Annotated in this window: 214 protein-coding genes, 3 tRNA genes and 1 pseudogene (2 of these 218 only partly in view); 112 read left to right on the top strand and 106 right to left on the bottom strand. The window is 65.9% G+C overall.

The annotated features are described in order from the left end of the window. From KUV38_RS02755 to KUV38_RS02735, 5 genes are all read left to right on the top strand, one after another. On the top strand, window positions 1–229 hold the 3' portion of the coding sequence (locus tag KUV38_RS02755; RefSeq protein WP_222468584.1) for a 5-carboxymethyl-2-hydroxymuconate Delta-isomerase. It extends 167 nt beyond the left edge of the window; the window shows 229 of its 396 coding nt (coding positions 168–396); its start codon lies beyond the left edge, outside the window; it ends in the stop codon at window positions 227–229. Further along, on the top strand, window positions 226–1728 hold the full coding sequence (gene hpaE / locus KUV38_RS02750; RefSeq protein ID WP_222468583.1) for a 5-carboxymethyl-2-hydroxymuconate semialdehyde dehydrogenase: 1503 nt from the start codon (window positions 226–228) through the stop codon (window positions 1726–1728). The genes KUV38_RS02755 and hpaE overlap by 4 nt, the downstream gene beginning before the upstream one ends. A gap of 39 nt (window positions 1729–1767) precedes the next feature. Then, window positions 1768–2748, top strand: a complete 981-nt coding sequence (gene hpaD / locus KUV38_RS02745) for a 3,4-dihydroxyphenylacetate 2,3-dioxygenase (RefSeq protein ID WP_222468582.1) — start codon at window positions 1768–1770, stop codon at window positions 2746–2748. A gap of 95 nt (window positions 2749–2843) precedes the next feature. Beyond that, entirely contained in the window at window positions 2844–4298 is a 1455-nt protein-coding gene (locus tag KUV38_RS02740) for an NAD-dependent succinate-semialdehyde dehydrogenase (protein ID WP_315898589.1), read from the top strand. A gap of 52 nt (window positions 4299–4350) precedes the next feature. Next, complete coding sequence (locus KUV38_RS02735; protein WP_222468581.1) at window positions 4351–5208, top strand: fumarylacetoacetate hydrolase family protein; 858 nt, start codon at window positions 4351–4353, stop codon at window positions 5206–5208. 24 nt (window positions 5209–5232) lie between these two features. On the opposite strand, the gene KUV38_RS02730 is transcribed toward KUV38_RS02735, so the two are convergent. Together KUV38_RS02730 and paaZ are read right to left on the bottom strand one after the other, a co-directional pair. Further along, window positions 5233–5985, bottom strand: a complete 753-nt coding sequence (locus KUV38_RS02730; protein WP_222468580.1) for a PaaX family transcriptional regulator C-terminal domain-containing protein — start codon at window positions 5983–5985, stop codon at window positions 5233–5235. A gap of 24 nt (window positions 5986–6009) precedes the next feature. Then, the gene (paaZ, locus tag KUV38_RS02725) at window positions 6010–8031 is read right to left on the bottom strand and encodes a phenylacetic acid degradation bifunctional protein PaaZ (RefSeq protein ID WP_222468579.1); all 2022 of its coding nucleotides are present in this window, start codon (window positions 8029–8031) and stop codon (window positions 6010–6012) included. 79 nt (window positions 8032–8110) lie between these two features. Here paaZ and paaG point away from each other — a divergent pair, with 79 nt between their 5' ends. From paaG to KUV38_RS02705, 4 genes are read left to right on the top strand one after another with little or no spacing between them, the layout of a single operon-like run. Continuing rightward, window positions 8111–8893, top strand: coding sequence for a 2-(1,2-epoxy-1,2-dihydrophenyl)acetyl-CoA isomerase PaaG (paaG, locus tag KUV38_RS02720; protein WP_222468578.1), 783 nt, complete (start codon window positions 8111–8113; stop codon window positions 8891–8893). Next, entirely contained in the window at window positions 8890–9327 is a 438-nt protein-coding gene (gene paaI, locus KUV38_RS02715) for a hydroxyphenylacetyl-CoA thioesterase PaaI (protein ID WP_222468577.1), read from the top strand. Before paaG ends, paaI begins: the two co-directional genes overlap by 4 nt. Continuing rightward, the gene (gene paaK, locus KUV38_RS02710) at window positions 9324–10625 is read left to right on the top strand and encodes a phenylacetate--CoA ligase PaaK (protein ID WP_222468576.1); all 1302 of its coding nucleotides are present in this window, start codon (window positions 9324–9326) and stop codon (window positions 10623–10625) included. The genes paaI and paaK overlap by 4 nt, the downstream gene beginning before the upstream one ends. A 3-nt stretch (window positions 10626–10628) precedes the next feature. Beyond that, a complete protein-coding gene (locus KUV38_RS02705) occupies window positions 10629–11237 on the top strand; it encodes a TetR/AcrR family transcriptional regulator (RefSeq protein WP_222468575.1) in 609 nt (202 codons plus the stop codon). Between the two features lie 101 nt (window positions 11238–11338). Here KUV38_RS02705 and KUV38_RS02700 read toward each other — a convergent pair whose 3' ends face one another. Both KUV38_RS02700 and KUV38_RS02695 read right to left on the bottom strand, forming a co-directional pair. Further along, window positions 11339–12799, bottom strand: coding sequence for a CRTAC1 family protein (locus KUV38_RS02700; RefSeq protein WP_261385274.1), 1461 nt, complete (start codon window positions 12797–12799; stop codon window positions 11339–11341). 41 nt (window positions 12800–12840) lie between these two features. After that, complete coding sequence (locus KUV38_RS02695; RefSeq protein ID WP_222468573.1) at window positions 12841–14112, bottom strand: ROK family protein; 1272 nt, start codon at window positions 14110–14112, stop codon at window positions 12841–12843. Between the two features lie 236 nt (window positions 14113–14348). On the opposite strand from KUV38_RS02695, the gene KUV38_RS02690 reads away from it, so the two are divergent. The 8 genes from KUV38_RS02690 (at window position 14349) to KUV38_RS02655 (ending at window position 22594) form a co-directional block, all read left to right on the top strand. Further along, window positions 14349–15368 carry a substrate-binding domain-containing protein gene (locus KUV38_RS02690; RefSeq protein WP_222468572.1) on the top strand — a complete coding sequence of 340 codons (1020 nt, stop codon included), beginning with the start codon at window positions 14349–14351 and terminating at the stop codon, window positions 15366–15368. 92 nt (window positions 15369–15460) lie between these two features. Then, complete coding sequence (locus KUV38_RS02685; protein WP_222468571.1) at window positions 15461–16801, top strand: sugar ABC transporter permease; 1341 nt, start codon at window positions 15461–15463, stop codon at window positions 16799–16801. Continuing rightward, complete coding sequence (locus KUV38_RS02680; protein ID WP_222468570.1) at window positions 16798–17568, top strand: ATP-binding cassette domain-containing protein; 771 nt, start codon at window positions 16798–16800, stop codon at window positions 17566–17568. The genes KUV38_RS02685 and KUV38_RS02680 overlap by 4 nt, the downstream gene beginning before the upstream one ends. A gap of 1 nt (window position 17569) precedes the next feature. Next, window positions 17570–19009 carry a xylulokinase gene (gene xylB / locus KUV38_RS02675; RefSeq protein ID WP_222468569.1) on the top strand — a complete coding sequence of 480 codons (1440 nt, stop codon included), beginning with the start codon at window positions 17570–17572 and terminating at the stop codon, window positions 19007–19009. Beyond that, a complete protein-coding gene (gene xylA, locus KUV38_RS02670; RefSeq protein ID WP_222470935.1) occupies window positions 19006–20310 on the top strand; it encodes a xylose isomerase in 1305 nt (434 codons plus the stop codon). Before xylB ends, xylA begins: the two co-directional genes overlap by 4 nt. Before the next feature lie 140 nt (window positions 20311–20450). Continuing rightward, entirely contained in the window at window positions 20451–20633 is a 183-nt protein-coding gene (locus KUV38_RS02665) for a hypothetical protein (protein ID WP_222468568.1), read from the top strand. Between the two features lie 77 nt (window positions 20634–20710). Continuing rightward, window positions 20711–21940 carry an NAD(P)/FAD-dependent oxidoreductase gene (locus tag KUV38_RS02660; RefSeq protein ID WP_261385134.1) on the top strand — a complete coding sequence of 410 codons (1230 nt, stop codon included), beginning with the start codon at window positions 20711–20713 and terminating at the stop codon, window positions 21938–21940. Window positions 21941–22045: 105 nt separating this feature from the next. Next, complete coding sequence (locus tag KUV38_RS02655; RefSeq protein ID WP_222468567.1) at window positions 22046–22594, top strand: fasciclin domain-containing protein; 549 nt, start codon at window positions 22046–22048, stop codon at window positions 22592–22594. Window positions 22595–22691: 97 nt separating this feature from the next. Here KUV38_RS02655 and KUV38_RS02650 read toward each other — a convergent pair whose 3' ends face one another. The 4 genes from KUV38_RS02650 to KUV38_RS02635 form a co-directional block, all read right to left on the bottom strand. Beyond that, the gene (locus KUV38_RS02650) at window positions 22692–25787 is read right to left on the bottom strand and encodes an efflux RND transporter permease subunit (RefSeq protein ID WP_222468566.1); all 3096 of its coding nucleotides are present in this window, start codon (window positions 25785–25787) and stop codon (window positions 22692–22694) included. Window positions 25788–25791: 4 nt separating this feature from the next. Further along, window positions 25792–26871 (bottom strand): efflux RND transporter periplasmic adaptor subunit, encoded by a 1080-nt coding sequence (locus KUV38_RS02645; protein ID WP_222468565.1) that lies wholly within the window; start codon window positions 26869–26871, stop codon window positions 25792–25794. A 237-nt stretch (window positions 26872–27108) separates the two neighbouring features. Beyond that, window positions 27109–27195, bottom strand: a tRNA-Leu gene (locus KUV38_RS02640). A gap of 103 nt (window positions 27196–27298) precedes the next feature. Further along, window positions 27299–29008, bottom strand: coding sequence for a peptidoglycan-binding domain-containing protein (locus KUV38_RS02635; RefSeq protein ID WP_261385133.1), 1710 nt, complete (start codon window positions 29006–29008; stop codon window positions 27299–27301). Between the two features lie 187 nt (window positions 29009–29195). Between KUV38_RS02635 and lipB the strand changes: the two genes are divergently transcribed. The 3 genes from lipB (at window position 29196) to KUV38_RS02620 (ending at window position 33322) form a co-directional block, all read left to right on the top strand. Beyond that, window positions 29196–29843 (top strand): lipoyl(octanoyl) transferase LipB, encoded by a 648-nt coding sequence (gene lipB / locus KUV38_RS02630; RefSeq protein ID WP_222468563.1) that lies wholly within the window; start codon window positions 29196–29198, stop codon window positions 29841–29843. 3 nt (window positions 29844–29846) lie between these two features. Next, complete coding sequence (locus KUV38_RS02625) at window positions 29847–31250, top strand: hypothetical protein (RefSeq protein WP_222468562.1); 1404 nt, start codon at window positions 29847–29849, stop codon at window positions 31248–31250. 167 nt (window positions 31251–31417) lie between these two features. Then, window positions 31418–33322, top strand: coding sequence for a PhoX family protein (locus KUV38_RS02620; RefSeq protein ID WP_222468561.1), 1905 nt, complete (start codon window positions 31418–31420; stop codon window positions 33320–33322). Between the two features lie 73 nt (window positions 33323–33395). On the opposite strand, the gene KUV38_RS02615 is transcribed toward KUV38_RS02620, so the two are convergent. Continuing rightward, window positions 33396–34763 carry a helix-turn-helix domain-containing protein gene (locus KUV38_RS02615; protein WP_222468560.1) on the bottom strand — a complete coding sequence of 456 codons (1368 nt, stop codon included), beginning with the start codon at window positions 34761–34763 and terminating at the stop codon, window positions 33396–33398. Between the two features lie 225 nt (window positions 34764–34988). Between KUV38_RS02615 and KUV38_RS02610 the strand changes: the two genes are divergently transcribed. The 8 genes from KUV38_RS02610 (at window position 34989) to KUV38_RS02575 (ending at window position 44848) form a co-directional block, all read left to right on the top strand. Further along, window positions 34989–36377 (top strand): substrate-binding protein, encoded by a 1389-nt coding sequence (locus tag KUV38_RS02610; protein ID WP_222468559.1) that lies wholly within the window; start codon window positions 34989–34991, stop codon window positions 36375–36377. A 192-nt stretch (window positions 36378–36569) separates the two neighbouring features. After that, window positions 36570–37580, top strand: coding sequence for a branched-chain amino acid ABC transporter permease (locus tag KUV38_RS02605; protein ID WP_222468558.1), 1011 nt, complete (start codon window positions 36570–36572; stop codon window positions 37578–37580). 4 nt (window positions 37581–37584) lie between these two features. Further along, window positions 37585–38796 (top strand): branched-chain amino acid ABC transporter permease, encoded by a 1212-nt coding sequence (locus KUV38_RS02600; RefSeq protein WP_222468557.1) that lies wholly within the window; start codon window positions 37585–37587, stop codon window positions 38794–38796. A gap of 12 nt (window positions 38797–38808) precedes the next feature. Further along, entirely contained in the window at window positions 38809–39564 is a 756-nt protein-coding gene (locus KUV38_RS02595; protein WP_222468556.1) for an ABC transporter ATP-binding protein, read from the top strand. 19 nt (window positions 39565–39583) lie between these two features. Next, window positions 39584–40339: an ABC transporter ATP-binding protein gene (locus tag KUV38_RS02590; RefSeq protein WP_222468555.1), complete on the top strand. Its 756-nt coding sequence runs from the start codon at window positions 39584–39586 to the stop codon at window positions 40337–40339. Between the two features lie 112 nt (window positions 40340–40451). After that, window positions 40452–42401 (top strand): acetate--CoA ligase, encoded by a 1950-nt coding sequence (gene acs / locus KUV38_RS02585; RefSeq protein WP_222468554.1) that lies wholly within the window; start codon window positions 40452–40454, stop codon window positions 42399–42401. Between the two features lie 143 nt (window positions 42402–42544). Next, on the top strand, window positions 42545–43552 hold the full coding sequence (locus KUV38_RS02580; RefSeq protein ID WP_222468553.1) for an AraC family transcriptional regulator: 1008 nt from the start codon (window positions 42545–42547) through the stop codon (window positions 43550–43552). A 96-nt stretch (window positions 43553–43648) separates the two neighbouring features. After that, window positions 43649–44848 (top strand): serine hydrolase domain-containing protein, encoded by a 1200-nt coding sequence (locus tag KUV38_RS02575; protein ID WP_222468552.1) that lies wholly within the window; start codon window positions 43649–43651, stop codon window positions 44846–44848. 27 nt (window positions 44849–44875) lie between these two features. On the opposite strand, the gene KUV38_RS02570 is transcribed toward KUV38_RS02575, so the two are convergent. The 3 genes from KUV38_RS02570 to KUV38_RS02560 form a co-directional block, all read right to left on the bottom strand. Then, complete coding sequence (locus tag KUV38_RS02570; protein WP_222468551.1) at window positions 44876–45325, bottom strand: YtoQ family protein; 450 nt, start codon at window positions 45323–45325, stop codon at window positions 44876–44878. A gap of 9 nt (window positions 45326–45334) precedes the next feature. Beyond that, window positions 45335–46825 (bottom strand): inorganic phosphate transporter, encoded by a 1491-nt coding sequence (locus tag KUV38_RS02565; RefSeq protein ID WP_222468550.1) that lies wholly within the window; start codon window positions 46823–46825, stop codon window positions 45335–45337. A 66-nt stretch (window positions 46826–46891) separates the two neighbouring features. Next, entirely contained in the window at window positions 46892–47305 is a 414-nt protein-coding gene (locus KUV38_RS02560) for an NUDIX hydrolase (RefSeq protein WP_261384613.1), read from the bottom strand. Window positions 47306–47505: 200 nt separating this feature from the next. Between KUV38_RS02560 and KUV38_RS02555 the strand changes: the two genes are divergently transcribed. From KUV38_RS02555 to KUV38_RS02540, 4 genes are all read left to right on the top strand, one after another. Further along, a complete protein-coding gene (locus tag KUV38_RS02555) occupies window positions 47506–48348 on the top strand; it encodes a carbohydrate ABC transporter permease (RefSeq protein WP_222468548.1) in 843 nt (280 codons plus the stop codon). Continuing rightward, complete coding sequence (locus KUV38_RS02550) at window positions 48345–49133, top strand: carbohydrate ABC transporter permease (RefSeq protein WP_222468547.1); 789 nt, start codon at window positions 48345–48347, stop codon at window positions 49131–49133. Before KUV38_RS02555 ends, KUV38_RS02550 begins: the two co-directional genes overlap by 4 nt. Before the next feature lie 124 nt (window positions 49134–49257). Further along, a complete protein-coding gene (locus tag KUV38_RS02545; protein ID WP_222468546.1) occupies window positions 49258–49788 on the top strand; it encodes a hypothetical protein in 531 nt (176 codons plus the stop codon). Window positions 49789–49941: 153 nt separating this feature from the next. Further along, window positions 49942–50373: a hypothetical protein gene (locus KUV38_RS02540; RefSeq protein ID WP_222468545.1), complete on the top strand. Its 432-nt coding sequence runs from the start codon at window positions 49942–49944 to the stop codon at window positions 50371–50373. 88 nt (window positions 50374–50461) lie between these two features. On the opposite strand, the gene KUV38_RS02535 is transcribed toward KUV38_RS02540, so the two are convergent. The 8 genes from KUV38_RS02535 to KUV38_RS02500 all read right to left on the bottom strand — a co-directional run bounded on the left by KUV38_RS02535 (window position 50462) and on the right by KUV38_RS02500 (window position 57869). After that, entirely contained in the window at window positions 50462–51442 is a 981-nt protein-coding gene (locus KUV38_RS02535) for an ABC transporter substrate-binding protein (RefSeq protein WP_222468544.1), read from the bottom strand. A 66-nt stretch (window positions 51443–51508) separates the two neighbouring features. After that, entirely contained in the window at window positions 51509–52357 is an 849-nt protein-coding gene (locus tag KUV38_RS02530) for an ABC transporter permease (RefSeq protein ID WP_222468543.1), read from the bottom strand. After that, window positions 52354–53232: an ABC transporter permease gene (locus KUV38_RS02525; RefSeq protein ID WP_222468542.1), complete on the bottom strand. Its 879-nt coding sequence runs from the start codon at window positions 53230–53232 to the stop codon at window positions 52354–52356. Before KUV38_RS02525 ends, KUV38_RS02530 begins: the two co-directional genes overlap by 4 nt. Before the next feature lie 84 nt (window positions 53233–53316). Further along, window positions 53317–54099 (bottom strand): ABC transporter ATP-binding protein, encoded by a 783-nt coding sequence (locus KUV38_RS02520; protein ID WP_222468541.1) that lies wholly within the window; start codon window positions 54097–54099, stop codon window positions 53317–53319. Between the two features lie 37 nt (window positions 54100–54136). Continuing rightward, window positions 54137–55591, bottom strand: a complete 1455-nt coding sequence (gene hydA, locus KUV38_RS02515) for a dihydropyrimidinase (RefSeq protein WP_222468540.1) — start codon at window positions 55589–55591, stop codon at window positions 54137–54139. Window positions 55592–55607: 16 nt separating this feature from the next. Then, window positions 55608–56354: an endo alpha-1,4 polygalactosaminidase gene (locus tag KUV38_RS02510; protein WP_222468539.1), complete on the bottom strand. Its 747-nt coding sequence runs from the start codon at window positions 56352–56354 to the stop codon at window positions 55608–55610. 10 nt (window positions 56355–56364) lie between these two features. Beyond that, a complete protein-coding gene (locus KUV38_RS02505; protein ID WP_222468538.1) occupies window positions 56365–56607 on the bottom strand; it encodes a hypothetical protein in 243 nt (80 codons plus the stop codon). Window positions 56608–56618: 11 nt separating this feature from the next. Further along, entirely contained in the window at window positions 56619–57869 is a 1251-nt protein-coding gene (locus tag KUV38_RS02500; RefSeq protein WP_222468537.1) for a Zn-dependent hydrolase, read from the bottom strand. A gap of 235 nt (window positions 57870–58104) precedes the next feature. Between KUV38_RS02500 and KUV38_RS02495 the strand changes: the two genes are divergently transcribed. After that, window positions 58105–58734 (top strand): TetR family transcriptional regulator C-terminal domain-containing protein, encoded by a 630-nt coding sequence (locus KUV38_RS02495; protein WP_222468536.1) that lies wholly within the window; start codon window positions 58105–58107, stop codon window positions 58732–58734. Here KUV38_RS02495 and KUV38_RS02490 read toward each other — a convergent pair whose 3' ends face one another. Continuing rightward, entirely contained in the window at window positions 58735–59289 is a 555-nt protein-coding gene (locus KUV38_RS02490) for a hypothetical protein (protein ID WP_222468535.1), read from the bottom strand. Between the two features lie 339 nt (window positions 59290–59628). Here KUV38_RS02490 and accB point away from each other — a divergent pair, with 339 nt between their 5' ends. Genes accB through aat form a run of 3 tightly spaced genes read left to right on the top strand, consistent with a single transcriptional unit; the run spans window position 59629 to window position 62129 of the window. Next, window positions 59629–60120: an acetyl-CoA carboxylase biotin carboxyl carrier protein gene (accB, locus tag KUV38_RS02485; protein ID WP_222468534.1), complete on the top strand. Its 492-nt coding sequence runs from the start codon at window positions 59629–59631 to the stop codon at window positions 60118–60120. 10 nt (window positions 60121–60130) lie between these two features. Further along, entirely contained in the window at window positions 60131–61480 is a 1350-nt protein-coding gene (accC, locus tag KUV38_RS02480; protein ID WP_222468533.1) for an acetyl-CoA carboxylase biotin carboxylase subunit, read from the top strand. Between the two features lie 10 nt (window positions 61481–61490). After that, on the top strand, window positions 61491–62129 hold the full coding sequence (aat, locus tag KUV38_RS02475; RefSeq protein WP_222470933.1) for a leucyl/phenylalanyl-tRNA--protein transferase: 639 nt from the start codon (window positions 61491–61493) through the stop codon (window positions 62127–62129). Here the strand turns inward: aat and KUV38_RS02470 are convergent. The 6 genes from KUV38_RS02470 to rlmB all read right to left on the bottom strand — a co-directional run bounded on the left by KUV38_RS02470 (window position 62093) and on the right by rlmB (window position 65362). Continuing rightward, a complete protein-coding gene (locus KUV38_RS02470; RefSeq protein WP_222468532.1) occupies window positions 62093–62455 on the bottom strand; it encodes a DUF2155 domain-containing protein in 363 nt (120 codons plus the stop codon). The two genes, aat and KUV38_RS02470, sit on opposite strands and share 37 nt — an antisense overlap. After that, window positions 62452–62901 carry an outer membrane lipid asymmetry maintenance protein MlaD gene (gene mlaD, locus KUV38_RS02465; RefSeq protein ID WP_222468531.1) on the bottom strand — a complete coding sequence of 150 codons (450 nt, stop codon included), beginning with the start codon at window positions 62899–62901 and terminating at the stop codon, window positions 62452–62454. Before mlaD ends, KUV38_RS02470 begins: the two co-directional genes overlap by 4 nt. 16 nt (window positions 62902–62917) lie before the next feature. After that, on the bottom strand, window positions 62918–63301 hold the full coding sequence (locus tag KUV38_RS02460; RefSeq protein WP_222468530.1) for an NADH:ubiquinone oxidoreductase subunit NDUFA12: 384 nt from the start codon (window positions 63299–63301) through the stop codon (window positions 62918–62920). 52 nt (window positions 63302–63353) lie between these two features. Next, the gene (locus KUV38_RS02455) at window positions 63354–63821 is read right to left on the bottom strand and encodes a CoA-binding protein (protein WP_222468529.1); all 468 of its coding nucleotides are present in this window, start codon (window positions 63819–63821) and stop codon (window positions 63354–63356) included. Between the two features lie 229 nt (window positions 63822–64050). After that, window positions 64051–64494, bottom strand: coding sequence for a YHS domain-containing (seleno)protein (locus tag KUV38_RS02450; protein WP_222468528.1), 444 nt, complete (start codon window positions 64492–64494; stop codon window positions 64051–64053). 76 nt (window positions 64495–64570) lie between these two features. After that, the gene (rlmB, locus tag KUV38_RS02445) at window positions 64571–65362 is read right to left on the bottom strand and encodes a 23S rRNA (guanosine(2251)-2'-O)-methyltransferase RlmB (RefSeq protein WP_315898587.1); all 792 of its coding nucleotides are present in this window, start codon (window positions 65360–65362) and stop codon (window positions 64571–64573) included. Window positions 65363–65470: 108 nt separating this feature from the next. Here rlmB and KUV38_RS02440 point away from each other — a divergent pair. After that, window positions 65471–65554 (top strand) — tRNA-Tyr (locus KUV38_RS02440). Window positions 65555–65582: 28 nt separating this feature from the next. Here the strand turns inward: KUV38_RS02440 and KUV38_RS02435 are convergent. From KUV38_RS02435 to KUV38_RS02405, 7 genes are all read right to left on the bottom strand, one after another. Further along, complete coding sequence (locus KUV38_RS02435; protein WP_222468527.1) at window positions 65583–66944, bottom strand: polysaccharide biosynthesis/export family protein; 1362 nt, start codon at window positions 66942–66944, stop codon at window positions 65583–65585. 30 nt (window positions 66945–66974) lie between these two features. After that, window positions 66975–67619, bottom strand: coding sequence for a YjbF family lipoprotein (locus KUV38_RS02430; protein ID WP_222468526.1), 645 nt, complete (start codon window positions 67617–67619; stop codon window positions 66975–66977). 23 nt (window positions 67620–67642) lie between these two features. Next, window positions 67643–69769 (bottom strand): YjbH domain-containing protein, encoded by a 2127-nt coding sequence (locus tag KUV38_RS02425; protein WP_222468525.1) that lies wholly within the window; start codon window positions 69767–69769, stop codon window positions 67643–67645. Further along, complete coding sequence (locus tag KUV38_RS02420) at window positions 69750–71171, bottom strand: mannose-1-phosphate guanylyltransferase/mannose-6-phosphate isomerase (protein ID WP_222468524.1); 1422 nt, start codon at window positions 71169–71171, stop codon at window positions 69750–69752. Before KUV38_RS02420 ends, KUV38_RS02425 begins: the two co-directional genes overlap by 20 nt. A 37-nt stretch (window positions 71172–71208) precedes the next feature. Then, complete coding sequence (locus KUV38_RS02415; RefSeq protein ID WP_315898586.1) at window positions 71209–71886, bottom strand: sugar transferase; 678 nt, start codon at window positions 71884–71886, stop codon at window positions 71209–71211. Between the two features lie 276 nt (window positions 71887–72162). Continuing rightward, complete coding sequence (locus KUV38_RS02410) at window positions 72163–72681, bottom strand: hypothetical protein (RefSeq protein WP_222468522.1); 519 nt, start codon at window positions 72679–72681, stop codon at window positions 72163–72165. A gap of 165 nt (window positions 72682–72846) precedes the next feature. Then, a complete protein-coding gene (locus tag KUV38_RS02405) occupies window positions 72847–73143 on the bottom strand; it encodes a hypothetical protein (RefSeq protein ID WP_222468521.1) in 297 nt (98 codons plus the stop codon). Between the two features lie 238 nt (window positions 73144–73381). Here KUV38_RS02405 and KUV38_RS02400 point away from each other — a divergent pair, with 238 nt between their 5' ends. Next, entirely contained in the window at window positions 73382–75532 is a 2151-nt protein-coding gene (locus KUV38_RS02400) for a polysaccharide biosynthesis tyrosine autokinase (protein ID WP_222468520.1), read from the top strand. Window positions 75533–75601: 69 nt separating this feature from the next. Here the strand turns inward: KUV38_RS02400 and KUV38_RS02395 are convergent, their stop codons facing one another. The 5 genes from KUV38_RS02395 to KUV38_RS02375 all read right to left on the bottom strand — a co-directional run bounded on the left by KUV38_RS02395 (window position 75602) and on the right by KUV38_RS02375 (window position 80070). Next, window positions 75602–76549 (bottom strand): Gfo/Idh/MocA family oxidoreductase, encoded by a 948-nt coding sequence (locus KUV38_RS02395; RefSeq protein ID WP_222468519.1) that lies wholly within the window; start codon window positions 76547–76549, stop codon window positions 75602–75604. Window positions 76550–76568: 19 nt separating this feature from the next. After that, a complete protein-coding gene (locus KUV38_RS02390; RefSeq protein WP_222468518.1) occupies window positions 76569–77420 on the bottom strand; it encodes a class III extradiol dioxygenase subunit beta in 852 nt (283 codons plus the stop codon). Further along, window positions 77420–77815, bottom strand: coding sequence for a protocatechuate 4,5-dioxygenase subunit alpha (ligA, locus tag KUV38_RS02385; protein WP_222468517.1), 396 nt, complete (start codon window positions 77813–77815; stop codon window positions 77420–77422). Before ligA ends, KUV38_RS02390 begins: the two co-directional genes overlap by 1 nt. A gap of 10 nt (window positions 77816–77825) precedes the next feature. Further along, window positions 77826–78740 (bottom strand): NAD(P)-dependent oxidoreductase, encoded by a 915-nt coding sequence (locus KUV38_RS02380; protein ID WP_222468516.1) that lies wholly within the window; start codon window positions 78738–78740, stop codon window positions 77826–77828. 82 nt (window positions 78741–78822) lie between these two features. Then, window positions 78823–80070 (bottom strand): LysR family transcriptional regulator, encoded by a 1248-nt coding sequence (locus tag KUV38_RS02375; RefSeq protein ID WP_222468515.1) that lies wholly within the window; start codon window positions 80068–80070, stop codon window positions 78823–78825. A gap of 157 nt (window positions 80071–80227) precedes the next feature. Between KUV38_RS02375 and KUV38_RS02370 the strand changes: the two genes are divergently transcribed. The 6 genes from KUV38_RS02370 to KUV38_RS02345 all read left to right on the top strand — a co-directional run bounded on the left by KUV38_RS02370 (window position 80228) and on the right by KUV38_RS02345 (window position 85132). Beyond that, entirely contained in the window at window positions 80228–80965 is a 738-nt protein-coding gene (locus KUV38_RS02370; protein ID WP_222468514.1) for a PIG-L deacetylase family protein, read from the top strand. After that, window positions 80962–81654: a 4-carboxy-4-hydroxy-2-oxoadipate aldolase/oxaloacetate decarboxylase gene (gene ligK, locus KUV38_RS02365; RefSeq protein WP_222468513.1), complete on the top strand. Its 693-nt coding sequence runs from the start codon at window positions 80962–80964 to the stop codon at window positions 81652–81654. The genes KUV38_RS02370 and ligK overlap by 4 nt, the downstream gene beginning before the upstream one ends. 148 nt (window positions 81655–81802) lie before the next feature. Beyond that, window positions 81803–82843, top strand: a complete 1041-nt coding sequence (locus tag KUV38_RS02360; protein WP_222468512.1) for a 4-oxalomesaconate tautomerase — start codon at window positions 81803–81805, stop codon at window positions 82841–82843. Then, window positions 82840–83730 carry an amidohydrolase family protein gene (locus tag KUV38_RS02355; protein WP_315898585.1) on the top strand — a complete coding sequence of 297 codons (891 nt, stop codon included), beginning with the start codon at window positions 82840–82842 and terminating at the stop codon, window positions 83728–83730. Before KUV38_RS02360 ends, KUV38_RS02355 begins: the two co-directional genes overlap by 4 nt. Before the next feature lie 186 nt (window positions 83731–83916). After that, window positions 83917–84273, top strand: coding sequence for a protocatechuate 4,5-dioxygenase subunit alpha (locus KUV38_RS02350; RefSeq protein WP_222468511.1), 357 nt, complete (start codon window positions 83917–83919; stop codon window positions 84271–84273). Window positions 84274–84283: 10 nt separating this feature from the next. Next, a complete protein-coding gene (locus KUV38_RS02345; protein WP_222468510.1) occupies window positions 84284–85132 on the top strand; it encodes a class III extradiol dioxygenase family protein in 849 nt (282 codons plus the stop codon). A 153-nt stretch (window positions 85133–85285) separates the two neighbouring features. On the opposite strand, the gene KUV38_RS02340 is transcribed toward KUV38_RS02345, so the two are convergent. The 4 genes from KUV38_RS02340 to KUV38_RS02325 all read right to left on the bottom strand — a co-directional run bounded on the left by KUV38_RS02340 (window position 85286) and on the right by KUV38_RS02325 (window position 89126). Beyond that, complete coding sequence (locus tag KUV38_RS02340) at window positions 85286–86659, bottom strand: coniferyl aldehyde dehydrogenase (RefSeq protein WP_222468509.1); 1374 nt, start codon at window positions 86657–86659, stop codon at window positions 85286–85288. Then, the gene (locus KUV38_RS02335; protein WP_222468508.1) at window positions 86656–88188 is read right to left on the bottom strand and encodes a cryptochrome/photolyase family protein; all 1533 of its coding nucleotides are present in this window, start codon (window positions 88186–88188) and stop codon (window positions 86656–86658) included. The genes KUV38_RS02340 and KUV38_RS02335 overlap by 4 nt, the downstream gene beginning before the upstream one ends. Beyond that, window positions 88185–88628, bottom strand: coding sequence for a VOC family protein (locus KUV38_RS02330; RefSeq protein ID WP_222468507.1), 444 nt, complete (start codon window positions 88626–88628; stop codon window positions 88185–88187). Before KUV38_RS02330 ends, KUV38_RS02335 begins: the two co-directional genes overlap by 4 nt. A 78-nt stretch (window positions 88629–88706) precedes the next feature. After that, window positions 88707–89126, bottom strand: a complete 420-nt coding sequence (locus KUV38_RS02325; protein ID WP_222468506.1) for a hypothetical protein — start codon at window positions 89124–89126, stop codon at window positions 88707–88709. A gap of 69 nt (window positions 89127–89195) precedes the next feature. Here KUV38_RS02325 and KUV38_RS02320 point away from each other — a divergent pair, with 69 nt between their 5' ends. After that, the gene (locus tag KUV38_RS02320; protein ID WP_222468505.1) at window positions 89196–90203 is read left to right on the top strand and encodes a hypothetical protein; all 1008 of its coding nucleotides are present in this window, start codon (window positions 89196–89198) and stop codon (window positions 90201–90203) included. Window positions 90204–90235: 32 nt separating this feature from the next. Here KUV38_RS02320 and KUV38_RS02315 read toward each other — a convergent pair whose 3' ends face one another. Beyond that, window positions 90236–90553: a hypothetical protein gene (locus KUV38_RS02315; protein WP_222468504.1), complete on the bottom strand. Its 318-nt coding sequence runs from the start codon at window positions 90551–90553 to the stop codon at window positions 90236–90238. A gap of 61 nt (window positions 90554–90614) precedes the next feature. Between KUV38_RS02315 and KUV38_RS02310 the strand changes: the two genes are divergently transcribed. Next, window positions 90615–91145, top strand: a complete 531-nt coding sequence (locus tag KUV38_RS02310; RefSeq protein WP_222468503.1) for a DUF2239 family protein — start codon at window positions 90615–90617, stop codon at window positions 91143–91145. Here the strand turns inward: KUV38_RS02310 and KUV38_RS02305 are convergent. Further along, a complete protein-coding gene (locus KUV38_RS02305) occupies window positions 91136–91465 on the bottom strand; it encodes a hypothetical protein (RefSeq protein ID WP_222468502.1) in 330 nt (109 codons plus the stop codon). The two genes, KUV38_RS02310 and KUV38_RS02305, sit on opposite strands and share 10 nt — an antisense overlap. A gap of 241 nt (window positions 91466–91706) precedes the next feature. On the opposite strand from KUV38_RS02305, the gene KUV38_RS02300 reads away from it, so the two are divergent. The 3 genes from KUV38_RS02300 (at window position 91707) to kdsA (ending at window position 97254) form a co-directional block, all read left to right on the top strand. Beyond that, entirely contained in the window at window positions 91707–92987 is a 1281-nt protein-coding gene (locus tag KUV38_RS02300; protein WP_222468501.1) for an O-acetylhomoserine aminocarboxypropyltransferase/cysteine synthase family protein, read from the top strand. Between the two features lie 249 nt (window positions 92988–93236). Beyond that, window positions 93237–96356 (top strand): hypothetical protein, encoded by a 3120-nt coding sequence (locus tag KUV38_RS02295; RefSeq protein ID WP_222468500.1) that lies wholly within the window; start codon window positions 93237–93239, stop codon window positions 96354–96356. 79 nt (window positions 96357–96435) lie between these two features. After that, window positions 96436–97254 (top strand): 3-deoxy-8-phosphooctulonate synthase, encoded by an 819-nt coding sequence (gene kdsA, locus KUV38_RS02290; protein WP_222468499.1) that lies wholly within the window; start codon window positions 96436–96438, stop codon window positions 97252–97254. 61 nt (window positions 97255–97315) lie between these two features. Here the strand turns inward: kdsA and hppD are convergent, their stop codons facing one another. Further along, window positions 97316–98419: a 4-hydroxyphenylpyruvate dioxygenase gene (gene hppD, locus KUV38_RS02285; RefSeq protein WP_222468498.1), complete on the bottom strand. Its 1104-nt coding sequence runs from the start codon at window positions 98417–98419 to the stop codon at window positions 97316–97318. Window positions 98420–98551: 132 nt separating this feature from the next. Here hppD and KUV38_RS02280 point away from each other — a divergent pair, with 132 nt between their 5' ends. Together KUV38_RS02280 and KUV38_RS02275 are read left to right on the top strand one after the other, a co-directional pair. Further along, window positions 98552–99007: an Lrp/AsnC family transcriptional regulator gene (locus KUV38_RS02280; RefSeq protein ID WP_222470930.1), complete on the top strand. Its 456-nt coding sequence runs from the start codon at window positions 98552–98554 to the stop codon at window positions 99005–99007. Between the two features lie 154 nt (window positions 99008–99161). Further along, entirely contained in the window at window positions 99162–101045 is a 1884-nt protein-coding gene (locus KUV38_RS02275; RefSeq protein WP_222468497.1) for a cation:proton antiporter, read from the top strand. Window positions 101046–101111: 66 nt separating this feature from the next. On the opposite strand, the gene KUV38_RS02270 is transcribed toward KUV38_RS02275, so the two are convergent. The 5 genes from KUV38_RS02270 to KUV38_RS02250 form a co-directional block, all read right to left on the bottom strand. Further along, complete coding sequence (locus KUV38_RS02270) at window positions 101112–101621, bottom strand: CarD family transcriptional regulator (protein WP_222468496.1); 510 nt, start codon at window positions 101619–101621, stop codon at window positions 101112–101114. 248 nt (window positions 101622–101869) lie between these two features. Next, window positions 101870–102205, bottom strand: a complete 336-nt coding sequence (gene fdxA / locus KUV38_RS02265; RefSeq protein WP_222468495.1) for a ferredoxin FdxA — start codon at window positions 102203–102205, stop codon at window positions 101870–101872. A 46-nt stretch (window positions 102206–102251) separates the two neighbouring features. Continuing rightward, entirely contained in the window at window positions 102252–102653 is a 402-nt protein-coding gene (locus KUV38_RS02260; protein ID WP_222468494.1) for an RNA-binding S4 domain-containing protein, read from the bottom strand. Next, complete coding sequence (locus KUV38_RS02255; RefSeq protein ID WP_222468493.1) at window positions 102650–105562, bottom strand: helicase-related protein; 2913 nt, start codon at window positions 105560–105562, stop codon at window positions 102650–102652. Before KUV38_RS02255 ends, KUV38_RS02260 begins: the two co-directional genes overlap by 4 nt. 30 nt (window positions 105563–105592) lie before the next feature. Next, the gene (locus KUV38_RS02250; protein ID WP_261385129.1) at window positions 105593–106225 is read right to left on the bottom strand and encodes a tetratricopeptide repeat protein; all 633 of its coding nucleotides are present in this window, start codon (window positions 106223–106225) and stop codon (window positions 105593–105595) included. 82 nt (window positions 106226–106307) lie between these two features. On the opposite strand from KUV38_RS02250, the gene KUV38_RS02245 reads away from it, so the two are divergent. Next, window positions 106308–106595, top strand: coding sequence for an SCP2 sterol-binding domain-containing protein (locus KUV38_RS02245; RefSeq protein WP_222468492.1), 288 nt, complete (start codon window positions 106308–106310; stop codon window positions 106593–106595). 3 nt (window positions 106596–106598) lie between these two features. Further along, on the top strand, window positions 106599–107555 hold the full coding sequence (locus tag KUV38_RS02240; protein WP_261385127.1) for an alpha/beta fold hydrolase: 957 nt from the start codon (window positions 106599–106601) through the stop codon (window positions 107553–107555). Between the two features lie 160 nt (window positions 107556–107715). Here KUV38_RS02240 and KUV38_RS02235 read toward each other — a convergent pair whose 3' ends face one another. The 8 genes from KUV38_RS02235 to KUV38_RS02200 all read right to left on the bottom strand — a co-directional run bounded on the left by KUV38_RS02235 (window position 107716) and on the right by KUV38_RS02200 (window position 116124). Further along, window positions 107716–109176, bottom strand: coding sequence for a Do family serine endopeptidase (locus tag KUV38_RS02235; RefSeq protein ID WP_315898584.1), 1461 nt, complete (start codon window positions 109174–109176; stop codon window positions 107716–107718). A 317-nt stretch (window positions 109177–109493) separates the two neighbouring features. Beyond that, a complete protein-coding gene (locus KUV38_RS02230; RefSeq protein ID WP_222468491.1) occupies window positions 109494–109688 on the bottom strand; it encodes a DUF2065 domain-containing protein in 195 nt (64 codons plus the stop codon). Window positions 109689–109691: 3 nt separating this feature from the next. Then, a complete protein-coding gene (gene hflC, locus KUV38_RS02225) occupies window positions 109692–110870 on the bottom strand; it encodes a protease modulator HflC (RefSeq protein ID WP_222468490.1) in 1179 nt (392 codons plus the stop codon). After that, a complete protein-coding gene (gene hflK, locus KUV38_RS02220) occupies window positions 110870–112087 on the bottom strand; it encodes an FtsH protease activity modulator HflK (RefSeq protein ID WP_222468489.1) in 1218 nt (405 codons plus the stop codon). The genes hflC and hflK overlap by 1 nt, the downstream gene beginning before the upstream one ends. Before the next feature lie 115 nt (window positions 112088–112202). Continuing rightward, window positions 112203–113573: a glutathione-disulfide reductase gene (gorA, locus tag KUV38_RS02215; RefSeq protein ID WP_222468488.1), complete on the bottom strand. Its 1371-nt coding sequence runs from the start codon at window positions 113571–113573 to the stop codon at window positions 112203–112205. A 34-nt stretch (window positions 113574–113607) separates the two neighbouring features. Next, the gene (gene rpiA / locus KUV38_RS02210; RefSeq protein WP_222468487.1) at window positions 113608–114387 is read right to left on the bottom strand and encodes a ribose-5-phosphate isomerase RpiA; all 780 of its coding nucleotides are present in this window, start codon (window positions 114385–114387) and stop codon (window positions 113608–113610) included. Between the two features lie 73 nt (window positions 114388–114460). Next, on the bottom strand, window positions 114461–115381 hold the full coding sequence (locus KUV38_RS02205) for a cation diffusion facilitator family transporter (RefSeq protein ID WP_222468486.1): 921 nt from the start codon (window positions 115379–115381) through the stop codon (window positions 114461–114463). A 197-nt stretch (window positions 115382–115578) separates the two neighbouring features. Continuing rightward, window positions 115579–116124, bottom strand: coding sequence for a GNAT family N-acetyltransferase (locus tag KUV38_RS02200; protein ID WP_222468485.1), 546 nt, complete (start codon window positions 116122–116124; stop codon window positions 115579–115581). An 82-nt stretch (window positions 116125–116206) separates the two neighbouring features. On the opposite strand from KUV38_RS02200, the gene KUV38_RS02195 reads away from it, so the two are divergent. From KUV38_RS02195 to KUV38_RS02165, 7 genes are all read left to right on the top strand, one after another. Continuing rightward, window positions 116207–117580, top strand: coding sequence for an L-serine ammonia-lyase (locus tag KUV38_RS02195; protein ID WP_222468484.1), 1374 nt, complete (start codon window positions 116207–116209; stop codon window positions 117578–117580). A gap of 383 nt (window positions 117581–117963) precedes the next feature. Beyond that, window positions 117964–118392, top strand: coding sequence for a thermonuclease family protein (locus KUV38_RS02190; RefSeq protein WP_261385126.1), 429 nt, complete (start codon window positions 117964–117966; stop codon window positions 118390–118392). Window positions 118393–118710: 318 nt separating this feature from the next. Next, window positions 118711–119928 (top strand): M24 family metallopeptidase, encoded by a 1218-nt coding sequence (locus tag KUV38_RS02185; protein WP_222470925.1) that lies wholly within the window; start codon window positions 118711–118713, stop codon window positions 119926–119928. A 280-nt stretch (window positions 119929–120208) separates the two neighbouring features. Beyond that, window positions 120209–121717, top strand: a complete 1509-nt coding sequence (locus tag KUV38_RS02180; RefSeq protein WP_222468483.1) for a hypothetical protein — start codon at window positions 120209–120211, stop codon at window positions 121715–121717. A 238-nt stretch (window positions 121718–121955) separates the two neighbouring features. Then, window positions 121956–122906, top strand: coding sequence for a murein L,D-transpeptidase catalytic domain family protein (locus KUV38_RS02175; RefSeq protein WP_222468482.1), 951 nt, complete (start codon window positions 121956–121958; stop codon window positions 122904–122906). A gap of 106 nt (window positions 122907–123012) precedes the next feature. Next, the gene (locus KUV38_RS02170; RefSeq protein WP_222468481.1) at window positions 123013–123441 is read left to right on the top strand and encodes a YqaA family protein; all 429 of its coding nucleotides are present in this window, start codon (window positions 123013–123015) and stop codon (window positions 123439–123441) included. Window positions 123442–123495: 54 nt separating this feature from the next. Further along, window positions 123496–124428 carry a DMT family transporter gene (locus KUV38_RS02165; protein ID WP_222468480.1) on the top strand — a complete coding sequence of 311 codons (933 nt, stop codon included), beginning with the start codon at window positions 123496–123498 and terminating at the stop codon, window positions 124426–124428. Here the strand turns inward: KUV38_RS02165 and KUV38_RS02160 are convergent. Then, window positions 124358–125038, bottom strand: coding sequence for a thiamine diphosphokinase (locus KUV38_RS02160; RefSeq protein ID WP_222468479.1), 681 nt, complete (start codon window positions 125036–125038; stop codon window positions 124358–124360). The genes KUV38_RS02165 and KUV38_RS02160 overlap by 71 nt on opposite strands. Window positions 125039–125176: 138 nt before the next feature. Here KUV38_RS02160 and KUV38_RS02155 point away from each other — a divergent pair, with 138 nt between their 5' ends. Beyond that, window positions 125177–128668: a hypothetical protein gene (locus KUV38_RS02155; protein WP_222468478.1), complete on the top strand. Its 3492-nt coding sequence runs from the start codon at window positions 125177–125179 to the stop codon at window positions 128666–128668. Between the two features lie 213 nt (window positions 128669–128881). On the opposite strand, the gene KUV38_RS02150 is transcribed toward KUV38_RS02155, so the two are convergent. The 3 genes from KUV38_RS02150 to KUV38_RS02140 form a co-directional block, all read right to left on the bottom strand. Then, window positions 128882–129097, bottom strand: coding sequence for a DUF2842 domain-containing protein (locus tag KUV38_RS02150; protein ID WP_222468477.1), 216 nt, complete (start codon window positions 129095–129097; stop codon window positions 128882–128884). Between the two features lie 13 nt (window positions 129098–129110). Then, window positions 129111–130403 carry an adenylosuccinate synthase gene (locus tag KUV38_RS02145; RefSeq protein WP_222468476.1) on the bottom strand — a complete coding sequence of 431 codons (1293 nt, stop codon included), beginning with the start codon at window positions 130401–130403 and terminating at the stop codon, window positions 129111–129113. A gap of 61 nt (window positions 130404–130464) precedes the next feature. Further along, window positions 130465–131028, bottom strand: coding sequence for a GNAT family N-acetyltransferase (locus tag KUV38_RS02140; protein ID WP_261385124.1), 564 nt, complete (start codon window positions 131026–131028; stop codon window positions 130465–130467). A gap of 71 nt (window positions 131029–131099) precedes the next feature. Between KUV38_RS02140 and secG the strand changes: the two genes are divergently transcribed. The 15 genes from secG to KUV38_RS02065 all read left to right on the top strand — a co-directional run bounded on the left by secG (window position 131100) and on the right by KUV38_RS02065 (window position 145848). Continuing rightward, the gene (secG, locus tag KUV38_RS02135; RefSeq protein ID WP_222468475.1) at window positions 131100–131474 is read left to right on the top strand and encodes a preprotein translocase subunit SecG; all 375 of its coding nucleotides are present in this window, start codon (window positions 131100–131102) and stop codon (window positions 131472–131474) included. Window positions 131475–131717: 243 nt separating this feature from the next. Next, window positions 131718–133361, top strand: coding sequence for a CTP synthase (locus tag KUV38_RS02130; RefSeq protein WP_222468474.1), 1644 nt, complete (start codon window positions 131718–131720; stop codon window positions 133359–133361). Between the two features lie 52 nt (window positions 133362–133413). Further along, entirely contained in the window at window positions 133414–133857 is a 444-nt protein-coding gene (locus KUV38_RS02125; protein ID WP_222468473.1) for a TerB family tellurite resistance protein, read from the top strand. A 151-nt stretch (window positions 133858–134008) separates the two neighbouring features. Further along, the gene (locus tag KUV38_RS02120; RefSeq protein ID WP_222468472.1) at window positions 134009–134449 is read left to right on the top strand and encodes a TerB family tellurite resistance protein; all 441 of its coding nucleotides are present in this window, start codon (window positions 134009–134011) and stop codon (window positions 134447–134449) included. Window position 134450: 1 nt separating this feature from the next. Continuing rightward, window positions 134451–135197: a PhnD/SsuA/transferrin family substrate-binding protein gene (locus KUV38_RS02115; RefSeq protein WP_222468471.1), complete on the top strand. Its 747-nt coding sequence runs from the start codon at window positions 134451–134453 to the stop codon at window positions 135195–135197. Between the two features lie 125 nt (window positions 135198–135322). Continuing rightward, on the top strand, window positions 135323–136084 hold the full coding sequence (locus KUV38_RS02110) for an ABC transporter ATP-binding protein (RefSeq protein ID WP_222468470.1): 762 nt from the start codon (window positions 135323–135325) through the stop codon (window positions 136082–136084). After that, window positions 136084–136818 carry a transporter substrate-binding domain-containing protein gene (locus KUV38_RS02105; RefSeq protein ID WP_222468469.1) on the top strand — a complete coding sequence of 245 codons (735 nt, stop codon included), beginning with the start codon at window positions 136084–136086 and terminating at the stop codon, window positions 136816–136818. The genes KUV38_RS02110 and KUV38_RS02105 overlap by 1 nt, the downstream gene beginning before the upstream one ends. Window positions 136819–136855: 37 nt before the next feature. After that, entirely contained in the window at window positions 136856–137590 is a 735-nt protein-coding gene (locus tag KUV38_RS02100; protein WP_222470923.1) for a transporter substrate-binding domain-containing protein, read from the top strand. 47 nt (window positions 137591–137637) lie between these two features. Continuing rightward, complete coding sequence (locus KUV38_RS02095) at window positions 137638–138522, top strand: ABC transporter permease (RefSeq protein ID WP_222468468.1); 885 nt, start codon at window positions 137638–137640, stop codon at window positions 138520–138522. Window positions 138523–138610: 88 nt separating this feature from the next. Continuing rightward, window positions 138611–139420, top strand: coding sequence for an ABC transporter permease (locus tag KUV38_RS02090; RefSeq protein WP_222468467.1), 810 nt, complete (start codon window positions 138611–138613; stop codon window positions 139418–139420). After that, the gene (locus tag KUV38_RS02085) at window positions 139417–140721 is read left to right on the top strand and encodes a glutamine synthetase family protein (RefSeq protein ID WP_222468466.1); all 1305 of its coding nucleotides are present in this window, start codon (window positions 139417–139419) and stop codon (window positions 140719–140721) included. The genes KUV38_RS02090 and KUV38_RS02085 overlap by 4 nt, the downstream gene beginning before the upstream one ends. Before the next feature lie 235 nt (window positions 140722–140956). Next, window positions 140957–141652, top strand: coding sequence for a type 1 glutamine amidotransferase (locus KUV38_RS02080; protein WP_222468465.1), 696 nt, complete (start codon window positions 140957–140959; stop codon window positions 141650–141652). Continuing rightward, the gene (locus KUV38_RS02075; protein WP_222468464.1) at window positions 141649–143004 is read left to right on the top strand and encodes a glutamine synthetase family protein; all 1356 of its coding nucleotides are present in this window, start codon (window positions 141649–141651) and stop codon (window positions 143002–143004) included. Before KUV38_RS02080 ends, KUV38_RS02075 begins: the two co-directional genes overlap by 4 nt. After that, entirely contained in the window at window positions 143001–144308 is a 1308-nt protein-coding gene (locus KUV38_RS02070; protein WP_222468463.1) for an NAD(P)/FAD-dependent oxidoreductase, read from the top strand. Before KUV38_RS02075 ends, KUV38_RS02070 begins: the two co-directional genes overlap by 4 nt. 355 nt (window positions 144309–144663) lie before the next feature. Then, the gene (locus KUV38_RS02065) at window positions 144664–145848 is read left to right on the top strand and encodes a DegT/DnrJ/EryC1/StrS family aminotransferase (RefSeq protein ID WP_222468462.1); all 1185 of its coding nucleotides are present in this window, start codon (window positions 144664–144666) and stop codon (window positions 145846–145848) included. A gap of 99 nt (window positions 145849–145947) precedes the next feature. Here KUV38_RS02065 and KUV38_RS02060 read toward each other — a convergent pair whose 3' ends face one another. Next, complete coding sequence (locus KUV38_RS02060; RefSeq protein ID WP_222468461.1) at window positions 145948–146913, bottom strand: LysR family transcriptional regulator; 966 nt, start codon at window positions 146911–146913, stop codon at window positions 145948–145950. A gap of 126 nt (window positions 146914–147039) precedes the next feature. Between KUV38_RS02060 and KUV38_RS02055 the strand changes: the two genes are divergently transcribed. Further along, entirely contained in the window at window positions 147040–148404 is a 1365-nt protein-coding gene (locus KUV38_RS02055) for an aminotransferase (RefSeq protein ID WP_222468460.1), read from the top strand. 178 nt (window positions 148405–148582) lie between these two features. On the opposite strand, the gene KUV38_RS02050 is transcribed toward KUV38_RS02055, so the two are convergent. The 4 genes from KUV38_RS02050 to phaC all read right to left on the bottom strand — a co-directional run bounded on the left by KUV38_RS02050 (window position 148583) and on the right by phaC (window position 153003). Next, on the bottom strand, window positions 148583–149770 hold the full coding sequence (locus tag KUV38_RS02050) for a hypothetical protein (RefSeq protein ID WP_222468459.1): 1188 nt from the start codon (window positions 149768–149770) through the stop codon (window positions 148583–148585). Between the two features lie 12 nt (window positions 149771–149782). After that, entirely contained in the window at window positions 149783–150376 is a 594-nt protein-coding gene (gene phaR / locus KUV38_RS02045; RefSeq protein ID WP_222468458.1) for a polyhydroxyalkanoate synthesis repressor PhaR, read from the bottom strand. Window positions 150377–150596: 220 nt separating this feature from the next. Further along, the gene (locus KUV38_RS02040; RefSeq protein ID WP_222468457.1) at window positions 150597–151049 is read right to left on the bottom strand and encodes a Phasin; all 453 of its coding nucleotides are present in this window, start codon (window positions 151047–151049) and stop codon (window positions 150597–150599) included. A 166-nt stretch (window positions 151050–151215) separates the two neighbouring features. Further along, entirely contained in the window at window positions 151216–153003 is a 1788-nt protein-coding gene (phaC, locus tag KUV38_RS02035; protein WP_261385123.1) for a class I poly(R)-hydroxyalkanoic acid synthase, read from the bottom strand. A gap of 114 nt (window positions 153004–153117) precedes the next feature. On the opposite strand from phaC, the gene phaZ reads away from it, so the two are divergent. Beyond that, complete coding sequence (phaZ, locus tag KUV38_RS02030; RefSeq protein ID WP_222468455.1) at window positions 153118–154395, top strand: polyhydroxyalkanoate depolymerase; 1278 nt, start codon at window positions 153118–153120, stop codon at window positions 154393–154395. A gap of 35 nt (window positions 154396–154430) precedes the next feature. Here the strand turns inward: phaZ and KUV38_RS02025 are convergent, their stop codons facing one another. From KUV38_RS02025 to KUV38_RS02010, 4 genes are all read right to left on the bottom strand, one after another. Continuing rightward, window positions 154431–155141, bottom strand: coding sequence for an alpha/beta fold hydrolase (locus KUV38_RS02025; protein ID WP_222468454.1), 711 nt, complete (start codon window positions 155139–155141; stop codon window positions 154431–154433). Between the two features lie 131 nt (window positions 155142–155272). After that, a complete protein-coding gene (locus tag KUV38_RS02020) occupies window positions 155273–155701 on the bottom strand; it encodes a VOC family protein (protein ID WP_222468453.1) in 429 nt (142 codons plus the stop codon). Between the two features lie 51 nt (window positions 155702–155752). Next, the gene (locus KUV38_RS02015) at window positions 155753–156319 is read right to left on the bottom strand and encodes a hypothetical protein (RefSeq protein WP_222468452.1); all 567 of its coding nucleotides are present in this window, start codon (window positions 156317–156319) and stop codon (window positions 155753–155755) included. A gap of 150 nt (window positions 156320–156469) precedes the next feature. Further along, window positions 156470–157213 (bottom strand): alpha/beta hydrolase, encoded by a 744-nt coding sequence (locus tag KUV38_RS02010; protein ID WP_222468451.1) that lies wholly within the window; start codon window positions 157211–157213, stop codon window positions 156470–156472. 99 nt (window positions 157214–157312) lie between these two features. On the opposite strand from KUV38_RS02010, the gene KUV38_RS02005 reads away from it, so the two are divergent. Together KUV38_RS02005 and KUV38_RS02000 are read left to right on the top strand one after the other, a co-directional pair. After that, window positions 157313–158416 (top strand): pyridoxal phosphate-dependent aminotransferase, encoded by a 1104-nt coding sequence (locus tag KUV38_RS02005; protein ID WP_222468450.1) that lies wholly within the window; start codon window positions 157313–157315, stop codon window positions 158414–158416. Window positions 158417–158486: 70 nt separating this feature from the next. Next, window positions 158487–158657, top strand: a complete 171-nt coding sequence (locus tag KUV38_RS02000; RefSeq protein WP_222468449.1) for a hypothetical protein — start codon at window positions 158487–158489, stop codon at window positions 158655–158657. A 21-nt stretch (window positions 158658–158678) separates the two neighbouring features. On the opposite strand, the gene KUV38_RS01995 is transcribed toward KUV38_RS02000, so the two are convergent. Next, entirely contained in the window at window positions 158679–159869 is a 1191-nt protein-coding gene (locus tag KUV38_RS01995; RefSeq protein WP_222468448.1) for a pyridoxal-phosphate-dependent aminotransferase family protein, read from the bottom strand. 126 nt (window positions 159870–159995) lie between these two features. On the opposite strand from KUV38_RS01995, the gene KUV38_RS01990 reads away from it, so the two are divergent. From KUV38_RS01990 to KUV38_RS01980, 3 genes are read left to right on the top strand one after another with little or no spacing between them, the layout of a single operon-like run. Beyond that, entirely contained in the window at window positions 159996–160691 is a 696-nt protein-coding gene (locus KUV38_RS01990; RefSeq protein WP_222468447.1) for a tyrosine-protein phosphatase, read from the top strand. Further along, window positions 160688–162421, top strand: a complete 1734-nt coding sequence (locus KUV38_RS01985) for an ABC transporter ATP-binding protein (protein WP_315898583.1) — start codon at window positions 160688–160690, stop codon at window positions 162419–162421. The genes KUV38_RS01990 and KUV38_RS01985 overlap by 4 nt, the downstream gene beginning before the upstream one ends. 18 nt (window positions 162422–162439) lie before the next feature. Continuing rightward, entirely contained in the window at window positions 162440–163180 is a 741-nt protein-coding gene (locus KUV38_RS01980) for a YgfZ/GcvT domain-containing protein (RefSeq protein WP_261385122.1), read from the top strand. A gap of 76 nt (window positions 163181–163256) precedes the next feature. On the opposite strand, the gene efp is transcribed toward KUV38_RS01980, so the two are convergent. After that, on the bottom strand, window positions 163257–163820 hold the full coding sequence (efp, locus tag KUV38_RS01975; protein ID WP_222468445.1) for an elongation factor P: 564 nt from the start codon (window positions 163818–163820) through the stop codon (window positions 163257–163259). Between the two features lie 218 nt (window positions 163821–164038). Here efp and KUV38_RS01970 point away from each other — a divergent pair, with 218 nt between their 5' ends. Further along, entirely contained in the window at window positions 164039–164359 is a 321-nt protein-coding gene (locus tag KUV38_RS01970; protein ID WP_140015094.1) for a DUF6280 family protein, read from the top strand. A gap of 95 nt (window positions 164360–164454) precedes the next feature. Here the strand turns inward: KUV38_RS01970 and KUV38_RS01965 are convergent, their stop codons facing one another. The 3 genes from KUV38_RS01965 to KUV38_RS01955 all read right to left on the bottom strand — a co-directional run bounded on the left by KUV38_RS01965 (window position 164455) and on the right by KUV38_RS01955 (window position 167938). Continuing rightward, window positions 164455–165624: a hypothetical protein gene (locus KUV38_RS01965; protein ID WP_222468444.1), complete on the bottom strand. Its 1170-nt coding sequence runs from the start codon at window positions 165622–165624 to the stop codon at window positions 164455–164457. Between the two features lie 222 nt (window positions 165625–165846). Beyond that, window positions 165847–167217, bottom strand: a complete 1371-nt coding sequence (locus KUV38_RS01960) for a TolC family outer membrane protein (protein WP_222468443.1) — start codon at window positions 167215–167217, stop codon at window positions 165847–165849. A 67-nt stretch (window positions 167218–167284) separates the two neighbouring features. Continuing rightward, the gene (locus tag KUV38_RS01955) at window positions 167285–167938 is read right to left on the bottom strand and encodes a protein-L-isoaspartate O-methyltransferase family protein (RefSeq protein ID WP_222468442.1); all 654 of its coding nucleotides are present in this window, start codon (window positions 167936–167938) and stop codon (window positions 167285–167287) included. 375 nt (window positions 167939–168313) lie between these two features. Between KUV38_RS01955 and KUV38_RS01950 the strand changes: the two genes are divergently transcribed. Next, window positions 168314–168387: transfer RNA gene (locus KUV38_RS01950), tRNA-Cys, on the top strand. A 61-nt stretch (window positions 168388–168448) separates the two neighbouring features. Here KUV38_RS01950 and KUV38_RS01945 read toward each other — a convergent pair. Both KUV38_RS01945 and KUV38_RS01940 read right to left on the bottom strand, forming a co-directional pair. Next, window positions 168449–169459 (bottom strand): tyrosine-type recombinase/integrase, encoded by a 1011-nt coding sequence (locus tag KUV38_RS01945; RefSeq protein ID WP_222468441.1) that lies wholly within the window; start codon window positions 169457–169459, stop codon window positions 168449–168451. Next, entirely contained in the window at window positions 169446–169661 is a 216-nt protein-coding gene (locus KUV38_RS01940) for a hypothetical protein (protein WP_222468440.1), read from the bottom strand. Before KUV38_RS01940 ends, KUV38_RS01945 begins: the two co-directional genes overlap by 14 nt. An 840-nt stretch (window positions 169662–170501) precedes the next feature. Between KUV38_RS01940 and KUV38_RS21150 the strand changes: the two are divergent. Both KUV38_RS21150 and KUV38_RS01935 read left to right on the top strand, forming a co-directional pair. Continuing rightward, window positions 170502–170831 (top strand): annotated as a pseudogene (locus KUV38_RS21150) (DUF4062 domain-containing protein); the annotation flags it as partial. A gap of 48 nt (window positions 170832–170879) precedes the next feature. Continuing rightward, window positions 170880–172997: a hypothetical protein gene (locus KUV38_RS01935; RefSeq protein ID WP_261385121.1), complete on the top strand. Its 2118-nt coding sequence runs from the start codon at window positions 170880–170882 to the stop codon at window positions 172995–172997. A 128-nt stretch (window positions 172998–173125) separates the two neighbouring features. Here KUV38_RS01935 and KUV38_RS01930 read toward each other — a convergent pair whose 3' ends face one another. The 7 genes from KUV38_RS01930 to KUV38_RS01900 form a co-directional block, all read right to left on the bottom strand. Then, window positions 173126–173485 carry a hypothetical protein gene (locus KUV38_RS01930; RefSeq protein WP_222468438.1) on the bottom strand — a complete coding sequence of 120 codons (360 nt, stop codon included), beginning with the start codon at window positions 173483–173485 and terminating at the stop codon, window positions 173126–173128. Window positions 173486–173640: 155 nt separating this feature from the next. Further along, window positions 173641–174174 carry a hypothetical protein gene (locus KUV38_RS01925; protein WP_222468437.1) on the bottom strand — a complete coding sequence of 178 codons (534 nt, stop codon included), beginning with the start codon at window positions 174172–174174 and terminating at the stop codon, window positions 173641–173643. Between the two features lie 248 nt (window positions 174175–174422). After that, complete coding sequence (locus KUV38_RS01920; RefSeq protein ID WP_222468436.1) at window positions 174423–175262, bottom strand: shikimate dehydrogenase family protein; 840 nt, start codon at window positions 175260–175262, stop codon at window positions 174423–174425. Between the two features lie 3 nt (window positions 175263–175265). Next, window positions 175266–176774 (bottom strand): tripartite tricarboxylate transporter permease, encoded by a 1509-nt coding sequence (locus KUV38_RS01915; RefSeq protein WP_222468435.1) that lies wholly within the window; start codon window positions 176772–176774, stop codon window positions 175266–175268. Continuing rightward, window positions 176771–177337, bottom strand: a complete 567-nt coding sequence (locus KUV38_RS01910; RefSeq protein WP_222468434.1) for a tripartite tricarboxylate transporter TctB family protein — start codon at window positions 177335–177337, stop codon at window positions 176771–176773. Before KUV38_RS01910 ends, KUV38_RS01915 begins: the two co-directional genes overlap by 4 nt. A 122-nt stretch (window positions 177338–177459) precedes the next feature. Beyond that, complete coding sequence (locus KUV38_RS01905; protein WP_222468433.1) at window positions 177460–178461, bottom strand: Bug family tripartite tricarboxylate transporter substrate binding protein; 1002 nt, start codon at window positions 178459–178461, stop codon at window positions 177460–177462. A gap of 120 nt (window positions 178462–178581) precedes the next feature. Further along, the gene (locus tag KUV38_RS01900) at window positions 178582–179508 is read right to left on the bottom strand and encodes a LysR family transcriptional regulator (RefSeq protein WP_222468432.1); all 927 of its coding nucleotides are present in this window, start codon (window positions 179506–179508) and stop codon (window positions 178582–178584) included. Window positions 179509–179624: 116 nt separating this feature from the next. Here KUV38_RS01900 and KUV38_RS01895 point away from each other — a divergent pair, with 116 nt between their 5' ends. The 4 genes from KUV38_RS01895 (at window position 179625) to KUV38_RS01880 (ending at window position 183956) form a co-directional block, all read left to right on the top strand. Next, entirely contained in the window at window positions 179625–181313 is a 1689-nt protein-coding gene (locus KUV38_RS01895; RefSeq protein WP_261385120.1) for an FAD-dependent oxidoreductase, read from the top strand. Then, window positions 181310–182182, top strand: coding sequence for a sugar phosphate isomerase/epimerase family protein (locus tag KUV38_RS01890; protein WP_222468430.1), 873 nt, complete (start codon window positions 181310–181312; stop codon window positions 182180–182182). The genes KUV38_RS01895 and KUV38_RS01890 overlap by 4 nt, the downstream gene beginning before the upstream one ends. After that, window positions 182179–182862: a phosphoglycolate phosphatase gene (gene gph, locus KUV38_RS01885; protein ID WP_261385119.1), complete on the top strand. Its 684-nt coding sequence runs from the start codon at window positions 182179–182181 to the stop codon at window positions 182860–182862. Before KUV38_RS01890 ends, gph begins: the two co-directional genes overlap by 4 nt. 62 nt (window positions 182863–182924) lie before the next feature. Continuing rightward, window positions 182925–183956, top strand: a complete 1032-nt coding sequence (locus KUV38_RS01880) for a histone deacetylase family protein (protein WP_222468429.1) — start codon at window positions 182925–182927, stop codon at window positions 183954–183956. A 71-nt stretch (window positions 183957–184027) separates the two neighbouring features. On the opposite strand, the gene KUV38_RS01875 is transcribed toward KUV38_RS01880, so the two are convergent. From KUV38_RS01875 to KUV38_RS01810, 14 genes are all read right to left on the bottom strand, one after another. Then, window positions 184028–185053 (bottom strand): extracellular solute-binding protein, encoded by a 1026-nt coding sequence (locus KUV38_RS01875; protein WP_222468428.1) that lies wholly within the window; start codon window positions 185051–185053, stop codon window positions 184028–184030. A gap of 52 nt (window positions 185054–185105) precedes the next feature. Beyond that, on the bottom strand, window positions 185106–185906 hold the full coding sequence (locus KUV38_RS01870; protein WP_222468427.1) for an ABC transporter permease: 801 nt from the start codon (window positions 185904–185906) through the stop codon (window positions 185106–185108). Next, complete coding sequence (locus KUV38_RS01865) at window positions 185899–186795, bottom strand: ABC transporter permease (protein WP_222468426.1); 897 nt, start codon at window positions 186793–186795, stop codon at window positions 185899–185901. Before KUV38_RS01865 ends, KUV38_RS01870 begins: the two co-directional genes overlap by 8 nt. Beyond that, a complete protein-coding gene (locus KUV38_RS01860; protein ID WP_410001014.1) occupies window positions 186792–187841 on the bottom strand; it encodes an ABC transporter ATP-binding protein in 1050 nt (349 codons plus the stop codon). Before KUV38_RS01860 ends, KUV38_RS01865 begins: the two co-directional genes overlap by 4 nt. 46 nt (window positions 187842–187887) lie before the next feature. Next, window positions 187888–189336, bottom strand: coding sequence for an amidase (locus KUV38_RS01855; RefSeq protein ID WP_222468424.1), 1449 nt, complete (start codon window positions 189334–189336; stop codon window positions 187888–187890). A gap of 57 nt (window positions 189337–189393) precedes the next feature. Further along, window positions 189394–190197 (bottom strand): DUF6635 family protein, encoded by an 804-nt coding sequence (locus KUV38_RS01850; RefSeq protein WP_222468423.1) that lies wholly within the window; start codon window positions 190195–190197, stop codon window positions 189394–189396. A gap of 46 nt (window positions 190198–190243) precedes the next feature. Continuing rightward, window positions 190244–191389, bottom strand: a complete 1146-nt coding sequence (locus KUV38_RS01845) for an iron-containing alcohol dehydrogenase (RefSeq protein WP_222468422.1) — start codon at window positions 191387–191389, stop codon at window positions 190244–190246. Continuing rightward, on the bottom strand, window positions 191386–192768 hold the full coding sequence (locus KUV38_RS01840) for an aldehyde dehydrogenase family protein (RefSeq protein WP_222468421.1): 1383 nt from the start codon (window positions 192766–192768) through the stop codon (window positions 191386–191388). Before KUV38_RS01840 ends, KUV38_RS01845 begins: the two co-directional genes overlap by 4 nt. Continuing rightward, window positions 192761–193129 (bottom strand): VOC family protein, encoded by a 369-nt coding sequence (locus KUV38_RS01835; RefSeq protein ID WP_222468420.1) that lies wholly within the window; start codon window positions 193127–193129, stop codon window positions 192761–192763. The genes KUV38_RS01840 and KUV38_RS01835 overlap by 8 nt, the downstream gene beginning before the upstream one ends. A 3-nt stretch (window positions 193130–193132) precedes the next feature. Further along, window positions 193133–194497 (bottom strand): glutamine synthetase family protein, encoded by a 1365-nt coding sequence (locus tag KUV38_RS01830; protein WP_222468419.1) that lies wholly within the window; start codon window positions 194495–194497, stop codon window positions 193133–193135. A gap of 69 nt (window positions 194498–194566) precedes the next feature. Beyond that, window positions 194567–195604, bottom strand: a complete 1038-nt coding sequence (locus KUV38_RS01825; RefSeq protein WP_222468418.1) for a TRAP transporter substrate-binding protein — start codon at window positions 195602–195604, stop codon at window positions 194567–194569. 46 nt (window positions 195605–195650) lie between these two features. Next, window positions 195651–196979: a TRAP transporter large permease subunit gene (locus KUV38_RS01820; protein ID WP_222468417.1), complete on the bottom strand. Its 1329-nt coding sequence runs from the start codon at window positions 196977–196979 to the stop codon at window positions 195651–195653. After that, a complete protein-coding gene (locus KUV38_RS01815; RefSeq protein WP_222468416.1) occupies window positions 196979–197611 on the bottom strand; it encodes a TRAP transporter small permease subunit in 633 nt (210 codons plus the stop codon). The genes KUV38_RS01820 and KUV38_RS01815 overlap by 1 nt, the downstream gene beginning before the upstream one ends. After that, complete coding sequence (locus KUV38_RS01810) at window positions 197608–198366, bottom strand: N-formylglutamate amidohydrolase (RefSeq protein WP_315898582.1); 759 nt, start codon at window positions 198364–198366, stop codon at window positions 197608–197610. The genes KUV38_RS01815 and KUV38_RS01810 overlap by 4 nt, the downstream gene beginning before the upstream one ends. 94 nt (window positions 198367–198460) lie before the next feature. On the opposite strand from KUV38_RS01810, the gene KUV38_RS01805 reads away from it, so the two are divergent. Then, the gene (locus tag KUV38_RS01805; RefSeq protein ID WP_410001013.1) at window positions 198461–199336 is read left to right on the top strand and encodes a MurR/RpiR family transcriptional regulator; all 876 of its coding nucleotides are present in this window, start codon (window positions 198461–198463) and stop codon (window positions 199334–199336) included. 166 nt (window positions 199337–199502) lie between these two features. Further along, window positions 199503–201539: an NADH:flavin oxidoreductase gene (locus tag KUV38_RS01800; protein ID WP_222468413.1), complete on the top strand. Its 2037-nt coding sequence runs from the start codon at window positions 199503–199505 to the stop codon at window positions 201537–201539. Between the two features lie 55 nt (window positions 201540–201594). Here the strand turns inward: KUV38_RS01800 and KUV38_RS01795 are convergent, their stop codons facing one another. Further along, window positions 201595–204864 carry an L-glutamate gamma-semialdehyde dehydrogenase gene (locus tag KUV38_RS01795; protein WP_222468412.1) on the bottom strand — a complete coding sequence of 1090 codons (3270 nt, stop codon included), beginning with the start codon at window positions 204862–204864 and terminating at the stop codon, window positions 201595–201597. A gap of 75 nt (window positions 204865–204939) precedes the next feature. Between KUV38_RS01795 and KUV38_RS01790 the strand changes: the two genes are divergently transcribed. From KUV38_RS01790 to msrB, 6 genes are all read left to right on the top strand, one after another. Continuing rightward, window positions 204940–205410, top strand: a complete 471-nt coding sequence (locus KUV38_RS01790; protein ID WP_222468411.1) for an Lrp/AsnC family transcriptional regulator — start codon at window positions 204940–204942, stop codon at window positions 205408–205410. Window positions 205411–205528: 118 nt separating this feature from the next. After that, complete coding sequence (locus tag KUV38_RS01785) at window positions 205529–206080, top strand: thioredoxin family protein (protein ID WP_222468410.1); 552 nt, start codon at window positions 205529–205531, stop codon at window positions 206078–206080. A 288-nt stretch (window positions 206081–206368) separates the two neighbouring features. Then, window positions 206369–206911, top strand: a complete 543-nt coding sequence (locus KUV38_RS01780) for a sigma-70 family RNA polymerase sigma factor (RefSeq protein WP_222468409.1) — start codon at window positions 206369–206371, stop codon at window positions 206909–206911. Then, window positions 206908–207594 (top strand): anti-sigma factor domain-containing protein, encoded by a 687-nt coding sequence (locus KUV38_RS01775; protein WP_222468408.1) that lies wholly within the window; start codon window positions 206908–206910, stop codon window positions 207592–207594. The genes KUV38_RS01780 and KUV38_RS01775 overlap by 4 nt, the downstream gene beginning before the upstream one ends. A gap of 144 nt (window positions 207595–207738) precedes the next feature. Further along, on the top strand, window positions 207739–208290 hold the full coding sequence (locus KUV38_RS01770) for a fasciclin domain-containing protein (protein WP_222468407.1): 552 nt from the start codon (window positions 207739–207741) through the stop codon (window positions 208288–208290). A gap of 116 nt (window positions 208291–208406) precedes the next feature. Beyond that, window positions 208407–208886, top strand: a complete 480-nt coding sequence (gene msrB, locus KUV38_RS01765; RefSeq protein WP_222468406.1) for a peptide-methionine (R)-S-oxide reductase MsrB — start codon at window positions 208407–208409, stop codon at window positions 208884–208886. Window positions 208887–209032: 146 nt separating this feature from the next. Here the strand turns inward: msrB and KUV38_RS01760 are convergent, their stop codons facing one another. The 4 genes from KUV38_RS01760 to KUV38_RS01745 are packed head-to-tail and all read right to left on the bottom strand — an operon-like array spanning window position 209033 to window position 211586. Beyond that, window positions 209033–209725, bottom strand: a complete 693-nt coding sequence (locus tag KUV38_RS01760; protein ID WP_315898581.1) for a nitroreductase — start codon at window positions 209723–209725, stop codon at window positions 209033–209035. A gap of 4 nt (window positions 209726–209729) precedes the next feature. Then, window positions 209730–210290 carry a biotin transporter BioY gene (locus tag KUV38_RS01755; RefSeq protein ID WP_222468405.1) on the bottom strand — a complete coding sequence of 187 codons (561 nt, stop codon included), beginning with the start codon at window positions 210288–210290 and terminating at the stop codon, window positions 209730–209732. Next, entirely contained in the window at window positions 210287–210904 is a 618-nt protein-coding gene (locus tag KUV38_RS01750; protein ID WP_222468404.1) for an energy-coupling factor transporter transmembrane component T family protein, read from the bottom strand. Before KUV38_RS01750 ends, KUV38_RS01755 begins: the two co-directional genes overlap by 4 nt. After that, entirely contained in the window at window positions 210879–211586 is a 708-nt protein-coding gene (locus tag KUV38_RS01745) for an energy-coupling factor ABC transporter ATP-binding protein (RefSeq protein ID WP_222468403.1), read from the bottom strand. The genes KUV38_RS01750 and KUV38_RS01745 overlap by 26 nt, the downstream gene beginning before the upstream one ends. Window positions 211587–211910: 324 nt before the next feature. Between KUV38_RS01745 and hemP the strand changes: the two genes are divergently transcribed. The 10 genes from hemP to KUV38_RS01695 all read left to right on the top strand — a co-directional run bounded on the left by hemP (window position 211911) and on the right by KUV38_RS01695 (window position 220514). Further along, entirely contained in the window at window positions 211911–212066 is a 156-nt protein-coding gene (gene hemP, locus KUV38_RS01740) for a hemin uptake protein HemP (RefSeq protein WP_222468402.1), read from the top strand. Window positions 212067–212125: 59 nt separating this feature from the next. Continuing rightward, entirely contained in the window at window positions 212126–212536 is a 411-nt protein-coding gene (locus tag KUV38_RS01735) for a hypothetical protein (protein ID WP_222468401.1), read from the top strand. Window positions 212537–212577: 41 nt separating this feature from the next. Further along, window positions 212578–213834 carry an imelysin family protein gene (locus tag KUV38_RS01730; protein ID WP_222468400.1) on the top strand — a complete coding sequence of 419 codons (1257 nt, stop codon included), beginning with the start codon at window positions 212578–212580 and terminating at the stop codon, window positions 213832–213834. Window positions 213835–213948: 114 nt separating this feature from the next. Further along, window positions 213949–214194, top strand: coding sequence for a bacterioferritin-associated ferredoxin (locus tag KUV38_RS01725; RefSeq protein WP_222468399.1), 246 nt, complete (start codon window positions 213949–213951; stop codon window positions 214192–214194). Then, entirely contained in the window at window positions 214191–214676 is a 486-nt protein-coding gene (bfr, locus tag KUV38_RS01720) for a bacterioferritin (protein WP_222468398.1), read from the top strand. The genes KUV38_RS01725 and bfr overlap by 4 nt, the downstream gene beginning before the upstream one ends. 105 nt (window positions 214677–214781) lie before the next feature. Further along, the gene (locus KUV38_RS01715; RefSeq protein ID WP_222470919.1) at window positions 214782–216293 is read left to right on the top strand and encodes a di-heme oxidoredictase family protein; all 1512 of its coding nucleotides are present in this window, start codon (window positions 214782–214784) and stop codon (window positions 216291–216293) included. Window positions 216294–216360: 67 nt separating this feature from the next. Further along, entirely contained in the window at window positions 216361–217344 is a 984-nt protein-coding gene (locus tag KUV38_RS01710) for an imelysin family protein (RefSeq protein WP_222468397.1), read from the top strand. Window positions 217345–217347: 3 nt separating this feature from the next. Beyond that, window positions 217348–218433 carry a DUF1513 domain-containing protein gene (locus KUV38_RS01705; RefSeq protein WP_222468396.1) on the top strand — a complete coding sequence of 362 codons (1086 nt, stop codon included), beginning with the start codon at window positions 217348–217350 and terminating at the stop codon, window positions 218431–218433. A 140-nt stretch (window positions 218434–218573) separates the two neighbouring features. Then, entirely contained in the window at window positions 218574–219188 is a 615-nt protein-coding gene (locus KUV38_RS01700; RefSeq protein ID WP_261385118.1) for an ImuA family protein, read from the top strand. Window positions 219189–219293: 105 nt separating this feature from the next. After that, a complete protein-coding gene (locus KUV38_RS01695; RefSeq protein ID WP_222468395.1) occupies window positions 219294–220514 on the top strand; it encodes an MFS transporter in 1221 nt (406 codons plus the stop codon). 22 nt (window positions 220515–220536) lie between these two features. On the opposite strand, the gene KUV38_RS01690 is transcribed toward KUV38_RS01695, so the two are convergent. Then, a complete protein-coding gene (locus KUV38_RS01690; RefSeq protein WP_222468394.1) occupies window positions 220537–221889 on the bottom strand; it encodes an MATE family efflux transporter in 1353 nt (450 codons plus the stop codon). A gap of 138 nt (window positions 221890–222027) precedes the next feature. Here KUV38_RS01690 and metG point away from each other — a divergent pair, with 138 nt between their 5' ends. The 3 genes from metG to KUV38_RS01675 form a co-directional block, all read left to right on the top strand. Further along, on the top strand, window positions 222028–223740 hold the full coding sequence (gene metG / locus KUV38_RS01685) for a methionine--tRNA ligase (protein ID WP_222468393.1): 1713 nt from the start codon (window positions 222028–222030) through the stop codon (window positions 223738–223740). 194 nt (window positions 223741–223934) lie between these two features. Further along, on the top strand, window positions 223935–225032 hold the full coding sequence (locus tag KUV38_RS01680; protein ID WP_222468392.1) for a PAS domain S-box protein: 1098 nt from the start codon (window positions 223935–223937) through the stop codon (window positions 225030–225032). A gap of 99 nt (window positions 225033–225131) precedes the next feature. Continuing rightward, a protein-coding gene (locus tag KUV38_RS01675; RefSeq protein WP_222468391.1) for an ABC transporter ATP-binding protein crosses the window boundary here: on the top strand, window positions 225132–225584 show its 5' portion. The gene runs 207 nt beyond the window's last position; the window shows 453 of its 660 coding nt (coding positions 1–453); it begins with the start codon at window positions 225132–225134; its stop codon lies beyond the right edge, outside the window.

The raw sequence follows: 225584 nt of genomic DNA, 5'->3' as shown, positions 1-225584 counted from the left end.
CGCGGCCAACATCTTCGTCGACATCTCGATCCGCCTGCGCGGCGGCCGCCCGCAGGACGCCAAGGAGGCCGCCACAGCGCATGTGTTCGAGGCCGCCCGCAAATTTCTCGCACCGGTGATCGAAAGCCAGCCCGTCATGCTCTCCCTGGAGATGCGGGATATCGACCCGGCCCTCTCGCCCAAGCTCAACACCGTGCGCGACCATCTCGCCGCCAAGGAGGCCAAATGACCGACCTCGCCAGCAACACCGCCAAGCTCGCCCACCACCTCGCCGCCCTGCGCGAGACCGGCATCGCCCACCGCATCGGCGGGCGAGATGTGACCGGGGCCACCTTCACCAACCACTCACCGGTGGATGACAGCGTGATCTGCGAGGTCGCCCGTGGCACCGCGTCTGACATCGACGCCGCCGCGCAGGCCGCCAAAGACGCCTTTCCGGCATGGCGCGACATGTCCGGCACCGCCCGCAAAAAGCTGCTGCACGCCGTGGCCGATGCCATCGAGGCCAATGCCGAGAAGATCGCGCTTTGCGAGGCCTGGGACACCGGCCAGCCGATCCGCTTCATGGCCAAGGCGGCGCTGCGCGGGGCCGAGAACTTCCGCTTCTTTGCAGACCGTGCCCCTGCCGCGCGCGACGGCCAGCACCTGCCCTCGCCGACGCTGATGAATGTCACCACCCGCGTGCCGATCGGCCCGGTGGGCGTGATCACCCCGTGGAACACGCCCTTCATGCTCTCGACATGGAAGATCGCCCCTGCCCTCGCCGCAGGCTGCACCGTGGTTCACAAACCGGCCGAATTTTCGCCCGTCACCGCGCGCCTGCTAATCGAGATCGCCGAAGAGGCAGGCCTGCCGCCGGGCGTCTGGAACATGGTCAACGGCTTTGGCGAAGAGGCCGGCAAAGCGCTCACCGAGCACCCCGCCATCAAGGCCATCGCCTTTGTGGGTGAGTCGAAAACCGGCTCGATGATCCAAGCCCAGGGCGCGCCCACGCTGAAGCGCGTCCACTTCGAACTGGGCGGCAAGAACCCGGTGGTGGTGTTCGACGACGCCGACCTGCCCCGCGCGCTCGATGCCGCGATCTTCATGCTCTACTCACTGAACGGCGAGCGCTGCACCTCGTCGTCGCGCCTGCTGGTGCAGGACACGATTGCCGAAAAGTTCGAGGCCGACCTTGCCGCCCGCGTTTCCAACATCCGCGTCGGCAACCCGCTCGATCCGCAAACCGAGATCGGCCCGCTGATCCACGAAACCCACTGGAAGAAGGTCACCAGCTACTTCGACAAGGCCAAATCCGAGGGAGCGACCATCAGCGCCGGAGGCACCTGTCCCGAAGGCCCCGGCCACTTCGTGAACCCGACCTTCTTCACCGGGGCCAGCAACCAGATGGCCATCGCGCAGGAAGAGATTTTCGGCCCCGTGCTCACCGCCATCCGCTTCAAGGACGAGGCCGAGGCGCTCCAGATCGCCAATGACATCCCCTATGGCCTCACCGCCTATGTCTGGACGCAGGACATCACCCGCGCCATGCGCTTCACCGGCGGGCTGGAGGCCGGGATGATCTGGGTGAATTCCGAGAACGTCCGCCACCTGCCCACGCCATTCGGCGGGGTGAAGGCCAGCGGCATCGGCCGCGACGGCGGCGACTGGTCCTTCGAGTTCTACATGGAACAAAAGCACATCGGCTTCGCCATCGGCACCCACAAGATCCCGCGCCTCGGCGCCTGACGACACCCCGGAAACGCGCCCTCTGGGAGGAGACCCGCAATGCCCATTCCCGCACCCAATCTTTCGCCCGCCTTCAACATCCTGCGGCTCAGCCATGTCGAGCTGGTCGTGACAGACCTCGCCAAGAGCCGCGCCTTCTACGTGGACACGCTCGGCCTTCAGGTCACCGACGAGGACGCCGAAACCATCTACCTCAGGGCGATGGAAGAGCGCGGCCACCATTGCATCGTGCTGAAAAAGGGCACCGATCCGCGTGCCCGCGACCTGTCGTTCAAGGTCTTCGATGACGAGCACCTCGACCGCGCCGAGCATTTCTTCCGCGAGAAGGGCCATGCGACCGAGTGGGTCGCGCGCCCCTACCAGTCGCGCACCTTCCGCACTCGCGACCCGCACGGGATTCCACTGGAGTTCTACGCCCGGATGGACCGGCTCCCCCCGATCCACCAGCAGTACAAGCTCTACCACGGGGTCAAACCGCTGCGGATCGACCACTTCAACTGCTTCTCGCCGGATGTGGATGCCTCTGTGGCCTTCTACAGCGAGCTGGGCTTCCGGGTGACCGAATACACCGAGGATGAAGAGACCGGCCGCCTATGGGCCGCGTGGTGTCACCGCAAGGGCGGCGTGCATGACATGGCCTTCACCAACGGCACCGGCCCGCGCCTGCACCACACCGCCTTCTGGGTGCCGACCCCGCTCAACATCATCGACCTGCTCGACCTGATGGCCACCACCGGCTGGGTGAAGAACATCGAGCGCGGCCCGGGCCGCCACGGCATCTCCAACGCCTTCTTCCTCTATATCCGCGACCCCGATGGCCACCGGATCGAGATTTACTGCTCCGATTACCAGACGGTGGACCCCGACCTTGAGCCGATCAAATGGGATCTCAAAGACCCCCAGCGCCAGACACTCTGGGGCGCACCGGCGCCGAAAAGCTGGTTCGAGGAAGGCTCGCTCTTCGAGGGCGCAGAGCCGGTTCCGGCCACTCTCGCCGCACAACCCATCGTCGCTCCGTAAGACCGCGGGGATTGTCGCCGTCGCGGGGCGTGGGGATTGCCGCCCTGCACCAAGGCACTACAGTCCGCCCCAACGGACAACACGGAGGACCGACCATGCCGATGCCAACGCTGAACGACCCCGAGCTGCTGAAAGAGGCCTGCCTCGTTGCGGGCAAATGGGTGCCTGCGGGCGCGGATGCCATCGAGGTGACCAACCCCTCCACCGGCGAGGTGATCGGCCGCGTGCCCAAGCTCGGCGCGAAGGAAACCGACAAGGCCATCGAGGCCGCCCGCATCGCGCAAAAGCCCTGGGCCGCCCGTACTGCGGAAGACCGCGCCAACGTGCTGATGAAGTGGCACGACCTGATGATGGCCGCGCAGGACGACCTCGGCGCCATCATGACCGCCGAACAGGGCAAACCGTTGGCCGAGGCCAAGGGCGAGGTTGCCTATGGCGCCAGCTTCATCAAGTGGTTCGCCGAAGAATGCCGCCGAGCCAATGGCGAGGTGATCCCCGGCCACCAGCCCGACAAGCGCATCGTGGTGCTGAAACAGCCGGTGGGCGTGGTGGCGGCGATCACTCCGTGGAACTTCCCCAACGCGATGATCACCCGCAAGGCCGGCCCGGCGCTTGGCGCGGGCTGCGCGATGGTGCTCAAGCCCGCATCGCAGACCCCCTTCTCCGCCATCGCCCTCGGCGTTCTGGCCGAGCGCGCGGGCCTCCCACTGGAGCTTTTCTCCATCCTCACAGGCTCGGCTTCGGCCATCGGCGGCGCCATGACCGCCTCGCAAACCGTCCGCGCCCTCACCTTCACCGGCTCGACAGAAGTGGGCGCCAAGCTCTACGAGCAATGCGCGCCGACCATCAAGAAACTCGGGCTGGAACTCGGCGGCAATGCGCCCTTCCTCGTGTTCGACGATGCCGATGTGGATGCCGCCGTTGAAGGCGCGGTGATCGCCAAGTTCCGCAACAACGGCCAGACCTGCGTCTGCGCCAACCGGATCTACGTGCAATCCGGCGTCTATGACGAATTCGCCGAGAAGCTGGCCAAGAAAGTCAGCAAGATGAAAACCGGCGACGGCTTCGACGAGGGCGTCAACTTCGGCCCCCTGATCGACGAGGCGGGGCTGGAGAAGGTCCGCGACCACGTGGAAGACGCCAAGTCGAAAGGCGCCAAGGTCATCCTTGGCGGCGAGGCGCATGAAAAGGGCGGCACCTTCTGGCAGCCCACCGTGCTGACCGGCGTCGACACCTCGATGAAGGTCACCACCGAAGAGACCTTCGGCCCCGTCGCCCCCCTCTTCAAGTTCGAGACCGAGGAGGAGGCTGTTGAGGCCGCCAATGCCACCGAGTTCGGCCTTGCGAGCTACTTCTACGCCCGCGACCTCTCCCGCGTCTGGCGCGTCTCCGAGGCGCTGGATTACGGCATGGTCGGCATCAACACCGGCCTCATCTCCACCGCCGTCGCCCCCTTCGGCGGGGTCAAGCACTCCGGCCTTGGCCGCGAGGGCTCGTCCCACGGCATGGAGGAGTTCATGGAGCTGAAATACCTCTGCATGGACGTCTGAAACCGATCTGTCGGGTGGGTGAAATCACCGCCCACCCCACAAAGGAGCCCGCATGACCCGCCTCGCCACCGTGACCTGCCACGCCACCGGAGACACCCTCTGGGGCACCATCAGCGACGAGGGCTTCACCGCCCTCTCCCCGCATCACGTCGCCTACCCGACCCTTCGGGAGGTGATCGAGGCGGGCGCGCTGGAGAAGATGGCGGCGGAGGCGGGGCCGGTGACCCACGGGCCGGGCGAGTTTTCGTACCAGATTCCAATCCCTTCGCCCGAGAAGATCATCTGCGTTGGCGTCAACTTTCCCGACCGGAACGCCGAGTATAAAGACGGCAAGGAGGCCCCGCCCAAGCCCTCGCTCTTCATCCGCTTCCCGCGCAGCTTCACCGGCCACGGGCAACCGCTGATCCGTCCGCCGGAAACACCCCAGTTGGATTACGAAGGCGAGATCGCCGTGGTGATCGGCAAGGGGGGCCGCCGGATCGCGCAGGAAGATGCACTGAACCACATCGCCGCCCTGACGCTTTGCAACGAAGGTACCCTGCGCGACTGGGTGCGCCACGCCAAGTTCAATGTCACACAGGGCAAGAACTGGGACAGTTCCGGTGCAATGGGCCCCTGGCTGGTGCCCTTCACCGATGACGCCCAGATCACCGAAGCCGATATTGAGACCCGCGTGAACGGCGAGCTGCGCCAGCAGGACAACACGGCGCGGATGATCTTCCCGGTCGCCTACCAGATCGCCTACATCAGCACCTTCACCACGCTGGTGCCGGGCGACATCATCGTCAGCGGCACCCCGACCGGCGCGGGTGCGCGGTTCGATCCGCCGAAGTTCCTGAAGCCCGGAGATGTGGTCGAGGTCACCAGCCCCGGCCTCGGCACTCTGCGCAACGAGGTGCACGACGCTTAGGTCGGGCAATCTGCCCACCCTTCCCTAAACGTCGCCAACCTCCGGCCTCGGCAAGGCCGCCAGCAGGCTCACCACAAGGCTCCGGCAGCGCTCGCCGGCCCATCCGTCGGGCATGAAGCGTGGCGGCACCTGCGGCGCCTTCAGCACCACCCGCCGCCACGAATGCACCACCAGCGCCCGCAGCGCGGCCACTTCCAGCGGCGCCAGACCCTCGGGCACGCGCACGGCGGCCAGCGCCTGCTCCAGCCGCGCGGCCTCGGTAAAAAGCTCTTCAGAACAGAGCCTTGCCTGCACCCAGCCCGGCAAGGCATCGACCCGCCCGGCGGCGCAATCCGACCTTGGCGCGGGCGACAGAACGGCACTGGTGGTGAGCTGAACCTCGCCCGGCCCGGCCTCTGCCGGCCCCTCCGAGAGCGCCAGAAACCACTGCTCGGGCCCCTCGGCGCGGGCGGCATAGATCCTCGGCGCAGCGGCCTCCGACCCGGCCCTCCCGGCCTCGGTCAGCCGATGCACCGCGCCCCGCCCGGCCTTGCGGCTCTCGATCCAGCCTTCCTTGCGCAGCCGGTGCAAGGCCACGCGCATCGCCTCGGGCTTCACCGCCATTGCCGCCATGATCCGACCCAGCGCCGCGCCCTCGATCTCGGCGCCCTCGGCGCGGGCCAGATCACCGAAGACGGTGACGATGAGCGACCACACCCGGTGCTCGCCGGGCCTCAGCGGCGCGGCGGCCGCGAGGAATTCGGGCGATAGGTCAGTGGCTTCGGGGGCGGCGCTCATGCGGGCAGCATAGCGCCGCGCCGCTCACCCCGCCACCATCGTCAGCAGCTCGTATTCGGCCACCGTTGCGCCCTCCTGCTGCAGGATCTCCACCGCCCAACGCACCTCGCCATGCTCCGCGGTGCGCCGCTTCTTGGCCGCCACGGTGAGCCGGACGCGTATGCTGTCTCCCGGCACCACAGGTTGCATAAATGCAAGCCGCTCGAGCCCGGTATTGGCCAGCACCGGCCCCTCCTCTGGGTCCACGAACAGCCCGGCAGCAAAGCTCAGGAGCAAGTATCCATGGGCTACGCGCCCGGGGAAGAAGGGGTTCCGCGCGGCGGCCTCCTCATCCATATGGGCGTAGAAGGTATCGCCGGTGAACTCGGCGAAATGTTCGATATCTTCTAGGGTGATTTCGCGGGCCTCGGTTTCCAGAACCTGACCGACCTCCAGTTCATCGAACCGCCGGCGGAACGGATGGCCCTCGCTCGGCACCTCAGGCGCCCCCTTCACCTGCACGCCGCTCACCGCGCGCAGCATTTCGGGCGACCCCTGCACCGCGGTGCGCTGCATGTAATGTTTCACCGCCCGGATGCCGCCCAACTCCTCGCCGCCGCCTGCGCGGCCCGGCCCGCCGTGGACCATATGCGGCATCGGCGCGCCGTGGCCGGTGCTCTCCTTCATCGACACCCGGTCATTCAGGTAAACCCGCCCGTGCCAGGCCGCGAGGCCCATCACCGCCTGCTGCGCCACCGCCGGATCATGGGTGATGACCGAGGCGACCAGCGAGCCCTCGCCGCGCGCCGCGATCTCGCAGGCGTGGGCCATGTCGCGGTAGCCCATCACCGTGCTGACCGGCCCGAAAGCTTCGGTGTCATGCACGCGGCTGACCGCATCCGGGTCGGCGCGGAAGAGATGCGGCGCCACGAAGGCTCCGCCCGTGGCCCGCTCGCCGGCCGGCGTGAAGCCCCCCATGCCGCCGTAAACCAGCTCTGCCTCCGTGCCGATAATCGCCGCCTTTTCAAGCACATCCGCCGCCTGCCCCGCGCTCACCAGCGCACCCATCCGCACGCCCTCCTCGCGCGGATCGCCGACCATGGTTTTGGCCAGCCGCGCCGAGATTGCCTCGATCACCGCGTCCACCCGCGCCTCGGGCACGAGGATGCGGCGGATCGCGGTGCATTTCTGCCCCGCCTTTGCGGTCATCTCGCGGTGGACCTCTTTCACGAAGAGGTCGAACTCGGGGCTGTCCGGCCCCGCGTCCGGCCCGAGGATCGAGGCGTTGAGGCTGTCCTGCTCTGCCGTGAATCGCACCGAATTGCGCAGGATCGCGGGGGTGCCGCGCAGTTTCAGCGCGGTGTCGGCGGAGCCGGTGAAGGTCACCACATCTTGCGGGCCGAGCCGGTCAAGCGTATCGCCGAGGCCCCCCGTCACCAGTTGCACCGCGCCCTCGGGCAGCACACCGCTCTCCAGCATTATCCGCACGCAGGCCTCGGTCACATGGGCGGTTGCCGTGGCCGGTTTGACCACAGCCGGCATGCCCGCCAGCAGGCAGGGTGCGAGCTTTTCGAGCATGCCCCAGACCGGGAAATTGAAGGCATTGATATGCACCGCAACTCCCTGAAGCGGCACGCAAATATGCCGCCCGCCAAATGTGCCCGCTTTGCCGAAAAACTCTACCTCCCCGTCCAGCAGCGGCCCTTCCTCGGGCAGCTCCTTTACCCCTTTCGAGGCGTAAACGAAAAGCGTGCCGATGCCACCATCCACGTCGATCATGTGGTCCACGGCGGTGCCGCCGGTTGTGTAGCTCAGCTCGTAGAGCGCCTCCTTCTGGCCCGACAGATGCAGCGCCAGCGCCTTCAGCATCTTCGCTCGCGCCTTGAAGCCCATCGCCCGCAGCACCGGCCCGCCCACGTTGCGACCGTGGTCGAGCATCGCGCCCGCATCCAGCGCCGCATTGCCTGCCCGCGCGATACGCTCTCCGGTGATCGCGTCAAAGATGTCCCGCGCGCCCGCGCCGGGGGCCATCCACGCGCCGCCCACATAGCTGCCAACTTCGATCATGCTGAAATCCTCCCTGTTGCGAGAATTAATTGACCAACCGGACGGTTTATGCAAACGATTCCGCCGGGAGGACTGCAAAATGAGCGAAACGATACGGGTGGAGTCTCACGGCGACTGGGTGGAGATCACCCTCAACCGGCCGGAAAAACTCAACAGTTTCAATGAAGAGATGCATCTGGCATTGCGGGCCGCTCTGGACGGCGCGGCGGAGGCCCGCGCGGTGCTGCTCACCGGCGCAGGCCGCGGCTTTTGCGCCGGGCAAGACCTTGGAGACCGCGACCCTGCGAAGATGGAGGGCACGCCCGACCTTTCCCAGACCCTCACCAAGTTCTACAACCCGCTAGTCCGCCAGATCCGCGCCCTGCCCTGCCCGGTGATCTGCGCCGTCAACGGCGTGGCGGCGGGCGCCGGGGCCAACGTGGCGCTGGCCTGCGATATCGTGCTGGCCGCCCACAGCGCCAAGTTCATCCAGAGTTTCGGCAAGATAGGCCTCGTGCCCGACTCCGGCGGCACATGGTCCCTCCCCCATCTCGTCGGCATGGCCCGCGCCAAGGCGCTTGCCCTCACAGCCGAGCCGCTGCCCGCCGAAACAGCCGCCGACTGGGGCCTGATCTGGAAGGCGTTGCCCGATGACGCCCTCATGCCCGAGGCCCGCGCCCTTGCCGAAAAGCTCTCCAAGGGCCCGACCCACGGCCTCGGCCAGATCAAGGCCGCCCTCCACGCCGCGCCGGGCAACACGATGGACGAGCAGCTCGACCTTGAAGCCGCCACCCAGAAGCTCTGCGGCGCGCACCCGGACTATGCCGAGGGCGTCGCCGCCTTCCTGCAAAAACGCGCGCCCAGTTTCGGGGCAAAGTCATGACCCCCGAGGCGCGCGCCGCGCAATCCGCCGCCGTGATGTGGGCGCAGGATGCGGCCTCCAAGTGGCTCGGTATGGAGCTTGGCGCGATCACCGAGGGCGCGGCCACGCTCACCCTCAAGGTGGAGCCGCACCACTGCAACGGCCACGGCACCTGCCACGGCGGCATCATATTTGCGCTGGCCGATTCTGCCTTCGCCTTCGCCTGCAACAGCCGCAACCAGTCCACCGTTGCCCAGCAGAACCAGATCACCTACCTCGCCCCGGGCCGCTTGGGCGAGACTCTCACGGCCACCGCCAATGAGACCTCCCTGCAAGGCCGCACCGGCCTCACCGATGTGACCGTCACCGGCGAGGAGGGCCGCGTGATCGCCCAGTTCCGCGGCCTCTCCCGCGCCATCCCCGGCACGCTCTTCGACGAAGGAGCCGACACATGATCGACCTGACCCCGCCCCGCGATACGCTCGACCCCATCGAGGTTGCCTCCCGCGACGAGATCGAGGCGCTGCAATTGGAACGCCTGAAATGGTCGCTCGCCCATGCCTATGAGAACGTGCCGTTCTACCGGGCGAAGTTCGATGCGGCGGGCGTTCACCCCGATGACCTGAAGAGCCTGAAAGATCTCGCGAAATTCCCCTTCACGGTCAAATCCGACCTGCGCGACAATTACCCCTTCGGCCTCTTCGCCGTGCCGCGCGAGCGCATCTCGCGCCTCCACGCCTCCTCCGGCACCACCGGCAAGCCCACTGTCGTGGGCTACACCGCCCGCGATATCAACACTTGGGCGACGGTCGTCGCCCGCTCGATCCGCGCCAGTGGCGGTAAGCCGGGCGATATCATTCATGTTGCCTATGGCTATGGCCTCTTCACCGGTGGGCTGGGTGCGCATTACGGCGCCGAGAAGCTGGGCTGCACCGTGGTCCCCGTCTCGGGCGGCATGACCGAGCGGCAGGTGACGCTGATCGAGGATTTCCGGCCCTCGGTCATCATGGTCACCCCCTCCTACATGCTCTCGATCCTCGACCAGTACCGCGCCGCCGGGCTGGACCCGGCGCAAAGCCCGCTGAAGGTGGGCATCTTCGGCGCCGAACCCTGGACCAACGCGATGCGGCAGGAAATTGAACAGGCGTTCAACATGCATGCCGTTGATATCTATGGGCTATCGGAGGTCATCGGCCCCGGCGTGGCGAACGAATGTGTAGAAACCAAGGACGGGCTGCACATCTGGGAGGATCACTTCTACCCCGAGATCATCAACCCCGAGACGGGCGCGCCGGTGGAAGATGGCGAGCTGGGCGAGCTGGTCTTCACCACGCTCACCAAGGAGGGCATGCCGATCATCCGCTACCGCACCCGCGACCTGACCCGCCTGCTGCCCGGCACCGCCCGCTCGATGCGGCGGATGGAGAAGGTAACGGGCCGCAGCGATGACATGATCATCCTGCGCGGCGTCAACGTCTTCCCGACCCAGATTGAGGAGCAGCTGCTCAAGTGCAAGGGCCTTGCCCCGCACTTTCAGATCGAGCTGACCCGCGAGGGCCGGATGGATGCGCTCACCGTCCATTGCGAGCACTTGGGCGAGGCGGGGTCCGCCGGGGCGTCGGCCAAGGAACTGGCGCATCACATCAAATCGGTCGTCGGCATCACCGCGCGGATCGAGGTGCATGACCCCGAGGGCGTCGCCCGGTCGCAGGGCAAAGCGCAGCGGGTGGTCGACAACCGCCCGAAAGGCTGAGCCATGGCTCGCCCCATCGCCGCAGACCACGAGGAAAAGCGTGAGCACATTCTGCTCACCGCCGCCCGTGTCTTTGCGACAAGCGGCTATGACCGCGCCTCGATGGCCGAGGTCGCGCGGGCCTGCGGCATCTCCAAGGCGCTGATCTACCACTATTACGAGAGCAAGGAGGCGCTGCTTTTTGGCATCCTCGACGTGCACCTGAAACGCCTGCGCGACCGTATCCGCGCGGTGGAGGCAGAGGAGGCGGAGGCCCGGCCCCGGCTGGTCGCTATGCTCCGGGTGATCCTGCGCGATTACGAGGGCGCCGACCACAAGCACCAACTGCAGATGAATGCGCTGGCGACCCTTCCGGAGGAGAGCCAGGCCGTGCTGAAGGACTACCAACGCGACATGGTGCGCCGGGTCTCCGCGGCGCTGGCAGCACTGGCCCCGCCCGAGCTGGCGGCCAGCAAGGCGCGGATGCGCGATGTCACCATGTCGGTCTTCGGGATGCTGAACTGGTTCCACATGTGGCAGCCCCGGGCAACGCCGAAAGAGCGCGATGATTATGCCGCGATGGTGGCCGGGCTGGCGCTGGACGGGCTCGCCGGGGTGCAGGTGGCGCCGTAGCGCGGTGGGGGTTTTGCACCCCCACACTGTGGCTTTCAGTGGGGGGCCAGCCCCCCACACCCCCGGAGATATTTGCGGCAAAAAAATGAACAGGGCGCAGCCTACTGGGCCTGCCAGTCTTTGCCGGGATAGATGACACGATAGTGGTGGCCCGCATAGAGTTTCACCCAAGGGCCGATGGTGCCGTCCGGCCAGATCACCCGCGCTTCACCGTCCTCCGCCGCCCCCAGCCCGAAGTGGAGCGGCATCAGTTGCGCGCCCGCGTGGCCGCCGCCGAGGGTGCGCTCCTGCGCCTCGGTCCCGTCGCCCGCCCGCAGCTCGACCCATGCGCCCACGGCGTTGCGGTTGGCCCCGGCCTGCACCGGGTCGATCGCCAGCCAGTTGCCGGTGCCTTCGGTCACGTTGCGCCACAGCTCCATCGGCGCGCGGCGGTTGATGACCACGATGTCGAGCCGCCCGTCGCCGTCGAGATCGGCCAGCGCCCCGCCCCGCGAGCGGTGCGGCGAGGCGACGCCGGCCTCTGCCGCGACCTCGCGAAACCGGCCATCCGCGCCCTGCATCAGCAGGTTGTTGGGGTCATCCATCGCCATGCCCGGCATCTGATCAACGTTGCCCTTAGTCATGAACAGATCGGTGAACCCGTCATTGTCGACATCGCCGAATTCGGCGTGCCAGCCGGTGCTCGGGCGGCCATCCTGCCCCGTGTGCGGGCGCGCGGCGGTGGTGCCGGTCTCGTAGGGCGCGCGCACGTAGCCCGTGCCATCCCACTCCATCAACACCTGATCGCCCATCGAGGTGAGCATCACCTCGGGGCGGCCATCGCCGGTGAGGTCGCGGCTGGCGATACCCATGCCCCAGATCGATACCGGCTCGAACCCCTCCGCCTCGGCCAGCAGGCGCGGCGCTGGGTCGAAGCGCCACATCTGCTCGGTGCCGCCCGACACGTAGTAATGCCGGTCGTTGGAGATGCGCAGATCCTGCGCGCCGCGGCGAGCCCAGTCGGAAAACAGGATGGAGAGCGCGCAGAAGCCCGGCTCCAGCACGGTGACTTCGCCATAGCCCTCGCCCTCGGGGCGGTAGAGGTGGTTCACGTCGCAGGCCTCGAAGGGGCCCTCCGGATCATCCCGATCGACGTAATTGCCGAAGGCCAGCGTGGGCCAGCTTTCGCCCGCCTCCCATGTGGCCGAAAACGCGGTGCTCCAGCGGTCGCCGCCGTCAAATCCCCAATCGGCCGAGGCGAAGCCACAATCGCCCGTGCCGCGCAGGATGCGGTTTTCGCCCACGCGGGTGAGCACGATGTCGGTCAGCCCGTCGCTGTCGATATCAATCGGAAAGGCGCCGGTGACGCCGGTGATCTCGGGGAGAGTGCCGAGCGTGAAACCCATGCCGCCGCCGTTCAGGAAAAGCCGCGCCGGGGAACCGCCCCCCGCTGCCACAATCTCGGGCAGCCCGTCGCCAGAGCAGTCGAACACCGCCACGCCGCCGCCAACGAAATGCTCCCAACCGCCCTCGTAGAAATGGTCCACCGGGAGCTCCACCGGCGTGAACCGCGGCTCGGCCATGGCCGGGCCGGCGGCCAGCGCCGCCACGAGAGCATGCCGGATCACGCCGTGGCCCGCCCCGCCAGCTTGCCTGCGGCGACCTCGAGCGCCAGCGCCGCCGCGCCCCGCGCCCAGACCAGATCGCCCCATGCGTTCACCGCCACATCGGGCGCCTTTCGGCCCCGGCCCACGATCAGCCCCTGCATCTCGCGCATCACCTCTTCGGCGTAGAGATATTGATACTGCATCCGCTCGCCCGAGAGGATGATCAGCGAGGGATCGAAGAGGTTGATCACATTGGCCAGACCGGCAGCCATGTAGCGGCCCGCACGGCGGAAGATGCTGCGCGCGCCCTCGTTGCCCGCCTTGGCCCGGTCATGCAGGCTTTCCAGCACCATCTGGGGCGAAAGCTGCAACCGGCTGTCGAGCTCCAGGGCGGTATGGGCCTCGCGCACGAGGGCATAGTCGGAGGTATAGGCTTCGAGGCAGCCGCGCTGGCCGCAACGGCAGAGCGCGCCGTCGAGCTGCACCTTGGTGTGGCCCAGTTCCAGCGCCAGCGAATGGGCGCCGCGGTAAAGCCCTTGCCCCAGCACCAATCCCATGCCGACGCCCTGCTCGATGGAGACCACGGCAAAGTCGCGCGCCATCCGACCGCGACCGAACCAGAGTTCGGCGAGGGTGAGCAGATTGGTGTCATTGTCGATGAAGGCCGGGATGCCCAGCGCCTCGGTCAGCTTTTCGGCCAGCGGCACGCCCTCGCCTTCCAGCACCGAAGACCAGAGCACACGGCCCTCCGGGTGGTCGATCAGGCCGGGCAGCCCCGCGCCCAGCGCGATCACCTCGCGCTCGGAGACGTCGGCCCGCCGGGTGACCTCGCGCACAAGCTCGCCGGTCTCGGCCAGCACCGCCTTCAGCGAGCGGGCCTGCGAGGGCCGGGAGAGCGTGGCCGAGGCCAGCGTGGTGCCGGCCATGTCGGTCAGCACGGCGGTGTGCTTGAACTCGGCGATCTTCACGCCCACCACGTAGCCCGCCCCGCCGCGCACCCGCAGCGCCACCGGCGGGCGGCCCCTTGCGCCGGGCCGCGCGGTGCCCTCGACCTCTTCGACCAGCTCCGCGCCGATCAACTCCGAGACCACCGCCGTCACCGTGGCCGGGCTGACATCGAGCGCACGGGCCAGCTCGACCCGCGGGATCTGCCCGGCGCTGCGGATCCGCTCGTAGGCCAGCTGCCTGAGCGGAGCAGCACTTTCGGGCGGCGCGCCAAAGTAAACCGGCCCGCATCCTGCGAGCTCGGCCCCCTCCTCCACGCCTTGATGTGTCAGATCGAGCTGCATTGCTTTACATTATCAAGTTAATCTTCTCTCCCTGCCTGTGATCTAGCCACATTCATGGCGCACCGCGCAAGGAGTTAATCACAAATCAAGTAGTTACCGTGTGAAGCACCGTTTTCGCCGAAATAATTATTTTGACAACAAAACTAAAGATCGCCACTCTTGCCCTGCCCGGACGAAAGAGTCGGGTGCCTTGCCATGCCTCCGGGCTGGCCGGGCTGGACCCTTGGGAGGACATCATGAAGAAGACCCTCATCGCCGCCGCCATGGCGTCGGCCGCCATTGCCGCACCCGCTTTCGCCCAGACCGTGGGCGTCTCCTGGTCGAACTTCCAGGAAGAACGCTGGAAGACCGACGAAGCCGCCATCAAGGCCGCGCTCGAAGCCGCCGGTGCCACCTACATCTCCGCCGACGCGCAGGCCTCTGCCGCCAAGCAGCTGACGGATGTGGAATCGCTCATCACCCAGGGCGCCGATGCGCTCATCATCCTCGCGATGGACAAGGACGCCATCGGCCCGGCGATCGACGCCGCAGACGCCGAGGGCATTCCGGTCATCGGCTACGACCGCCTGATCGAAGATGACCGCACCTTCTACATCACCTTCGACAACAAGGGCGTTGGCTCGATCATCGCGCAAGAGGTGACCGCCGCTCAGCCCGAGGGCAACATCGCTATCATCAAGGGCGACAAGGGAGACCCCAACGCGCTCTTCCTGCTCGAAGGCATGATGGAAGTGATCGGAGCCGACGTGGAGAGCGGCAAGCTCACCATCGCCTGCGAAACCTTCACCGACGGCTGGAAGCCCGACAACGCCCAGAAGAACATGGAGCAGTGCCTCACCTCCACCGGCAACGACATTCAGGCCGTGCTGGCCGAGAATGACGGCATGGCCGGTGGCGTGATCGCCGCTCTGGCCGCTCAGGGCCTCGACGGTATCCCGGTCGGCGGTCAGGATGGCGACCTCGCCGCCATCAACCGCGTCGCCCGCGGCACCCAGACCGTCTCGGTCTGGAAGGACAGCCGCCAGCTCGGCAAGGCCGCCGGCGAGATCGCCGTGGCTCTGGCCGGTGGCACCGCGATGGCCGATGTCGACGGGTCCGAAAAGTGGTCCGGCGGTGAGAAGGGCGTCGAGATGAACGCCATCTTCCTCGCCCCCACCCCGATCACCAAGGCCAACATCGGTGAGGCCATCGACGCGGGCCACATCTCCAAGGAGCAGGCCTGCGAAGGTGCGATGGACGGCGTGAACGGCTGCTAAGGCCCGCCACGTAACAACAACCGCCCCGGCACCCCTCGCGGCGCCGGGGCACCCCTGCCCCACGCGGGCACCGCCTTTTTGGGGAGGAAGGCATGAGCAGCGACACCACCGACATTCCGGCCGAGATCGACCCGGCCAACCAGCCGCACCACACCACCCGTGGCCTCCGTGGCTTTCTCGATGCCACCGAGCTTGATACCCGCCTGCTGGGCATGGTCGGCGCACTGGCGCTGATCTGGGTGGGCTTCCACCTCTACGGCGCGCTGGTCAACGGCTTCGGCGCCTTCCTCACCCCCCGCAACCTCTGGAACCTGTCGGTCCAGACCTCCTCCATCGGCATCATGGCCTGCGGCATGGTGCTGGTCATCATCACCCGCCACATCGACCTTTCGGTCGGCTCGATCCTCGGCTTCTGCGCCATCTCGATGGGCGTGATCCAAGTGGATGTGCTGCCCGCATGGCTCGGCCTCGGCCACCCGATGATCTGGGTCATCGCCGCGCTCTGCGGCATCGCCCTCGGCGCGGTGATCGGCAGCTTCCACGGTTTCCTCATCGCCTACGGCAAGATCCCGGCCTTCATCGTCACCCTCGGCGGCCTGCTGGTGTGGCGCGGCGCGGCCTTCCTTGTGGCGCGCGGTGAAACCATTTCGCCGGTCGACAGCACCTTCGCCCTGCTGGGCGGCGGGCCCTATGGCTCCATAGGGGCCACCGGCAGCTGGATCGTCGGCCTCGTCGCCTGCGCCGCGATCGTCGGCCTGCTGCTCTGGGGCCGCCGCCAGCGCCGCAAGTTCCACTTTCCGCTGCGCCCGATCTGGGCCGAATGGTTCCTCGGCCTGCTCGGCTGCGGCCTCGTCATCGGCGCGGTGCTGCTGGTCAACGCCTACCCCTGGCCGCGCGGGATCGTCCGCCGCTACGCCGAGGCCGAGGGCATCACCGTGCCCGATGGCGGCCTCTTCATCAGCCACGGCTTTGCCATTCCGGTGCTGATCCTGCTGGCCGTCGCCATAGCCATGACCATCCTGATGACGATGACCCGCTTTGGCCGCTACGTCTACGCCATCGGCGGCAACCCCGAGGCGGCAGAACTCGCGGGCATCAACTCCCGCCTGATGACGGTGAAGATCTTCTCGATCATGGGCGGCCTTGCTGGCCTCTCCGCCGTCGTCGCCTCCGCCCGTCTCAACTCCGCTACCAACTCGCTGGGCACGCTCGACGAACTCTACGTCATCGCCTCCGCGGTGATCGGCGGCACATCGCTCGCGGGCGGCGTTGGCACCATCTACGGTGCCATCCTCGGCGCGCTCGTCATGCAGTCGCTCCAGACCGGCATGGTGCTCATCGGCTTCGACGCCGCGATCCAGCAGGTCGTCGTCGGCTCGGTGCTCGTGCTCGCCGTCTTCCTCGACATCCTCTACCGGGGGAAATCCAAATGACCGACCAGACACCCCTCGTTGAGATGAAGGATATCTGCATCTCCTTCGGCGGCATCCATGCCGTGGATCACGTGAGTATCAACCTGTACCCCGGCGAAGTGGTCGGCCTGCTCGGCCACAACGGCGCGGGCAAGTCGACGCTCATCAAGATCCTCTCCGGCGCCTACCAGATGGATAGCGGCGAAATCCGGATCAACGGCGAGAAGGCCACGATCGAAAGCCCCCGCGATGCCCGGCGCTACAACATCGAGACGATCTACCAGACCCTCGCACTGGCCGACAATCTCGACGCCGCCGCCAACCTTTTTCTCGGCCGCGAGCTGACCACGCCGCTGGGCTTTGTCGATGACGCCCAGCAGGAGGCCGAGACCCGCAAGATCATGGCGCGGCTCAACCCCAACTTCAAAAAGCACAAGGAGCCGGTCTCCGCGCTTTCCGGCGGTCAGCGCCAATCGGTCGCCATCGCCCGCGCGGTCTATTTCAAGGCCCGCATCCTGATCATGGACGAGCCGACGGCGGCGCTTGGCGTGCATGAAACCCAGATGGTCGCCGACCTGATCCAAGAGCTGAAGAAGCAGGGCCTCGGCATCTTCCTCATCAGCCACGACACCCGCGAGATGATGGACCTCTGCGACCGCGTCTCGGTGATGAAGAACGGCAAGGTCGTCGGCACCGAGCGGGTCGAGGACGTGACCGAAGATGACATCCTTTCGATGATCATCCTCGGCAAGAACCCCCTCCGCGAGGGTGTAGAGGAGCCTGCGTAACATGTTCCTCGGGCTCGATCTCGGCACATCCGGCCTCAAGGCCGTGCTCATTGATGATGCGCAAAACGTGGTGGGCGAGGCGCACGCCCCGCTCACGGTGCAGCGCCCCCACCCCGGCTGGTCAGAGCAATCTCCGGCAGACTGGCTCTCGGCCACCGAGAAGGCGCTGGATACGCTGGCTTCCCGCCATTCGCTGGCGAAGGTGCAAGGCATCGGCCTCTCCGGGCAGATGCATGGCGCGGTCTGCGTCGATGCCGCCGACGAGGTGCTGCGCCCCGCGATCCTTTGGAACGACACGCGCTCCGCCCATGAGTCCGCAGCGCTCGATGCCGACACGAGCTTCCGCGCGATCTCCGGCAACATTGTCTTCCCCGGCTTCACCGCGCCCAAGATCCACTGGATGGCCGCCCACGAGCCTGTCCTGCGTGAGCGCATCGCCCGCGTCTTCCTGCCCAAAGACTACCTGCGCTACTGGCTCACCGGCGAGGCGGTTTCGGAAATGTCCGACGCCTCCGGCACAAGCTGGCTCGATACCGGCGCCCGCGACTGGTCCGACGCCTTGCTGGAGGCCTCCGGCCTCACCCGCGCCCAGATGCCCGGCCTCGTCGAAGGCTCCGCCCCCTCCGGCACCCTCCGCGCCGAGTTGGCCACCCGCTGGGGCATGGGCTCCGGCGTTGTGGTGGCGGGCGGCGGTGGCGACAATGCCTGTTCGGCGGTCGGCGTTGGCGTGGTCGGCAAGGGCCAAGCCTTCGTCAGCCTCGGCACCTCCGGCGTGCTGCTGGCCGCGACCGAAAGCTACGCGCCCGCGCCTGAAACCTCTGTGCATACCTTCTGCCACTCCCTGCCCGGCATCTGGCACCAGATGGGCGTGATCCTCGCCGCCACCGACGCGCTCGAATGGTACGCCCGCCTCACAGGCTCGCCCGCCGCGCAGCTCACCTCCGAGCTTGGCCCTCTCAAGGCCCCCGGCCGCGCGCTCTTCCTGCCCTACCTCGGCGGCGAGCGGACCCCGCATAATGACGCGCAGATCCGCGGCTCGCTCACCGGCATCGAGCATGTGACCGATCTGGATGCCGGCACCCGCGCCGTGCTCGAAGGCGTCACCCACGCCATCCGCGATTGCCACGATGCCCTCGCCGCCACCGGCACGCATTACGACAGCATCCTCGCCGTCGGCGGCGGCTCCCGCTCCGACTACTGGCTCTCGGCCATCGCCACATCGCTCGGCGTGCCGGTCGAGATCCCGGTCGCAGGCGACTTCGGCGGGGCCTACGGCGCCGCCCGCCTCGCCCTCATGGCCGCCACCGGCGCCGGGCCGGAGGTGGCCAAGCGCCCCGAGATCGCCCGCGTGATCCAGCCCGAAACGGCGCTGCAAGACGCCTTCGCCGAGGCGCACACCCGCTACCAGAAAACCTACAAAGCCCTGAAAGGCCTGAGCTGATGTCCTACTTCGCCGGTATCGAAGCCGCAAAATACGAAGGCCCCGAAAGCCTCAACCCGCTCGCCTTCCGCCACTACGACCCGACCGAAATGCTGGGCGACAAGACCCTCGAAGAGCACCTGCGCTTCGCCGTCGCATGGTGGCACAGCTTCGCCTGGGAGGGCGGCGACCCCTTCGGCGGGCGCACCTTCGACCGCCCGTGGTTCGGCTCCGAGATGGACAAGGCCAAGGCCAAGGCCGACGCGGCCTTTGATCTCTTCGCCATCCTCGGCCAGCCCTACTTCTGCTTCCACGATGTCGATATCCGGCCCGAGGGCGCGGGCTTTGCCGAGAACACGGCGAACCTCGAAGAGATGGTCGATTACATCGGCACCAAGATGGAGAGCGCGAAGACAAAGCTGCTCTGGGGCACCGCCAACCTCTTCTCGCACCGCCGCTTCATGTCGGGCGCGGCCACCAACCCCGACCCGGACGTGTTTGCCTTCTCCGCCGCCACGCTGAAAACCTGCATCGATGCCACCGCCATGCTCGGCGGCGAGAACTACGTGCTCTGGGGCGGCCGCGAAGGCTACGAGACCCTGCTAAACACCGACCTCAAGCGCGAGCGCGAACAGGCCGGGCGGATGCTCTGCATGGTGGTGGATTACGCCAGGAAACAGGGCTTCAAAGGCACTATCCTGATCGAGCCCAAGCCGCAGGAGCCGACCAAGCACCAGTATGATTATGACGTGGCCACGGTTTACGGCTTCCTCAAGGACTTCGGCCTCGAAGGCGAAGTGAAGGTCAACATCGAGCAAGGCCACGCCATCCTCGCCGGGCACAGCTTCGAGCATGAGCTGGCGCTCGCCGCGAGCCTCGGCATCCTCGGCTCCATCGACATGAACCGGAATGACTATCAGTCCGGCTGGGACACCGACCAGTTCCCGGTGTCGCTCCGCGAGACCACGCTGGCCTACTATGAGATCCTCAAGGCAGGCGGCTTCACCACCGGCGGCACCAACTTCGACGCCAAGCTCCGCCGCCAGTCGCTGGACCCCGAAGACCTCGTGGCCGCCCACATCGGCGGCATGGACATCTGCGCCCTTGGTCTGAAGAAGGCCCACGCGATGATCGAGGAAGGCTCGCTGCAGGCCGCCCTCGACTCCCGCTATGCCGATTGGAACGACCCGTCCAACAAGGCGATGCTCTCCAGCGACCTCGCCGCCATTGCAGAGCGTGTGGCGAAAGAGGGCATCAACCCCAAGCCGCGCTCCGGCAAGCAGGAGAAGCTGGAAAACCTCGTCAGCCGCTTCGTCGCCTGACCGGCCCGGCCTCTCAACGGCCTTACGGTCTCTTCGCCCCGGTCCTCACCGGGGCGAACACGCCTCAATGGGCGGATGAGCCGCGCCCTTGCAATAGGTCCGATCCGGCCCTACCTTGAGACTCCAAGGAGGACCCTGCGATGACCGACAAGACCCCCGATCAAGCTCCCGACACCAGCCTCAAGCACATGACCGAAGCCGCCAAGCGCCAGGACACCGAAGGCGCGCACCCGGCCACCAAGGCCGCCCTGCGTCGCCCCACCGCGCACGGCGAGGCCCGCCCGGCGCAATATGCCCGGATCGAGCGGGGCCACACGGCCTGACGCATAGCGCCGGAGGCGCAAAGCCTCTTGCCACTGCGCGCATTTCGCTCAATGTCTCCGGGCAACCCCCTGCCCGGATGACCACGATGACCCAACGCCCTGCCCGCTCCAGCTACGATGTCGTCATCATCGGCGGCGCGGTGATCGGGGCCTCGGTCGCATGGCACCTCGCCACCTCGCCGGACTTCACCGGCACCGTTCTGGTGATCGAGCGGGACCCGAGCTTCAAGACCTCCTCCACCGCGCTCTCCTCGTCCTCGATCCGGGTGCAGTTCTCTCACGCAACCAACGTGGCTATGTCGCTCCACGCCGGGCAGGTGATCGCCGACTGGCCGGAGATGATGGGCAGCGGCGCAGACAAGCCCAGCCTCGGCTACCACCCGGGCGGCTACCTGTTTCTGGCCGAAACCCCCGCGCAGGAGGCCGAGCTGCGGGCCAACCACGCGGTGCAGCGGGCGGCGGGGGCCGATGTGTCGCTCTGGTCGCCGGAGGAGCTTGGCGCCGCCTTCCCGCATCTGCACACCACCGACATCCGCCTCGCATCCTATGGCCACTCCGGCGAGGGCTGGTTCGACTCGGCGATGATGATGCAGGGCTACCGCGCCCGCGCGCGTGATCATGGGGCCGAGTTGCTGACCGGCGAGGTCACCGCCCTCACCCGCAGCGGCCACCGCATCACCCATGTTACCCTCGCCAGCGGCGAGACCATCGCGGCCGGCCATGTCGTCAACGCCTCCGGCCCTCGCGCCGCACTCACCGCCCGCATGGCCGGGCTGCACATACCGGTCGAGCCGCGCAAGCGCACCAGCTTCGTCTTCGACTGCGCCCAAAGCCCCGAGGGCAGCGCCACGGTCAACGCGGGCCGCCTGCCGCTGATGATCGACCCCTCCGGCATCTACGTGCGCCCCGAGGGCCGCTACTTTCTGACCGGCTGCGCCCCGCCCGTCGACACGGCGGCGGATTTCGATGACTTCGAGCCGCGCCATCAGGATTTCGAAGACATCATCTGGCCCGCCCTGGCCGCTCGCTCCACCGCCTTCGAGGCGCTAAAGGTCGTCAACTATTGGGCCGGGCATTATGCGATGAACACGCTCGACCATAACTTGGTGGTCGGCCCCTCGGAGGAGGTGGAAAACTTCCACTTCGCCAACGGCTTCTCCGGCCACGGGCTGCAACAGGCCCCCGCTGTCGGGCGCGGGCTGGCCGAGCTGATCACCCACGGGCGCTACACCTCGCTCGACCTCGCGCCGATGGGCTACGCCCGCATCGCAGCCGCCGCACGGCAGCTCGAAACCGCGGTGATCTGAGCGGCCCCGCCGGTTTTTTGTGCCCGGCGGTGAAACTTTGCGCGTCCGCCCCCCGTGTCTCTCCTCAAGGGCATCCCGCCCAGACACCAACAGGAAGGACATCACATGCTTCGCACACTGACCCTCGCCGCCACCGCCGCCGCCCTCACCACCGGCGCCGCCATGGCCGCCAACCCCACTGTCGGCGGCGCGCCCATGCTGGTCGAGCGCAACATCGTCGAGAACGCCGTGAACTCGCCGATCCACACTACGCTTGTTGCCGCTGTCAAGCAGGCCGGCCTTGTCGATACGCTGGCCTCCGAGGGCCCCTTCACCGTCTTCGCCCCGACCGATGCCGCCTTTGCGATGGTCACGCCGGAGTCGCTGAACGCGCTGATGCAGCCCGGTGCCAAGAAGCAGCTGACCGAGATCCTCACCTGCCACGTGGTCGGTGCCAAGGCGATGTCCACCGCCATCGCCGGGATGATCGCCGATGACGGCGGAATGCACCCAGTGCCCACGCTGGGTGGCTGCACGCTGCAAGCCAAGATGACCGGCGGCAAGATCACCCTGACCGACGAGAACGGCCGCATGGCCACCGTCACCGTGGCCGATGTGGAGCAGTCCAACGGCGTGATCCACGTGATCGACCGCGTGATGCTGCCCAAGCAGTAAGCCGCGCGCCAGAAACACAGAAGCCCGCCGCTCTTCGCGGCGGGCTTCTTTGTGGGCACGGAACGGGGCGGCTGACCCGCCCCGCCAAGCGCAGGCCTCAGGCCGCTGCGGCCTTGGCCTCCTTGGCGGCCTTCCGCTCTGCCTTGCGCTGCTTCGCATCTTCCCGCCGCGCACGGGGGAAGAAGCTGTAGTAGAACACCGGCGCCGCCACGAGGGTCAGGATCGAGGCAAAGCCGAGGCCGCCCATGATCGTCACCGCCATCGAGGCAAAGAAGGCATCCGAGAGCAGCGGGATCATCCCGAGTATGGTCGTCGCCGCCGCCAGCACAACGGGCCGCAGACGGGAGGTCGAGGCATCCAGCACCGCCTTGCGGAAGGGCACGCCCTCGGCTCGCACGAGGTCGATCTCCTCGACCAGCACGATCCCGTTCTTGATCAGCATGCCAGAGAGCGAGAGCAGGCCGAGCAGCGCGGTAAAGGAGAACGGCAGGCCGGTGCCGAGCAGCCCGATCGCCACGCCGTTCACGCTCATCGGCACCAGCAGCCAGATGATCACCGGCTGGCGGATCTTGCCGAACAGCAGCACCGAGATCAGCACCATGATGATCAGCGAGAGCGGCAATTGCTTGCCAAGGCTCGCCTGCGCCTCGGTGGAGTTCTCATATTCACCGCCCCATTCGAGCACGTAGCCCTCCGGCAGCGGGATCTCCTCGATCACGCCGCGGATTTCGTTGAACACGCCCGAGGCATTCACCCCGGCAGGCACGCCCGCGAGCACGGTGATCGTCGGCACACGGTCGCGGCGCACGACGAAGGTGTTCTGCGCCTCCCAGTGGAAGCCATCGGTGATCTGCGCGACCGGAATATAGGCCCCCGCCGCCTCGGAATAGACAGGCAGGTCCACCAGATGCGCCGCGCCCTCGCCCTGCGCACTGTCGGAGCGCATGATGATCGGGATCAGCCGGTCGCCCTCCCGGTAGTAGCCCACCTGGCTGCCATCGGTGCCGACCTGAAGCGACTGCGCCAGATCCTCGCGCGAGACACCGGCCGCCTTGGCCCGCTCGTCGGCAAAGTCCGGCACGATCACCAGCTCACGCTCGCGCCAGTCGGTGCGCAGGTCCATCAGCTGGTCCGATGCGCCCCTGAGCGCGGCCTCGGCCTGCTCGGCGAGATCGCGCAGCACCACCGGGTCCGGCCCGGAGAAGCGCGCGGCAATCGGCGCGCCGCCGCCGGGGCCGAAGGCCAGCCGCTCGGTGCGGAACTCGCCCGCCGTCAACGTGCCGCGCCCGAAGGCCTCCAGATCGGCGCGCAGCGGCGGGATCTGCTCAAGGCTCTCGGTGCGGATGATCAGGTGACCATAGGTCGGCAGCGCCTCTTCCGGTGCGTAGGTCAGCATGAAGCGCGTCGCCCCGCCGCCGATGAAGGTGGCCACCGAGGTCACGTCATCCCGCTCCAGCAGCCACTCTTCGAGCACGCCCATGTCTTCGGAGACCTGATGGATGCTCGAGCCCTGCGGCAACTTGTAATGCACGTAGAAGATCGGCGTGTTGCTGTCGGGGAAGAACTGCTGCTTCACCTGCCCGAAGCCGATGAAACAGAGCACCGTGATCCCGATCAGCGCCAGAATGACGAGGTGGCGCAGGGTGAGCGCGGCGCTCAGCACCGACCGATAGGCGCGGAACAGCGGGCCGCCGTATTGGTCGGTGCCTTCGCCCGAACCCACCTTGAAGAAGTAATGCGCCAAGAGCGGCGTGGCGGTGATTGCCAGCACCCACGACAGCAGCAGCGAGATGCCGATGACAGCAAAGAGCGAAAACAGGAACTCGCCGGTGGCGTCGGGTGACAGGCCGATCCCGGCAAAGGCCATGATCCCGATCACAGTCGCCCCCAGAAGCGGCGTTTGCGTCTTGCTCGCCACGTCTTCAGCGGCATCGCGGGCCGATTTGCCCTGCGCCATGTCGCCCTGCATCCCCTCGGCCACCACGATGGCGTTATCGACCAGCATCCCCATCGCGATGATGAGGGCGCCGAGCGAAATCCGCTCCATCTCGATCCCGAAGATCGCCATGAGGAAGATGGTGCCCACGACCGTCAGCAGCAGCGTGGCGCCCACTACAACCGCCGCCCGCCAGCCCATGAAGAGCGCCAGCACGATCACCACGATCGCGACCGACATGGCGAGGTTCACCAGAAAGGCGTTGGAGGCTTCATCGACCACCACATGCTGCTGGTAGACCGGGTGCAACTCCACCCCCGCGGGCACATCGCGCATGATCTCCGCAAGGCGCACATCCACCCGCTTGCCGACCTCCACGATGTTCAGGTCCGCCTTGCCGGCGACGCCCAGCGTAAAGGCCTCCTCGCCCTGAAAGCGGATGATCTCCGTCGGGTCGGTCACCCGCGCGCGCTCCACCGTGGCAAGGTCCAGCAGGTCGATCACATCGCCGCCCACGCCAATGGTGAGGTTAGCGATTTCATCGACCGTGTCTGAGCCCTCGGGCGCCTGAATGCGAATGTCCTGCCCGTTCTGGGTGACCGATCCCGCAGGCGTGCGGCTGTCGGTGTTCGAGAGGGCACCGGCAATCGCCTCGGCGCTGATGCCGAGGTTGGTGATGATCGAAGTGCGTGCATCGACATAGACCGCCTCGGCCGGCAACCCGGCCACCGCGACATCGGCCACGCCCTCCACCGCCAAGAGCTCACGGCGCAGGAACTCGGAAATTTCATGCACCTCGGCATCGGTGAAGCCGGGGGCAGTGACCGCATAGAACACGCCGAACACATCGCCGAAGGTGTCATTCACGATCGGCGTGGCCGCCTCGGGCGGCAGGTTGCGCTGCGCGTCCTCCACGCGGTTGCGCAGCTTGGTCCAGATCGCGGGCAGCTCTGTGCCGTCATAGGTGCTCTCGATGTTCACCGAGATCCGGCTCACGCCCGGCTTGTTGGACGAGGTGATGAAGTCGATCTCGCCCATCTTCTGGATCTCGGATTCCAGCGGCTCCGACACCTCCCGCGCCACCTGCTCGGCGCTGGCACCGGGATATTGCGTGATGATGATCGCGTTCTTGATGGTGAAGGCGGGGTCTTCGAGGCGGCCGATCGTGGCAAATCCCCAGATGCCGCCCAGCAGGCAGATCAGCATGAGGATCCAGGTGATCAGCGCCCGGTCAATGGAGGCGCGCGCAACAGACATGGGCCTACTCCCCGATACGGGTGAAGGGGCGCACCGGCTGGCCGTCGCTGAGCTGCGAGGCCCCGGTCACCACGATCTGGGTGCCCTCCTCCGGCCCCTCCGTCATGTAGAGCCGCCCGTCCTCGTGCAGCTCGATCTCCACCGGGGTCTGGCGCACCGTGCCCTCGGCAAAAACCATCACCGCCGCCGCGCCCGCCGGGTCGAACACCAGTGCCGTCTCGGGCAGGATGATACCATCGGGCACCTTGCCCTCCGCCGAGGCATAAACCGTCACCGAAGCGCCGGGAAAGACGAAGGCGCCGGGGCTCTCGGTGAAGGCCATCGTGATGTTAAAGGTCTGGCCCACATTCGAGGTTTCGGCCTCGAACTCGCGCAGCTCCATCGGGTAGCGGGTGGCATCGCCGGGCAGCGCGGCCTCAAAGGCCACGTTGTCGCCCGCGCCCGCCTGCCGGAACAGCACCTCGGGCACCTGAATGTCGACTCGCAGCTCCGACACGTCATGCAACCGCACCACGGGCGTGCCGGCAGAAACGGTCTGGTAATTTGGCACCAGCCGCCGCGCGACCAGCGCATCGAAAGGCGCCCGCAGCGAGGCGTCGCCCAGATCGGCCTGCGCATTGTCCAGCGCGATCTGCGCCAGTTGCAGCTGGGTCTGGGCATCGCGCACCGACACGTCAGACACCGCCTGCCCGCGCAGGCTGGCGAGCCGGTCCGCATCGCGCTGCGCTTTGTCGAAATTCGCCTTCGCCTGCGCCACCGCCCGCTCGTAGACCGCCAGATCGAGCTGCGCGATCAGCGCCCCCACCTCCATGCTGGTGCCTTCGTCAGCATTGAGCACCTCAAGCTGCCCGCCGACTTGAAACGCCAGATCCACTGTCTGCCGCGCCGTGACCTGACCAAAGAACTGCCGCTGCAGCGTAACCGGCTCCGAGGAGAGGGTCATCAGCTTCACCGGCTTGGGCACCACGGCAGGCACTTCGGCCTCCTGGGCATGAACGGGAAGGGCGAGGAGCAGCGCCACGAGGGGCAGAGCGCGGGAGAGATAGGACACGAAGAAGGGCTTCCGATACGGAGTTGACGTCAATCTGCGCCGAGATAAGCTCTCCCCACGAAAAAGCAAACCGTTTAGTTCACTTTTTCCAAAAACAGGTCAGCAGAGCCACTGTGCCCCCACGCACAACCGCACCCTCGCCCGCTATCCGGGCAGAGTGCGGTGCATTACGGCACAGCAAAAACCAGCCCTGACGCCCGCGAAACGGGCCTGAACTGGCCGGGATATTCGACTGTCTCGGAGAAGATCACTCCCACCTCGGGGAGCAAATGGTGCGGTCGAGAAGACTCGAACTTCCACGGGTGTTACCCCACAGCGACCTCAACGCTGCGCGTCTACCAATTCCGCCACGACCGCACATCTTGGCTTGGTGCGGCGGTGTGTACAAAAAGCGCGGGGGGATGAAAAGCGAAATTCATCCCCCCGCACAGGTTTTTTTCGGGCCCGGTCTTCGGGCGTCTCAGTCTGCGATATTGAAGATCGGAACCACCGTCACCGACTCCTCGGGCTGGGCCGCGCCCTGCCCGCCTTTCAGCATCACCGCCTTGCGCAGCAACTCGGTGCGTCCGGGCTGACCGGGGTTGAACACCGCCGCCGTTCCGCCCTCGAGCGCATCGATGGCGCGGGTGTACCACACACCGGCCAGATCATCGCGGTCGGGCGTGCCGTAGCCCTGACTCAGATGGTGGCCGACCAGCTCGGCGTAGGGCTGTTTGCCGAGCGCAACCAGCACCAGCGCGGAGCCAAGAGCGGTGTCGAGATCATCCATCTTGTAGCCGACGCCGAGGCAAACCACCGATGTCTTTTCCATCTGCGCGGGCGGTAGGCCGCTCTGCAGCACGAAGGCCCCAACATCGGAGAGCACCGCATCTGCCGATTTGACCGAGGCCGCCGCAACATGCGGTTTCAGCAGGGCACCAAAGCCCTCGCACTGCTCGCCAACGCTGGATTGCGCGGCAGCCGGGAGCTTGGCCACCAGTTCCTCGCCCTGCGCGATCGCATAGGTCCGGGCGAGGCAAAGCTGCTGGCCCAGCGCCTGATCGGCGTCAACCAGCGTCGCGGCGGTGATGTAGCCGCCATTGGTGGAGGTTTGCAGACCAACCTCGTTGCAGTGCGATTCCAGCGAGGCAGCTATCGGCGCGGCGGCAAAGAAGTCCGGCATGGCTGCACCGCCCGTCGCGGCGGCAGCTTCAACCGGCGCGCCGCCCTGCACCACCGGCTGGGCCGGGGCAACCGGTGTGGCCGCCTGAAGCGAGACCTGCGCCGAGGCGGTCTGGGTCTGCGGGAGCGCCGGGGCGGTCGTTGCCGGAGCCGCCGCCATCTGGGTGCCGGCCTCACCAGACTTCGAGCACACGCCATGCTGACAGCTGAACATCGCTGGCGTCACGTTGTAGGCCTGAAAGTCATTGCGCTCGTAGCCCTGAGGCGTCGAGGCAAACACCCGCACCGCGCAGGCCTGTGCGCTGCACCAGAAGGCAGAGCCCGAAACCGAGGTATCCAGAATATAGTCCGTCCGGCCATCGCCGTTCATGTCGGCCAGCTGGATGAAGCCCGAGCGCTGCACCAGCTGGTCGGCGGTCGGGTCGGAGCTGCGGGCGATCTCATGCACCGATTGCGCCACCACCGGCGGCAGACCCCATTGCGAGACCGCGGCGCTCTGAACGCCCGGCATCCCGGCCCCGGCCTCGTCGCGCCACGTGAGCAGCACGCCGCGCATGCCCAGCGGGTTGGAGGCCGCCAATTGCGCCACGGCGGGGCCGCCCGCCTGCGCGCGGTGGTAGGCCGACATCAGGAAGTTGCGCTCATAGACCGTGAGCTGCCCGGTCGGCGGGTAGCCCAGATGCGCCTGAAACGCCGTGACCGCCGCGCGCGAGCGCCGCCCCATCACACCGTCGGCGCCCCCGGCATCGAAGCCGAAATAGTTGAGCGCCGTCTGCGTTTCGCGGTTTTCCTGACGGGCCGCCGAATTCGCGCTGCTCTTGTAGCGCTTGGTCCCGCCGGTCGTCCGGCGCACCACGCGCTTGTTTTTCGAGCCATTGGCGATGGCGGCACCAATGATGGCCCCACCGATGAGGGCCGCTGCGTCATTTGCGGAGGCTTGCGCTGGCGGCATGGCGACCGACGCAGCAGTTAATGCGGCCACAATGTGCCGGTTCTTCAAAAATTTCATATCCATCCCCGTGAAATCAGGACAGCCAATGCCACTCTTTTAGGGCCCCTCGACCCCACGATGACTTCCGGCAAAACAGGGCCAAAATTCCGGCCCGGCGACTCGTTCAACTCGACCTCAATTGTCTCGCCTCCACCTTCCCCCCACGTCACTTGACCTGTCAAGGATTCCCGCCTAGCTCCGCGCCATGGTGGAATGGATCACGTCAAAGGGCCTCACCGGCTACGACGCGGCGGTGGCCGAGATGGAAACGCGCGTCGCCGCGATCCGTGCAGGCGAGGCTTCCGAGGCCGTCTGGCTGGTGGAGCACCCACCGCTTTACACCGCCGGCACCTCTGCCGATGCGGGCGACCTGCTCGCCCCCAATCGCTTTCCGGTCCACGCCACCGGGCGCGGCGGGCAATACACCTATCACGGGCCGGGCCAGCGCGTGGCCTATGTCATGCTCGACCTCACCGAGCGCGGCCGCGACGTGCGCGCCTTCGTCCACCAGCTTGAGGCGTGGATCATCGCCACCCTCGCCGAGTTCGGCGTCACCGGCGAGCGGCGCGAGGGCCGCGTGGGCATCTGGATCCCGCGCCCCGAAAAGCCCCCCCTCCCCGACGGCTCCCCGCGCGAAGACAAGATCGCCGCCATCGGCATCCGCCTGCGCCGCTGGGTCAGCTTCCACGGCATCTCGATCAACCTCGAGCCCGATCTCGAACATTTCTCCGGCATCACGCCCTGCGGCATCCAAGGCCACGGCGTCACCAGCCTGGTCGATCTCGGCCTGCCGGTCACGATGGACGACCTCGACCTCGCGCTGCACCGCGCGTTCATCGCCACCTTCGGCTGAGCCGTGAGCTACGACCTTTCCCTCTACCTGCGCCGCGCCGCCGCTCCCTTTGCCAGCTTCTCCGGGCCTGGCTGGCAGGTGGTGGGACACGGGCCGCTTAGCTTGGAAGATGAGGATATTCCGCCCGAGCATCTCGCCGTCATTGGCGCGCGGCGCCAGCTCTGGCAGATCCATATCGAGGGCGCGGCGCCGCCGGAGGCGCTGGACCGACTGCAGGCCCTGCTCGATGCCGCCCTTACCGATCACAAGGCGGTGCTGGTGGATGAGCAGACCGGCAGCTACCAGACCTCCCGCGAGAGCGGCCCCCTGCTGCCTGCGCAACCCGAGTCCGAGGCCGCCCCGCCTCTCGGCCCCTCTCTCCGCCTGTACTTTTCCGCCCCCGTCCCGCCGCCCATCGCGACCACCCTGCCCTATGCTCTCCAAGGCAAAGGCTGGGCCTTCCGCTTCGAGGGGCCGCGCCTGCTGACCTCCGATCAGATCCCTGAGGCCCACCGGGCGGCGGCGGGCGGGCGGCAACATATGTGGCAGGTCACAGTGGAAGGCGCGCTCGATGCGCACCGACAAGACCGGCTGGAGGTGCTGCTCGCCTCGGTGCTCCATACCCATGACGCGGTGCTGATTGACGAAGCAGCCGAGCGCTTTGTCACGGCCCTCGACAGCGGCCCCCTGGCCAGCGCCGCACGGCTGGTGCAGCAGCAGCCGGGCGAGCTGAGCTTCTTCTTCGAAGACGCAAACGCCTTCCACCCTTCCCGTGCCGCCGCCTTCCTCTCGGCCTTGGCCGAGCACCTGCCCCAAGCCCTGCCCCGCCGCTTCGGCCCCTGGGAGCCGCTTCAGGGTAAGGTTGAAGGGCGCGATCTTTCGGAGCTTGCCCGCGCCTGGGAGGATACCCCCGACCTGCTGCTGAAAGCCGCCACCCCCTTCGGCCATATCTTCTGCTCGCTGCTGACCACAAAGGCGCTGGAAGGCTACCACCCCAATCACTTCATCCGCCGCGATTGCGTCGTCGGTCGGATTGCCTTCGAACTCCGGCCCAAGGCCTTCACCGACCCAGCCCTGATCGAGGCGATCATCGCTTTCATGCCCCACGCCGCCGAGATCACCGGCGCCTTCTATGCTGAGTTGCGTCAGGGCGAATGCCCACAGCGCAGCTGGTTCTGGCGCGGCCTGCCTCCCGGCCCCGCACGCGCCCTGCTGCTGGGCCCACCCTACACCGCGCTCTGGCCAGAGGCTGCCGCGCTGGGCACAGAGCTTTCCGGCGGCCGCCTGCTGCTGCGTACCCGCCCCGGCCAGCCTGAGCTGCCCGAGCCGCCCGCCGCGCTGCTGATGCCGCCGCCTGCCCCCTTCGGCAGCCCTGCCCGCAACGAAACCGCCGCCACCTTCCCCTTCCCGCCGCCTGCCACGGCCTGAAATAGCAATACAGCGCACCGGTCATCGGCGGGAAACTGCCGCCGCCTTCCCCTGCGTCATGCACGGCGTCACCCAACCGTTACACTCTGGTCACAAAACCGATTCCAGCACTGCCTAGGCAAAGCCGGAACGCTTGCATCCAAGCCATTTAGCCAGGGAGCCCCCACATGACAGACCAAAAGCACAACCTCTCCTTCGACGACTGGGATGAGGTCAACTTCCCCCGCCCCGAAGAAAACGACTTTGACCGTGTGGTGGAGCGCGCCGTCTCCCGCCGCGGCTTCCTCGGCTCGGTCCTCGCCTTCGGCTCCGGCGCTGCTGTGATGGGCACCGGCCTGCTGAAAGGCACCACCGCGCTGGCAGAGGGCCACGGCATGGCCAAGTCGCGCTTCCCCTTCACACCCATCGACATTGCCACCGACCACGAGGTGCACGTGCCAGAGGGCTACACCGCCAAGGTGCTCGTGCGCTGGGGCGATCCGCTCTTCTCCGATGCCGAGGGCTATGATGTGAACGCCGGTGGCGGTGCCGTCGCGGGCTCCGACCGCGTGTTCGGCGAAAACACCGACGGCATGGAGCTGTTCTCCTTCGACGGCCACGAGATCATCGCGGTGAACTCCGAGTACACCAACAACGATGAGAACCTGCCCGCCGAGCAGGAAGGCACCCCGGCCAATGCCGATGACGTGCTGAAGCTGCAAAACCTCCAAGGCGTGACGGTGATGGAAGTGGCCCCGGGCGACGATGGCTATGCCGTCGTGGTCGACAGCCCGTTCAACCGCCGCATCACCCACAACACCCCGATGACCATCGCCGGCCCCGCCGCGGGCCATGATCTGATGAAAACCGAGGCCGACCCGACCGGCACCACCTCGCTCGGCACCATGAACAACTGCGGTTCGGGCCGCACGCCGTGGGGCACCTACCTGACCTGCGAAGAAAACTTCAACGGCTACTTCGGCTCCATCGATGCCGACGCGGCACGCCCCGATGGCTACGACCGTTACGGCATCGGCGCCGATGGCTGGGGTTACGACTACCACAAGCACGATGCGCGCTTTGACTACTCCCAAAACCCCAACGAGCCGCACCGCGTGGGCTGGATCGTCGAGATCGACCCGACCGATCCCGAGAGCACGCCGATCAAACACACCGGCCTTGGCCGCATCAAGCACGAGAACGCGGCCTGCGCCGTGGCCCCCGATGGCCGCATCGTGGTCTACATGGGCGACGACGAGCGTGGCGAGTACATGTACAAGTTCGTCTCGAACGGCACCTGGGCACCCGGCGCCTCCACCGAGGGTCTGCTGGACGATGGCACGCTCTACGCCGCCAAGTTCAACGACGATGGCACCGGCGAGTGGCTGGCGCTGACGCCCGAGAGCACCGGCATGGCCTCCCTGGCCGAAGTGCTGATCTTCGCCCGCATGGGCGCCTCCGCCGTGGGTGCCACCACGATGGACCGCCCCGAGTGGATCGCCGTGAACCCCCACGCGGTCGAGGCCTACTGCTGCCTGACCAACAACAAGAACCGCGGCGCCGATGGCAAGAACGCCGGTGGCGACGCAACCCCGGCCAACGGCCCCAACCCGCGTGAGACCAACAACTTCGGTCAGATCGTGCGCTGGCGTCCTTCCGAGGATGACCACGCCGCCGACAGCTTCGAGTGGGATCTCTACGTCATGGCCGGCAACCCCGAGGTCTACCCGAACAACGCGTACGGCGGGTCCGACAACGTCACGCCGGGCAACATGTTCAACTCGCCCGACGGCATGGCGTTTGACAGCAACGGCCTGCTCTGGATCCAGACCGATGGCGATTACAGCAACGAAGGCGAGTTCGAGGGCCACGGCAACAACCAGATGCTGGTGGGCGACCCGGTGACCGGCGAGATCGCCCGCTTCCTCACCGGCCCCAACGGCTCCGAGGTCACCGGCGTCTGCTGGTCGGCGGACCGCCGCACCATGTTCGTCGGCATCCAGCATCCCGGCGGCTCCTGGCCCACGGGCGAGGGCCTGCCCCGCTCCGCGGTGATCCAGGTCACCCGGGACGACGGCGCGCTGATCGGCTGATCAGGCCTATCTTGCAAAACCATCGGGCCGCCCCTCACCGGGCGGCCCGTTTCCATTCCGATGCGCCGCGCGCCTACCCCTGCCGCCCGATGATCGACGGCTCCCGCCGGGCCGGGCAGGCCTCGCGCGGGCAGATCCGGCAACTGGTGCCCAGCTCGAGTACCTCGCGAGCCTCCCGCGCGCCGCCAAAGCCCTCGTCCAGCAGCAGCATATGCGCCTCGAAGACCTGCGGAGCGCCAAAGCCCAGCGCGCCCACCGGGCGGCAGATCGCGAATGCGGTAAACCGGCGCGGGCTGCGCCCGGCCATCTCCACCACCGCGCGCACCGGCATCGCCGGGCGGGTCAGCGCGGCATAGAGTGGCCAGAGTGCGCAGGCCGCCCCGAAGCGCGGCATCGGAAAGCCCTGCACCGGCTTGCGAAAGGTCAGCGTGCCCGAGCCATCGCAGCTGACCAGCCCGATCTCGCCGGGCAACCCCTCGCGCGGCAGGCTGGCGAGGCGGCGCAGCACCGCCTCCACCGGCAGGCCGTACCGCCCGGCAAGGGTGCCCGGATCATAGCCCGCCTCATGGGCCGCCTCGGCAAAGGCGGCGAGCGGCATCGCCTCGGCATCGGCGCGGTAGCGCTCCAGCCGGGCGGTGGCCATCTCCCGCGCCGCCGCGCCGCGCAGTTGCCCCGCGCTGCGCGCCTCGGCCACCATCTTCTCCGGTCCGCCCTCGCCGCCCGCGGCGCCGCCCGCTTCCAGCGCCTCCACGTGAAAGCCGCTGCGCCCGAACCAGGCCTCCACCTCCTCCTGCGGCGTGCCCGCACCTGCATCGGCGCTGCCGCCGTCGTCGAGGTAGCGCACCAGACCTTCGGCGCTCTCGGCCAGCCTTGCGCTGTCATCGTTGATGTTGCGGTGAAAGCGGTTCAGCCAATCGCGGTCGAGGTCGGGCGTGTCCGCAAGGATCGCCGCCGTCGAGCGGATCGCGGTGACCGAAGAGAGCATCTCGTGCAGGCTGGCGCTGAGGTGCGGGTCATGGCTGAGCCGGTCCGAAAGCGCCTCCACGCTGCGCTCCGCCTCGCGCACGCGGGCATGGGTTTCGGCCAGCAGCGCCGCCCAGCCGGGGAAGCGCCCTGCGAACTCCTCCACCCGGTCCAGCTCCTCCGCCGAGAGCGCGTTTGCCTTCTCCGGCCCGGCCCGCCCGGCAGGGGCCTCAACCGCCGCCTCGCGCAGCGCATCCACCAGCGCGGTTTCGGCGCCTTCCGATAGCGCCACCGGTTCGGTTTCGAGTGCGCGGGCCAATGCCACAAGGAGTTTGCCGCCGATTCTGCGGCGGTTGTGCTCGATCAGGTTGAGGTAGGAGGGCGAGATCCCGACCCGCTCGGCCAGCTCGCTCTGCTTCAGCCCGTAGTCGGCCCGCCGGGCGCGGATCCGGCTGCCGGTAAGCACGTTCTTTGCCAAGGCAATTCTCCCGTCTTTTCAACGCCGTGCTGCAACTGCGTGAGAAGATTTTTACAACTTCGCCACAACGCCTGACAAAATATTTACAGAAAAATCGTTTCCATGAAAGCGCTTGTTGCCAGATTTGCCCCGACCACCTGATAATGAAGCAGGCCCTCAATGGGCCGTGGCGCGTGATACGGGGGAGGAGCCCCGAGCGCCCATAGACATAACGGGAGGACATCCATGTCGACATCCAAGTTCACACGCCGTGGCGTGCTGAAAACCGGCGCCGTTGCCGGTGCGGGCCTCGCCCTGCCCACCATCTTCACCAGCCGTGCCAACGCCTACGTCAACGAGCCCACCGGCGATACCGTGACGCTGGGCTTCAACGTGCCCCAGTCCGGCCCCTACGCCGACGAGGGTGCCGACGAGCTGCGCGCCTTCGAACTCGCCGTCGAGCACCTGAACGGTGAAGGCGACGGTGGCATGATGAACACCTTCTCGATGAAGAACCTGAAGGGCAACGGCATCCTCGGCAAGAAGGTGGCCTTCGTCACCGGCGACACCCAGACCAAGTCTGACGCTGCCCGCGCCTCCGCCAAGTCCATGATCGAGAAGGACGGCGCGGTGATGATCTCCGGCGGCTCCTCCTCGGGCGTGGCCGTGGCCGTTCAGGGCCTCTGCCAGGAAGCCGGCGTCATCTTCATGGCCGGCCTCACCCACTCCAACGACACCACCGGCAAGGACAAGAAGGCCAACGGCTTCCGCCACTTCTTCGATGCCTACATGTCGGGCGCCGCGCTGGCACCGGTGCTGGCCAACGAGTATGGCAAGGAGCGCCGCGCCTATCACCTGACCGCCGACTACACCTGGGGCTGGACCCAGCAGGAGTCGATCCAGGCCTCCACCGAGGCCCTGGGCTGGGAGACCGTCGAGAACGTACTGACGCCGCTGGCGGCAACCGACTTCTCCTCCTACATCGCCCCCGTGCTGAACTCCGGCGCCGATGTGCTGGTGCTCAACCACTACGGCGGCAACATGGTCAACTCGCTGACCAACGCCGTCCAGTTCGGCCTGCGCGACAAGCAGGTGAACGGCAAGAACTTCGAGATCGTCGTGCCGCTCTACTCCGAGCTGATGGCCAAGGGCGCCGGTGAGAACATCAAGGGCATCCTCGGTTCGTGCAACTGGCAGTGGTCGCTGCAGGACGAGGGCACGAAGGCCTTCGTGAAGTCCTTCGGCACCAAGTACGGCTTCCCGCCGAGCCAGGCTGCGCACACCTGCTACGTGCAGACCCTGCTCTATGCAGACGCCGTCGAGCGCGCCGGCACCTTCGAGCCCTGCGCCGTGGTGGCTGCCCTCGAGGGCGACGGCTCCTCGCTGGACGGCATCGACAGCGCCTCCAACTCGGGCCTCGTGTTCGACGGCCTCGGCAACGGCAAAACGCTGTACCGCGCCGCCGACCACCAGTGCTTCAAGGACGTGCTGGTCACCAAGGGCAAAGAGAACCCGACGTCCGAGTTCGACTTGCTCGAAGTGGTCGAAGTCACGCCCGTGGATCAGGTCTGGTACGAGCCGGATCACCCGATGTTCGCCGGCGGCGACCTCGGCACCTGCAACAACGGCGTCTGATTGCTTCAAACGCCACGGGGGGCGGCCACGCGCCGCCCTCCACTCCCGCCACGAGCGGGCACCGGGGCTGGGCCCGGCAAGACTTAGAAACATACCCATACGGGGATCTATCGAGGCCGAACGCGCGAGGGCAGATGCCGCCGCGCGCATGGTCACACTCATAACGCTAGCCGCTTGAAAAGGTGGGGACAGATGGACGCCATCCTACTTCAAATCCTGAACGGGCTCGACAAGGGCAGCGCCTACGCGCTCATTGCCCTCGGTCTGACGCTCATCTTTGGCACGCTCGGTGTGGTGAATTTCGCCCACGGCGCGCTGTTCATGATCGGTGCCTTCTGCGCCGTGACCATCCAGCGCCTGCTGAACCTCTCCCATGAGGTAATCGACGAAACGCAGACGGACTTTTTGGGCAACCCGCTCAAGGTGAAGGTGCCCTACCTTCAGGACTGGTTCGGAGAGAGCATGGGCTCAGCCTTGCAAGACTGGTCTGTGCCGCTGGCCATCCTCTTTGCCATCCCGGTGATGCTGGTGGTCGGCTACGTGATGGAGCGCGGGCTGATCAAGCACTTCTACAAGCGCCCCCACGCCGACCAGATCCTCGTGACCTTCGGCCTCGCCATCGTGCTTCAGGAGATCGTCAAGTTCTACTATGGCGCCAACCCGATCCAGACCCCTGCGCCCGAGGCGCTCTCCGGCGTGGCCCAGGTGCTGCCCGGCGTGGTCTACCCGGTCTGGCGGATCGTCTACTTCTGTTTCGCCGCCGCGATCATCGCGGGTGTGTTCGCCTTCCTCCAGTTCACCACCTTCGGCATGGTTGTCCGCGCAGGCATGGCCGACCGCGAAACGGTGGGGCTGCTGGGCATCGACATCGACAAGCGCTTCACCTTCATGTTCGGCCTCGCTGCGGCGGTGGCCGGCCTTGCGGGGGTGATGTACGGCCCGATCAACGCGCCGAACTACCACATGGGGATGGACTTCCTCGTGCTGAGCTTCGTCGTGGTCGTCGTCGGCGGCATGGGCTCTCTGCCCGGCGCCGTGCTCGCAGGCTTCCTGCTGGGGATCCTCGAAAGCTTCGCCTCCACCACCTGGGCCACCACCACCCTGCCCGGGATCAACCAGATCATCATCTACCTCGTCGCCATCATCATCCTTCTGACCCGTCCGCGCGGTCTGATGGGTCGCAAAGGCGTGATGGAGGACTAAGAACATGCTCGGACTGAACAAGAAAGATACCAACCTTCTGCTGGTGGTGCTGGCGCTTACGATGCTGGCCCCCTTCATCCTCAACCCGTTCCCCACCGGGAGCGCCATGGCCCAGTTCAACGCGGGCTACCCCGACCTGATGCAGCGTTTCGTGATCTTCGGGATCTTCGCCATCGGCTTCAACATCCTCTTCGGCCTCACCGGCTACCTCTCCTTCGGCCACGCGGCCTTTCTGGGGGTGGGCAGCTACTCGGCGGTCTGGATGTTCAAGCTGCTGTCGATGAACATCCTTCCGGCGATCATCCTCTCGGTGATCATCGCGGGCCTCTTCGCGCTCTTCATCGGCTACATCTCGCTGCGCCGCTCGGGGATCTACTTCTCGATCCTCACGCTGGCCTTCGCGCAGATGTCCTTCGCGCTGGCCTACTCGGTGCTGACCCCCATCACCAACGGCGAGACCGGCCTGCAGATCACCCTGAGCGATCCGCGCATCCTCGGCAGCTCCGCCATGCCCGATGGCTCGATCCCGGTGACCAACCTCTTCGGTCTCGAGATGCGCGCCGCATGGGATATGGCCGTGGGTCCGTGGACCTTCACCTTCTCCGCCGGATACTACTTCTGCGCGGTGATCCTGATCCTCGCCTTCTACCTCGCCATCCGGATTTTCCGTTCGCCCTTCGGCATGATGCTGCGCGCGATCAAATCCAACCAGACCCGGATGAACTACACCGGCCTCAACCCCAAGCCCTACACGCTGGCGGCCTTCGTGATCTCCGGCATGTACGCCGGCCTCGCAGGCGGGCTGATGGCAGCGATGGACCCGCTGGCAGGCGCCGAGCGCATGCAGTGGACAGCCTCCGGCGAGGTGGTTCTGATGACCATCCTCGGCGGCGCGGGCACGCTGATCGGCCCGGTGCTGGGCGCAGGCATGATCAAGTACTTCGAGAACATCCTCTCGAAGATCAACGAAACCGTGCTGCACGGCTGGTTCGCCTTCCTGCCTGACGGGCTCGAAGACTTCATGGTCTCCATCGTCTACCCCTTCGTGGGCAAGGGCTGGCACCTGACCCTCGGCATCCTCTTCATGCTGGTGGTGATCTTCCTGCCCGGCGGTCTCGTCGAGGGGGGCCAGCGCATCGGCCGCCTGTTCCGGCGCCGCGGCGCCAAGGCCTCGGGCGCAGAGGCCGAAGCCGCCAAACAGCAACCCGGCGAATAAGGAGACGGACAGATGGGAATTCTTGAAGTCAAAGGCGTCAACAAGCGCTTCGGCGGGTTGCAGGCCCTGGGCGATGTGAACCTCTCCGTGGAAGAGAACACCGTCCACGCCATCATCGGCCCCAACGGGGCGGGCAAGAGCACCCTGCTCAACTGCCTCGTCGGCAAGCTGATCCCCGATAGCGGTTCGGTCAGCTTCGCGGGCCAGTCCGTGCTCGGGCGCACCCCGCACGAGATCAACCAGATGGGGATCAGCCGGGTGTTCCAGACCCCCGAGATCTTTGGCGACCTCACCGTGTTCGAGAACGTCATGATCCCCTGCTTCGCCAAGCGCGACGGCACGTTCAAGCTCAACGGAATCGGCTCGGTCGGCTCGCAGCGCGACATCCGCGATCAGGCGATGGCGATGCTCGAAGACGTGAACATGGCCGACAAGGCCGATGTCCACTCCGCCTCGCTGTCGCGCGGCGACAAGCGGCGGCTCGAGATGGCGATGTGCCTCGCGCAGGAACCCAAGATGCTCCTGCTCGACGAGCCCACCGCCGGCATGGCCCGCGCCGACACCAACAACACGATCGACCTGCTGAAGGAGATCAAGGACAAGCGCGACATCACCATCGCCATCATCGAGCATGACATGCACGTGGTGTTCTCGCTCGCCGAGCGGATCACCGTGCTGGCTCAGGGCACGCCGCTGGTGGAAGACACGCCCGAGAACATCAAGGGCCACCCCAAGGTGCAGGAAGCCTACCTCGGAGGCCACGGCTGAGGCCGCAGGAGAAAGCGACATGAACGTCAAACCCGACTTTTCCAAGAACGCCAACCAGGCGGCAACCGCCCCGGCCTATTTCTCGGTCTGGGATCTCGAGGCCTATTACGGCGAGAGCTACATCGTCCAGGGCATCAGCTTCAACGTCCACGAGGGCGAGATCCTCGCGCTGCTGGGCCGCAACGGGGCAGGCAAAACCTCGACCCTGCGGGCCATCGCCCGGCTCGACGACCCGCAGGTGACCCGCGGCGAGATCTGGCTCGACCACGAGCCGCTGCACCTGAAAAAGGCCCATGAGGCGAGCCAACTCGGCATGGGCCTCGTGCCCGAAGACCGCCGCATCATCCCCGGCCTGACCGTCGAGGAAAACATCAAGCTGGCCCAGATCGCCCCGCCCATCGGCTGGTCGCTCGACCGCCTCTACGAGCTGTTCCCCCGTCTCGGCGAGCGCCGCCTGCAAGAGGGCGTGACCCTTTCGGGCGGCGAGCAGCAGATGCTGGCGATTGCACGGGCGCTTGCGCGTGACATCAAGGTGCTTTTGCTCGACGAGCCCTACGAGGGCCTCGCCCCGGTGATCGTGGACGAGATCGAGAAGACCCTGCGCATCATCAAGGAGCAGGGCATCACCACCATCATCGTGGAGCAGAACGCCGTGCGCGCGCTCGAGCTGGCCGACCGGGCCGTGATCCTCGACACCGGCCAGATCGTCTTCGACGGCACCGCCGCCGAGGTGCTCGAGAATGAAAGCCTGCGCGCCGAATATCTCGCCATCTGATTGTGCGACCTTTCGGGGGCTGGCCCTTCTCCGGCCCGCCCCCTACCACATGGCATAGAGGAAGACCGGCCAGCAGAGCGCAGTCAGGCGCCGCGGCCGAGAGGAGGACCTGATGACCGAAACCAAATCCTATCCGCCCAGCGCCGATTTTGCCGCCAACGCCAAGGTCGACGCTGCCAAGTACGAAGAGATGTATGCCGCCTCGGTGAACGACCCCGAGGGCTTCTGGAAGGAGCAGGCCGGTCGGCTCGACTGGATGACCTTCCCCACCACGATCAAGAACACCACCTTCAAATCCGATGACGTGTCGATCAAGTGGTACGAGGACGGCGTGCTCAACGTCTCCGCCAACTGCATCGACCGCCACCTCGAAAAGCGCGCCGACCAGACCGCGATCATCTTCGAGCCTGACGATCCCGAAACGCCCGCGCAGCACATCACCTACGCCGAGCTGCACGAAAAGACCTGCCGCATGGCCAACGTGCTGCTGAGCCAGGGCGTTATGCGCGGCGACCGCGTGGTGATCTACCTGCCGATGATCCCCGAGGCGGCCTACGCCATGCTGGCCTGCGCCCGGATCGGCGCGATCCACTCCATCGTCTTCGCCGGCTTCTCGCCCGACGCGCTGGCCAACCGGATCAACGACTGCGGCGCCAAGCTGGTGATCACGGCTGACACCGCCCCCCGCGGCGGCCGCGTGACGGCGCTCAAGAGCAACACCGACGCCGCCCTGCTGCACTGCTCCGACAAGGTCCGCTGCCTCGTGGTCAAGCACACCGGCGACCAGACCACCTGGATCGACGGCCGCGACGTGGACGTGAAGGCGCTGATGGAAACCGCCGCGCCCGATTGCCCGGCCCGCCCGATGAATTCCGAAGACCCGCTCTTCATCCTCTACACCTCGGGCTCCACCGGCAAACCCAAGGGCGTTGTCCACACCACCGGCGGCTACCTCACCTACGCCTCCCTGACCCATGAGGTCAGCTTCGATTACCACGAGGGCGATATTTACTGGTGCACCGCCGATGTGGGCTGGGTCACCGGCCACACCTACATCGTCTACGGCCCGCTGGCGAACGGCGCGACCACGCTGATGTTCGAGGGCGTGCCCACTTACCCCAACGCCTCCCGCTTCTGGCAGGTGGTCGAAAAGCACAAGGTCGCCCAGTTCTACACCGCCCCCACCGCCATCCGCGCGCTGATGGGCCAGGGCGACGACTACGTCACCGGCTGCGACCTGAGCAGCCTCAAGCTGCTGGGCACCGTCGGCGAACCGATCAACCCCGAAGCCTGGAACTGGTACAATGACGTGGTCGGCAAGGGCAAATGCCCGATCGTCGACACATGGTGGCAGACCGAGACCGGCGGCCACATGATGACCCCCCTGCCCGGCGCCCATGCCACCAAGCCCGGCGCCGCGATGAAGCCCTTCTTCGGCGTGCAGCCCGTGGTGCTGGAGCCGACCACCGGCGAAGAGATCCACGACTACCCCACCGAGGGCGTGCTCGCGATCAAAGACAGCTGGCCCGGCCAGATGCGCACCGTCTGGGGCGACCACGACCGCTTCGAGAAGACCTACTTCTCCGACTACAAGGGCTACTACTTCTCCGGCGATGGTTGCCGCCGCGACGCCGATGGCGACTACTGGATCACCGGCCGGGTGGATGACGTGATCAACGTCTCCGGCCACCGGATGGGCACCGCCGAGGTCGAGAGCGCACTTGTGGCCCACGCCAAGGTCGCCGAAGCAGCCGTGGTGGGCTACCCGCATGAGATCAAGGGGCAAGGCATCTACTGCTACGTCACCCTGATGAACGGGCAGGAGCCTTCGGAGGAGCTGAAGAAGGAGCTGCGCACCTGGGTCCGCACCGAGATCGGCCCCATCGCCTCCCCCGACCTCATCCAATGGGCGCCGGGCCTGCCGAAAACCCGGTCGGGCAAGATCATGCGCCGCATCCTGCGCAAGATCGCCGAAAACGACTACGGCGCCCTCGGCGACACCTCCACGCTGGCCGACCCCTCCGTGGTCGACGAGCTGATCGAGAACCGCGCCAACAAATAATGTGGGCAATCTGCCCACCATTCGACCATCCACAAGGCCGGGCCGAAACGCCCGGCCTTCCCCCCTTCCAAAGTCCAGCGTCACATCCCACGCAAAGATGCTACCCTGCTCGCCATGCACCGTGACGAGGAGGAGCGGCGCCCATGCTTGAACATGCCCTGATCCGGGATTCCCTCGGCGCGCCGATCCGCCACGGCGCCCGCTCCCGCTCGACCGACTGGGACGAGGTCGAGGCCTTCTGCCGCACCGTCTACATGCCCTACCGCGTTCGCCCGCTGGAGCGGCTCTCCCGCCCCGACGCCACCATGATCTCCGCGCGCGCTGGCCGCATCACCATGACCCGCTTCGCCTATGGCACCGGCATCCACCTCGACCGGTTTGATCCCGAGGCCGGCAACATCCTCGTCCTCAACACCCTGCGCGGAGCGCTCGACCATTCCACCACCGGCGGCTCCGTCGCCACCGGCACGGGCGAGAGCTTCGTGGTGGATTGCTCCCGCACCGACTACTGGCTCGAGGGCGATGCCGACCACATGCAGCTCAACCTCACGATCCCCCACGATGTGATGGCCGAAACCGCCGAGCGCTGGTTCGGCTTTGTGCCGGGGGATGACCTCTGGACCAGCCGCGTCAAGATCGGCGGCCCGGGCAGCGCATGGCTGTCTCTGCTCGATTACGCCGCCCGCGCGCTCACCCGCCCCGGCCCGGTCGCCACCACCACCGCCCTGTCGCGCCACATCGAAGAGATGCTCTGCGTCGAACTGCTCCGCCAATGGGCCGCAGAGGCCGGCGTGCGGCTCGAGGACGGCGCGCGCGCTGCCGCGCCCGGCTACGTGCGCCGCGCCGAAGAGATCATGGAGGCCGAGGCCCGCGAGGCCCCCTCCATCGGCGAGGTCGCGGCCCGCGTGGGCGTATCGGCCCGCACCCTCTCTGGCGGCTTCCGGCGCTTCCGCGGCCTGTCGCCCCGCGATTTCCTCGCCGCCCGCCGTCTCGACGGGCTGAAGCACGCGCTCGAGACCGCCCCACCAAGCCACACCGTCAGCCGCATCGCTGCCGATTGGGGTTTCGCCAACTTCGGGGCGCTCGCAGCCCGCTACCGCGACCGCTTCGGCGAGCTGCCTTCGCACACCCGCGCCCGGACGCGTCACTGAGTTTCCTTCCGAAACCGGATAGTCCCTGCCGATCCCGAACAGCCGCGCCGCCCTGCCCGCGCTACCCTCCCCACCACGCGATCAAGGGAGGATCTCATGAAAGACACCATCACATCCGACATCACCACCCGTTGCGACGCCGTGCTGAACGATCTCGCCACCGGCGACAGCCGCGTGCCCGGCGTGGTCGCAATGGTCACCGACCGGGACGGCGACATTTACGCCGGCAGCTCTGGCGAGCGCCGCATCGGCGGCGACCCCATGACCGAAGACACCGTCTTCGCCATCTTCTCCACCACCAAGGCCATCGCCGGCACCGCCGCGCTGCAATGTGTCGAAGAGGGCCTGCTTGACCTAGACGCGCCCGCCAAGGACTACGCTCCCGCCATCGGCGCCCTTCAGGTGATCGACGGCTTCGAGGCCGATGGCACACCAAAGCTCCGCGCGCCCAAGTCCGATGTGACCACCCGGCAACTGCTGCTCCACACCGCAGGCTTCGGCTACGATTTCTTCAACGAAACCTACTGCCGCCTCGCCACCGAGCAAGGCCAACCCTCGGTCGTCACCGGCTCCCGCGCCTGCATCGAAACGCCTCTGCTCTTCGATCCCGGCGAGAGCTGGGAATATGGCTCCAACATCGACTGGGTCGGCCAAGTGGTCGAGGGCATCCGCGGCAAGCGGCTGGGCGAGGTCATGGCCGAGCGCATCTTCGCCCCGCTCGGCATGAAAGACATCGCCTTCACCCGCACACCGCAGATGAAGGACCGCACCGCAACCATCCATGCCCGCGGCGAGGATGGCAGCCTGGCCCCGATGGACGACTTCGCCCTGCCCGATGATCCCGAGGTCCACATGGGCGGCCACGGGCTCTACGGCACCGTGCCCGAATACATGAAGTTCATCCGCATGTGGCTGAACGACGGCGCCGGCCCCAACGGCCAAGTCCTCAAGCCCGAAACCGTAGATTGGGCGGTAAAGGGCGCGCTCGTGCCGCCCCAGAAGGTCACCATGTTGCCCGGCGTCATCCCCTCGCTCTCCAACGATGCGGAGTTCTTCCCCGGTGCGCCAAAGGACTGGTCCTACACCTTCATGGTCAACTCCGAGCAGGCTCCGACTGGCCGCCCTGCCGGGGCCATCGGCTGGGCCGGTCTGGCCAACTGCTTCTACTGGATCGACCGCCGGAATGGCGTGGGCGGCTATTGGGCCACCCAGATCCTGCCCTTCGCCGATGCAGCCTCCTTCACCGGCTACATGGCCTTCGAGACGGCGGTGTATGACGCACTCGCCAAGGGCTGAGACCTAAACCTCCCGGAAGGCGGGCGGCTACCCCGGCAGCTCGCCTTCCAGCACATAGCGCAACATCTGCGCCACTTGTTCCGGGCGCTCCGCCACCGCCAGCGCCGCCGCATCCACCTCTTTCAAGGCATGCTGATGCTCGGCCCCGTGCAGCACGATCAGCGATTTGCCAAGCGCGGCGGCCATCCCGGCGTCAAACGCCGCGTTCCACTGCTTGTACTTCTCGCCAAAGCGCACAACCACCACATCGGCCTGCTCGATGCCCCGCCGCGTACGGATCGCATTCAGCTTCGCACCCTTGTGGTCATGCCAGAACTTGTCAGGCTCCGCGCCCAGAATGGCCACCCCACAGTCGTCGCTCGCCGCGTGGTCGGTCACCGGCGCGCTGAACGAAACATCCAGTCCCGCGCACCCCGCGATGATCTCCTCGCGCCAATCGGTGTGGATCTCACCCGAGAGATAAACCTTGAGCGTCATGCCGTTCTCCTATCCAGCAATGTTGACCATGCCCCAGAACAGCACCGCCGACAGCAGCGCAGCTGCCGGCACGGTGATGATCCATGCGGCCACGATTGTCATGAAATGGCTCCGCCGCACCAGCTTACGCCGCCGCCGCTCCTCGGCGCCGTGCTCGGGCCGCGCGGGCAGGCTGCCCCGGGCTCGCCGCATCCGGCGGTCATAATCCCACTCGCGGAAGAACCCCACGCCAAAGACCCCGCCTACGGCGATATGGGTCGACGACACCGGCAGCCCCAGCCAGCTGGCGACGATCACGGTGATCGCCGCCGAGAGCGCCACGCAATAGGCCCGCATCGGGTTCAGCTTGGTGATCTGGCTGCCCACCATCCGGATCAGTTTCGGGCCGAAAAGGAACAGGCCAAAGCTGATGCCCAGCGCCCCGATCACCATCACCCAATAGGGAATGGCGACCGCATCGGTGAAATCCCCGGTGCCCAGTGCCTGCACTATGGCGGCGAGCGGGCCGACGGCGTTGGCCACGTCATTCGCGCCATGGGCAAAGCTGAGGAGCGCGGCAGAAACGATGAGCGGAATGCCGAAAAGCACCTTCAGCGAGCGGTTCCGGTTCTCCAGCCCTTCCGACTGGCGTCGGATCACCGGGATCATCACCAGCCAGATCAGCACCGCCACCGCAAGGCCCGCGCCCAGCGCGGACAGCAGGTCGATCTTGATGAGCTTCTTGATACCCTTCAAAGCGATGTAACTGGCAAAGGCTCCGCCCATGATGCCCACCAGCACCGGCACCCAGCGGCGGGCGGCGGCGATCTTGTCTTCGACGTAGATGATGTTTGACTTGATGAACCACAGGAACCCGGCGGCAATGACCCCGCCCAGCACCGGCGAGATCACCCAGCTTGCGGCAATCGCCCCCATCGTGCCCCAGCTCACGGCGGCAAAGCCCGCCGCGGCAATGCCGGCGCCCATCACCCCGCCCACGACCGAGTGGGTTGTCGAAACCGGCGCCCCGACCCATGTGGCAAGGTTCACCCAAAGCGCGGAGGAGAGCAGCGCCGCCATCATCGCCCAGACGAACACATTGGCCGAACCCATGCTCTCGGGCGCGATGATGCCCTTGGCGATGGTGCCCACCACGTCGCCCCCCGCAATGAGCGCGCCCGCGCTTTCGAAAACGGCGGCAATGGCGATGGCCCCGCCCATGGTGAGCGCATTCGCCCCCACCGCCGGCCCCATGTTGTTGGCCACGTCATTGGCGCCGATGTTCAGCGCCATATAGGCGCCGAAAACGGCAGCGATGATCACGATGAAGGTGCTGGAAGTCTGGCCGAAGAGAAGCGCCGCCAGAAGCCCGGCAAGCACCACGAACACGAAGGCCACGCCATAGCCCACCATCGGCCGCGCCACGTAACTGGTGGCAAGCTCGAGGTTGGAGATGCGGCCTAGGTCGCGGTCCAGCGTCTCCATATGGCTGGCATCGTAGTCGGTCTCGGACACAGGCATCCCCCCTCAGTCAGTCTGGGGCATCACCTGCCCTGCGGGGGGGAGCGGAGTCAACCAGCCCGCGGCTCAGAGCCCGCGCAGGATCTCCTGCAGTTCGGGCTCCTGCACCATGTTGGCGGCATCCTTGGGACTGACCCACTTGCGCCGCCGCTCGCTGGCCTCGGGAAACTCCTCGGCCAGCTCCTCGACCTTGACCGGAAAGACCAGTGTCTCCACCGGCACGCCCCAGCCTTCGTCGCGGGTCTTCTCGTAGGTGTAGCTGCCGATCGCCGCCTTGGGCCGCTTCTGGCTGCGCACCCCGGCCTCTTCCCAGGCTTCCTGTAGCGCCGCGCCGGCGGCATCCTTGCCGCGCATCGGCCAGCCCTTGGGGATGATCCAACGGCCCGTGCCTCGGCTCGTCACCAGCAAAACCTGCTTCTCGCCACCGCTCTTGCGATAGCACAGCGCGCCCACCTGCAAACGCCGGGGGCGTTGCAGCATGGGGCGAAGATACTCCGCCCAAGCGTGCCGGACATAGGTAAGCATTGTGAGCCTGCCGATATTCTTGTTGTCGTTCGGTCACTTAGATAGTGCAATGGTTAACAAATTGCAAAGAGAACCCGCTTTCCACCCGCCCGGCCGCTTGACTCGCCCTGCAATCCACCGCCAACTGATTACATGTTAACGACATCTATTTCCTGATGACGCCCCACAGCAACCGCGCCTGGCTGCTGCTTCTGCCCGCCATCGCCATCATGGGCCTCGTGGCCGTCATCCCTCTGCTGACGGTGCTCAACTACTCCTTCCACGACATCTTCACCCTCGAGAGCCGCTACTGGATCGGGCTGGAATGGTATGGCGAGATCATCACCTCCCAGCGCTTCTGGGCCTCGCTCGCCCGCTCCGCGCTGTTCTCCGCCGTGGTGCTCACCATTCAGGTGCCGCTCGGCATCGCCGTTGCGCTGCTGCTGCGCTCCACCCGCCACCCCACGCTCTACCTCATGGCCCTCGCGCTGCCGCTCGTTGTGCCGTGGAACATGATCCCCGGCATGTGGCTCACCCTCGTCGGGCCACAGGGGCTGGTGGGGCCCTCGCTCATTGCCGCCGGGTTCGATTACAAGTTCACCGCGCTGCACACATGGGCGCTGATCGTGACGATGGACACATGGCACTGGCTCGGCCTCGTGGTGATCCTCTCCTACGCCGGCCTATCCGCCATCCCCCGCCCCTACTACCACGCCGCCGAGATCGACGGCGCCTCCCGCGCCGCCATCTTCCGCCACATCGAATTGCCCAAGATCGCCGGGGCGCTGGCCATCGTCCTGCTGCTCCGCTTCGTCGACAGCTTCATGATCTACACCGAGGCCTTCCGGATCAACGCGGGCGGGCCGCAGGGCGCCACCACCTTCCTCTCGCTCGACCTCGGTGAAGACATAAACGCCTACAGCTACGGCTCGGCGGCGGCGCGGGCGATGACTTACTTCCTGATCGTCATCACCGTGGTCTGGGCCTTCGTGCAGGTCACCCGCAGGCGCGCGCAATGAGTGCCGCCGCCCGTACGCTCGCCCTTGCGGCGCTGTTGCTCTTCATCGCCCTGCCGCTGGTCCAGACGGTGGTGCTTTCCTTCACCGCCACCCTGCCGCAGGACGGGCTGGACACCGGGCAGTTCACGCTCATGAACTACGCCCGCATCTTCGACACGCCCGCGCTGGTCGCCTCCATCGGCAACAGCTTCATCTACGTCACGCTCAACGTGGCGCTCTGCCTCGCCGCCGGGCTGCCTGCAGCCTATGCCTTCTCGCGCTACCGCTTTACCGGCGACCGGCACGTGCTGTTCCTCATGCTCGCCTTCCGGGTCACGCCGCCGGTGGTGCTGTCGCTGCCGATCTTCATCCTCTTCGCCAACCTCGGGCTGGTGAACACGCCCGTCGGCATCGCGCTGGTGCATTGCGTGTTCAACCTGCCCATCGCGATCTGGATCCTGGAGAGCTTCATCTCCGCCGTGCCCCGCGAATTCGACGAAACCGCCTTTCTCGACGGCCAGTCGCTGCCCGGTTTCTTCTTCTCCAAGCTGATCCCGGCCATCGCGCCCGGCATCGGCGTGGCAGCCTTCTTCTGCTTCATCTTCTCATGGGTCGAGGTGGTGTTCGCCCGTATCCTCACCGGCACCGGAGGCAAGCCGATCACAATGGCGATCAACGCGCTCTTCTCCTTCCGCACCGATATCGGCCTCGTCATGGCGATGACCGTCTTCTCGCTGCTGCCCGGCGTTCTGATGATCGTCTTCGTCCGCCGCCACATCGCCCGCGGCTTCGTGATCCGCACCTGAGCCGCCCCACCAGCCCGGTGCATTAACCATCAGGTCACTTTTCCGGGCCGCGTTAACCTCTTGCCCACTCTCATGAAGATATCGTGTCAGCCATGGGGTCCGTTAACGCAGGAGCTTGAAAAACATGACCATGGTGAGGCTCGACACCCAAGGCCAGTCGTCCCAGTCCCTCGCCCTTCCGGCGCAGGTGCTGGCCGCACGCCACCGGCAAAACACGGTGGCCTCGCAATCAACCGATATCCGCCCGCCCGAAAAGGCCGAGGCCCCCGCCAAGGCGCGGCTCGACACTGCGCGCGACGAGGTGCTCGGCTCCGATGGCGAGCGCCGCCCGCCCCCGCCGCTGAAGGAATATGCCCGCATCCCCACCGCAATGACGGCCGAGATCCTCCGCTTGCAGGAAGAGGCCCGCGAAAAGGCGCAGGAGGCCACCGAAGCAGAAGGCGCGGCTGAAACCGCCCGCGCCGCCGCCACCCAGGCCGAGGCCGCCGAAGAGGCCGCGCGCGAAGCAGAGGCCAGCGCCGAAACCGCAGAGGCGAGCCGCACCGAGGCACGCGCCGCCGCCCCGGCCAGCGCCTCCCCGCCGCGCTACGCCTCCGGCCTCAGCGCGGTGAACGGCCCGGCCCCCGCTCCCGGCCAGCTCGACCATCAGGCCTGACGCCGCTCCACCCCACCTGCCCGGCCAGCCGCCCCACACCGGGGCGCTGGTCGCCGGTTTTTACCGGACCGTCACTTTGCCGAACGGCCCAGGCCTGCTAAACTCGCCTCGCATTTGAGCACCAATTTTCGATTCAACCCGCGAGGACCCCCAATGGCTGCCCCCGACTGGCTGCAACATATCAAGTGGAGCAAACCGCACCGCCTCTCCGACCTGATCGCCGACATGAAGCTGATCCCCGATTTCGAGGGGTTCTATGCCTTCAACGAAGACCCCGGCAAACTCGAGGTGGGCCGCGTGCTCTACATCGGTGAGACCGGGCAGGAAGGCGGCCTGCGCTCGCGCCTGCGCACCTACCTCCACCCCGACCCGGTGAACGGCCCGATCGTCAAACACTCCGGGTGCATCTGGATCTACCACCACCGCATCAACGTCTCGTCGGATGACAAGATCTACCTGCGCTGGTCCGGCTGGGAGAGCGACAAGCGCACCCGAATGGGCGTGGAGACAGGGCTGATGCAGTATTACCAAGCCTGGTACAACAAGCGTCAGATGAAGAAAGTCAGCGACCTCGAAACCATCTGACCCCCTCTGACCATGCAAAAGGCCCGCCAGGTCTCCCCGGCGGGCCGTGTCTTGCAGGGCGGGCAATCTGCCCACCACCCGGGCCGGCTTACTGAAGCGCGGCGTCCGAGATATCCATCGTGTAGGCGCCTTCCGGCTCCTTGGTGATCACCGGGTCCGAGCCGCCGCCGAGCAGCGTAGCCACCGTGCGCTCGTAGTCGGCCGGGTCGAGGGCCCCGTTGGAACCGGCGGTCAGCTTGGCGATCTCGCCCATCATCCGCACTTGGTGGCCCTCGGTCTGCGCGCCGGTCTCGTCATTGTCGAGCACGATCATAGCCGCATCTTCCGGGTTCTCTTCGGCCCACTTCCAGCCCTTCATCGAGGCCCGGACGAAACGGGTCATCTTGTCCTTGAAGGCATCGTCGGCGAGGTTCTCTTCCATCACATAGAGCCCGTCTTCCAGCGTCGCCACGCCCTGATCCTCATACTTGAAGGTCACTAGCTCCTCTTCGGGGATGCCGGCGTCGATCACCTGCCAGTATTCGTTGTAGGTCATGGTCGAGATGCAATCGGCCTGCTTCTGGATCAGCGGGTCCACGTTGAAGCCCTGCTTGAGCACCTCCACGCCATCCTCGCCGCCCTCGGTCGGGATGCCGAGCGTGCTCATCCAGCTCAGGAACGGGTACTCATTGCCAAAGAACCAGACGCCCAGCGTCTTGCCCGGAAACTGCTCCGGCCCTTCGATACCGGTTTCCTTCAGGCAGGTCAGCATCATGCCGGAAGATTTGAACGGCTGCGCGATGTTCACCAGCGCCAGCCCCTTTTCCCGTGCGGCCAGCGCGGCGGGCATCCACTCCACGATCACATCGGCGCCACCACCGGCGATCACCTGCGTCGGGGCAATATCCGGGCCGCCCGGCTTGATCGTCACGTTCAGGCCCTCTTCCTCGTAGAAGCCCTGATCGGCGGCCACGTAGTAGCCCGCAAACTGCGCCTGGGTGACCCACTTGAGTTGCAGCGTCACGTCATCCGCCGCCTGCGCCGCCCCCGCGGCCAGCGCCAGCCCGGCGCCGAGTACGAATTTTTTCATTGTCACTCTCCTTGTTGGTTTTTGGTTTGGGTATCAGTGCGCCCCCCGGCGCGGGTCTCCTCCCACTCAACCAACCCGCTGGCTCGGGTGCCAGAAGGTCACGAGTTTCTCGATCATGGCGACGATGCCATAAAACGCGGTGCCCACAAGGGCGGCCACGGCGATCTCGGCCCAGACAAGGTCAATCGCCAGCCGCCCCACGCCGGTCGAAATCCTGAAGCCCATGCCCCGGATCGGGCTGCCGAAATACTCGGCCACGATGGCCCCGATCAGCGCCAGCGTGGTGGCGATCTTCAGCCCGTTGAACACGAAGGGCATGGCCGCAGGCAGCCGCAGCTTTACCATCGTCTGCCAGTAGCTCGCAGCATAGGTCCGCATCAGGTCGCGCTGCATCGCCTCGGTCTCCTTCAGCCCCTGCACCACGTTCACGAGCACCGGGAAGAAAACCATCACCACCACCACGGCGGCCTTGGATTGCCAGTCAAAGCCGAACCAGCTCACAAGGATCGGCGCGATGCCCACGATCGGCAGCGCCGCCACGAAATTGCCGATGGGCAGAAGCCCGGCGGTCAGAAAGGCGCTGCGGTCAATCGCAATGGCGGTCACAAAGGCCACCCCGCAGCCAATCAGGTAGCCCGAGAGCGCCCCCTTCAGCACGGTCTGCACGAAGTCCTGCCAAAGCACATCGGTCGAGGTCACGAAGGTGCGGGCAATGTCGGTGGGCGCCGGCAAGATCACCGGGCTCACCTCCAGCCCCCGCACCAGCCCCTGCCAGAGCGCCAGCACCGCGAGGCCAAAGATCACCGGCACGGCGATCCGCACCGCGCGGGCCTTGCGCCAGCGCGAGCGGGCGAGCGCCACGTTCAGGCCCCAAGCCGCCAGCCAGAAGGCCACTGCCGCCACCACCGCCGTCATCGCGCCATCCCCATCCGCCTGAGCACCAGCGCCTGCACCCCGCCGATCACCGTCACCAGCAAGCCCGCGAGGATTGCAGCGGCAAAGAGCGCCGCCCAGATCGCCAGCGGCGTGCCGAACTGGTCCCCGATCAAGATGCGCGCGCCCAGTCCGCTGATCGCCCCGGTGGGCAACTCGCCCACGATGGTCCCCACCAGCGCGGCGGCGATGGCCACCTTCAGCGAGGTGAAGAGATAGGGCATCGAGGCCGGCAGCCGCAGCTTGAAGAAGCTGTCGCGCCCGCTGGCGTTGTAGGTCTTCAGCAGGTCGAGCTGGCTGGCCGAGGGCGAGTTCAGCCCCTTCACCATGCCGACCAGCACCGGGAAGTAGCACAGGTAGGCCGAGATGATCGCCTTCGGCACCGTCCGCCCCTCGATCCCCACTGCGTTGGAGAGCACGATGATCATCGGCGCCAGCGCCACGATCGGGATCGTCTGGCTGACGATGGCCCAAGGCATCAGACTCATCTCCGCCACCCGGCTGTAGGTGATCGCCACCGCGCCGAGGATGCCCAGCGCGACCCCCAGCGCAAAGCCGGTGAGCGTGGCCCCCAGCGTGATCGCACCGTGGTAGATCAGGCTCCGCTTGCTGAAGGCCCGGCCCCGCAGCGCCATCTCGCCTGTCGTCTTCCACAGCTCTGCCGCCACTTGGTGCGGCGCGGGCAGCCTTGGCCGCTCCTGACGCATGGTCTCGGTAAAGAGCTCTCCGGCACTCAGCTCCACCCCGGCCCGCTCCGCCTGCGCCAGCGCCCAGGGCGTGTTCATCCGCCACGCACCGAGGTACCAGATGGCGGTCAGCACGGCGAGAACTGCCAGAACAGGGAGCGCGCGGTGCATTAGTTAATGCTCCTGAATGCAGCGTGCGTATGCATGGGATGTGCATCAGTTGTGCATCGGTTGTGCATGGGCGGTTTCACAGGGTTAATCATCGTAGGAATGCCCTGCTCGCAGCCCCTCACGGACCCGGTGCGCCACTTCAATAAACTCCGCTGAGTCCCTGATTTCCAAAGGTCTTTCGGAAGGCAGCGGGCTGTCTATCACATCGCTGATCCGGCCCGGCCGGGGCGACATGACAACGATCTTGGTTGAGAGATAGACCGCTTCGGGTATGGAATGGGTAACAAACCCTATCGTCTTGCCCGTCCGCGCCCAGAGTGCGAGGAGCTGCTCGTTAAGGTGGTCGCGGACAATTTCATCAAGCGCACCAAAGGGTTCGTCCATCAACAGGATCTCGGCATCGAAGGCCAGCGCGCGGGCAATCGAGGCCCGTTGCTGCATCCCGCCTGAAAGCTGCCAGGGGTATTTTCCGCCAAAGCCTTCCAGATCAACCAGTTGCAGCACGTTTTTCACACGCTCCTCCTGCTCGGCCTTGTCGAACCCCATGATCTCCAGCGGCAGCTTGATGTTACCCGCGATGGTCCGCCAAGGGTAGAGCCCCGCGGCCTGGAAGACATAGCCGTAAGCCCTTGATTTACGGGCCTGCTCCGGGGTCATCCCGTTCACGCTCAGGCTGCCGCCCGTCGGGGTCTCGAGGGCCGCGATGCAGCGCAGAAAGGTCGTCTTCCCGCACCCGGACGGCCCGATGAAACTGACGAACTCGCCCTTGCCAATGTCGAGCGAAACCCCCTTGAGGGCATGAACCGGCCCGTCCTTCGTCTGGAAGGTCAGGTCGAGGTTGTCGGCACGGATGACCGTATCGTTCACGTGGTTTTCTTCCGTCTTCTCAGCACTTTCCGACCCATCAGACCCCCGTGGCCGGAATGCCCTTGCGCTCCACCGGGCGCGGCGCCGTCAGCTCCTTCCAGGTGGAAAGCGCCTTGTTAACCGTTGCGTTAGGCTCGCGTGCTACAAACTCGCCGTGGCCTTCCTGCGTGCGGATCTCCCCGTCATGCACGGCCACATGGCCCCGGGTCAGGGTAAAGCGTGGCAGCCCCTTCACCTCCTGGCCCTCGAACACGTTGTAATCGATGGAGGATTGTTGAGATCCGGCAGAGATCGTCTTTTCCTTTTTCGGATCCCAGACCACGATATCGGCATCGGCACCCACGAGGATCGCACCCTTTTTCGGATAGCAATTCAATATCTTGGCGATGTTCGTTGATGTGACAGAGACGAATTCGTTGGGCGTGAGCCGCCCGGTCGCCACACCGTGGGTCCAGAGCATCGGCATCCGGTCTTCCAGCCCGCCAGTGCCATTGGGGATCTTGGAGAAGTCGCCCACGCCGTAGCGCTTTTGCTCGGTGGTAAAGGCACAGTGGTCGGTCGCCACGACCGACAGCGATCCGCTTTGCAGCCCGGCCCAGAGCGAATCCTGGTGCTTCTTGTTGCGGAACGGCGGCGACATCACCCGCCGTGCGGCATGGTCCCAGTCGGGGTTGAAATACTCGCTCTCGTCCAGCGTCAGGTGCTGGATCAGCGGCTCGCCCCAAACCCGCTTGCCGTTCTGCTTGGCCCGGCGGATCGCCTCATGCGCCTCCTCGCAGGAGGTATGCACCACGTAGAGCGGCACGCCCGCCATGTCGGCGATCATGATCGCCCGGTTGGTCGCCTCGCCCTCCACTTGGCTGGGCCGCGAATAGGCGTGCGCCTCCGGGCCGGTGTTGCCCTCGGCCAGCAGCTTGGCGGTCAGCTCGGCCACCACGTCGCCGTTCTCGGCATGAACCATCGCCGTGGCGCCCAGTTCGGCCAGCCGCTGGAACGAAGAATACATCTCGTCGTCGTTCACCATCAGCGCGCCCTTGTAGGCCATGAAATGCTTGAAGGTGTTGATTCCACGGTCTTTCACGACCGTCGCCATCTCGTTGAACACCTGCTCCCCCCACCATGTCACGGCCATGTGGAAGGAGTAATCGCAGTTCGCGCGGGTGCTCTTGTTGTCCCACCGCTTGAGCGCATCCAGCAGGCTTTCGCCGGGGTTCGGCAGGGCAAAATCGACCACCATTGTCGTGCCGCCCGCCAGCCCCGCGCGGGTGCCGCTCTCGAAATCGTCGCTCGAGTAGGTGCCCATGAAAGGCATCTCGAGGTGGGTGTGCGGATCGATCCCGCCGGGCATCACGTAGCAGCCCGTGGCATCCAGCACCTCGTCGCCTTTCAGCCCCTTGCCGATCTCCACGATCTGCCCGCCTTCAACCAGAACGTCCGCCTCATAGCTGAGGTCGGCGGTCACCACCGTGCCGCCTTTGATGACTGTGCTCATGGTCTAACTCCCCGTTTTAATTGCAGGACTTACCGCCCGCCGTAATTTCATGGCTCTTCAGAAGCAGCTTCATCCCGCGGGCCTTGCTGTCTTCGCAGATCGCGTCCCAGTCGAGATCCGCATCGTCGTATTCGATCGCCAACACATCCTTGCCCGCCTCGGTGTAGGGCTTCAGATCGTCACAAAAGTCGTAGGCGTAGCACTCCTCGACCATGATGAAATCCATCGTCCCCACCAGCGCCGGCACCAGTTGCGGCGCGTTCTTCTGGGCCACTTCCAGCCCCAGCAGATGGGCGTAGGCGGCGAGGTTCTTCACATAGGTGAGCGCCGCCTCCTGGCCGATGTCAAAGCCGCTTTCGTTCTCGAAAACGTCCATGTTATCCAGCTCTGCGGCCATGAAGCCGCGGTCGGCGCAGTCCTGCAGGCGGGCCTGCATGATCTTCATCACCCGGTCGTCGCGAATGTCGACATAGCGCTCATCGGGCCAGTCCCCGAGCGGCTTGCCGAGCACCTCCTCGGGAAAGCTGTCCTTATCGTCGCGGTATTCTTCCCACGAGCCAACGGAGACATAGCACACCGGCTTCACGCCGCGGTCGCGCAGCGCCATGATCGTGTCGCGGTCGTGATCGTCCTTGTCGAGGGCGAGAACTTTGACATTTATATCAAGGTCGTAGGGGTGGGTGAGCTGCCAGTCCCAATAGGCCTGCTCGCTCCCTCCGATGATGAAGATCCCCAGTGCTGTCAGTCCCGCCGTCAGTCCCATCTTCGCCTCCCTAGCCGATGCAGTAGGGCTGCCCGTCAAAGCCCCCGTCGCGCATCTCCTGGGTGGTCACAGGGTAGATCGCACCCTCGTAGAAGATGTAATAGCACCCGTCCCGCACCACGATCTGATCCAGCCGCACATCGGCCGGAACCGATGCCATGACCTTCTCCGGAATGGGCTGGTCGGCAGGCGCATATCCGGCCGGAGCCCCGCTCGTCGTGGTCTGGCATGCGGCCAGAAAGGGCAGCAACATCAGCGCCTTCCTCATTCCACGATCCCCGCCGTCTCGACCACCGCGTGAAACAGCACATCCGTCCCGGCGGTGGCCCATTCCTTACTGATCTCTTCCGCCTCGTTGTGGCTGAGGCCGTCCACGCAGGGGCACATCACCATCGAGGTCGGGTACAGGTCGTTGATCCAGCAGGCATCGTGGCCCGCGCCCGAGACGATATCCATATGGCTGTAGCCCAGCCGTTCGGCGGCATCGCGCACCGCCTTCACGCAGCCCTCGTCAAAGGCCGGCGGGTCGAACTGGCCGACGATCTCGGCGGAGAATTCGACACCGATATCCTCGCAAAGCTTCGGCGCCTTCTCCATCAGCTCCGCGACCATGCCGTTCAGCTTGTCGAGCAGGTGGGTCCGCATGTCGACGGTGAAGACCACCTTACCGGGGATGATGTTGCGCGAGTTCGGATACACGTCGATATGCCCGATCGCGCCCACCGCGTTGGGCTGATTTTTCATCGCGATTTCATGCACAAGCTCGGTCACCAGCGCCAACCCGCGCCCGGCGTTCTTGCGCATGTGCATCGGCGTGGAGCCGGTGTGGCTCTCCTTGCCGGTCACCGTGCATTCGATCCAGCGCAGCCCCTGCCCGTGGGTGACAACGCCAATGTCCTTGCCTTCGGCCTCGAGGATCGGCCCCTGCTCGATGTGCAGTTCGAAGAGGGCGTGCATCTTCCGGTCGCCAACCTTCTCCTCGCCCTTCCAGCCGATCCGCTCCAGCTCGTCGCCAAAGCGCTTGCCCTTGGCGTCCACCCGGTCATTGGCCCATTCGAGCGTGTGCTTGGCCGCAAACACGCCCGAGGCCAGCATGGCGGGGGCAAACCGAGTGCCCTCCTCGTTGGTCCAGTTGACCACCACGATCGGGTGCTTGGTCTTGATGTCGAGGTCGTTCAACGTGCGCACCAGTTCGAGCCCGCCGAGCACGCCCAGCACGCCATCGTACTTGCCGCCTGTGGGTTGGGTATCGAGGTGCGAGCCAACATAGACGGGCAGCGCCTCCGGGTCGGTGCCCTCGCGGCGGGCGAACATGTTGCCGATCTCGTCGACCCCCATGGTCATCCCGGCGGCCTCGCACCAACTCTGAAACAGCGCACGCCCTTCGGCGTCTTCATCGGTCAGCGTCTGGCGGTTGTTGCCGCCCGCCACGCCGGGGCCGATCTTGGCCATCTCCATCAGGCTGTCCCACAGCCTGTCTCCGTTGATCCTGAGATTTTCTCCTGGGGCAGCCATGCGCACTCCTCGGGTCTTCCGTATCGAGGGCGCGGGCCCTCCCTGTGTGGCGCGGCTTTGGTGCTGCGCCTTGTTGTTTGACCAATTGGTCAGAAGGACGCTACCACTCTCAAGGGACGGGTCAAGAAAATGCGCCGCCGCGCTGCAGCCCCTCCGATGATTTTTCAGCGCGGGCCGGGCAAAACGGCTGCATTTTGGGCGCATTTGAAACGGACATTGAAGCGAGGTCTGACCGGTGACAGCAAACGCGCGCAAACCGCGCACGAGGATCCAGCAAAAGAACACCGCCGCCATCCTCGAGGCCGCGCTCGATGTGTTTTCGTCGCGCGGGTTCCGCGGCTCCACCGTGGACCAGATCGCCAAGGCCGCCGGGCTCTCCAAGCCCAACCTGCTCTATTACTTCCCGTCCAAGGAGGCGATTCACCGGGAGCTGCTGGGCGGCCTGCTGGATACCTGGCTTGCGCCCCTTCACGCGATGAAAGCCGAGGGCGACCCGTTGGAAGAGATCATGGCCTATGTCCGCCGCAAGCTGGAGATGAGCCGCGAGATGCCGCGCGAGAGCCGGCTCTTTGCCAATGAGGTGCTGCAAGGCGCGCCCAACCTCGAAGGCGTGTTGAAGGAGCACCTCAAGCCGTTGGTCGATGAAAAGGCCGCCGTCATTGAGGGCTGGAGCGCGGCGGGCCGGATCGCGCCGGTCCACCCCTATCACCTGCTGTTCTCGATCTGGTCACTAACCCAGCATTACGCCGACTTTGACGTTCAGGTGCGCGCCGTGCTGCCCCAAAGCGAAGCGGGCGACCCCTTTCCGGAGGCCGCCCGCCATGTGGATGCGATGTTTCGCAAGATGCTCACGCCCGGGGGCTGATCAGCCGTTCAGGTAGTTCCACTTGAAGCCATTGCCCACCTTGGTCAGCGGCAGTTCGGGGTAGTAAAGCTTTTTGTAAGATTTTGGGCGATAATCACAGACAAGCCGCTCGTTGGCGTCTTTGATGAAGCAGTACACGCCGTTCGCATCCTGCCACGCTACGCCGCCCGCTGCGGCAATGGTCATCGCCTGAATGTGGCCGCCCGAGGCGAAGAAACTGTAGTCGTCCACCGGGTAGATCCCGTTGCGGTAGCGCTCCGGCTCCTTGGCCTTCACCTCCGCCACGAGCGAGGCGGTGTGGTCATCGACGGCGGCTTTGACCACGCCGGTCACCATGGCCGGCACGGCGAGGATCGCACCGGCTACAACGCCTGCCGCGCCGGTGCCGTAGATAAAGGCATCGCCCGCATCGGGGCCGGTGCCGGTGGCGATCCACACGGCGGGCTGCACAAGGAGCCCTGCCACGCCACCGCGAACGCCGCCGCCCAACGCGCGCGAAAGCCCTTCGGAGGAGACGGTGACGACGATATTGGTTGCTGAATTTTCTCCGGCCATAGGATGGTCCTCAAGTCATAGGTTTAAGTCATGAAATTGCCGCAGCGGATGAGCGCCTGAAATATGGCTGCTGCGGACAGTGCTGTAATGAAACACTTATTTGTCCATGCAGGTCGCGCTTGTCAACAGGTCCGGCGCGCTCTGGACGGGCTGAAGGGCGCCCCAAAGGCGCTGCGGAAGCTCAGTTGGAGCCTGCGCCGCCTGCCGGACCACAAATTTCGCCGCATCCCCAAATCGGGGGTTCAAAGCGCTTGCGCTTTCACTTACCTCGCAGAGAGCGTATAAGCCTGCCCATAATTTGTGCCCGGCATGAACCGGCGCAGGCAGAAAGAGGACGGCATGAGTAAGACCCACGATGCAGACGTCGCCTTTATCCAGGCGCTGGCAGAACTGCTGAGGACGAACGATCTGACCGAGCTTCAGGTGAAGCGTGATTACGGTCAGGATGACAGCCTGAATGTGCGGGTGAGCCGCAAGATGGAGCAACAGGTGGTGGCGATGGCCCCCGCGGCCCCAGCCGCTGCGCCTGCAGCCCCGGCCGCTCCGGCAGCCCCCGCTGCCGCCCCGGCTGGCGACAACGATGATCCGGCGCAGGCCCCCGGCGCGGTGACCTCCCCGATGGTCGGCACCGCCTACCTCCAGCCCGAGCCGAACTCGCCCGCCTTCGTCAAGGTTGGCGACACGGTCGAAGAGGGCCAGACCCTGCTGATCGTCGAGGCGATGAAGACGATGAACCAGATCCCCGCGCCCCGCGGCGGCACCGTCAAGCGCATCCTCGTCGAAGACGGTGCGCCGGTGGAGTTTGGCGCCCCGCTGATGATCATCCAGTAAGGCACTGGTTATGTTCGACAAGATCCTCATTGCGAACCGCGGCGAAATCGCCCTGCGGGTGGTCCGTGCCTGCCGCGAGATGGGCATTCCTTCGGTCGCGGTGCACTCCACCGCTGACAGTGATGCGATGCACGTGCGCATGGCCGACGAGGCCATCTGCATCGGCCCGCCCTCCTCGGCCCAGAGCTACCTGAGCTTCCCGGCGATCATCTCGGCCTGCGAGATTTCCGGCGCCAATGCGATCCATCCGGGCTACGGCTTTCTTTCAGAGAATGCCAACTTCGTGCAGATCGTCGAGGATCACGGCCTCACCTTCATCGGCCCGACCGCCGAGCACATCCGGATCATGGGCGACAAGATCACCGCCAAGGACACGATGAAAAAGCTCGGCGTGCCCTGCGTGCCCGGCTCCGACGGCGGCGTGCCCGACATGGAAACGGCCAAGGTCGTCGCCGAAGAGATCGGTTATCCGGTGATCATCAAGGCCACCGCAGGCGGCGGTGGGCGCGGCATGAAGCTGGCGAAAACCGCCAAGGATCTCGAGACCGCTTTTCGCACCGCGCGGAGCGAGGCCAAATCGGCCTTCGGTAATGACGAGGTCTACATCGAGAAGTATCTCGGCAAACCCCGGCACATCGAAGTGCAGGTGTTTGGCGATGGCAAGGGCAACGCGGTGCATCTGGGCGAGCGCGATTGCTCGCTGCAACGGCGGCACCAGAAGGTTTTCGAAGAGGCCCCCGGCCCCGCGATCACCCCCGAGCTGCGCGCCCAGATCGGCAAGACCTGCGCCGAGGCCGTGGCCTCGATCAACTACGCCGGCGCAGGGACCATCGAGTTTCTGTATGAAGACGGCGAGTTCTACTTCATCGAGATGAACACCCGCCTTCAGGTGGAGCATCCGGTGACCGAGCTGATATTCGGACAGGATCTCGTGCGCGAGCAAATCCGCGTGGCCGCCGGAATGCCGCTCTCGTTCAGCCAGGACGACCTCAAGATCAACGGCCATGCCATCGAAGTGCGGATCAACGCCGAGAAGCTGCCCAACTTCTCCCCCTGCCCCGGCCGGATCACGCAGTTTCATGCGCCCGGTGGTTTGGGCGTCCGGATGGACAGCGCGCTTTATGACGGCTACTCGATCCCGCCCTATTACGATAGCCTGATCGGCAAGCTCATCGTCCACGGCCGCGACCGCCCCGAGGCGCTGGCCCGGCTCAACCGGGCACTCGGCGAGCTGATCGTGGACGGGGTGGATACAACCGTGCCGCTGTTCCGCGCGCTGCTGGAAGAGGGCGACATTCACAGCGGTGCCTACGATATCCACTGGCTGGAAGGCTGGCTGGAAACCAACCTGCAAGCCTGAGGCCGGGCGGGTGGAGCCGCTCTCGACCGACCTCCTGCTGCGTGCCTACCGGATGGGCCTCTTCCCCATGGCAGATGATGCCGGGGCGGAAGAGGTGTACTGGGTCGAGCCGCGCTTACGGGGAATCTTCCCCTTGGAGAATTTCCACATTTCCCGGTCGCTGGCCCGGCTGATCCGGCGCGAGGCTTTTACTATTACGACGAACGCCGATTTCGGCGGCGTGATGGATGGCTGCGCCGACCGGGAGACGACATGGATCAACAGCGAGATCCATCGCATCTACCGCCAGCTTCATGCCGAGGGCCATGCCCATTCATTAGAGGTCTGGGAGGGCGAGGCGCTGGTCGGCGGGGTCTACGGCGTAGCACTTGGCGGCTGCTTTTGCGGGGAAAGCATGTTTTCCCGCCGCCGCGATGCCTCCAAGGTGGCGCTCGCCTACCTCGTCGATCACCTGCGGCGCTGCGGTTTTGCCCTGTTTGACACCCAGTTCATCACACCCCACCTCGCCAGCCTCGGCGCCATCGAGATCCCGCGCGAGGACTACCGCAAACGGCTTGCCGCCGCGCGCAAACTCGACTGTGAATTCAGGAGCATAACCGAGGTGCCGAGCGGTCACTCAGTGGTGCAGCGCAGCACCCAGATATCGTAACGCTGGTGGTCCAGCGCGTTCAGCGCCGGGGCCGAAGCGAGCATCCAACCGGCAAAGGCGGGCGCATCACCGGCGCCATCCTCGATCACCAGATAGGCTGTGGCTCGCGCCGGGGTACCCTCGGGGTAGCGGCAATCGGAGAGCGTGACCTGCAGGTGCCCATAGCGCACCGTTTCGCCGATCTTCACTTCGAGATCGGAGGTCAGGCTCGAGAGTTTGTCGAGCCCGCGCAGCACCGCCCCGGTGCCTTCCAGCACCGTCTGGGCCTCGGCGGCTCCACCGGCCAGAAGACCAGTGGCCAGAGCGGCTTGCAGCGTGCGCTTCATTCGTCCGACCCGGCCACAAACTTGGTGAGCAAGCCAATCAGGCTCACCGCGCCCTGGGTATCTAGAATCTCGCCGCCCTCCTCGAGGTTGAAGGGCGATCCGCCAGGAACGATCTCGATGAAATTGCCCCCCAGCAGCCCCTCGGAAGAGATTGCTGCGGAGCTGTCTTCCGGCAATTCGATGCCTTCGGAGATCGCAAAAGTCGCCTCCGCGCGGAAGCTCTGGGCGTTCAGTTCCAGCGCCCTCACCGAGCCGATCTTCACTCCCGCAAGCCGCACATCGGTGCCCACCGAGATGCCCTCGGCAGAACGAAAGCTTGCCTGCAGTGGATAGCTCGCGCCACCAGATCCACCCGCATCGGTCACCCCGGCGGCGTACCACAGGAAGCCTGCCGCTGCGACGAGCACACCGGCCCCAACCAGCGCTTCGGTCTTGGTTTCTGACATTGCCCCCTCCGGCCCCTTACTCAGGGCTCCAGGCCTCGTAATCCTGCCGTTCCACCGGCTGGGCACGGCGGATCGACCCGGCGGGCGCATAGGCCAGCGGTGTGCCGGTGAGGTTTTCGTGGTGCGGTTTTTCCCACGGCTTGTGGGTCAGCGGCCGGTCGGTCGGCGGCTCCTTGAAGGTCTTGTGCAGCCAACCATGCCAGTCGGGGCTGATACGCGAAGCCTCGACCTCGCCCTTGAAAATCACCCACCGCCGGGTGTCGTCGGCGTTGCGGTAGAAGATGTTGCCCTCTTCATCCTCGCCCACCTTGGTGCCCTTGCGCCAGGTGAACAGCTGGGTGCCGAGCGTAGAGCCGTTCCACCATGTGACGGCACGCAGGAGAGTGTTCATGATACCCATCGGCTCGGCTCCTCTTGGTCTCGCCTGATATGCAACAGCGGCGCGGAAAGGTCTAGAGTTTCGAAGAAATCACCCCGGTGTTGATCCCGCCCATCCTCAGTTCGCCGAAGAGCCTCTGATACTCCATCTTGGGGCAGAGGTTCTGGATCACTGTCACCCCGCGCGCCTCGGCCATCGCGGCGGCTTCGGCGTTTTCGACACCGATCTGCATCCACACCGTCTTGAGCGCGGGAAAAGCGGTGAGCGCCTCCTCCACGATGGGCGGCACATGATCGGAGCGGCGGAAGATATCGACCATGTCCACCGGCGCATCGATCGAGGCAAGGTCGGGCATGATTGTTTCGCCGAAGAGCGTTTTGCCCGCGTGGCCGGGGTTTACCGGAATCACCCGAAAGCCCTTGAGCGCAAGGTAGCGGGCCACGTAGTAGCTCGGGCGCACCTCGTTCATCGAGACGCCAACACAGGCGATCACCGTGGTTTCGGTCAGAATGCGGCGCAGCAGCGCGTCTGGGTAGCGCATCAGCGGCACCTCCGGCGTAAAAAAGCGCCCGGACCATGAGGCCCGAGCGCAAGTCGCGGAACGAGGGACAGTGAAGTGAAACGCTGGTGTTCCGAACCAGCGCTCATGCTCTTCGAGGTAGTCACGAGGAAACACTTTCCAAGAGGATGTAATAAACCTGTGAACACGAGGTTAACGCGAGCGGGCAAAGGTGAAAAAGACTTTCCTGCCCCTCACTTGTCGCGAAACCTCAGTTTTTCAGAGGTTTGGGCCAGTTCGCATCGGCGGAAGATATGTGGCCGGGGATATCCTGCTCCCAGATGCCGCGCACACGGCGCGAGTAGTTCAGATAGAGCTTTCCGTCGTGCACGGTAAAGGCGGACGGGTCGGTAGGGGCGACATAGCCCTGGGAGGCCGCATAGGCACAATATCCGCCGTATTGCGGGGCGAAGCGCTGTGGGTTGCGCTCGAAAGCCTCACGATTGGCCGCGCTGGAGAATCGCCACGTGGCCCCCATCCACATCAGTTGGTGCGCCTCGCTCCCTTCTACCGGCTTGCCCTCGTTGAAATAGGCAACGGGGTCGTAACCCTGAATGGCGAGGCGGTTGGTGGCAAAGATCGGCGGCTCCTCGGCCATGGCAGGCATGGCGAGAGCGGCAAGGCCGACGGCGAGCATGAGGCGGCGGGTGAGCATGGGTGTCCTCCTTGGCTGGGCCAAAGGATGGAGCCGCGGCCTGCGCCTTGGCCAGCCCCTTCGCGCAAAGGTGAACTTATGAAAACTTTCGCGCAGAGGCGTAGAGCGAGACGGCCGCGGCGTTGGACACGTTGAGCGAACCGAAGGTCCCGGCGAAGGGAATTTTCACCAAATGGTCGCAGGTCTCGCGCGTGCGCTCCCGCAGGCCCGGCCCTTCGGCCCCGAGCACAAGACCGATGGCCGCGCCTTCGGGCAGGCTCTCCAATACGGGGTCCAGAACGGCATCTGCCTCACCTGCGAGGCCAAGCAGGGTAAACCCCGCGCTCTTCAGCTCCTCCATCGCGTCGGCAAGGTTGCGCACCCGCAGGTATGGTTGCCGCTCCAGAGCGCCGGAGGCGGTTTTGGCCAAGGCGCCGGTTTCGGGGGCCGAATGGCGGGCAGGTGCCACCACGGCGCGGGCACCGAACACCTCGGCCGAGCGCAGGATGGCGCCCACGTTGTGCGGGTCGGTCACGCGATCGAGCAGCACAACGAGGGGCCGGCCCTCACCTGCGATGCACCGGCTCTCGACGCTGCCCCAGTCCAGCGGCTTGACCTCTAGCGCCGCGCCCTGATGCACCGAGCCCGGATCGAGCGGCACCGGAAACTTGCGAGGATCGGCGATTTCAGGCTCGATCCCGGCGCCTTGCCAGCAAGCCTCCCCTAGCCGGTCGGCGGCGTTGCGGGTCAGCACGAGGCGCAGCTTCTCCCGCACGGGATTGGCCAGCGCATCGCGCACCGCATGCAGCCCGAAGAGCCACACCGTCTCTGCCGCGCTCGCCCTTTTGGCGCGCTCTTTGTCTACCACCCAGCTCGGTTTCTTTGCCACGCTACATCGCCTCCGCTTGCCGCGCCCCTGCATGGTCGCGACGCAAGAAAATCGCAAGGTTTTTCGCCTTGACGGGGGTGGGCGGGCTTTGTATTCCGCTCCGGCGTCGGGCGACGAGCTGCAAGGTGCGGCAGCGGACTGTAACTCCGCCGGGGAGACCCATGCCTGGTTCGATTCCAGGGTCGCCCACCACTCCCCCTCTACTTATCTAGTAACACCGTCAGTTGCCTGCTGCTCGCGCACCTGTGGTGATGAGCGACGGCGTGATCTGGCGCACGACGCGGCCCCAGCGGGTCACCGGCTGCTCCGCGACGAAGACCACATCATTCGGGCGCAACTCGAACCGGGCCGCGAGGGTGAAGTTGGCCGCATTGCGCCCGTCAAGGTGCCATGCGGTGACTGCTCCGAATTCGCGCGGGTCGGGCGAGGCGCGCAGCACGTAGATTTCCCGCACATTGCCGGTCTCGAGCGGAATGCCCCCTGCCCCCTCGAAGAGCGCATCGGCAAGGCTCGCTTGCCGCCCGAGCGGCAGCGGGAAGCGGGCCTGTGTCTGCACCTCGCCGGTCAAATACACGTAATCGCGCTCAACCGCGTCGAACTCTACCTGAGCCCGGTAGTTCTGCCGCGCCTCGTTAAGTGCGTCGCGGCGGATGGCAATTTCGGTCGACAGCTCGGCAAGAGCATCGCGGCGTTGTTGGCTGCGGAAGCCCGCGAGCGTGATCTGCTGCTCGAAATAGGCTTGGGCCTCCTCCAGCTCGTATTCGGTATCCACAAATACCGAGTCACCATCGACCAGCCGCACCCGCTTCAGGCCGGAGCGGGCGTAGAACTCCTTGAGCGGAATCTGATAGAGCGCCCCGTCGCGGTAGATGCGGATCGAGGTGTAATCCTGATCGGCGGCAGAGATGCCACCCGCCGTGGCGAGCGCCTGATCAAGATAGAGCGGGGTCAGCCGGATCGGCGCCACGCCGGGGTTGGAGACAGCGCCCCCCACCGAGACCTTCTGCGAGTTGAACTCGGCGATTTCGAGCGAGAAGGTCGGGTCGATCTGGGCTTCGACCAACCGTTGAAAAAGCGCATCCTCAGCGCTCTCGACCGTCATCCCCGCAATGCGGACACGCGCGACGCCGGGAATGTTGATGGAGCCGTCATCCTGCACGGTGTAGCCCTGCCGTGCGTTCTGGGCGGCGAGAAGCCCGGTTAGTTCCTCCACAGTATCGCCCGCCCGCGGCGTGGCCAGCAGCACCACGTCGCCCACGCCGATCGTGTAGGGGCCGGGGTTGGCTTGCGGCGGCAGGCGTGTTTCGAGCGTGCCGGGCCTGCTCGCACGGTCGATCACCGGCTCCGGCACCGGGCCGCCTGTGCGCAGCCCGCCGCCCGTGCCTGCCCCGGTCGAAAAGATCGCCGGAAGGGCCTTTGGCCGGTAGCGCGAGCGGTTGGCGAGCAGAGTGGTTTCGGCCGTGACCGGCACGACCCGCACGCGGGTGCCATCGGCCACGCCATCGTGCACCTTGGGGCTCTGGTAGGCCGTGCCGCAACCCGCGAGGGCCGCGATCAGGCAGAGCAGTCCGATTTTACGCATGTGTCCCCGTCCCTCGGTTTTTCTCACCACTCATTCGATCACCCGGCGCATCACCAGCGGCCCAGTCAGGTCGCCCGCCCATTGGCGGGATTGCAGCACCTCCCCCGAACCGGCGCTGAGCCAGTAGAGGTTGGTGAAACTCTGATCGAGGCTGCGGCAGTCTTCCTCCACCAGCGTGGTCGCCACCTGCGTGAGCGCTCCGGCACGAGTGCCGACCTGAATGCTCCGCCTGCCCCGCAGGGCGACGACGCACACGTAGCTGCGGGTGACCGCCTCGTTCTCGCCGTTCAGAAAGGTATGAAACCGCTCGGCTGTGCCGCTGCTGCGCCGGGCCACCAAGGCCAGGCTTTGTGACACGTCCGAACCAGCCATGTCGGCCCCGAGCCCAGCGGTGCCGACCAAGAGGCCGCGGCGGGTCTTGAGGACGACACCATCGCTGCTCACAAAACTCTCCACCCCATCCCGGATGACCTCACGCAGGGCGATGGTGGCGGTTTGGTCCTTCTCCACTGCAATCTGGAGCGCAGGGGTGCCGGACCGGAGCAGTTGGGCGTAGCGGGCCGTGGCCTGCGCGCGCGTCTGGTTGGGCGTCGGCGGGCCCTCGGACCCAACCCCAAGCCCGCCACAGGCGGCCAGCGTTACGCAGCTTGCGAGGGGCAGGAGCCATCGAACCACTGCCCCTATGTGCCTCGCCTCGGTCATCGCAGGAACTTGCCCCAGCTGTTGGTAATCTCCCGCCCACGAAACGGCTCCACCACGCCGTAGAGCCGGTTGCGCACGCCCAACCGGGCGCCACCGTCGCGCAAAACCGGGCGGACCGTCTGGCTGAGCTTGGCCCGTGACGGCTGCCCGGTGACCCAAGAGAGCGGCAGTTCGACGAAGATGCCCTTGTCGAAAGAACCCTCTCCGAAATCATCGAAGGAAACATCGGTGAACGTCGCAAAGGCCCCGACCTTCAGGCCGTTCTTGAACCGGCGATCCAGCGTAAGGGTCGCGCCCCAATCGCCCGCCAGATAGCGGCCTACATCGAGCTGGCCATGATAGCCGCTTCCGAGGTCGTAGTAGGCCGAGGCATGGCCGGTCCAGACCGTGTAATCCTGAAAGCCGAAGAGCTGGTCGAAGTCCCGCTGCACCGCGTAATTCAGCTCCGCCCCCAGCGCGAGACGGCTGTTGAGCGGGTACCAGAGCAGCTCGGCCGAGACCCCGCCGAACATCGGCTCGAGGTAACCAAGGGTCACGCGGCCGAACATGTCCTCAAGCGGGCGGAAGAAATATTCGGCCGTCAGGTGGCTGATCTGTAGGTCGGATTGCTGTGCATAGAGCACGGCATCGGAGCGCACATGGGGCAGCACGCTGTCAGATCGGCGGGTGGCATCGTCGATGGTGCTGGTGAGCGGCTTGCGGATCTGGCCCGAGAAGATGAGCCCCGGGCGCGGCTCCCACGCCGCGTTGAGCTGGATACCCAGTTCGTAGCGCAGCGGATCGTCAGGATCGAAGAGTGACACCGCCGCATAGGGAGAAAGCCCCCATGACAAGCGCGGATAGGCCCCCGCGACCGCGCCCAAGCGGCCAACTCCAAAGGCATCGGTGATCTGCGCGCGCGCCAGCATGTGCCACTCGCCTTCCAGCGCGTGTTCCTGCTCCTCAAGGTCGGCGCGCTCAACGGTGACTGTCGTCATTGGCATGCCCGCTTCAGTCAGTGTGACCTCGAAGCGCTCGACCGAGGGAGCAACCGTATTGGCCAAAACCCGCGCGGCACGCCCCACGGCCTGAGCGGTTGCGTCAAAGCGCAGGTTCTCGATCTGCACCCGCGCGGTACGAGCGCTGGCCTCATAGGACATCAACCGCAGCCCCTGCTCCCCGAGCCTGCCGCGCAAAGCCTCGCCGGCCGGGATGACCTGCCGCTCGGGGCTGCCGAGGTTCCAGCTTTGGCCCTCCACGGTGGAGCGCGGCAAAAGGCTCGGCGGTGCCGTCTCTTGCCCGCCGGGCGCACGCGGGTGCGCCGGATCGATCACGTAAGAGAACCGCACTCCGACGGTGTTGCCGTAGAGATAGTAGGCCCCCATATCGAGCCCGTTCCTGAACCGGTAATTGAGGCCGAAATTGTAGGGAGAGGCCTGCGGCGCCAGCCTGCCAGTGGTCTCCAGTGCATAGGTGTCGCTGGAGTATTCGGCCACCAACGTCAGCCGCTCCGTCGCGTGCCACTTGAGGCCCCCGAAAAAGGCGGCGTCGCCACGAAACCACTGGTCGAACCCGATTTCGCCTGTGCGCGTGTCCTGTTCGGGGCGCGTTTCAAACCGGTCATCCAGAACGCCCAGCGGGTTCCCAAACCCGCCCCGGCCCGCAAAGCGGCCCCATCCGACCCCGCCTGTCAGCTGGAGTGTTGGGGTCACGTATTTAGAGCCGACGAAATATTCGCCGCTGTAGATGCCTGTGCCGCCGAAGTCCCTTAGTCCGAGGGCAATCGCCGGCCAGTAAGCATCCTCCTCGCGGAGCAGGATATTGAGGTCGAAACTCCTGTCATATTCGGGAATGCCCGGTCCCGGATCGTTGCCCTGGGCGGCATAGCGGAATGACGCAGAGACGCGCGGTGAGAGCTGGAAGGTCAGCGTATGCCGCCAGATAGGCCCGTAGTTTGCCGTCGTCACGGCAAGGCTGCCATCCGGCAGGGCCTCGGCAGTGGGCATGTCGACGAGGCCGGGCGTGCCGTAGAACGAGAGGGTCTGGGCGGAGGCCGAAGGCGCAAGGGCCGAGGCGAGACCCGCTGCGAGGAGCCAGCCCAGCGCGGGGCGGCCAGAACAGGGATCAGCTCCGCGCGTAGACATCCTCGAACCGCACAATGTCATCCTCGCCCACATAAGTCCCGGTCTGCACTTCGATCAGCACCATCGGCACCTTGCCCGGGTTCTCCATCCGGTGTTTCGACCCCAGCGGGATGTAGACGGACTCATTTTCCGTCACGAGTTTGACTTGGTTGTCGATCGTCACCTGCGCCGTGCCCTCCACCACGATCCAGTGTTCCGAACGGTGGAAGTGGCTTTGCAACGAAAGCGCCGCGCCGGGATGCACTTGTATCCGTTTTACTTGAAAGCGGTCGCCCACCACGAGGCTCTCAAACCACCCCCAAGGGCGATGATCCTTTGGGAATTGCGTGGCCTGAGCGGCCTGCTTTTGCTTCAGCGCGGTGACCGCAAGTTTGACGTCCTGCGCACGGGAGGCATCCGCCACCAGAACGGCATCGTTCATCGCGATCGCCATGATATTCTTCAGACCGATGCCGACAACTTGCAGCCGGTCGCTATCGGATCGTAGCAGGGTATCGTCACAATCAATCGCGACGGCTTCTCCGGAGGTCACCACACCGCGCAAGTCGGCGTCGCTCTCTCGCCGGACGGCATCCCAATCACCAAGGTCCGACCAATGCCCGGTGAAGGGGACCACGGTGAGGTTGTCCGCCCGCTCCATCACCGCATAGTCGATGGAGATGTCTTGCGCGCCGCTCCATGCGTGGGGATCAAGGCGCAAGAACCCGAGGTCGGGCCTACCCTCGGCAACAGCCTCGCGAACTGGCTCAACCAGGTCTGGTGCATGGGTGGCGAAAGCTTCCAGCATGTCCTTGGCGCGGGCCAGAAAGATTCCGGCGTTCCATAGATAGGTGCCATCTGCCAGCAACCGCTCCGCGGTTTTCTGGTCCGGCTTTTCGACGAACCGAGTCAACGGATATGGTTTGGTCTTGCCATTCGGGGCTTCGGGCAGTTCGAGGTAGCCGTAGGCGGTTTCCGGATGTGTCGGCGTGATGCCGAAGGTTACGATCCGGCCCTCTTCGGCTGCAGCCAAGCCAGCCCGAACCGCGGCTTTGAAGGCATCCGTGTCGGGGATCAGGTGGTCAGAAGGGGCGACGAGCAGGATAGCGTCCGGGTTGTCCGTCAGCGCATGGAAGGTCGCGGCCAGCACGGCAGGCGCCGTGTTGCGCCCCTCCGGCTCAATGAGGATCGCACCCGGATCGATACCGGCTTCTGCGAGTTGCTCGGTGACGATGAAGCGAAAGTCGGAGGCAGTCACGACGATGGGGGCGGCAAACCCCGCGCCGGATGTGCGCTCCGCCGAGCGTTGAAACAGGGTCCGAGACCCTACGATCCTGGAGAACTGCTTGGGATAGGATTTCCGCGACAGGGGCCAGAGGCGGGTTCCCGAACCGCCACAGAGGATCACGGGGGTTATGTCCATTCAAATCGTCCGTTTTTCAAACCTGCGCTAAGACAGATTAGCGCCCCGTGCTGCGCAAAACCACGCCTGTCGTGCGCGCGATCAGGCTCAGGTCTGACCAGATGCCGAAAGAACGGGCGTATTGGGCATCCATCTGCACCCGGTCTGCGTATGAAATGTGATTGCGCCCCGTCACCTGCCACGGACCGGTGATGCCCGGCCGGACAGAAAGATAGGCTGCACGGGCGTTGCCATAGCGCTCCAATTCCTCGGCCACGACCGGCCGGGGGCCGACAAAGCTCATGTCGCCTCGCAGCACGTTCCATATCTGCGGTAGTTCGTCGAGGCTTGTCTTGCGCATGAAGTGGCCAAGCGCGGTCACGCGCGGGTCATCCTGAAGTTTGAAATCGCGCGCCCATTCGGCAGCAGCCGTGGGGTTGCTCGCGAGGTGTTCTCCAAGGCGGTTGTCCGCCCCGTTCACCATCGACCGGATCTTCCAGCAGCGAAAAGGCCTGCCGTTTTTGCCGATTCGGATGTGGCCGTAAAGGCTGGCGCCACCATCTCGGCGTACCAGCAAGCAGAGCGCAAAGATCACCGGCGCGACCAAGGGGAGAAGGGTAAGAGCCAGTGCAATATCGAGCAGGCGTTTGCCTCTGCGCCGATAGATCCCGGCATAACCGGCTATCTGGCCGGATATCTCAATTGGAACGGTGGCACCGATCTTTGCGACTTTCACCGAGCATCCCCCGAACCTGATTGTTTGTTCGCCGGCACTATTTTTCTGACCCATGAAATTGACACAGGGCCTTGACCGGTTTTCGGTAGAAACATTCTTGAGCCTGAAGCTTCTTTGGCTCCAGATCCGTCATCGTTTATGAAAGTCTTATTCTTAATAAAACGTTAACGGGCGCACTGGCGCAGGAATTTCCCAACTGCCAATTGCCATCCCGCATTCATCACAAACTTCGAACCGACCGGGCAGTTTCGTACCAACAAGCACCGGCACTCCCGCTTAACGCGAACCTGCCCGCTGCGGGCAGGCCTCGATGCCATGCCGGATCAGGACTTCACCCTTCATCCGATACAACCCCTTCGTGCGCATCCGCCCTTCAGCCATGTACCAATCCGCGATGGCCGGCGGGTAGTGGCTGGCGATTAGCCGTGAGAGAGACTCAAACTGAGCCGGACTCAGCCGACCGATCGCCATAGCGGGGCCGTGGAACCCAAAGGTCGTTTCCGGCGAGACACAGACATCATCCGCACCGAGAAACATCGTGCAGGTCGAGAAACAGACCCTGCCACGTATCTCAACACGCTGCCCGCGCGCCTTGATCTGCTGCAACTCGGCGAGTCGGGCGCGGATGAAGCCCCCCCTGTCACTGCCAATGACTACCGCGCCAGCGGATTGTGCCGCGACCGAGCCGGGAATTGTCACAAGCAACGACGAAACCACGAAAACCGAGAGAATACCGTAAGAACGCCGCAGTATGCGGCAGGCCGACCGAAGGCCGGTTGCAAGCTTACATTCCATGGAACACCACCTTTTCCTCGCCGCTGTGAGCGCAACTGCACGCTGCGCATCGCACGGCCACCCAATGCAGGGGGCAGTTGATCAGGTTGCGCTTAAGGCGAGGTTTATGGGTGCCGCAACAGAGCCGACAATTTGACTGAAGTCAGCATAGTGGCGAGCGCTCGATCAGCGGTCGAAGGTTCCCGTGGTGCCGGTCGTTCCCGTGGTGCCGGTCGTGCTGGGCGTTCCGCCTCCGGCTCCAAGGCCGCCGAGTGCCAGAAGCCCGGCGGGAACGGCTAGAAGCGGCGCGGCGTTGGTGGCGAGCCTTGGCACCGGAAGCATGGAGGGCTTGCACTCAGCGCGCTGAGTATTTGCGGGTGCGGTGCAGTCGATACCGCCTGTGGTTTGGGCATAGCCGGGGCACACACATACAACCATGGCGAACGAGAACCTTACGTATCGAAACTTCATCTTGGCCTCCATTTGGCACTCCTTTACCTAACACGGCTCCGGCGCTGAAAGAACCCTACACAACCTCCGGTATGCTTTTCGTAGATTCACCTCCTAGCATCTCCGGACCATCAGTACGAATTGCAAAGTTTCTCGACATTTTAGCCAATCTATCGCAATCACGGATTGTGCGGTGTGTATCAGGCCGCACCAGCACTGCGTTGCAAGCTCGCTCTGAATGTATCTCGCGAATAGGAGATCGGGGATCAGAATGCATCAGGACAAGGGAATTTCAGGCGCGAATGCGGGAGAGCAAAATCAGGCAATCCACCCGCGTGAAGACGACGTTATCGATCTTGGTGTGCTACTGGCCTCGCTGTGGCGGGGCAAATGGATCATCGCAATTTTTGCGGTGCTCGGGATTTTGGCCGGGGGTTATTACGCTTACGTTGCCGCCGTGCCGATCTACCGCGCGACCTCGGTCGTCATGCTGGAGACGGACCAACAATCGGTGGTTGATATCGAAAGCGTAGTCAGCGGGCTCTCCGCCGACACGGTGACGATCAACTCCGAGATCGAGGTGATGAAATCGCGCAGTCTGGCGGGTCGTGTATCGGACCGGTTGGACCTAGAGCAGAACCCCGAATTCAACAGCAGCCTGCGGGAGCCGAGCGCCTTTGCGCTGCTCAAATCGAAGATCCGCCCGCTCATTCTTGGCGAGCGGCCAACGGTGGAGCGCAGCGATGCTGAGCGGGCCGAACGGCAGCGCAACCGGGTCATTGATGCGCTGCTGGAGCGGGTCAGTGTCTCCAATGTAGTGAACAGCCTCGTATTCCGGATTCAGGCCAGCGCCGAGGATCCTGCTGTTGCCGCAGCCATCGCCGACACGCTCGCGGACCTTTACATCCTGAACCAGCTCGAAGTGAAGTTCGACGCCACCCAGAAAGCAACCTCGTGGCTTACCGGCCGTGTTGGAGAACTGCGCGTGGAGCTTGAAGCCGCCGAGGCCCGCCTTGCCGAATTCAGCGCTAATACGGAGCTTGTTTCGGCCGTATCTCTGCGCGCCATGGAACGGCAGCTCAAGGAATTGCGCGACCGGATCTCGCTCTCGGAAGAGAGCATCATCACCCAGGAAGCCCGGCTGGAGCGCCTTGTGGCTGCTGTGGGGCGAGAGGCGCAGGCCGCAGCGGCAGCGGACGACCAGCTTCGTCGATTCCTGCCTCAGGTGAGCGGCGACGCAACTATTGCCGATGCCTTCGACACCCGCTTCGCCCAACTGGTCGAGCGGGCGCGGCTGGACCTGAACCGCAGCACGCAGCAGGTCACGACGCTCCGCCAATCGGCTGCCGATCTGGCCGCGCGGATCGAGAGCCAGAGCGCAGATCTCATCGCGCTGCAGCAGCTTCAGCGCGAGGCCGAAGCAAGCCGGGCGCTCTACGAGTATTTTCTCGGGCGGCTCAAGGAGACCTCTGCGCAGGAAGGCATCCAACAGGCTGATAGCCGGATTCTCTCCAATGCTGTTATCCCCCAACTGCCTTCCGAACCGCGCAAAACGCGTATACTCGCACTGTCAGCCCTGCTCGGGCTGGTCCTCGGTGCCGGCCTTGTGCTGCTGCGGGAGGCGCGCAATCGCAGCTTCCGCAGTTCGGCAGAGTTGGAGGCGGCGACCGGCCTCAGCGTGCTGGGGCAGATCCCGCGCATCCCTGTGCGTTCGCGGGCCAAGCTGCTGGCGTATCTCAGAGCCAAACCCACTTCGAGCACCGCCGAGTCCTTCCGCAACTTGCGGACCTCAGTGCTGCTCTCCAACGTCGACGCGCCGCCCAAGGTGATCCTGTCGACCTCCTCGATCCCCGGTGAAGGTAAGACAACCAACGCCCTCGCCCTCGCCCAGAACCTCGTTGGCATGGGCAAGAAGGTGCTGCTGATCGAAGGCGACATCCGCCGCCGCACGCTGCACCAATACTTCGAAGCAGGCCCCGGGGAGGGCCTCGTTTCGCTCATCGCTGGCGAGGCGACGAAGGAACAAGCCATCTACGAGCCAGAGGGCATGGGCCTGCATGTGCTGATGGGGGAGAAGACGAGCGTCAATGCGGCGGACCTGTTCTCATCCAACAAGTTCCGCGATCTGATCGACGATCTGCGCGCGGATTTCGATGCCATCGTGATCGACACGCCGCCCGTGCTTATCGTGCCGGATGCGCGGATCATCTCGCAGCAGGTCGACGCCGTGCTCTTTACCGTGAAGTGGGATAGCACCTCGCCCGATCAGGTGCTCGAGGCGCTTCGACTGTTCCGGCAAGGCGACCAGAAGATCACCGGACTGATCCTCTCGCAGATCAATCCGCGTGGCATGAGGCGCTACGGCTACGGTGGAAGATACGGCGCTTACGGGGGCTACGGCTCGAAGTACTACGCCAATTGACCGGGACAGATGCGCAAAGAAAAAGGCCCGCGGCAGGGGTGCAGCGGGCCTTGGCTCAAGCGGGCCAGGTCAGCTGGCGAAGCTCTTCTCGATCTTGTCGAGCGTCTCCATCGCAGCGAGCGTTTCGGCCACCGATCCGTTGGGTGAGCGGCCTTCGCGGATTGCGGCAAAGAACTCGCGGTCGATCAGCTCGATCCCGTTGTCGGAGACGGCTACACCGCTAAGATCAATCGGGTTTTCCTTGCCGTCGTAGAGGTCGTCATACCGGGCGATGTAGGTGCCGTTATCGCAGATGTAGCGGAAGAAGGTGCCGAAGGGGCCATCGTTGTTGAACGACAGGCTCAAGGTGCAGATCGCGCCGGAGGGCACCTTCATGCCGATCGACATGTCCATCGCGATGCCGAGCTCCGGATGGTGCGGCCCTTGCAGACCGAAGGCCTCCGAGCAGGTCTCGCCGGTCTGGTACTGGAACAGGTCGACCGTGTGGCAGGCGTGGTGCCAGAGCAGGTGATCGGTCCAGCTCCGGGGCTCGCCCTTGGCGTTCATGTTGGACCGGCGGAAGAAGTAGGTCTGCACGTCCATCTGCTGGATCTTCAGCTCGCCTGCCTCGATCTTGTTGTGAATCCACTGGTGGCTCGGGTTGAACCGGCGGACCTGCCCGGCCATGGCGACCACGCCGGTCTCCTTTTGCTTCTCCACGAGGCGGCGGGAATCCTCCAGCGTGTCGGCCATCGGGATCTCGATGAGCACGTGCTTGCCAGCCTCCATGCAGGCCACGCCCTGATCGGCGTGCATCTGCGTGGGCGTGGCGAGGATGACTGCATCCACATCATCGCGGGCGATGCACTCTTCGAGCGTAGTCGCCGCATGGCCGATGCCCCGCTCTGCGGCCAGCGCCTCGATCTTCTCCTTGGTCGGCCCCATTACTGAAGTGACCTCGACATCGTCGATCGCCGCGAGGGCATCCAGATGCTTGATCCCAAAGGCCCCATAGGCCCCCGCTACACATACGCGCATTTGCTTTCCTTCCGCTGAATTAAGCGTGATTCTCCAAGATGATATGACCAACGGCCGTGTTCGAGGCCGGCACGTGGTAGTGCCGGTGAATCTCGGTGACCTTCTCGTCGAGCGCGCCGCGCATGACGAGCCACATCACCATCTCGATCCCCTCGGACCCGGTCTCCCGCAGATACTCCAGGTGGGTGATATCCGCCGCCGCTTCCGGGTCGTTCGCCATATAGTCGAGAAAGCGGTTGTCCCACTCGGGGTTGATCAGCCCGGCCCGCTCGGCCTGAAGCTGGTGGCTCATGCCGCCGGTGCCGAAGATCATCACGTTGAGGTCTTCGGGGTAGCTGTCGATCGCGCGGCGGATGGCCTTGCCGAGATTGTAGCAGCGGCGCCCGGTGGGGGCCGGATATTGCACCACGTTCACCGCCAGCGGCACCACGAGGCAGGGCCACTCGTCATCGACCCCGTGCTCCCCGAACATGACCGAAAGCGGCACGGTGAGGCCGTGGTCTACTTCCATCTCGTTCATGATCGTCAGGTCGAACTCGTCGAGAATGACCGATTGGGCGATGTGGCTCGAGAGCTTCTGATGCCCCTTCACAACCGGCACCGGGCGCGGGCCCCAGCCCTCGTCGGCGGGCTGGTACTCGGCAGCGCAGCCGAGCGCAAAGGTGGGGATGCATGAGGCATCAAAGGCCGTGCAATGATCGTTATAGACCAAGAAAATAACGTCGGGCTTGTTTTCCTTCATCCACTCGCGGCTCTTGGTGAAGCCCTCGAAAAGGGGCTGCCAATAGGGCTGCTCGGTGATGCCGGTGTCCATTGCCACGCCGATGGCGGGCACGTGGCTGCATGCCACGCCTGCGGTGATCCGCGCCATTATTTCTTCTCCCATTCCGATTTGCTGCGGTTGCCCTCAATGGACCGACCGCCGTGGAGCATCATGTCGCGGTATTCATCCCGGCTGACGCCCGTCATCATCGCGGCGAGATCCTGAAAGGTGATCCCGTCGAAGGCCGCGAGCTTGCTGGTGTAGTAGATGTTACCGCCCAGCTCGAGCAGCCGGTTCCAGGCGCGGTCACGGATGGCCTGCTTCTGGTCTTCCGTCATCGGGAAGCGGCTCATGTATTCCTCGGGGTCCGACTTCATCGCGTCCCGCGCTTTTTGCGTGCGGAGCGAGATACAGAACTGGTTGAGGTGATACCCCTCCCGCGAACGATCGGCATCGAAGACGTAAGTCCCCGGAATGTCGTCATATTCCTTTTCGTCTCTCATGACGTCCTCCCTATTCGGCGGCACGGGGCGTGCCCGCCATGGCGTTGCTGATCCGGTCGGCGCGACCGGCGTACTCTTCGGGGCCATCCGCGAGGCGGAGGCTCAGGTCCCCTGTCCGCTGTTGCCATGCCACGGTGGCGTGGGACATGTCGGCGGGCAATCCGAGTTCTTCGACCGTGCGCGCCACTTCGCGCATCTCCGCCGCGCGGCGCAGGCCGTGGGTGGTGGCGCGCTCCATGTTGTAGGCAGCGCGCGTGGGCCAGTTCCAGCCGGGCATGGAGGCGTCGAGCGAGGCCAGCACGGCCTCGTCCACCCCGGCGCGGCGGCCTGCAAGCAGGCACTCCAGCGTCAGGGCCTCGATACCCTTGATCATGACCGAGCGGACCATCTTGGTGGCACTGGCGATACCCACGTCTGGCCCAGCGATTTGCGCCTCCATATCAAGGCCGTGGAGACATTCGACGGCGGCCTGGGTGTGGGGGCCAGAGATCAGAAGCGGGGTGTGGTGCAGCTTGGGGTGCACCGGCGCCATGACGGCCACATCCACGTAGCGGATGCCCTGCGCTTCCAGCGCCGCCGCACTATGGCGTTTGGCGCCGGGGCTGCAGGAGTTGCAGTCGAAGAACAGCGTTCCGGGGGCCAGAACGGCGGCGGCGTCCTGCGCGGCGGCTTCGGCATGGTCCGCCGTGACGAGACTGAAGACCGCGCCGGAGCCGGAGAGCGTGGTGAGGCCCTCCACGCCATGCGCGGCGTAGTCGGCGCGTTTGGCCTCGGCAGTGTCTGGCGAATTTGTTTTGATATCAAAGGCGGAGAGATCGGCAGGCACGCCAGCCGCTTTCCAGCCCGCCGTAAAGGCCTGACCCGCTTCGCCGAAGCCAAGCAGAACAACCGGTATCCGGTTTGAAACCTTTGCATTATCAGACATTTGCGCCACCTCCTCGTGACGGGGGAGTCTCTATCAAGTTTCGGCGCTGGCGAAAAATCGAAAGGCGGGACGAGCCATTCAATTATTCAATAGAACAGCTGTCCGACAGACCGGCGCAGACCCTGCGCAGATGTTCGATCAGCCGGGCTTGCGCGGGCGTGGGGTGCCACGATTTGCGGAAGGTCAGGCCGATGGTGCGCTTGTTGCCTTCCAGCGGGATCGGGAGGGTGGTGAGCACGCCAAGCTCTTCCTCCATCTCAATCTGGCGGCTGGACATGATGGTGAGATAGGGGCCTCGCCGCATGAGACCGCGCACCAGCACCAAAGAGGAGGAGACGATCTTGACCGGGGTGCCGGGGAGGGTGTCGATCTTCAGCGTGTCGAAGAGGTAGGAGCCCGCGGGCGTGGGCTTGGGCGGGGCGATCCAGGGGTAGCGAAGGGCATCTTCGAGGGTGACAGTCGCCTCGCCCGCCAGCGGGTGATCCTTGCTGGCGACCACGGAGAGCGGGTCGTCGAAGAGCGCCTCTTGCGAGACGTCATCGGCGGGCGGGGGCTGACGGAGCGCGCCGATCATGAAGTCGATCTCGCCAAACCGCAGGCCGCGCAGCAGGTCGGGATAGGGGCCTTCCACCGTGCGGATTTGAGGCGCGCTGGGGGCAGAAGTGATAACATCGTCAATCACTTGCGGCAGGATCGACGAGCGGGCCAGCGGCATGGCCCCAATCACGATGGTGGTGGCCTCCCTGCCCTGCTCCTCGGCGATCTCGAAGACCGCTTGCCGCAACTCGGCCGCCGCAAGGCGAGCCTGCCGCGCAAGGATTTCTCCGGGCAGGGTCAGGGCCACGCCGCGGCGGTTGGTCTCGAACAGGCGGATGCCCGCAAGGCGCTGCATGTCCTTGGCGGCGCGGTGCACGGAGGGCTGGGACACGCCCAGCGCGCGGGCGGCCTGCGAGTAGTTGCCGGCACTGGCCATGGCCAGCAGCGTGCGCAGATGAACCGGCGTCAGCGCGCCGTGAAAATCCTTGCGGACGGGCCCCTCCTCGCCAGATTTCTCATCGCGGCTGGCGCGGCGCACGGCCTCAGCCGCGCCCTCGCGCAACAGGTCGATCATCCGCTCCGCGCGTACCAGAAAGAGCTGCCCCGCACGGGTGCAATACATGCCGTCAGGGCGCCGGTCAAAAAGCTTGACGCTCAGATTTTTCTCAATCTTTGCAATGGCATGGGTCACCGCAGGCTGACTAAGATGGACCACATCGGCTGCCAGCGCGACGCGCTTCAGCCGGGCGGTTTCGACTACGGCCTGGAGGTGGCGGATGTTGGGAAATTCCATGAGGCGGCGCCGGGAGCAAGGATATCCGATTTTCATAAGCTATAGCAAAAATCGATTGGTGCCGCCAAGGTTGGAATTTCCGCACATGCTCCCTGCCCCTTAGAACCCTCCGCAAGGCAGGGCCGTCGGAGGCCGTGCAGCAGGAGGATAGCGACCCATGAGTGACAAGAAGACAGCGCTGGTCATCAGCGCCCATTCCGCCGATTTCGTCTGGCGCGCAGGCGGGGCCATCGCCCTGCACCAGTCCAAGGGCTACGAGGTTACCGTGGTTTGCTTGAGCTATGGTGAACGCGGCGAGAGCGCGAAGCTCTGGAAGCAGGAGGGCATGACCCTCGAAAAGGTAAAGGTCGCCCGTCAGGAAGAGGCCGAGAATGCCGCCGCCGCGCTTGGCGTGAACGACATTCGCTTCCTCGACCGGGGCGACTATCCGCTCGATCTGGGCCGCGAGACGCTGGAGCAGATGGTGGACATCATCCGCGAAGTGCAGCCCAAGTTCATGTTTTCGCACTCGAAATGGGACCCCTACAACACCGACCACATGCGCACGACCGATTTTGCGCTGGAGGCGCGGATGGTGGCGCAGGCCTGGGGCCATAACCCCGGCCAGAAGGTGCTGGGCGCGCCGCAGCTTTACCTGTTCGAGCCGCATCAGACCGAGCAGATGGAATGGCGGCCCAACGTGTTCCTCGACATCACCCCGGTGTGGGACAAGAAATGGGCCGCGATCCAGTGCATGCAGGGGCAGGAGCACCTGTGGCACTTCTACGAGAACGTGGCCGAGAACCGGGGCAACCACTTCCGCCGGAATTCCGGGGGCCAGTCGGGCGGGCGGGATTGCCGCTATGCCGAGGGCTTCCAGTCGATCTTCCCGCGCACGGTGGATGAACTGGAATGAGCTATCAGCCGGGCACCACGGGCGTTGTCGTCCAAAATATCGAGCGGGCTGACCCTCAAGTCATTGACGGGCTTGCAGAATGTGGCGTGGCCACAGTGCATGAGGCGCAGGGCCGCAAGGGCCTGCTGGCCGCCTACATGCGCCCGATCTACACCGGCGCACGGGTGGCGGGCTCTGCCGTGACCATCCTCGCTCCGCCCTGCGACAACTGGATGATCCACGTCGCGATCGAGCAGATTCAGGCGGGCGATATCCTGTGCCTCGGCACGATCACCCCCTCCAACGCGGGCTATTTCGGCGACCTGCTGGCCACCTCGGCGCAGACGCGGGGCTGCCGCGGGCTGGTGATCGACGCAGGCGTTAGAGACGTTAAAGACCTGACGGAAATGGATTTTCCGGTCTGGTCTAAGGCGGTGTTCGCGCAGGGAACGATCAAGGAAACCCTCGGCTCGGTGAACGTGCCGGTGGTTTGCGCCGAAGAGATGGTGAACCCCGGAGACGTGCTGGTCGCCGATGATGACGGGGTCGTCGTCGTCCGCCGGGAAGAGGCCGCAGAGGTGCTGGAAAAGGCGCGCGCACGGGAGGCCAACGAGGCCTCCAAACGGGCGCGGTTCGAGGCCGGAGAACTGGGGCTCGACATCTATTCGATGCGCGAGCGTCTGGAGAAAGCCGGATTGAAATATGTTTGAGGGGAATCTCGCTGCAGCGCCGAAAGGTATCTGAGCACCCCAGCACAACTGATGCACATCTGATGCACATTCCATGCATATCGCAGGTGCAGCATATTAAGATTTCTCACCCGCACCGCACGTTATGCCGGTGCAGAAAGACGGGCAAATGAGCGACGGCACGAGATGCATGTGGATGCGCGGCGGCACCTCCAAGGGGGGCTACTTTCTGGCCGCTGACCTGCCGGAGGCGCGGGACGCCTTCTTGCTCCGGGTCATGGGCTCGCCGGACATTCGCCAGATCGACGGGATGGGCGGGGCGGACCCGCTGACCTCGAAGGTGGCGGTGGTGAAGGCCTCGGAGCGCGACGGCGTGGATGTGGATTATCTCTTCCTGCAGGTCTTCACCGACCAGCCCATCGTGACCGATGCCCAGAACTGCGGGAACATCCTTGCCGGGGTCGGCCCCTTCGCCATCGAACGCGGGTTGGTGCAGGCGCAGGACGGTGAGACGCCTGTGACGATCTACATGGAGAACACCGGCCAGATCGCCGTGGCGCGGGTGAGCACGCCGGAGGGCAAGGTGAGCTATGCCGGTGAGGCGAAGATTGATGGTGTGCCGGGGACGGCGGCGGCGGTGCCGATTGCCTTCAAGGATACCGCCGGGTCGAGCTGCGGGGCGCTGCTGCCCACCGGGAATGCCTGTGACGAGATCGAGGGTGTGGCGTGCACCCTGATCGACAATGGCATGCCCTGCGTGGTGATGCGGGCCGCCGATATGGGGATTTCGGGCGAGGAGACGCCGGAGGAGCTTGAAGGCAATGAGGCGCTGCGTGAGAAGCTGGAGGCGATCCGGCTGAAGGCGGGGCCAATGATGAACCTTGGGGATGTCACCGAGAAGTCGGTGCCGAAGATGACGATGGTGAGCGCGCCGAAGGCGGGGGCGATCTCGACACGGACGTTCATTCCGCACCGCTGCCACAAGACAATTGGCGTTCTGGGCGCGGTGAGCGTGGCGACGGCCTGCCTGACGGAAGGCTCGCCTGCCTATGACCTCGCCCAGCGCGGCGAAGGCCGGGAGCGGGCCTTGTCGGTAGAGCACCCCACGGGCGAGATGACGGTGGTGGCCACCGTGGACGGTGGCGAAGTGACAGAGGCGGCGATCCTACGGACGGCGCGCAAACTGATGGACGGGGAGGTTTTTGCATGAGCGACGTGCAGGTGATGGATGCGGATTGGCTGGAGTTTCACCCCAGCCCGAAGAAGCCGGATTTCAAGCTGCCCGAGGGGGCGGTGGATGCGCATTGCCACGTGTTCGGGCCTTCGCCGGAGTTTCCCTTTGCGCCGGAACGGAAGTACACGCCCTGCAACGCGGGCAAGGACAAGCTGTTCGAATTGCGGGATTATCTGGGGTTTTCGCGCAACGTGATCGTGCAGGCGACTTGCCACGGCAAGGACAACCGGGCGATGGTGGATGCCTGCCGCGCCGCTGGCGATCTGGCCCGCGGGATTGCGAGTGTCGGCCCCGATGTGACGGATGAAGAGCTGGCCGAGATGGATGCGGCGGGCGTGCGCGGCGTGCGGTTCAACTTCGTGAAACGGCTGGTGGATGCGACGCCCAAGGAGGTCTTCATCGGCATTGCCGAGCGGATCGCCAAGCTGGGCTGGCATATCGTGGTCTATTTCGAGGCGGCCGATCTGGAAGAGTTGGTGCCGTTTCTGGAGAGCCTGCCCACCGTGCTGGTGGTCGACCACATGGGCCGCCCGGATGTGAGCAAGGGCGTGGATCACGCGGATTTTCAGCGCTTCATCGATCTGATGGCGCGGAATGAGAACATCTGGAGCAAGGTCACCTGCCCGGAGCGGCTGAGCCTGCAGGGACCGCCCTATGACGACGTGATCGCCTATTGCCGGGCCATCGTCGAGCGGTTCCCCGACCGGGTGCTCTGGGGCACCGACTGGCCGCACCCGAACATGAAGAGCCACATGCCGGATGACGGGGCGCTGGTGGATTACATCCCCAAGATCGCGCCCACGCCGGAGCAGCAGCAAAAGCTGTTGGTGGACAACCCGATGCGGCTCTACTGGGAGCGGTGACCGGGTGATTTTTGGCTGAGCGGGCGTCGCGGTGCGGCGCCCGTTTGCGTTTGCGTCGCAGCCACGCCGCCATTCGTTTTTTGCCACCGTTATTCGAAGCGCGCAAACCGGGGGACCGGCTTGATTCAGGTCAAATTCCGGCCCGCCGCCGCCATGCGATACCGCCATAAAGCAATGGAGGACAGCATGGCGCAACACAGCCACGATTATCATATCGACATACCCGGCACGACGGTGTTCGACGGGCGGATGGCCATGAAGGGCTATGCGCTGAACAAGATGTGCTACGACTTCAACCGCGCCGAAAACCGGGAGGGGTTCAGGGCCGATCCGGAAGGCTGGATGGAGGCCTACGGGCTGCGGGAAGAGCAGCGTCAGGCGATCCGCGACAATGACATCCTAGGCATGATCGCAGAGGGCGGGAACATCTATTACCTCGCCAAGCTGGCGGGCATCTTCAAGCTGAGCGTTCAGGACGTGGGCGGAATGCAGACGGGCCGGACGCGCGAAGAGTTCCAGGCCTTTCTGGCCAGTCAGGCGTGAGGGCGGGGATATGGCACAGATACTCGGTGGCATCACCACCTCGCACATCCCCGCCGTGGGCAACGCGATCGACAAGGGGTTGCAGGATGACCCCTACTGGAAGCCCTTCTTCGACGGCTACCCGAAGGTTCATGCGTGGATCAAAGAGCAAAAGCCGGACTACGTGGTGAACATCTACAACGACCACGGGCTAGGGTTTTTTCTCGACCGGATGCCGACCTTCGCGATTGGCGCGGCGCATGAATACCGAAATGAGGATGAGGGCTGGGGCCTGCCCGAACTGCCGGCGTTTCCGGGCGCGCCGGAACTGAGTTGGCATATCATCGAGAGCATGGTGGAGGATGAGTTCGATATCACCTCCTGCCAGGAGCTGGCGGTGGACCATGGCTTCGTGGTGCCGATGCAGTTGTTCTGGCCGGGGGCGCCGAACAATCCGGACATGCCGCGGGCGGTGCCGATCAGCGCAAATACGGTGCAGCACCCGATCCCGACGCTGAAGCGGGCACTGGATTTCGGCAAGGCTTTGGGCAAGGCGCTGGGGTCGTTCCCCGAGGAGGCGAAGGTGGTGATCCTCGGTACGGGTGGTTTGAGCCATCAATTGGATGGCGCACGGGCCGGGTTCATCAACAAGGAGTTCGACCAGTATTGCCTCGAGAACATCGTTTCCAACCCCGAAGAGCTGACGAAGATCTCGCGGATGGAGCTGGTTGAAAAGGCAGGCGCGCAGGGCACCGAGTTTCTGATGTGGATGATGATGCGCGGGGCGCTGGGGGATGAGGTGACGGAGATCACCCGGAATTATCACATCCCGATCTCAAACACGGCGGCCGGCACGCTCTTGCTGGAATGTGCTGCCTGAAGAGATTTTGGGCCTCCGGCGGGAGTTATTTGGAGCAAGAAAATGGAGCGGGGACGCGCGCAATTTTAATCGAATTGTCCATTTTCTTGCGGCAATTACTCCCGCCGGAGGCTTTAATTCTCTTTTGGCGCAGTGGCTGAATTGAACGGGCGTTCAGCCGAGGAAGTGCTTCAGGATGCGTTTCGTCCACTTGCCGTAGGGCGGGCGGATGAGGTGGCTGCCGTTGGGTTTGCGCTGGGTGAAGACTGACTTGGCGTGGCTCATCGACTTGAAGCCTTCTGGCCCGTGGTAGCTGCCGAGGCCGGAGGGGCCGATGCCGCCGAAGGGGAGGTCATCGACGGCAACATGCAGGAGCGTGTCATTCACCGTAACGCCGCCGGAGGTGGTGCGAGTGAGTACGGCGTCGCGGGCCTCGTCATCGGGGCCGAAGTGGTAAAGCGCGAGGGGGCGCGGGCGAGCGTTGATGTAGCTGATGGCGTCATCGATCGTGTCGTATGGGATGACGGGCAGGTGGGGGCCGAAGATTTCTTCCTGCATCACGGGCATTTCACCCGTCACGTCGAGCAGCATCGCAGGAGCGTTATCGCCCTCCAACAGTGGGAGGCGGCGGGCGCCTTGGGCGACGGCGTCGTCGGCCAGTTTGGCGAGGCGGGCGGCGTGGCGGTCGTGGATGGGGAGCGTGAAGTTTTCGTCGGCGGTGCCGGAGGGGTAGAGCTTTTTGGCCTCGGCCTGCATGGCCTCGCAGAAGGCGTCGAGCTTGTCCTTCGGAACAAGCGCGTAATCGGGGGCGATGCAGGTTTGGCCGCCGTTGACCAGCTTGCCAAAGGCGATGGAGGCGGTGGCCTCGACCATGTCGGCCCCGGGGGCGAGGATGGCCGGGCTTTTGCCGCCCAGCTCAAGAGTGACGGGCGTGAGGTTGGCGGCGGCGGCCTGCATCACCTTGCGGCCCACTTCCGTGCCGCCGGTGAAGAAGAGATGATCGAAGGGTAGCGAAGAAAACTCCGCGCCCAGCTCGGGGCCGCCTTCGACCACGGCCACCTGATCGGGGCGGAAGAGCTCTTCGAGCAGCTCGCGCATGGCGGCGGAGCAGGCGGGGGTGAACTCGGAGGGCTTCAGCATCACGCGGTTGCCTGCGGCCAGCGCCGTGGCCAGCGGGGCGAGCGCCAGCAGGTAGGGGTAGTTCCAGGGCGAGATGATGCCCACCACGCCCTTGGGTTGGTAGTGGACGCGGGACTTGCCGGGCCAGAGGGCGAAATGGGTGCTGCGGCGCTCGGGGGCCATGAAGCGGCGCAGGTTGCTGTCGAGATATTCGATAGCGTTGATCGTGGGCACGAGGTCGAGCAGCTTCGTTTCGCTCGGCGCGCGGCGACAGAAATCATCGTTCGCCGCCTTGGCCAGCACATCGGCCTTGGCCTTCACCGCCTTGGCGAGGCGGGAGAGGTCGGCGCGGCGGGTGGCCAGATCGGGCGGCGGGGCGGCGAGGAAGGCGGTGCGCTGGGTCTCGAGGATCTGGTTCAGGTCGGTCATACGGTTTCGCCTTTGCTCATTCTGTCGAGGAAGGTTTCGGCTTCGCGCAGCACGGTCTTGCGCCGGGCCTCATCCATCCTGTCCCATGTTCTGTACATCTGGGCGGTGCGGGGGCCTTGTTCAAATCTGTCGCGATGTCGCAGCAGGAAATGCCAGTAAAGCAGGTTGAAGGGGCAGGTCCCTTCCCCTGTTTTCTTGCTCACCGAATAGGCGCAGGCGCCGCAGTAGTCGGACATCTTGTTGATGTAGTTGCCAGAGGAGACATAAGGCTTTGACGCGATGACGCCGCCATCGGCGAATTGGCTCATGCCCACGGTGTTGGGGGCTTCGACCCATTCGAAGGCGTCGATGTAGACCTCAAGATACCATTCGTGGACCTCCGCCGGATTGATCTGCGCGATCAGGGCGAAGTTGCCGGTGATCATCAGCCGCTGGATGTGGTGGGCGTAGGCCTCTTCCTCGGTCTGTTTTACCGCCTGCGACAGGCAGTTCATCTTGGTTTCGGCGCCCCAGTAGAGCGGCGGCAGGCTGCGCTGGTGGTTCAGGGCGTTGCGGCGCGGATACTCCGGCCCTTCGTGGAAGTAGATGCCGCGGACGTATTCGCGCCAGCCGAGAATCTGGCGGATGAAGCCCTCGGCGGCGTTGATCGGGGCCTTGCCCTCTTTCCAAGCGGCCTCGACGCGTTGGCATACGTCGAGCGGATTGAGCAGGCCAATGTTGAGGTAGGCGGAGATCAGGGAGTGATAGAGGAAGCGCTGGTTTTGCAGCATCGCGTCCTGATAGGTGCCGAAGTTCTCCAGCGCGTCGTCGATGAAGTGGCTGAGCACCTTTTCGGCTTCTTCGGCGGTTGTGGCAAAGCCGAAGGGGCGGAGTTTGCCGAAGTTCTTGCCGAAGCGGGACTCGACGAGGCTTAGCACTTCCTCGGTGGCCTCATCCGGTTCGAACCAGAGGGGCTTGGGCAGGAAGAGGTCATCTTCGGCGGGTTTGCGATTGTCGTGGTCGTAGTTCCACTTGTCGCCAGCGGGCTCGCCCCCCTCCATCAGCAGGCCGGTCTTGCGGCGCATCTCGCGATAGAAATACTCCATCCGCAGAGCCTTGCGGCCCTTGGCCCATTGCTCGAAGTCGTCGTGGCTGGCGATGAAGCGGGTGTCTTCCAGCAGGTCGATCTTGAGCGGGCAATCCTCCAGCGCCTCGATCAGGCGCCATTCGCCGGGGCGGGTGGCGATGACCTGTTTCGCGCCATGCTCCTCGGCGCGGCGGAGGAGTTCGCCGGGGATGGAGCCGGCGTTCTGATCATCATCGAGACGGGTGTAGGCGACTTGCCAGCCATCCTCCGCGAGACGGGCGGCGAATTTGCGCATGGCGGCGAAGATCAGGGCGATCTTCTTGGGGTGGTGGCGGACGTAGTCGGTTTCCACCGCCACCTCGGCCATGACCACCACGTCCCTGCCCTTCTCCGCCGCCGCGAGGGCGGCGACGGAGGGGGTCAGCTGGTCTCCCAGAACGAGGACGAGGCGGGGTGCGCTCACCAGTCGCCGGTGTTTTCCATCGAGGCCCAGGGCTCGGCGCTTGGCAGGGCGTCGCCCTCCTGGATCAGCTCAATCGAGATGTTGTCGGGCGACTTGACGAAGGCCATGCGGCCATCGCGCGGGGGGCGGTTGATGGTGACGCCCGCGTCCATCAGCTTCTGGCAGGTGGCGTAGATGTCATCGACCCGGTAGGCGAGGTGGCCCCATGCGCGGGCGGTCTCGTATTTCTCGTCGCTGTCCCAGTTGTAGGTCAGCTCCAGTTCGGGGGCGCGGGTCTCCTTGGCGCTGGCGGCGTCCTTGGGGGCGGCGAGGAAGATGAGGGTGAACTTGCCCTGCTCGTTGTCGATCCGGCGGATCTCTTCGAGGCCGAATTTGGTGACCCAGAAATCGAGACTTTCCTCGACATCGGTAATCCGGACCATGGTGTGAACGTAGCGCATTGCTGCCCCTCCTTTGACTGTTGGGGCCAAAGGATAGGGCGCGGGGCGCGGAGCGCCAGTGTTGCGGCCCGTCCGGCGCTAGGGGATCAGCACCTGTTTGCGCGGGATGATGGATTCGGACAGCGAGCCATCGTCATACATCATCCGGATCGTCACGCTCTCGACCGTGTTGGCCGGGGCCGTGATAAGGGGGATCGGGTCGCCGTCGACCATCACGTTGGGGTTGGAGAACTCGGTGTGGCACTCGGCCATCTCCAGCGCGCGGGTGGGCGGCTCGTCGTTGAAGCCGAATTGGACCGAGTCCACGCCGCAGCGCCATGAGACGATGGGGGTGAAGAAGACGTAATCCTCATTGCCCTCGACGCGAATGGCGATCCACTTGTCCTTGATCGTTTCGAGGATGGGGCGGACCTCGGCGGCGGTGGTGAAGTTCTCGGCCTGAAGGGTGAGGGGCGCGGTGGCGAGCAGCGTGGCGGCTGTGAGCTTGAGGAAACTCATCGGGGATTTTCCTTTTCGGCAAATGGACTTTGGCTATAGTGGCCCCGAAAATGCGGGGTCCCGAGCAGTATGGCCGCGAAGCGGAAGAAATCAAAGCCTTTCAACATCGTCGTGGTCGCCCAGGGGGGCAGACTTCAGTATGAGGCGGCGCTTTTTGCGGCCTCGCTCCGGCATTTTGACCAAGGCTTCGAGGGGCGGCTTTTTGTGGCCGAGCCGCAGCCGGGGCCACGCTGGCCGGATGATCCGCGGATCGACAGTGCGGCGGTGCGCAAGCTGCTGGTGGAGGAACTGGGGGCAGAGATCCTGCCGTTCGAGAGCCACCACTTTGGCGCGGACTACCCCTATGGAAACAAGATCGAGGCGCTGCGGGCGCTGCCCGAGGGAGAGCCTTTCGTGTTCTTCGACAGTGACACGCTGGTGACGGGGGCGCTCTCTGCCCTGCCCTTCGACTTCAGCCGCCCCTCCGCCTCGATGCGGCGTGAAGGCACATGGCCCGAGGTGCCGCTCTACGGGCCCGGCTACGCGGGCATCTGGAAGAGCCTTTATGACAAGTTCGGGCTGGAGTTTGAGCCGAGCCTCGATAAGAGCCAGCCGGACGAATACTGGCGTCGCTACCTTTACTTCAACGCCGGGTGGTTCTTTGGCCCCTGCGGGCCGAGCTTTGGCGCGCGGTTCGAGGAGTATGCGCTGGCGATCCGGGACGATGCCCCTGACGCGCTGGCCTGTCAGGAGCTGGACCCGTGGCTCGACCAGGTTGCGCTGCCGCTGGTGATCCATTCCTTTGGCGGCGGGCGGCCCGGCCCGGAGTTGGACGGGTTGGATGGCGATGTGACCTGCCACTGGCGGGTGATGTCGCTGCTCTATGCCCGCGAGTCCGACCGGGTGGTAGACGCGCTGGCCGAGGTGACGGCACCCAACAAGATCAAGAAGGTGCTGAAGGAATACGAGCCCTTCAAGCGGCTGATCTTTCAGAGCAAGGGCGAGCGGGCGCGGGCGCTGTTTGACCGGGCAAAGCTGCCCCGCAAGGAACAAGCCATTCGCAACCAGTTGAAGCGTGAGAACCTCTGGATGCGGTGACGGGCGCCGGTTCGTGCGAGAACCTGCGTGCCCTACCGCTCCATCGGTTTGGCTGAGAGCCGGGCGGCCCATGTGGCGCGCAGGGTTTTCACCGCCTCGTCGCGGGCGAGCGGGCCGAGAGCGTCGTCGATCTCTTCCAGCGCTTCGGTGGTGAGCGTGCCGTCATGGGCGGCCTGCATACCGGCCACGGTGCAACTGCCCATCTTCAGTTGAAACCGCAGGCGGTTCTCTGCGGCTTGGAGGTTGGGCGTGGCCCCGACCCAGGCCTGCCCGCCGGTGCGGGCGGCATAGATCACCCAGTGTTGCGGGGCCTCCTTGGCGGCTCTTCGGGCGGCTTGCTTGTCGATCATATCGTTCGTCCTTTGCTGGCCCGCCAGTTGACATATTTTTACCCGGGTGTAAATAGCGGGCATGGACGAGACATTCACCGCATTCGAGGGTGCCCGGCGAGTGGCGCAGGGCACGCGAGCCGCGCTGACCGAGGCGCTGCGGGCCAACGGGTACGGGCCGGGCGCGGCGCTGCTGGTGTTCAGCGATTTGACAGGGCGGGAGACGGACCTCGACCTTTCAGCCCCGCCTGCCCCGCCCGCCGACACAGCGCCGCGCGGGCGCGGACGGCCCAAGCTGGGGGTGCGGGCCAAGGAAGTGACCCTCCTGCCGCGCCATTGGGAGTGGCTGGCCAGCCAGCGCGGCGGGGCCTCGGCCACGCTCAGGCGGCTGGTGGAAGAAGCGATACGGCAGCCCAACCCGGCGGCGCGGCGCGATGCGGCCTATGCCTTTTGCACCGCCATCGCGGGCGACCTGCCGGGCTATGAAGAGGCGATGCGGGCGCTCTATGCCGGCGAGGGGTTTGCCGGGGCGGTGGCGCATTGGCCGGACGATGTTCGGGCCCACGCGCTGTGGCTTGCCAGGGCGCCAGACGGCACCGCCCCTCAGCCGTAGCCGCCGCCCTGCGCGCCGCGCAGGTAGATGTTGTAGGCCTTTTCGCAGCCCGCTTGCGTGGGGGAGAAGCACTTTATCCACTGTCCGGTGGCGCTCATCTCCCAAATTTCTTCGCTCTTGCCGTCTGCATAGGTTGCCCGTTCACGGCGGGTCTTGAAGGTGCGCGCGCCGATCTTCACCTCGCCGTCCGGCAGCTTCTCGACCTTCACCGGGCGCTCGATGCCGTATTTCGGCGCGATGCCAAGGCCGGTTCCATCGGAACAGGCCGCGAGGATCGAGATTGCACCAAGCAGGATGGGGAGCTTTATCAAGGTCTTCATTTTCATACCTTTCCTGAAATTTCCCAGCCGTGGTGACGGCGCAAAAGCACTGAACAATGACGCAGGGTCACCCGGATGGGCCTGACCTGTCAAATCGCGGGGCTTTGAGACGCCCTAAAGGCGGGGTGCGCAATCGCGGAGCGCATAAAGGTCTTGCGCCGATTTCACGCTCGCCCCGATTGCCGCGCCATGAGCGCTGGCCTAGGGTCACGGCCAATCATGACGTAACGGGAGGACACCCATGAGCTACGGCTTCGACACGCTTCAGATTCACGCAGGCGCACGGCCCGATCCGGCGACCGGCGCGCGGCAGACGCCGATCTATCAGACCACGGCCTATGTGTTCCGCGATGCCGATCACGCCGCCGCGCTCTTCAACCTGCAGGAAGTGGGCTACATCTACTCGCGGCTGACCAACCCCACCGTGGCGGTGCTGCAGGAGCGGATCGCCACGCTGGAGGGCGGCGCGGGTGCGGTGTGCTGCTCGTCGGGCCATGCGGCGCAGATCATGGCGCTCTTCCCGCTGATGGGGCCGGGGCGGAATGTGGTTGTTTCGACAAGGCTTTACGGCGGGTCGATCACCCAGTTCAGCCAGACGATCAAGCGCTTCGGCTGGTCGGCCAAGTTTGTGGATTTCGACGATCTGGATGCCATCGAGGCGGCGATCGACGACGACACGCGGGCGGTCTTCTGCGAGGCCATCGCCAACCCGGGCGGCTACATCACCGACCTGCCCGCCGTGGCCAAGGTGGCCGACAAGGCGGGGCTGCCGCTGATCGTCGACAACACCTCGGCCACCCCCTACCTCTGCCGCCCGATCGAGCATGGCGCGACGCTGGTGGTGCATTCGATGACCAAGTATCTCACCGGCAATGGCACCGTGACGGGTGGCGTGGTGGTGGATTCGGGCAAGTTCGACTGGGCGGCTTCGGGCAAGTTCCCCTCGCTCTCCGAGCCGGAGCCTGCCTATCACGGCCTCAAGTTCGCCGAGACCTTCGGGCCGCTGGCCTTTACCTTCCACGGCATCGCCATCGGGCTGCGTGACCTCGGGATGACCCTGAACCCGCAGGCCGCCCATTACACGCTGATGGGCATCGAGACCCTCAGCCTGCGGATGGAGCGGCACGTGGCCAACGCCAAGAAGATCGCCGGCTGGCTGGAGACCCACCCGAACGTGGAGGCCGTGACCTACGCCGGCCTGCCCTCCTCGCCCTATGCCGGGCGGGTCAAGACGGTTTGCCCCAAGGGCGCGGGCGGACTCTTCACGGTGACGCTGAAGGGGGGCTACGAGGCCTGCGTGAAGACGGTGGACAGCCTCGAGTTGTTCTCCCACGTGGCCAACCTCGGGGACACCCGGAGCCTCGTGATCCACTCTGCCTCCACCACCCACCGCCAGCTTACCGAGGAGCAGCAGGTGGCGGCCGGGGCCGCGCCGAACGTGCTGCGGCTTTCCATCGGAATCGAGGATGCCGACGACCTGATCGCCGACCTCGGGCAAGCGCTGGAGAAGGCGCACCAATAGGCGCGGCAGCGGCGGATTTCCGCCCGCGCGGGGCTTGCAGTTTCACGACATTGTCAGCCCCGCACCTCCAACAATCCGGCCCCTGTACGGGCCGGATTTTTCGTTATGCGACAAGGCGCTTTGGCGCGAGGTGAAGGTGATGCCGCAGGAGTCGTGAAAAATTGAAAACCCGCCGTTAAGCCTGTATAGACTAAGGAGCTTTCACGCGGGCCCTGCGGCGCCCGCCCCCATTGGCCGGAAACTCCTTGGATGACCCCCGATTTCGCGCTTGATCTCAGCCTCGACGGTATCTCGCTTTTGCGGCGTGCGGAGGATGGGTGGCGACGGGTTGGCGCGGTCTCGCTGGATGCCGACCGGCTGAGCGATGACCTGGCCGCGCTGCGGGCACAGGCGGGGGGCGCGGTCGCGACCAAGCTGGTGATCCCCAACGGCCAAATTCTATACACCACTTGCCCAGCCAGCGGCCGCGACGAGCTGGCCGACGAGGTACGCGTGCGTGCCGCACTGGTGGGGGCGACGCCCTACGAGGTTTCGGACCTGCTGTTCGACTGGGAGTCGGACGGCGAGACGCTGCACATCGCCGTGGTCGCCCGCGAAACGCTGGAAGAGGCCCGCGCCTTCGCGGCCGAGCACGGCTTCGGCCCGGTGGGCTACGTGGCGGTGCCGCCGCGCGGGGCCTTCCTGCGCGAGCCTTTCTTCGGCCCGGTGGATCGCGGCCCCGGCGCTGGCCCGGTGATGCTGGCCGATGCCGAACCGATCGAGGTTGTGGGCGACTGGGAAGAGCCTGCGGCGGTGGCTGCGGAGCCGGTTGAGGTAGAGGCCGAGGCGGAAGCTGCGGCGGATGCCGAGGGTGTGGCCGAGGTGGCGGAAGGTGCGCCGGAAGAGGCCATCGCTGAGGGTGCTGAGACGTTGGAGGTTGCCGAAGAGGCTGCGCCCGTCGTTGATGAGGTCGCCGAACCGGAGACGGTTGAGCCTGAACTTGCCGAGATCGAAGAGGTTAACGCGGTTGCAGAAGAGGCTGCGCCCGAGGTTGTTGAGGCGGCTGGTGATGAAGCACCGACTGAGGCTGACGCGCCTGCGCTGGAAGATGAAGACTCAGGTGTAGAGGCAGCGGCCCCTGAAGAGGTCGCGGCGCCGGAAGAGGAGGCGCTTAGCGAGAATGAGCCTGCCGAGGATGAGCCTGAAGCCCCGGCGGCTGCAATGCCTGCTTTCAGCTCGATCCGCGCCCAGACGCCCGAGGGGCAGGCGCCCCGGCTGGGCGCGGCGCGGTCCGACGCAGCCAGCGGCGCGGTGCGCAAGCTGGGCGGCGCAACGCGTGGCAAAGCCGAGAACACCGTAGCCAAGCCCGACGCCGCAGCCAAACCCGAACCGCAAGAGAAGCCGGCGGCGAAGGTGGTGGCCAAGCCTGCCGAGACGGCGGCACGGACCATCGCGGCGATGACGCCCGAAGCCGCGGACGGCACCCCTGCGGCCAAGCCGGACCCCGAGCTTGCCCCGCAGGATGCCAGCCCGCGCAGCAAGGCGGCCTTTGCGGCCTTCCGCGACAAGGTGGGCACTTTGCGCCGCAAGCCCGAGGGCGGCTCTGCGCTCACGCCCGAGATCATTGCCGCACCGCTGCCCAAGCCCACGCCGGACGACCTGCCCAAGCGCCTCTCGCAAGAGGCCACGGCGGGCGACATGACCATCTTCGGCGCGCGCGGCAAAGCCAAGCCGAAACAGCGCAAGGGCTTCCCCATCGGGCTGACGCTCGGGCTGGTGCTGTTTCTCGGCATGGTCGGCCTCTGGTCGAAACTCTTTATCGCGGGCGGCGACACTGATGGCGCCCCCGTGGTCGCCGAGCAGAGCGTGGCAGGCACGCTGCCGCTGCTTGGCCGGAACACCGGGGCCGATGGCGCCCTGACCCGCTCGATCACCTTCTCGGAGACCGGCACCAGCGGTGCGACCACCGAGCCAGAAGGCGAGGCCGAACTGGCCGAGGCCCTGCAGGCTCCGGCCCCGACAGACCCGGCGATGGAAGGCGAGGCCCAGATGGCCAGCCTTGCGGACGACCCCTTCTCCGCGTTGCCCGAAGAAGAGCCGCGCATCGCAGAGCCGATGCTCGAAAACCCGCCGTTGCCCGAGATCGACGCCGATGCAGAGCCCGCCGAGGACGAGTTGGCCGACATGGAGCCGGAGCCGGAGGCCACCCCTGCGGCGCCGCTGAGCCCGGAGGAGGCGCAGGCCGCCTATGCCGAGAGCGGCATCTGGCAGCAGGCCCCGCAACCCGCCAGCCTGCCCGCCGAAGAGAGCACCGACGACATTTACATCGCCTCCATCGACCCGGCGGTGACCGGCTATGACGCGGTGGCGCTGCCCCGTGCCGAAACCGGGAGCGGCAGCGATGCCGCCCTGCCCCGCCAGCCCAGCCCGATGCCCCCCGGCCAGGACGTGGAGTTTGACGCCGATGGCTCGATCCGCCCGACGCAGGAGGGCGTGGTCACCGCTGGCGGCGTAACGCTTTACGCCGGGCGCCCCCATGTGGTGCCGCGCGTGCGGCCCGGCACGGCGCAGGAGGCCAGCGCCGAGGCTCAGGCCGAGACCGAGGCGGAAACGGCGGGCGAGACCGAAGCCGACAGCGCCCTCGCCGGGCTGCGCCCCAAGGCGCGCCCGGAAGGGCTGATTGAAGAGAACGAGAAGGCCACGCTCGGCGGACGCACCCGTGCGGAGCTGGCAGGGCTGCGGCCCAAGGCGCGCCCGCAATCGGTGCAGGATGAGGCCGAGAGCGCCCGTCAGGCCGCCATTGAACAAGCCGTGCGCGACAGCGAGAGCGAATCCGCCGAACTGGCCGCCGACGAGGAGCGCGCCGCAGCAGAGGCCCAGGCCCGCGCCGAGGCCGAGCTGCAGAACGCCTCGCGCTTGGCCGTTGCCGCCTCGCGCAAGCCCGCCGCCAAGCCGCGCAACTTTGGAAACAAAGTCGCCGCCGCGCGCAAGAAGGCGGAGGAAGAGGCCGAGGCGCAGGCCCGCGCGGCCGCAGCCGCCGCTGCCCGCTCGACCACGGCGCCCCAGGCCGACAGCGGCTCCACCCAGACGGCCACTGCCGCCGTGGTCCTGCCGCGCAACCAGAGGGTCGCGCCCTCGGTGCCCTCCAGCGCCTCGGTGGCCAAGGCTGCAACTGACCGCAACGTGCTGAAACTGCGCGACATCAACCTGATCGGCGTCTTCGGCTCACCCTCGCAGCGCCGCGCCCTCGTGCGCCTGCCCTCGGGCAGGCTGATCAAGGTGAAGGCGGGCGACCGGCTGGATGGCGGCAAGGTCGCCGCGATCGGCCAGAACGAGCTGCGCTACGTGAAGCGCGGAAAGAACATCACCCTCGCCATGCCATCGGGCTGAGGCGCGCGGGCGGGGCTGTTTGACATCCCCGCCGCGCCGGTGTTCCTGTGACCCGAAATCTGGCAGCAGGAGACAGGCCATGAAATCGGTGGACCTCGGCAGGTTTTCCATTGCGAACGACAAACCCTTTGCCCTGCTGGCCGGCCCCTGCCAGCTGGAGAGCCTCGACCATGCGCGGATGCTGGCCGAGAAGATCGGCGCGGCGGCGGGCGAGCGCGGCATCCCTTTCGTGTTCAAGGCGAGCTACGACAAGGCCAACCGCACCTCGCTCTCTGGCAAGCGGGGGCTTGGGATCGAGAAGGGGCTGGAAGTGCTGGCCGCGATCCGCGAGGAGTTCGGCTGCCCTGTAGTGACCGATGTGCACGATGTGGCGCAGGCGCAGCGGGCGGGCGAGGTGGTGGATATCCTGCAGATCCCGGCGTTCCTTTGCCGCCAGACCGACCTGCTGCTGGCCGCCGGAAAGGCGGGCAAGGCGATCAACGTGAAGAAGGGGCAGTTTCTGGCGCCTTGGGACATGGCCAATGTGGCCGAAAAGATCGCGAGCACGGGTAATGAGCGGATCATGCTCTGCGAGCGCGGCACGAGCTTTGGCTACAACGCACTGGTGAGCGACTTCCGCGGCCTGCCAATCATGGCAGAGACGGGCTATCCGGTGGTGTTCGACGCGACCCATTCGGTGCAGCAGCCGGGCGGGCTTGGCGGCTCGACGGGTGGCAAGCGCGAGTATGTGCCCGTGCTGGCGGCAGCGGCCGTGGCGGTGGGCTGCGCGGCTGTCTTCATGGAAGTGCATGAAAACCCCGACAACGCGCCTTCGGACGGGCCGAACATGCTGCGGCTGGCGGACCTGCCGGCGGTGCTGGACAGGTTGAAGGCGCTGGACGCGGTCACGAAGGGCTGAGGCGCGGGGCGCTCATTCGCCCTTCGAGGCGTTTTCATAGGGGCACTGATTAGCCCGCCTTTCAGGCGGCGTCTTCCGGCTTCAACTCGCCGCTCTCGATCTGCTCCTGCTCGATGCTCTCGAAGAGCGCCTTGAAGTTGCCCTCGCCGAAGCCGTCATCGCCCTTGCGCTGAATGAACTCGAAGAAGATCGGGCCGATCACGGTTTTCGAGAAGATCTGGAGCAGGATACGGGTTTCGCCGCCGTCCACCACGCCCTCGCCGTCGATCAGGATGCCGTGCTTCATCATCCGGTCGAGCGGCTCGTCGTGGCCCTGCACGCGGTCCTTGCTCATCTTGTAATAGGTCTCGGGCGGGCCGGGCATGAACTTGACGCCCATCTCGGCGATCTGGTCGGTCGCCTCGTAGATATCACGTGCGCCCACGGCGATGTGCTGGATGCCCTCGCCGTTGTACTTTTTCAGGTAGGCGACGATCTGGCCGGTCTCGCCCCGGTCCTCGTTGATCGGGATACGGATGCGGCCGCAGGGGGAGGTCAGGGCGCGGGAGAAGAGGCCGGTGAACTTGCCCTCGATGTCGAAGAAGCGGATCTCACGGAAGTTGAAGAGCTTGCCGTAGAACTGGAACCACTTGTCCATGTTGCCCTTGAAGACGTTATGGGTGAGGTGGTCGAGGTAGTAGAAGCCCACGCCCATGGGGTGGGCGCTGTCGTGCCAGTCGAACTCGGCGTTGTAGGCGCTGGTCTCGAAATAATCCTCGATGAAGTAGATCAGGCTGCCGCCGATGCCGCGAATGGCGGGCACGTCCATCGTTTTGCCGGGGCCTTCATAAGGCTCGGCGCCGTTTTTCACGGCATGGCCGAAGGCGTGCTGCGCATCCACCACGCGCCAGCCCATGGAGGGGGCGCAGGGGCCGTGCTCTTCAACGAAGTCGCGACCGTGGGTGCCGGGCTCGTCGTTCAGCAGGTAACTGATATCGCCCTGCTGCCAAAGCTCGATGCGCTTGGTCTTGTGGGTGGCTACGTGGGTGTAACCCATCGCGCGGAAGGTCTCGCGCAGGTGCTCGGGGTCGGGGTGGGCGAATTCGACGAACTCGAAGCCATCGGTGCCGGCGGGGTTTTCGGGGGTGATCGTCGCCTTGGGGGCGTCGTGGGGGAAGGGGCCCATGGGTATCTCCTGTGCGCTTTCGGCCAGTTTAGCGCGGGATGCGGGCGGGGAGTGCGCGTTATGGCTGGAAATTGCAGGACTATCCGCGTTTACTGCGCATTAATATCGCCGTTCACGTTAATACCCCGCATGATACTCGACAAAACCGACTCATTCCTGCTTCGGCTCCTGCAACAGGATGCCAACCAGACCGCCGAGACCCTTGGCCAGAAGCTGGGCCTCAGCCCGAGCCAAGCCGGGCGGCGGCGGCAGCGGCTGGAGGCGGAGGGGCTGATCGCGGGCTACGGCGCGCGGGTGGACCCGGAGGCAGTGGGGCTGGGGGTGCAGGCGATGATTCAGGTGCATATGGCCGCCCATGCCCCCGATGCTGCGCAGAGCTTTGCCCGGCTGGTGGAGCGCACCGGCGAGATTACCAGCGCATGGGTGATGACCGGCGATGCCGATTACCTGCTGCGCATCTACTGCCGCGATCTGGCGGCCCTCAACCGGCTGGTGCAGGAAGTTCTGCTGCCCCACCCCTCGGTCGCGCGGGTGCAAAGCCAGATCGTGATGGACCAGCTTAAGCCCGACGGCCCCCTGCCTCTGTGAGCGCCGCGCCAAGCGCCCACGAGAGCGCCGCTGTAACCAAGTGAAAGATAATGTGCCCTGCCGCACAGCGTTTTCGCCCGCTGCGGGGCGCTGCGGCCATTCCATTTTGGCCTCTGCCTGATACTTCTGGAAAGGACGAAACAGGGCGGGCGCTATGGAAGAGTTCCTTTATCAGGCGGTGATCTACCTCAGCGCGGCTGTGGTCGCGGTGCCGATTTCGGCGCGGCTCGGCATGGGATCGGTGCTGGGATACCTGCTTTCAGGCATCGTGATTGGCCCGATCCTCGGCCTTGTGGGGAGCGAAACGCAGGAGCTTCAACACTTCGCCGAGTTCGGCGTGGTGGTGATGCTCTTCCTGATCGGTCTGGAGCTGGAGCCGAAGGCGCTGTGGAACATGCGGCACCGGCTCTTGGGGCTTGGCGGGCTTCAGGTGGTGGGCACCTCCCTTGTGATTGCGGGCTGCGGCATGGCGCTTGGCCTTACGTGGAGCCTTGCGCTTGCCGTGGGCATGACCTTTGCCCTCTCCTCCACCGCGATCGTGCTGCAGACCCTCAGCGAGAAGGGGCTGATGCAGTCGCCCGGCGGGCGCTCGATCATCTCGGTGCTGCTGACGCAGGATATCGCGGTGATCCCGATCCTGGCGATCCTGCCGCTGCTGCCGGTGGCCTTTGTGCCCCAGCTCGATGACAGTGGGGCCATTCAGGTAGGCGGCGAAGAGGCGCATCATGCGATGTCGCTGGTCGAGGGGCTGCCGGGCTGGGGCGTGGCGCTGGTGACGGTCGGCGCGGTGGCGGCGGTGATCCTTGCCGGCATCTTCCTGACGCGGCCGCTGTTCAAGTTCATCCACATGGCCAAGCTGCGCGAGCTTTACACCGCCACAGCCCTGCTGATGGTGGTGATGATCGCCTTCCTGATGAACCTTGTGGGCCTCTCCCCTGCCCTCGGCACCTTCCTCGGCGGCGTGATGCTCGCGAACTCGGAGTTCCGCCACCAGATCGAGGCCGACCTGAACCCGTTCAAGGGGCTGCTGCTTGGCCTCTTCTTCATCACCGTGGGCGCGGGCATCAACTTTACCGTGCTGTGGAACAACATCTTCACCATCATCGGCCTCACGCTGGGGGTGATGCTGGTGAAGGGGCTGATCCTCTTTGCGCTGGCGTGGATGTTCAAGCTGCGCACCAAGGGGCAATGGCTCTTTACCCTCGGTCTGGCGCAGGCCGGTGAGTTTGGCTTCGTGCTGGTGGGCTTCATGACCGGGCAGCGCATGCTGGACCCGGTGCTGGCGCAGATCCTGCTGCTGGTGGTGGCCATGACCATGCTGCTCACGCCGCTGTTCTTCATCCTCTACGAGAAGCTTTCGGAGCGGATGGCGGAGGAGAGCGAGGCACCGGAGCCGGACGAGATGGACGAGACCGCGCCGGTGATCATCGCCGGGCTAGGCCGCTTCGGGCAGGTGGTGAGCCGGATGGTCAGCGCCGCCGGGGTGAACACCACCGTGCTCGACCATAACCTTGAAACCATCAACCTTCTGCGGCGCTTCGGCTTCAAGGGGTTCTTTGGCGACCCGACGCGCCCGGAGTTGCTGCATGCCGCAGGCATCCACCATGCGCGGGTTCTGGTGGTGGCGCTCGACAACCCCAAGACCGCCGTGCAGCTGGTGCACTATGCCCGCGAGGTGCGGCCCGACATTCACATCATCGCCCGCGCGCGGGACCGGCTGCATGTGTATGAGCTCTACAAGGCGGGAGCGAATGACATCATCCGCGAGCTGTTCGACTCCAGCCTGCGGGCCGGGCGCTACGTGCTGGAGAACATGGAGTTCTCGGAGTTCGAGGCGAGCGAGGTGGAGCGCCGGTTCTACAAGCACGACCGGCATATTTTGCGGGAGCTGGCGGAGCTGTGGAACCCGGATATCCCGCTGAGCCACAACGAGGCCTATGTGGCCCGGACCCGGGAGCTGAATTCGGAGCTGGAGGCGGCGCTGGTGCGGGAGATCCTGCAGGGCCGGTCGCAGGGCGGTGCGGATGCGGCGGAGTGAGTTGCCTGCCAAATGAAAAGGGCCGCGCCCGGAGGCACGGCCCTTTGAAAGCATAGGCTGCGGCCGTCAGGCGGCGGCGCGGCTCACCAGCACGTCATCGACCTGCTTCTGCGCGCCGGCCTCGTCGGTGCCCGACACGGCGGCCACTTCACGGGTCAGGCGCTCGAGCGCTGCCTCGTAGAGCTGACGCTCGGAGTAGGACTGCTCGCGCTGGTCGTCGGTGCGGTGCAGGTCGCGGACCACTTCGGCAATCGCGATCAGGTCGCCGGAGTTGATCTTTTGCTCATATTCCTGCGCCCGGCGGGACCACATGGCGCGCTTGACCTTGGCCTTGCCCTTCAAGGTCTTCATGGCCAGCGACACGGTGTCGGGCGTGGAGAGCGAGCGCATGCCGACCTCGGTGGCCTTGTGGGTGGGCACGCGGAGGGTCATCTTGTCTTTCTCGAAGGAGATCACGAAGAGCTCCAGCTCGAAGCCGGCGACCTCCTGCTTTTCGATCGAGACGATCTTGCCCACGCCGTGGGCCGGGTACACAACGAAATCGTTGGGGCGAAACTCGGATTTCTTCTTGGTCATTCAGGGCCTTCCTTAGCCGATCCCTTGGAGCCGAAAAGGCCCTTCCCCGGCGCGTGTGCTTCCGGGAGCGGGCCTTGTTTGCGCTATGAATTCCCCCGGTCTGGCGAGCAGCGCAGCGACGGGAGCCTCAGGATTTATGTTCCATCGGCAAGGAATATATCACAAAAATCGCGATTCTCAAAGCGCGTCGCGCGGGGCCACGCGCGACGTTTTGACCAACTGGTCAATTTCAGGCGGCGCCGTGCGGCTCAGCCGCCCTCGCCAGCCGCCTCCGAGAACAGGTCCATCTTGCCCGGTTTGCCGTCCATGTCGTCGGCATTCGGCAGCGGATCCTTCTTGGTCACGATGACCGGCCACATCTCGGAGTACTTGCGGTTGAACTCCACCCACTTCTCCATGTCCGGCTCGGTATCCGGGCGGATGGCGTCGGCGGGGCACTCTGGCTCGCAAACGCCGCAGTCGATGCATTCGTCAGGGTGGATCACCAGCATGTTCTCGCCCTCGTAGAAACAATCCACGGGGCACACCTCGACACAGTCGGTGTATTTGCAGGCGATGCAGTTGTCGTTGACGATATAGGTCATGCGGGCCTCTTTGCCGTTCGGGGCAGAGGTATTTCAAAGCAGAGGGTCATTCAAGCGACTTGCCACGCATTCGGAGCGCGATGCGTCGATCACGCGCAGTCGGGCGAACGTCGGCCTTCGGTTCGCCCGGATCGCGGGACGGGCGTTCTGGCGGGGCGAGATCTTCGTAGAGCGCCTGGGCCTCGGGGGCGGGGCCACGGCGGGTGCCCAGCGCGACGATGCGGATGACGCGGATGTGCCTGTCCTTCGGGAAGGTCAGCGTGTCGCCGGGCGAGACGGTGCGGGAGGGCTTGGAGATGGGCGTGCCATCGACCCGCAGCTTGCCCTCGCTCACCAGTTTGGCGGCGAGGCTGCGGGTTTTGAAGAAGCGGGCGTGGAAGAGCCATTTGTCGATGCGGAGGCTGGTGGCCTCGCCCGGCGGCTGGCGCTCCGGCGCGGCCCCTGTCACTCTTTCTTCAGCCCCATCAGCGCCTGGGCGAAGGGGTTGTCGGGGTCGATCTGCTTTTCCTTGCGGGGCGGGCGGGACTGGAAGGTCTTGGCGCCCTCGTCACGGCGGGGGCCGCCCTTGCCTTTGGGGCCACCCTTGCCGCGCGGCTTGCCTTTGCCCTGCCCTTTCGGGCGGTTGCCTTGCTGGTCATTGCGGCGGCCGCCGCGGTTGCCGCCCCATGTGAAGGTGTAGAACGTCTCCATCTCGGGGCCGGCGATCTCGGCATCCGGCGCCGTGCCGGGCGCAAGCTCTTCGGCGGGCGTTTCGGCCACCGGCTCTTCGGGCAGAGGCTCGGCAGGGGTTTCGGCCACGGGGGCCTCGCCGGCATCGGGCAGGGCCTCGGCCTCGGGCGAGATGTCATCTGCCGAGGTCTCGGGCGTGGGCTGCTCAATGATGCCGCCTTCGGGCTGCGCCTCGGCGGCGTCCATCACCGGCACGTCGCCCTCGGGCGCGGCGGCGGCGGCCTCGGGTACGACGGCATCGACCGGTTTGACCTTTGCGCGCTCGCCCTTCTCGGCCTTGTAGCCAAGGCCGCCCATGAGGTCGGCGAACTGCTCCAGCGTCATGCCGGTGATCGAGAGCATGTCCGCGGTGGCCTCAAAGCCGCCGCGGCTGTCTTGCCCGCGCAGCTGGTCGGCGAGGCGCTCCAGCATGTCGATGCGGATCGCGCGGCTGCCTGCACTACGGTAGCCCGACATCGGCGCGTAGCCCTCAGGCATGCCCTGCGGCGCGGGGATGGTCACGAGGCCCGGCGGGGGGCTCTCGGGGAACTCCTGAAGCCCCTGGGCCAGCGACCAAAGCACCAGACGGAGCCGGGTGGGCGCGGGCTTGAGCAGCAGCGGCATGAAGATGGTGAACTGGCCGAAGCGGACACCATGCTTGCGCAGCGCACCGCGCGCGTCTTGGTCCAGCGCTTTCACATCCTGCGCGACCTGCTCGCGCGGGATCACGCCAAGCGCCTCGATCAGCTGGAAGCCGAAGCCGCGGGCCAGACCAGTGAGCGCCTCGTCGTTCTGAACGTTCATCAGCGGCTCGAAGAGCGCGGCGATCTTGCGGTCGATGAAGTGCTGGAGCCGGCGCGTGACCTTCTCGGCCACCTCTGCGCCCGCCTCGTCATCGACGAAGGCCTGCACCTGCGGCTTGAGCGCCTCGGAGCCTTTGACCAGCTTGCCGACGGCATGCTCGCCCCACATCAGCCCACCCTGCTCGGTGAAGTCGAGCTCGGTATCGGGCGCGTTGTAGAACCGGTCGGAGAGCAGCGAGAACTGCGGGCCGAGGGCGGCCACGGCGGCAGAGCGCAGGGTCTTGGCCTCTCCGGCATCGCTGGTGTCGGCCTGCCTGAAGCGGAAGCCCTCGAGCCGGCCCACAACGTGGCCGTCGATCGCCACTTCACCCTTGTCGTTCACGTCAGCCACGAGGCTCTCCTTCTGTTTCAACCGCCGCAGCAATGCTGAGGTGCGCCGGTCGACAAATCTTTGGGTCAGTGCGCCGTGAAGGGCATCTGACAGGCGGTCTTCTACCGCGCGGGTCGCGCCGCGCCAATGGGATTCGTCGTCGAGCCAGCCCTTGCGTTGGGCCACGTAGGTCCATGTGCGGATATATGCCAGCCGCTTGGACAACGTATCAATGTCGCCATCGGTTCGGTCGATGCGTTTGACCTGGCGTGCGAACCAGTCATCCGGGATGCGGCCGAGCCCGTGGAGATCGGCGAAGATCTTGGCCAGAAGGCTGGCGTGTTCGGCATGGGAGATGCCGCGAAAATCGGGGATGCGGCACACATCCCAGAGCAGCTTGGTGTCGGCGCGCGACGTGGTGCGCGGCGCCAGCTCGGGCATGGCGGCAAGGGCTTTGAGCGCGCCGAGGTCGTCGGCCTCGCGGGCGCGGGCGAGCAGCAGGTTGTCGGGCCGGGCCTCCAGCGAGGCGATCAGGTGGGCGGGGGTGCGATAGTCCAGCTCGGGGTTGCGCCACTCCAGCTTGCGGATCGGTTCGAAGCGGTGCTCGGTGATCGCCTCCACGGTCTCTTCATGCAGCGGCGAGGCCTCGCCGGTCACGCCGAAGGAGCCGTCGCGCTGGTAGCGCCCGGCGCGGCCGGCGATCTGGCCCAGCTCCTGCGCGGTGAGCGGGCGCATACGCCGCCCGTCGAACTTGGAGGTGGCGGAGAAGGCGACGTGATGCAGGTCGAGGTTGAGGCCCATGCCGATGGCATCGGTGGCCACGAGGTAATCGACATCGCCGTTTTGATAGAGCTCCACCTGCGCATTGCGAGTACGGGGGGAAAGCGCCCCCATGACCACCGCGCAACCGCCCTTCTGGCGGCGGATCAGCTCGGCGATGGCATATACATTTTCAACCGAGAAGCCGACGATGGCCGAGCGGGCGGGCATTCGGCTTATCTTTTTCGAACCTGCGTAGGTCAGATGAGAAAACCGCTCGCGTTTGACGAACTGCGCACGGGGTACAAGCTGTGAGATGGTCGAGCGCATGGTCTCTGCGCCCATGAAGATGGTCTCCACCCGCCCACGGGCGTGCAGCAGCCGGTCGGTGAAGACGTGGCCGCGCTCGGCATCGGCGCAGAGCTGGATCTCGTCCACCGCCAGAAAGTCATGCTCGCCGGTCACCGGCATCGCCTCGACGGTGCAGACCCAGAAGCGCGGGCGCGGCGGCATGATGCGCTCTTCGCCGGTGATCAGCGCCACCGCATTGGGGCCGCGCAGCCCGACGATCTTGTCATAGACCTCGCGGGCCAGGAGCCGCAGCGGCAGGCCGATCACCCCGGAGGGGTAAGACAGCATCCGCTCGATGGCAAAATGGGTCTTGCCGGTGTTGGTGGGCCCCAGAAGGGCCGTGATCCGCGCGTGTTCGCCGCCCATAGGGCCTCTCTTGTCAGGCTTGGGGGCGCGTCAGATGCGCTTGCCCATCACGGTGAACTCGAGCCGCTCGACGGCCTCTTTCACGTTGGGGCGATGGGGGTGGATCTTGAGCACTTCCTGATAGGCGGTGAGCGCCCGGGCCTCCTCGCCCATCTGCTCCATGATCACGGCGAGGCCGGTGAGCGCCGCGAAGTGGCGCGGGTTCAGCTCCAGCGTGCGGCGGATATCTTCCAGCGCCAGACCGTATTCATCGAGCTGGAAGAAGGCGGTGGCGCGGGCGTTGAAGCCCTCGGCGAACTCCGGCGCGTGATCGGTCAGCGCGGTGAGGTGCTCGATGGCCAGATCGTACTCTTCCCGCTCCAGCGCCTCGCGGCCCTGCTTGAGCAGCAGGTCCATCGAGGCCGAGCCGGAGCGCGACCACTCGATCCAGATCGCATCCTCGATCCGCTGCCAGCCCATCTGCTCGGGCTGGGACAGTTCGGCGAAGAGCTGGTCGAGCGAGGGGCGCCCGCCCTCGGGCTCGGGGGCCACGGCGACCTCCGGCGAGGGCGTGGGCATCTCGGGCGGCGCATCGGGAGCGTTTTCCTCCTGCGCGGCGAGAGGTGCGGCAAAAGCCAGCAACACGGCAAATGCCGTGACGTGAAAGTTGAGGTGTCTGGCCAAGGGTCGCATATCTGTGCATGAGTTTAGCGCAAGCGCCGGGACTGCCAAGCCCCCGGTCGGTCACATTGGAAGGAGAACAGGAATGAGTGCAGTTGTCGAAGGCGCCGTTGCGGCCCTGAACGAGAAGATGGATGGCGGGTTTGACGGCACCGCCAAGTTCGTGATCGAGGACGAAGGCTCGATCATCGTCGACCAAAACGGCGCCCGCCCCGGTGACGACGAGGCCGAAGTGACGATGACCGCCGATGCCGAGACCTTCCAGTCGATTCTCTCCGGCGATCTCAACCCCACCGCCGCCTTCATGGGCGGCCGCCTGAAGGTGGATGGCGATATGGGCATGGCGATGAAGCTCGGCGGCGCGCTGAGCTGAGGCTTGCAGGACGCCCCGCTATACGATGAGGCGGACGGCCCCGAGGGGGGCCGCGCCTATTGGCTGACCTGCGCCGACGGGGTGCAGGTGCGGATGGGGTGGTGGCCCGCCGAAGCGGCGAAGGGCACCATCCTCTTCTTCCCCGGCCGGACTGAATACATCGAGAAATATGGCCGCGCCGCGCGGGAATACGTGGCGGCGGGATGGAACATGGCGGCGATGGACTGGCGCGGCCAGGGCCTTGCCGACCGGGCGCTGAGAGATCCAGCCACCGGCCATGTGGACGAGTTCGCCGATTATCAGCTCGACGTGGACGCGATGGTCGAGGCCGTCACCGAGTTGGAAGGCGGCCCCCTGCCCCGCGTGCTGATTGGCCATTCGATGGGCGGGTGCATCGGGCTGCGCGCCGCGCAGAGGCTCGATCTGAAGGCTGCCGCCTTCTCGGCGCCGATGTGGGGCATCCGGTTTCATCCGGCGGTGCGCCCTGCGGCATGGGTGCTCTCCGCCCTTTCCCGCCCGCTCGGCATGAGTGGGCGTTATGCCCCCGGCACCCAGCCTGAAACCTATGCGCTGGCGGCAGAGTTCGCGGGCAACATGCTCACCCGGGACGAGGAGATGTGGCTCTACATGCGGGCCCAGCTCACCGCGCACCCCGAGCTGGCCCTCGGCGGCCCCAGCCTGCATTGGCTGAACCGCGCACTGGTAGAGATGCGCGCTCTGCTACGTGCCCCCGCGCCCGATCTGCCCTGTCTGACCTACCTTGGCGGCAATGAGCGCATCGTCGATCCGGCAGCGGTGCGCACCCGGATGGCCACATGGCCCGGTGCCGAGCTGGTGGAGCCGGAGGGCGCGGAGCATGAAATTCTGATGGAAACACCGGATGTGCGCGACGCGTTCTTCGCCCGCACGATCGCGTTTTTCAACGCGCATGCCGGGGTTCCCGCTTCGGTGAACCCGTAGCCCCTTGCCTAGACCCGCCGCTTCAGTGCAGCAGCGGCCACAGGCGCCAAACCGATAAAAGGGAATGCGCCCGCAGGGCGCGCGATTGACCAGCGGCAGGGCAATAAAAAGGCCCGCGCGGGGAGCGCGGGCCAGGTTTTCTCGCCTGTGAGAATTCAGATCATTCCAGAGAGAGCGCCACGAAGCGGGGCTCGCCGGAACGGCGGATCAGCAGCAGGAGCGATTTACGGCCAGCCTCGCGGGCCTCTTCCACCCGGTCTTCGAGGTCGTTCACGGCGCGGACCTTCTGCTGCCCGGCTTCGGTGATGATGTCGCCAGCGCGCAGACCTTTCTCGTAGGCCTCCGACATCTCGTCGACCTCCTTGATCACGAGGCCTTCCTCATTGCCGTCGAGGCTCATCTGCTCGCGCAGCTCGTCGGTCAGCGTGGTCACCGTCAGGCCGAGAAGCTCCTGCTCCTGCGGCGCTTCGGGCTCGCCTTCCTCGCCGCCATCCGCCACGGCAGGCACGGCGCCTTCGGCTTCTTCGCGGCGGCCGAGGGTGACCTTCAGCGTCTCGGTGCTGCCGTCACGGAACACCTTCATCCGGACGGTCTTGCCGACCTCGGTGTTGCCCACGCGGCGGACGAGGCCGCGCACGTCTTCGACCTCCTGGCCATCGAAGCTGATGATCACGTCGCCCGATTTCATCCCAGCGTCCATCGCCGGGCCTTCGGGCACATCGGTGACAAGCGCGCCCTTGGCGGGGGTCAGGCCGATGGCTTCGGCCACGTCCGGGGTCACGTCCTGAATGCGGACGCCGAGCCAGCCGCGGCGGGTCTCGCCGTATTCCTTCAGCTGGGCAACGACCTTGGTCACGACGTTGGAGGCCATCGAGAAGCCGATGCCGATGGAGCCACCGTTGGGCGACAGGATCGCGGTGTTCACCCCGATCACCTCGCCGTCCATGTTGAACAGCGGGCCGCCGGAGTTGCCGCGGTTGATGGCGGCGTCGGTCTGGATGTAGTCGTCATAGGTGCCGGAGAGCGCGCGGTTGCGGGCCGAGACGATACCGGCGGAGACAGAGAAGCCTTGCCCCAGCGGGTTGCCCATTGCGATCACCCAATCGCCCACACGGGCGGTGTTGCTGTCACCGAAAGGCACGAAGGGCAGCGCCTCTTCGGGGATGACTTTCAGCAGGGCGATGTCGGTGTTGGCATCGGTGCCCACCACCTCGGCGGGCAACTCCTGGCCGGAGAAAAACTCGATGGTGATCTCATCCGCGCCCTCGATGACGTGGTTGTTGGTGACGATGTAGCCATCTTCGGAGATCACGAAGCCCGAGCCCAGCGCCGAGCTGCGGCGCGGACGGTCGGGGTTGCCCTCGCGATCGAGGAAATCGCGGAAGAAATCCTCGAAGGGCGAGCCTTCGGGCACCTGCGGCGTCGGGCCGGTGCGGCGCGATACGGTGGTGGAAGTGGTGATGTTTACCACGGAAGGGCTGATCTGGTCGGCAAGGTCGGCAAAGCTGCCGGGGATGCTGCGGGACTGGGCGTTCACCGCCTGCGCGGTGATCAGTGCCAGACCGATGAGCAGCGCGAAGAGGCTGCGCAGCGCGAAAGTGCTGCGCCGGTCCTGAACCACTGTTTTTGCAATTGCCTGTGAAGTCACTGGATGGTCTCCCTTGATCGTCAGGGCGGACCGGCCGGCGCGAACCCCGGGTTGTGCGGGGGGTCAGCCGGTCAGATGCCCCTATCTGCTTCTGCCTATTTCCCAGATAGGGAGGCGAAAGCGCAACTCAATGGCTCTCGCGGTGCGTCACTTGGCCGTGAGAACCGCGTCAGCCCTTGGCCGGGAGTGTTTCAGCCGGGCGCCACTGGCGCAAGGGTCCGCGTTGCCGCAAGGGATGAAATCTGCCGTCATGCGCCGGTGGCGCGGGCCACGGGGCCATGCAGGAGAGGTCAGCCGCCGATCCATGCCGCGCCCCAGATCAGGAGCGCGCCGCCGGTCAGGGCCAGAAAGCCCACGGTGCGGCGGGCCTCCACGGGCAGGCTGACCAGCCAGCGGAGGAAGTCTTCATAAATCTGAGGGGCCAGTGCAATCACCAGCCCCTCGATCATCAGGATAGCGCCCAGCGCAAGGAGCGCCGTGGCCATGGGTCAGTTCCCCGTGGTGTCGTCGGCGGGGGTCTCTTCAGCCGGAGCCTCCTCGGCGGGAGCCTCCTCTACCGGTGCCTCTTCCACAGGTGCCTCTTCGGCAGGAGCTGCCTCGGCGGGAGCGGTCTCGCCCGTCGCGCCTTCGGCGGCTTCCCCGGCCACGGAGGTATCGGGAAGCTCCTCGATCACCGCTTCGGCCTCGCTTGCGGTTTCGGCGGCGCTCTCCTCGGCGGCACGGATGGCGGCCTCGTTGGCGGCCCGCGCGGCCGCAGCAGCGGCCTCGTCGACCGGCGCGGGGGCCACGCCGGAGCCCGACCCATCGGTGCGCAGGTAGTTGAAGAACTCGGAGTCGGGGCTCATCACCATGGAGGAGTTGTTGCCCTTCAGCGAGTTTTCATAGGCCGAAAGCGAGCGGTAGAACTCGAAGAACTCCTGATCCTGGCCATAGGCTTCGGCAAAGATCCGGTTACGCTCGGCGTCGGCCTGACCCTGGATGATGCGGGCATCCCGGTTGGCCTCGGCGATGATCTCGGCGTAGGTCCGGTCGGCGGCAGCGCGCACGCGCTGGCCGGCTTCCTGACCGCGGGCCCGTTCATCGATGGCCTCACGTTCCCGCTCGGCGATCATCCGCTTCAGCGTGGCGTCGAAGTTCTGCTCGGGCAGGTTGGTCTGGCGCAGGCGCACATCCACAACCTCGATGCCCAGCTCGCCGGCACGGTCGTTTACCCGCACCTCGATCTGATCCATCAGAGCGGTCCGCTCGGGCGAGAGGATGGTGTTGGAGGTCACCCCCTCGGAGCCGAGAACGGCGCGGATCTGACCGTCGAGAATGTCGTTCAGCTGGATCTGCGCGGCGCGTTCGTCGCCGATGCCGATGGCCTGCCGGAACTGCACCATGTCGGTGATGCGCCAGAGCACGAAGGCATCCACCACGAGGCGGCGGTCATCGGCCGGGGTCACCTCGATCAGCGGCGTTTCGATGGAGAGGATACGATCTTCGTAATCCACGACCTCATCGAAAAGCGGCACCTTGAAGTAGAGGCCCGGCTCGGTGCGCTCCTGCTTGATCTGGCCGAAGCGCAGGACGAGCACCTGCTCGCGCTCATCGACGATGAAGATCGACGACAGCAGCGCCGCAAGGGCGATGGCGACGATCGGAAGGAGATAGGACAGGCGGTTCATCAGTTGCTCCCTCCCGTGCTGCCGGATCGGCGCAGCTCATTCAGCGGCAGATAGGGCACCACGCCCTGCCCGCCTTCACCCCCTTGATTTTCAAGGATGATCTTGTCGATATCGCCCAGCACCTTCTCCATCGTTTCGAGATAGAGACGCTTGCGGGTAACCTCGGGCGCGGCGCGATACTCTTCGAGCACCGACAGGAAGCGCGAGCTTTCACCGGTGGCTTGGTTCACCTGCTCGGAGCGGTAGGCCTCGGCCTGCTCCAGAATGCGGGCGCCCTGACCACGGGCCTGCGCGAGGCGGCCGTTGGCATAGGCATCGGCCTGGCGTTGCACCTGGTCACGCTCCTGTTCGGCGGCTTGCACATCGCGGAAGGCATCGATCACCGAGGTGGTCTTGGTCTCGCCGTTGATGTCGGTCACCGCCACCTGCTGCGCGGGCGGGTCCACCTTGTTGAAGTTGACGCGGACCACGTTGATGCCGGTTTGCTGCTGGTCGAGGATCTGCTGGATCAGCTCGTCCACGCGGGCTTCGATCGAGGCCCGGTCCCGGTTGAGGATCGGGGCCAGCTCGGATTGGGCGATCACCTCGCGCATGGCGCTTTCGGCCACCGAACGCACGGTGATTTCGGGCGCCTCGAGCGCGAACAGGAAGTCGGCCGCGTTCTTCACGTTCCAGACCACCTGAAAGTCGATGTCCACGATGTTCTCGTCGGTCGTCAGCATCAGGCCGTCATTGCCGGACTGGCCACGGCGCACGCCGATATCCTCGGTGCGGTTGGTGGTCACGTCGATGACCTCAGCCGTCACCAGCGGCCAGGGGGCAAAGTTGAGACCCTCGGTGCCGATATCGGAAAACTCGCCAAGGAAAAGCTCGACAGACTGCTGTTCGGGCCGGACGGTATAGAAGCTGGCGAAGGCCCAGAGCAGCGCGGCTGCGCCGGCGCCGATCAGCAGGGTGCCGCCGGTCAGCCAGGGGGCGCCGCCGCCACCACGGCCACCGCCGCCGGTGCCACGACCATTGCCGCCGCGTCCGCCCATGAGCACCTTCAGCTGCTCCTGGCCCTTTTTCATGATCTGGTCGATTTCGGGGATGCCCGAGCCTTCACCGGGCCTCCGCCCGCCGCCGCCCGGACGGTTGGAACGGTCGCCATCGTCGCCGTTGCCTCCTCCGCCGCCGGACGATCCGCCGCCCCAGGGGCCGCCGTTGTTGCCAGCCATATGTGTCTCTTTCCTCTTCCTTGCGGTTCCGCCTGCATCGGCGGTGTGTTGGTGATTGTCTAGCACAAGTGGTCAGGAAAGCGCCAAATTCAACCGTTTCCGGCCGTTCGGCGCCCTAACGCACCGGTGACTTCATCGTCACCAGCTCCTCTGCCATGGTCGGATGGACCGCGCAGGTGCGGTCGAAGTCTTCCTTGGTTGCGCCCATCTTGATGGCGATCCCTGCGAGCTGGATCATTTCGCCCGCCTCGGGTGCGACGATGTGGCAGCCGAGCACCTTGCGGGTCTCCTTGCCGACGATAAGCTTCATCATCACCCGGTCGTCGGTGTGGGCGAAGGCGGTTTTCATCGGGCGGAAGGAGGTGGAGTAAACCTCGAAGGGCTCGCCGCCCGCCTCCATCGCGCGCTCTGCCTCATTCTCTGTCATCCCCACGGTGCCCAGCTCGGGCTGGGTGTAGACCGCCGAGGGCACGAGGTCATGGTCGACCGGCTGGGGCTTGCCGTGGAAGACGGTGTTCACGAAGGCCACGCCCTCGCGGATCGCCACCGGGGTCAGCTCCACACGGCCGGTCACATCGCCGATGGCGTAGATCGAGGGCACATCGGTTTGGCTGTATTCGTTCACCACCACCTCGCCGAGACGGCCGAGCTTGACGCCGGCCTCCTCCAGCCCGAGGCCCTTGGTGTTGGGATCGCGGCCGGTGGCGAAGAGGATCTTCTCGTAGAGCCCCTCGTGGCCGGTGGTCGTACGCACGGAGATCTTGTTTTCAAGCTTCTGCATCTCGGTGATCGAGGTGCCGGTGTGGATCTCGATACCGAGGCTGGCCATGTGGTCGGCCAGATGGCCGCGGGCCTCGTCATCGAAGCCGCGGAGGATTTGGGCACCGCGCAGGAAGAGCGTTGTCTTGACCCCCAAGCCGTTGAGGATGCAGGCCATTTCACAGGCGATGAAGCCGCCGCCGATGATCAGGATGCTCTCGGGCAGCTCCTCCATCAGGAAGATGTCGTTGGAGCTGATGCCGAACTCCTCGGCCCCCTCCAGCGGCGGGAAACTGGGCGCGCCGCCGGTGGCGACGAGGATGTGGCGGCATTTGAACTCGGTGCCATCGGCCAGCGCCACGGTGTGCGGATCCTTCACCACGGCGCGCTGTGCGTGGATCTCCACCCCGGCCTTTTCGAGGTTGCGGGTGTAGATCTGCTCGAGCCGGTCCAACTCGGCGTGGAGGTGGTGGCGGAACTTGCCCCAATCGAAACCGCCGGCGTGGACCGTCCAGCCATAGGCCTGCGCGAGTTTCATCTCTTCGGGGAAATGCGAGGCATAGACCATCAGCTTTTTGGGCACGCAGCCGCGGATCACGCAGGTGCCGCCCATGCGATATTCTTCAGCCAGACCAACCTTCTGGCCGGCCTCCGAACTTGCCAGCCGGGCCGCGCGCACCCCGCCGGAGCCGCCGCCGATGACGAAAAGGTCGTAGTCGAATTCCATTGCTCTGCCTCTGCTCTGCCGTCCCTGCTCCTCCTCAGAGGTCGGCGAAGATGTTGTCTCCCTCGAGAAGGTCGATTTTCTCTTCCTCCTCAGTGCCTTCGTTGATGTCGCGCACCTGAACGCGCCCGTCACCGTGACCGACGATCACCACGTCGCAGATATCGATGAAGAGACCGTTTTCAACCACGCCCGGCACCTGGTTGAGCACGAGGCTCAACTGCCGGGCATTGCCGATGCGGCGCAGGTGCAGGTCGATGATGTAGTTGCCCTCGTCGGTGATGTAGGGCGCGTCGTCGTTCATGCGCAGCGAGGTGTCGCGGCCCAGAACGTCCATGTTAATAAGGGTTTCCTCGACCAGCGCCTTGGTGGTCTGCCAGCCGAAGGGGATCACCTCGATGGGCAGGGGGAAGGCGCCGAGCGCGGTCACGTCCTTGGCGGCATCGGCGATCACCACCATGCGGTCGGAGGCGGTGGCGACGATCTTTTCCTGCAACAGCGCACCGCCGCCGCCCTTGATCAGGTTGAGCTCGCCATCGAACTCGTCGGCGCCATCAATCGTGAGGTCGAGCCATTTGGCCTCATCCAAAGAGGTGACCGGGATGCCCAGCTCGCGGGCCAGATCCGCCGTGCGGGTGGAGGTGGGAACGCCAATGATATCAAGGCTTTCTTCCTGCATCCTCTCGGCGAGACAGCGCACCATCCAGGCCGCCGTGGAGCCGGTGCCAAGGCCGATCCGCATGCCGTCCTGCACGTAGTCCACCGCCCGTTTGGCGGCGACGAACTTGGCCTTGTCGATGGGCGAAAGATCGGTCATCGGCGGGTCTCCCGTGGTCGCGGTCGCAGAAGGTTATAGGGGCAGAGGCCCGGCGGTGCGAGGGCAAATCGCCTTATCCGTGGCCGATCAGCCGGGGCGCCTCGCAGGCGTGGGCGGCGCACTCCAGCTCGAGGGTGGCGTGGTGGATGCGGTAGCGCTCTGCGAGGGTCTGTTTGAGGGTGGCCTTGATGGCGTCGGCCTCGGCCCAGTGGCCCTCTTCGATGACGATATGAGCCTCCAGCGCGGCCTCGTGTTCCTGCATCTGCCAGAGGTGCAGATGGTGGATGGAGGCCACGCCGGGTGTGGCGGCAAGCCTTTGGGATACCTCGGAAATATCCATGCCCGGGGGCGTGGCGAGCATGAGCATGCGGATCACGCCGGGCACCTCGGCCAGCGCATGCCAGAGGATGTAGGCCGAGATCAGCAGGGTCACGATGGGGTCTGCCAAGCGCCAGTCGTAGAGCAGGATCAGGGTGCCTGCGACGATCACCGCGACCGAGCCCAGCGCGTCGGCCAAGTTGTGCAGGAAGGCGGCGCGGATGTTGGCGGAGGACTTCGACATGGCGAAGGTCAGCAGAGCCGTGACCGCGTCGATCACAAGGGCGATGGCGGCGATGATCACCACCATCCAGCCCTCGACATCCTCGGGTGCGAAGAGCCGCATGACCCCTTCGTAGGCGAGGTAAATCGCCAGCAAAATCAGCGTGGTATAGTTGATCAGCGCGGCCACCATCTCGGCCCGGCCATAGCCGAAGGTCATGCCCGCGTCGGCCGGTTTGCGGGCGATCCGGCGGGCGGCGAAGGCGATGACGAGGGAGACCGCATCGGAGAGGTTGTGCAGCGCGTCAGCGATGAGCGCGAGCGAGCCGGAGAGGAGGCCGCCGACGATTTGCGCCACGGTCAGGCCGAGGTTGACCAGCACGGCGAGGGCGAGGTTTCGGTCGCCTGTTTCGGAGCTGACGTGGTGGTGGTGATGGTGGTGGTCGTGCGGCATGGGGCGAAGCTAACGCGGGCGTTGCCGGGGGCAATGCGTTAATTCGCCCACGCCGGGGGCGAAACCGCGTTAACCCTATATTTTACTGATGCACAACTGATGCACATTCCATGCACATCCCATGCATACGCGATATTGCAAGGCGCCCGAGTGTTACCCCACCGCGCGGGCCGGGTTGACGGGGGGCAGGCGGGCCCTCAGCCGGGGCGGCGGATGCGGGCCACGAACATGGGCCGGAGCGGGTGGCCCTCGTCGATGTCGGGGTGGTCGAAGGCCAGATCGGGGGCCTCCGCCATGCCAATACGGGCCATCAGGTCGCGGGAGGGTGTGTTGAGCAGGGGCGTGTAGGCGAGGATCTCCTTCAGCCCCTGATCCCAGCCCCAGGCGAGCCAGGCGCGGGCGGCCTCGGAGGCCAACCCCTTGCCCCAGGCCGCCGGGATGAAGCGCCAGCCGATCTCGACGCAGGGCGAGAGCGGGAGGCCCTCGGGCCGGTGCAGCCCGCACATGCCGAGGAACTGACCGCGATGGTTTGTCACCGCCGAGAAGGCCATGCCGTTCGCCGCCCAGAGCGCGGTGCAGCGGGCGAGCATCTCGCCGGTCTCCGCCTCGGACTTGGGCGCGGGAAAGTAGCGCATGACCTGCGCGTCGGCGTTCATCGCCGCGAAGGCGGGCAGGTCATCCGGCTCGAAGGGGCGCAGCAGGAGGCGGGCGGTTTCGATCATCGGTCTAGCATCGGTGTGCATCGGTTGGGCTCAGTGCGGGCGCGGCGTGGGAAATGTCGTTTTCAGGCTTGCCGCGCGGCGCGACGCTGGCATGGTGGCGGCCATGTTCGTCTCCGTCTTTGAAATGTTCAAGGTGGGCATCGGCCCGTCATCGTCTCACACCATGGGACCGATGGTGGCCGCCACGCGCTACCTGGAACGGGTGCGCGGCCTGCCCTTCGAGGTGACCGGCCTGCGGGCGCGGCTGCACGGCTCGCTCGCCTTCACCGGGGTCGGCCATGCGACCGACCGCGCGGTGATCTTGGGCCTCGCGGGGCTGGTGCCGGAGACCTACGAGGCCGAGGCCGGCGAGGCGGCGCTGGCGGATGTGAAGGCGCGCGGCGTGGTGGAGCCAGAGGGGCTGGGCGTGCTGCGGTTTGCGCCGGCCAATGACCTGGTGTTCGACTATGACGCCCCCCTGCCCGGCCACCCCAATGGGCTGGCCTTCGAGGCGCTGGACGCGCAGGGCGATGTGATTGACCGGGAGGTTTATTACTCGGTCGGCGGGGGATTTGTGCTCAGCGAGGCGGAGCTGGCGGCAGGGGCGGATACGGCGCAGGGCGCGCCGGTGCCCTTTGCGTTCAAGTCGGCGCAGGAGATGCTCGACATGGCCGCCGAGAGCGGGCTTTCGATTGCGGCCATGAAGATGGCCAATGAGCGGACCCGCCGGAGTGCGGCAGAGATCGAGAAGGGGCTGGCGCGTATCTGGGAGGTGATGGATGGCTGTTTGCAGCGCGGGTTGGAGAGCGACGGCGTGCTGCCGGGCGGCTTGAAGGTGAAGCGGCGGGCGGCGGGTATCTGGCGGGCCTTGCAGGCGGAGCGCGGCATGAACCTGACCGCGCCGCACACGATCAACGATTGGATGAGCTGCTACGCGATGGCGGTGAACGAGGAGAACGCGGCGGGCGGGCAGGTGGTGACCGCGCCGACCAATGGCGCGGCTGGGGTTGTGCCTGCGGTGATCCGCTACTGGCTGGACCATGTGCCGGGGGCTGTGCCCTCACGCGTCGGGGAGTTTTTGCTGACAGCGGCGGCGGTGGGCGGGCTGATCAAGCACAACGCTTCCATTTCTGGCGCCGAGGCGGGGTGCCAGGCGGAGGTTGGGTCTGCGGCGGCGATGGCGGCGGCCGGGCTATGCGCGGTGATGGGCGGGACGGCGGAGCAGGTGGAGAATGCCGCCGAGATCGCGCTGGAGCATCACCTTGGGATGACCTGCGACCCGGTGCGCGGGCTGGTGCAGGTGCCCTGCATCGAGCGGAACGGGCTGGGGGCGATCAAGGCGGTCTCGGCGGCGAGTTTGGCGCTGCGGGGGGATGGGTCGCATTTGGTGCCGCTGGATGCGTGTATAAGGACGCTGCTGGAAACGGGGCGGGACATGAGTGAGAAGTATAAGGAGACGGCGCTGGGCGGGCTGGCGGTGAATGTGCCGAATTGTTGAGTTAAAGACTTAGCGGCCCTTGCGGACAAACCAAATATCCATAGGCTTCCTTCCTATTTAGGAAGGGTTTGATTTTGGAAGTTATTCTCGGCGCAGTTGGATTAATTGCCTTTCTGCTCATAGGCGGCACGCTCAAGAACGCGGAACGCTCCGCCAAGAGGGCCGTCAAGAGAACGATCCGCGAAGGGTTTTCTTCGCAGCCGCCAAAGCGCCGTGCGACCCCGGTTAGACAGAGCGCGCGATCCACGCAGCCTGCACCGAGGCCTTCCACGGCGGTTGCGAAACCTGTGCTACCGACACAGCCGGCCGCTACGCCCTCCCCGCAAACTCGGAGGAATATCGACAACCCTCCTCCCTTCGATGAGACAAGCGCCGAACCGAGCTTGGATCACGAAGAAATTTCGGGCGCGGCCTATGTGGTGGACGGAGATACCATCACGATCAACAAGACCCAGATCAGGCTTTTCGGAATTGATGCACCAGAAATGAACCACCCATTCGGCAAGAAAGCCAAATGGGCATTGGTCGCCCTGTGCAAGGGCATGAAGATTCGGGCCGTGATTACCGATACCGATGACCACGGGCGCACGGTGGCGAAGTGCTTTCTGCCGGACGGGCGGGATCTCTCGGCGGAAATGGTCAAGATCGGTATGGCCATCGACTGGCCGAAGTTCTCTGGGGGCATCTATCGCCCTCTGGAGACAGAGGACGCCCGAAAAAAGCTCTGGCTTGCCGATGCCCGTCAGAAGGGCCGGATGCATGTCTGGGCAAAATTCGAGGCGCGGCAGAAGTCAGGAACGGGCGCAAAGTGACGGCCTGCCCCGAGATCGAAATGCTCGGTTAGGCGTTAGACCCGGCCGCCACCGGCGGCCAGCGCCCGTCCCGCCCCCCCACGGGGCGGGCGCTTCGGTGAGGCTGGATCAAGCGTAAACGGAGTGTGCAGCCGGGATAGCAGCGCTTGGGGAGAGGCGCCCCGTGCGAGACGGGCGCTGGCCTTGCGAACGTGATCGATGGTTTCGCGGGCCGCAGGGGGTGGCAGGACAAGTCGCGCCCCATCTCCCCTTGCCACGCTTCCCAAACCCTGCTCACCTCCCCTCATGACCACCAAGCCCCGCACCCCCTCCGCTCCGATGGCCCTGCAAGGCGGGTCCGCCCCGGCGGCGGCCCTGCCCTCCTCTGCGCTGGCCTTCGCGCGCACCGAATATCACGAGCGGCTGGCGGCCGTTCGGGCGTCTATGGAGGCGCAGGGGGTGGAGGTTCTGGTCATCTCGGACCCGTCGAACATGGCGTGGCTCACGGGGTATGACGGCTGGTCGTTCTACGTGCATCAGGCGGTGGTGGTCAGCCAGCGGCATGATCCCATCTGGTGGGGCCGGGGGATGGATGCGGCGGGGGCACGGCGGACAGTCTGGATGTCGCACGACCATATCTTCGGCTACGAGGATTGGCTGGTGCAGAACCCGCAGGCGCATCCGATGACGGTGCTGGCGGAGCTGATGGTGGACTGGGGCCACGGGACGGCCAGCATCGGGGTGGAGCTGGACAATTATTACTATTCCGCCGCCGCCCATCGCGCCCTCACGGCGGGCCTGCCGGATGCGGATGTGAGCGACGCGACCGGGCTGGTGAACTGGTGCCGGGCGGTGAAATCTCCGGCGGAGATCAGCTACATGCGCCGCGCGGGCGAGATCGTGACCGAGATGCACCGTGTGATCGCCGAGGTCGCGGAACCGGGGATGCAGAAGAACGCACTGGTGGCCGAGATCCTGAAAGCGGGCGCGCTCGGCACGCGGGGGGCCTGGGGGGACTACCCGGCGATCGTGCCGATGACGCCCTCGGGAATGGATGCCACCGCCCCGCACCTGACGTGGGATGGCGCGCCGATCCCGCGCGGGGTGCCGACGTTCTTCGAGATCGCGGGGGTGCACCGGCGCTACCATTGCCCGCAATCGCGGACGCTGTTCTTTGGCGAGCCGCCGAACAATTACCGCAAGGCCGAAGAGGCGCTGATGGCGGCCACGGCGGCGGTGATGGGGGCGGCAAGGCCGGGGGCGACCTGCGCCGAGGTGGCGCGGTCGTTCACCCAGACGCTCAACCGCTACGGCTTCGAGAAAACCAGCCGCTGCGGCTACTCTGTGGGCCTCAGCTACCCGCCCGACTGGGGCGAGCGCACGATGAGCCTGCGGGAGGGCGACGAGACAGAGCTGCAACCGGGCATGGTGTTTCACTTCATGCCGGGGCTGTGGCTGGAGGACGGCGGGATCGAGCTGACCGAGACGATGCTGATCAATGATGCGAGCGCGGAGTATCTGGCGACGACGCCGCCGGGGTTGGTGGTGAAGCCCTGAGGGGGTGTTTGCGAGAATTACAGCTTTGGGCATGGACTTTTTTGGCATCGCGGCGAAGATCTGGTTGAAAGCCTAAGTACACATGTGCCCTTGACTGGCGACAAACCCCGCCGTTCAGATCGTGGTATGGTCACTCAAGCGCGGGATGCAGTCGGCTTTGACGATTCTACTCCTGTAGTAATTTACGAGTTTCAAGATTGAACCTCGTCGGTTAGGCTATCAATTTTTTGGGCGCTGCCTTTGCGGCCCCACCCATACTTCAGGAAGTTAGGGGTATTCCATGCGAATTCTCAAGGTTGCTGCAGCCTTCTCTTTGCTAAGCTGCCTCGCTGCTCCAGTTGCATCGAAAGAGATGACGTTCGACATCATCTACATGAATCATAGCAACATCGTGGTGGCGGACGGAGATATCACTGAGAATACGCCTGCCGCATTTCAGTCGTTCTTGGATACAGAACCATTTGATGGATTCAGGTTCTATATTGATCTGAACTCGCCGGGAGGTAATCTATTTTCTGGTGTAGAGTTGGGCGAGATGATCCGCCGCGAAGGGCTGATAGCGAGGGTGGCATCCTACGAGCCGAGAACAACTGAGGATAGCTATTGGCTACCTCCGGCGCAGCCAGGTATGTGCATGTCAGCGTGCGCACTCGCCTTTCTGGGCGGTGAAGATCGTAAACTTGAGGAGGGATCGGTTCTAGGCTTTCACCAATTCAGCAGTGCAGGTACGGCATCAGGTCATGTCGAAAAGGTCGGAGAAACCCAACGCTCCACACAATTCGTTTCAGGGATTCTGCATGCGTATATCGAGGGGATGGGGATCGCGCCAACCCTCTTCTCGAAGATGAGCATGACACCTCCCGAGGAGATGTACATTCCAAGTGCTGCCGATCTGAAAGCTCTCAATATTATACCGGCGGATTCGTTTTCTGATTTCATCCTCGAGCCCTATGGCGAAGGCGTTGTTGCATATTCGATCTACTACAATAATGCACAAGGTCGAAACGTGGTCAGCCAAGTTACTGCTTACTGCAGAAGCGGTGTGCCTTTTCTCTTGTTGTCGCAGCCCGAACACTACCAGCCGCTCAACAAGGGGTGGGTCGAAATGGCCAGCGAATATCTGTCTGGGTTTTCAATATGGCATCCGCCGGGAAGTCCTAAACTCGAGTACCCGCCACGTTCCCTACGCTTTCTAACTGGTTCTGGAACTGCGGTAGTTGAACTTCAGATCAACCAAAGCGGAGTGGAACTACTGAATAGCCATGCAAAGATTTCGGTTGGCTTGCACGGTGCCATTGGTCGTAGTTTCTTTCTTGAGGTCAAGCCAACGGAAAAAGACAAAAAGATTTTGAAGAGTGCCTTTAGCCTGTGTATCGATGGGGTGAATAGCGGGGCTGATACAGAGGGCGATGTAAGCTCGCAAATGATCGCCGCATACAATCAGTACCTTTCTGACTGGTCTAGCGACAACCTTAAAGCAATGCGAAAAATGCACCAAGCCTATGCGGATCGCATCGACTTTTACGATAACGAGATTTCCAGGGTTGGGTTACTCAGCCAAAAACGGAAGTTCGCAGAGCGCTGGCCAGAGAGGATATATACCGCGAGACCTAACAGCTTCGAAGTGAACTGCGGCCAAACAGTGTGCGTTGTGGCTGCGATGATTGATTGGCGCGCAAAAAGCCAAGCTCGTGGAAAGACTGCGAGCGGAGAGGCGTGGTATGAGTTGGGTTTCGAAATGCGTACTGGGATGATTGTGTTCGAAAACGGCGCCAGCCGGAAGAATTGAATTTCGACGCAGCAAAGATTTTTGTGGGCTATGCGCCAACAATGAAAGACCGCGTTCCTCTCTTCTTTTAGGTCACCGTCGATGATTCAGCCTTGATTTAACATTCGCAGCGAAAGCCGGCCCTGTCCCGCAGAACCGACCCTAGCCAGCACCTCGCCACCAAACCCCATCCCCCCTCCCCACCCCACCCTTCCTCATGCTACCCTCCGCCCAAGGCCCACCGAGCAGGAGGTTCCTCATGAGACGCAGAATGCGCATTTTCGTTGCCGTTATCTTCGCACTGTCCGGCCTAGCGTCCGGCCCATCCACGGCACAACCAGGCATACCCGGCTGGCTGGCGGCCCATGTCGGCACCGGGGAGGGGCAGATTGCGCCTGTGGTGCTGGAGCGGGCGCGGGGGCTCTATCGGGACCGGGTCAGGCGGGGGCAGGTGAAGAACCCCTGTTACATGGCGATGGATGCCACGCGGGCGGGTGGGTCGCGCCGGTATTACACGATCTGCGAGGCGCAGCGGGTGTTTCGCGCGGTCTCTTCCGGGCATGGCAACGGGCGCAAGTTGCAGCAGGCGAATTTTGCCAACGGGCGGCAGTGCGCGCGGCACTTCAGCAATGCGGAAGGCTCGAAGCTGACGATGGGGGGCGATTACATCACCGCCGAGACGCGGACCTCCTTCAAGGGTTACATCCGGCAGTCGGGCAAGCTGGTGCCGTTTCACCGGACTTTCCTGCTGTTCGACGGCACCGGGGAAACCTCGAACGCCCGCGAGAGGGCGATTGGCGGGCATCAGGCGGTCTTCGTGAAGTGGCAGTGCCGGATGCAGATGCCGCAGAGCCCCTATGCCGACAAGGAAGGCTACGTGCCCGTGGGGCGGCTGGTGGATTACACCGGCGGGCGAAGCAACGGCTGCACCACGTGGTCGGGCGAAGCGACGCGGGAGATCTTGCGGCTGACGGAGCGGCGACCGACGACGCTGTATATCTACCCCGAGGGGCGGGATATCGAGGCGGTGGAGAAGGTCGCGCGGGCGGGGGCTTCGGTGCCGGGCAACGGGCTTTACTGGAACAATGCGTGCCTGCGCGAGATCGGAGCGCCGAAGTTCTGGCCGAAGCGGAAGTTGCAGCCGGTGATCAACCGCTGGCGGCGGTCGCTGCCGAAATCGGAGCCACGGGAGTTGCCGATCTGCGGGTAGTGCGCGGGGCGGGCTGGCCCTGCGGTGAGGCTTTGGCTGATGCGTGCAGGCAGGTGCCGCGCTGCGGGTGATTGCATCCGGCGGGGCATGGGCTACACGCGGCGCGATGGCGCCTTATCTGACCCTCTTCCTTGCCGCCTTCGTTGCGGCCACGCTGCTGCCGGCGCAGTCGGAGGCGGTGCTGGTTTTTCTGCTCAGCGACCCGGCACTCTCGGCCACGTTGCTGGTGGTCACGGCGACCTTGGGCAACGTGCTGGGATCGGTGGTCAACTGGTTCTGCGGGCGGGTGTTGCGCCGGTTCCGGGGGCGGCGGTGGTTTCCGGTTTCGGAGCGGGGGCTGGCGCGGGCGGAGGCGCAGTATCACCGCTGGGGACGCTGGAGCCTTCTGGCCAGTTGGGTGCCGTTCATCGGCGACCCGCTGACGGTGGTGGCGGGCCTGTTGCGGGAGCCGCTGTGGAGCTTTGTGCTGATCGTCACCCTCGCCAAGGGCGGGCGCTATGTGGCGGTGATGGCCGTGGCCCGCGCCTGGCTCTGAGCTGCCCCGGTTTCGGGGATTGCCGCGGCGGGCGGGGCGAAATATGACTCCGTCATGCAACAGGCGGACAGGCCCCTTTTAGGTATCACGCTCATGCTGGGGTTCTGCCTTCTGGCGCCCCTCGGAGACAGCGTGGCGAAGTTGCTCGGTGGGCATGTGCCGCTGAGCCAGCTGGTGTTCTTTCGGTTCGCCATTCAGGCGCTGATTCTGGTGCCGATCGTGCTGCTGACGGGCGGCACGCTCAGGATGAGCCGTCGGGCGCTGGGGTTCACCGCGCTGCGCACGGTGCTGCATATCGTCGGCATCGGCTCGATGTTTCTCAGCCTGCGGTTTTTGCCGCTCGCGGATGCCGTGGCCATCGCCTTCGTGATGCCCTTCATCATGCTGCTGCTGGGCTGGTTCTTTTTGGGCGAGGAGGTTGGCACGCGGCGGCTGACGGCCTGCGCGGTGGGGTTCCTCGGCACCTGCATGGTGATTCAGCCCTCCTTCATGGCGGTCGGCTGGGCGGCGCTGTTGCCGGTGCTGGTGGCGGTGAACTTCGCCTTCTTCATGCTGGTCACGCGGATCATGCGGGCCGATGTGGACCCGGTGGCCATGCAGTCGATGAGCGGGCTGATGGGCACGGCGCTGCTCGCCCCGCTGCTGCTCATCGCCGATGGCAGTTGGTGGGCGGAGTTCGACGTGGTCTCCCCTGACCGGCCCACGTGGGTGCTGATTGCCGCGATGGGCTGCATCGGCACGATGGCGCACCTGCTCATGACATGGAGCCTGCGCCACGCTCCGACCGCCACGCTGGCGCCGATGCAATACCTCGAGATCCCCTTCTCCACCCTGATCGGCTGGCTGGTGTTCAAGGAGTTCCCCAACGGGCTGGCGCTCGCCGGGATCGGGGTGACGATCGGCGCGGGGCTTTACATCATCTGGCGGGAGCAGCGGGCCGGGCGGCAAAGCCTGCCAGCAGAGCGCCCAGCGCCTCCGGCGGCGTGATTACCACCATCCCGGGCTGATCGAAGCGCAGCCGCACCGGGCCGGTTACGCGGTTGGAGGTGCCGATGCGGGTGGAGGGGCTGAAGGAGAGCCCGTCGATCGGCCATTCGAGCCCTTCGGAGCGGCCGGTCACCGAAGCCAGCGGGTAGAGGGACAGGCGGCTGCCGGGCGGCAGATCGAGCGAAAGATCGGGCGGGGCGGCAAAGGCGATGTCATCGGCCCCGAGCAGCAGGCAGGGCTGCTGGGCGTGGGTCACCAGCGCGGTCAGCGCGGCGAGTTGGTGATCGAGCCTGCGGCCCAGAAACCCCACCGCCAGAAGCAGCGGCGCACGGACGCGCTGGAGCACTTTTTCGAAGTCGGTACTGTCTTGCTCGGTGACGTGGTGGAGCACCTCGGGAGGGAGCGAAGCTTTCGTTACGTCACTCAGGCTGTCGAAGTCGCCGATCACCGCTTCGGGCGTTAACCCTTTTTCGAGCGCCACATCGGCCCCGCCATCGGCTGCCACAAGCCGTGGTGCGCGGTTTAAGGCATCTTTAAGGCGGGCGGCGTTAACCTCACCACCACCCAATAGGGTAATAATATCTGGTGAATCGATGAGGATCGGAGCCATGCCGAGGGTATGCCCGGTTTACCCTGAGGTCACAATGAAGCCCAAATATGATACCCGAAATTTCCCCACTCTGTTGCTTCTCTCGAACCAATACGTGGTAAACAGACCCCGCTGGGCTATGAGAAAGCGAGCAGAACAATGATGGGATCGAGCAAGATTCTGACGGTGTCGTACGGCACCTTCTCGTGCACCCTGGAAGGCTTCGAGGATTCCTTCGGCACGATGAAGGCGATTGCGGAGTATTTCCGTGATCTCGCTGCGGACGATCGGTACTTTGGGGCCGAGCCGCCGACGCCGGATGCCGACATGCTCCAGCGGATCGCCGAGAAAGAGATTCAGCGGCGGGTGGAGGCGAAGATCTCCGAGAGTGGCATTCTGCTGCGCGCCGCCGAAGGGGTTGGCGTTGCGACGCCGGCTGCGGCGGCTGCGGCTGCGCCCGAAGTGAAGGCCCCGGCTGAGGCGCCGGTTGAGGCGGCTGCACAAGCGCCCGTGGCCGAAGCGCCCGCAGCCCGGCCCGAGCCTGAGGTCGAGGCCCCTGCCCCGGTTGCTGCCGCGCCTGCCGCGGCCCAGAGCTCCCCGGAAGACGATTACGCCGATCTTGCCCCTGCTGCCCCGGCCCAGGGCGACAGCGTGGCCGCCAAGCTGGCCCGCATCCGCGCCGTGGTGAACCGCAGCCGCCCGGAAGAGGCCGAGGCTGCCGTGGTGGAAGACGAGGTGGAAGAGGCCGAGGTGCAGCCGCTCGCCGCATTCGATGCGGTCGAGGAAGAGGCTGTGGCTGAAGAGGACGTGGCTGAGGCGGAGGCTGTTGAGGCTGACGTTGAGGACGTGGCCGAGGCGGAGGCTGTTGAGGCTGACGTTGAAGACGTGGCCGAGGCGGAGGCCGTTGAAGCTGACACTGAGGAAGTTGCCGAGGCGGAGACCGCCGAGGTTGAGGCTGCCGAAGAGGATGCGCCTGAGGCCGAGGTGGCTGAGGATGCGCCGGTTGAAGAGACTGCGGCTGAGGACGAGGCTGCCGTCGAAGACTTGGCTGAAGCGGAGGCCGCTGCCGAAGAGGAAACCGCCGAAGAAGCTGTGACCGATGAGGCCGAGGCCGAGACGCCGGTGATGGCGGAAGAGGTCGAAGCTGCGGCGGATGAAGCCGAAGCGGAAGCTGTGGCCGAAGCGGAGGAGGTCGCTGAAGCGATTGCCGCTGTCGAGGCGCTGACCGAGACCCCCGAGGTGGAAGAGACCGCCGAGGTGGAGGAGCACGAGGCTGAGCCCGAAGCTGAGGCCGTGTCGGAGACCGAAGAGGTTGCCGAGGCGATTGCCGCCGTGGAGGCGCTGACCGAGGCGCCTGAGGCCGAGGTGGCCGAAGAGGTTGAGGCTGAGGCGGCTGAAGAGGTTGCTGCGGAAGAGGCTTCCGAGCCGGAAGAGGCTGTGGCGGACGAGGACGCGCAGGCCGATGAGGCGGTTGTTGCTGAGGACGAGACTGTTGAAGCTGAGGCTTCTGAGGCTGTGTCGGAAGAGGCTGCTGAGGTCGAAGCTGCTGCCGACGAGGCGCCGGTGGCCGAAGAACTCGAAGCGTCTGACGACTCCGATGAGAGCGATATCGAGGCCGTGATGGCGTCGCTCGAGGATGACAGCGAAGAGGTGGCCGAGACGGAGGTCGAGGAGACCGAAGCTGCTGCGGAGACCAGCGCCGAGGAGGCCGCCGAGGCGGAGCCTGAAGAGGCCGCTGCCGAGGAAGAGGTCGACATGGCCGATGTAATCGGTGCGCTCTCGGACGAGGATTACGGCTTTGGCCCGCTCACCAGCGAGGGCGACAGTGAAGCGCCCTTCGTTCTGGAGGACGACAGCGCCGAGGCGGCTGCCGAAGAGCCGGAAGAGATGGTGGCGGAGGCCCCCGAGGAGGAGGCCGCGACCGAGGCCGCGCCGCGCCGGACCCGTGTGATCAAGGTGAAACGCTCCGCCATGGCCTCGGCCCTGGCCGCCATCGGCCTGCGCCGTAGCGAAGACACCGCGACCGAGGAAGTGGAAGAGGACGTGGCCGAGGCCGCCGACGCGCCGGCCGATGCGGACGATGACGCCCCGAGCAGCCTGTCTGCCGAAGCAGAGGCCGACCTTCTGGCCGAGCTGGCCGCTGTGGAGCAGGAGCTGGCTGCAGGCGAGACGGGCGAAGAGGCCCGCACCGATGCCGCCGAGGATCTGCGCGGTGCGCTGGCCGATGAGCCGGGCCTTGCGCAGGGGTTCGCCTCTGTCGGTTCGACCGCGCAGGACGAGACCGCCGAAGAAGAGGCCTCGGACGAGGACGAGCTCGCCCCCGAGGCGCTGGAAGCGCTGGCCTCCGAGGTGATCGACCTCGAAGAACCCGAGGTTGCCGTGTCTGACGCCGAAGAGACGGCGGAAGATGACAGCAGCGACATGGTCGACACGCTCTCTGCCTTCCTCGCCGAGGACGACACCGAAGAGGACGAGGTGGCCGAGGAGGCTGCCGAGGTCGAGGCGGTGGCTGAAGAGGCCGTCGAAGAGGTCGCTGAACCCGAGGTTGAGGAGGCCGCAGAAGAGGTCGCCGAGACAGAGGTGGACGAGATCGAACTGGTGGTGTCCGAGACCGAGGCGGAAGAGGCCTTCGAGGACGACGATGCGCCGATGGCGGTTGAAGGGCTGGTGGCCCAGATGGCCGCAGAGGCCCAGAACGAGGCCCGCTACGAGGCTGCCCGCGTTCGCCGCGACCGGATCGTCGAGACCGAGCAGGCCGACGACCGGGTCGAGCGGCTGATGACCGAGACCGAGGGCAAGCTGCGCGGCCCGGAGATGGAGCGCCGCCGCTCGGCGATTGCCCACCTCAAGGCTGCCGTGGCCGCAACGAAAGCCGAGGGCGAGAGCCTGCTGGGCGACGACGACGAAGCCCGCGCCTACCGCGACGACCTCGCCTCGGTGGTGCGCCCTGTGCCTGCTGCCGATGAGGACGATGCCGAGGACATGGAGGCCGATGAGACCAGCGCCGAGGCCGGGATCGCAGCGGTGGCAGACGAGGTCGAAGACCGCGTTGCCGAAGAGTCCGCAGGCGACGACATCGGCGGCCAGCCCGCCCGTCCGCGCCGCCCAATCCTGCGCAAGACCACCACGCGCCGCCCGCAGACCGCGACGCCGCTGGTGCTGGTGACCGGTCAGCGCGTGGATGACGCCGAGGATCATGGTGGTGCCGAGGGCGAGGCCGAGAGCGCCCGCCGCGAGACCACCCCGGTGCGCCCGCGCCGGGTGACCGATCGCACCCTCGACGCCGATGCAGAGGCGCCGGAAGGGGCCGAGGGCATGGTGAAGAGCGACGCCGAGGCGACCGGCATCTTTGCCGACTGCAAGAGCTTCGAGGAGTTCTCGGAGAAGATGGGTGCGCGCGGTCTGGAAGACCTGCTGGAATGCGCCGCGGCCTACAGCTCCTACGTGGAGGGGCGCACCCATTTCTCGCACCCGCAGATCATGCGGCAGGTGGCGGAGCTGGGCAACGTGGAGAGCTTTACCCGCGAAGACAGCCTGCGCTCCTTCGGCCAGCTGCTGCGCCAGGGCAAGATCCGCAAGTTGAGCCGGGGGCAGTTCACCCTTTCTCAAACTTCTCGCTATACGCAGGAGCAGCGCCGGGCGATGCTCTGAGCCGCCGGGCGCAGGTCTGGTGATCAGTACGGACGGGGCGGCCAGATTGGCGCGCCCCGTCTTGTTTTGTCAGGGGTGCGGATTGCGGGCCGCCGGGTTTGGCGCGGGCCGGGGCGGCCGGGTGACAAGGCAAGGGATGGCGGGCGCCCGGGAGGGCGCTCGATTTTGTAGGTACAGGGTGCGGGGGCGCGGCTGGCGAGCCGGCGCGGGCAATCAGGCGTCGGGGTCTTCCTTGCCGACGCCGTAGAACACCTTGCGCACCGGGATCGTCCAGGCGACGCCGAGAACGATGAAGACCAGCAGCTCGACCAGCACAGGCAGGTCGGGCAGCAGGCTGGTGATCCACCATGCGAAGGCGATGTAGAGCGGGAGCCCGACCAGCAGGATCACCAGCGACCAGCGGCGGCGCGCCTTGTAGCTGAGTGCCATCGCCCTGCCCCCCTCAGTCCGAGAACGGATCGGTGACGAGGATGGTATCCTCGCGTTCGGGCGAGGTGGAGAGCAGCGCCACGGGGCATTCGATCAGCTCTTCGACGCGCTTGACGTATTTGATCGCGCCTGCGGGCAGGTCGTTCCACGAGCGGGCGCCCTCGGTCGATTCCGACCAGCCGGGCATCTCCTCATAGATCGGCTGGCAACGGGCCTGCTCATCGGCGGCGGTGGGCAGATAATCCAGCCGTTTGCCGTCGAGTTCGTAGCCGACGCAGATTTTCAGCGTGTCGAAGCCATCGAGCACGTCGAGCTTGGTCAGGCAGATGCCGTTGATGCCCGAGATCGCGCAGGTCTGGCGCACCAGGGCTGCATCGAACCAGCCGCAGCGACGCTTGCGCCCGGTGGTGGTGCCGAACTCGTGGCCGCGCTCGCCGAGGCGCTGGCCGTCTTCGTCATGCAGCTCGGTCGGGAACGGCCCCTCGCCGACGCGGGTGGTGTAGGCCTTGACGATGCCGAGCACGTAGTTGACCGCGCCGGGCCCCATGCCGACCCCGGTGGCCGCCTGACCGGCGATCACGTTGGAGGAGGTCACGAAGGGGTAGGTGCCGAAGTCGATATCGAGCAGCGCGCCTTGGGCACCTTCGAAGAGGATGCGTTTGCCCGCCTTGCGCTTCTCGTTCAGCACCTTCCAGACCGGAGCGGCGAACTGCAGGATCTTGGGCGCGATTTCCTTGAGCTGGGCGATCAGCGCATCGCGGTCGATGGCCTCGAGCCCTAGCCCGGAGCGCAGCGCGTTGTGGTGGACCAGTGCGCGGTCGACCCGGAGTTCGAGCGTGGCCGCGTCGGCGAGGTCGGCCACACGGATGACACGGCGGCCCACCTTGTCTTCGTAGGCCGGGCCGATGCCGCGCCCGGTGGTGCCGATCTTGGCGACGGAGTTCTGGCTTTCACGCGCACGGTCCAGCTCGCCGTGGAACGGCAGGATGAGCGGGGTGTTCTCGGCGATCATCAGGGTCTCGGGGGTGATCTCGACACCCTGGCCCCGGATCGTCTCGATTTCTTTGATCAGGTGCCACGGGTCCAGCACGACACCGTTGCCGATGACCGAGAGCTTGCCCGAGCGCACCACGCCGGAGGGCAGCGCGTGCAGCTTGAACACCTCGCCGTCGATCACCAGCGTGTGGCCTGCGTTGTGCCCGCCCTGGAAGCGGCAGATGACATCGGCCCGCTCCGAGAGCCAGTCGACGATCTTGCCTTTTCCCTCGTCACCCCACTGGGCGCCGACGACGACAACATTGGCCATGATGAATCTCCTGCATGGAAAGCCCGCGCCCGTATATCGGGGCGGGCGGTGCGGTGAAACCTCAATCTTCGGCGCAGGCGGCGGCGAGGGAGGAAAGGTCGTGCCAGCCATAGGCGACCTCGTCGAAGCTCTCGTGCTGGACGGGCACGGTTTGCTCTTCGAGATACGCACCGCCGAGGCGTTCGTAGAAGCGGCGGGCGCGGGTGTTGGCGCTCATGACCCAGAGGGTTGCGGGGACGAGCCCCGCCGCGTTCAGCAGCCCTGCCCCGGCGGCGAGGAGCGTGCGGCCCCTGCCCTGCCCCTGCGCGGCGGGGTGGATGTAGAGGATTTGGATCTCGCCGGGCCATTGGGACAGAAAGCGCGCGGTGCGCTGGGGGCCGATGCGGATGAAACCCTCGACCTCGCCCGCCGCGCCTGCCGTGCAGAGCAGGGTGCGGCAGCGGCTGGTCGGGGCCTCCTCCTCGGTCAGGAGGCGCGACCAGATCTCCTGCTTGCGCTCCAGTGTGGTGGCGGCGAGCATCGCATCGGGCACCATGCCGGAGTATGTGGCGTGCCATGCGGCGACCTGCACCCGCGCCAGCGCGCGGGCATCTTTGAAACAGGCAGGGCGGATCGTGATGGGCATGGCGGCGGCAGGGGTTGCGGCATGAGGCCTGACGGATTAGATAGCCCGCCGAAACCTCGCGGGAAAGCTCAATGGAAAACGTCCTCCTCATCGTCCACCTGATTCTGGCGCTCTGCCTGATCGGCGTGGTGCTGCTTCAGCGGTCCGAGGGGGGCATGGGCTCCATGGGCGGCGGCGGTGGCGGCGGCGGTGTGATGACCGGGCGTGCGGCGGCAACGGCGATGGCCAAGCTGACGTGGATCTTTGCGATTGCCTTCATCTGCACCTCGATCGCGCTGACCATTCTGGCCGCGGCAGATGCCGGATCGTCCTCTGTGGTTGACCGGATCACCGACACCGGTGGCGACGACGCTCCGGCGGGCGACGGTGCCCTGCCCGCAGGCGAAGACCTGCTTCCGCCTTCGGCGGATGGCGATGCGCCTCTGGTGCCGCAAGCCGCCGACTAAGGCCAAAGGGCGCCCCGCGCGCCCACCCCAAGCGCCCGAACGCCGGCCCCGCCCGGCGGCGGGCTGACCACCTCCAACAAGACCCACAACCGGTTGGGGCGACCCAACGAAACCCAACATCATGTTGCGGCAGGCATGGACTTTGCCGCGCGAATCTTCTATATCTCAAATCCCGTGATGCAGCGTGGTTTGAGGCCGCGCAGCGGCGCATTTCAAGGCGAATACACGGGAGCTCCACACCACATGGCACGTTTCATCTTCATCACCGGCGGTGTGGTCTCTTCTCTCGGGAAAGGCCTCGCCTCGGCGGCCATGGGGGCGCTGTTGCAGGCGCGAGGCTACTCGGTGCGGCTGCGCAAGCTGGACCCTTACCTGAACGTCGATCCGGGCACGATGAGCCCGTTCGAGCACGGCGAGGTCTTCGTGACCGACGATGGCGCCGAGACCGACCTCGACCTTGGCCATTATGAGCGCTTCACCGGGGTTGCGGCGCGGCAGACGGATTCGGTGAGTTCGGGGCGGATTTACTCGAACGTGCTGGAGAAGGAGCGCCGGGGCGACTACCTGGGCAAGACCATTCAGGTCATTCCGCACGTCACCAACGAGATCAAGGATTTCATCTCGATCGGCGAGGATGAGGTGGATTTCATGCTCTGCGAGATCGGCGGCACGGTGGGCGACATCGAGGGCTTGCCATTCTTCGAGGCAATCCGGCAGTTCGCGCAGGACAAGCCGCGCGGGCAGTGCATCTTCATGCATCTGACGCTGCTGCCCTTCATCAAGGCCAGCGGTGAGCTGAAGACCAAGCCGACGCAGCACTCGGTGAAGGAGCTGCGGAGCATCGGGCTGGCGCCGGATATTCTGGTGTGTCGCGGCGAGGGCGCCATTCCGCAGAAGGAGCGCGAGAAGCTGGCGTTGTTCTGCAACGTGCGGCCCGACAGCGTGATCGCGGCGCCGGACCTCAAGAGCATCTATGAAGCGCCACTGGCCTATCACCGCGAAGGGCTGGATCAGGCGGTGCTGGATGCTTTCCAGATCTCCCCTGCCCCGCGCCCCAACCTCAGCCGTTGGGAGGATGTTTACGACCGCATCCACAAGACCGACGGCGAGGTAAAGGTGGCCATTGTGGGCAAATACACCCAGCTTGAGGATGCCTATAAGTCCATCGCCGAGGCGCTGACTCATGGCGGCATGGCGAACCGGGTGAAGGTGAAGATCGAATGGGTCGATGCCGAGCTGTTCGACCGCGAGGACGCCGCGCCGCATCTGGAGGGGTTCCACGCGATCCTCGTCCCGGGCGGTTTTGGCGAGCGCGGGACGGAAGGCAAGATCAAGGCGGCGCAGTTCGCGCGGGAGCGGAAGGTGCCTTACCTCGGGATTTGCCTTGGCATGCAGATGGCGGTGATCGAGGCCGCGCGCAACCTTGCGGGCGTCGAGAAGGCGGGCAGCGAGGAGTTTGACCACGAGGCCGGGAAGAAGCGGTTCGAGCCGGTTGTCTATCACCTCAAGGAGTGGGTGCAGGGCAACGAGAAGGTGAAGCGCAAGAAAACCGACGCCAAGGGCGGCACGATGCGGCTGGGCGCCTATGACGCGGTTCTGAAGGGCGGCAGCAAGGTGGCCGAGATTTACGGCAGCACGGCGATCGACGAGCGCCACCGGCACCGCTACGAGGTGGATATTGCCTATAAGGACAAGCTCGAGGAGAGCGGGCTGGCGTTTTCGGGGATGAGCCCGGATGGCCGGTTGCCCGAGATCGTCGAGGTGAAGGATCATCCGTGGTTCATCGGGGTGCAGTTTCACCCCGAGCTGAAGTCGAAGCCCTTTGCGCCGCATCCGCTGTTTGCCGATTTCGTGCGCGCGGCGGTGGAGAATTCGCGGCTGGTCTGAGGGAAGAGCAAAGAGCCGGGGCACGCCCGGCCAAGCGACGAGGGAGGCGCCCATGTTCACCGAGTTCCTGCACAGGCTGACAGGTACGGCGAAGGCTGCTGACAAGGTGCTGCCGGAGCTCGACTCGCGGCTGGCGCTGGCGGCGTTGCTGGTGCGGATGGCCAAGAGCGACCACACCTATCTGGCCAGCGAGATCGGGCGGATCGACAAGTTCCTTTCACAAAGGTTCGGGCTGAACCCGGTGGAGGCGGCCAAGCTGCGGGCGACGGCGGAGAAGCTGGAGCATCAGGCGCCGGAGACCGAGGTGTTCACCGCGCTCATTCGCGATGCGGTGAGCTACAACGAGCGCGTCGAGGTGCTGGATGCGCTTTGGCAGGTGGTGATGGCCGATGGCGAGGAGAAGCCGGAGGAGGCCGAGATGATCGGCTTTGCCGCCGGGGCGCTGGGCGTGGCCGAGGCGGATGCCGCGGCGCTCGAGGCGCGATACATGCCCTGAGGGGCGCCGCTTGCCTGCCCTTTGCGGCGTCCTCGTGGGGGCGGCTGGGCTTGGTGACCTACGATACGAGCGAAGACACGGGCGCTCACTTGCATGCGCCCGCTCCGAGGAGCGGCTTGCAGCGCGGGCGGGGGCGGCTATATCTCACCGCATGTTTGCAGATCTCATCAAGCGCCTGACCGGCGAGACCGATACCCAGCCCAGCGATGTGGACCCGAGGGTGGCCTTTCCGGCGCTTCTGGTGCGGGTCGCGCGGGCCGATGGCGAATATGCCGAGGTGGAGCGCGACATGATCCGCGGCATCACCCAGCACTGGATCGGCGGCTCGCCCTTCGAGGCGGCAGAGGTGCTGCGGCAGGCTGAAGAGCTGGAGGCCGGGGCCTCGGACACGGTGCGCTTTACCCGCGCGATCAAGGACAGCACGGCGCTGGAGCAGCGGCGCGGGGTGATCGGGGAGATCTGGCGCGTGGTGCTGGCCGACGGGCGGCGCGACGAGGAAGAGGACGCGCTGATGCGGCTCATCGCCAACCTGCTGGGTGTGAATGATCGCGACAGCAACATGGCCCGCAAGGCCGTGGAGCATAAGCGCTAGGATGCTTCGCGCCGGGTTGCCGATGTATCTGCGCCCTGAGACGGCGCCTGCGCTGGAGCGGTTCTGGCAGATCATCCGCGAGGGGCTGATTGCCCGTGGCGCCGCGCTGGCGAAGGATCTGCCCGATGCGCTGGAAGCCCCCGAGAGCCTGTGGTCCCTGTGGGAATCGCCCGAGCTGATCCTCGGGCAGAGTTGCTCGCTGCCCTACCGGGGGCGGCTGAGGGGCAAGGTTGAATACGTCACCACGCTGGATCACGCGCTGCCGGGCTGCCCGGCGGGGCATTACAACTCGGTCGTGGTGACGCGGCCGGGCGGGGTGCCGGAGGGTGTGCTGGCCTACAACAGCCGCAACTCGCAATCGGGCTGGGCGACGGCGCGGGAAGTGATGGCTGCAGGCCGGGCCAGCGCAAGCGGCGTGCTCTCGACCGGGGCGCATGTGGCCTCGGTGCAGGCGGTGGCCGAGGGCCGCGCCGACTGGGCCTGCATCGACGCGCAGACATGGGCGATGCTGCAAGACTGGGAGCCTGCGGCGGGGCGGCTCGAAGAGCGCTTTCGCACCGCGCCCACCCCCGGGCTGCCGCTGATCTGCGCGCCGGGGCAGAACGCCTCAGAAATCGCCGCTGCGGTCGAGGAGGCGGTTCAGCTGCTCGACGAGGAGGCCCGGCAAACCCTTGGGGTGCAAGGCGCGGTGCGGCTCGGGGCGGCGGCCTATCTGGATATGCCTATTCCTGAGGCACCTGCCGCCTGAGCGTGCGAACGTGACGGAAAGGCCGGGTGTTCCGCCTTGCAATCACACGGATTCTGCGCCCTACTCCGGGCTTGCAACCGAACCGAAGAGGCCCCGTGTCAAAGGCAGCGACCCAGCCGCAACCCGTGATTGAGATCAGAGGCCTGCACAAGGCCTATGGCAGCCTTGAGGTGCTCAAGGGGGTGGATATGGCGGCCCGCAAGGGGGAGGTCGTCTCGCTCATCGGGTCGTCGGGATCGGGCAAATCCACGCTTCTGCGCTGCGCCAACCTGCTGGAAGACAGCCAGCAGGGGGAGATCCTGTTCAAGGGGGAGCCGGTGCGGTGGAAGGGCGAGGCGGCGCATCGCCGCCCGGCCGATGCCAAGCAGGTGCTGCGCATCCGCACCAACCTGAGCATGGTGTTTCAGCAGTTCAACCTGTGGTCCCACATGACGATCCTGCAGAACGTGATGGAGGCGCCGGTGACGGTGCTGAAGCGCGACCGCGCCGAGGTGGAGGCCGCCGCGCGGAGCTATCTGGCCAAGGTCGGGATCGGCGACAAGGCCGATGTGTACCCCGCCCAGCTTTCGGGCGGGCAGCAGCAGCGGGCCGCGATTGCGCGGGCGCTGGCGATGGAGCCGGAGGCGCTGCTCTTCGACGAGCCGACGAGTGCGCTGGACCCGGAGCTGGAGCAGGAGGTGGTGAAGGTCATCAAGAGCCTCGCCGAAGAGGGCCGCACGATGATCCTTGTCACCCACGACATGCGGATGGCCCGCGATGTGAGCGACCATCTGATGTTTCTGCACCAAGGTCTGGTGGAGGAAGAAGGCGCGCCGGCCGAGCTGTTCGGTGCGCCCAAATCGGAGCGGCTGCGCAGCTTCCTGTCGCATTCCGGCGAGATGGCCTGATGGCGCTGCGCCTTGCATTGGCGCTGGTGGCGGCGGGCCTCGGAGCGAGCGCCGGGGCCGCGGCGCAGGAGGTGCGGATCGGCACCGAGGGCGCCTTTCCGCCCTATACCTATCGCGACCGGGCGGGCGAGCTGCGGGGCTTCGACATCGAGCTGGGCAACGAGATCTGCCGCCGCAGCGGGCTGGATTGCGCATGGGTGGTGAACGACTGGGAGAGCCTGCTGCCCAACCTCGTGGCCGGAAAATACGATGTGGCGATGGCCGGGATGGCGGTGACCACCGAGCGCGCCAAGATGGTCGCCTTTTCGCTGGGCTACGAGGTCGGCAGCAACGCGGCCTCCGCCGTGCTGATGCAGACCGGCGCCTCGACTTCGGACGCGCCGCATGTGGCGGTGCAGCGGGCAACAATTCACGAGGATTGGGCCCGCAGCATGGGCTACCGGGTCAGCACCTACCCCTCGCTGGTCGCCGCCGTGGAGGCGCTGTTCGACGGGCGGGTGGACGAGGTGGTGGGACCGCAGGCCTTTCTGGAAGGTGTGGCCCGCAATGGTGGCGGGCGGGTGGAGATTGCCGAGCTGTTCGGCATCCCCTCGGGCGACACCGCCGCCGCCTTCCGCAAGGAGGATCGCGCCCTGCGCGAGACATTCGATTCCGCGATTGCGGAGATGCTGGCCGATGGCAGCATCTCCGCGATGGCCGAAAAGTGGTTCCAGGCCGGGGACGGCACGGAATGAACAAAGCAAAACAAGGACCAACGGGAGAAATCCAATGATGAAATCCATCCTGACCCTGGGCACCGCCCTGGCGATGACGGCGGGCGCCGCCTTTGCCGAGAGCCATGCCATGACCGTGCGGATCGGCACCGAGGGCGCCTATGCGCCGTTCAACTTCATCAATGACGCCGGCGAGATCGACGGCTTCGAGAAGGAGCTGGGCGACGAGCTTTGCGTGCGCGCCGAGCTGACCTGCGAGTGGGTGAAGAACGACTGGGACAGCATCATCCCCAACCTCGTGAGCGGCAACTACGATATCATCATGGCCGGCATGAGCATCACGCCCGAGCGTGACGAGGTGATCGACTTCACCCAGAACTACACCCCGCCGTCGGACAGCGCCTTTGCCGCAGCTTCCGAGGATGTGGACCTCGAAGGCGGCGTGATCGCCGCGCAGACCGCCACCATTCAGGCGGCCCACATCGCCGAGGGCGGCGCGACCCTGCTGGAGTTCGCCACCCCCGAGGAGACCGTGGCTGCCGTGCGCAACGGCGAGGCCGATGCGGTGTTTGCCGACAAGGACTACCTCGTGCCGCTCGTCGAAGAGAACGCCGAGCTGATGTTCGTCGGCGATGACGTGCCGCTGGGCGGCGGCGTGGGCGTGGGCCTGCGCGAAAGCGACACCGAGCTGAAGGAAAAGCTCGATGCCGCCATCGCCTCGATGAAGGAAGACGGCACGCTGAACACCATGATCACCAAGTGGTTCGGCGACGACGCCAAGACCTACGAGTGATCTGAGACATGGGGCCGGCCTCTGCGGGGGCCGGCCCGCCCTGATTTATGTTTTCCTACTGCACCGACCCCGAAACGCTCACCGGCCTGCGATGGCTGAGCTGCTACCTCACGACGGGGGTGCATTTCTCGTTCTATTGGGCCTTCGGGAAGGTGCTGCTGCTGCTCGCGCTGGCCGCCCCCTCGGCCCTGCTGATGGGCTTTCTGGGCGCGATGGCCGCGCGCTCGCTGATCGCGCCACTGCGCTGGATCGGCAAGGGCTACATCTCGGTGGTCCGGGGTGTGCCGGATGTGGCCTTCTTCCTGTTTTTCGTGATCGCGCTGGACCAGTTCTTCGAATGGGGCCGGCACAAGATCAAATGCCCGGAGTGGACCGACCCGATCCGTCAGGGCAACGACTTTCTGGTTTGCCCCGCCGCGAAGCTGCCGCTTGGCACCGCGCCGGAGTGGCAGCATGAGACCTATGGCTTTCTGCTCGCCGTCCTGACCTTTGCCATCGTCTTCGGGGCCTTTGCGGCCAACGTGATCTTTGGCGCGATGCGGGCGGTGCCGCGAGCGCAGATGGAGACGGCGGAGGCCTATGGCATGACCCGGCGCCAGAGCTTCTGGCGGGTGATGGTGCCGCAGATGTGGGTCTATGCCCTGCCCGGCCTGTCGAACACGTGGATGGTGCTGATCAAGGCCACGCCGCTGCTGTTTTTGCTCGGGATCGAAGACATCGTGTATTGGGCGCGGGAGCTCGGTGGAACCAAGACCGCGCGGTTCTCTGACTATCCGCATGGCGACTGGCGGATGTGGTACTTTCTGGCGCTGCTGGTCTTCTACCTCGGCTTCACCCGGCTCTCCGAGGTGGTGCTGAGGCGGCTGAATGCGCGGCTCTCGCGCGGTCAGGCCACGGCGGCCGGGGAAGCGCAGAGGAAGGCAAACGCATGACGGGTCGCGTAAACTGCAACCGGGTGCCGCACGCAGTCGCTGCGCGACCGCTTTCGCGCACGCGGTGCCTCCTGCGGAGGCCCCGAGTATGAGCGAATGTGCGCAGACCATCGCTGATTATGCCTTCCGCTCACTGGGCTACGGGGAGCGGTTGTTGCCGCGCTCGGATTTTACCCTGTGCCAGCATTTCGTGCTGATCGGCTCCGGGCTGTTCTGGAACATCTACTTTGGCCTGATGGCGCTGTGCAGCGGGTTCTTCCTGGCCATCGCGGTGGCGCTCGGCAAGGCCTCGGCCAACCCTTGGCTGCGCAAGCCGGCGGAATGGTTCATCCTGCTCTTCCGGGGCACGCCGTTCTTCATCCAGTGTTTCTTTGCCTACTTCCTCTTCCTGTCGCTGAAGGGCAGTTACCCGTTCTTCGACAGTTTCACCTCGGCCTGGCTGGGGGCGGTGATCGTGCTGTTCCTGAACACCTCGGCCTATTCGGGCGAGATCTTTTATGGCGCGCTGCGGTCGATCCCGAAGGGCGATATCGAGGCGGCGGATGCCTATGGGCTGAGCGGCTGGATGCGGTTCCGGCGGATCACCTTTCCGACGATGCTGCGGCTGGGCTGGCCGGCCTATACCAATGAGGCGATCTTTCTCTTTCACACCACGACGCTGGTGTTTTTCAGCGGGTTCCCGGCGCGCCAGCAGGCGGGAGATGCGCTCTATTACGCTAGTTACTTTGCTGACAAGACCTTCAACCCCTTCATCCCCTACCCGATCCTCGCCTTCTATTTCATCCTGCTCACGCTTTGCATCATCGGGGTCTACACCCTGATCGGGCGGCGGCTGAACCGGCATTTGCCGCAGGAGAAGCGGGCGAAGTTCCGGCTGAGACCACAGTTGATCCGATGAGCGAGACAATCCGGTTTGGCGCCGTTGACCTGAACGGCCAGGCCCGCGGCAAGCGCGTGCCCGCAAGCTATGCAGAGAAGCTGGAGGCGGGCGTGGCGCGGCTGCCGCTGAGCGTGCTGAACGTGGACCTCTGGGGCGAGGACATCGAGGACAGCCCGCTGGTGTTCAAGAGCGGCGACCGGGACGGCGTGCTGCGCCCCTCCCCGCGCGGCCCGCTGGCGCTGCCGTGGATCGACCGGCCCAGCGAGCTGTGGCTGATGCGGATGCATCTGCAGAGCGGCGAGCCCTTCGAGGGGTGCCCGCAGCGGGCCTTGGGGCGGGTGCTGGAGCGCTATGCGGCCAAGGGCTGGCGGGTGCAGGCGGCCTTCGAGATGGAGTTTCATCTGCTCGACGATGTGGACGGCACGCTGAGCGCGCCGATCAGCCCGCGCACCGGGCGGCGGGTGCGACGGGCGGATGTGAACTCGCTCCTCGGGCTCGATGCCTTCGACGACTTTTTCACCGATCTGTATGACGGCTGCGAGGCGATGGGCATCCCTGCCGAGGCAGCGATCAGCGAGGCGGGCGTGGGGCAGTTCGAGCTATCGCTCACCCACGAAGAAGCGGGACGCGCGGCAGAGAGCGCGTGGGCCTTCAAGCAGTTGGCGCGGGGGCTGGCGCGGCGACATGACATGGCCGCGAGCTTCATGGCCAAGCCCTTCGAGGATGACACCGGCAACGGGCTGCATGTGCATTTCTCGGTGCTGGATGAAGACGGGCGCAACGTGTTCGACGACGGCTCGGAGCAGGGCAACGAGTTGTTGCGGAGCGCAGTGGCGGGGTGCCTTGCCGCCCTGCCCGCCTCGATGCTGATCTTCGCGCCCCATGCCAACAGCTACGAGCGGCTGGTGCCGGGCGCCCATGCGCCGGTGCAGGCCAGCTGGGCTTATGAGAACCGGACGGCGGCCATTCGCATCCCCGCTGGGCCGGGCAGGGCGCGGCGGATCGAGCACCGGGTGGCGGGGGGCGATGCGAACCCGTTCCTGCATCTGGCCGCCGTGCTGGGGGCAGCGATGAACGGGATGGAGGCAGGCGCGGTGCCGCCCGAGCCGATCAAGGGCAATGCCTATGAGCAGGATCTGCCCGCGCTGCCGACCGATTGGGAGAGCGCGATCGATGCTTTTGACGAGAGCCCGGAGATTGCGGAGATCTTCCACCCGAGGCTGATTGATTGCTTCACCCGGACCAAGCGGCAGGAGTTGCGGCGCTGCGAGGGGATGGCGCGGGACGATCTGGTGTTGCTCTGTCTGGAGACGGTGTGAGGGGTGGGTTGGTACCCAACCAACTGTGTGAAGTTGCGTTTCACCGGTGACACGGAGAACCTGCACGGAATCAAGCCGCAGGCGCCGTGCAGCGCCGTCCCGCCCCACGGGGCGGCGCTGCACGGCTAGCGCTCAGATTGGTAGGTTGGCACCCTCCAATCACCGACGCCCACCAACACCGCTTGCGGCCCCCTGCGGCGGAGAATACCGTCTAGCCAGCCAGAAGGAGGCCCCCATGCTCATCGGCATTCTGCAATGCGGCCACATCCCGCCCGAGCTGCAACCGCACACGGGCGACTACCCCGAAATCTACGCCAAGCTGCTGGAGGGCCACGGCTTTCAGTTCGCGCATTGGGCGGTCTGCGACATGGAGTTTCCGAACTCGATCGACGCCGCCGACGCGTGGCTCGTGACCGGCTCGCGCTATGCGGCCTATTCGGACGAGCCGTGGATCGAACCGCTGGAGCAGATCATCCGTGCGGTCTACGCCGCGCCAAAGCCGATGGTGGGCATCTGCTTTGGCCATCAGGTGATCGCGCAGGCGCTGGGGGGCAAGGTTGAGCTGAGCGAGAAGGGCTGGGGCGTGGGCCGGCAGGAGTATCTTTGGGGCAACGAGGTGGTGGCGCTGAACGCGTGGCATCAGGATCAGGTGGTGGAGCCGCCGAAGGAGGCGGCGACGATCTCTTCCAACAAATTCTGCGAGCATGCGGCGTTTCTCTATGGCGACAAGATCCTGAGCGTGCAGGCGCATCCGGAGTTCGACAGCAAGATGATTCAGGGTCTGATCAACGTGCGCGGCGGCGCGGTGCCCGAGGCGCGGCTGGCCTATGCCCAGAAAATGCTGGAGGCCCCGGTGGACAACGCCCGGCTCGGCAATGACATCGCGGACTTTTTCAAGGCCGAGCGCGACTGGCAGGAGGCCGGTGCATGAAGGATTATCGCGACCAGTTGCCTGAAGCCGCGCGGGCCTATATCGAGGGGCGCAGGCTCGACGAGGTGGAGTGCATCGTCGGCGATCTGGCGGGCGTGGCGCGGGGCAAGGCGGCCCCGGCGAGCAAGTTCGCCCGGCAGAGCCACTTCTACCTGCCCAACTCGATCTTTCAGCAGACCATCACCGGCGAATGGGCCGACCTCGAAGACCAGCCCTTCACCGAGCCCGACATGGTGCTGACCCCCGATTACTCCACCGCCACGGCGGCGCCGTGGACGGCGGATATCACCCTGCAGGTGATCCACGATATCAACGACCAGCAAGGCAACCCGGTGCCGGTGGCCCCGCGCAATGTGCTCAAGCGCATCGTGGCGCTCTACGAGGAGATGGGGCTGACGCCGGTGGTGGCGCCGGAGATGGAGTTCTACCTCGTGGCGCCCAACGTGGACCCGGGGCACGAGATTCAGCCCCCGATGGGCCGGACCGGGCGGCGGGCGGCGGCACGGCAGGCCTATTCGATGGCGGCCATCGACGACTTCGGCGCGGTGATCGATGACATCTATGATTTTGCCGAGGCGCAGGGCTTCGAGATCGACGGCATCCTGCAGGAAGGCGGCGCCGGGCAGATCGAGATCAACCTGCGGCACGGAGACCCGGTGCTGTTGGCCGACGAGATCTTCTACTTCAAACGGATGATCCGCGAGGCGGCCTTCCGGCATGACAGCTATGCCACCTTCATGGCCAAGCCGATTCAGGATGAGCCGGGGAGCGCGATGCACATTCACCATTCGGTGGTGGAGCGCGCGACGGGGCGAAACATCTTTTCGAACGAGGACGGCAGCGAGAGCGCGGCCTTCGGGCATTTCATCAGCGGCTTGCAGCGGTATATGCCCGCCGCGATTGCGGTGATTGCGCCCTATGTGAACAGCTACCGCCGCTACGTGCCGGACTACTCCGCGCCGATCAACCTCGAATGGGGGCGCGACAACCGCACCACCGGGCTGCGCGTGCCCGTTTCCGGCCCCGAGGCGCGGCGGATCGAGAACCGCCTGCCGGGGATGGACTGCAACCCTTACCTCGGCATTGCCGCCTCGCTGGCCTGTGGCCTGCTGGGCCTGCGCGAGAAGCAGGAACCACGCGCCGAGGCGAAATCGGAGGCCTATACCGCCGAGGCCGAGGTGCCGACCACGCTGGGCGAGGCGCTGGAGCTGTTCGATGCCGAAGCCGCGCTCAAGGAGGTGCTGGGCGATGCCTTTGCCGAGGTTTACCTCGCGGTGAAGCGGCTGGAGTACAAGGGCTTCATGCAAGTGATCTCGCCGTGGGAGCGCGAGCATCTGCTGCTGAACGTATGAGGCTGCTCTACGCAAACGGCAGGCGCGGGGAGCATGCCGCAAGCTGGTATGCCGCGAGCGCTGAGGCCCCCGGCCCCTACCCTGCGCTGAAGGGCGAGGTGCGGGCCGATGTGGCCGTGGTGGGCGGCGGGTTCACCGGGCTCTCGGCGGCGCTGCATGCGGCGCGGGCCGGCGCGAAGGTGGTGCTGGTGGAGGCGCAACGCGTCGGCTGGGGCGCCTCGGGGCGCAACGGCGGGCAGGTCGCGCCGGGGCTGAACATGCATCAGGACGCGCTGGAGGCGAAGCTGGGCCGCGCCGCCGCCGAAGGTTACTGGCGGATCGGTCAGGAGGCGGTGGCGCTGGTGCGGGCGCTGGTGGACGAGTTGGCGCCGGAGGCCGACTGGCAGCCGGGGGTATTGCATTCTTTCTGGCAGGCCAAGGAGGCCGAGGAGGCGGCGAGTTATTCGGCCTATCTGCGGAGCGAATACGGCTACGAGCATCAGGAGGTGCTGGACGAGGCCGGGGTGCGCGGCTTTGTCGGCACGGAGGCCTACAAGGGCGGCGTGGTGGATTGGGTCGCGGGGCATATCCATCCGCTGGCCTATGCGTTTGGCCTCGCGCGGGGGGCCGAGGCCGCCGGGGCGCAGCTGCATGAGATGAGCGAAGTGCATCGGATCGCGCCGGAAGGCGGGCAGATGCTGGTGGCCACGGATCGGGGTCGGGTGATTGCGGATCAGGTGATCCTTGGCTGCAATGGCTACATGGAGGGGCTGGCGCCGAAGATGCAGGCCCGGGTCATGCCGATCAACAACTACGTGGTGGCGACCGAGCCACTGGGCGACCGCGCGGCAGAGGTGATGCCGCGCAACGTGGCGGTGGCGGACAGCAAGTTCGTGATCAACTACTTCCGGCTGAGCGGTGACGGGCGGCTGATATTCGGCGGCGGCGAGAGCTATGGCTATCGCTTTCCGCGCGATATCGCCGCCAAGGTGCGCAGGCCGATGGAGCGGATCTTTCCGCAGCTGGAGGGTGTGAAGATCACCCACGGCTGGGGCGGCACGCTGGGGATCACGGTGAAGCGGGTGCCGCTCTTCATGCGGCCTGCTCCGGGGGTGATGGCCGCCGGGGGCTACTCGGGGCATGGCGTGGCGCTGGCGACCAAGGCGGGCGAGATCATGGCCCGCGCGGTGGGTGGTGATGTGGCGGATTTCGACCTGATGGCGAAGCTCCCTGCCCCGCCGTTTCCGGGCGGGCCGCTGCTACGGACGCCGATCACCACGGCGGCGATGATGTGGTACGCGATGCGGGACCGGCTCGGGGTTTGAGGGGAGTGGTGGGGGTGTGCCCCTGCCCGGTGCGCGCCGTAAGGCGCCGGGCAGCGCCGTCCCGTCCCCCGGGGCGGCGCTTGGGTGAGGCTGGGGATCACCTCAGAGTGAAGATGACGACTGCACCATAAAGTGGCATGCACTGCGGTTGCGACCGCCACCCCACGGGACGGCGCGGCCCGGCTTGCACGAAGTGGAGGGGCGCTGTCGGGACAAGTCCCGACCTACCGGTGCGCCCGTGGAACGTTTTCCCACCCACGGGTCTGTTATCGAAATTTCACTTGGGGGTGCCTGCGCTTTCAGCTACATGTTTCCTGAAAGAGCATTTCAGAAAACCTGAAAGAGGTACGCAGTGATGACACAGGCTCCGAACGTCTACGATGCCGAACCCATCCCCGAGGCCGCACGCGCCGAGATCGACCGGCTGCTGCAATCGGGCGACCTGTTCCGCTACACCGCGCCGGAGAACGCACCCGTGGCCCTGCTGGAGCGCGAGTTTGCCGAGCTGATGGGCTCGAAATACGCCCTCGCCGTCTCCTCCTGCTCCGCTGCGCTGTTCCTGTCGCTGAAGGCGCTGGACCTGCCGCGTGGGGCCAAGGTGCTGATCCCCGCCTTCACCTTTGCCGCCGTCCCCTCCGCCGTGGTGCATGCCGATTGCGAGCCGGTGCTCTGCGAGGTCGGCGAGAACTACCGGGTCGATCTGGCCGACTTCGAAGCCAAGCTGCCGGGCGTGGATTGCGTGCTGATCAGCCACATGCGCGGCCATACCTCCGACATGGATGCGATCATGGCGCTGGCCGATGTTGCCGGTATCCCGGTGCTGGAGGACGCGGCCCATTCGCTCGGCACCGTCTGGCATGGCCGCAAGATCGGCACCATCGGCAAGATCGGCTGTTTCTCGTTCCAGAGCTACAAGCTGGTGAACGCGGGCGAAGGCGGCATCCTGATCACGGATGACGCCGAACTGGTGGCCCGCGCGGTGATCATGAGCGGCGCCTATGAGCACGCCTGGAAGAAGAACATGGGACTGGAGGCGCATTACAAGCGCTGGCAGAACAAGCTGCCGCTCTACAACATGCGGATGCAGAACCTCTCCGCCGCCGTGATCCGCCCGCAGCTTGGCGAGGTGGCGCGCCGGGTGCGCGATGGCCGCGCCGGGCATGACCGGGTGGCCGCCAGCCTCAACATGAGCCCCTGGCTCGACGTGCCGCCGCCGCTGGAGGGGGAGCTGCGGGCGCCCGACTCGATCCAGTTCAACCTCGTGGGCCTCACGGATGCCGAGGTGCGCAGCTTTGCCGAGGCGAGCGCGGCGCGGGGCGTGAAGGTGCAGGTTTTCGGGATGAGCGAAGACAATGCGCGGGCGTTCTGGAACTGGCAGTTCCTCGGCGATGTGCCGGAGCTGCCGCAGACCCGCGCGATGCTGATGCGCGCCTGCGACGTGCGCCTGCCCGCGCGGCTGACCGATGCGGAGCTGGATTATATCTCCGATGCGCTGGTGGAAGCCGCCGCCCATGTGAAGGGCGCGATTGCCGCCGAGTGAGGCGGGATCGACCGGAAGATTGGGGCGCCATCCTTCGGGGTGGCGCTTTTGCATTGGGGCCGGGCCGTTCGGTCATGCCAGCTTTGGGCACGCCCCGACCTACAGCAGCTTCAGGTCGTCCTTCAGCCAAGGGTGCCGGGCGACAGAAGGCGTGACCACCAGCTCGTCGATCAGCGGGCGGAGCTTGGCGGCCATGCGGGCGGGCATGGTGGAGAGCACGCCTGCGCGGGCATTCAGCGAGATGGTGCGGGAGAGCGGCGCGAAGGGGAGCGGCAGGATATCGGCGCTTTGCTGGAAGCGGTGGGCGCGAGCCAATGCGAGGGGCGTCAGGATCGTCCACCCTGCGCCTTCTGCCACCAGCGCCATGATGGCGTGATAACTGTCCAGCTCGAAGCGGTGCGAGAGTCGCAGGTTCTGGCGGGCCAGATGGTCGGCAATGGTGCGGCCCATCAGGTGGCGCTGGGTGTATTGGATGAGGGGCAGTTTTTGCAGCTGGGCCGCGAGGTCTGCCGCCGGGTCCACCGCGCCGGGGGGCGCCGCGACAACAAAGGGCTCGGTGAGGAGCGGGTGCACCTCCATCCACTCCGCCGCGGCGCCGATATCGGCGGCGACGACCACATCGAGCGTGCGGGTATCGAGCAGGTCGAAGAGGTGGTGGGAGGCGCCGGTCTCGAGCAGGAACTGGCAGGCGGCCAGCTCGCCGGCCATCGAACTCAGGAGGCGGGGGGTCACGTCGGCGTCGAAATCCTCGATCATGCCGAGGCGCAGCGAGGTGAGCGCGGCCATGTCGCCGCCGGCAATTTCGGCGCGGGCTGCCGCCGCCTCGTTGAGGATGTTCTGTGCCCGGCGCTTCAGCGCCTCCCCTGCGGGGGTGAGGGCGACGGGGCGGGTTGACCGATCCATCAGCGGCACGCCCATGGCCCCCTCCAGCGCGGTGAGCTGCTGGCTGACAGCGGAGGCCGACGCCCCGAGCCGCCGCGCGGCGGCCGAAACGGCCCCCTCCTCGGCGGTGGCGAGGAAGACCTCGACCTGCCAGAGGGTGATGCGGCCCGTCTTGTCTGTCATGTCGCGTCTGTCATGTGTTGGCGGGCATAGGCGGCTCCGTGGATGGGCGCACGCTATGGCCATTGCGGAGGCTGCGCAACTCGGTCAGGGTCGCGGCAGAACGATACCCGAGACACCGGAGGCACCATGTCACACGCCGCGCAAAGCTGGGAGGCCCGCGCAGAGGCCGCAACCCTTTATGGCTTCACCGATCTGCCCACGATTCATGACCGGGGGACGGTGGTGCTGACCCACGGCGAGGGGCCCTATGTGGTGGATGTGCATGGGCGGCGGTATCTGGATGCCAACTCCGGCCTTTGGAACATGGTGGCGGGCTTCGATCACCCCGGGCTGACGGCGGCGGCGCAGGAGGCCTATGCGCGGTTTCCGGGCTACCATGCCTTCTTTGGCCGGATGAGCGACCAGACGGTGATGCTCTCGGAGAAGCTGGTGGAGGTCTCGCCGTTTGACCGGGGGCGGGTGTTTTACACCAACTCGGGGAGTGAGGCGAATGACACGATGGTCAAGATGCTCTGGTTCCTTGCCGGGGCCGAGGGCAAGCCGCATCGGCGGAAGATTTTGACGCGGAAGAATGCCTATCACGGGGTGACGGCTGTGAGTGCCTCGATGACGGGCAAGCCTTACAACGAGGTCTTCGGGCTGCCGCTGGAGGGGTTTTTGCATCTGACCTGCCCGCATTACTGGCGCGAGGGCTTGCCCGGCGAGAGCGAGGATGAGTTCGTCGCCCGGCTGGCGGCGGAGCTTGAGGATGTGATTGCGCGGGAGGGGGCCGACACGATTGCGGGCTTCTTCGCCGAGCCCGTGATGGGCGCGGGTGGGGTGATCCCGGCGCCGGAGGGGTATTTTCAGGCGGTGCAGAAGGTGCTGAAAAAGCACGGGATCCCGCTGATCTCGGATGAGGTGATCTGCGGCTTCGGGCGCACGGGCGCTGTGTGGGGCTGCGAGAGCTACGGGTTCGTGCCCGATGCGATCATCTCGTCGAAGTGCCTCACTGCCGGGTTCTTCCCCATGGGGGCGGTGATCCTCGGGCCGGAACTGGCGGACCGCGTGCAGGCGGCGAGCGAGGCGATCGAGGAGTTTCCGCACGGGTTTACGGCCTCCGGGCATCCGGTGGGCTGCGCCATTGCGCTCAAGGCGATCGAGGTGATCCTTGAGGAAGGGTTGATCGAACGGGTCCGGGAGCTGACACCAATGTTCGAGGCCGGGATGGCGCGGATCGGCGAGATGGCCAACATCGGCGAGGTGCGCGGGCGCGGGCTGATGGGGGCCTTGGAAGCGGTGGCCGACAAGGCCGGGAAGGTGCCGTTTGATGGGTCGCTCTCGGTGAGCGAGCGGATCGCCAATGCCTGCACCGACGAGGGGCTGATCTGCCGGCCGCTGGGGCAGTCGATCGTGCTGTGCCCGCCGTTCATCATGACCGAGGGTCAGATGGAGGAGATGTTCGGGAAGCTCGAAGGGGCGCTTGGCAAGGTGTTTGCCGAGGTCGCTTGAGGCTGGCGTTGGAGTGGGGGCGCTGCCCCCATGCCCCGTTACGTTTAGTGGGGGGCCAGCCCCCCACACCGCGGCTTTTAGTGGGGGGCCAGCCCCCCACACCCCCCGGAGATATTTGGAGCAAGAAAATGCACACGGGGGTGGGCTCTTCGAGGGCGCCGTTAACCTTGATTTCGGGTTAACCGGCTTCGGCGGATTGGCCGAGGAGCGCGATGGCGAGGCCGGTGGCGGCGAGGGTGTAGAAGAGCGCGGCGCGGGAGCCGGTGCTGGCGCGGGCGGCGAGAAGGCTTTGCAGGGCGTAGTAGAGTGCGAAGGCGCGGCTGGCGAAGGCGATGATCTCGAAGACGTGGAAGCCCCATGTCAGCGCGAGGCCGGCGGCGGTGAGGAGCGCATAGGCTGCGGGCTGGGAGACCCGGCCGCGGGTGAGTTCCTGCACGAGGCCGCCGGAGCCGCCGGTGTCGGCCACGGCAGCGGAGAACTGGGCGGCAAGCGCGGCGGCGACGAGAAGCGGCGGCAGGATGGGGGCGACGACGCGCATCATGTCGATGATCGCGGTTTCGGAGGTTTCGATCTCGCCCGGCGGGAAGATGTAGGCGGCGAGCAGGATGTAGGCCATGTAGATCGCCGTGGCGATGAGCTGGGCGCGCTTCATCGAGGCGATGCGGCGCGGGGCGGTGTAGCTCTGGCCGAGGTAGCGCGAAGTCTCGAAGCCCTGCACGGTGACGATGAGGCCCATCGCGAGGGTGAGCGCGGGCCAGGGGCCGAGCTGCACCGGTTTGACGATGAGCTCCCCTGCCCCGGCCTTGGCAGTGAAGTACACAGCGAGGCCAAGGAGCAGCCCGGCGATGATCGCGAGCTTCAGGGTGACGGCATAACGCTCCATCCCTTCGAGCGCGGCGAAACCGCGGGACCAGCCGGTGACGAGGATCAGCGCAAAGGCGGCGGTGGTGGTGAGGCGCGCGGCGAGCGGGCTGTCAAACGGGGTGAGATTGACGGCGAAGCTGCCGAAGAGGTTGAGGTAGTAGGCGACCGAGATGACATAGGCGAAGGCCAGCGCCCATGAGGCCAGCGTTTCGATATGGCTGTCGGCCGCCGGGCGCTCCCCCTCTTCGATCCGGGCGATGTTGCGGCGGATGGCGGCGCCGAAGCCCCAGGCGAGGGCGCAGAGCGCGGCCATGACCGCGGGCGCCCATGCGCCGTAGGCGTGGTCGAGCAGCGGGCCGAGCACCAGAAAGCCGGAGCCGATGATCGACGCCAGCGGGGTGACGGTGGCGCGCCAGCCCTCGGCGCGGGCGATGCGGGGCCAGAGCAGAACGCCGCCGGCAAGGAGCACGGCGGCGAGAACTGCGAGATCGAGGGCAGGCAAGGTGCGGGGCTTTTACTTGCCCAGCTTGGAGAGCTGCTCCTGAAGCGCGGCGAGCTGGCTCTTAATGGCGTCGAGGTCCTGGCCGTCGTCCTTTTTGCCCGCGGCGGGCTTGGCGGCGGGGGCGGCGCCCTCGTCATCCGGCGCGGGGCCGGAGGAGCCGAAGGGGGTGGCGATGCCGCCGGTCATGGCCTTGAGGAAGGCCTCCTGCTGGGCGCGCATCGCGTCGAACCCGGGCATGGAGGCCATCGGGTTCATCTTGGTCATGTTCTCCATCATCGTGCTCTGGCCGTTCTGCAGCATCTCGAAGGAGGATTGCAGGAAGGCGGGCACGATGGACTGGGCCTGACTGGCGTAGCTGCGGACGAGATCGGTGAGCACGCCGGTGGGCAGCACGTTGTCGCCCTTGCTCTCGTGCTCGGCGATGATCTGGAGAAGATACTGGCGGGTCAGGTCATCGCCCGATTTCAGATCGACGATCTGAACCTCGCGGCCATCGCGGATGAAGTTGGAGATATCCTCCAGCGTCACGTAGTCGGAGGTTTCGGTATTGTAGAGCCGCCGGCTCGCGTACCGCTTGATAAGCAGCGGCGCCTTGTCGTCCGACATGCAAGTTCTCCCGTTTTGCAGTGCAGCGAAGGGGAGCGTAGTGCAGCATTTTTGAAAAAGAAAGCGTTTAGAGCAGGACCGCCCTGCCCCGCGCTCGCGCTCCCCGCCCACCCGGCCCGGCCCGGCAAGTGAAAATGGGCGGACCGCGCGGTCCGCCCATTTCAGTGCGCCCTCAGGGAGGAGGAAGGGCGCGGGAGTGTGCTACAGCCTTGCGGGCGCCTTACTTGGCGGCAGCGGCTTTCTTGGCAGCGGTGGTCACGTCGGCGGTGGCTTTCTTCACGGCCGCGGTGGCCTCTTCGGAGAAGTCCTTGCCGGCGGCCAGCATCAGCTCGACGGTTTCCATCTGCACCTTCTTCGCAACTTCAGCGAAGGCGGCCATGTTCTCGGCGGTCATTTCGGCTTGGGCCGAAGCGAAATCGGTCATGGCTTTGGTGTAGTCGGTGGGCTCGTCCTTCACTTTGGTGAGGGCGGAGGCCTTCGAGATGGTCTCTTTGGTCCACTTCGAGGAGATCTCGGTGGAGGTGGCAGCGGCTTCGAGAGCCACGGCGGAGAGTTTCTCGCCGAGGGCGGCGGAAGATTTAAAGACGTCCTGCATGGCGGTGGCGTCCACGGGGAACGCGGCCATCATGTCTTGCATCATCTTGGTCATGTCGTTGGTTGCGGCTTTGGCCATGGGTCTATCTCCTTCAGGTGCGGCGGGCACCGGTTGCTTCGGGTTTGCCTTGGATGCGCTGTTGCACCCTCTGGCGTTGTCTTCGAGAAGATAGATACATGCTGCAGTGCAGAAATTCAAGACTTTTTCTGCACTGCAGCAAAAATTTAGTTTTGAGCAAAAACAGCTATTTAGCCGCGATCACATAGGTTCCGGGCGCTTTTGCGAGTGCAGGATGGCTGGAATCGCCCGGCTGGCGGGCCGCGACCTGCTTGCCGGAGCGCTTGCGCAGCCAGCTCTCCCACCGGGGCCACCACGAGCCCTCGTTGTACTCCGCCGCCTCCTGCCAGTCTTCCGGCTCGGCGGGCATGTCGGGGTTGGTGTAGTGGCCATACTTCTTTTTGGACGGCGGGTTCACGATGCCGGCGATATGGCCGCTCTCGGAGAGGATGAAGGTCTTGTCCTTCGAGCCCATCTGGCGGACGCCGCGATAGCTCGCCTTCCATGCGGCGATGTGATCGGTCTCGCAGGCGATGGCGCAGACCGGCACGTCGATGTCGGACAGCGAGAGGCGGGCATCGCAAAGCTCGATCTCGCCCTTGGCCAGCTGGTCCTCCTGGCAAAGCTTGCGGAGATATTCGACCGACATCTTGGCGGGCAGGTTGGTGCTATCGCCATTCCAGTAGAGCAGATCGAAGGCCGGGGGCGTCTCGCCCATCATGTAGCTGCGGATCGCGGGGCGGTAGATGAGATCATTCGAGCGCAGGTAGGAGAAGGTGCGCGACATGTAGAAGCTGTCGAGATAGCCCTTCTCGGTGACCTCGGCCTCGATCCCGTCGACGAAATCATCGGTCAGGAAGACGCCCACCTCGCCCTGATCGGAGAAGTCGGTGAGCGTGGTAAAGAAGGTGGCGCTTTTGACCGTATCGTCGCCGCGCTGCTTGAGCAGCGACAGGGTGAGCGCCAGCGTGGTGCCGGCGATGCAGTAGCCGATCACGTTGACCTTCTTCTCGCCGGTGATCGCCTTCACCTCATTCAGGGCGGTCAGGTAGCCCTCTTCGATGTAGTCGCTCATGCCGGTCTCGCGGTAGCCCGCATCGGGGTTGACCCAGCTCACCACAAAGAGCGTGTAGCCCTGTTCGGTGATCCATTTGATCAGCGAGTTCTGCGGCTTCAGATCGAGGATGTAGAACTTGTTGATCCAGGGCGGGAAGATGATGAGCGGGGTGGCATATTGCTTGTCGGTCGCGGGCGCATATTGGATCAGTTCGAACATGCGGTTGCGGAACACCACCTCGCCCTCGGTGGTGCCGATGTTGCCGCCGACCTTGAAGGCCTCCTTGTCGGCGAGGTTGACCACGAAGTCGCCGTGATGATCCTCGAGATCCTTCACGAGGTTCTCCAGCCCGTCGACGAGGCTTTGGCCATCGGTCTCCACCGCGCGCTCCAGCGCCTCGGGGTTGGTGGCCAGAAAGTTGGTGGGGCTCATCAGGTCTACGATCTGCTTGGAGAAATACTCCAGCCGCTTCTTGTCGCCCGGCTCCATGCCGTCGAGCTCCTCGACGGCGTTGCCGATGGCCTGCGAGGAGAAGAGATACTGCTGTTTGATGTAGTTGAAGTAGGGGTGGGTTTGCCACAGCGGCGAGGAGAAGCGCGGGTCGGTGCCGGAGGCATCTTCGGGCGGTTGCAGCTTGCCGTGTGCCAGTTGCTGGCCGCTGTCGATGTAGTGTTTGAGCGTTTTGCCCCAGTAGCTGACCTGCTGCTCGAAGATCTTGGAGGGATTCGACATCATCTCTTGCCAGTAGGCCGCGGCGGCCTTGGCATAGAGCTCGGGCGACGGGCCTTGCAGCGAGGGGGCGACCTGACGCTGGTGGCTCAAGGCGGCAACAAGACGTTGCGAAAGCGCCTCTATCTTCGCCAGGTTCTCCTCCAGCTTGGAGGGATCGACGGGTGCGCCGTTTTCGTCAGTTGTCATGGTAAGCATTCCCCCCTAACTTCTCCTTAAAAGGTAGCGCCGCAAGCTTGGGAGGGGCAAGCGGCATGTTGCCCCAGCGGCACGGAGGGGCCGAGGGGCAGAGAAAGGCGCGCGATGAAAAGCATGATGAGCTATGATGCGATGGAAGCGCTTCGCATCACCAACCAGTGGCTTGGCGCGTCTGCCAAGGCGCTTTACTCCTATCCGGCCTTCGGGCTCTCGACCAATCCGTTCGTCGCGATGACGGCGGCATGGGGCGAGGTGACCGAGCGGAGTTTTGCCCGGATGGTGCTGAAACCCGATTGGAACATCTCCCACGTGGTCGGCGAGGATGGCCGCGACCATCTGGTGAACATCGAGGTGGAGGTGGCCCGCCCGTTCGGCGACCTGATCCACTTCAACGTGCTGGGCCGGGAAGAAAAGGAGCGCAAGGTGCTGCTCGTGGCGCCGATGAGCGGCCACTATGCCACGCTGCTGCGCTCGACCGTCATCAGCCTGCTGCCCGATTGCGAAGTCTACATCACCGACTGGCACAATGCGCGCGACATTCCGGTGAGCGAGGGCAAGTTCGACATCGAGGATTATACGCTCTATCTCGTGGACTTTCTGCGCGAGTTGGGGCCGGACACCCATGTGATCGCCGTCTGTCAGCCCGCGCCGATCGCGCTGGCCGCCACGGCCTATCTCGCCGAGGAAGACCCGGACGCGCAACCCAACACGCTGACCCTCATCGGCGGCCCGATCGACCCGGGCGCCGCCCCCACCGAGGTGACGGACTTTGGCCGCTCGGTCACGATGGGCCAGTTGGAGCAGCATGTGATCCAGCGCGTGGGCTTCAAGTATCGCGGCGCCGGGCGGCTGGTGTACCCCGGCCTGCAACAGCTTGCCTCCTTCATCGCGATGAATTCCGAGACCCATGCCAAGGCCTTTGCCGATCAGGTGGTGGCCGTGGCCAAGGGCGAGGCCAGCGAGAGCGACCGGCACAACAAGTTCTACGACGAATATCTCGCCGTAATGGACATGACCGCAGAGTTCTACCTTTCTACGGTGGAGCGGATCTTCAAGGAGCGCGAGATTGCCCGCAACGTCTTCGAGGTCGATGGCAAGCGGGTGGATATCTCGAAGATCACCGATGTGGCCGTGAAGACGGTTGAGGGCGCGAATGACGATATCTCCGCCCCCGGCCAATGCGTGGCCGCGCTGGAGCTTTGCACCGGCCTGCCCGACAACATGAAGGCGAGCCACCTCGAGCCGGGTGCCGGGCATTATGGCATCTTTGCGGGCCGCAGCTGGCGTAACAACATCCGGCCTCTGGTGCTGGAGTTCATCGACGCCAACTGCCGCCACGCGAAGAAGGCGAGCAAGCCGCGGGTGGTGAAGAAAGCCTCGTAAGCGAAACGGGTGGTGGGCAGAATGCCCACCTGCCCTCACCTCAAGACGAGCGGCGCGTCGAAGAAATCTTTTAGCGCGTGGTTCACCGCAGAGGGGTGCTCCAGCGTGAGGTAGTGCCCGCCGCCGGAGATCACCTTCAGCTCGGCATTCGGGATCAGCTCGGCGAGAAACTCGTGGCGCTTGGGGCCATAGAGGTGATCTTCTTCGCCGCACATCACCAGCACCGGCTGCTTGGCTTTGCGCAGGGTGCGCTGGGGGTCGGGGCGGCGTTGCAGGGCGCGGGATTGGCGGACGAAGACATCGGGGCCGAGGGCCTCGGCCATGTCGAGCATCAGTTCGATGACCTCTCCCTTATGCGCCACATCGCCCACGCCAGCGGCCTCGATCCGGGCCTTGGCGACCTCGATCAGCCGGCCGTTGCGCACGCCGATGATGCCCGGCTCCCGGTCGGCGGCCACATGGGGCGGCTCGGGCAGCGCGGTGGTGGAGATCAGCGCGAGGCGGCTCACCCGGTCGGGCGCGCGATTGAGCACCTCCATCGCAACCATGCCGCCCAGCCCCACGCCGCAGAGCACAAAGCGTTTGGGCGCGCCGTCGAGGACCCGCTGGGCGAGCGCGCCGATGCTATCGGCATGGGCCATCGAGCCGATCTGCACCGCGCGGCTGGCGGAAAAGCTCATGATCTGCGGCCAGAAGGCCCGCGCATCGCACATGAACGCGGGTAAGAATACGACGGGGTCGGCCATTGTCTGCCAGTCCTTGCCTCGCGCCGCTCTCAGGGGGCGGCTTCGGGCCAGAGGCTACCGCCGCGCCCCTGATGCTGCAAGGGCACAAGAGCGTGTGGGCTGGGCGGAGACCCGCCGCCGGGGCAGCCTGCCTAGGCTGCGCCGTTCCACTGAAACTCGCCATTCGGCCCGAGCGGGGAATGCGGATTCCATGCGATTTCCCAGATGTGGCCCTCCGGGTCGGCGAAATAGCCGATGTGGCCGCCCCAGAAAATATCATGCGCCGGTTTCAGCACCCGCGCGCCGGCAGCCTCGGCCCGCTCCAGCAGGGCGGCGACCTCTTCCTTTTCGCGGACGTTGTAGGAGTAGGTCGCGGCGCCGTGGCCGAGGCTCTCGACCGGCACGCCCATGTCGCGCGCCAGCATCTCGATCGGGTAGAGGCCGAGAGTGGCGCCGATGAGATCGAAGGCGATGACCCCGTCAGGCGCCTCGGCCCGCTGCCAGCCAAGCGCCTCGTAGAAAGCTGCGGCCTTGTCCGGCTCGCGCACGCCGAGGGTGATGAGGCTGATCCGCTGGTCCATGAGGTTCTCCCGCTTTGCTGCCTGCAAGGTAGGCAAACAAAGCGTGAACGTCTAGCCCTTCTTGCGAGTCATGATCACGTACATCGCGAGGCAGAGGGTGATGATATCGGTGATCATGGTGGGCGCAGGCGTGTAGCCGGGTGCGCCCGCATCGCCGGGATCGAGCTGGCGGATTGTGGCGGTCAGCTCCTGGCTGTCGCCCGCTGAGAGGCCCAGATCATCGCCGCCTTCGACCAGCTTTTCGAGCGCCTTGGCGAATTGCTCCCAAGCGAGGTCAGGGCCGACCATCGCGCCGAGCAGATCGGCAATGGCTTGCGCCAGCGCCACCGCCTGCTCGCGCAGACCGGCGATGTTGGCCTGATGCGACCGCATCGACTGGCGCTCGGGGTAGGACAGTTTGCGCGGGTTGCCGAAGCGGAGGGTCAGGAAGCCCTCGGCCGAGCGCAGATCGCGCTGGATCATCTCGAGCTGGCTCTTCCAGCGCTCGACCTTCTCCATGATCTCGCCGTGCTTGGTGGAGGTCGTCTTCACCGAGGCCCCGGCCTGCACCTTCATGGTTTCGGCCACGACCTGCTGCGTCAGGGTGCGCAGCATGATCTTTTTCGCTTCGTGGTTCATGGGTCACTCACTCGTCATGTGAAATGGATTTTCAGGATGGGTCGGGGAGCCGAAATTTCTCCCGCAAGGGGGAAGGTAGTGAGCCGCGCGGGGGCGCGCAACCGCGCGGTGTGGATTTTACAAAGGCGTCATCTTGAGCCGGGGCGACGCCTAGAGCGCGGCAAGCACCTCGGCCACGGCCTGCTCGATCAGCGCCAGTTGCGCCGGGGCGGAAAAGCGGTGATCGGCGCCCTTGACCAGCGTGAGGCGGATGTCGTCGCCGGTGGCGTGGGCGAGGAGGCGCAGGGCGACATCCTGGCTCACATCGGCGTCCGCCGTGCCCTGCAGCATCCGCACCGGGAAGGGCAGCGACAGGGGATCGCGCAGCACGAGCTGTTGGCGGCCCTCCTCGATCAGGCGGCGGGTGATGATGTAGGGCTCGCCGTAGTCGGAGGGCAGCGCGACTTGCCCGGCCTCGGCCAGCTCGGCCTTTTGCGCTTCGGAAAAGCCGGCCCACATGCTGTCTTCGGTAAAGTCCGGCGCGGCGGCGATGGTGACGAGGCCGGCGAGTTTTGCGCCCAGCCGCTTGGCCATCAGCAGTGAGATCCAACCGCCCATGGAAGAGCCGACGAGCACCTGCGGGCCATCGGTCAGCGCGGTGATGGCGGCGGCGGCATCCTCGGCCCAGTCGCCAATTGCGGCCTCGGTGAAGGCACCGGAGCTTTCGCCGTGGCCGGAATAGTCGAACCGCAGGAAGGCGCGGCCCTGCGCCATTGCCCAAGCCTCCAGATGCAACGCCTTGGTGCCCTGCATGTCGCTCTTGAAGCCGCCGAGAAAGACCACGCCCGGCCCCGCCCCCGCGCTGCGGTGGTAGGCGATGCGGCGGCCTTGGGGCGTTTCGAGATATTCGGGCATTGCGGCTGTCTCCCTAGCGTTGGCGGCCAACCTACGGTCGCCCACCTGCCCCATCAACCCTCTTGCCCCGGCGCGCATTTTCGGCGCAAATCCGGCCCCATGAGATACCCGCGTTACACCGATCTGGCCCAAGGCCTGCCCTCCACCGTGCCATTCGTCGGCCCCGAAACACAGGAACGTGCCAGAGGCCGCGAGTTCAACGCGCGGCTGGGTGCCAACGAGAGCGGCTTTGGCCCATCACCCGCAGCGATCCGCGCCATCGGCGAGGCGGCGCGTGGTGCGTGGATGTATGGCGACCCGGAGATGCACGACCTGCGGCGCGCCCTCGGCAGCCACCTCGGTGTGGCACCTGAAGCGGTGATGCCGGGCGAAGGGATCGACGGGCTCTTGGGCTACCTCGCCCGCCTCTTGGTGGCGCCGGGCGATGCGGTGGTGACCTCGGACGGCGCCTACCCGACCTTCAACTTTCACGTCGCGGGCTATGGCGGGGTGCTGCACAAGGTGCCCTACCGCGACGACGCCGAAGACCCTGCGGCGCTTGTGGCCAAGGCGGCGGAAGTGGGCGCCAAGATGGTGTACCTTGCCAACCCCGACAACCCGATGGGCACATTCCACGGGGCCGATGCGCTGGCAGAGATGCGCGCCGCGCTGCCCGAGGGCTGCCTGCTGGTGCTTGACGAGGCCTATGTGGAGTTTGCGCCGGAGGACGACCTGCTGGAGCTGGACCCGTCTGACGAGGGGATCCTGCGGCTGCGCACCTTCTCCAAGGCCTACGGGCTGGCCGGGCTGCGGGTGGGCTACGCGGTGGGTCACCCCGAGCTGATCGACGCCTTCAACAAGATCCGCAACCACTTCGGCCTTGGCCGGGTGGCGCAGGCCGGCGCGCTGGCCGCGCTGGCCGATACCGCGCATCTCGCCCGCGTGCAGGGCGAGGTGGAGGCGGCCAAGCGGCGGATCGGACGGATCGCGAAAGCCAATGGGCTCACCCCCCTGCCCTCGGCGACCAACTTTGTGACACTCGATTGCCACGGCGGCGTGACCCGGGCCAAGGCGCTGGTGGCGGAGCTGGGCAAGCGCGGCGTCTTCGTGCGGATGCCCTTTGCCGCCCCGCAGGACCGGTGCATCCGCATCTCGGCGGCACCGGAGGCGGAGCTGAGCGTGTTCGAGCGGGTGCTGCCCGAGGCACTGGCGGCCATCGGCTGAGCCGTTCACGCAAATGAGACTCGTGGCGCGCTAGACCGGCGTTAGGCTTGGGCCAGAACCGGAGAGAGCCATGCGCCATCGCCCCATCGGACGGGTTGAAGACTATACCGTGCCGTTCCTCGTGAGCGCCGGGTTCACCCTGTTCTTCGGGTTCATGATCGTGGCCGCGCTCTGGGGCTGGGGTGCGGTGCTGCTGGTGAGCGTTACCCTCGACCGGCTGATCGCGCGGCTGCGGCGCTAGGCCTGCCGCGCGATTGCAGCGTCAGGCGCAGGCTCGGGCTGCTGCCTCCAGCGCGCCGCGGCCATGGTCGATCTCGAGCGCGGTCATGCCCGCCTCGATCGCGCCGAGCGCGCCCAGCACCATGTGGGTGTTGAGGTGGCCCATATGGCCGATCCGGAAGAAACCATCGCCCTCGGGATCGTCGCGGCGATACATGCCGAGGCCGATGCCGAGCGTGACGCCGGTGTTGGCCTCCAGCCATTTGCGCAGCCGTTTGCCGTTTTCGCGCCCGATGGAGAGCGCGGTGACGGCATGGGTGCGCAGTGCCGGATCCTCGACGTTGAAGCGTAGCGGGCCGCCCTGCCCCCAGGCCTCGACCGCCGACCAGACCGCGCCGGCAAGCCGCCGGTGCCGCTCCCAGACGTTCTCCAGCCCCTCCTCGTGGATCATGGTCAGCGCCTCACGCAGACCGAAGAGGTGGTGGGTCGGGGCGGTGCCGCCGAAATACTGGTAGAAGAACTGCGGGTTCGCGCGCGGCGTCCAATCCCAATAGAGGGTGACCATATCGGCGGTCTTGTGCACCTCGTCGGCGCGGTCGTTGAAGAAGACGAAGCCAAGGCCCGGCGGGGTCATCAGGCCCTTCTGTGAGGCGGCGACCATGAGATCAGCGCCCCAGGCATCCATCTCGAAGGTGTCGCAGGCGAGCGAGGCGATGCAGTCGACGCAGAGCAGCGCGGGGTGGCCGGCCTTGTCGAGAATGTCGCGCAAAGCCTTGATATCATTGCGCACGGAGGTCGCGGTATCGACATGGGCGACCAGCACCGCCTTGATCTTGTGGTCCTTGTCGGCGGCCAGCGCCTCGGCAAAGGCGGGCTGGTCTACCGTGCCCTGATTGCCGAAGTCCAGCCGCTCGACCTCGGCGCCCAGCTTCTCCGCCACATCGGCCCAGCCATGGGTGAAGCGCCCGGTGCAGAGCGCGAGAACCTTGTCACCGCGTGAAAGCACATTGGTCAGCGCCGCCTCCCACGCCCCGTGGCCGTTGCAGATGTAGATCGCGGCATGATGCTGCGTGCGGGCCACGGCCTTGAGATCGGGGATCATCGCATCGACCATATCGGCCAGCGCGCCCTCGTAGATATTGGGGGCACCGCGGTGCATGGCTTGCAAAACACGGTCGGGCATCACAGATGGGCCGGGGATGGCGAGGTATTCGCGGCCGTTGGCGAGGGTCATGGGCTTGCTCCGGGGAGGGTCGTTGCCGCGCACCTTATGCCCGCTCGGCGCGGCGTCAACACCGCACGCGCTTGTTTGGACAGGGCGCAGAGGCTATTCCCCGCGAAACAGTTGGAAAGGGGCCCCATGCTGGACGGGCTGAAGAAATGGCTGAAGAGCAAGGAGCGGGCGATCCGCACCTCCTTTGGCGATGACATCTCCACGCCCGAGAAGCGGCGGCAAGCGAAGTGGCACTTTCACCTCTTCGACCACGCATGGCTGCGCACCTTCTGGACCAACTTCGACAAGGTGGCCGAGGGGGTTTATCGCTCCAACCATCCCGGCCCCGAAAGGTTGAAAAAGTACAAGGCGATGGGGATCACCACGGTGCTGAACCTGCGCGGTCAGGAGAGCGGCTTTTCGCCCTGGCTGTTCGAGGAAGAGGCCTGCCGGGAGCTTGGGCTGAACCTCGTGGTGGCCAAGATTTATGCAAGGCGGCCAGCCACTCGCGCGGAGATGTTGAACCTGATCCACACGCTCAAGACGATTGAAAAGCCGTTCGTGATGCACTGCAAGTCCGGCGCGGACCGGGCGGGCCTTGCCTCGGTGCTCTATAAGCTGATTGTTGAAAAATCCTCCATTGAGGAGGCCCGCAAACACCTCTCGCCGCGCTATCTGCACCTGAAGTGGACCAAGACCGGCGTTTGCGACCACATCATAGATATGTGGGAGGCCGATCACATCGCCACAGGTATCGGGGCGGAGGAGTGGTTTCTGACCAAATACGACCCGGAAGCGGTGGCTCGCAGCTTTGCCGCGCGGAGCCGGAAGGACGCCGCGTGAGCGAACCGCGGCACACAGCCTTTGGATGGCTTTGGCGGGGCTACCTGAAGCCGCATTGGCCGGCGCTTGTGTTCGCCGGGATGCTCATGGCCATCGAAGGCTCGATGCTGGGCTTCCTCAGCTACATGATGAAGCCGATGTTCGACTCCGTCTTCATCGCCGGGGAAAGCGGCGCGCTCTGGACGGTGGGGCTTGGCATTCTGGCCATTTTCCTGATCCGCGCCTTCACCTCGGTGGGGCAGAAGCTGCTGTTGGCCCGCGTGGCTTCGAACGTTGTTTTCAAGATGAAAACCCGTCTCGTCGCCCACCTGATGCGGCTCGACACCACGTGGCACGGGCGCAACCCGCCCGGCGCGCTGATCGAGCGGGTCTCGAACGACACGGGGGCCGTGCGCGAGGTGTCCAATGTGGTGATCACCGGGCTGGGGCGCGACGTGGTGGCGCTGATCTCGCTGCTGGCGGTGGTGCTCTGGATCGACTGGCAGTGGACGCTGGTGGCGCTCATCGGCACGCCGCTGCTGGTGGCCCCGACCCTGCTGGCGCAGGCCTTCATCCGCCGCACCGCCATGAAGGACAGGCAGCTGGCGCAGCACATGTCCGTCAGGCTCGATGAGGTGTTTCACGGCATCAACCCGATCAAGCTGAACCGGCTGGAGGACTACCAGTCGCGCCGGTTTGACGGTCTGGCCGCCGAGCGCAGGGGCACGGAGGTGCGCAACCAGGTGGGCCGCGCGGCGATTCCGGCGCTGATCGACGTGATGACGGGCATCGGGTTTTTCGCCGTGCTGATCTACGGCGGCCGCGAGATCATCGGCGGCGACAAGACGGTTGGCGAGTTCATGAGCTTCTTCACCGCCATGGCGCTGGCCTTCGAGCCGCTGCGGCGGCTGGGGCAGATCAGCGGGGTCTGGCAGGCCGCGCAGGTGAGCCTTGGCCGGGTGCGCGAGATGTTCGACGTGCGGCCGTCGCTGACCTCGCCCGCCGCGCCCAAGGCGGCCCCGGCGGGGGATATCGTGTTTGACGACGTGCGCCTGAGCTATGGCGATGCGCCGGTGCTCAACGGGCTTTCGCTCACCGCGAAGGCGGGCGAAACCACCGCGCTCGTCGGCCCGTCGGGTGCCGGAAAATCGACCGTTTTCAACCTGCTGACGCGGCTTGTTGATCCCTCTTCCGGGCAGATCACGCTGGGCGGCACGCCGATTGGCGCGATCGGCTTGCCGGAGTTGCGCGGCCAGTTCTCTATGGTGAGCCAAGAGGCGCTGCTGTTTGACGACAGCCTGCGCGAGAACATCCTGCTGGGTCGCGAGGTGCCGGAGGCGCGGCTCGATGCGGCGCTGGAAGGCGCCCATGTGGCGGACTTTCTCAAGGACTTCCCCGAGGGGCTGGAAAGCCCCGCCGGGCCGCGCGGCTCCAGCCTGTCAGGCGGGCAGCGCCAGCGGATTGCCATCGCCCGTGCCCTGCTGCGCGACGCGCCGGTGCTTCTGCTGGATGAGGCGACATCGGCGCTCGACACCAAGAGCGAGGCGGTGGTTCAGGCGGCGCTGGACGCGCTCAGCCAGGGCCGCACCACGCTGGTGATTGCCCACCGCCTCTCGACCGTGCGCAATGCCGACAAGATCGTGGTGATGCAGGCCGGCCGGGTGGTGGAAGAAGGCACCCATGACGCGCTATTAGCGCGCGGCGGCACCTATGCCGAGCTCTATCGCCTGCAATTCGCCGAGGAAGGCTAGCGCCCTATGTCTCCGCCCATGGATCGCACCGTTTTTCGCATCACCGGCACCGACCGGCTCGAGTTCTTGCAGAACCTCGTTACCAACAACGTGAAGGGGCTGGAGACCGGCCTTGTCTGGGCTGCGCTGCTGACACCGCAGGGCAAGTATCTGGCCGATTTCTTCCTCGTGCCGGAGGAGGAGGCGCTGCTGGTTGATGTGGCTACGCCGCTGGCCGCGGATCTTGCGAAACGGCTGAAAATGTACCGGCTGCGGGCCGATGTGCAGATCGAAGAAACCGAAGTGGTGGTGACCCGTGGCACCGGCCCAGCCCCCGAGGGCGCCCTGCCCGACCCGCGCGATCCGGCGATGGGCTGGCGGGCTTACAACGGCGCACCGGGCGACGACACCGATTGGGACGCCATGCGCGTGGCGCATATCGTGCCCGAAAGCGGGTTGGAATTGGTGCCGGGTGATAGCTACCCGCTTGAGCTTGGCTTCGAGCGGCTGCACGGCGTGGATTTTCGCAAAGGGTGCTACGTGGGGCAGGAAGTGACCGCCCGGATGAAGCACAAGACGGAGCTGAAAAAGGGCCTCGTACGGGTGGCCGTGGAGGGCGCGGCGCCGGTGGGCACGGAGGTGCTGGCCGGGGATCGGCCAGCGGGGGTGCTCTATACCCAATCGGGCGGTCAGGGGCTCGCATGGCTGCGGTTCGACCGGGCCGACGGGCCAATGCGCGCGGGCGATGCGACGGTAATTTGGGACGGAACGCGGCCCTGAATCCGTAAAACAGGCTCCGAAGGGTGCGCCAAAACCGCACACCCCTCGGTTGAAACAGTCTGTTCTCGATCTCCGATCAGGCGCGCTCGGCGTACTCCATCGTTTCGGTATTCACGATGATGTCTTCATCCTGACCGACGAAGGGCGGCACCATGACTTTGACGCCATTGTCGAGGGTCGCGGGCTTGAAGCTGTTGGCCGCGGTCTGGCCCTTCACGACCGGCTCGGTCTCGACGACTTTGCAGGTCACTTTCTGCGGCAGAGTGGCGCTCAGCGCCTCGCTCTCGTAGTACTCGATCACGATGGTCATGCCGTCTTGCAGGAAGGGTCGACGGTCGCCGAGGATGTCGGCGGGCAGCTCGATCTGCTCGTAGGTGTCGGTGTCCATGAACACCAGCATCCCATCGGATTCATAGAGGAATTGCTGGTCTTTCTGCTCGAGGCGGACGCGCTCGACCTTGTCGGCGGAGCGGAACCGCTCGTTCAGCTTGGAGCCGTTGCGGAGGTTCTTCATCTCGACCTGGGCAAATGCGCCGCCCTTGCCGGGCTTCACGTGGTCGACCTTAACGGCGACCCAGAGGCCGGCGTTGTGCTCGAGCACGTTGCCCGGGCGAATTTCATTTCCGTTGATCTTCGGCATTATGGCGAAACCTTGGCAAAATCTTGAAAGCGGTTTGGCGGGAGCTATATCTTGCCGCTGTTGGGCTGACAAGCCGACTAGATACGGTGGAAGGTGACGTAGAGTTATGCAATGAGCGCATAGCTGCCATGACTTAGGCGGCATATCGAATCGGGATGAAACACTCCTATATCGGCGGCACGCCACATCCTCAAGACCAAGAAAAACAAGGAAAACGCATGATTGACTTTGTCGACGGCACGGCTTTCAACCAAGAACAGGGCCAACGCGCTCGCAAGCTCTTTGCGGCGGTTGTTCTTGCGGCTCTGGATGATGCCATCGCGGATGACAAGAAATACGGCAACGGCCCTGAGCAGATCGCCCGCTGGGCGCGGTCGCGCGACGGCCGTGAAGTGCTGAGCTGCGCCGGGATCGACCCCAACGAGCGGGTCGTGGGCGGGCTCATGGAATTTGTCGGCAAGGGTGTCCGCACCTCCGTCGCGCTGTCGCGCGAGGAGAGCGAGCGTCGCCAGGCTGCCGAACAGGCCGAAGCGGCCTGATCCCAACTCCAAGATTTCTGCTCTGCTGCCATGAAATTGCGCCGGCCCCTGTGCCGGCGCTTTTTCGTTTTGGGGCCGGGCCTTAGCGCCCGGCGTTAACGAATGCCGCGGGTTTCCAGCGCGCGAGCGATCTCGCGGCGCACCAGCTTGCGGACGTTCTGGGTGATGCGCTCGCCCATGCGGCCGCGCAGTTCGGCGCGGACCACCTCGGAGACCAGATCGGCAAGGCGGGCCTCGTCGATCAGGGCGGGGGCGGCGAGATCATCGAGGGTGTCTGCGAAGGCGATATGGTCCACCTCCGGCTCCCACGGGTCATCATCTTCTTCGACGCTGGTCGCTGCATCGCGGGCATCGGTGCTGATGACGTAGCCGTCGAGCGCGGCGTCTTCCGGCTCGGGCGCGTGGCTGGCGGCGCGGTGACTGCTGCGGAACACGAGCGGCGCATCGGCCTCCATCTCGATCTCTTCCGCCTCGGGCGCGTCTTCCGCGCTCGCCTCCATCGCGGCGGCCTCGGCCTCTTCGGGGAGGGGCAGATCAGGCGCTGTCCAGTCTTCCTCGGGTTCGGGCCAGTCTTCCTCGGCCTCGGCTTCCTCTGACAGATCCTCTTGCGGGGCCTCCCACTCGGCCTCGGCGAGGGCTGGCTCCTCGGGAAGCTCCGCCTCGGCGCTCACGGCGGGCTCGGGGGCTTCGTCCGGGGCCTCCGGGGTAAGGTCAATCACGTCATCCGGCTCGGCCCAGGTGAAGTGCAGGCGGCCAGCGGGAATGTCGGGCGTGGAGAGGTCGATCACCGTGTCGGTGTCATCCTCATCATCCCAGTCGTAGGACGACTCCGAGGCGGCAACTTCGGACCCATCGGGCTCGAAGGCATCGCCATCGTCAAAAGCCTCTTCCAGCCCGGCGACACGGGACTGCAGAGCATCTTCCGGCGCTCCGGGTTGAGACGCGAGTTCCTCAACGCCCCCCTCCTCCGGCGCATCACTGTCCGCGAGTTCTGCCCAGGAGGCATCGAGCGCCGACTCATCCTGCGCTTCGGCCTCTGCGGGTTCTATCGCTGGCTCTTCAGCCGCGCCCTCTTCAGGCGCGGTCTCGGGATCATCTCCGACCCGCAGCGAGGGGGTGAGCACCAGCGCGTCATCGGCCTTCGGCGAGTCGCTGGGCGGGCCAGCCTCCGCTTGCGGGCGCGGGCGCGTGGCGTTTTCCGACACGAGGCGCCGGATGGAGGACAGGACATCCTCGATTTCAACGTTCGACATCGGATCAGACATCTACACCTCTCGCCGCGTCAGACTCAGCTTATCCCGCATCATTTCATGGGTGGCTGACGCTTTTGCCCTTTCGCTCCTGCTTTTCCGCAAGCCGTGGCCTGCCGGTCACGTTGGCAGTGGCACGCCCGATACGGAGCCGACCGGGGATCACCGGTCAGAGGTTAACTTTTTGGAGCCCGGCGCACAACTGCGGCGGCAGAAAGCTGCACCGGCGGGTGGCGCTCACTGGCGCTGGAGACGTTCCAGCACCCGGTCGAGCTGCTGCCCCTGGCGGGAGCGCTGTGCCGGTGCGGTTTTGACCGCATTGTAGTAGGCCGCCGGATCATAGGTCTGGATGCCCAGACCGAGGTGCTCCACGGTCAGGAGACCCATCGCAGAAAGAAGTGAATAAAGTGCTACGTATTGCTGGGCCTGCGCATCAATCCGGGCCGAACGTGCATCGAGCAGGTCTTGCTGCGCGTCGAGCACGTCGAGCGTGGTGGCGGCGCCGAGGTTCTGTTCTTCCTGCACGCCGCGGAAGGCGACGGTGGCCGCGCGGATCTGCTGATCGGTGGCCTGAAGCTGGGCAATGGCGACGCGGAGGTTGGCCCACGCGTTGCCGACGAGCTGCTGCACGTTGTGCGTGGTGCTGAGCAGCGCGGCGCGGTTGGCCTCGGTCTGGTTGCGCGCCTTGCGGACCTGCGCCGAGAGCTTGCCGCCGGCGTAGATCGGCTGGTTCAGCTCCAGCCCGAAGCTGGAGCGATCGTTGCCCTGATCGTCGAAGCTGAGGTTGGCGGAGCCGTCGACGCTGAACTTCATCGCCGCCTGCGCCCGTTTGACCGAAAGCTCGGAGGCGGCCACGGTGTGCTGGGCCTGCCGGATCAGCGGATGGGTGCGCACGGCCACGGCCTGCGCGGCCTCCACGGTGGCGGGGATCTTGGGGGCGCCCGGCGGCGGAGCAAGCGCCTTGGGGTAGCTGCCCACGGCGACGCGGTAGCTTTCGCGGGCAACCTCGAGCGTGCCCTGCGCGGCGGCCTCGGAGCTGCGGGCGGCGGCCAGCTGGGCCTCGGCCTGGGCGACCTCGGTGCGGGTCACCTCCCCCACCTCAAAGCGGTCGCGGGCAGCGCGGAGTTGCTGGTTGGTGAGCCGGACGTTGGACTGCGCCAGCGCGAGGCTCTCGGCGGCGGCGGTCACATCCATGTAGGCCTGCACGGCGGCCAGCAGCACCTGCTGCTCGAAGTTCACCAGCGCCTCGCGGGTGGCGAGCACCGTCTCTTTCTGAACCTCGACGCCAAGCTGGGTGGCGCCGTTGTCATAGAGTGTCATGCTGGCCGAGAGGGTCACAGTGGCACCCAGCTCGTAGTTGGAGGTGGCAGAGGCCGAGGCCCCGGCGGCAAAGGCGATGATCGGGCGCAGGTCGGCCAGCGCGATGGCGACATCTTCATCCGCCGCTCGCAGCAGCGCGCGCTGCTGGTCGAGGATGTGGCTGTGCCGGTAGGCTGTGATCAGCGCGTCGGTCAGCGTTTCGGCAGTGGCGGTCAGCGGTGTTAGGGCGGTGGCCCCTGCCAGAGCGAGCGCAGCCAGCCCTTTGCGAAACTTGAAAAACTTTGCCATTCCGGCCCTCGCCTGCTCGCGCTCTTTGGCGCTGGTCTCTATTGCGTGGCGCGGGGCCACGGTGCCCTCAGAGGGCGAATTCTCGGGTCGCCTCGAAACCCGGCAGAACCGGTGCGGAGGCATTGAAGGCGAAACGCCATGCGATGCGGCCTCCCTGCTTGCTGCCGATCTTCACGGTGCCCAGCGTGCCTTCCATCATCAGGCAGGCGATGCGGCCGCCCTCCTTGAGCTGGCCCTCGATGGCCTCGGGCAGCACGCCCACGCCACCCTCAACGATGATGGCATCATAGGGGCCGTGCTTGGCGGCGCCCTCGGCCAGCGGGCCGGTCAGGACCACGGCGTTCATCACCTCTTCGCGGGCAAGGATCGCCTCGGCCTCGGAGGCGAGGTGCTCATCCTGTTCCAGCGCGACCACGGTATCGGCCATCTCGGCCAGCACCGCCGCCGAATAACCCAGCCCGCAGCCCAGATCGAGCACCATGTCGGCCGGGCCGATATCGAGCGCATCGAGCATCTTGGCGAAGGTGCGTGGCTCCAGCATCACCCGGCCCGGCGCCAGTTCGAGGTTTTCGCCCATGTAGGCAGCCTCGCGCTTCTCGTCTGGCACATAGGCCTCGCGACGGATTTTCAGCATGGCGTCGATGATGGGAAACTTGGTCACATCGGAGGGACGGACCTGGTTGTCGACCATCATCGTGCGGCGGGTGTCGTAGACGCTCATTGGAAAGTAAACTCTTCGGTTCGCTTCGCTTTTCTAGAAGTGCCACGAAACGCCGGGCGAGGCAACATGGGCAATATGCACATGGTGCACAGGGTGTTGCACTTTCTGTGCGCTTAAAGGCCTGATCTTTGAAGCCTTTGGCTGGTCGGTGTCCGGGCGACCGGGCCGAAGCGGTGGGGGTTTGGCTCCCCTGCCCCGTGCTCTCGGCTTGGACCGCGCCCCGTGACGCCAGCCTATGATCGGGCGAACGGGCTCGCTCCGCGCCCCTCACATCGGCTCTGGGAGGCCCGCCCCGCAAAGCGCGCGCGCCCGCCACGGAGCCACTTGAAAGCCCCCGCGAAACCCGCTACCTCCCCCAGCACCACCCGAATGGACGGCGAGTTGGCGGAGTGGTGACGCAGCGGATTGCAAATCCGTGTACACCGGTTCGATTCCGGTACTCGCCTCCAAACAATTTCAATGACTTAGACGAAATCTCGACTGACGCGGAAGCGCCGTCTAAACATTTGTCTAAACATTCTGTTTTTGTTCCGTTCTCATTCGCTGCGCCTCAATGGCCCTGACTTTCTGCCTCACCTTCTTGGTGTAGTGCAGCACCATCGCCGGGCTTTGGCCCGTGATAGAGGCGACCAGATCATCCCCACAGCCAGCTTCGACCAGCTCGCAGGCTGCGTTGTAACGCCAACTGTGAATATCGTAGTCGAGCGCGCCGATCTGTTCTCGAACAGCTCGCACGGCGGCTGAAGCGCCACGGTAGGACCAGCGGTTGGTGCCTCGCTCGTTCGTGGCAATGAAGACGGAATGGCGGCTCGCGGCCTTCAATGCCGCTTCCAGCTCTGGAAGGATCGGCACCCAAAGCTCTTTCTTGGTCTTGCTCTGCTTCACGCAGAAACCACCGTCCTGAATGTCAGACCAGCGCATGTTGAGCACATCGCCGATCCGCTGGCCGGTGCAGACACAGAGTTCCATGACGAGCCGTTGCCGCGTACCCAGCGGGCACGCCTCGCGGTACGCATCGAGCAATTGCCGTGGCCATGGCTCACGCTCGCGCTTCTCTGTTCTAAGTTCCGGCACGCCCCGCGCCGGGTTGTTGTCACGCCAACCGAGATCAACACAGTGCTCCATGAGGACGCGAAGCACTCTGAGCGAATAGTTGGCGAAATACGCCTTCTCAGCGTTCGCATCGCGCAAGCGGATCACATCCTTGCGCTGCATCTTCGCCGGATTCCTGTCGCCCATGATCGAGGCGAAGAAATCGAGGTGCTTGTCGTAATCCAGCCCCGTCCGAGGCTTGAGGTTCCGATACCTGGGCGACGCCCGGTAGCTTTTGATGAGGGCGACGAAGGAGCGGTGCGCTATGACCTTGGGCTGATCCTTGGTCGCAAGGATATCCGCGTATTCCTTCCAGAACGAAGCCGTCCCGAATTCGCTCTCGAATTTGCGCGACGGCCATCCGCGCCGCTGGAAGTAAATACCATTCCTTTGACGGTAGACGTGTTTTGGAAGCTCACGCTTTGCCATGACGCATATCTATCCCCTCAAATTCGTCGCCTTCTTTGGGCCGAGAAAGAACAAGTTCGATCCTTCGGCCCTCTATGGTGACACGCCCCACCGTCTTTCCGGCGCGTTCAAAAGCATTGAGGAGGTCCAGAGCTTTTTGCTCGATCTTCATCCTTGCCATTGCTCGCTCCTCGGGGTTCGCCTCTTCCTTCTGTTCGCGCATCCATGCTGGCTGAATGTGCAGTTAACGCCCATGCAAACAGGCGATAGGAAGAGTCTAGGCACACCCCGAATCGGAGGCAACGATCGGCCAGAACAAAAATCTTGAGCCACCAATTTTGTGTCACTAACTGCATAGAGGCAATGTGACATTATTATAACAATTGAGCTCGAAAAATCACCTCGCGTGGCCAGCTTTGCCCCTTACTGCTTGACGCGAGCTTTGGCCCAAAAACCGCCGGAGACAACTTGGTGGGTTGTGTCACTAAATGCATACAGGAACGAGAGGCGCGCGCGTCTACGCGCGCGCGTGGGAACTCCACGCACGCGCTACCGAGGCTGTCCATGACGGGTTGCAGCTAACCTGCGATCAGCGCCCGCCAATGGCCCGCCTCCTCCCCCCTTCGATAAATGAAGTCTGCGGGGGAAGGAGGCTAGCGGCAGCCCCAAAAGCCCAACGGGTCGTGTTACTTCCCAGAGGCCCGGAAAATTCGCCCCTGAGCGCCACGCCACCCCTGTCGGCCACCCACCCACTCGAAAGCTCCGGTCGGATTGATCTAAACGCCTCTCGCGTCTTTACGGGCTGCTCTGGCGCAGACGGACTGATCTTAAGACACTGGCGGCAAGGAGTATTCGCTCCATCCAAAGCCACAGTAAGCTCGCTGAACAATCGACAGCTCGGGCGGAGAGCCGTCTTGGGCTGCATACGCTTGGACAATAGGCGCCCAGCTCTAAAGCTGGCCCTGCGAGTTGTTCGAGCCTTCTAATTCACCGTTCTTTGCTTGGCATTCTAACTGTCCGGCAGCCACTACGATGTCCCTAGCAAGTACCCAGCGCCGGACCTATGCTGAGTGGTAGACTTGATAGCGAGGTATCGGTTTTGTCAGACAGTCTAAAGATAGTTCGTGTATTCATTGGCTCTCCCGGCGGCTTGGATCAAGAGCGTCGCGCTGCTCATGAAGTCGTCGAAAGCGTAAACAGGAGCCATTCCGAAAGGTGGGGTTGCCATTTCAAACTATTGGGATGGGAAAATGCTGTTCCCGGGTATGTGCGACCTCAAAGCAAAATAAACGAAGACCTTGATCGATGTGACTACTTCATTGGCGTTCTTTGGAACAAGTGGGGTTCACAACCAAGCAATGATCCTTCCGGCTACACGTCAGGATTTGAAGAGGAGTATGAGAGGTCCAAGGCCCGCATTGAAGATGGACACATGAGAGACATGGCGATCTACTTCAAGGAAGTCGAGGTTCCGAGCGGCATGGAGCCGGGAGAAGAGATCAAGAAAGTTCTCGACTTTCGGCAAAAATGTATCGATGAGAAGAAGGTATTCTTTAAGCTGTTTTATGATATTTCGGAGTTCAAGGCTGTCATCCGAGATAAGTTGGAAGAAATTGGATGGCAAGAAACTGACATTCTCTCGCCACAAATTCAGCAAAGCACCAAATCAAAAAAGGAATCTGGCCACAATGATTCAATATTAGATTCGGCTAGCCAAGATGAGTGGTTAATTGAAGATAGAGCTAGAGAATTCTTGTCAGAAATAGTTCAACGGCCCCATTCATGGGGAGGCACATCTCCACAAGAGGTGGCTCGCCTTCGGCTCATTGGTAATGCCATTTCAAGATCGGGAAATGACGATAGCTATCTAGGGAATCATGATGCCAACTTAATCTTTCAGCACATGCGAAATGATCCGCTCTCCGATCAAGAGATTCAAGCGCTGCTTGACTGTGGAGTTTTTGGATTTGAGCACCAAAATGTGCCGCTTTGGCATTGGGTTGCGCAGCACCTAGTCGGCGACGACACCTATTACCGCCTTAGAATCCTCGCAACGGTCGGAACCGATGCCGAGAAAAGGAATGCAATCCGCATCCTAGAGCTGCTTGACCAAGCTATCCCGACCCACGATGGCTATTTCAACAAGGATGGCGTGCTGACCACTTGGTTTGACGAAGACACGGACAGTCGAGTATTTGACGCGGCTGTGAGCTTCCTCGCGGCCAACGGTCAAAGTGAAGACATTTCGTTCATCGAGACAGCCTCTTCTGGTTGTTCACCACATCGCAAGAACAAGGTTGAGGGTGCCATTGTTGGCATTATTTCAAAATTTAGCGCCAACGATGCGCTAAGGCGGCTATGTGACCGAAATGTTGACAAACTTGACGACCGAATAACCGACGATCTTTTTTCGAGTCCACAGTCGCTTTCCTCAGAAATTCTCAAAGAGTGCCTAACGGCTAAACCTGATCCGGTGCGGCTCCGGGCAGCCAAGCTACTATCAATGCGGAACGAGCTAACGCGTGAAGACGCTCAGGCAATGTTGACGGATTCGAGCCACGAAGTCCGCCTTACCGGATCAGAAGTCCTGGCACGTTTGGGGCATCCACTAAACGAGGAAACACTGAAGTCTGTTCTGACGGTTAAGAAAAGCGATTTCGGGGTTGGGCTGCTCAGAAGCATGCAAAACGACACTAGGTTTTTTGAGGCCTACCGCTCGAACAGGCTTTCAGAACTTACGATGAGTGAGTTGCGCGATAGGGTAGACGGCCCACTCTTGTTCGTGGATCGAGAGCTATCGGCTCTTTATAACAAGTTTGGCGCATCCATGCAGGATGAAATGCGGACCCACCTTTCCGATGGTTTCAATGGACACTTTGAGAGGAAAATTGAGGAAGCTAAACTAGCATACGGAGTTAGCGACAAAGTAGTCTTAGAAAGCGAGAAGCTTGGACCATTCCATCGAAAAATGCTTTGTAACGCCACAATCGCGGCTCTCTGTAATTTAATGATACGTGAAGATCTTGAACTGATCCGCACGACAATTGACCAATTTGAAGTGGACGCCAATGAAAGCACTCTCAGGTATTTGTCAAAGTTTGGAGAGTGGCAAGATATTGATCGTATCAAGAATCTCGGCAACCAGCCATCTGATCGCACAGGTCTCTTCTTTTTCAGTCAAGAAGAAATAACAAAGCAAAAAGCCAATGCTATCTACTCTTTGGGAAAGTTACGCATTTCAGATATGCTTGATTTAGATTTGGATAACCAGATTAGAAAATATCTTCTAGCTGAAATGCCCCAAAAAGCGTTCAAGAGCTTAAGCGATGATATCCTTTTACGGGAGTTAAAAAGAAGTCATGACGAGAGCCGAATAGTTTTCGCCCTGCGGTGCGTACAGTCATTGACCAAGTCGAGAACAACTTCCCTACTTGATCAATACACGGACAGCGAGGAGCATCGTTTCTACAACAGCATTCACTGGCTCGACCTCGGCGCGGCCTTGCCAAGCACGATGGCTAAGTCAGTAGCTATACGCGAATTGTCTAGGCGCTTCTAAGCTCAACAATCTCGCTTTCTTGGCTGGTGGCGATTTCCCAACCGTGAAAGCGAAAGTTCACTCTACAGTTTTTATGGGCTGCATTGCAGCAAGACGATGCTTAGTCCCATGTCTGCTCAGGGCTTCGCTTACTCTGTGCCCTTGTCAGGCATCTGGCCGCCGTATGCGTCCAGCACCATCTTGAAGTAGGTCGTCGTTTTGTCGGAATGCGCGCTGAGATCGGGCCAGGCGAACGGAAAGGTTCCATCGGTCACCGACCAGTCGATTTCTAACCATAGCATTTCTGCAATAGCCTCGGCCTCAGGCGACTCCTTGTCTTCGGGCCAGAGGTCCATGTCCAACGTTATCCATGCGTCGCCGTCATCATCGACCTTGATGTCAGCGCTCAAAGCAGCCAGCCTCTCTCCCACGTTGCTTGCATCATCCAGCAATGCCGCCCGCAACAGCAATTCGGCCTTCCTTGCGTCCATGTTCATCGTGAGTGCCATGGGTGTTCTCTCCGTTTGGATGAGAGATATGCATCTCTTCGTTCGATTAAAGGGTGTAGACTTTCAAGGTCCGCTTCTGCGGAGCCGCACTGCCGCGACAGTTTCCCCAACGAGCGACAGCTTCCAGCCGCCTGCAAACCTTCACGGCGGCACTGTCACCAATTTCGCCAACTCAAACCCATGGTTGCGGCGATACTCTCAGGACATCCAGCACGCACACGTGCGCGGTATGCGCGAACGGACAAGCCGTTCTTTAAGGCCTCGACTTCCCACTCGTCATTCGGATTGTGTTCAATATCGCGGGTGCTCTCGGTTGCAGCTCGCTCCCCTGACCATCCACGCTTGAGGCGGGCTTTGAAGGTACTGAATGCTATCCCGTTTTCATCGGCGACAGGCCAAGCCGGAAGACCGTTGTCCAGCTCTGCAAGATTATCGCGTCTGCGATTTTCAAATGCAGCTCTATCGTACGGATAATCCGTGTATTCACATTGGACCGCCCAACACTTGGTACCGTCACCAGAATCCAACAGATCGACCACACCGTTTTCCTTGAGCGGATGCGGTTGGAGGCCGTAGCGCCAGCAAAGCCACCACGCAGCTTCAGGACTGGCAGCTTTGCCGATTATCTTGCCGCCCAGCGGCGCAACGTTGTTGATCAAAAGTTTCTTCCCTATGAGCGTTTTGGGCATGAAGCCCACGATGCTCACAGGTTCTAGTAGGTCTGGTAGGCCGACTGAAAGCAAAAACCCCGCCTTCAGCGTGATGGTGTAGCCTGTCTAAACATTCGCGAAACGTTCGCGCGTTTCGAGTGGCTTGTCTAAACACTTTTCCGCACGTTATCAGTAATTTACCCACTCTTGCAAATCCGTGTACACTGGTTCGATTCCGGTACTCGCCTCCAACCTCCCTTTCAGCACAAGCGAAGCAGGCCGCCGGGTCAGGCGGGTGTTTTGTTGCGCAGCGCGGTATAGAGCGACGGTTCGTCGAGGGGTTTGCCGGAGAAGTGGGCCCAGGCGTGGACGCCTTGCCAGAAGAATAACTCGAAGCCGGAGATGATGGAGAGGCCGGCGGCTTCGGCGTCTTGCAGGAAACGGGTGTCGAGCGGGGTGTAGACGGCGTCGAAGGCCCATTCGGCGCCGGGCAGGCAGCGGGCGGGGATGGCGGTGCCGTCGTGGCCGACCATGCCGACGGGGGTGGCGTTGACGAGGCCGGTGGCTCCGGCAGCGAGCGCGTCGACCTCGGTGCCGGTCACCACTTCAGTCCCGCGGGAGGCGGCGCGGAGTTCTTCAGCGAGAGCCTCGGCCTTGGCGGTGTCACGATCGACGAGGCGCAGCTCGGCGGCCTCCAGCGCGACGAGGGCGAAGGCCAGCGCGCGGCCCACGCCGCCGGTGCCCACGAGGCAGACCTTGCCCGGCCCCGCCTCGCCGCGTGCGGCGCGGTAGGCGGCCATGAAGCCGGTGTAATCGGTGTTCCAGCCGGTCGGGCCGCTTGGCGCGAAGAGCACGGTGTTGACGGCACCGATGGCGGCAACCAGCGGGTCGGATACCTTGACCTTCCGCGCGACATATTCCTTGTAGGGGTAGGTCACGTTCACCCCGCGATAGCCATCGCGGGCGCAGCGGGCGAAGATGGTGTCAAAATCCTCCCCAAGCGCGGGCGGGATCAGGCTGTCATACTGGACCTCCATGCCGTTCTGCGCCCCGGCGAGCCGGTGCAGGCGGGGGGAGGAGGAGGAGGCGATATTGTCGCCGATGAGGCCGAGAAGCAGATCCGGCATCGGTCAGCTTTCCTTCTTGCGGAAGAGGCGTGCCTTGCCCCGGCTCCAGAGCGGGGTTTGCGACACGAAAATCAGGATGACGGCGATGAGCAGCGTCAGCGAAAGCGGCGATGACACCACGCCGCCCATGAAGCGCCAGAAATCCTCGCGCTCCGAGATGATGGCGCGGCGCCAGTTGTCATCGAGCAGGCGCGACAGGATCACGCCGAGGATCACCGGGCCGAGCGGGTAGCCGTAGTGGCGCATGAAGTAGCCGAAGACGCCGAAGCCGAGCATCCAGTAGACATCCGTCAGCGAGTTGTTCACCGCGTAGGCGCCGACGATGGAGAGCAGCATGATCAGCGGGATCAGCACCGAGCGGGGCATCTCGACGATCTTGGTGAAGAGCCGGATGCCGGTGAGGCCGAAGATCAACATGAAGATGTTGGCGGTGACCAGCGCGCCGACGATGAACCAGAACATGTCTGGCTGGTCGATCATCAGCATCGGGCCCGGGTTGAGGCCGTGGATGAAGAGCGCGCCGATCATGATGGCGGTCACCGCGTCGCCGGGGATGCCGAGGGTCATCATCGGGATGAAGGCCCCGCCGACGGCGGCGTTATTGGCGGTTTCGGGCGCCACCAGCCCCTCCATCGCGCCATCGCCGAACGCGCGCTCGGGGTTCTTGGTGACCCGCTTGGCGTGGTCGTAGGCCATGAGCGCGGCAATGTCGCCGCCGGTGCCGGGGAGCGCGCCGATCACCACGCCGATGGTGGAAGTTTGCAGGCTGAGCGGCAGGTGCTTGCGCACGGTCGACAGCGACGGGACGATGCGGGTGATCTTCTGGCGCACCGCGTCCTTGTCGACGTGGTGGAGTTGCAGCAGCGCCTCGGACACGCCGAACATGCCGATCATGACGGCGATGAAGCTGACGCCGCTGGTCATGATCTGCAGATCGAAGGTGAAGCGCTCGGTGAAGGTGAGCGGGTCACGCCCCACGGCGCCGATGGCGATGCCGAGCGCACCGGCGAAGATGCCTTTCACGAGGCTGCCCTGCGAGAGCGAGCCGACCAGCAGGATGCCGAGGACCGCCAGCAGCATGTAGTCGCGCGGCTGGAAGCGCAGGGCAAAGTCAGAGACCAGCGGCGCGGCAAGGGCCAGCACGCCGATGCCGACGAAGCCGCCGATGAAGCTCATCACCGTGGTCACGCCAATCGCCTGCCCCGCCTCGCCGCGTTTGGCCAGCGGGTAGCCATCGAGCGCGGTGGCGATGGCCGAGGGCGCGCCGGGGATGTTGAGCAGGATCGCCGTGCGGGAGCCGCCATAGACCCCGCCCATGTAGATGCCGATCATCAGCGAGATCGCCGGGTAGACATCCCATGAGAAGGTGAAGGAGATCAGGATCGACACCGCCATTGTGACTGACAGGCCCGGAATGGCGCCCACGTAGACCCCGGCGAATGTGCCGAGACCCACCAGCAGCAGGAGCTGGGGCTGGGTGAAGACAGTCAGAAAATCCCACAGCGCGGTCATTCGCCTGCTCCCGAGAAGAGGTTGCGGAAGAACTGGATGAACTCGGCCTCGGGCACGATGCCGGCGGGCATGAGCACGGTGAAGACGATGCGGAAGATCAGCCAGATCAGCGCCAGCGAGCAGAGCGAGACGGCCAGCGTCCAGAGCCACGAGCGGCGGGCGAGGATCTTGATGGCGGCGATCAGGAAGAGCGCGGCGGTGGGCAGAAAGCCGAGCGGCTCCAGCGCCACGCCGAAGGCCACGAGGAAGGCCGCGAAGACGAGCACCACCACCGGCAGGATATCACGCGAGAAGGTCTCGCTGCTGATACGCGGCAGGCGGGCGGTCTTGATCACCACGATGAGCGCGGTCACCACCATCACCGCCGTGGTGGCCATCGGCACGGTGCCAGGCGCGGAGAGCGCCTCGAAGCCGGAGATGCCATAGGCGCTCCACAGCAGGCCAAGGGAAGCCACGAGGAGGAAGATGGCAAAGCCCAGTTCGCCGGGCCGGCGCTTGGCCTCGACCCCGCCGGGGGTGGCGTCGGAGGTGCCGTCGTGATGGTCGGGATCGATCTGGTCCATGGCCTCCTCCCCAGGCTGCCGTTTGGTACAAGAAGGGCGCCGCGCTCGGGTGAGATGCGGCGCCCGCTGCTCTTGAGTGATAGGCGCGGCGCAGGGTTCGCGCCACCCTCAACTGCGGTGGATCACTCGCCGGGGCGGGCGATGCCGAAGTCTTCCGGCGAGGCCTTGGTGAGGCCCGCGTCCTGCAGCAGCCAGGTGGTGCCCTGCTGCCACTTGGTCAGGAAGTCCTGCGCCTCTTGGCCGGAAATGCCCATCATGGTGAAGCCGCGGTCGTCCATCAGCTTGATGAACTCTTCGTTTTTGGCGCCTTCGGCATAGGCGGCGCCGAGCTTGGCGACCACGTCATCAGGGGTGCCGTTGGCGACGAACACGCCAAAGAACGGGCCCCAGGGCAGGTAGGTGCTGTAGCCATCGTTGAAGCTGGTCACGGCGGGCACGTCGGGCAGCTTCGCATTGGCTTCCACGTCGAAGACGGCGAGCGGCTTCATGTTGCCGGCGCGGATGCCTTCGATGGCGGCGCCGAGCACGGCGGGCATCACGTCGATCGCGCCACCCTGAAGGGCGGTCAACGCGGGGCCGTCACCATCGTAGGGCACGGAGATCACATCGAGGCCGCCTTCGACCGAGGTGATCATGCCGGTCACCACGGAGGGCAGGCCGCCGGGGCCGGTCGCGCCAAAGCGCACCTCACCGGGGTTCTCCTTGATGTGGGCCATCATCTCTGCGTAGTCGTTGAACGGCGCGTCCACGTTGGCCACCAGCATGGGCGTGCCACGGGCGAGGATGCTGATCGGGATGAAGTCGGAGTAATCCTTGTCGCCCAGACCCATCACCTTGTAGAGCAGCGGGTTCTCGGCGCCCATCAGCAGGGTGTAGCCATCGGCATCGCTGTCGGCCACGTGGTTGAGCGCGATGGCGCCCACGCCGCCGGTCATGTTCTGCATCACGATGGTGCCGCCCAGCGCCTCTTCGGCGTGGGGCGTGACCGAGCGCATCACGGTGTCGGTGGAGCCACCGGCCCCCCACTGGATGATGCCCTGGATCTCTTTTTCAGGGTATTCGGCCAGCGCAGCGCCAGCCGAGAGGGTCAGCGCGGAGATCGCGCCAAGGATGAATTTGTTCATGGTGTCCTCCCAGACAGTTCGGATTGCGGCGGCCCGGTGGGGCCGCTCCGATGGCAGGCGGGGTAGCAAGCGGGCAAGGGTAACGTCAAATACCTTTTCGTCGCCCGCGTTAACGTGATGTTAAGATTGCCGCCAATAGCCCGGCCCCTCCTCGGTGGCGCGGGCCAGCTCGCGGCGAAAGTGGGTGATGGCGTGCTCGGCAAAGCCCGAAAGCACCCTGCCCTTCTTGCGTGACACGTAGATGTCGATCGTGCTGCCCTCCACCAGCGGGCGGCGGACGAGGCCGGGCAGCTCGGCCTCTGCGACCGAGAACTCGTCGATCACCGCCACGCCCAGCCCCTGCCGCACGAGGCTCACCACCGTTTGGGCAAAGCGGCCGCGCATGGCGTGCTGCGGCTCCAGCCCGGCGGCGCGAAAGGGCGAGGCGGTGAGCGCGCCATAGGGGTCGGACGGCTCGACGCCGATGAGCTGCTCTTCGGCAAGGTCATGCACTGATATCTCGGAGCGGCTGGCCAGAGCATGCCCCTCGGGCAGGATAACCAGCAGACGGGCCTCGGCGATCTTCTCGTTCTCGACAGAGGCGTTCTGCACCTGAGACGACATGATGACGAACTCGCCGCGCTCGAGCAGCAGATAATCCACCGTTTCCTCGATCTTGAGGATGTTCAGGTCGATGAAGAGGCTCTGGTAGCGGTCGCGCACCCGTTTCAGCACCCGCGCGGCGATGACCTGCGCCACCGAGGGGGCGGAGGCGAAGGCGAGCGCCACGTTCTCGCCGCGCTTCAACGAGCCGACCGCGTCTTGCAGGTTGGCAACGCCCTTGTAGACCTCGCGCACATGGTCGAACACCGCGCTGGCCTCGACCGAAGGCACGAAGAGCCCCGCCTTGCGCTCGAACAGGCGAATGTCGAGCGCCTCCTCGGTGTGCTTGACCAGCCGGGATATGCCGGGGGCTGACACGCCGAGCATTTCGGCCGCCGATGAGATCGTTCCGGTCATCATCACCGCCCGGATCACCTCGATCTGGCGCAGGGTCATTTCGGGCATTGCGGCTCCTCCTCCGTCGCGCCGATTAACCTGATGTTATGCAGAGCGAAAAGCAAGCATTTGACGTTAGGGCGAGGAGCGGCGATGGATCGGGGAGGACGAGACGGGAGGAGGCCTTGGCCGAAGAGATCACCTGCGACCTGCTTGTGGCAGGCTCCGGCGCCGCCGGGTTGGCGGCGGCCGTTGTGGCAGCCCATCGCGGGCTGCGGGTGGTGGTGGCCGAAAAGGCCGATGTGATCGGCGGCACGACCGCATGGTCGGGCGGCTGGATCTGGGCACCGGGCAACCCGGTGTGCGCGGCGGGCGGCGTAGCGGAAGAGCCGGGCGCGGCGCAGGCCTATCTGGAGGCGGTGCAGGGCAATGCCTTCAACGCCGAGCTGGTGGATACCTTCCTCAAAGCCGCGCCGGAAATGGTGGGCTTCTTCGAGCGCGAAACGGCGCTGCAGTTCGAGCCGGGGCTGAAGATTCCCGATACCTACAGCCACTTGCCCGGCGCGGGCAAGGGCGGGCGCTCAGTGATCGCCAAGCCTTACGAGGCGAAAGGCCTCGGCGCGGCATTGAAGCTGCTGCGGCGGCCCATGCGCGAAACCAGCTTCATGGGGATGACCATCCAGGCCGGGCCGGACCTGCGGGCCTTTATGACCGTGCTACGCGCGCGCCGCTCGGCGCTTTACGTGGCGCGGCGGATGGCGCGGCATCTGTGGGATCTGGCGCGACACGGGCGCGGCATGCAGCTACGCAACGGCAATGCACTGGTGGCGCGGCTGATGCGCTCGGCGCTGGACCGGGGCGTGGAGCTGCGCACCGGCCACGCGCTGGAAGGGCTGCTGACCGAGGCGGGCGCGGTGGTGGGCGCACGGCTGGCCGTGTCTTCGGGCGAGGTGACCGTGAAGGCGCGGCGCGGCGTGGTGCTGGCCTGCGGCGGCTACCCGCATGATACCGCCCGCCGCGCCGCCACCTTCCCCCGCCCCGAAACCCATGCCGCCCTTGCCGTGCCTGAAGCCACGGGTGACGGGCTGCGGGCCGGCGAGGCCGCAGGCGGGCGGCAGACCGAGGCGCTGGCCGGCCCGGCGGCGCTTTGCCCGGTGTCCGAGGTGCGATGGCCGGGCGGCACGCGCGGCACCTTTCCGCATATCATCGACCGGGGGAAGCCGGGGGTGATCGGGGTGCTGGCGAATGGCCAGAGGTTCTGCAACGAGGGGCTGGGCTACCACGATTATGTCACCGCCCTGCTTGCCGCCACGCCGGAGGATGCCACGCCCGAAAGCTGGCTGATCTGCGATCACCGCTTCATCCGCCGCTACGGCCTCGGCATCACCCGCCCTGCCCCGCTGCCGCTGCGCCCGTGGCTCCGCGCGCGCTACCTGACCCGCGGTGCCACGCCCGAGGCGCTGGCCCGCGCCTGCGGCATCGACCCGGCGGGGCTGGCCGCGACCATCGCCGCCTTCAACGAAAGCGCGGCGTGTGGCGAAGACCCGGCCTTCCACCGCGGCACCACGCCCTACATGCGCCTTCAGGGCGACCCGGACCACGGGCCGAACCCCTGCGTCGCCCCGCTCGCCCGCGCGCCCTTCTACGCCGTCCGAGTGATCCCTGGCAGCTTCGGCACCTTTGCCGGCCTTGTCACCGATGGCGCGGCGCGGGTGCTGGGGCCGGAGGGCCAGCCGGTGCCCGGCCTCTACGCCGCCGGGACCGATATGGCCTCTGTCATGGGCGGGCATTACCCTGCGGGCGGCATCAACCTCGGCCCGGCGCTGACCTTCGGGTTCATCGCCGGGCGCCACGCTTCGGGAGAGCAGCCATGAGCCGCATGATATCGGTCGCCCACCTCACCGCCATCGAATTGGCGCCGCCCGCGTTCATCCGGGCGGCGGCGGAGGCGGGGTTCGACGCGGTGGGGCTGCGGCTGCGGCGGGTCACCCCCACCTCGCCCGCCTATCCGCTGATGGAGGACCGGGCGGCGATGGCCGAGACCAAGGCCGCCCTCGCGCAGACAGGCCTTGCCGTGCATGACATCGAGTTCGTGATGATCGAGCCGGAGCTGGACATCGCCACGCTGGACCCGCTGCTCGACGCCGGGGCCGAGCTGGGCGCGCGGGAGCTGATCACCGCGCCCTACGACCCCGACCTCGCCCGCCTTGCCGATACGCTCGGCGCCCTCTCGGAGCGGGCAGAGGCGCGGGACCTCGGGGTGTCGCTCGAGTTCTTCCCATGGGCCGTGGTGCCCGACCTTGCCGCCGCCCTCGCCCTCGCCGCGCAGGCCGGGCCGGGCGTGGGGGTGCTGGCCGACAGTCTGCATTTTGACCGATCGGGCAGCAGCCACGAGGCGCTGGAGCAAGCCGAACCCGGCCGCCTGCGCTTTGCCCACCTAAGCGATGCGCCGGTCGAGCCCAGCTACAGCCGCGAGGCCTTGCTGCACACCGCCCGCGAGGCCCGCCTGCCCCCCGGCGAGGGGCAGATCGACCTTGCCCGCTTCCTCAAGGCGCTACCCGAGGGATTGCCGTTGGGGGTGGAGGTGCCGATGGATGCCCACAGCGCCGCCCACGGCCCCGAGGCCACGCTGTCCCGTGCCGCCACCGCCACCCGCGCCCTGCTTGCAGAGGTCTTCGGACCGGGCGACAAGGTGCCGAGCGGCGCACCGAGCCGCCCCACAGAGCAGGAACGCCCCGAATGACCCCCGACGCCGGCATGGCCATCGTCTTCGACCTCGACGGCACGCTGGTGGACAGTGCGGCCGACATTCATGCCGCTGTGAACCGGATGCTGGCCGATGCCGGTGAGGCCCCGATGTCGCAGGAGAAGGTGGCGGGCTTCGTGGGCCACGGCATCCCGACCCTCGTGCGGCGGGTCATGGCCGACCGGGCCGCGCCCGCGGAGCAGGAGCCGGAATGGCTCGCCGCGATGCTGGCGCATTACGCCGCCCATCCTGCCGACCTCACGCGCCCCTACCCCGGCGTGCCAGAGGCGCTGGCGACCTTGCAGGCTGGAGGCTACCGGCTCGGGCTCTGCACCAACAAGCAGCGGGCGCTCTCGGAACAGATCCTCGAAGCACTCGGCCTCGCGCCCTTTTTCAACGCCGTCATCGGCGGAGACAGCCTCGCCGTCACCAAGCCGGACCCGGCCCCGCTGCACGCGGCCTTCGCGGCGCTCGGCTGCACGCCGCTGCTCTACGTGGGCGACAGCGAGGTGGATGCCGAAACTGCCCGCCGCGCCGCCCTGCCCTTCGCCCTCTTCACCGAGGGCTACCGCAAGACCCCGGTTGAGGAGTTGGCGCCGCAGATCGCCTTTTCAGATTTCGTCCAACTGCCCGGCAAGGTCGCCGCGCTGGCCGCGCTCGGGACGGCCGCGCAATAAGCGATGGTCGCCGCCCACGGCTCTGATACGCTCCTGCCGAGACCACCCACAGGAGCCCCGAGATGCGCACATTCTTCTCCGAAGACCACCGCCTGCACTTTCCGCAGGCCGAGCTGACCGGCGGCCAGTTCGTTACCCCGTTCGAGCGGCCCTCCCGGGTGGAATATGTGCTGAACCGGCTCAAGGAGCAGGGCCTCTCCGACATAGTGGCCCCCGGCGCGCCTGACATGGCCCCGGTGGAAAAGCTGCTCGACCCGGGCTTCCTGCGGTTCCTCGAAACGGCTTGGGGCGAATGGAAGGCGGCGGGCATGGCAGGCGAGGTGATCGCCGCCGGAATGCCCGCGCGCGGGATGCACACGGACCGATGCCCTGAATATATCGATGGCAAGGTGGGCTACTACTGCCACGCCTCCGAGACGGCGATCACCGGCGGCACGTGGAAGGCGGCGCTCTCTTCGCTCGCCTCGGCGCAGGCCGCCCAGCGCCACGTGGCGGGCGGGGCCGAGGCCGCTTTCGCGCTCTGCCGCCCGCCCGGCCACCATGCGACCGCCGACCAGTATGGCGGCTATTGCTTCATCAACAACGCCGCGGTGGTGGCACAGATGTTCCGCGACGGCGGGGCTGGCAAGGTGGCGGTGCTCGACATCGACTTTCACCACGGCAACGGCACGCAGAACATCTTCTACGACCGCGCCGACGTGCTGTTTCTCTCGCTCCACGGCGCGCCCTCCCACGCCTACCCGTATTACCTTGGCTATGCCGACGAGCATGGCGCGGGCGCGGGCGAAGGGGCGAACTTCAACTACCCGATGCTGCCCGGCACGCTCTACGCCCCATGGGCCGAGGCGCTGGACGACGCGATTGCGCAAATCCGCGCCGCAGGCGTGGAGGCGCTGGTGATTTCGCTCGGGGTGGATGCCTACAAGGAAGACCCGATCAGCTTTTTCAAGCTGGAGTCGGAGGACTTTACCGACGCCGGCCGCCGCATCTCCGGGCTGGGGTTGCCGAGCGTCTTCTGCATGGAAGGCGGCTACGCGATCGAGGCGGTGGGGATCAACACGGTCAATGTGCTGGAGGGCTTCCTCGGGGCCTGAGCTGCGGGTAGGTCGTGCGGATGAGCCACCCCGCGGGGCCGCTCATCCGGGTTTTCAGAAGCGCGTCGCGCTCACTTCACCAGTTCGGTCCAGATCGCGGTGTAGAGATCGGTCGCCGACTGCGGGCAAGTGGGCAGGAACTTGCCCGCTGCCGCAAACTCCTCCGGTACCACGATCTCAGGCGCGGTCTTCATTTCTTCGGGCATGAACGGGTCAGACCCTTCGATGCCGTTGGCATAGCGCGCGAACTCCGAGATCATCGCGGCGTTCTCCGGCACCATGATGAAGTCGAGGAACTGGTAGGCCTCCTCCACGTTCGTCGCATCGGCCAGCAGGCCCACCGAGTCCATCCACAGCGGATAGCCCTCTTTCGGGTAGCCGTAGACCACGTCGGGGTTGTTCAGCCGCGCGCGCATGGTCGAGCCGTTCCAGTTGACGGTGGCCACGTAGTCGCCCGAAGAGAGCTTGTCGGTGGTGCCGTAGTCCATCGAGATCCACTTGGGCTTGGCGGCCATCAGCTTGTCGCGCACGCCCTTCAGGAGCTCGAGGTCTTCGGTGCAGGCCTCGCCGCCGGCGTTGAAGATCGCCAGTGCCATGATGTCGTTCATCTCCGGCACCACGTTCACCTTGCCCACCAGCTCCTCGGGCGGGTCGAGGAAGATGTCGGAGGTGTTCACGTCGCCGCCATAGACGGTCGTGTTCACCGCCATGCCGGTGGTGCCCCACTGCCACGGCACGGTGAACTTGCGGCCCGGATCCCAGGCCACGTCCATCCACTCGGCAGCGATGTTGCCGTGGTTGGAGAGCTTGCTCATGTCGAGCTCGGCCAGCAGGCCCTTTTCAAGATAGATCGGCACGTAGTTGGCCGAGGGCACGACGAGGTCAAACCCCGAGCCGCCTGCCTCGACCTTCGCGAGCGCAGTGGTGTTGCTGTCGTAGTCGGTGACCGTCACGGTGATGCCGGTCTCCTCGGTGAACTTCTCCAGAAGCTCCGGCGAGGTGTAGTTGCCCCAGTTGAACAGGTTCAGCGTGCCCTCGGCCTGGGCCGCGACCGCGCTGGCCACAAGGGCCGTGGTGGCTGCGAGTATCTTCTTCATTCTTACTCTCCTTTGTTGGGTTGCGGCGGGGTTCGGCCCCGTCTCGCGCGGGTCAGTCCCGCTTTCTGGTTATCAGGAAGAAGGCGGTGAGGATCACCACCGTCAGCGCCAAGAGCGCCGTCGAGATGGCGTTCACCTCCGGCGTCAGCGCACGGCGGAGCTGGCCCAGCATGTAGGTCGGCAGCGTGTCCTGCCCGGCGGATTTGACGAACTCGGTGATGATCACGTCATCGAGCGAGATGACGAAGGCCAGCATGGCACCAGCGATCACGCCGGGCATCAGGATCGGCAGGGTCACGTAGCGAAAGGTCTTCCACGGCGTGGCGTAGAGGTCGGCGGCGGCCGTCTCCATCGTCAGGTCCATCCCCTCTAGCCGGGCGCGGATCGGCAGGTAGGCGAAGGGCACGCAGAATGCTGCGTGGGCGATGATCAGGTAGCCGAGGCCGGAATAGCCGGTGGCGATCTTGATCGAGGAAAAGAAGATCAGCAGCGCCACGGCGGTCACGATCTCGGGCACCATCAGCGGCTGGTTGATCATGATGTAGATCGCCGTCTGCCCCTTGAACTTGCCGCGCCGGGTGGTGCCCAGCGCTGCCATCGTGGCCACGGTGGTGGCGATGCCCGAGGCCGAGATGGCGATGATGAAGCTGCGGATCGCCGCCCCCTGCACCGCCTCGTTGCCCGCCGCCTCGGCATACCACTTGAGTGAAAAGCCACCCCAAAGGTTCACCGAGTTGCCGCCGTTGAAGCTGTAGATCACCAGCGTCACGATCGGCGCGTAGAGCAGCACGAAGGCGGTGATCGCGATGAAAGTGAAGCCCGGCAGGGTGGTGACATCGAAGGCCTTACGCATGGGGGTCGTCCCTGTCGGAGACGCGGGTGTAGACCAGCAGCGCCCCCATCACGATGATGAGCAGCACCATCGACAGCGCCGCCCCCAGCGGCCAGTTCTGCCCCTGCCCGAACTGCAGTTCGATGAAGTTGCCGATCATCATGTTCTTGCCGCCGCCCAGCACGCGCGGCGTCACGTAAGCGCCGAGGCTCGGCACGAAGACGAGGATGCAGCCAGCCACGATCCCCGGCTTGATGATCGGCAGCACCACGCTGCGCAGGATGCGCCAGCGGGTCGCGTAAAGGTCATACCCGGCCTCGATCAGCTTGAAGTCGAAGCGGTCGATGGCAGCGAAGAGCGGCAGCACCATCAGCGGCAAGTAGACATAGGCCATCCCGATCAGCACCGCCGTGTCGGTATAGAGGATCTGGATCGGCTCGGAGATGACGCCCATGTTGATCAGGAAGGTGTTCAGCAGGCCTTGGTTCCGGATCACCTCCATGATCGCGAAGGTGCGGATCAAGAGGTTGGTCCAGAACGGGATGGTGATGAGAAAGAGCCAGACCGCACGGGCTTTGGGAGGCCGCGTGGCAATAAACCATGCCGTCGGCAGACCAAGGGCGAAGGTGATGAGCGTGGTCGCCAGCGAGAGTTTCACCGAGCGCCAGAAGATCGAGAGGTTCGCATCGGCCAGTGAAACCGTGCCATCGAAGATGTCACGCTCGAAGAGCACCCTGAACCACGCCTCGCCGGAGAGAATCCAGCGGACGCCCGAGTAATCGCCCTTTTCCAGAAAGGAGTAGACCGCGACGATCAACAGCGGGCCGCTGGCGGCGATGAGCAGCAGAAGCAGCGCGGGCGCCGAAAGGAGCCATCCGTTTGCCGCCTTGCTGCGCCCCGGCCCGTTCATTCGCTGAGCACCTGCACCGATTGCGCATCGATCGTGACGCCCACCTTGTCGCCCACCTGCGGCTCCGGTCCGGCGCTGCTCTGCACCCGCGCCACCACCTGCGGGCCGCCCGCGAGGGCCAGCGTGTAATGCGTGTCGGTCCCCATGTAGACGGCTTCTTTGACCTCGGCCTCCAGCCCCGCGCCCGGCTCGCCGATGCGCAACTGCTCGGGCCGCACCGCCAGCGTGACCGGGCCGCCGTGGCCCGTGACCGGCAGCACCACACCGGGCGCAATCTCAACGCCTGCCGCGCTGGCCTCGCCTTCGATGAAGTTGGTTTCCCCAATAAAATCAGCGACAAAGCGGTTCACTGGCTTTTCGTAAATCTCATGCGGGCTGCCGACCTGAAGCAGCGCACCGGCGCTCATCACCCCGATCCGGTCGGACATGGTGAGCGCCTCTTCCTGATCATGAGTCACGAATATGAAGGTGATGCCGGTCTCGGTCTGGAGCCGCTTCAGCTCCACCTGCATGGCCTTGCGCAGCTTGAGGTCGAGCGCCGAGAGCGGCTCATCCAGCAGCAGCACCTCCGGCTCCGGCGCCAGCGCGCGGGCCAGTGCCACCCGCTGTTGCTGCCCGCCCGAAAGCTGCGCCGGAAGCCGCGTGGCAAAAGGCTCGAGCTTCACCAGCGCCAGCACCCGCTCCACCGCGGCGTCGATCTCGGCCTTGCTCTTACCCTGCATCTTCAGCCCAAAGCCCACGTTCTCCGCCACCGTCAGATGCGGGAACAGCGCGTAGCTCTGGAACACCGTGTTCACTGGCCGCTGGTTGGGCGGCACCCCTGTGATGTCACGCCCACCGAGCAGGATTGCCCCGCTCGTCGGCGTCTCGAAGCCCGCGATGCAGCGCAGCAGCGTCGTCTTTCCGCAGCCTGAGGGGCCAAGCAGGGTAAAGAACTCGCCCTTGCGGATCGCGATGGAAATGTCGCCCAAGGCGGTGAAGGCCGCGGCCCCGGTGCCGTAGATCTTGCCTACATTCTGTGCGACGACAGCGTTTTCTTCGCTCAATTCACTGGCCCCCTCGTGTGCCACAAGACTGCGCCTTGTCAGCACGTTAAGCAAGCGCTGCTGCATCGATAGGCGGGCGGCGCTGCGCAAATGGGCGGGCTTGCTCCAGCTCTGCACAAAGCGCGATCAGCTCCGCATCGGCGCCGAAGGGGGCGGCAAGGTGCAGCCCCACGGGCAGGCCCTCCGGCGTCCAGTGCAGCGGCACCGAGGCCGCCGGCTGGCCGCTGGCGTTGAAGGCGGCGCAGAAAGGCGAGTAGTCAAACACGCCGCCCGGCCCGATCCGGTAATTCTCGAAATCCTCGCGCTCATGGCTGAAGCGCCCAACCTTGGCGGGCGGCTCCGCCAGCGTGGCCGAGAGCAGCACATCGTAGCCCTCGGCAAAGAACCGCGCCATCTGCCGCCCGAAAGCGTGGATGGAATCGACGGCGGCCAGATAGTCCGGCCCGGTCAGCCCGGCGGCATAGGCAATCGCGCCGCGCGCCACGCCCTGCACGTCGCCCTCTGCAAGCGCCCTGCCCCGCTTCTTCAGGGTCTCGCGCACCCAGAGCGCCGTGCCGCAGCCCACGATCCGGGTCCAGGCCTGCATCATCATGTCGTGGTCTGCCTGCGGACGGGCAAGCTCCACGTGGTGGCCGAGGTCTTCCAGCAGTTGCGCCGTTTCCTGCACCGCGCGCTGGCATTCTGGGTCGATTGCGCCGCCGCTGAAATTGGTGTCACAAACCGCGACCCGCAGGCGGCGCGGCGGGCGGGTGATCGCCTCGCTGTAGCTCATCGGCATGGGCGGCGCGGCATAGGGCTGGCCTAAGTCTGGCCCGGCGCAGGCATCCATCATCCGGGCGTTGTCGCGCACCGAACGGGTCAAAAAGCCATCCGTCGCCATCCCCGCCCAGCCCTCGCCCGCCGCAGGCCCATCGGGGAACCGCGCGCGGGTGGGTTTGAAGCCGAAGAGCCCACAGGATGAGGCCGGAATGCGCACCGAACCGCCGCCATCGGAGCCATGCGCCATCGGCACGATGCCCGCCGCAACGGCAGCCCCCGCCCCGCCGGAGGAGCCGCCCGAGGTGCGGCTCACGTCCCACGGGTTGCGCGTTGGCCCGCCATAGACGCTGGCTTCCGTCACCGGCCCGACGCCGCCCTCCGGCGCGGTGGTGCGCCCGAAGGTGACCACCCCGGTCGCCTGCATCCGCAGGAAAATCTCGCTGTCGTAGCTGTATTTTGTATCGCGCAGCAGCGCCGAGCCATTGTGCGCCGGGTAGGCCTGTGCCTCCGCGCCCAGATCCTTCAGCAGGAACGGCACGCCCTTGAACGGCCCCTCGGGCAAGCCCGCCGCAATCGCCGCGCGCGCCGCCTCTTCCTGCACCAGCACCACGGCATTCAACTCGCCGTTCACCGCTGCAACCCGCGCCAGCGCCTCATCGAGCAACTCGCCCGGCGTGGCCTCGCCCCGCGCCACGAGTTCCGCCAGAGCGGTCGCGTCCAGCCGTTCCATTGCCATGAGAGTCTCCCCGTGAGTTGGGCCAAGTCTGACCGGCCTTACAGCGGAGTCAACGGGTTACGGCCGGAGCGCGCGCCAGACCGCCAGTGCGATATCGGTGAGGTCGCCGAGCCGGGCCACGGCATGTTCGCGCGAGAGGCCGGAGGCGCTTTCGGCCTGCGCATCGAGCCGAGCCAGCAGCCGCATCAGCCTGCGCCGGTGGGCGCCCAGCCAAAGCTGCACCGGGTCCGCCAGAACGCCCGCGAAGGTGGTGACGAGCGAGGCCAGCATCGCCAGCACAACCCCGGTGAGCACAACCTGCCACGGGTCGAGCGCGCGCGGGAACCAGCCGAAATAGACCTGCCCGAGCCACTGCCCGGCCCAGTAGTTCTCGATCGCCAGCGCCTGGGCCCGCATGTCGGCCACCGGCCCCGCCAGCGAGAGCACGCCAAGCGTGGCGGAGTGGAAGAGCGCCCAGCCGGTGATGAGGACAAACAGCACCGTGGTGATCTCGGAGACGGCATTGCGGACGCCCACGTAATCTTCCACCGCCCGCTGCACCACCGGCTCCGGCGCGCCCGGCCCTGCGCCCACCGCGTCCATCTCCGCGATCAGCGCAGTGACCCTTGCGGCCACTTTCCGCGACACGGCGGTCTGAAAGACGATCCGCCGCGACAGCAGCCAATCCCCCAGCCGCCGGGCGCGGCAGAGCCTTGCGATCAGCCCGAGCAGCTTCAGCAGCAGGAAGACCGGCGCCAGCACCACGTTCACCGGCGCCCGCAACAGATCCAGCCCGAAGGCCGCCCGGTGCAACCCGAGCGTGCCCCTCGGCCCGAAGGTTTCGCGCACGAAGCGGCGCACCATCGCGTCCCGTGTGTCCATGGCCTCTATGTGGGGCGTCCGGGCGGGTTTCGAAAGGGCAATCCTCTCAGATCACCGCCTTGAAGAGCGCTTTCACGTTGGCCTCGTCCAGCTTCACCGGGTTGCCGCCGCAGGAAGGGTCTTCCAGCGCCATGGCGGTCAGCTCGGCGATCCGGTCGGTGCCCACGCCCATCTCGGAGAGCTTGCGGGGGATGCCCAAGGAGTCATTGAACTCCTGCACGAAGGCCTTGAACCCCTCGAAGCCGCCCTCGATGCCAAGGTAGCCCGCCGCCCTGTCGAAGCGTTCGGTGATCTCCGGCGCGTTCAGCTCCAGCACGGCAGGCATACAGACGGCGTTGGTCGTGCCGTGGTGCGTGCCGTAGACCGCCCCGATCGGGTGGCTCAGCGCATGGATCGCCCCCAGCCCTTTCTGGAAGGCCACCGCGCCCATCGCCGCGGCGCTCATCATGTTGGCGCGGGCCTCGATGTCAGTGCCATCGGCATAGGCGCGGGGCAGGTTCTCGACCACCAGCCGCATGCCCTCCAGCGCGATGCCCTGGGACATCGGATGGTAGAACGGGCTGCTATAGGCCTCGACACAATGCGCAAAGGCATCGAGCCCGGTGCCTGCGGTGATGTGCTTCGGCATCCCAACAGTCAGCTCCGGGTCGCTGATCACCACCGTGGGCAGCACCTTGGGGTGGAAGATGATCTTCTTCACATGTGTCTCGGAGTTGGTGATGACGCTGGCGCGGCCCACCTCACTGCCCGTGCCCGCCGTGGTCGGCACGGCGATGATCGGCGCAATGGCGTCGGCATCGGCGCGGGTCCACCAGTCGCCCACATCCTCGAAGTCCCAGACCGGGCGCGACTGGCCCGCCATGAAGGCGACCATCTTGCCAAGGTCCAGACCCGAGCCGCCGCCGAAGGCGATGACACCATCGTGCCCGCCCTCGCGATAGACCTTCAGCCCCGCTTCAAGGTTCAGCTCATTCGGGTTCGGGTCCACCTCGGCGAAGAGGCCACGGCCCAGCCCGGCGGCATCAAGGATGTCCAGCGCCTGCGTGGTGATCTCCATCGACTTCAGGCCCTTGTCTGTCACCAGCAGCGGCTTGGTGATGCCCGCGGCAATGCAGGCTTCAGGCAGTTCAGCGATGCGCCCCGCGCCGAAGCGGATGGCAGTGGGGTAGGACCAGGTTCCTGTGAGGCTCATTTCGTGACCTTCTTGAGGTGGTAGGATTTGGGGCGAGTCAGGTTGTGATAGCCGATCACCGAGAGGCCGCCGCCCCGCCCGGTGTCCTTGCAGCCGGTCCAGCAGAGGCCCGGGTCGAGATAGTCGGCGCGGTTCATGAAGACGGTGCCGGTTTCCAGCGCGTCGCCGATGCGGGCGGCGCGCTCCACGTCGGCCGTCCAGACCGAGGCGGTCAGGCCGTAGCGGCAGTCGTTCATCAGGGCGATGGCTTCCTCGTCGCCCGAGACGGGCATGATGCCGACGACCGGGCCGAAGCTCTCCTCGCGCATCACCTCCATGTCGTGGGTGACACCCGTCAGGATCTGCGGGGTCAGATAGGCGCCGCCGTCATCCTCGGGCAGGGTATCGATGTGGACCACGGCACCGGCCGCCACCGCATCGGCGATCTGCGCGCGGACCACGGCGGCAAAGCGCGGGCTCGCCATCGGGCCGAGCGTGGTGGCCTCTTCCATCGGGTTGCCGAGCTTCAGCGCCTTCACCCAGGCGACCGACTTCTCGAGGAAGGCGTAATAGAGGCTCTCGTGCACGTAGATCCGCTCGATCCCGCAGCAGCACTGGCCGGCGTTGAACATCGCGCCATCCATCAGCGTGTCGACCGCTGCGTCGAGGTCGGCATCCTCGGACACGTAGCCCGGATCCTTGCCGCCCAGCTCTGTGGAAACCGGCACAAAGGTGCCCGCTGCCGCCTTCTCCATCGCCTGCCCGCCCGCAACCGAGCCGGTGAAGTTGATGAAATTGAACGCCCGTTCACGGATCAGCGCATCGCTCACCTCGTGGCTCAGGAACACGTTGCGGAACACATCTTCCGGCACCCCCGCCTCGTGGAAGGCCCGCGCCATGCGCTCGCCCACCAGCAGCGTCTGGGTGGCGTGCTTCAGCACCACCGTGTTGCCGGCGATCAGCGCCGGAGCCACGGTGTTGATGGCGGTCATGTAGGGGTAGTTCCACGGCGCCACGACATAGACCACGCCCCAGGGCACCCGGCGGATGTAGCGGCGGAAGGTAGCGTCCTCGCCCACTTCAATATCGGCCAGCGACTCTTCCGCGATCTCCGCCATATGGTTCGCGCGCTCGTTGAAGCCGCCGAACTCGCCGCCGTAGCGCACCGGGCGGCCCATCATCTGCGCCAACTCGGGCACGATCTCATCGGTCATCTCGCCCACGCGGGCCACGCCTGCCATGACCAGCTTTATCCGCTCTTCCAGCGGCCGCGCGGCCCATGCAGCCTGCGCCGCGCGCACCTCGGCCACCGAGGCCCGCGCCTCCTCCAGCGAGAGCGCCGGGCGCTCGGCAAAGACCGTGCCGTCAATCGGCGAGATACATTTCAGCACGTCAGTCATAGCGACTTACCTCGATCAGATTTCCGTCGGGATCGTTGAAATAGACAGAAGTGATCGGCCCCAGCGCGCCCGACTTCGCCACGGGGCCCTCCACCACTTCCACGTTTTCCTCGGCCAGCTTGGCGAGCACACGCTCCACCGGCCATTCGGTGATCAGGCAGAGATCACCCGAGCCGATGCCCGCAAAGTTGCGGGTCTCCTGCCCGAGGGTCTGCAAGTTGATCTTCTGTTGCCCGAAGGCAAGCGCCCTCCGCCCGCCTGCGAAGGTGACAGGCTCCATGCCGAGCACACGAACGTAGAAGGCCACCGAGGCCTCCGCGTCGCGCACCGTCAGCACGATATGGTCGATCCGCCCGATCATGGCTCAGGCCCGCTCGAAGCCGCGCTCGATTTCCCAGTCGGTGACGGCGCGGTCGAACTCTTCCTGCTCCCACTCGGCGGCGCGATAGTAGTGATCGACCACGTCATCGCCAAAGGCGGCGCGGAGCATGTCGGAGGCCTTCAGGGTCTCCATCGCATCTCGGAGGGTGCGGGGCACCTCCTGTGCGCCATCGTCGGCATAGACATCACCGCTCACAGGGTCCGAGAGCTCGAGCTTCTCGTTGATCCCGGCGATCCCGGCGGCCAGCAGGGCGGCCTGGGCAAGATAGGGGTTCATGTCGGAGCCGCCGATCCGGCACTCCATCCGCACGCCCTTGGTGCCCTCGCCGCAAAGGCGGAAGCCGGCGGTTCGGTTGTCTACCGACCAGACGGTCTTGGTGGGGGCAAAGGTGCCGGGGGCGAATCGTTTGTAGCTGTTCACGTAAGGCGCGAGGAAGACCATGATATCGGGGGCGTATTTCAGCAGCCCGGCAGAAAACTGGCGGCCAAGCTCGCTGAGGCCGTGGGGCGCATCGGCGTCATAAAACGAGGCCTCACCGCCCTTCCAGAGCGACATATGCACATGGCTGGCAGAGCCGACCATCCCGGCCTTCCACTTCGGCAGGAAGGTGGCCGAAACGCCGTTCGCCCAGGCAATCTCCTTGGTGGCGTGCTTGGCGATGGTGTGGTTGTCGGCGCAGTCCATCGCGCCGGCGTAGCGGATGTTCAGTTCCTGCTGGCCCAGCTCTGCCTCGCCCTTGGTGTTCTCCACCGGCACGCCCGCGCCCACGAGGTGGTTGCGCAGGGGCCGCATGATGCTCTCTTCCTTGGTGGTCTGGAAGAGGTTGTAATCTTCGTTGTGGCCGTTGAACGGCACGAGGGCGCGGTAGCCCTCCTTCTGGTTGGTCCGGTAGTCCTTCTCGAAGAGAAAGAACTCAAGCTCGGTCGCCATCGCTGAGGTAAAGCCCATCTCAACCAGCCGTGCCTCCTGCGCGGCCAGAATGGCGCGGGGGTAATGCGGCACGGGCGCATGGTGGTGATGGTCGAGGATATCGCAGATCACCATCGCCGTGCCTTCGAGCCACGGCACGTGGCGCAGGGTGCTCAGATCGGGGCGCATGACGTAGTCGCCATAGCCCGCCTCCCAGCTCGTGGCCTTGTAGCCATCGGGGGTGCTCATCACCAGGTCGGTGGCGAGCAGGTAGTTGCAGCAATGGGTCTCTTCGACCGAGTGGTCGAGAAAGTTCTGCACATGGAAGCGCTTGCCCATCAACCGGCCCTGCATATCGACCAGCGCCACCAGAACGGTGTCGATCTCGCCGGTGGCGGCCATTTCGGTGAGGGTCTCGAGGGTCAGGTTGCCGGGCATTTCTCTTATCCTTTCACGGGTCAGGGCGGCCCGCTGCGGGGCCACCCTGTATGTCATTTCCAAGCGGGATCAGCCGTTGGTGTAGGGCGGGCCAGCCTGGTTGATGACGCCGTTATACTCCTTGAAGATGTTCACGATCTTCTGCTGGATCTCGCCTTCTTGGGCAATCTCTTCCCAGAAGGCCTTGGCGGCGTTCTCCACCTCGGCCCACTCGGCGGCCGGCACGGTGCGCAGCTCCAGCTTGTCGCCGGTGGCGCGCAGCTTGGCCTCGCCGCCCCAGTACCACTGGTTGCGGTAGGTGTGGCCCGCTTCGACGCCTGCCATCACCAGCGTCTTGAGGTGCTCCGGCAGCTCAGCCCAGCGCGCCTCGTTGACGAAGTAGGAGCCGATCCAGGCGCCCGAGATGTTGTTGGTCAGGAAGTAGTCCGTCACGTTGGCCCAGCCCACGGTGTAGTCTTCCGTGATGCCCGACCAAGCCATGCCGTCAAGCTCGCCGGTCTGCACCGCAACCTCGGCATCCTCGTAAGGGATGTTCATCGGCACCACGCCGAACTGCGACAGGAACCGCCCGGCGGTGGGGAAGGTGTAGAGCTTCAGCCCGTCGAGGTCGGCAACGCTCGTGATCTCTTTCTTGGTGTTGAAGTTGCACGGGTCTTGCCCGGCGGCACCCAGCCACTTCACACCGACCTTGGCGTATTCCTCTTCCCAGATCTCCTTCAGCCCGTACTGGTTGAACAGCACCGGCACGTCGAGGATGTGCTTGGTGGCGAAGGGGAAGTAGCCGCCGAACTGGCGCAGCGGGGTGGGCGAGGCCATCGAGTCGTCATCCGAGTGCACGGCGTCGATGGTGCCACGCTGGAGCGCCTGAAAGAGCTCGCCGGTAGGCACGATCTGGTCGGCGTAGAACAGCTCGATCTCCAGCTCGCCGTTGGCCGCCGTGTTGATGTAATCGACCATCGGCTTGGTCACATGCTCGCCCAGCGCGGCACCCGCGTAGGTCTGCCAGCGCCACTTGATGGCGGTCTGCGCTTTCACGATGGCCGGGGTGGCCAGCGCGGCGGGGGCGGCAATGGCGGCCCCCTTGAGGAACGTTCTTCTCGTCGTCATTCTCTCTCTCCTTGTCGTTGGGTCGGGCCGTTTGCCGGCCTCTGGTTCAGTTGTTGTAAACGAGGTCCGGCAGCCACAGCGCAATCTGCGGGAAGGCCATCACGAGGGCCAGCGCCACGGCCATCACGCCTACGAAGGGCACGATGGAGCGGTAGATATCCTTGATCCCGATCTCCGGCGGCGCCATCGCCCGCATCAGGAAGAGGTTATAGCCGAAGGGCGGGGTCATGTAGGCGATCTGGCAGGTGATCGTGTAGAGCACGCCATACCAGATGAGGTTGAAGCCGAGTTCTCCCACCAGCGGCACGTAAAGCGGCGCGACGATAACCAGCATCGCCGTGTCATCGAGGAAGGTGCCCATCACCAGGAACGAGAGCTGCATCAGGATCAGGATCACCCAGGGGTTCAGGCCCAGCTGTTCGGTGAAGAGGTTCTCGATCGCCTTCACCGCGCCGAGGCCATCGAAGACCGCGCCAAAGGCGAGGGCGGCGAGGATGATCCACATGAACATGCAGGTCACGCCCAGTGTCTGGCGCAGACAGGTCTCGAACACGCGCCAGGTCATCCGGCGCTTGAGCACGGCGGCGGTGAGGGCCGCCAGCGCGCCGACGGCGGAACTTTCCACGAGGCTGGTATAGCCCATCACAAAGGGCACCATCATCACCGCGAAGATCACCACCGGCAGGATGCCCGCCGTCAGCAGCCGCAGCTTTTCGGCCATCGGCACCGCGTCGCGCTCTTCCTTCGGCAGCACCGGCCCGAGGGCGGGGTTCGCCCGGCAACGGATGTAGATGTAAATGACGAAGAGCGCGGCCATCATCAGCCCCGGCAGCACGCCCGCGAGCCAGAGTTGCCCCACCGGCTGACGCGCGATCATCGAGTAGAGCACCAGCACCACCGATGGCGGCACCAATATACCCAGCGATGACCCGGCCTGTATGACCCCTGTCACCATGATCTTGTCGTAGTTTCGCTTCAGCAGTTCGGGCAGCGCGATGGTCGCGCCAATTGCCATGCCGGCCACGGAGAGGCCGTTCATCGCCGAGATCAGCACCATCAGCCCGATGGTGCCAATCGCCAGCCCGCCCGAGATGCCGCCGAACCAGACGTGGAACATCTTGTAGAGGTCATCGGCGATCTTGGACTCGCTCATCACGTAGCCCATGAAGATGAACATCGGCAGGGTCAGCAGCGGATACCAGCGCATCAGCTTGATGGCCGCGGCAAAGCCAAGATCATAGCCGCCCCGGTCGCCCCAAAGCAGGAAGGCGGCGACAACGGCAACAAAGCCGATGGCCCCGAACACCCGCTGCCCGGTGAAGAGCATGACCATCATGGTCGAAAACATCAGAAGCGCGATCAATTCGTAGGGCATCAGGCTGCCCCTCCCGCCGCGCGGTCACTGGGCACGGCAATCCGCTCGCCGGTGTGCAGGAAGATGATGTCTTTCACCAGCTCCGAGAGCGATTGCAGGATCATCAGCAGGATACCCACACACATCACCAGCTTGATCGGCCAGAGCGGCGGCCGCCAGACGGAGTTGGAGGTCTCCACATGCCCCATCACCCCGCCCGCCGCCTCGCTGCCGCCCGAGAAGAATGCGCCGGTCAGCTCCGCGAAAAAGCTGAAGGGCTCGCCGGTGAAATGCCCCAGAGAATAGGCGGTGGAGCCGATCCCGCCCCAAAGCAGGAAGCCGAGATAGGTGAGCAGAAACAATACCGTAACGGCATCGAAAGCCGCCTTCCGGCGCGGGGAGAACTCGCCGTAGAAGAGGTCCATCCGCACGTTGGAGCCCATCTGCATCGCGTAGGGGCCGCCGAGGATGTAGTAGCCCACCATCACGAACTGGGCCATTTCGAGCGTCCAGAGCGAGGGCGCGCCGGCGAACTTGGTCCATGTGGACCAGAGCAGCACGCCCATCAGCGCGAAGATGCCCCACATCATGATCCGGCCAAGGCCGTGGTTGAAGCGGTCGACCACCGCAACGAAGCCGCGCAAAAAGCTCATTCGGCGGCCTGCCGATCTTCGGCCACTGCTGCGATGCCGGCGGCCAATGCGGGCATCAGGTGCACCGCCATGTCGCGGGCGCGGGCCTCTGTGTCGATCAGGTCATTGCGGATTTCGATCATCAGGCTGGGCAGGCCGTTTGTATCGCCATGCTTGCGCAGGGTGTAGGTGACGCCATCGGAGGCGGCATAGGGCTCGTTCAGCGCGGCGCGATAGGTGCCCTTGGCCCGCTCCACGGCCAGCGCAGCCTCGGCCATCCGGTCGTCGGAATGGTAGAGAAAGCCCAGCTCTACATCACGTTTCACGCCGCGATAGACCGGGGTGAAGCTGTGGATGGTCACCAGCGCGTCGCTCTCCCGTCCGGCGATGACATCGGCCAGCGTACCATGAAACGGGTCATGCAGCGCGGCGTAGCGCTGCCTGCGCTCCTGCGCGCTCAGCCCGGCGTTTCCGGGTACGGCGTAGAGCTCGCTCTGCGCCGGGATCGCATCGGGCGCTTCCAGCGGGCGATTGAGGTCGTAGATCAGCCGAGAGGCGCGGGCCGAAACGAGCGGCGAGTCGAGCAGGGCCGCGAGGGCTCGGGCCACATCGAGCGCGCCGATATCCCAGGCCGCGTGGCTCTCTGCCGCCTCCGCGCTCAGCCCGAGGTCTCCCCACGGCTGCGGAAACGCGCGGCTCGCATGTTCGCAGACCAGCACCACCGGCCCGCGCCCTTCGGCCCGCGTTACCTCCACCGGCTCCCAACTCTCGGCCACCTTCATCCCCCATGTCGAATTTCGTAATCATCACTACAGGATTTTGTGGCATGTCAAGATTTTTCCTGTAACGTTCCCTACATTCGACCTGCGGATGTATCGAAAGGAACAAGACTTGGGCCCCAAGCCGCTGATCCGCGATCTGCTGAAGGAACGACAGGCCGAGCTCACCGCCGCCGAGCGCAAGCTCTCCGCCGTGCTGCTCGACGATTCCCTCGTGGCCGGGCTGCAAAGTATCACCCGGCTGGCCGAGGCGGCCGAGGTCTCGACCCCCACGATCATCCGGCTGGCCCGCAAGCTGGGGTTCGATGGCTTCCCCGACCTGCAAGACGCGATCCGCGACGAGATCGCCGCCCGGATGAAGCGCCCGCTGGCCAAGCTCGATGTCGCCCCCTCCGGCGACCATATCGTGGCCCGCTTCACCGAGGCCGTTGCCGCCAACATCAACCGCACGCTGGACCGGCTCGATCTGGCGACCTTCGACGCCGCCGCCGCTCTGCTCTCCGACCCGGCTCGGCGGCTGCACCTGCTGGGCGGGCGGATCACCCGGTCGAACGCGCATTACTTCTTCAACCACCTGCAAATCATCCGCCCCGGCGTGACCCTGCTCGACAGTTCGCCCTCAGTCTGGCCGCAGGCCCTGCTCGACATGGGGCCGGGCGCGGTGCTGGTCGTCTTCGATATCCGCCGTTATGAGCGCGAGCTCGAAAAGCTCGCGGGGCTGGCGGTGGAGGCCGGCGCCGACGTGGTGCTCTTCACCGACGCATGGGGCTCGCCGATCGAACGCCACGCTGCCCACGTGTTCCGCGCGATGGTCGAGGTGCCCTCCTCCTGGGATTCGACACTGGCGATCAACCTGCTGGTCGAGGCGCTGGTGGCCGAGGTCCAAACCCGCGCCGCCGCTTCCTCCGCCGAGCGGATCTCGGCGCTGGAAGACATGATCGGGGCGAGCAAGATTTTCCGGGGCTGACGGGGCCGCTCACCTGCCCGTCGAGACGTCTTCGCGCTGGCGCACGGCCAATGCGCCGAAAGGCCCAAAGGCGTTGCTCAGCCGACCCCGCCAGAGGTCGTAAACCCGCCCCCGCCTGTCGCCCTGCGCCCTTGCGCCTCCCACGCCGCCACGCCACCCTCCGCCCATGGCCACAGATCCCCTCCTCCAGCCCTTCCAGCTCAAACACCTCACGCTGCGCAACCGGCTGATGATCACCTCCCACGAGCCCGCCTATACCGAGGATGGTCTGCCCAAGGACCGCTACCGCGCCTACCACGTGGCCCGCGCCAAGGGCGGCATCGCGCTCACAATGACAGCCGGTTCCGCCGTCGTTTCGCCTGACAGCCCGCCCGCCTTCGGCAACATTCTCGCCTACAAGGACGACTGCGTGCCGTGGATGCGCGCACTCACCGACGAGTGCCACGAACACGGCGCCGCGGTGATGATCCAGCTCACCCACCTCGGCTGGCGCACGCGGTGGGACCGGGGCGACTGGCTCCCTGCCCTCTCCCCCGGCCATGCCCGCGAACCCGCCCACCGCCACTACCCCAAGCAGCTTGAAGACTGGGACATCGCCCGCATCATCGCTGATTACGCCGATGCCGCCGAACGGATGCAGGCAGCAGGCCTCGACGGGATCGAGCTCGAGAGCTACGGCCACCTGATGGATGCCTTCTGGTCGCCGTCCCGCAACCAGCTCACCGGCCCCTATGGCCCGCAGGACTATGACTCGCGTCTGCGCTTCACGATGGAGGTGCTGGAGACCATCCGCGCCCGCGTAGGCCGCGAGTTCATCGTCGGCATTCGCTACGTCGCCGACGAGGCCACCCAAGGCGGCATCACCCGCGCCGATGGCATCGAGATCACCAAGCGCCTCAAGGCCTCCGGCCAAGTGGACTTTTTAAACGTCATCCGTGGCCACTTGGAGACCGACGCGGCTCTCACGGGCATCATCCCGGTGCAGGGCCAGCCCTCCGCGCCGCACCTCGATTTCGCTGGTGAAGTCCGGGCAGAGGCGCAGATCCCCACCTTCCACGCCGCCAAAATTCAGGACGTGGCGACCGCCCGCCACGCGGTGGCATCAGGCAAGCTCGACATGGTCGGCATGACCCGCGCCCACCTCGCTGACCCTGACATCATCGCCAAGATCGAAGCCGGGGAAGAAGACCGCATCCGCCCCTGCGTCGGCGCCAACTACTGCCTCGATCGCATTTACATGGGCGGTGCCGCGCTTTGCCTGCACAACCCGGCCACCGGCCGCGAGCTGGAGCAACCGCACCACATCGCCCCCGCCGAAACGCCGCTGACCATCACTGTGGTCGGTGCAGGCCCCGCCGGGCTGGAGGCCGCCCGTGTTTGTGCCGAACGCGGCCACTCTGTGACCCTTCACGAGGCCGCGCCCCACCCCGGCGGCCAGATCCGCCTCACCGCCCGCTCGCCCCGCCGCGCCGAGATGATGCAGGTGATCGACTGGCGCCTCGCCGAATGCGAGCGCCTGGGCGTCACCTTCCATTACAACAGCTGGATCGAGCCCGAAGACATCACCGCCGCCCTGCCCGATGTGGCCATCATCGCCACAGGCGGCCTCGCGGCGGAGGATTACCTGCCCGACAACAACGAGCTGGCCGTCTCCCCGTGGGATATTCTTTCGGGCGATGCCGCCCCCGGCAAGCGCGTGCTGGTCTATGACGAGGCCGGAGATTACACCGCCCTGCAAGCCGCAGAGATGATCGCCGAAGCAGGCGGCGAGGTCGAGATCATGACGCGCGACCGCAGCTTCGCGCCCGAGGTCATGGGAATGACCCTCACCCCCGCCATGCAGGCCCTCCAGCGCCTCGGCGTGCGTACCACCGTCATGTGGCGGCTCGATGGGATCACCCGCAGCGGCAACGCCCTGAACGCCCAGATCGGCTCCGACTACGGCGCAAGTGCCACCCGCGAGGTGGATCAGGTGGTCATTTCAAACGGCACCCGCCCACTCGATGACCTTTACTTCGACCTGAAGCCCCTGAGCCGCAACCTCGGCGAGGTCGATTACACCGCGCTCCGCAACGGCGCCCCGCAAACCCTCGCCCCGAACCCGGAGAGCAGCTTCCGCCTCTTCCGCATCGGGGATGCCGTGGCCTCGCGCAACACCCACGCGGCGATCTACGGCGCGCTCCGCCTCTGCAAGGCCCTTTAGGGCGGGACTCGTCCCGCGCCTCGGCCATTTGCTCACCGCCCCTCGCGGCCGGCCCCTACTCCGAGACCGCCGCCAGAAGCGCCGCGTTGCCGCCCGCCGCCGTGGTATCCACGCAGAGGTGCCGCTCGTGCATCACATGCCCCACGTCCGGCTGGCCGCGCACCAGCGCCACCACTGGCCCGTCGCGCCCGGCCAGCGACACCGCGATCTTGCGGGCCTCGGCTTCCTCGCCCCAGAACAGAACCGCCGACAGCGCGTCCATCTCCAACGCCTCTGCGACAGAGGTCGCAACGGCCCGCCCGCCCAGCGCCTCGACCGCCGCCAGCTGCGCATCCGTATCCGGCCCGCAGCAAACCACACCCCCGCGCGGGTCCAGTCGCAGGCGGTTCGCCTCGCCGGTTGGCCCACCCATGCCGATCACCTCCGCAGGCCGCTCCACGGCCCCCTGCCGGAAGCGCTGCAAGTAATGCGGCCCGCCCGCCTTTGGCCCGGTGCCCGAAAGGCCCTCGCCACCAAAAGGCTGGCTGCCCACGATCGCGCCGATCTGGTTGCGGTTCACATAAACATTGCCCGCCTCGACGGCGTCTGAAACCACCTGCACCCGGGTATCGATCCGGGTGTGCAGGCCAAAGGTCAGCCCGTAGCCGGTGGCGTTGATGTCGCGCACCACCTGCCTGATCTTTCCGGCCTTGAAGGTCGCCACATGCAGCACCGGCCCGAAGACCTCGCGCCCGCCGAGGTCGGCGATGCCTCCCACGCTGATCAGCGCCGGCCCGACGAAATTGCCCTCCGGTGCGTCCAGCTGCTTCACCAGCCGCCCGTCGGATTTAGCCGCCTCCACATAAGCGCGGATCTCTTCCGCCGCCTCCGCGTCGATCACCGGCCCCACGTCCGTTTGCAGCCGCCCCGGGTCGCCAACCGCCAGCTCATCCATCGCGCCCTTCAGCATCTCGATGAAGCCTTCGGCCACGTCCTCCTGTACGTAAAGGCAGCGCAGAGCCGAGCAGCGCTGCCCGGCAGACTGGAAGGCCGAGGCCACCACGTCGCGCACCGCCTGCTGCGGCAGCGCCGTGCTGTCGACGATCATCGCGTTCAGCCCGCCGGTCTCCGCGATCAGCGGCGTGCCAGGCGCCATGCCCCCGGCCATCGCCCGCGCAATCGCCTTGGCTGTGGCGGTGGAGCCAGTGAAGGCCACGCCGCTCACCCGCGCATCCGAGGTGATCGCCGCGCCCACCACCGCGCCCTCTCCGGGCACCAGTTGCAACACCTCTCGAGGCACGCCCGCCTCATGCAGCAGCGCCACCGCCGCCGCGGCGATGCGTGGGGTCTGCTCGGCGGGCTTGGACAGCACGCCGTTGCCGCTTGCCAGCGCGGCAGCCACCTGCCCGGTGAAGATCGCCAGCGGAAAGTTCCACGGGCTGATGCAGGCAAACACGCCCCGCGCTTGCGCCTCTGCTGGCGCCGCCTCCGCCTCGCCCGCGTAGTAGCGCAAGAAGTCCACTGCCTCGCGCAGTTCGCCCACCGCATCGGGCAGCGTTTTGCCCGCCTCGGCGATCAGCACCGCGAACAGTGCGCCCCATTCGCGCTCGTAGAAGTCCGCCGCGCGGCGCAGCACCTCCGCCCGCTCGGCCACCGGCGCACCCCACGGCTGCGCTGCCGCCAGCGCCGCCTCAACTTCTTCGGCCCCCGCATCCGCCACAGGCCCGCGCGGCTCGGCCCCTGCCACCGCCGCGCCAATCCGCTCCAGCTCGCCCACATCGCTCAGGTCGAAGCCGCGCGAGTTCTTCCGGGGCGCAAACACCTCCGGCCCCTTGGCGATTTTCGCCGGCCCGCTCCAAGCCTCGAACGGGCAGCCCGCCACCACCTCTGGCGGCACGCTCTCATCGACGATCTGGTTCACGAAGCTGGAGTTCGCCCCGTTCTCCAACAGCCGCCGCACGAGATAGGCCAGCAGGTCTTTATGGGTGCCGACCGGCGCGTAGATCCGGCACTTGGTGCCGCTGTCGGCCAGCACCAGATCATGCAGTCGCTCGCCCATGCCGTGCAGTCGCTGAAACTCGAAGGCCGAGCGCGGCAGGCCCTGCGCCATGTGCAAAACGGCGGCAACGGTATGGGCGTTGTGGGTGGCGAACTGCGGATAGATCCGGTCGGTCATGCCCAGCAGTTTGCGGGCGTTGGCGATGTAGCTGATGTCGGTCGCGGGCTTGGCGGTGAAAACGGGGAAGTCATCGAGCCCTTCGACCTGAGCATGCTTGATCTCGCTGTCCCAATAGGCGCCCTTCACCAGCCGAACGGTGATCCGGCGGCCCAGCCGCGCGGCGAGGTCATGCAGCCAGTCCAGCACCGCACCGCAGCGGCGGCCATAGGCCTGCACCACCACGCCGAAGCCGTCCCATCCGGCCAGCGCCTCATCGGAAAGCACCGCCTCGATCACCTTGAGAGAGAGCACCAGCCGGTCGGCCTCCTCGGCGTCGACGGCAAAGTTCATCCCCGCCTCCGCCGCCTGCCGAGCCAGCCGCGTGACCACCGGCACAAGCTCGTCCATGACCCGGTCCTGCTTGGCGACCTCGTAGCGCGGATGCAGCGCCGAGAGCTTCACCGAGATGCCCGGGTTCTCCGCCATCGCGCCCTTGCAGTTCTTGGCAATCGCCGCAATCGCATCGGCGTAGGCCTTGGCATAGCCCTCGGCGTCAGCGGCGGTCATCGCCGCCTCGCCCAGCATGTCGTAGCTGTAGGTGTAGCCCTTGGCCTCCATCCCCTGCGCGCGCTTCATCGCGGCGCCGATGCTCTCGCCCAGCACGAACTGGCGGCCCATCTCGCGCATCGCCCGCCCCACAGCGGCGCGGATCACGGGCTCCCCCAGCCGCTTCACGGCGCCCCTTAGCCGAGTCGCCATGCCCGGGCGCTCGTCCAGCACCTTGCCGGTCAGGAACAGCCCCCAGGTGGAGGCATTGACCAGCGGCGAGGCGCTCTTGCCGATGTGCTTGCCCCAGTCCGAGGGGGCGATCTTGTCTTCGATCAAGTCGTCGATGGTCTCGGCGTCGGGCACCCGCAGCAGCGCCTCGGCAAGGCACATCAGCGCCACGCCCTCATCGGTCGACAGGCCGTATTCGGCGAGAAACACCTCCATCAGACCGGGCCGAGCGTCGGCACGGATGCGCCGCACCAGCTTTGCGCCTTCGGATGAAATCTCCGCCCGCGCCGCGCCATCCAGCGCCGCCTCAGTGATGAGCCGCTCCACCAGCGAGGGTTCTGGCTGGCGCTTCAGCGCGTCGATCTGTCCGAGGGCGGCGGAGGTGGCGGGGGGTGTGGGGTGCGTGCTCATGGCGTGAGTATCGCTTCTTTTTGGAAGACGATGTGTCTATATTTTAGAGCAACTCAGCCCGAATGGATTAAAATGATGCAAAAACTAGGACGGAATGCCGCCATAGAGCTTGATTCGTTGGACGAAGCCATCATCCGCGAGCTCAGCGTCGATGCCCGGCTGACGATGACGGAACTCGCGCGCCGCGTCGGTCTATCAAAAACCCCGGTGCTGGCGCGGGTTCGCAGGCTGGAGGAGGCCGGGCTGATCACCGGCTACCACGCCACTCTGAGCTGGCCCAAGCTTGGGCTCGGCTGCGTCACCTTCGTGCAGGTCCGGCTGACCGATACCCGAGAGAAGGCGCTGAAGGCCTTCAACACCGCCGTCGCAGCGCTGCCCGAGGTGGAAGAGTGCCACATGATCGCCTCGGGCTTCGATTACCTGCTGAAGGTCCGCACCCGTGACGTGGCCAGCTACCGCGAGGTGATGGGCGAAAAGCTCTCGGAGCTGCCCCATGTCGCCTCCACCTCCTCCTTCGTGGCCCTCGAAGTGGTGAAAGACGGCTGACCCACGCCCGCCTGTCGCGGCCCCCGGCCCCTCATCGCCACTGCCAAGACCCCAGGGACCGGCCCTCGACACGCGCGCCGAACGCGCTAGCCTCTCCCTTAACCGAGAGGAGACCCACATGCCCCAGCCCCCCGCCGCCGATCTTGGCACGACCGCCCCCGACTTCACCCTGCCCGGCACCGATGGAAAGGCCTGGAGCCTTGCGGATGTGGCGGGCGAAAAGGGCATGCTGCTGATCTTCATGTGCAACCACTGCCCATACGTGAAGGGCATCATCGACAGGCTGATCGTGGATGCGCAGACCTTGCAGACCGCGGGCATCGGCGTGGCCGCGATCTGCGCTAATGACTCGACGAGCCACCCGGCCGACAGCCTCGAGAACATGAAGGCTTGGGCCGAGGAAAAGGCCTTTCCCTTCCCCTATCTCCACGACGAGAGCCAGGAGGTGGCCCGCGCCTATGATGCCGTCTGCACGCCCGATTTCTTCGGCTACAACGCAGCCGGCGAGCTGCAATATCGCGGGCGGCTCGACGCATTCGGCAAGAACGACGCACCCGCCGATGCGCCGCGCGAGTTGGTCGAGGCAATGATGCAGGTCGCCGCCACCGGGCGCGGCCCGGACGAGCAGGTGCCCTCGATGGGTTGCTCGATCAAATGGAAGGCCGCCTGAAGATCACAAGCGCCGCGCTTGCGGCGCGCCAACGGCAGCGAGGGGCCAGCCCCTCGCGCTCCCCGGAATATTTTCAGCAAGAAAATGAACAGGTTGTGCGTTTTTTTCGCATTGCCTGAAACTTGCCCCGCCGGTCCTCCGTGTCTTCTGATGCAGGCCGGGCGCGAAGCGCCTTGCTGGGGGCGCGACCCCGGTTTGCAGTAAGAGTGTGAAGGGTAGAGGCGCTCGCGGTCGGCAAGGACCGCGGGCGTCTCGCTATTGTGGAAAGAGGCTGTTACGGTCGCGCCCATGGCTACGTCCGAAGAGATCGAAGGTATGATTGCGCGCTGCGCTCTGGGCGACCGGGCAGCCTTTGCCGCGCTGTATCAGGCCACCTCGTCGAAACTTTTTGGCATCTGCCTCCGTATCCTCAGGGAGCGCTCCGAAGCGGAAGACGCCTTGCAAGAGGTTTACCTCCGCGTCTGGCGCAAGGCCGAGAGCTATGTGGCCGGCGGTCCCTCGCCGATGGCATGGCTGTCGACCGTCACGCGGAACCTCGCGATCGACCGGTTGCGGGCCAAGGCGCCCCCGGCGGACGAGCTGGAGGACGCGCCCGAGCTGGTGGCCAAGGGGCCCACGCCCGAGCAATCGGCGGTGGCCGCAGGTGAGGCCGCGCGGATCGGGGCCTGCCTGGGCGAGTTGGAGCCCGACCGGGCGGGGGCCGTGCGCGGCGCCTACCTGGAGGGCGCGAGTTACACCGAGCTGGCAGGCCACTACGGCGTGCCGCTCAACACGATGAGAACCTGGCTGCGCCGCAGCCTGATAAAACTGAAAGAATGCCTCGAGCGATGACCGAGCAGGCCACATATGACGAAGACGACATCGCCCTCGCGGGCGAGTACGTTCTGCGTCTGCTCTCCGCCGAGGAGGTGGCCGGGTTCGAGGCCCGTCTGGCTGCCGAGCCGGGGCTGCCCCTTTTGGTGACCGAATGGCAGGAGGGGCTCTCCAGCCTCGCCGACGAGGTCGAGGAGACCCCGCCCGCCGCGCTCTGGCGCCGGATCGAGGCCGCCGCTCATGGAGCCGATCAGGCCGCCGGGCAGAGGCGTGGCCTGCCGCTCTGGGGGTGGCTCACCGGGGGCCTCGCCGCCGCGCTTGTTGCCGTGGCCGTGTTCTTTGCCATCGACCCGAGCCCCGCCGTCGCGCCCACCCATCAGGCGCGCATTGCGGCGGAGGATGGCTCGCTCACCGTGCTGGCCGCGCTCAGCCCCGAGGGCGAGTTGCATGTGATCCGCGAGTCCGGTGGCCCGCGCCCAGGCCGGGCGCTGGAGCTCTGGCTCATTGCCGATGGTGCCCCTGCGCCGGTGTCGCTCGGGGTCTTCCCCGAGGCTGACGACTTCCGCGTGCCGCTCCCCGAGGCCCTGCGCGCGGGCTTTACCGGCGGCACGCTGGCGATCTCCGACGAGCCGCCCGGCGGTTCGCCCACCGGCGCACCGACAGGCGACGTTCTGGCCGCCGCCCCGGTGCAGACGCTTTAAGGCGTCAGCGAATATATCGCGCAAAATCAGCCGCTTGAGAGATTATCACGGCTTCGTGTGAAACCAATCTCCAAGTCGCTCCGTAACTCCCTACAGAACCCCGCCACAACGGTCGGGGAGAATGACTGACCGGGAGAAACCCCAATGACTTTCGCCAAAACCCTAGCCACCACCGCCGCTGCCGCACTCGTTGCCGGCACCGCTTTTGCCGCCAACCCCGAAGTGGGCGGCGCCGCGATGTACGAGGACAAGAACATCGTCGAGAACGCGGTGAACTCCGCCGACCACACCACGCTCGTCGCCGCCGTTCAGGCTGCTGGTCTGGTTGAGACTCTCTCGGGTGAAGGCCCCTTCACCGTCTTCGCGCCGACCAACGCCGCCTTCGAGGCCCTGCCCGATGGCACCGTGGAGACCCTGCTGATGCCCGAGAACAAGGACCAGCTGACCAAGATCCTCACCTGCCACGTTGTGGCCGCTGATGCGATGTCGGCTGCGATCGGCCAGATGATCATGGACGATGATGGTGCGCACCCGATCCAGACCGTGGGTGGCTGCGTGTTCACCGCCAAGATGATGGGCAATGACATCGTGATCGAAGACGAGAACGGTGGCATGGCCAAGGTGACCATCGCCGACGTGAAGCAATCCAATGGTGTGATCCACGTGGTCGACGCCGTGCTTCTGCCGAAGATGTAAGACCTCCCATCCTGGCCGGGTGCTCCCTAGCCCCGGCCAGGCCCCGGCACCTCTCTGCCCCGCAGCGGAGGGGTGACACCCCACCCAATTCACCCGCCGTCCGATTGGAGCCTCCGATGAACCGCCGCGATTTTCTTTCAGCCGCCACAGCCGCGATCCCCGTGGCCATGGTGCTCAGCCCCCGGCTCTTCGCCGCCACCGAGGGCGACTTCGAGGTGACCCGGACCAAGGCCGAGTGGCAGGCCATGTTGAGCGAGACGGAATACGCCGTCATGCGCGAAGAGGCGACCGAACGTGCCGGCACCTCGCCGCTGAACGACGAAAAGCGCGCTGGCACCTACGCCTGCAAAGGCTGCGATCTGCCGCTCTATTCCTCCGAAACGAAGTATGACAGCGGCACCGGCTGGCCCTCGTTCTGGCAGTCACTCCCGGACGCCATCGGCACCAAGGAAGACCGCAAGCTCTTCTCTGTGCGCACCGAGTGTCACTGCCGCCGCTGCGGCTCGCACCTCGGCCATATCTTCGATGATGGGCCCGCTCCCACTGGCAAGCGCCATTGCCTCAACGGGGTGAGCCTCACCTTCCTGCCGGCTTGATCCCCCCGCGGCCCGGCCCCTCCGTCCGGGCCGCCCTGCCCGCCCCGCGTCATCCCTCGCAGGGGCGGGCAGATTATTTTTCGGGAGAGCTTATCGGCCCTATCGGGTGGCCTCTGGTAGGCTGGTAAACCCGCCCACCACCACTTTCAAAACCCGCGCAGCTCCGTGAACGCCTCCAGCGGCTCGCGCGCCGTGCGCACCAAATTCGCAGGATGCGCCGGATCGGCCCGGCCCAGCGCGATCCCGCAGACCACCAGTTCATCCTCCGGCAGCCCCAGCGCCTCGTGGGCCACATCGCCGTAATGGGCGATTGCGCCCAGCCCGCACGTGGCCAGCCCGCGCGATTCTGCCGAGGCCAGCAGCGCCATGATCGCCATGCCGAGATCCATAAAGCAGCCTTTACCCATGTCGCGCCGGATGGTCACGATCATCCCCACCGGCGCATCGAAGAAGCGATAATTGCGGTCAAACTGCCGCCGCCGCCCGTCGAGGTCGCGCTTCTCGATGCCCAGCGCCTCATAAAGCGCGTAGCCCGCCGCCCGCTGGCGGGCCTTCAGCTCGGGCGGCATCTTCTTGGGAAAGTAGGAGTATTCGGCAACCTGAGGGCGCCCGTCGGCGATGGCCTCGGCCAGCGCGGCGGAGAGCGCCTTCAACGGGGCGCGGGTGAGGGCGATGAACCGCCCGGGTTGCAGGTTGGCACCGGAAGGGGCGCGGCGGGCGTCCGTCAGGATCGCCTCCACCGTGCTGCGTTCCACCGGGTCGGGCAGGAAGCCGCGCACCGAACGGCGCTGCGCCAGCGCCTCGCTGACCGTCAACGCGCCGTTGCGGCCCCCGTCCACCGGCTCAGCCCCTGCTGGGCAGGGCGCCGGGCCGGGCCTTGGCCAGCGCCTGGGTTACCAGCGCGGCCAGCACGGCCTTGATCAGGTCGCCGGGGATGAAGGGCAGCGCCGCCACGGTCACCGCCTCTCCAAGGCCCGCCGGTTTGGCCAGCATGTACCACGCCAGCGCGAAGACATAGAGCGCGACGATCCCGCCAAAGACCGAGCCTGCCGCCGCGCCCGCCGCCACCGGCAGCGCCCGCATCCGCTCCATCACGAGGCCGGTCACGAAGGCGGCAATCGGGAAGCCCACGAAGAACCCGGCCCAAGGGGTCATCAGCACGCCAAGGCCACCCCGGCCACCCGCCAGCAGGGGCAGGCCGAGCAGGGTCAGCAGGCAAAACAGCGCCGCCGCCGCCGCGCCGCGCCATGCGCCCAGCACGGTGCCGCACAGCATGATCCCCAGCGTCTGCGCGGTGATCGGAATGCCCGAGGCCAGCGTCAGCTTGGGCACCAGCCCCAGCACCGCGATCAGCGCCGCGAAAAGCGCAATCATCACCACGTCCCGTTCCGAAACCTTGCTCATTTCCGTGCCCCTTCGCTCAATCCGCCGCGCGCCCTTAGCGCTTCGGCCACATGGTCCGCATCGTCCAGCGCAAGCCCCGCCAGCGGCGCGGCGATGCGCCATCCGGCGCGGCGTCGCGGGCTGCGGGCGCGATAGCTTTCGGCCAGCGCCGCGCCTTTCTCGCTCAGCACCGGGATAAACCGGATCACCAGCGAAATGGCAAGCTCCAGAGGCCGGGTGTTCAGCCCGATCCAGCGCAGCGGCGCGGTCAGCCAGTGCAGCACCGCCAACATGTCGGCAAGGCGTGTCGTCATCGTGACAAGGTTGGCCAGCGCGACCGCCGAAAGGAGCCGCAACACAATCACCGCGCCCTCGGCCAGCGTTCCGGTCGCCACATGCCAAGCCGCGATGAGCGCCGCGAAGAGCGCCACCGGGCGCAGCGCAGCGAGCCCCGCCCGCGCGAAGCGCGCGCCCGGCAGGGCATAGAGCGCAGCGACAAGCCCCAGTGCCACCAGTTGCCCCGCGAGCGACGCGACCATGAACAGCCCCGTGCCCGACACGCAGAGCAGCGCCAGTTTCAGCCCCGCGGGCCAGCGATGGAATACGGTCTCAACCGGCGAGTTCATTGAGATCATCGCCCTCGCCTTCCATCGCGGCGCGAAACCGCACCAGAACCTCGCCCGCAGGCCCGTCCGCCGCCACCTCGCCCGCCTCCAGCCAGATCACCCGGTCGAAGCCCTCCAGCGCCGCCGGGTCGTGGCTGATCATCACCACCCGCTGCGGCAGGGCGGCGAGCCGGGCGTGCAGCGCCCGCGTGGTCGGAATGTCCAGCCCCGCGAAAGGCTCATCGAGGATCAGCCATTCCGGCGCCATCGCCAGCACGGAAACGAGGCAGAGCAGGTGGCGCTGGCCGCCGCTCAGGGTGCCGACCGGCCTGTCCCACCAATGCTCCTTGCCGATCTCCGCCAGCGCGGCGCGGGCCGCTGCCTCTGCATCTTGCCGGCCCTGCTGCACGAGGCCAAAGCTCACCTCCTCGCCGCAGGTCGGAAAGATGATCTGGTGATCGGGGTTCTGAAACAGGATGCCCACGCGGGCGAGTGCGGCCTTGCGGTCGGCGAAGAGGTCGTCGCCCCCCACCGCCACCGCCCCGCCTGTCGGCGCGATCAGCCCTGCCAGGAGCCGCGCGAGGGTGCTCTTGCCCGAGCCGTTGCGCCCGACCACGCCGATCCGGCGCTCGTCCAGCGTCAGCGTCAGCGGGCAGAGAATCTCCCGCCCGTTCACACCGTAAGCTGCCTTCTCCAGCCGGATTTCGCTCATCCCGTCACGCTCCGTTTTGCCCGCCCTAGCCCGAAATGGCCCGCATTGTAAGGCCCGGCCCGTTGCGCGACCGGGCATTTCCCGACCAAAACAATCAGAATTGACTTACCCAAGTAATTCACTCAGAATTAACCCGACTCCCAGCCATCCCGCCCAAGGGCCAGCCCGGACACGTCAGACAACCGGAGACCCAAGCACAGGTGGACCCATGAGAAACGCGCAACTGAGTGACCCGTATTCATCCCTCCTCCAGAGCTTCTTCTGCCGCCACTACGGCGCAGGCGAAGCCCGGCTTTTTCGCCGGATCGTCGGGGAGGCCCGGGCATGAACGCGCATGTCACCGCCCCCGCCGGAACCGCCCTGCCCCTGCACGATGCCCGCGCCCTGACCAAGGGCGGCATCCAGGCCATGATCGAGCTCGACGGGCAGACCTACTTCCTGCGCATTACCCGCGCCGGCAAGCTGATCCTGACCAAATGAAGCACGCGGCCTTTCCCGCCTCGGGGCCTGCGCCCCGCGCGCCCCGCGGGGCTGCCCCCGTGGGCCGCACCGCGGAATTGGCGCCTGCCGAGCTGGCCGCCGTGACCTTCCTGCGCATGGCCCTCACCGGGCGCGATGCGCAGGTGGCCGAGGATTTCGCGCTGCTGCTCGGCGCGCAGGACGGGGCCGAGGCCCATGCCGCCTTTGCACGTCTGGCCCGCGCGCTGGCCGAGCGCCCGCGTGCCTTCTGCCATCATGCGCCCGGCTGCGCCTGTTATGGCGGCGATGAAAGCGCGTTTGCCCATCTGCTCTCTGCATCCGCGGCAGGCGACGAGGAGGCCGCGATGGGCTTTGCCCTGCACCTCTTCTCCGGGCGCCCGCCGCTCGGGCTGCTGGGGGCCGCTGCCCGCGCCGGGCTCGCGCTCAACCACATGGCCGAGATGCTATCCGCACCCCGGGCATTGCACTGAAACCAACTGAACGACCAAAGCCAACAGGACAGTAAAGATCAATGACTTCCAAGCTCAAAGCCACGCTCCTCGCCACGGCCATCGCCGCGCCGCTTCCCGCGCTCGCAGGCCCTGCAGAGGTGCTCGCCAACTACGCTGACATCGCCCAAGCCGGGTATGAGGACAGCCTGGCAACCGCGCAGACGCTCCAGTCTGCCGTCGACGCGCTCATCGCCTCGCCCTCCGATGTCACGCTGGAAGCCGCCAAGCACGCATGGCTCGCCGCCCGCGTGCCCTACCAGCAGACCGAGGTCTTCCGCTTCGGCAACGCGGTGGTCGACGACTGGGAAGGCAAGGTCAACGCATGGCCGCTCGACGAGGGGCTGATCGACTATGTCGACGGCGGCGGCGCGACCGACGAGAACCCGCTGGGCGGGCTCAACGTGGTGGCCAACCCCACGCTGACCATCTCCGGCGAGGAGATCGACGCCACCGAGATCACCCCCGCGCTGCTCTCGGGCACCCTGCACGAGGCCGACGAGATCGAGGCCAACGTGGCCACCGGCTACCACGCCATCGAATTCCTGCTCTGGGGCCAGGACCTGAACGGCACCGAGAACGGCGCTGGCAACCGGCCCTTCACTGATTACGCCTCGGGTGACGCCTGCACTGGCGGCAACTGCGACCGCCGCGCTGCCTACCTCAAGGCCGCGACCGACCTGCTGGTGACCGACCTCGAAGAGATCGTTGCAGCCTGGTCCGAAGGCGGCGAAGGCCACACCGCCGTGACCAGCGACGAGACCGCAGGCCTCACCGCCATCCTCACCGGCATGGGTTCGCTCTCCTACGGCGAACAGGCCGGTGAGCGGATGAAGCTCGGCGTCATGCTGCACGATCCCGAGGAGGAGCATGACTGCTTCTCCGACAACACCCACAACTCGCATTACTACGACGGTCTGGGCATCCAGAACGTTTACCTGGGTGAGTATCAGCGGGTCGACGGGTCGGTTGTTTCGGGCGAAAGCCTGGCCTCCCTCGTGGCCGCAGCCGATCCGTCGCTCGATGCCGAGCTGACCGCCGCGCTGGCCCACACCATGCGCGAGCTGGGTCAGATCAAAACCGCTGCCGAAGCCGGCTATTCCTACGACCAGATGCTGGCCGCCGGGAATGCGGAAGGCGAAGCGCTGGTGATGGGCGCGGTCGATGCGCTCGTGGCCCAGACCCGCTCCATCGAGCGGGCAGTCACCGCACTCGGCCTCGACGGTATCGAGGTTGAAGGCTCCGACAGCCTCGACCAGCCCGACGCCGTCTTCCAGTAAACCGCGCTCGGGTGGGTGCGCCAAATCCGCTCACCCGAAACACTGATGAATACCGGGGGCGCCGCAACGCGCCCCCGCTGACACCTCAAAACAGCCAGCCCCGGGCCTGCCGAAATGATCGTCTGCCACTGCCAAAGCATCAACGACCGCGACATCCACGCCGCCATCGACTGGATGCGTGCCGCCGACCCCGAAACCATCATCACCCCCGGTAAGATCTACCACGCCCTCGGCAAACGCGCCGACTGCGGCGGATGTATGCCCCTGTTTCTCTCCACGATGCGTGCTAATACCAATCTGGAGGTTCCGCCCGAGTTGCGCGGCCTCGGAACGCATCGCAGGAGAGGAAAGAGCGCATGAAAGGCGACGCAAAGGTCATCGAATACCTGAACGCAGCACTCCGGTCCGAGCTTACGGCCGTCAACCAGTACTGGTTGCACTACCGGATGCAGGACGACATGGGCCTGAAAGGTCTGGCCGACAAGTCGCGCGAGGAAAGCATCGAAGAGATGCATCACGCCGACAAGCTGATCACCCGCATCCTCTTTCTCGAGGGTCACCCCAACCTGCAAAAGCTCGATCCGCTGCGCATTGGCGAGACCCCCAAGGAGATGCTTGAAGCCGATCTGGCTGCCGAGCACGAGGCGCGGACGCTCTACAAGGAGGCTCGCGACCATTGCGAGGAGGTCGGCGACTACGTCTCCAAGAACCTCTTCGAGGAGCTGATGGCCGATGAAGAGGGCCACATCGACTTCCTCGAAACCCAGCTCGACCTGCACGACCGCGTCGGCGAGCAGAACTACGCCCAGATCAACGCCTCCACCGCTGCGGACGCCGAGTAGCACTGCGAATAAATCCGGGGTCTCGCGCGTAACCCCGGCATGAACCCGTCACCCACCCGGCTCAGGGTGGGTGAGACCCACCAATCGAACGCGCCGACCATGCCAATGCCCCTCCGCCTCTCCACACTCTTCGCCCTGCTGGCCACATCGGCCGCAGCCCAGACCCTCACCGACGATCACCTGCCCGTGGTCCCGCGGACCGAGGACGAAGCGGCCCGCATTGCCGCTGTCACCGCGCCCACCACCAGCTTCACCGCCCCCGAAGCCTTCGAGCAAAACCCCGGCGGCGCGGCCACTGTCCGGCGGCGCGACAACGCCGATGCCTTCTCCCAGCCCTCCGGCAACATCGATTTCGCCCGCGAGCTCGATTTCAAGCTGGGCAACGGCCTGTTCCGCAAGCTCTGGGTCTCCGCCCCCTCCTCTACGCTGGCCTCAGACGGCCTCGGCCCGCTCTACAACGCCCGCTCCTGCCAGCGCTGCCATCTGAAAGACGGGCGCGGCCACCCGCCAGAGACCGGCGAGAACGATGGCACCACCATGTTCCTGCGCGTCTCCATCCCCGGCGGCCCGGAGGACGGGATCGAAGAAATCCGCGAATACATCGCCACCCTTCCCGAGCCCACCTACGGCGGTCAGATGCAGGACCACTCCCTGCCCGGGATCCCCGCCGAGTACCGCCTCGGCATCACCTACGAAGAAATCCCGGTCGAACTTTCGGGCGGCGAAACCGCCTCGCTCCGCGCGCCCACCTACGCGGCCGAAAACCTCGGCTGGGGGCCGCTCCACCCTGACGCCATGCTCTCGCCCCGCGTCGCCCCCCAGATGATCGGCCTCGGGCTGATCGAGGCGATCCCGGCGGCGGACATCCTCGCCCACGCCGACGAAGGCGACGCCGACGGCGACGGCATCTCCGGCCGCGCCAACATCGTCTGGTCGCTGGAGCATGACCAACCCATGCTCGGGCGCTTCGGCCTCAAGGCCGGCATGCCCACCATCCGCGAGCAATCCGCCGCCGCCTTCGCCGGTGACATCGGCATCAGCTCGCCCCTGCACCCCAACGGCGCGGGCGATTGCGCCCTTGCCCAAGCCGCCTGCCAGCAAGCGCCCCACGGCGATCAGGATGCGCGCGGCTTCGAGATCGCGGCTGACGGGCTCGACCTCGTCACCTTCTATTCCCGCAACCTCGCCGTCCCCGCCCGCGCGGGGGTGGATGACCCGCAGGTGTTGCGCGGCAAAGAGGTGTTCTACGAAACCGGCTGCACCTCCTGCCACACGCCCAAGTTCGTCACCCACCGGCTGCAGGACCAGCCCGAGCAGAGCTTCCAGCTCATCTGGCCCTATTCCGACTTCCTGCTGCACGACATGGGTGAGGGGCTGGCCGATCACCGCCCCGAGGCGCGGGCGACGGGCCGCGAATGGCGCACTGCGCCGCTCTGGGGCATCGGCCTGACCGAACAGGTCAGCGGCCACACCCAGTTACTGCACGATGGCCGCGCCCGCAATCTGCTGGAGGCGATCCTCTGGCACGGCGGCGAAGCGCAGGCCCAGCGCGATGCCGTCACCCAGATGCCGCCTGAAGACCGCGCCGCCCTGCTGCGCTACCTCGAAAGCCTCTGACGCCTTGCTCCCGGCGCGCCGCAGGCGTAGGCCGGGCGGTGTCCCGCCGCTCGTGAAAGGACCGCCCATGCGCCTTCTGCTCGCCGCCATCGCCCTCCTCGCCACCCCGCTCCACGCCGGTGTGCCCGAAGCGATCGAAGGCCACATCCTGCCGCGCCACGCCGCCTTTGCCGAGGCCGCCACCGCGCTCGATGCCGCCGCGCGGGCCGATTGCACCGCCGAGGCGCTGAAACCGGCCTATAACGCCGCCTTCGACGCATGGATCGGCGTCCAGCACCTCGCCCTCGGCCCCCTGCAAGAGATCGGCGGCCCCATCGCGCTGCAATTCTGGCCCGACACCAAGGGCTTCACCGCCCGCCAACTCGGCATGCTGCTGAAAGCCGAAGCGCCCAAGGCCGTCACACCGGAAGGTTTCGCCCAACAATCCGTTGCCGTGCAGGGCTTCATGGCGCTGGAACGGATGCTCTACGACGAAGCCTTCTCGGGCTACGCCGCCGAGAGCTACGCCTGCGCCCTCACCCGCGCCATCGCCCACGACATCGCCGCCAAGGCCGCAACGCTCAACGCCGACTGGCCCGCCGCCGCCCAATCCCTGCGCACCGCCGGAGAGCCGGGTAACGCCACCTACCTCGCCCCCGCCGAAGCCACACAGGCGCTCTTCACCGCGCTCATCACCGGCATCGAATACAATGACGACGCCCGCCTCGCCCGCCCGCTTGGCAGCTTCGAGCGGCCCCGCCCCACCCTCGCCGAGGCTTGGCGCTCTGGCCGCAGCCAGCGCAACCTCGCGCTCTCGCTGGCGGCGCTGGAGGAGTTTGCCGCCCTGCTGGCTGATGGCGAGGCGTCCGAAACGCAAAAGCTCTTCAACGATACCGAGGCCTGGCTCGATAGCCTTGATGAGCCCGCCTTCGCTGGGGTCGCCGAGCCGACCACCCGCATGGGGATCGAAAGCCTCACCTCCTACCTCGCCCTGCTGAAGGAAACCGCCGCTGCCGAGATCGGCGCGCATCTGAACGTGGGCCAAGGCTTCAACGCGCTCGATGGCGACTGAGCGATGATCCCCCGCCGCGCCTTCCTCGCCTCCCTCGCAGCAGCCGCCGCCGCGCCGCGCGCCTCATGGGCCGATGCCGGGGCGCCCGCGTACCTCGCCGCCGCCCGCGACGCTTCCGGCGCCTTTGCCCTTTGCGGCCTCTCCGCCGGTGGGGCGCTGCGCTTCCGCCTGCCACTGCCCGACCGGGGCCACGCGGCGGCGGCTCACCCGTCACGCCCCGAAGCCGTCGGTTTCGCCCGCCGCCCGGGCCGCTTTGCGCTGGTGATCGACTGCGCCACAGGCCGCCAGACCGCCCGGCTCGACGCGCCGGAGGGCCGCCACTTCTATGGTCACGGGGCGTTTCTGGAGGGCGGCGCGGTGCTGGCCACCTCCGAGAACGACTATGCCACCGGCGCGGGGGTGATCGGCCTCTGGGCGCCCGAAGAGGGCTACGCGCGCATCGGCGAGGTGCCCTCCGGCGGGATCGGCCCGCATGAAATTCTGACCCTGCCGGACGACCGCAGCCTGCTGGTTGCCAACGGCGGGCTGCGCACCGGGCCGGGCAGCCGCGAGGTGCTGAACCTCGACACCATGCGCCCCAACCTCGCCGTGGTCTCGCCCGACCGAGGGGTGCTGGAGGTCTCCGAACTGCCCGAGCCGCTCTGGCCCAATTCCATCCGCCACCTCGCCCTGCGCCCGGACGGGCTGGCAGGCTTCGCCATGCAGTGGCAGCGCGATGTCGCCGAGCCGGTGCCACTGCTCGGCCTCTGGCAGGTGGGCGAGCCGCTCCGGCTCTGCGAGGCCCCGCCCGCCCGCGCGCTGGCGATGCAGGGCTATGCCGGCTCTGTCGCCTTTTCCGGTGATGGGCAGGCCGTGGCCATCACCTCGCCCCGCGGCGGCGAGGTGCAGATCTTCGACGCCGAAACCGCCACCCTGCGCGCCCATTGGCGCCGCGCCGACATCTGCGGCCTTGCCCCGCGCGGCGCGGGGTTCTTTGCCTCCGACGGCATGGGCGGGCTCTTTGCGCTGGAGGCCGATGGCACCGCCACGCCGCTGGCCCGGCATGAGGCAAGCTGGGACAATCACCTCGTGCCGGTGCGCGCGGTGTAACGCTCGTGGGGGGCACCCCCCACACCGCGCCTTTCAGTGGTGGGGCCAGCCCCCCACACCCCCCGGAGATATTTGGAGCAAGAAAATGAATAGGGCGGGGGAAGCTTTACAGAACAAAGAGCGAACATTATTCTGAGGGCATGTCCCGCGATCCGTTCTCCCATATGCCCCACCGGCCGCGCCGCCCCTGCGTGGTAGCCGGGGAGTTTGCGCTGGCCACCGGGCGGGTGCATGAGTTTTGCGGCCCGGCGCGGCAGGCACTGGCGCTGGCGGTGGCGGGGCGGCTCGCGGGGCCGGTGATCTGGATCATCCCGGATTGGCAGGGCGAGGCGCTCTGCGGGCCGGGCGTGAACCGCTGGATCGACCCGGCGCGGCTGCTCATCGTCCGGGCGGGCCGGGAGGCCGAGGGGCTCTGGTGCATGGAAGAGGCGCTGCGGGCGGGCGCGGCGCCGCTGGTGGTGGCCGAGATGGAGGCGCCGCCGGGCATGGTGCCGGTGCGACGGCTGCATCTGGCCGCCGGAACCCCCGAGGGCACCGCGCCGCTGGGGCTGATCCTGACCCCCGGCACGGGCGGTGCGCCGGGGATCGAGAGCCGCTGGCAGGCCGCCCCCGCCCATGCCGCGGGCCTCAACCGCTGGGAGCTGCACCGCCTGCGCGCCCGCATGGCCCCGCCCGCCGCATGGCACCTCACCCAACCCGCGCCCCGCGCCGAACTGGTGCTCTCTCCCCTTGCCGCGCTGGAGGCAACGGCGTAGGGCGGGAGGGGGCCAACCGCCCCGCTCTCACCCGGCCCGCCGAAAACGACACCCCTCGTCGCCCGCAGGCCAGCCCCCGTCCCTGCCTCAGGCTACCCCGCCCCCATGCGCCTCCTCCTCACCTTCGCGCCGCTGCTCCTTTCGGTGGCCCTGCTCCAGCTCTCCACCGGCGGGCTTGGGCCAATGGATGCGCTCTCGGGGCTGACGCTGGGCTTCACCACCGGCGAGATCGGCCTGCTCGGCTCAGCCCATTTCACCGGGTTCTTCCTTGGCTGCTGGTGGGCGCCCCGGCTGATGGGCAGCGTCGGCCACGCCCGCGCCTTTGCCGCCTTCACCGTGCTCGGCGCCATCGGCCTGCTGGGCCACATGCTGCTGACCGCGCCCTGGGCCTGGGCCGGGATGCGCGTGGCCTCGGGGCTCTGCATCGCCGGGTGCTACACGGTGATCGAGGCCTGGCTTCAGGCGCGGGTCACCAATGCCACGCGGGGCCGGGCGATGGGCAGCTACCGGCTGGTCGACATGGGCGGCTCGCTGCTGGCCCAGCTGCTCGTCGGCGTGCTGGAGCCGGCCACCTATGCCGCCTACACCCTGCTTGCCATCCTCTGCTGCGCCGCCCTGCTGCCCACCGCCCTCACCCGCGCCGAGCAGCCCGCCACGCCCGAGGCCCCGCGCCTGCGCCCGGCCCTCACCTTTGCCCGCTCGCCACTTGCGGGCGCCGCCGTTCTGGTGGCCGGGCTCACCTCTGGCAGCTTCCGCACCATCGGCCCGGTCTATGGCCAAGCGGTCGGGCTCGGCCCCGAGCAGATCGGCCTCTTCCTCGCCATCTGGATCGGCGGCGGCGCGCTGGCGCAATGGCCGGTGGGCTGGCTCGCCGATCGCTACGACCGCCGCTGGGTGCTGATCGGCCTCTCGGTCGCCTCCACCCTCGCCTGCGCCCTGACCCTCGCCACCTCGCAGTCCACCACCGCCGTGCTGATCTGCGCGGCGATCTTCGGGCTCACCAGCTTTCCGATCTACTCGGTCGCCGCCGCCCACGCACACGATTGGGCCTCCGATGACGAGCGGGTCGAGCTTTCGGCCTCAATGATGTTCGCCTTCGCCGCCGGAGCCATCGCCGCGCCGCTGACGATCTCATGGCTGATGCAAGCCACCGGCCCCGGCGCGCTATTCACCATCATCGCGCTGGCCCATGTGGCGCTCGCCGTGATTGGCACGATCCGAATGCGCGCCCGCCCGACCAGCGCCGAACGCACCCGCTACATCTACGCCCCGCGCACCAGCTTCCTGATCGGCCGCCTCACCGGCCGCCAGCGCAAAGACCCTTAGGGCAAGGCGGGCTCCTGCGCCCCTAGCCGGAAACCGCCAGAGCCCCGCGCCCGTGCCGCGCCCCGTGCTGCCAGAGCACCAGCACGCAGAGGCCCACCATCGCCACATCCGCCAGCGGCGGCGCGAGCCAGAGGCCGATCTCGCCCAGCGCCCAAGGCAGACTGAGCGAGAGCGGGATCACCAGCAGGTAAACCCGCGTCAGCCCCAGCAAGGCGGCCCGCCGGGCATCACCAATGGCCTGAAAGAAGGACGACACCATGCTCACAGGCCCCACCAGCACGTAGCCTGCAAGGATCACCGGCAGCAGGCCGGCCAGCGCCGCCTGCACACCGCTGTCACCGGTGAAAAGCGCGCCCAGCCCCCACCGCGCCGAAATCAGCCCGAGCGCCACCGTCCCGCAATAGGCCAGCGCCGCGCCCATCGCCCGGTGCAGCGCCCCGTTGGCCCGCGCGTGCAGCCCTGCGCCGTGGCAGGTGCCCGCAATCGCCTGCAGCGCCTGCCCCAGCCCGAGCATTCCTAGGAAGGCAAAGGCCATGACCCGCAGGTAGATCCCATAGGCCGCAATCAGGGCCTCAGTGTCCGGCCCGTCCAGCAGCCGCAACATCGCCACCACCGCGCCGGTGCTGAGCGCGATGCCCAGAAAGCTCAGGCTCTGCGGCGCGCCTAGGGCCAGCATCTCGCCCCACCGGGCGCGGCTAGGCCGGGGTAACGGCAACACCAGCCGCCCCCGCGCCCGCAAGCCCAGCACCACCAGCACCGCCGCCGCCTGCGCCACCAGCGTGGCCAGCGCCGAACCTGCCACGCCCCAGCCGAAGACGGCGATGAAGAGCCAGTCCAAGGCGCCATTGCCGAGCGACACTGTGAGCGACATCGCCGCCATGAAGGGCACCCGCCCCTCGACCCGCAGCGCATCCGTCTGGAGCGTCAGCACCAGCCCCAGCAGCCCGCCGCCGCCGAGGATCGCGATGTAGCGCCAGCCCATCCCGGCCAGCGTGGAGTCCCCATCGGCCAAGAGTCGCACCAGCCCCGGCCCCGCCACTGCCCCCACGGCACAGACGCCGAGCCAGATCAGCAAGGCCAGCCCATGCGCCCCGCCAAAGGCCCGCGCCGCGCCGCCCGCATCCGCGGCCCCCAGCGCCCGTGCCACCACAGAGGCCATGCCCGACGACACCAGCGTGCCCAGCGCCGCCAGCAGCATCACCGCCGGAAACACCAGCGTCACCGCCGCCAGCGCCTCTGCGCCCACGTAGCGGCCCAGAAAGATCGCATCGACCACGCTCAGGAGCCCGTGCAGCATCATCACCAGCGAGATCGGCAGTGCCGTGCGCAGCAGAAGCGGGCCCAGCGGGCCGGAGAGATAGGGAGAGTCGGACATAATTTTTTACCCGGGTATAAATATACCCCGCCCTACCGTCCTCCCGCGTCCCGGTCAAGCCCGGTGGCATCGCACCCCCGTTGCTCCCCGCCGCTGCCTGCTGTAACCCTCCCGGCAACTCCGACAAAGGCCGCACCCATGCCCCGCACGCTCATCACCTCCGCCATTCCCTACATCAACGGGATCAAGCACCTCGGCAACCTCGTGGGCTCACAGCTCCCGGCCGACCTCTACGCCCGCTACTGCCGTGCGCGTGGCGACGAGGTGCTGTTTCTCTGCTCGACCGACGAGCATGGCACCCCCGCCGAACTGGCCGCCGCCAAGGCGGGCAAGCCGGTGGCCGAGTTCTGTGCCGAGATGCATGAGGTGCAGGCCGAGATCGGCAAGGGCTTCGGCCTGTCGTTCGACCACTTCGGTCGCTCCTCCTCGCCCCAGAACCACCGGCTGACCCAGCATTTCGCCGGCGCACTGGCCGACAACGGCCTCATCGGCGAGGTCTCCGAGAAGCAGGTCTATTCCAACGCAGATGGCCGCTTCCTGCCTGACCGCTACATCGAGGGCACCTGCCCCAACTGCGGCTACGACAAGGCCCGCGGCGACCAATGCGAGAACTGCACCAAACAGCTCGACCCGACCGACCTGATCGAGCCGCGCTCTGCCATCTCCGGTTCGACCGACCTTGAAGTGCGCGAAACCAAGCACCTCTACCTCAAGCAGCGCAGCCTGCGCGCCGACATCTCCGCCTGGATCGACAGCAAGACAGACTGGCCCGTGCTCACCACCTCCATCGCCAAGAAATGGCTGAACGATGGTGACGGGTTGCAGGACCGGGGCATCACCCGCGACCTCGACTGGGGCGTGCCGGTGAAAAAGGGCACCGAGGACTGGCCGGGTATGGAGGGCAAGGTCTTCTACGTCTGGTTCGACGCGCCCATCGAATACATCGCCTGCGCCGAAGAGTGGCAAGACGCCGGAAAGGGCTCCGACTGGGAGCGCTGGTGGCGCACCGACAAGGGCGCCGATGATGTGCGCTACGTCCAGTTCATGGGCAAGGACAACGTGCCCTTCCACACCCTCACCTTCCCCGCCACCATCCTCGGCTCCGGCGAGCCGTGGAAGCTGGTCGATTACATCAAGTCGTTCAACTACCTGAACTACGAGGGCGGCCAGTTCTCCACCTCGCAAGGTCGCGGCGTGTTCCAGGACCAGGCGCTGGAGATCCTGCCCGCCGACTACTGGCGCTGGTGGCTGCTCTCCCACGCGCCCGAAAGCTCCGACACCGAGTTCACTTGGGAGACCTTCCAGCAGGATGTGAACAAGGATCTGGCCGACGTGCTGGGCAACTTCGTCAGCCGCGTGACCAAGTTCTGCCGCTCCAAATGGGGCGAAGAGGTGCCTGCGGGCGGCGCGCTGTCCGAGAACGGAAAGGCGCTGATCGCCGAGCTTCATCACAAGCTCACCGAGTACACCGCCCAGATGGACGCCATCGAGGTCCGCCGCGCGGCGGCGACCCTGCGCTCCATGTGGGTGGCGGGCAACGAGTTCCTGCAATCGGCGGCGCCTTGGACCACCTACAAGGAAGATCCGGAGGCCGCGGCGGCCGACATTCGCCTCGCGCTCAACCTGATCCCGGTCTACGCCGTGCTCTCTGCGCCCTTCATCCCCTTCTCCGCCGAGCGGATGCTGGCCGACATGGGCGCCGAGGGGGCCGAGTGGCCCACGGATATCTCCGCCGCACTCAGCGCCTTGCCCGAAGGTCACGGCTTCACCGTGCCCGACGTGCTCTTTGCCAAGATCAGCGACGAAGCCCGCGAAGACTGGGCCACCCGCTTCTCCGGCACCCGTAGCTGACCCGCCGCCGCCCTGCGGCCCGCGACAAAAGTCGGCACCCACGCCGTTCAAACGGCCTCTTGCGAGAGAAAATCGTGAAAACGATCATGAAAGACTTGCTTTGCAAGTCGAAGCGGCGTCGAATTACGCAGGGTAAGGTTCGAGGGCGTACTGCAACGCGCCTTCTCGGAGGGGCGCCATGTTGGAGGGGTAAAATGAACCCCCGGCCCAGTATTCAGGATGATTCCGTCGCACCTGCAGACGGCCTCGATGGCCTGTTCACCATCGAGCCTCTTCTGCTGCACTCCATCGACGAATCGGGCACCCTCCTCAACGTCTCCACCGCGTGGGCGCGGATGCTGGGCTACACCCGCGAAGAGCTGATCGGGCGGCGCACCACCGATATCATGACCCCCAAGTCCCGCGCCTTCGCGCTCACACGTGGGCTGCCGCTGCTTTATTCAGCGGGCCGGGTCACCAACATCTCCTACGAGTTCGTCCGCGCCGATGGGCGGCCCCTGCCGGTGCTGCTCTCCTCCGGGGCGATCCGCGACGAGGCCGGGCGTTTCCTGCGCGCGCTGACCGTGGTGACCGACGACCGCCGCGCCCGCTACGCCGAGCGCGAGCTCGACGCCCGCAACCGCCGCGAGGCCGATGGCGCCGACGGCCTCCGCGATGTGCTCGAACGCCTTGGCCATGAAACCCGCACCCCCCTCGGCGCGATCCTCGGCTTTGCCACCCTGATGGAGCAGGGCCAACTGCAAGACAGCCAACGTGCCCGTCTGGCCGAGGTGCTCTCCGCCGCCGAGACCCTGCGCAAGGCGCTCGATGCCGCTCTGGCCGAGGCCGAAGGCAGCCTCGCCCCGCCCCGCCGCACCACCAATCCGCCGCCCGCCCGCCCCGGCACGCCGCCTGCCCGGCAACTGCCGCTGGCCCCCATGCGGGTGCTGCTCGCCGTGGCCGAGGCCGCGCGGCAGGACCGCCTGCGCGAGATGCTCCGCGCGACCGGCCATGAGGTGAAAGCTGTGGCCAATGGCTATGAGGCCATCGAGGCGCTCTTTGCCGGCCCGACCGACCTCGCGCTCATCGACCTCGACATGCCCGGCCTCTCCGGCCCGGCCACCGTGAGCCAGATCCGCAACTCCGGCCGCAACTTCCACGACATTCCGGTCATCGCCTGCACCCCCGAGGCCGAACCGCCCGCCTTCGCCAGCCTGCGCGGTCAGGGCATGGATGGCGTGGTGACCGGCAGTTGCACACCCGGCGGGTTGGAAGCCGAAATGCGCCGCGCCCTCGAGTCGCGCAGCCCTTAGGGCGGGACCTGTCCCACCACCAGCGCTCAGGTCCGCGCCCGCGCCCCAGCGCCGCACCCCACTTCCCTTCGCCGCCCGCGCATTACATCCTGCGCTGCAATGCTGCTCGTGGCCGATGACATACACAAAACCTTCCCGCTGCCCTCCGGCGGGGCGCAGCCCGTGCTCTCCGGCGTCTCCCTCGCGCTTGACCCCGGCGAGACCCTCGCCCTCACCGGCGAGAGCGGCTCTGGCAAATCCACGCTCCTGCACCTGCTCGCCGGGCTTGACCGGCCCGACAGCGGCAACGTCACCCTCGGCGGCGCGCCGCTCTCCACCCTGCCCGATGCCGCCCGCGCCGAGGCCCGCCGCACCCGCATTGGCCTCGTGTTCCAGCAGTTCAACCTGATCCCCTCGCTCGACGTGGCCGCCAACCTCGCCTTTCAGGCGCGCCTCGCCGGACGGCACGATGAAGGCTGGTGCGCCACCCTCGCCGAGCGCCTCGGCCTCGCGCCCCACCTCTCCGCCTGGCCCGAAACCCTCTCGGGCGGCCAGCAACAGCGCCTCGCCATT

This window comes from Vannielia litorea, from assembly GCF_019801175.1.
GTDB lineage: Bacteria > Pseudomonadota > Alphaproteobacteria > Rhodobacterales > Rhodobacteraceae > Vannielia > Vannielia litorea_B.
This window is presented reverse-complemented; position numbering and strand designations above follow the sequence as displayed.

Coding starts and splice junctions, on each gene's coding strand:
- KUV38_RS01840 (WP_222468421.1), bottom strand. CDS start 192,768: ATGACTGACGTGCTGAAATGTATCTCGCCGATTGACGGCACGGTCTTT.
- KUV38_RS01725 (WP_222468399.1), top strand. CDS start 213,949: ATGATCGTCTGCCACTGCCAAAGCATCAACGACCGCGACATCCACGCC.
- KUV38_RS01700 (WP_261385118.1), top strand. CDS start 218,574: ATGTCCCGCGATCCGTTCTCCCATATGCCCCACCGGCCGCGCCGCCCC.
- KUV38_RS01825 (WP_222468418.1), bottom strand. CDS start 195,604: ATGACGACGAGAAGAACGTTCCTCAAGGGGGCCGCCATTGCCGCCCCC.
- bfr (WP_222468398.1), top strand. CDS start 214,191: ATGAAAGGCGACGCAAAGGTCATCGAATACCTGAACGCAGCACTCCGG.
- ligK (WP_222468513.1), top strand. CDS start 80,962: ATGAGCTATCAGCCGGGCACCACGGGCGTTGTCGTCCAAAATATCGAG.
- KUV38_RS02015 (WP_222468452.1), bottom strand. CDS start 156,319: ATGAACCACGAAGCGAAAAAGATCATGCTGCGCACCCTGACGCAGCAG.
- gph (WP_261385119.1), top strand. CDS start 182,179: ATGACCCCCGACGCCGGCATGGCCATCGTCTTCGACCTCGACGGCACG.
- KUV38_RS01715 (WP_222470919.1), top strand. CDS start 214,782: ATGCCCCTCCGCCTCTCCACACTCTTCGCCCTGCTGGCCACATCGGCC.
- KUV38_RS01910 (WP_222468434.1), bottom strand. CDS start 177,337: ATGGACCAGATCGATCCCGACCATCACGACGGCACCTCCGACGCCACC.
- KUV38_RS02540 (WP_222468545.1), top strand. CDS start 49,942: ATGGCTGCCCCCGACTGGCTGCAACATATCAAGTGGAGCAAACCGCAC.
- KUV38_RS02550 (WP_222468547.1), top strand. CDS start 48,345: ATGAGTGCCGCCGCCCGTACGCTCGCCCTTGCGGCGCTGTTGCTCTTC.
- hflK (WP_222468489.1), bottom strand. CDS start 112,087: ATGGCTGGCAACAACGGCGGCCCCTGGGGCGGCGGATCGTCCGGCGGC.
- KUV38_RS01980 (WP_261385122.1), top strand. CDS start 162,440: ATGGATCGCACCGTTTTTCGCATCACCGGCACCGACCGGCTCGAGTTC.
- KUV38_RS02380 (WP_222468516.1), bottom strand. CDS start 78,740: ATGTCTGATAATGCAAAGGTTTCAAACCGGATACCGGTTGTTCTGCTT.
- KUV38_RS02410 (WP_222468522.1), bottom strand. CDS start 72,681: ATGGAATGTAAGCTTGCAACCGGCCTTCGGTCGGCCTGCCGCATACTG.
- KUV38_RS02635 (WP_261385133.1), bottom strand. CDS start 29,008: ATGAAATTTTTGAAGAACCGGCACATTGTGGCCGCATTAACTGCTGCG.
- KUV38_RS02360 (WP_222468512.1), top strand. CDS start 81,803: ATGAGCGACGGCACGAGATGCATGTGGATGCGCGGCGGCACCTCCAAG.
- KUV38_RS02405 (WP_222468521.1), bottom strand. CDS start 73,143: ATGGAGGCCAAGATGAAGTTTCGATACGTAAGGTTCTCGTTCGCCATG.
- KUV38_RS02085 (WP_222468466.1), top strand. CDS start 139,417: ATGAGCGAGACAATCCGGTTTGGCGCCGTTGACCTGAACGGCCAGGCC.
- KUV38_RS02735 (WP_222468581.1), top strand. CDS start 4,351: ATGACCCGCCTCGCCACCGTGACCTGCCACGCCACCGGAGACACCCTC.
- KUV38_RS02340 (WP_222468509.1), bottom strand. CDS start 86,659: ATGACCGACCTGAACCAGATCCTCGAGACCCAGCGCACCGCCTTCCTC.
- KUV38_RS02420 (WP_222468524.1), bottom strand. CDS start 71,171: ATGGACATAACCCCCGTGATCCTCTGTGGCGGTTCGGGAACCCGCCTC.
- KUV38_RS01820 (WP_222468417.1), bottom strand. CDS start 196,979: ATGCCCTACGAATTGATCGCGCTTCTGATGTTTTCGACCATGATGGTC.
- msrB (WP_222468406.1), top strand. CDS start 208,407: ATGAACCGCCGCGATTTTCTTTCAGCCGCCACAGCCGCGATCCCCGTG.
- KUV38_RS02055 (WP_222468460.1), top strand. CDS start 147,040: ATGTCACACGCCGCGCAAAGCTGGGAGGCCCGCGCAGAGGCCGCAACC.
- KUV38_RS02655 (WP_222468567.1), top strand. CDS start 22,046: ATGCTTCGCACACTGACCCTCGCCGCCACCGCCGCCGCCCTCACCACC.
- KUV38_RS01790 (WP_222468411.1), top strand. CDS start 204,940: ATGCAAAAACTAGGACGGAATGCCGCCATAGAGCTTGATTCGTTGGAC.
- KUV38_RS02170 (WP_222468481.1), top strand. CDS start 123,013: ATGGCGCCTTATCTGACCCTCTTCCTTGCCGCCTTCGTTGCGGCCACG.
- KUV38_RS02500 (WP_222468537.1), bottom strand. CDS start 57,869: ATGGCTGCCCCAGGAGAAAATCTCAGGATCAACGGAGACAGGCTGTGG.
- KUV38_RS02120 (WP_222468472.1), top strand. CDS start 134,009: ATGTTTGCAGATCTCATCAAGCGCCTGACCGGCGAGACCGATACCCAG.
- KUV38_RS02025 (WP_222468454.1), bottom strand. CDS start 155,141: ATGGCCGACCCCGTCGTATTCTTACCCGCGTTCATGTGCGATGCGCGG.
- KUV38_RS02145 (WP_222468476.1), bottom strand. CDS start 130,403: ATGGCCAATGTTGTCGTCGTCGGCGCCCAGTGGGGTGACGAGGGAAAA.
- KUV38_RS02505 (WP_222468538.1), bottom strand. CDS start 56,607: ATGTTGCTGCCCTTTCTGGCCGCATGCCAGACCACGACGAGCGGGGCT.
- KUV38_RS02665 (WP_222468568.1), top strand. CDS start 20,451: ATGACCGACAAGACCCCCGATCAAGCTCCCGACACCAGCCTCAAGCAC.
- KUV38_RS02065 (WP_222468462.1), top strand. CDS start 144,664: ATGACACAGGCTCCGAACGTCTACGATGCCGAACCCATCCCCGAGGCC.
- KUV38_RS01845 (WP_222468422.1), bottom strand. CDS start 191,389: ATGAGCCTCACAGGAACCTGGTCCTACCCCACTGCCATCCGCTTCGGC.
- KUV38_RS02180 (WP_222468483.1), top strand. CDS start 120,209: ATGCGAATTCTCAAGGTTGCTGCAGCCTTCTCTTTGCTAAGCTGCCTC.
- KUV38_RS02040 (WP_222468457.1), bottom strand. CDS start 151,049: ATGGCCAAAGCCGCAACCAACGACATGACCAAGATGATGCAAGACATG.
- KUV38_RS02130 (WP_222468474.1), top strand. CDS start 131,718: ATGGCACGTTTCATCTTCATCACCGGCGGTGTGGTCTCTTCTCTCGGG.
- KUV38_RS02345 (WP_222468510.1), top strand. CDS start 84,284: ATGGCACAGATACTCGGTGGCATCACCACCTCGCACATCCCCGCCGTG.
- KUV38_RS02295 (WP_222468500.1), top strand. CDS start 93,237: ATGACCCCCGATTTCGCGCTTGATCTCAGCCTCGACGGTATCTCGCTT.
- paaK (WP_222468576.1), top strand. CDS start 9,324: ATGATCGACCTGACCCCGCCCCGCGATACGCTCGACCCCATCGAGGTT.
- KUV38_RS01755 (WP_222468405.1), bottom strand. CDS start 210,290: ATGAGCAAGGTTTCGGAACGGGACGTGGTGATGATTGCGCTTTTCGCG.
- KUV38_RS01930 (WP_222468438.1), bottom strand. CDS start 173,485: ATGGCACTCACGATGAACATGGACGCAAGGAAGGCCGAATTGCTGTTG.
- KUV38_RS01680 (WP_222468392.1), top strand. CDS start 223,935: ATGAACCCCCGGCCCAGTATTCAGGATGATTCCGTCGCACCTGCAGAC.
- KUV38_RS01695 (WP_222468395.1), top strand. CDS start 219,294: ATGCGCCTCCTCCTCACCTTCGCGCCGCTGCTCCTTTCGGTGGCCCTG.
- KUV38_RS02320 (WP_222468505.1), top strand. CDS start 89,196: ATGGCCGCGAAGCGGAAGAAATCAAAGCCTTTCAACATCGTCGTGGTC.
- KUV38_RS02175 (WP_222468482.1), top strand. CDS start 121,956: ATGAGACGCAGAATGCGCATTTTCGTTGCCGTTATCTTCGCACTGTCC.
- KUV38_RS01835 (WP_222468420.1), bottom strand. CDS start 193,129: ATGATCGGGCGGATCGACCATATCGTGCTGACGGTGCGCGACGCGGAG.
- kdsA (WP_222468499.1), top strand. CDS start 96,436: ATGAAATCGGTGGACCTCGGCAGGTTTTCCATTGCGAACGACAAACCC.
- KUV38_RS01905 (WP_222468433.1), bottom strand. CDS start 178,461: ATGAACAAATTCATCCTTGGCGCGATCTCCGCGCTGACCCTCTCGGCT.
- KUV38_RS01870 (WP_222468427.1), bottom strand. CDS start 185,906: ATGCGTAAGGCCTTCGATGTCACCACCCTGCCGGGCTTCACTTTCATC.
- KUV38_RS02400 (WP_222468520.1), top strand. CDS start 73,382: ATGCATCAGGACAAGGGAATTTCAGGCGCGAATGCGGGAGAGCAAAAT.
- KUV38_RS01940 (WP_222468440.1), bottom strand. CDS start 169,661: ATGCGCGAACAGAAGGAAGAGGCGAACCCCGAGGAGCGAGCAATGGCA.
- paaZ (WP_222468579.1), bottom strand. CDS start 8,031: ATGATCGAAGTTGGCAGCTATGTGGGCGGCGCGTGGATGGCCCCCGGC.
- KUV38_RS02000 (WP_222468449.1), top strand. CDS start 158,487: ATGCGCCATCGCCCCATCGGACGGGTTGAAGACTATACCGTGCCGTTC.
- KUV38_RS02570 (WP_222468551.1), bottom strand. CDS start 45,325: ATGACGCTCAAGGTTTATCTCTCGGGTGAGATCCACACCGATTGGCGC.
- KUV38_RS02275 (WP_222468497.1), top strand. CDS start 99,162: ATGGAAGAGTTCCTTTATCAGGCGGTGATCTACCTCAGCGCGGCTGTG.
- KUV38_RS01995 (WP_222468448.1), bottom strand. CDS start 159,869: ATGACCCTCGCCAACGGCCGCGAATACCTCGCCATCCCCGGCCCATCT.
- KUV38_RS02150 (WP_222468477.1), bottom strand. CDS start 129,097: ATGGCACTCAGCTACAAGGCGCGCCGCCGCTGGTCGCTGGTGATCCTG.
- KUV38_RS02605 (WP_222468558.1), top strand. CDS start 36,570: ATGGACGCCATCCTACTTCAAATCCTGAACGGGCTCGACAAGGGCAGC.
- KUV38_RS01750 (WP_222468404.1), bottom strand. CDS start 210,904: ATGATCTCAATGAACTCGCCGGTTGAGACCGTATTCCATCGCTGGCCC.
- KUV38_RS01855 (WP_222468424.1), bottom strand. CDS start 189,336: ATGGCAATGGAACGGCTGGACGCGACCGCTCTGGCGGAACTCGTGGCG.
- KUV38_RS02255 (WP_222468493.1), bottom strand. CDS start 105,562: ATGGGCGGCGAACACGCGCGGATCACGGCCCTTCTGGGGCCCACCAAC.
- KUV38_RS02305 (WP_222468502.1), bottom strand. CDS start 91,465: ATGAAGACCTTGATAAAGCTCCCCATCCTGCTTGGTGCAATCTCGATC.
- KUV38_RS02070 (WP_222468463.1), top strand. CDS start 143,001: ATGAGGCTGCTCTACGCAAACGGCAGGCGCGGGGAGCATGCCGCAAGC.
- KUV38_RS01970 (WP_140015094.1), top strand. CDS start 164,039: ATGATTGACTTTGTCGACGGCACGGCTTTCAACCAAGAACAGGGCCAA.
- KUV38_RS01815 (WP_222468416.1), bottom strand. CDS start 197,611: ATGAGCTTTTTGCGCGGCTTCGTTGCGGTGGTCGACCGCTTCAACCAC.
- KUV38_RS02700 (WP_261385274.1), bottom strand. CDS start 12,799: ATGGCCGAGCCGCGGTTCACGCCGGTGGAGCTCCCGGTGGACCATTTC.
- fdxA (WP_222468495.1), bottom strand. CDS start 102,205: ATGACCTATATCGTCAACGACAACTGCATCGCCTGCAAATACACCGAC.
- KUV38_RS02740 (WP_315898589.1), top strand. CDS start 2,844: ATGCCGATGCCAACGCTGAACGACCCCGAGCTGCTGAAAGAGGCCTGC.
- lipB (WP_222468563.1), top strand. CDS start 29,196: ATGGTGGAATGGATCACGTCAAAGGGCCTCACCGGCTACGACGCGGCG.
- KUV38_RS02620 (WP_222468561.1), top strand. CDS start 31,418: ATGACAGACCAAAAGCACAACCTCTCCTTCGACGACTGGGATGAGGTC.
- KUV38_RS02200 (WP_222468485.1), bottom strand. CDS start 116,124: ATGCACACCGATGCTAGACCGATGATCGAAACCGCCCGCCTCCTGCTG.
- KUV38_RS02160 (WP_222468479.1), bottom strand. CDS start 125,038: ATGGCTCCGATCCTCATCGATTCACCAGATATTATTACCCTATTGGGT.
- accB (WP_222468534.1), top strand. CDS start 59,629: ATGAGTAAGACCCACGATGCAGACGTCGCCTTTATCCAGGCGCTGGCA.
- KUV38_RS02650 (WP_222468566.1), bottom strand. CDS start 25,787: ATGTCTGTTGCGCGCGCCTCCATTGACCGGGCGCTGATCACCTGGATC.
- KUV38_RS02525 (WP_222468542.1), bottom strand. CDS start 53,232: ATGCACCGCGCGCTCCCTGTTCTGGCAGTTCTCGCCGTGCTGACCGCC.
- KUV38_RS01785 (WP_222468410.1), top strand. CDS start 205,529: ATGCCCCAGCCCCCCGCCGCCGATCTTGGCACGACCGCCCCCGACTTC.
- KUV38_RS02450 (WP_222468528.1), bottom strand. CDS start 64,494: ATGCTCACCCGCCGCCTCATGCTCGCCGTCGGCCTTGCCGCTCTCGCC.
- KUV38_RS02685 (WP_222468571.1), top strand. CDS start 15,461: ATGAGCAGCGACACCACCGACATTCCGGCCGAGATCGACCCGGCCAAC.
- KUV38_RS02005 (WP_222468450.1), top strand. CDS start 157,313: ATGAGATACCCGCGTTACACCGATCTGGCCCAAGGCCTGCCCTCCACC.
- KUV38_RS01925 (WP_222468437.1), bottom strand. CDS start 174,174: ATGCCCAAAACGCTCATAGGGAAGAAACTTTTGATCAACAACGTTGCG.
- KUV38_RS01960 (WP_222468443.1), bottom strand. CDS start 167,217: ATGGCAAAGTTTTTCAAGTTTCGCAAAGGGCTGGCTGCGCTCGCTCTG.
- KUV38_RS02080 (WP_222468465.1), top strand. CDS start 140,957: ATGCTCATCGGCATTCTGCAATGCGGCCACATCCCGCCCGAGCTGCAA.
- ligA (WP_222468517.1), bottom strand. CDS start 77,815: ATGAGAGACGAAAAGGAATATGACGACATTCCGGGGACTTACGTCTTC.
- KUV38_RS02330 (WP_222468507.1), bottom strand. CDS start 88,628: ATGCGCTACGTTCACACCATGGTCCGGATTACCGATGTCGAGGAAAGT.
- KUV38_RS01690 (WP_222468394.1), bottom strand. CDS start 221,889: ATGTCCGACTCTCCCTATCTCTCCGGCCCGCTGGGCCCGCTTCTGCTG.
- KUV38_RS01800 (WP_222468413.1), top strand. CDS start 199,503: ATGGCCACAGATCCCCTCCTCCAGCCCTTCCAGCTCAAACACCTCACG.
- KUV38_RS02185 (WP_222470925.1), top strand. CDS start 118,711: ATGGCCCTGCAAGGCGGGTCCGCCCCGGCGGCGGCCCTGCCCTCCTCT.
- KUV38_RS02565 (WP_222468550.1), bottom strand. CDS start 46,825: ATGCCTGTGTCCGAGACCGACTACGATGCCAGCCATATGGAGACGCTG.
- KUV38_RS01850 (WP_222468423.1), bottom strand. CDS start 190,197: ATGGACACACGGGACGCGATGGTGCGCCGCTTCGTGCGCGAAACCTTC.
- KUV38_RS02310 (WP_222468503.1), top strand. CDS start 90,615: ATGGACGAGACATTCACCGCATTCGAGGGTGCCCGGCGAGTGGCGCAG.
- KUV38_RS02370 (WP_222468514.1), top strand. CDS start 80,228: ATGAGTGACAAGAAGACAGCGCTGGTCATCAGCGCCCATTCCGCCGAT.
- KUV38_RS01805 (WP_410001013.1), top strand. CDS start 198,461: ATGTATCGAAAGGAACAAGACTTGGGCCCCAAGCCGCTGATCCGCGAT.
- KUV38_RS02395 (WP_222468519.1), bottom strand. CDS start 76,549: ATGCGCGTATGTGTAGCGGGGGCCTATGGGGCCTTTGGGATCAAGCAT.
- KUV38_RS02270 (WP_222468496.1), bottom strand. CDS start 101,621: ATGACCAAGAAGAAATCCGAGTTTCGCCCCAACGATTTCGTTGTGTAC.
- KUV38_RS01830 (WP_222468419.1), bottom strand. CDS start 194,497: ATGCCCGGCAACCTGACCCTCGAGACCCTCACCGAAATGGCCGCCACC.
- KUV38_RS02530 (WP_222468543.1), bottom strand. CDS start 52,357: ATGACGGCGGTGGTGGCGGCAGTGGCCTTCTGGCTGGCGGCTTGGGGC.
- KUV38_RS02020 (WP_222468453.1), bottom strand. CDS start 155,701: ATGGACCAGCGGATCAGCCTCATCACCCTCGGCGTGCGCGAGCCGGAC.
- KUV38_RS01990 (WP_222468447.1), top strand. CDS start 159,996: ATGCTGGACGGGCTGAAGAAATGGCTGAAGAGCAAGGAGCGGGCGATC.
- KUV38_RS01865 (WP_222468426.1), bottom strand. CDS start 186,795: ATGAACGGGCCGGGGCGCAGCAAGGCGGCAAACGGATGGCTCCTTTCG.
- KUV38_RS02610 (WP_222468559.1), top strand. CDS start 34,989: ATGTCGACATCCAAGTTCACACGCCGTGGCGTGCTGAAAACCGGCGCC.
- KUV38_RS02355 (WP_315898585.1), top strand. CDS start 82,840: ATGAGCGACGTGCAGGTGATGGATGCGGATTGGCTGGAGTTTCACCCC.
- KUV38_RS02590 (WP_222468555.1), top strand. CDS start 39,584: ATGAACGTCAAACCCGACTTTTCCAAGAACGCCAACCAGGCGGCAACC.
- KUV38_RS02680 (WP_222468570.1), top strand. CDS start 16,798: ATGACCGACCAGACACCCCTCGTTGAGATGAAGGATATCTGCATCTCC.
- efp (WP_222468445.1), bottom strand. CDS start 163,820: ATGCCGAAGATCAACGGAAATGAAATTCGCCCGGGCAACGTGCTCGAG.
- KUV38_RS02195 (WP_222468484.1), top strand. CDS start 116,207: ATGTTCGTCTCCGTCTTTGAAATGTTCAAGGTGGGCATCGGCCCGTCA.
- paaG (WP_222468578.1), top strand. CDS start 8,111: ATGAGCGAAACGATACGGGTGGAGTCTCACGGCGACTGGGTGGAGATC.
- hpaD (WP_222468582.1), top strand. CDS start 1,768: ATGCCCATTCCCGCACCCAATCTTTCGCCCGCCTTCAACATCCTGCGG.
- KUV38_RS02705 (WP_222468575.1), top strand. CDS start 10,629: ATGGCTCGCCCCATCGCCGCAGACCACGAGGAAAAGCGTGAGCACATT.
- KUV38_RS02425 (WP_222468525.1), bottom strand. CDS start 69,769: ATGTCTACGCGCGGAGCTGATCCCTGTTCTGGCCGCCCCGCGCTGGGC.
- KUV38_RS02695 (WP_222468573.1), bottom strand. CDS start 14,112: ATGCAGCTCGATCTGACACATCAAGGCGTGGAGGAGGGGGCCGAGCTC.
- acs (WP_222468554.1), top strand. CDS start 40,452: ATGACCGAAACCAAATCCTATCCGCCCAGCGCCGATTTTGCCGCCAAC.
- KUV38_RS02315 (WP_222468504.1), bottom strand. CDS start 90,553: ATGATCGACAAGCAAGCCGCCCGAAGAGCCGCCAAGGAGGCCCCGCAA.
- KUV38_RS01875 (WP_222468428.1), bottom strand. CDS start 185,053: ATGAAGAAGATACTCGCAGCCACCACGGCCCTTGTGGCCAGCGCGGTC.
- KUV38_RS01965 (WP_222468444.1), bottom strand. CDS start 165,624: ATGTCTGATCCGATGTCGAACGTTGAAATCGAGGATGTCCTGTCCTCC.
- KUV38_RS02115 (WP_222468471.1), top strand. CDS start 134,451: ATGCTTCGCGCCGGGTTGCCGATGTATCTGCGCCCTGAGACGGCGCCT.
- KUV38_RS02660 (WP_261385134.1), top strand. CDS start 20,711: ATGACCACGATGACCCAACGCCCTGCCCGCTCCAGCTACGATGTCGTC.
- KUV38_RS02165 (WP_222468480.1), top strand. CDS start 123,496: ATGCAACAGGCGGACAGGCCCCTTTTAGGTATCACGCTCATGCTGGGG.
- hpaE (WP_222468583.1), top strand. CDS start 226: ATGACCGACCTCGCCAGCAACACCGCCAAGCTCGCCCACCACCTCGCC.
- KUV38_RS02600 (WP_222468557.1), top strand. CDS start 37,585: ATGCTCGGACTGAACAAGAAAGATACCAACCTTCTGCTGGTGGTGCTG.
- hppD (WP_222468498.1), bottom strand. CDS start 98,419: ATGGGCCCCTTCCCCCACGACGCCCCCAAGGCGACGATCACCCCCGAA.
- KUV38_RS01920 (WP_222468436.1), bottom strand. CDS start 175,262: ATGCCGGATCTGCTTCTCGGCCTCATCGGCGACAATATCGCCTCCTCC.
- KUV38_RS02125 (WP_222468473.1), top strand. CDS start 133,414: ATGTTCACCGAGTTCCTGCACAGGCTGACAGGTACGGCGAAGGCTGCT.
- KUV38_RS02090 (WP_222468467.1), top strand. CDS start 138,611: ATGAGCGAATGTGCGCAGACCATCGCTGATTATGCCTTCCGCTCACTG.
- metG (WP_222468393.1), top strand. CDS start 222,028: ATGCCCCGCACGCTCATCACCTCCGCCATTCCCTACATCAACGGGATC.
- KUV38_RS01795 (WP_222468412.1), bottom strand. CDS start 204,864: ATGAGCACGCACCCCACACCCCCCGCCACCTCCGCCGCCCTCGGACAG.
- KUV38_RS02730 (WP_222468580.1), bottom strand. CDS start 5,985: ATGAGCGCCGCCCCCGAAGCCACTGACCTATCGCCCGAATTCCTCGCG.
- KUV38_RS02155 (WP_222468478.1), top strand. CDS start 125,177: ATGATGGGATCGAGCAAGATTCTGACGGTGTCGTACGGCACCTTCTCG.
- KUV38_RS02245 (WP_222468492.1), top strand. CDS start 106,308: ATGAGTGCAGTTGTCGAAGGCGCCGTTGCGGCCCTGAACGAGAAGATG.
- KUV38_RS02300 (WP_222468501.1), top strand. CDS start 91,707: ATGAGCTACGGCTTCGACACGCTTCAGATTCACGCAGGCGCACGGCCC.
- KUV38_RS02105 (WP_222468469.1), top strand. CDS start 136,084: ATGGCGCTGCGCCTTGCATTGGCGCTGGTGGCGGCGGGCCTCGGAGCG.
- KUV38_RS01955 (WP_222468442.1), bottom strand. CDS start 167,938: ATGAGCGTCTACGACACCCGCCGCACGATGATGGTCGACAACCAGGTC.
- KUV38_RS02140 (WP_261385124.1), bottom strand. CDS start 131,028: ATGCCCATCACGATCCGCCCTGCCTGTTTCAAAGATGCCCGCGCGCTG.
- KUV38_RS01775 (WP_222468408.1), top strand. CDS start 206,908: ATGACCGAGCAGGCCACATATGACGAAGACGACATCGCCCTCGCGGGC.
- KUV38_RS02535 (WP_222468544.1), bottom strand. CDS start 51,442: ATGAAAAAATTCGTACTCGGCGCCGGGCTGGCGCTGGCCGCGGGGGCG.
- KUV38_RS02490 (WP_222468535.1), bottom strand. CDS start 59,289: ATGGCCGGAGAAAATTCAGCAACCAATATCGTCGTCACCGTCTCCTCC.
- KUV38_RS02205 (WP_222468486.1), bottom strand. CDS start 115,381: ATGCCGCACGACCACCACCATCACCACCACCACGTCAGCTCCGAAACA.
- paaI (WP_222468577.1), top strand. CDS start 8,890: ATGACCCCCGAGGCGCGCGCCGCGCAATCCGCCGCCGTGATGTGGGCG.
- hflC (WP_222468490.1), bottom strand. CDS start 110,870: ATGAACCGCCTGTCCTATCTCCTTCCGATCGTCGCCATCGCCCTTGCG.
- KUV38_RS02060 (WP_222468461.1), bottom strand. CDS start 146,913: ATGACAGACAAGACGGGCCGCATCACCCTCTGGCAGGTCGAGGTCTTC.
- KUV38_RS02230 (WP_222468491.1), bottom strand. CDS start 109,688: ATGGCCACGGCGCTCCTTGCGCTGGGCGCTATCCTGATGATCGAGGGG.
- KUV38_RS02350 (WP_222468511.1), top strand. CDS start 83,917: ATGGCGCAACACAGCCACGATTATCATATCGACATACCCGGCACGACG.
- KUV38_RS02470 (WP_222468532.1), bottom strand. CDS start 62,455: ATGAAGCGCACGCTGCAAGCCGCTCTGGCCACTGGTCTTCTGGCCGGT.
- hemP (WP_222468402.1), top strand. CDS start 211,911: ATGAACGCGCATGTCACCGCCCCCGCCGGAACCGCCCTGCCCCTGCAC.
- phaC (WP_261385123.1), bottom strand. CDS start 153,003: ATGACAACTGACGAAAACGGCGCACCCGTCGATCCCTCCAAGCTGGAG.
- KUV38_RS02555 (WP_222468548.1), top strand. CDS start 47,506: ATGACGCCCCACAGCAACCGCGCCTGGCTGCTGCTTCTGCCCGCCATC.
- KUV38_RS02390 (WP_222468518.1), bottom strand. CDS start 77,420: ATGGCGCGGATCACCGCAGGCGTGGCATGCAGCCACGTGCCCGCCATC.
- KUV38_RS02690 (WP_222468572.1), top strand. CDS start 14,349: ATGAAGAAGACCCTCATCGCCGCCGCCATGGCGTCGGCCGCCATTGCC.
- KUV38_RS01730 (WP_222468400.1), top strand. CDS start 212,578: ATGACTTCCAAGCTCAAAGCCACGCTCCTCGCCACGGCCATCGCCGCG.
- KUV38_RS01705 (WP_222468396.1), top strand. CDS start 217,348: ATGATCCCCCGCCGCGCCTTCCTCGCCTCCCTCGCAGCAGCCGCCGCC.
- KUV38_RS01770 (WP_222468407.1), top strand. CDS start 207,739: ATGACTTTCGCCAAAACCCTAGCCACCACCGCCGCTGCCGCACTCGTT.
- KUV38_RS01945 (WP_222468441.1), bottom strand. CDS start 169,459: ATGGCAAAGCGTGAGCTTCCAAAACACGTCTACCGTCAAAGGAATGGT.
- phaR (WP_222468458.1), bottom strand. CDS start 150,376: ATGTCGGACGACAAGGCGCCGCTGCTTATCAAGCGGTACGCGAGCCGG.
- KUV38_RS02460 (WP_222468530.1), bottom strand. CDS start 63,301: ATGGGTATCATGAACACTCTCCTGCGTGCCGTCACATGGTGGAACGGC.
- KUV38_RS02455 (WP_222468529.1), bottom strand. CDS start 63,821: ATGCGCTACCCAGACGCGCTGCTGCGCCGCATTCTGACCGAAACCACG.
- KUV38_RS01890 (WP_222468430.1), top strand. CDS start 181,310: ATGAGCCGCATGATATCGGTCGCCCACCTCACCGCCATCGAATTGGCG.
- rpiA (WP_222468487.1), bottom strand. CDS start 114,387: ATGACCGATCTTTCGCCCATCGACAAGGCCAAGTTCGTCGCCGCCAAA.
- gorA (WP_222468488.1), bottom strand. CDS start 113,573: ATGGAATTCGACTACGACCTTTTCGTCATCGGCGGCGGCTCCGGCGGG.
- KUV38_RS01915 (WP_222468435.1), bottom strand. CDS start 176,774: ATGACCGCGCTGTGGGATTTTCTGACTGTCTTCACCCAGCCCCAGCTC.
- KUV38_RS02435 (WP_222468527.1), bottom strand. CDS start 66,944: ATGCGTAAAATCGGACTGCTCTGCCTGATCGCGGCCCTCGCGGGTTGC.
- KUV38_RS02325 (WP_222468506.1), bottom strand. CDS start 89,126: ATGAGTTTCCTCAAGCTCACAGCCGCCACGCTGCTCGCCACCGCGCCC.
- KUV38_RS02575 (WP_222468552.1), top strand. CDS start 43,649: ATGAAAGACACCATCACATCCGACATCACCACCCGTTGCGACGCCGTG.
- xylB (WP_222468569.1), top strand. CDS start 17,570: ATGTTCCTCGGGCTCGATCTCGGCACATCCGGCCTCAAGGCCGTGCTC.
- secG (WP_222468475.1), top strand. CDS start 131,100: ATGGAAAACGTCCTCCTCATCGTCCACCTGATTCTGGCGCTCTGCCTG.
- KUV38_RS02010 (WP_222468451.1), bottom strand. CDS start 157,213: ATGCCCGAATATCTCGAAACGCCCCAAGGCCGCCGCATCGCCTACCAC.
- KUV38_RS02510 (WP_222468539.1), bottom strand. CDS start 56,354: ATGGGACTGACGGCGGGACTGACAGCACTGGGGATCTTCATCATCGGA.
- KUV38_RS02095 (WP_222468468.1), top strand. CDS start 137,638: ATGTTTTCCTACTGCACCGACCCCGAAACGCTCACCGGCCTGCGATGG.
- accC (WP_222468533.1), top strand. CDS start 60,131: ATGTTCGACAAGATCCTCATTGCGAACCGCGGCGAAATCGCCCTGCGG.
- KUV38_RS02560 (WP_261384613.1), bottom strand. CDS start 47,305: ATGCTGCAACGCCCCCGGCGTTTGCAGGTGGGCGCGCTGTGCTATCGC.
- KUV38_RS01710 (WP_222468397.1), top strand. CDS start 216,361: ATGCGCCTTCTGCTCGCCGCCATCGCCCTCCTCGCCACCCCGCTCCAC.
- mlaD (WP_222468531.1), bottom strand. CDS start 62,901: ATGTCAGAAACCAAGACCGAAGCGCTGGTTGGGGCCGGTGTGCTCGTC.
- KUV38_RS02545 (WP_222468546.1), top strand. CDS start 49,258: ATGACCATGGTGAGGCTCGACACCCAAGGCCAGTCGTCCCAGTCCCTC.
- phaZ (WP_222468455.1), top strand. CDS start 153,118: ATGAAAAGCATGATGAGCTATGATGCGATGGAAGCGCTTCGCATCACC.
- KUV38_RS02375 (WP_222468515.1), bottom strand. CDS start 80,070: ATGGAATTTCCCAACATCCGCCACCTCCAGGCCGTAGTCGAAACCGCC.
- KUV38_RS01880 (WP_222468429.1), top strand. CDS start 182,925: ATGCGCACATTCTTCTCCGAAGACCACCGCCTGCACTTTCCGCAGGCC.
- hydA (WP_222468540.1), bottom strand. CDS start 55,591: ATGAGCACAGTCATCAAAGGCGGCACGGTGGTGACCGCCGACCTCAGC.
- KUV38_RS02595 (WP_222468556.1), top strand. CDS start 38,809: ATGGGAATTCTTGAAGTCAAAGGCGTCAACAAGCGCTTCGGCGGGTTG.
- KUV38_RS01745 (WP_222468403.1), bottom strand. CDS start 211,586: ATGAGCGAAATCCGGCTGGAGAAGGCAGCTTACGGTGTGAACGGGCGG.
- KUV38_RS01900 (WP_222468432.1), bottom strand. CDS start 179,508: ATGCCCGAAATGACCCTGCGCCAGATCGAGGTGATCCGGGCGGTGATG.
- KUV38_RS01935 (WP_261385121.1), top strand. CDS start 170,880: ATGGCGATCTACTTCAAGGAAGTCGAGGTTCCGAGCGGCATGGAGCCG.
- KUV38_RS02580 (WP_222468553.1), top strand. CDS start 42,545: ATGCTTGAACATGCCCTGATCCGGGATTCCCTCGGCGCGCCGATCCGC.
- KUV38_RS02100 (WP_222470923.1), top strand. CDS start 136,856: ATGAAATCCATCCTGACCCTGGGCACCGCCCTGGCGATGACGGCGGGC.
- KUV38_RS02075 (WP_222468464.1), top strand. CDS start 141,649: ATGAAGGATTATCGCGACCAGTTGCCTGAAGCCGCGCGGGCCTATATC.
- KUV38_RS01780 (WP_222468409.1), top strand. CDS start 206,369: ATGGCTACGTCCGAAGAGATCGAAGGTATGATTGCGCGCTGCGCTCTG.